At 50.6% G+C, this 230,686-nt stretch carries 199 protein-coding genes and 2 pseudogenes (2 of these 201 only partly in view); 121 read left to right on the top strand and 80 right to left on the bottom strand.

The annotated features are described in order from the left end of the window. The 3 genes in view from EC843_RS00505 to pcaC are tightly spaced (at most 4 nt apart) and all read left to right on the top strand, a layout consistent with a single transcriptional unit that may run on beyond the window. A protein-coding gene (locus tag EC843_RS00505) for a 3-carboxy-cis,cis-muconate cycloisomerase (RefSeq protein ID WP_133521363.1) crosses the window boundary here: on the top strand, positions 1–192 show its 3' portion. Its footprint begins 1,164 nt before the window's first position; the window shows 192 of its 1,356 coding nt (coding positions 1,165–1,356); its start codon lies beyond the left edge, outside the window; it ends in the stop codon at positions 190–192. After that, positions 189–947 carry a 3-oxoadipate enol-lactonase gene (gene pcaD, locus EC843_RS00510; protein WP_133521364.1) on the top strand — a complete coding sequence of 253 codons (759 nt, stop codon included), beginning with the start codon at positions 189–191 and terminating at the stop codon, positions 945–947. Before EC843_RS00505 ends, pcaD begins: the two co-directional genes overlap by 4 nt. A gap of 4 nt (positions 948–951) precedes the next feature. Next, positions 952–1,338 carry a 4-carboxymuconolactone decarboxylase gene (gene pcaC, locus EC843_RS00515; protein ID WP_133521365.1) on the top strand — a complete coding sequence of 129 codons (387 nt, stop codon included), beginning with the start codon at positions 952–954 and terminating at the stop codon, positions 1,336–1,338. Between the two features lie 85 nt (positions 1,339–1,423). Here the strand turns inward: pcaC and pcaQ are convergent, their stop codons facing one another. From pcaQ to pcaH, 3 genes are all read right to left on the bottom strand, one after another. Continuing rightward, entirely contained in the window at positions 1,424–2,347 is a 924-nt protein-coding gene (pcaQ, locus tag EC843_RS00520; RefSeq protein WP_133521366.1) for a pca operon transcription factor PcaQ, read from the bottom strand. A 169-nt stretch (positions 2,348–2,516) separates the two neighbouring features. Next, positions 2,517–3,137, bottom strand: coding sequence for a protocatechuate 3,4-dioxygenase subunit alpha (pcaG, locus tag EC843_RS00525; protein WP_064547147.1), 621 nt, complete (start codon positions 3,135–3,137; stop codon positions 2,517–2,519). After that, positions 3,137–3,859: a protocatechuate 3,4-dioxygenase subunit beta gene (pcaH, locus tag EC843_RS00530; RefSeq protein WP_133521367.1), complete on the bottom strand. Its 723-nt coding sequence runs from the start codon at positions 3,857–3,859 to the stop codon at positions 3,137–3,139. The genes pcaG and pcaH overlap by 1 nt, the downstream gene beginning before the upstream one ends. A gap of 244 nt (positions 3,860–4,103) precedes the next feature. Between pcaH and EC843_RS00535 the strand changes: the two genes are divergently transcribed. Next, positions 4,104–5,447 carry a VOC family protein gene (locus EC843_RS00535; protein WP_133521368.1) on the top strand — a complete coding sequence of 448 codons (1,344 nt, stop codon included), beginning with the start codon at positions 4,104–4,106 and terminating at the stop codon, positions 5,445–5,447. Between the two features lie 89 nt (positions 5,448–5,536). Here the strand turns inward: EC843_RS00535 and EC843_RS24990 are convergent, their stop codons facing one another. Further along, the gene (locus tag EC843_RS24990; protein WP_347813632.1) at positions 5,537–6,175 is read right to left on the bottom strand and encodes a LuxR C-terminal-related transcriptional regulator; all 639 of its coding nucleotides are present in this window, start codon (positions 6,173–6,175) and stop codon (positions 5,537–5,539) included. Positions 6,176–6,511: 336 nt separating this feature from the next. On the opposite strand from EC843_RS24990, the gene EC843_RS00545 reads away from it, so the two are divergent. The 5 genes from EC843_RS00545 to EC843_RS00565 are packed head-to-tail and all read left to right on the top strand — an operon-like array spanning position 6,512 to position 11,605. Then, positions 6,512–7,078: a fimbrial protein gene (locus EC843_RS00545; RefSeq protein WP_064547141.1), complete on the top strand. Its 567-nt coding sequence runs from the start codon at positions 6,512–6,514 to the stop codon at positions 7,076–7,078. A 54-nt stretch (positions 7,079–7,132) separates the two neighbouring features. Beyond that, positions 7,133–7,840, top strand: coding sequence for a molecular chaperone (locus EC843_RS00550; protein WP_064547139.1), 708 nt, complete (start codon positions 7,133–7,135; stop codon positions 7,838–7,840). A 38-nt stretch (positions 7,841–7,878) separates the two neighbouring features. Further along, positions 7,879–10,323 (top strand): fimbria/pilus outer membrane usher protein, encoded by a 2,445-nt coding sequence (locus EC843_RS00555; RefSeq protein ID WP_243739104.1) that lies wholly within the window; start codon positions 7,879–7,881, stop codon positions 10,321–10,323. Further along, complete coding sequence (locus tag EC843_RS00560; protein ID WP_064547135.1) at positions 10,314–11,261, top strand: fimbrial protein; 948 nt, start codon at positions 10,314–10,316, stop codon at positions 11,259–11,261. The genes EC843_RS00555 and EC843_RS00560 overlap by 10 nt, the downstream gene beginning before the upstream one ends. Positions 11,262–11,278: 17 nt before the next feature. Next, the gene (locus tag EC843_RS00565) at positions 11,279–11,605 is read left to right on the top strand and encodes a hypothetical protein (protein ID WP_064547133.1); all 327 of its coding nucleotides are present in this window, start codon (positions 11,279–11,281) and stop codon (positions 11,603–11,605) included. A gap of 33 nt (positions 11,606–11,638) precedes the next feature. Here EC843_RS00565 and EC843_RS00570 read toward each other — a convergent pair whose 3' ends face one another. The 8 genes from EC843_RS00570 to EC843_RS00605 form a co-directional block, all read right to left on the bottom strand. Then, complete coding sequence (locus tag EC843_RS00570; protein ID WP_064547127.1) at positions 11,639–12,511, bottom strand: helix-turn-helix domain-containing protein; 873 nt, start codon at positions 12,509–12,511, stop codon at positions 11,639–11,641. Between the two features lie 322 nt (positions 12,512–12,833). After that, complete coding sequence (gene fbpC, locus EC843_RS00575) at positions 12,834–13,883, bottom strand: ferric ABC transporter ATP-binding protein (RefSeq protein WP_064547125.1); 1,050 nt, start codon at positions 13,881–13,883, stop codon at positions 12,834–12,836. A gap of 14 nt (positions 13,884–13,897) precedes the next feature. Then, positions 13,898–15,976, bottom strand: coding sequence for an iron ABC transporter permease (locus EC843_RS00580; protein ID WP_064547123.1), 2,079 nt, complete (start codon positions 15,974–15,976; stop codon positions 13,898–13,900). 65 nt (positions 15,977–16,041) lie between these two features. Continuing rightward, complete coding sequence (locus EC843_RS00585) at positions 16,042–17,073, bottom strand: ABC transporter substrate-binding protein (protein ID WP_064547117.1); 1,032 nt, start codon at positions 17,071–17,073, stop codon at positions 16,042–16,044. Between the two features lie 9 nt (positions 17,074–17,082). Next, complete coding sequence (gene uhpC, locus EC843_RS00590; protein WP_064547115.1) at positions 17,083–18,411, bottom strand: MFS transporter family glucose-6-phosphate receptor UhpC; 1,329 nt, start codon at positions 18,409–18,411, stop codon at positions 17,083–17,085. A gap of 87 nt (positions 18,412–18,498) precedes the next feature. Beyond that, positions 18,499–20,040 carry an MASE1 domain-containing protein gene (locus EC843_RS00595; RefSeq protein WP_133521371.1) on the bottom strand — a complete coding sequence of 514 codons (1,542 nt, stop codon included), beginning with the start codon at positions 20,038–20,040 and terminating at the stop codon, positions 18,499–18,501. Next, positions 20,041–20,670, bottom strand: a complete 630-nt coding sequence (locus tag EC843_RS00600; RefSeq protein WP_133521372.1) for a response regulator transcription factor — start codon at positions 20,668–20,670, stop codon at positions 20,041–20,043. A gap of 204 nt (positions 20,671–20,874) precedes the next feature. Then, positions 20,875–21,735: a LysR substrate-binding domain-containing protein gene (locus EC843_RS00605; RefSeq protein WP_121813360.1), complete on the bottom strand. Its 861-nt coding sequence runs from the start codon at positions 21,733–21,735 to the stop codon at positions 20,875–20,877. Between the two features lie 122 nt (positions 21,736–21,857). On the opposite strand from EC843_RS00605, the gene EC843_RS00610 reads away from it, so the two are divergent. The 3 genes from EC843_RS00610 (at position 21,858) to EC843_RS00620 (ending at position 25,688) form a co-directional block, all read left to right on the top strand. Beyond that, complete coding sequence (locus tag EC843_RS00610; RefSeq protein WP_064547106.1) at positions 21,858–23,027, top strand: pyridoxal phosphate-dependent aminotransferase; 1,170 nt, start codon at positions 21,858–21,860, stop codon at positions 23,025–23,027. Between the two features lie 12 nt (positions 23,028–23,039). Beyond that, entirely contained in the window at positions 23,040–23,816 is a 777-nt protein-coding gene (locus EC843_RS00615; RefSeq protein WP_121813361.1) for an ABC transporter substrate-binding protein, read from the top strand. A 216-nt stretch (positions 23,817–24,032) separates the two neighbouring features. Next, positions 24,033–25,688, top strand: coding sequence for a glucan biosynthesis protein (locus tag EC843_RS00620; protein ID WP_133521373.1), 1,656 nt, complete (start codon positions 24,033–24,035; stop codon positions 25,686–25,688). Between the two features lie 208 nt (positions 25,689–25,896). On the opposite strand, the gene hpxO is transcribed toward EC843_RS00620, so the two are convergent. Then, the gene (gene hpxO, locus EC843_RS00625) at positions 25,897–27,054 is read right to left on the bottom strand and encodes an FAD-dependent urate hydroxylase HpxO (protein ID WP_133521374.1); all 1,158 of its coding nucleotides are present in this window, start codon (positions 27,052–27,054) and stop codon (positions 25,897–25,899) included. 181 nt (positions 27,055–27,235) lie between these two features. On the opposite strand from hpxO, the gene rimL reads away from it, so the two are divergent. Further along, the gene (gene rimL, locus EC843_RS00630; RefSeq protein ID WP_133521375.1) at positions 27,236–27,817 is read left to right on the top strand and encodes a 50S ribosomal protein L7/L12-serine acetyltransferase; all 582 of its coding nucleotides are present in this window, start codon (positions 27,236–27,238) and stop codon (positions 27,815–27,817) included. On the opposite strand, the gene ydcK is transcribed toward rimL, so the two are convergent. Continuing rightward, entirely contained in the window at positions 27,802–28,731 is a 930-nt protein-coding gene (gene ydcK, locus EC843_RS00635) for a YdcK family protein (RefSeq protein ID WP_133521376.1), read from the bottom strand. The two genes, rimL and ydcK, sit on opposite strands and share 16 nt — an antisense overlap. 121 nt (positions 28,732–28,852) lie before the next feature. Between ydcK and tehA the strand changes: the two genes are divergently transcribed. Further along, positions 28,853–29,842 (top strand): dicarboxylate transporter/tellurite-resistance protein TehA, encoded by a 990-nt coding sequence (gene tehA, locus EC843_RS00640; RefSeq protein WP_133521377.1) that lies wholly within the window; start codon positions 28,853–28,855, stop codon positions 29,840–29,842. Continuing rightward, complete coding sequence (tehB, locus tag EC843_RS00645; RefSeq protein WP_133522042.1) at positions 29,838–30,431, top strand: tellurite resistance methyltransferase TehB; 594 nt, start codon at positions 29,838–29,840, stop codon at positions 30,429–30,431. The genes tehA and tehB overlap by 5 nt, the downstream gene beginning before the upstream one ends. Here tehB and EC843_RS00650 read toward each other — a convergent pair. Continuing rightward, the gene (locus tag EC843_RS00650; protein WP_133521378.1) at positions 30,428–30,820 is read right to left on the bottom strand and encodes a VOC family protein; all 393 of its coding nucleotides are present in this window, start codon (positions 30,818–30,820) and stop codon (positions 30,428–30,430) included. The two genes, tehB and EC843_RS00650, sit on opposite strands and share 4 nt — an antisense overlap. 195 nt (positions 30,821–31,015) lie before the next feature. Between EC843_RS00650 and EC843_RS00655 the strand changes: the two genes are divergently transcribed. Continuing rightward, positions 31,016–31,687, top strand: a complete 672-nt coding sequence (locus EC843_RS00655) for a DUF3313 domain-containing protein (RefSeq protein ID WP_121813368.1) — start codon at positions 31,016–31,018, stop codon at positions 31,685–31,687. 34 nt (positions 31,688–31,721) lie between these two features. On the opposite strand, the gene EC843_RS00660 is transcribed toward EC843_RS00655, so the two are convergent. Next, a complete protein-coding gene (locus EC843_RS00660) occupies positions 31,722–32,627 on the bottom strand; it encodes a DMT family transporter (protein WP_064547086.1) in 906 nt (301 codons plus the stop codon). Positions 32,628–32,805: 178 nt separating this feature from the next. Between EC843_RS00660 and EC843_RS00665 the strand changes: the two genes are divergently transcribed. Then, positions 32,806–33,678 (top strand): helix-turn-helix domain-containing protein, encoded by an 873-nt coding sequence (locus EC843_RS00665; RefSeq protein WP_133521379.1) that lies wholly within the window; start codon positions 32,806–32,808, stop codon positions 33,676–33,678. Here the strand turns inward: EC843_RS00665 and EC843_RS00670 are convergent. Both EC843_RS00670 and EC843_RS00675 read right to left on the bottom strand, forming a co-directional pair. Continuing rightward, positions 33,658–34,824, bottom strand: coding sequence for a benzoate/H(+) symporter BenE family transporter (locus EC843_RS00670; protein WP_064547082.1), 1,167 nt, complete (start codon positions 34,822–34,824; stop codon positions 33,658–33,660). The genes EC843_RS00665 and EC843_RS00670 overlap by 21 nt on opposite strands. A 106-nt stretch (positions 34,825–34,930) precedes the next feature. Next, on the bottom strand, positions 34,931–36,865 hold the full coding sequence (locus tag EC843_RS00675; RefSeq protein ID WP_121813369.1) for a GGDEF domain-containing phosphodiesterase: 1,935 nt from the start codon (positions 36,863–36,865) through the stop codon (positions 34,931–34,933). Positions 36,866–37,150: 285 nt separating this feature from the next. Between EC843_RS00675 and EC843_RS00680 the strand changes: the two genes are divergently transcribed. Then, positions 37,151–39,112, top strand: a complete 1,962-nt coding sequence (locus EC843_RS00680) for a U32 family peptidase (protein ID WP_133521380.1) — start codon at positions 37,151–37,153, stop codon at positions 39,110–39,112. 98 nt (positions 39,113–39,210) lie between these two features. Here EC843_RS00680 and EC843_RS00685 read toward each other — a convergent pair whose 3' ends face one another. After that, a complete protein-coding gene (locus EC843_RS00685; RefSeq protein ID WP_133521381.1) occupies positions 39,211–40,074 on the bottom strand; it encodes a LysR family transcriptional regulator in 864 nt (287 codons plus the stop codon). 102 nt (positions 40,075–40,176) lie between these two features. Here EC843_RS00685 and EC843_RS00690 point away from each other — a divergent pair, with 102 nt between their 5' ends. Further along, complete coding sequence (locus EC843_RS00690; RefSeq protein ID WP_133521382.1) at positions 40,177–40,617, top strand: multidrug/biocide efflux PACE transporter; 441 nt, start codon at positions 40,177–40,179, stop codon at positions 40,615–40,617. Positions 40,618–40,691: 74 nt separating this feature from the next. On the opposite strand, the gene tam is transcribed toward EC843_RS00690, so the two are convergent. Continuing rightward, entirely contained in the window at positions 40,692–41,465 is a 774-nt protein-coding gene (gene tam, locus EC843_RS00695; RefSeq protein ID WP_133521383.1) for a trans-aconitate 2-methyltransferase, read from the bottom strand. A 104-nt stretch (positions 41,466–41,569) separates the two neighbouring features. On the opposite strand from tam, the gene EC843_RS00700 reads away from it, so the two are divergent. Continuing rightward, positions 41,570–42,601 carry a DUF2157 domain-containing protein gene (locus EC843_RS00700; protein ID WP_133521384.1) on the top strand — a complete coding sequence of 344 codons (1,032 nt, stop codon included), beginning with the start codon at positions 41,570–41,572 and terminating at the stop codon, positions 42,599–42,601. Positions 42,602–42,670: 69 nt separating this feature from the next. Continuing rightward, the gene (locus tag EC843_RS00705; RefSeq protein WP_064547068.1) at positions 42,671–42,964 is read left to right on the top strand and encodes a hypothetical protein; all 294 of its coding nucleotides are present in this window, start codon (positions 42,671–42,673) and stop codon (positions 42,962–42,964) included. A gap of 132 nt (positions 42,965–43,096) precedes the next feature. On the opposite strand, the gene EC843_RS00710 is transcribed toward EC843_RS00705, so the two are convergent. Both EC843_RS00710 and ftrA read right to left on the bottom strand, forming a co-directional pair. Beyond that, the gene (locus EC843_RS00710; protein ID WP_064547066.1) at positions 43,097–43,471 is read right to left on the bottom strand and encodes an RcnB family protein; all 375 of its coding nucleotides are present in this window, start codon (positions 43,469–43,471) and stop codon (positions 43,097–43,099) included. 70 nt (positions 43,472–43,541) lie between these two features. After that, positions 43,542–44,540, bottom strand: coding sequence for a transcriptional regulator FtrA (ftrA, locus tag EC843_RS00715; RefSeq protein ID WP_243739105.1), 999 nt, complete (start codon positions 44,538–44,540; stop codon positions 43,542–43,544). Between the two features lie 86 nt (positions 44,541–44,626). Between ftrA and EC843_RS00720 the strand changes: the two genes are divergently transcribed. Beyond that, the gene (locus EC843_RS00720; RefSeq protein ID WP_133521385.1) at positions 44,627–45,016 is read left to right on the top strand and encodes a rhodanese-like domain-containing protein; all 390 of its coding nucleotides are present in this window, start codon (positions 44,627–44,629) and stop codon (positions 45,014–45,016) included. 77 nt (positions 45,017–45,093) lie between these two features. Then, positions 45,094–45,594 (top strand): DUF1993 domain-containing protein, encoded by a 501-nt coding sequence (locus tag EC843_RS00725; protein WP_064547062.1) that lies wholly within the window; start codon positions 45,094–45,096, stop codon positions 45,592–45,594. A gap of 134 nt (positions 45,595–45,728) precedes the next feature. Here EC843_RS00725 and EC843_RS00730 read toward each other — a convergent pair whose 3' ends face one another. Then, the gene (locus EC843_RS00730; protein ID WP_121813376.1) at positions 45,729–46,646 is read right to left on the bottom strand and encodes a bestrophin family ion channel; all 918 of its coding nucleotides are present in this window, start codon (positions 46,644–46,646) and stop codon (positions 45,729–45,731) included. Between the two features lie 241 nt (positions 46,647–46,887). On the opposite strand from EC843_RS00730, the gene EC843_RS00735 reads away from it, so the two are divergent. After that, on the top strand, positions 46,888–48,000 hold the full coding sequence (locus EC843_RS00735) for a cobalamin-independent methionine synthase II family protein (protein ID WP_133521386.1): 1,113 nt from the start codon (positions 46,888–46,890) through the stop codon (positions 47,998–48,000). Positions 48,001–48,069: 69 nt separating this feature from the next. On the opposite strand, the gene EC843_RS00740 is transcribed toward EC843_RS00735, so the two are convergent. Further along, positions 48,070–49,608 (bottom strand): methyl-accepting chemotaxis protein, encoded by a 1,539-nt coding sequence (locus EC843_RS00740; RefSeq protein ID WP_121813378.1) that lies wholly within the window; start codon positions 49,606–49,608, stop codon positions 48,070–48,072. Between the two features lie 187 nt (positions 49,609–49,795). Here EC843_RS00740 and EC843_RS00745 point away from each other — a divergent pair, with 187 nt between their 5' ends. From EC843_RS00745 to EC843_RS00800, 12 genes are all read left to right on the top strand, one after another. Beyond that, a complete protein-coding gene (locus EC843_RS00745) occupies positions 49,796–51,082 on the top strand; it encodes an esterase-like activity of phytase family protein (protein ID WP_133521387.1) in 1,287 nt (428 codons plus the stop codon). Positions 51,083–51,703: 621 nt separating this feature from the next. Continuing rightward, positions 51,704–52,705 carry a 3-dehydro-L-gulonate 2-dehydrogenase gene (gene yiaK / locus EC843_RS00750; RefSeq protein ID WP_064547051.1) on the top strand — a complete coding sequence of 334 codons (1,002 nt, stop codon included), beginning with the start codon at positions 51,704–51,706 and terminating at the stop codon, positions 52,703–52,705. Positions 52,706–52,729: 24 nt separating this feature from the next. Then, positions 52,730–53,221 carry a TRAP transporter small permease gene (locus EC843_RS00755; RefSeq protein ID WP_064547049.1) on the top strand — a complete coding sequence of 164 codons (492 nt, stop codon included), beginning with the start codon at positions 52,730–52,732 and terminating at the stop codon, positions 53,219–53,221. Continuing rightward, the gene (locus EC843_RS00760; RefSeq protein ID WP_064547047.1) at positions 53,218–54,498 is read left to right on the top strand and encodes a TRAP transporter large permease subunit; all 1,281 of its coding nucleotides are present in this window, start codon (positions 53,218–53,220) and stop codon (positions 54,496–54,498) included. Before EC843_RS00755 ends, EC843_RS00760 begins: the two co-directional genes overlap by 4 nt. A gap of 18 nt (positions 54,499–54,516) precedes the next feature. Continuing rightward, positions 54,517–55,491 carry a DctP family TRAP transporter solute-binding subunit gene (locus EC843_RS00765; protein WP_064547045.1) on the top strand — a complete coding sequence of 325 codons (975 nt, stop codon included), beginning with the start codon at positions 54,517–54,519 and terminating at the stop codon, positions 55,489–55,491. Between the two features lie 88 nt (positions 55,492–55,579). Next, positions 55,580–56,272 carry an L-ribulose-5-phosphate 4-epimerase gene (locus EC843_RS00770; RefSeq protein ID WP_133521388.1) on the top strand — a complete coding sequence of 231 codons (693 nt, stop codon included), beginning with the start codon at positions 55,580–55,582 and terminating at the stop codon, positions 56,270–56,272. Positions 56,273–56,479: 207 nt separating this feature from the next. Further along, positions 56,480–56,971, top strand: a complete 492-nt coding sequence (locus EC843_RS00775) for a YhcH/YjgK/YiaL family protein (protein ID WP_064547041.1) — start codon at positions 56,480–56,482, stop codon at positions 56,969–56,971. Further along, positions 56,968–58,452, top strand: a complete 1,485-nt coding sequence (locus EC843_RS00780; protein WP_064547039.1) for an FGGY-family carbohydrate kinase — start codon at positions 56,968–56,970, stop codon at positions 58,450–58,452. Before EC843_RS00775 ends, EC843_RS00780 begins: the two co-directional genes overlap by 4 nt. 2 nt (positions 58,453–58,454) lie before the next feature. Then, positions 58,455–59,099, top strand: a complete 645-nt coding sequence (locus tag EC843_RS00785) for a 3-keto-L-gulonate-6-phosphate decarboxylase UlaD (protein ID WP_064547037.1) — start codon at positions 58,455–58,457, stop codon at positions 59,097–59,099. 6 nt (positions 59,100–59,105) lie between these two features. Continuing rightward, positions 59,106–59,882 carry an IclR family transcriptional regulator gene (locus EC843_RS00790; RefSeq protein ID WP_064547035.1) on the top strand — a complete coding sequence of 259 codons (777 nt, stop codon included), beginning with the start codon at positions 59,106–59,108 and terminating at the stop codon, positions 59,880–59,882. Beyond that, positions 59,875–60,744, top strand: a complete 870-nt coding sequence (locus EC843_RS00795) for an L-ribulose-5-phosphate 3-epimerase (protein WP_208111301.1) — start codon at positions 59,875–59,877, stop codon at positions 60,742–60,744. The genes EC843_RS00790 and EC843_RS00795 overlap by 8 nt, the downstream gene beginning before the upstream one ends. 66 nt (positions 60,745–60,810) lie before the next feature. Beyond that, positions 60,811–61,134: a hypothetical protein gene (locus tag EC843_RS00800; protein WP_133521389.1), complete on the top strand. Its 324-nt coding sequence runs from the start codon at positions 60,811–60,813 to the stop codon at positions 61,132–61,134. Positions 61,135–61,332: 198 nt separating this feature from the next. On the opposite strand, the gene EC843_RS00805 is transcribed toward EC843_RS00800, so the two are convergent. The 3 genes from EC843_RS00805 to EC843_RS00815 all read right to left on the bottom strand — a co-directional run bounded on the left by EC843_RS00805 (position 61,333) and on the right by EC843_RS00815 (position 64,157). After that, positions 61,333–62,286 carry a hypothetical protein gene (locus tag EC843_RS00805; protein WP_121813380.1) on the bottom strand — a complete coding sequence of 318 codons (954 nt, stop codon included), beginning with the start codon at positions 62,284–62,286 and terminating at the stop codon, positions 61,333–61,335. A gap of 336 nt (positions 62,287–62,622) precedes the next feature. After that, positions 62,623–62,958 carry a hypothetical protein gene (locus tag EC843_RS00810; protein ID WP_133521390.1) on the bottom strand — a complete coding sequence of 112 codons (336 nt, stop codon included), beginning with the start codon at positions 62,956–62,958 and terminating at the stop codon, positions 62,623–62,625. A gap of 227 nt (positions 62,959–63,185) precedes the next feature. Continuing rightward, the gene (locus tag EC843_RS00815) at positions 63,186–64,157 is read right to left on the bottom strand and encodes a LacI family DNA-binding transcriptional regulator (protein ID WP_133521391.1); all 972 of its coding nucleotides are present in this window, start codon (positions 64,155–64,157) and stop codon (positions 63,186–63,188) included. Positions 64,158–64,342: 185 nt separating this feature from the next. Here EC843_RS00815 and EC843_RS00820 point away from each other — a divergent pair, with 185 nt between their 5' ends. The 11 genes from EC843_RS00820 to EC843_RS00870 all read left to right on the top strand — a co-directional run bounded on the left by EC843_RS00820 (position 64,343) and on the right by EC843_RS00870 (position 77,496). After that, positions 64,343–65,590: an MFS transporter gene (locus tag EC843_RS00820; protein WP_064547020.1), complete on the top strand. Its 1,248-nt coding sequence runs from the start codon at positions 64,343–64,345 to the stop codon at positions 65,588–65,590. Beyond that, a complete protein-coding gene (locus tag EC843_RS00825; RefSeq protein WP_133521392.1) occupies positions 65,580–66,668 on the top strand; it encodes a Gfo/Idh/MocA family oxidoreductase in 1,089 nt (362 codons plus the stop codon). The genes EC843_RS00820 and EC843_RS00825 overlap by 11 nt, the downstream gene beginning before the upstream one ends. Continuing rightward, positions 66,668–67,726 (top strand): sugar phosphate isomerase/epimerase, encoded by a 1,059-nt coding sequence (locus EC843_RS00830; RefSeq protein ID WP_133521393.1) that lies wholly within the window; start codon positions 66,668–66,670, stop codon positions 67,724–67,726. Before EC843_RS00825 ends, EC843_RS00830 begins: the two co-directional genes overlap by 1 nt. Before the next feature lie 2 nt (positions 67,727–67,728). Beyond that, positions 67,729–68,844, top strand: coding sequence for a Gfo/Idh/MocA family oxidoreductase (locus EC843_RS00835; RefSeq protein ID WP_064547014.1), 1,116 nt, complete (start codon positions 67,729–67,731; stop codon positions 68,842–68,844). Positions 68,845–69,022: 178 nt separating this feature from the next. Continuing rightward, the gene (locus EC843_RS00840; RefSeq protein ID WP_121813385.1) at positions 69,023–70,288 is read left to right on the top strand and encodes an ABC transporter substrate-binding protein; all 1,266 of its coding nucleotides are present in this window, start codon (positions 69,023–69,025) and stop codon (positions 70,286–70,288) included. Further along, positions 70,289–71,203: a sugar ABC transporter permease gene (locus EC843_RS00845; protein WP_232885942.1), complete on the top strand. Its 915-nt coding sequence runs from the start codon at positions 70,289–70,291 to the stop codon at positions 71,201–71,203. It abuts the gene before it with no gap. Further along, positions 71,203–72,048: a carbohydrate ABC transporter permease gene (locus tag EC843_RS00850; RefSeq protein WP_133521394.1), complete on the top strand. Its 846-nt coding sequence runs from the start codon at positions 71,203–71,205 to the stop codon at positions 72,046–72,048. Before EC843_RS00845 ends, EC843_RS00850 begins: the two co-directional genes overlap by 1 nt. 2 nt (positions 72,049–72,050) lie before the next feature. Further along, positions 72,051–73,145 (top strand): sn-glycerol-3-phosphate ABC transporter ATP-binding protein UgpC, encoded by a 1,095-nt coding sequence (ugpC, locus tag EC843_RS00855; RefSeq protein ID WP_133521395.1) that lies wholly within the window; start codon positions 72,051–72,053, stop codon positions 73,143–73,145. A gap of 19 nt (positions 73,146–73,164) precedes the next feature. Further along, positions 73,165–74,862 carry an alpha-glucosidase gene (locus EC843_RS00860; protein ID WP_133521396.1) on the top strand — a complete coding sequence of 566 codons (1,698 nt, stop codon included), beginning with the start codon at positions 73,165–73,167 and terminating at the stop codon, positions 74,860–74,862. Between the two features lie 3 nt (positions 74,863–74,865). Next, positions 74,866–76,515, top strand: a complete 1,650-nt coding sequence (locus EC843_RS00865) for an alpha-glucosidase (RefSeq protein ID WP_133521397.1) — start codon at positions 74,866–74,868, stop codon at positions 76,513–76,515. Between the two features lie 174 nt (positions 76,516–76,689). Beyond that, positions 76,690–77,496 (top strand): YdcF family protein, encoded by an 807-nt coding sequence (locus EC843_RS00870; RefSeq protein WP_133521398.1) that lies wholly within the window; start codon positions 76,690–76,692, stop codon positions 77,494–77,496. Positions 77,497–77,605: 109 nt separating this feature from the next. Here EC843_RS00870 and EC843_RS00875 read toward each other — a convergent pair whose 3' ends face one another. From EC843_RS00875 to EC843_RS00910, 8 genes are all read right to left on the bottom strand, one after another. After that, positions 77,606–79,024 carry an L-fucose/L-arabinose isomerase family protein gene (locus EC843_RS00875; protein WP_133521399.1) on the bottom strand — a complete coding sequence of 473 codons (1,419 nt, stop codon included), beginning with the start codon at positions 79,022–79,024 and terminating at the stop codon, positions 77,606–77,608. Between the two features lie 19 nt (positions 79,025–79,043). Further along, positions 79,044–80,534 carry an FGGY-family carbohydrate kinase gene (locus tag EC843_RS00880; protein ID WP_133521400.1) on the bottom strand — a complete coding sequence of 497 codons (1,491 nt, stop codon included), beginning with the start codon at positions 80,532–80,534 and terminating at the stop codon, positions 79,044–79,046. A 2-nt stretch (positions 80,535–80,536) separates the two neighbouring features. Beyond that, complete coding sequence (locus EC843_RS00885) at positions 80,537–81,481, bottom strand: transketolase C-terminal domain-containing protein (protein WP_133521401.1); 945 nt, start codon at positions 81,479–81,481, stop codon at positions 80,537–80,539. Then, positions 81,474–82,304 (bottom strand): transketolase, encoded by an 831-nt coding sequence (locus tag EC843_RS00890; RefSeq protein WP_133521402.1) that lies wholly within the window; start codon positions 82,302–82,304, stop codon positions 81,474–81,476. The genes EC843_RS00885 and EC843_RS00890 overlap by 8 nt, the downstream gene beginning before the upstream one ends. Before the next feature lie 86 nt (positions 82,305–82,390). After that, positions 82,391–83,491 (bottom strand): ABC transporter permease, encoded by a 1,101-nt coding sequence (locus EC843_RS00895; protein WP_064518738.1) that lies wholly within the window; start codon positions 83,489–83,491, stop codon positions 82,391–82,393. Position 83,492: 1 nt separating this feature from the next. Further along, positions 83,493–85,010: a sugar ABC transporter ATP-binding protein gene (locus EC843_RS00900; protein ID WP_133521403.1), complete on the bottom strand. Its 1,518-nt coding sequence runs from the start codon at positions 85,008–85,010 to the stop codon at positions 83,493–83,495. Then, positions 85,010–85,612: a DUF2291 family protein gene (locus EC843_RS00905; protein ID WP_064546989.1), complete on the bottom strand. Its 603-nt coding sequence runs from the start codon at positions 85,610–85,612 to the stop codon at positions 85,010–85,012. Before EC843_RS00905 ends, EC843_RS00900 begins: the two co-directional genes overlap by 1 nt. Positions 85,613–85,625: 13 nt before the next feature. Continuing rightward, on the bottom strand, positions 85,626–86,567 hold the full coding sequence (locus EC843_RS00910; protein WP_133521404.1) for a D-ribose ABC transporter substrate-binding protein: 942 nt from the start codon (positions 86,565–86,567) through the stop codon (positions 85,626–85,628). Positions 86,568–86,778: 211 nt separating this feature from the next. Between EC843_RS00910 and EC843_RS00915 the strand changes: the two genes are divergently transcribed. The 11 genes and pseudogenes from EC843_RS00915 (at position 86,779) to EC843_RS00965 (ending at position 101,605) form a co-directional block, all read left to right on the top strand. Continuing rightward, a complete protein-coding gene (locus EC843_RS00915; protein ID WP_133521405.1) occupies positions 86,779–87,723 on the top strand; it encodes a sugar-binding transcriptional regulator in 945 nt (314 codons plus the stop codon). A 214-nt stretch (positions 87,724–87,937) separates the two neighbouring features. Next, positions 87,938–89,377: an aldehyde dehydrogenase gene (gene aldA / locus EC843_RS00920; protein ID WP_121813396.1), complete on the top strand. Its 1,440-nt coding sequence runs from the start codon at positions 87,938–87,940 to the stop codon at positions 89,375–89,377. A 292-nt stretch (positions 89,378–89,669) separates the two neighbouring features. Beyond that, positions 89,670–91,778 (top strand): type VI secretion system tip protein TssI/VgrG, encoded by a 2,109-nt coding sequence (gene tssI, locus EC843_RS00925; RefSeq protein WP_133521406.1) that lies wholly within the window; start codon positions 89,670–89,672, stop codon positions 91,776–91,778. 56 nt (positions 91,779–91,834) lie between these two features. After that, positions 91,835–95,989: an RHS element core protein gene (locus tag EC843_RS00930; RefSeq protein ID WP_243739106.1), complete on the top strand. Its 4,155-nt coding sequence runs from the start codon at positions 91,835–91,837 to the stop codon at positions 95,987–95,989. A 393-nt stretch (positions 95,990–96,382) separates the two neighbouring features. Beyond that, complete coding sequence (locus EC843_RS00935) at positions 96,383–96,952, top strand: hypothetical protein (protein ID WP_133521407.1); 570 nt, start codon at positions 96,383–96,385, stop codon at positions 96,950–96,952. 79 nt (positions 96,953–97,031) lie between these two features. Then, positions 97,032–97,226, top strand: coding sequence for a hypothetical protein (locus EC843_RS00940; RefSeq protein WP_133521408.1), 195 nt, complete (start codon positions 97,032–97,034; stop codon positions 97,224–97,226). Between the two features lie 437 nt (positions 97,227–97,663). Beyond that, positions 97,664–98,077 (top strand): annotated as a pseudogene (locus EC843_RS24690) (RHS repeat-associated core domain-containing protein); the annotation flags it as partial. Between the two features lie 836 nt (positions 98,078–98,913). Next, positions 98,914–99,252 carry a hypothetical protein gene (locus EC843_RS00950; protein ID WP_133521410.1) on the top strand — a complete coding sequence of 113 codons (339 nt, stop codon included), beginning with the start codon at positions 98,914–98,916 and terminating at the stop codon, positions 99,250–99,252. Between the two features lie 26 nt (positions 99,253–99,278). Beyond that, positions 99,279–99,650 (top strand): RHS repeat-associated core domain-containing protein, encoded by a 372-nt coding sequence (locus EC843_RS24695; RefSeq protein ID WP_243739133.1) that lies wholly within the window; start codon positions 99,279–99,281, stop codon positions 99,648–99,650. A 4-nt stretch (positions 99,651–99,654) separates the two neighbouring features. Beyond that, a complete protein-coding gene (locus EC843_RS00960) occupies positions 99,655–99,927 on the top strand; it encodes a hypothetical protein (protein WP_133521411.1) in 273 nt (90 codons plus the stop codon). 616 nt (positions 99,928–100,543) lie between these two features. Further along, entirely contained in the window at positions 100,544–101,605 is a 1,062-nt protein-coding gene (locus EC843_RS00965) for a YncE family protein (RefSeq protein ID WP_133521412.1), read from the top strand. 100 nt (positions 101,606–101,705) lie between these two features. Here the strand turns inward: EC843_RS00965 and nifJ are convergent, their stop codons facing one another. After that, entirely contained in the window at positions 101,706–105,236 is a 3,531-nt protein-coding gene (gene nifJ, locus EC843_RS00970; RefSeq protein WP_064546959.1) for a pyruvate:ferredoxin (flavodoxin) oxidoreductase, read from the bottom strand. 287 nt (positions 105,237–105,523) lie between these two features. Between nifJ and EC843_RS00975 the strand changes: the two genes are divergently transcribed. Continuing rightward, positions 105,524–105,805: a DUF333 domain-containing protein gene (locus EC843_RS00975; protein WP_133521413.1), complete on the top strand. Its 282-nt coding sequence runs from the start codon at positions 105,524–105,526 to the stop codon at positions 105,803–105,805. A gap of 5 nt (positions 105,806–105,810) precedes the next feature. Here EC843_RS00975 and hslJ read toward each other — a convergent pair whose 3' ends face one another. Together hslJ and EC843_RS00985 are read right to left on the bottom strand one after the other, a co-directional pair. After that, positions 105,811–106,236 carry a heat shock protein HslJ gene (hslJ, locus tag EC843_RS00980; RefSeq protein ID WP_133521414.1) on the bottom strand — a complete coding sequence of 142 codons (426 nt, stop codon included), beginning with the start codon at positions 106,234–106,236 and terminating at the stop codon, positions 105,811–105,813. Positions 106,237–106,563: 327 nt separating this feature from the next. Continuing rightward, the gene (locus EC843_RS00985) at positions 106,564–107,553 is read right to left on the bottom strand and encodes a 2-hydroxyacid dehydrogenase (protein WP_064546926.1); all 990 of its coding nucleotides are present in this window, start codon (positions 107,551–107,553) and stop codon (positions 106,564–106,566) included. Between the two features lie 222 nt (positions 107,554–107,775). Between EC843_RS00985 and EC843_RS00990 the strand changes: the two genes are divergently transcribed. From EC843_RS00990 to EC843_RS01015, 6 genes are all read left to right on the top strand, one after another. Continuing rightward, a complete protein-coding gene (locus EC843_RS00990) occupies positions 107,776–110,418 on the top strand; it encodes a YdbH family protein (RefSeq protein WP_133521415.1) in 2,643 nt (880 codons plus the stop codon). After that, positions 110,415–110,615 (top strand): YnbE family lipoprotein, encoded by a 201-nt coding sequence (locus EC843_RS00995; protein WP_064546921.1) that lies wholly within the window; start codon positions 110,415–110,417, stop codon positions 110,613–110,615. The genes EC843_RS00990 and EC843_RS00995 overlap by 4 nt, the downstream gene beginning before the upstream one ends. Before the next feature lie 5 nt (positions 110,616–110,620). Continuing rightward, complete coding sequence (locus EC843_RS01000; protein ID WP_064546919.1) at positions 110,621–110,944, top strand: YdbL family protein; 324 nt, start codon at positions 110,621–110,623, stop codon at positions 110,942–110,944. Positions 110,945–111,050: 106 nt separating this feature from the next. Next, positions 111,051–111,356 carry a hypothetical protein gene (locus EC843_RS01005; protein WP_133521416.1) on the top strand — a complete coding sequence of 102 codons (306 nt, stop codon included), beginning with the start codon at positions 111,051–111,053 and terminating at the stop codon, positions 111,354–111,356. A 530-nt stretch (positions 111,357–111,886) separates the two neighbouring features. Continuing rightward, positions 111,887–113,272, top strand: a complete 1,386-nt coding sequence (locus tag EC843_RS01010; RefSeq protein WP_133521417.1) for a diaminobutyrate--2-oxoglutarate transaminase — start codon at positions 111,887–111,889, stop codon at positions 113,270–113,272. 18 nt (positions 113,273–113,290) lie between these two features. Beyond that, a complete protein-coding gene (locus EC843_RS01015) occupies positions 113,291–114,763 on the top strand; it encodes an aspartate aminotransferase family protein (protein ID WP_064546954.1) in 1,473 nt (490 codons plus the stop codon). A 487-nt stretch (positions 114,764–115,250) separates the two neighbouring features. Here the strand turns inward: EC843_RS01015 and EC843_RS01020 are convergent, their stop codons facing one another. Then, a complete protein-coding gene (locus EC843_RS01020) occupies positions 115,251–116,585 on the bottom strand; it encodes a PLP-dependent aminotransferase family protein (protein ID WP_133521418.1) in 1,335 nt (444 codons plus the stop codon). A gap of 114 nt (positions 116,586–116,699) precedes the next feature. On the opposite strand from EC843_RS01020, the gene EC843_RS01025 reads away from it, so the two are divergent. After that, on the top strand, positions 116,700–117,590 hold the full coding sequence (locus EC843_RS01025) for a DMT family transporter (RefSeq protein ID WP_243739107.1): 891 nt from the start codon (positions 116,700–116,702) through the stop codon (positions 117,588–117,590). A gap of 28 nt (positions 117,591–117,618) precedes the next feature. Further along, positions 117,619–118,509, top strand: a complete 891-nt coding sequence (locus tag EC843_RS01030) for a dihydrodipicolinate synthase family protein (RefSeq protein ID WP_133521419.1) — start codon at positions 117,619–117,621, stop codon at positions 118,507–118,509. Positions 118,510–118,589: 80 nt separating this feature from the next. On the opposite strand, the gene azoR is transcribed toward EC843_RS01030, so the two are convergent. Further along, the gene (gene azoR, locus EC843_RS01035; RefSeq protein WP_064546909.1) at positions 118,590–119,195 is read right to left on the bottom strand and encodes an FMN-dependent NADH-azoreductase; all 606 of its coding nucleotides are present in this window, start codon (positions 119,193–119,195) and stop codon (positions 118,590–118,592) included. Positions 119,196–119,401: 206 nt separating this feature from the next. On the opposite strand from azoR, the gene hrpA reads away from it, so the two are divergent. The 15 genes from hrpA to EC843_RS01110 all read left to right on the top strand — a co-directional run bounded on the left by hrpA (position 119,402) and on the right by EC843_RS01110 (position 136,956). Then, positions 119,402–123,301 carry an ATP-dependent RNA helicase HrpA gene (hrpA, locus tag EC843_RS01040; RefSeq protein ID WP_133521420.1) on the top strand — a complete coding sequence of 1,300 codons (3,900 nt, stop codon included), beginning with the start codon at positions 119,402–119,404 and terminating at the stop codon, positions 123,299–123,301. 342 nt (positions 123,302–123,643) lie between these two features. Then, positions 123,644–124,408 carry an SDR family oxidoreductase gene (locus EC843_RS01045; protein WP_133521421.1) on the top strand — a complete coding sequence of 255 codons (765 nt, stop codon included), beginning with the start codon at positions 123,644–123,646 and terminating at the stop codon, positions 124,406–124,408. A 181-nt stretch (positions 124,409–124,589) separates the two neighbouring features. Next, on the top strand, positions 124,590–125,714 hold the full coding sequence (locus EC843_RS01050; protein ID WP_133521422.1) for a 1-propanol dehydrogenase PduQ: 1,125 nt from the start codon (positions 124,590–124,592) through the stop codon (positions 125,712–125,714). A 2-nt stretch (positions 125,715–125,716) separates the two neighbouring features. Further along, entirely contained in the window at positions 125,717–126,373 is a 657-nt protein-coding gene (locus tag EC843_RS01055) for a phosphate propanoyltransferase (protein ID WP_133521423.1), read from the top strand. Continuing rightward, positions 126,318–127,091 (top strand): hypothetical protein, encoded by a 774-nt coding sequence (locus EC843_RS01060; RefSeq protein ID WP_243739108.1) that lies wholly within the window; start codon positions 126,318–126,320, stop codon positions 127,089–127,091. The genes EC843_RS01055 and EC843_RS01060 overlap by 56 nt, the downstream gene beginning before the upstream one ends. Positions 127,092–127,099: 8 nt before the next feature. Then, positions 127,100–127,369: a EutN/CcmL family microcompartment protein gene (locus EC843_RS01065; protein WP_133521424.1), complete on the top strand. Its 270-nt coding sequence runs from the start codon at positions 127,100–127,102 to the stop codon at positions 127,367–127,369. Positions 127,370–127,381: 12 nt separating this feature from the next. Beyond that, complete coding sequence (locus EC843_RS01070; protein ID WP_133521425.1) at positions 127,382–127,891, top strand: heme-binding protein; 510 nt, start codon at positions 127,382–127,384, stop codon at positions 127,889–127,891. A 90-nt stretch (positions 127,892–127,981) separates the two neighbouring features. Next, a complete protein-coding gene (gene tdcD, locus EC843_RS01075) occupies positions 127,982–129,178 on the top strand; it encodes a propionate kinase (protein WP_133522046.1) in 1,197 nt (398 codons plus the stop codon). A gap of 184 nt (positions 129,179–129,362) precedes the next feature. After that, entirely contained in the window at positions 129,363–129,644 is a 282-nt protein-coding gene (gene grpH / locus EC843_RS01080) for a propanediol utilization system shell hexameric protein GrpH (RefSeq protein WP_064546893.1), read from the top strand. A gap of 21 nt (positions 129,645–129,665) precedes the next feature. Beyond that, positions 129,666–130,451, top strand: a complete 786-nt coding sequence (pduB, locus tag EC843_RS01085) for a propanediol utilization microcompartment protein PduB (protein WP_121813420.1) — start codon at positions 129,666–129,668, stop codon at positions 130,449–130,451. A 52-nt stretch (positions 130,452–130,503) separates the two neighbouring features. Next, positions 130,504–132,015: an aldehyde dehydrogenase family protein gene (locus EC843_RS01090; RefSeq protein WP_133521426.1), complete on the top strand. Its 1,512-nt coding sequence runs from the start codon at positions 130,504–130,506 to the stop codon at positions 132,013–132,015. A gap of 11 nt (positions 132,016–132,026) precedes the next feature. Continuing rightward, complete coding sequence (locus EC843_RS01095) at positions 132,027–132,326, top strand: BMC domain-containing protein (protein ID WP_121813422.1); 300 nt, start codon at positions 132,027–132,029, stop codon at positions 132,324–132,326. Between the two features lie 59 nt (positions 132,327–132,385). Next, positions 132,386–134,923 (top strand): glycyl radical diol dehydratase GrpM, encoded by a 2,538-nt coding sequence (grpM, locus tag EC843_RS01100; RefSeq protein ID WP_133521427.1) that lies wholly within the window; start codon positions 132,386–132,388, stop codon positions 134,921–134,923. Positions 134,924–135,185: 262 nt separating this feature from the next. After that, positions 135,186–136,109, top strand: coding sequence for a glycyl-radical enzyme activating protein (locus EC843_RS01105; RefSeq protein WP_133521428.1), 924 nt, complete (start codon positions 135,186–135,188; stop codon positions 136,107–136,109). Positions 136,110–136,146: 37 nt separating this feature from the next. Next, entirely contained in the window at positions 136,147–136,956 is an 810-nt protein-coding gene (locus EC843_RS01110; RefSeq protein WP_133521429.1) for an MIP/aquaporin family protein, read from the top strand. Between the two features lie 122 nt (positions 136,957–137,078). Here EC843_RS01110 and EC843_RS24935 read toward each other — a convergent pair whose 3' ends face one another. The 5 genes from EC843_RS24935 to pepT form a co-directional block, all read right to left on the bottom strand. Further along, positions 137,079–137,483: a BMC domain-containing protein gene (locus EC843_RS24935; RefSeq protein WP_133521430.1), complete on the bottom strand. Its 405-nt coding sequence runs from the start codon at positions 137,481–137,483 to the stop codon at positions 137,079–137,081. A gap of 27 nt (positions 137,484–137,510) precedes the next feature. Beyond that, entirely contained in the window at positions 137,511–138,659 is a 1,149-nt protein-coding gene (gene metK, locus EC843_RS01120; RefSeq protein ID WP_133521431.1) for a methionine adenosyltransferase, read from the bottom strand. Positions 138,660–138,802: 143 nt separating this feature from the next. Further along, positions 138,803–139,855 carry a response regulator gene (locus tag EC843_RS01125; protein WP_133521432.1) on the bottom strand — a complete coding sequence of 351 codons (1,053 nt, stop codon included), beginning with the start codon at positions 139,853–139,855 and terminating at the stop codon, positions 138,803–138,805. Between the two features lie 18 nt (positions 139,856–139,873). After that, a complete protein-coding gene (locus EC843_RS01130; protein ID WP_133521433.1) occupies positions 139,874–141,103 on the bottom strand; it encodes a PocR ligand-binding domain-containing protein in 1,230 nt (409 codons plus the stop codon). Between the two features lie 136 nt (positions 141,104–141,239). After that, positions 141,240–142,469 carry a peptidase T gene (pepT, locus tag EC843_RS01135; protein WP_133521434.1) on the bottom strand — a complete coding sequence of 410 codons (1,230 nt, stop codon included), beginning with the start codon at positions 142,467–142,469 and terminating at the stop codon, positions 141,240–141,242. Positions 142,470–142,603: 134 nt separating this feature from the next. On the opposite strand from pepT, the gene EC843_RS01140 reads away from it, so the two are divergent. Next, positions 142,604–144,217 (top strand): ABC transporter substrate-binding protein, encoded by a 1,614-nt coding sequence (locus EC843_RS01140; RefSeq protein ID WP_133521435.1) that lies wholly within the window; start codon positions 142,604–142,606, stop codon positions 144,215–144,217. A 152-nt stretch (positions 144,218–144,369) separates the two neighbouring features. On the opposite strand, the gene EC843_RS01145 is transcribed toward EC843_RS01140, so the two are convergent. After that, positions 144,370–146,760: a glucose/quinate/shikimate family membrane-bound PQQ-dependent dehydrogenase gene (locus EC843_RS01145; protein WP_133521436.1), complete on the bottom strand. Its 2,391-nt coding sequence runs from the start codon at positions 146,758–146,760 to the stop codon at positions 144,370–144,372. Between the two features lie 214 nt (positions 146,761–146,974). Beyond that, a complete protein-coding gene (locus EC843_RS01150; RefSeq protein ID WP_133521437.1) occupies positions 146,975–149,272 on the bottom strand; it encodes an FdhF/YdeP family oxidoreductase in 2,298 nt (765 codons plus the stop codon). Between the two features lie 246 nt (positions 149,273–149,518). On the opposite strand from EC843_RS01150, the gene EC843_RS01155 reads away from it, so the two are divergent. After that, positions 149,519–151,213, top strand: coding sequence for a methyl-accepting chemotaxis protein (locus tag EC843_RS01155; RefSeq protein ID WP_133521438.1), 1,695 nt, complete (start codon positions 149,519–149,521; stop codon positions 151,211–151,213). Between the two features lie 72 nt (positions 151,214–151,285). On the opposite strand, the gene EC843_RS01160 is transcribed toward EC843_RS01155, so the two are convergent. The 3 genes from EC843_RS01160 to EC843_RS01170 form a co-directional block, all read right to left on the bottom strand. Beyond that, positions 151,286–153,010, bottom strand: coding sequence for an ABC-F family ATP-binding cassette domain-containing protein (locus tag EC843_RS01160; protein WP_121813435.1), 1,725 nt, complete (start codon positions 153,008–153,010; stop codon positions 151,286–151,288). Positions 153,011–153,299: 289 nt separating this feature from the next. Continuing rightward, positions 153,300–154,766 carry an aldehyde dehydrogenase gene (locus tag EC843_RS01165; RefSeq protein WP_133521439.1) on the bottom strand — a complete coding sequence of 489 codons (1,467 nt, stop codon included), beginning with the start codon at positions 154,764–154,766 and terminating at the stop codon, positions 153,300–153,302. A gap of 83 nt (positions 154,767–154,849) precedes the next feature. Then, the gene (locus EC843_RS01170) at positions 154,850–155,752 is read right to left on the bottom strand and encodes a LysR family transcriptional regulator (protein WP_133521440.1); all 903 of its coding nucleotides are present in this window, start codon (positions 155,750–155,752) and stop codon (positions 154,850–154,852) included. Positions 155,753–155,849: 97 nt separating this feature from the next. Here EC843_RS01170 and EC843_RS01175 point away from each other — a divergent pair, with 97 nt between their 5' ends. Then, complete coding sequence (locus tag EC843_RS01175) at positions 155,850–156,815, top strand: NmrA/HSCARG family protein (RefSeq protein ID WP_133521441.1); 966 nt, start codon at positions 155,850–155,852, stop codon at positions 156,813–156,815. A 76-nt stretch (positions 156,816–156,891) separates the two neighbouring features. Continuing rightward, a complete protein-coding gene (locus EC843_RS01180) occupies positions 156,892–157,689 on the top strand; it encodes an MBL fold metallo-hydrolase (protein WP_133521442.1) in 798 nt (265 codons plus the stop codon). A 56-nt stretch (positions 157,690–157,745) separates the two neighbouring features. Here EC843_RS01180 and EC843_RS01185 read toward each other — a convergent pair whose 3' ends face one another. Genes EC843_RS01185 through EC843_RS01195 form a run of 3 tightly spaced genes read right to left on the bottom strand, consistent with a single transcriptional unit; the run spans position 157,746 to position 164,167 of the window. Beyond that, positions 157,746–159,878, bottom strand: coding sequence for a virulence factor SrfC family protein (locus EC843_RS01185; RefSeq protein ID WP_133521443.1), 2,133 nt, complete (start codon positions 159,876–159,878; stop codon positions 157,746–157,748). Continuing rightward, positions 159,875–162,847: a virulence factor SrfB gene (locus EC843_RS01190; protein WP_133521444.1), complete on the bottom strand. Its 2,973-nt coding sequence runs from the start codon at positions 162,845–162,847 to the stop codon at positions 159,875–159,877. The genes EC843_RS01185 and EC843_RS01190 overlap by 4 nt, the downstream gene beginning before the upstream one ends. A 3-nt stretch (positions 162,848–162,850) precedes the next feature. Continuing rightward, entirely contained in the window at positions 162,851–164,167 is a 1,317-nt protein-coding gene (locus EC843_RS01195) for an SrfA family protein (protein ID WP_133521445.1), read from the bottom strand. Positions 164,168–164,363: 196 nt separating this feature from the next. On the opposite strand from EC843_RS01195, the gene EC843_RS01200 reads away from it, so the two are divergent. The 4 genes from EC843_RS01200 (at position 164,364) to EC843_RS01215 (ending at position 168,056) form a co-directional block, all read left to right on the top strand. After that, positions 164,364–165,077 (top strand): glutamine amidotransferase, encoded by a 714-nt coding sequence (locus EC843_RS01200; protein ID WP_133521446.1) that lies wholly within the window; start codon positions 164,364–164,366, stop codon positions 165,075–165,077. Positions 165,078–165,251: 174 nt separating this feature from the next. After that, positions 165,252–166,850 carry an ABC transporter substrate-binding protein gene (locus EC843_RS01205; protein ID WP_133521447.1) on the top strand — a complete coding sequence of 533 codons (1,599 nt, stop codon included), beginning with the start codon at positions 165,252–165,254 and terminating at the stop codon, positions 166,848–166,850. A 152-nt stretch (positions 166,851–167,002) separates the two neighbouring features. Continuing rightward, positions 167,003–167,758 carry an alpha/beta hydrolase gene (locus tag EC843_RS01210; RefSeq protein ID WP_133521448.1) on the top strand — a complete coding sequence of 252 codons (756 nt, stop codon included), beginning with the start codon at positions 167,003–167,005 and terminating at the stop codon, positions 167,756–167,758. 64 nt (positions 167,759–167,822) lie between these two features. Next, positions 167,823–168,056 (top strand): DUF2526 family protein, encoded by a 234-nt coding sequence (locus EC843_RS01215; RefSeq protein ID WP_064518779.1) that lies wholly within the window; start codon positions 167,823–167,825, stop codon positions 168,054–168,056. 68 nt (positions 168,057–168,124) lie between these two features. On the opposite strand, the gene dtpB is transcribed toward EC843_RS01215, so the two are convergent. Next, positions 168,125–169,603: a dipeptide/tripeptide permease DtpB gene (gene dtpB / locus EC843_RS01220; protein ID WP_064546835.1), complete on the bottom strand. Its 1,479-nt coding sequence runs from the start codon at positions 169,601–169,603 to the stop codon at positions 168,125–168,127. 460 nt (positions 169,604–170,063) lie between these two features. Here dtpB and atzF point away from each other — a divergent pair, with 460 nt between their 5' ends. The 10 genes and pseudogenes from atzF (at position 170,064) to EC843_RS24940 (ending at position 183,093) form a co-directional block, all read left to right on the top strand. Further along, the gene (atzF, locus tag EC843_RS01225; protein ID WP_133521449.1) at positions 170,064–171,860 is read left to right on the top strand and encodes an allophanate hydrolase; all 1,797 of its coding nucleotides are present in this window, start codon (positions 170,064–170,066) and stop codon (positions 171,858–171,860) included. An 11-nt stretch (positions 171,861–171,871) separates the two neighbouring features. Then, positions 171,872–175,492, top strand: a complete 3,621-nt coding sequence (gene uca / locus EC843_RS01230) for an urea carboxylase (protein WP_133521450.1) — start codon at positions 171,872–171,874, stop codon at positions 175,490–175,492. A gap of 97 nt (positions 175,493–175,589) precedes the next feature. After that, entirely contained in the window at positions 175,590–176,267 is a 678-nt protein-coding gene (locus EC843_RS01235) for a GntR family transcriptional regulator (protein WP_064546829.1), read from the top strand. Between the two features lie 25 nt (positions 176,268–176,292). Then, entirely contained in the window at positions 176,293–177,564 is a 1,272-nt protein-coding gene (gene urtA, locus EC843_RS01240) for an urea ABC transporter substrate-binding protein (protein ID WP_133521451.1), read from the top strand. Between the two features lie 59 nt (positions 177,565–177,623). After that, a complete protein-coding gene (gene urtB, locus EC843_RS01245) occupies positions 177,624–179,114 on the top strand; it encodes an urea ABC transporter permease subunit UrtB (RefSeq protein WP_133521452.1) in 1,491 nt (496 codons plus the stop codon). Beyond that, positions 179,114–180,187 (top strand): urea ABC transporter permease subunit UrtC, encoded by a 1,074-nt coding sequence (gene urtC / locus EC843_RS01250; protein ID WP_121813452.1) that lies wholly within the window; start codon positions 179,114–179,116, stop codon positions 180,185–180,187. The genes urtB and urtC overlap by 1 nt, the downstream gene beginning before the upstream one ends. After that, the gene (gene urtD, locus EC843_RS01255; protein WP_064546823.1) at positions 180,187–180,984 is read left to right on the top strand and encodes an urea ABC transporter ATP-binding protein UrtD; all 798 of its coding nucleotides are present in this window, start codon (positions 180,187–180,189) and stop codon (positions 180,982–180,984) included. Before urtC ends, urtD begins: the two co-directional genes overlap by 1 nt. Before the next feature lie 131 nt (positions 180,985–181,115). Beyond that, the gene (gene urtE, locus EC843_RS01260) at positions 181,116–181,814 is read left to right on the top strand and encodes an urea ABC transporter ATP-binding subunit UrtE (RefSeq protein ID WP_133521453.1); all 699 of its coding nucleotides are present in this window, start codon (positions 181,116–181,118) and stop codon (positions 181,812–181,814) included. Positions 181,815–181,917: 103 nt separating this feature from the next. Continuing rightward, positions 181,918–182,565 (top strand): annotated as a pseudogene (locus tag EC843_RS24705) (GNAT family protein); the annotation flags it as partial. Beyond that, a complete protein-coding gene (locus EC843_RS24940; protein ID WP_279535810.1) occupies positions 182,566–183,093 on the top strand; it encodes a GNAT family N-acetyltransferase in 528 nt (175 codons plus the stop codon). A 60-nt stretch (positions 183,094–183,153) separates the two neighbouring features. On the opposite strand, the gene ydeE is transcribed toward EC843_RS24940, so the two are convergent. After that, positions 183,154–184,356 carry an efflux MFS transporter YdeE gene (gene ydeE, locus EC843_RS01270; protein ID WP_121813455.1) on the bottom strand — a complete coding sequence of 401 codons (1,203 nt, stop codon included), beginning with the start codon at positions 184,354–184,356 and terminating at the stop codon, positions 183,154–183,156. A gap of 190 nt (positions 184,357–184,546) precedes the next feature. Between ydeE and eamA the strand changes: the two genes are divergently transcribed. Beyond that, positions 184,547–185,440 carry an O-acetylserine/cysteine exporter gene (eamA, locus tag EC843_RS01275; protein WP_133521455.1) on the top strand — a complete coding sequence of 298 codons (894 nt, stop codon included), beginning with the start codon at positions 184,547–184,549 and terminating at the stop codon, positions 185,438–185,440. 42 nt (positions 185,441–185,482) lie between these two features. Here eamA and marB read toward each other — a convergent pair whose 3' ends face one another. Genes marB through marR form a run of 3 tightly spaced genes read right to left on the bottom strand, consistent with a single transcriptional unit; the run spans position 185,483 to position 186,574 of the window. After that, complete coding sequence (gene marB, locus EC843_RS01280; RefSeq protein WP_064546814.1) at positions 185,483–185,692, bottom strand: multiple antibiotic resistance regulatory protein MarB; 210 nt, start codon at positions 185,690–185,692, stop codon at positions 185,483–185,485. 52 nt (positions 185,693–185,744) lie between these two features. Then, positions 185,745–186,119: an MDR efflux pump AcrAB transcriptional activator MarA gene (gene marA / locus EC843_RS01285; RefSeq protein ID WP_064546812.1), complete on the bottom strand. Its 375-nt coding sequence runs from the start codon at positions 186,117–186,119 to the stop codon at positions 185,745–185,747. A gap of 20 nt (positions 186,120–186,139) precedes the next feature. Then, complete coding sequence (gene marR, locus EC843_RS01290; RefSeq protein ID WP_064546810.1) at positions 186,140–186,574, bottom strand: multiple antibiotic resistance transcriptional regulator MarR; 435 nt, start codon at positions 186,572–186,574, stop codon at positions 186,140–186,142. A gap of 199 nt (positions 186,575–186,773) precedes the next feature. Between marR and EC843_RS01295 the strand changes: the two genes are divergently transcribed. Further along, complete coding sequence (locus EC843_RS01295) at positions 186,774–187,445, top strand: MarC family NAAT transporter (protein WP_064546808.1); 672 nt, start codon at positions 186,774–186,776, stop codon at positions 187,443–187,445. Between the two features lie 49 nt (positions 187,446–187,494). Here the strand turns inward: EC843_RS01295 and EC843_RS01300 are convergent, their stop codons facing one another. Next, positions 187,495–188,691: a sugar transporter gene (locus EC843_RS01300; protein ID WP_064546806.1), complete on the bottom strand. Its 1,197-nt coding sequence runs from the start codon at positions 188,689–188,691 to the stop codon at positions 187,495–187,497. 166 nt (positions 188,692–188,857) lie between these two features. Here EC843_RS01300 and EC843_RS01305 point away from each other — a divergent pair, with 166 nt between their 5' ends. Next, positions 188,858–189,655, top strand: a complete 798-nt coding sequence (locus EC843_RS01305) for a PhzF family phenazine biosynthesis protein (RefSeq protein ID WP_064546804.1) — start codon at positions 188,858–188,860, stop codon at positions 189,653–189,655. Here the strand turns inward: EC843_RS01305 and EC843_RS01310 are convergent. Further along, positions 189,652–190,512 (bottom strand): LysR family transcriptional regulator, encoded by an 861-nt coding sequence (locus EC843_RS01310; protein WP_133521456.1) that lies wholly within the window; start codon positions 190,510–190,512, stop codon positions 189,652–189,654. The genes EC843_RS01305 and EC843_RS01310 overlap by 4 nt on opposite strands. A 101-nt stretch (positions 190,513–190,613) precedes the next feature. Here EC843_RS01310 and sad point away from each other — a divergent pair, with 101 nt between their 5' ends. The 4 genes from sad (at position 190,614) to EC843_RS01330 (ending at position 196,126) form a co-directional block, all read left to right on the top strand. Further along, positions 190,614–191,990 (top strand): succinate-semialdehyde dehydrogenase, encoded by a 1,377-nt coding sequence (sad, locus tag EC843_RS01315; RefSeq protein WP_133521457.1) that lies wholly within the window; start codon positions 190,614–190,616, stop codon positions 191,988–191,990. An 80-nt stretch (positions 191,991–192,070) separates the two neighbouring features. Beyond that, positions 192,071–192,997 carry a glutaminase B gene (gene glsB, locus EC843_RS01320; RefSeq protein ID WP_064546799.1) on the top strand — a complete coding sequence of 309 codons (927 nt, stop codon included), beginning with the start codon at positions 192,071–192,073 and terminating at the stop codon, positions 192,995–192,997. Positions 192,998–193,065: 68 nt separating this feature from the next. Next, complete coding sequence (locus EC843_RS01325) at positions 193,066–194,520, top strand: GGDEF domain-containing protein (protein WP_133521458.1); 1,455 nt, start codon at positions 193,066–193,068, stop codon at positions 194,518–194,520. Between the two features lie 154 nt (positions 194,521–194,674). Next, positions 194,675–196,126 carry a tagaturonate reductase gene (locus tag EC843_RS01330; RefSeq protein WP_133521459.1) on the top strand — a complete coding sequence of 484 codons (1,452 nt, stop codon included), beginning with the start codon at positions 194,675–194,677 and terminating at the stop codon, positions 196,124–196,126. 218 nt (positions 196,127–196,344) lie between these two features. Here the strand turns inward: EC843_RS01330 and dsbG are convergent, their stop codons facing one another. Continuing rightward, complete coding sequence (gene dsbG / locus EC843_RS01335) at positions 196,345–197,109, bottom strand: thiol:disulfide interchange protein DsbG (protein WP_133521460.1); 765 nt, start codon at positions 197,107–197,109, stop codon at positions 196,345–196,347. 145 nt (positions 197,110–197,254) lie between these two features. On the opposite strand from dsbG, the gene EC843_RS01340 reads away from it, so the two are divergent. Continuing rightward, positions 197,255–197,545 carry a VF530 family protein gene (locus tag EC843_RS01340; RefSeq protein ID WP_064546791.1) on the top strand — a complete coding sequence of 97 codons (291 nt, stop codon included), beginning with the start codon at positions 197,255–197,257 and terminating at the stop codon, positions 197,543–197,545. Positions 197,546–197,584: 39 nt separating this feature from the next. Here the strand turns inward: EC843_RS01340 and EC843_RS01345 are convergent, their stop codons facing one another. From EC843_RS01345 to EC843_RS01360, 4 genes are all read right to left on the bottom strand, one after another. Further along, on the bottom strand, positions 197,585–198,589 hold the full coding sequence (locus EC843_RS01345; protein ID WP_133521461.1) for an iron ABC transporter permease: 1,005 nt from the start codon (positions 198,587–198,589) through the stop codon (positions 197,585–197,587). Next, positions 198,589–199,545 carry an ABC transporter substrate-binding protein gene (locus EC843_RS01350; protein ID WP_133521462.1) on the bottom strand — a complete coding sequence of 319 codons (957 nt, stop codon included), beginning with the start codon at positions 199,543–199,545 and terminating at the stop codon, positions 198,589–198,591. The genes EC843_RS01345 and EC843_RS01350 overlap by 1 nt, the downstream gene beginning before the upstream one ends. 77 nt (positions 199,546–199,622) lie before the next feature. Next, a complete protein-coding gene (locus tag EC843_RS01355; RefSeq protein WP_243739109.1) occupies positions 199,623–200,423 on the bottom strand; it encodes an ABC transporter ATP-binding protein in 801 nt (266 codons plus the stop codon). An 83-nt stretch (positions 200,424–200,506) separates the two neighbouring features. After that, positions 200,507–201,694: a TCR/Tet family MFS transporter gene (locus tag EC843_RS01360; protein WP_133521464.1), complete on the bottom strand. Its 1,188-nt coding sequence runs from the start codon at positions 201,692–201,694 to the stop codon at positions 200,507–200,509. 367 nt (positions 201,695–202,061) lie between these two features. Here EC843_RS01360 and EC843_RS01365 point away from each other — a divergent pair, with 367 nt between their 5' ends. The 4 genes from EC843_RS01365 (at position 202,062) to EC843_RS01380 (ending at position 204,784) form a co-directional block, all read left to right on the top strand. Beyond that, positions 202,062–202,328, top strand: coding sequence for a hypothetical protein (locus EC843_RS01365; protein WP_064546780.1), 267 nt, complete (start codon positions 202,062–202,064; stop codon positions 202,326–202,328). Positions 202,329–202,525: 197 nt separating this feature from the next. Further along, positions 202,526–203,116, top strand: a complete 591-nt coding sequence (locus tag EC843_RS01370) for a YSC84-related protein (RefSeq protein WP_064546778.1) — start codon at positions 202,526–202,528, stop codon at positions 203,114–203,116. A 202-nt stretch (positions 203,117–203,318) separates the two neighbouring features. Continuing rightward, positions 203,319–204,485, top strand: coding sequence for a methyl-accepting chemotaxis protein (locus tag EC843_RS01375; protein ID WP_133521465.1), 1,167 nt, complete (start codon positions 203,319–203,321; stop codon positions 204,483–204,485). Positions 204,486–204,619: 134 nt separating this feature from the next. After that, positions 204,620–204,784 (top strand): YnfU family zinc-binding protein, encoded by a 165-nt coding sequence (locus EC843_RS01380; RefSeq protein WP_074388569.1) that lies wholly within the window; start codon positions 204,620–204,622, stop codon positions 204,782–204,784. Positions 204,785–204,809: 25 nt separating this feature from the next. On the opposite strand, the gene EC843_RS01385 is transcribed toward EC843_RS01380, so the two are convergent. Continuing rightward, on the bottom strand, positions 204,810–206,432 hold the full coding sequence (locus EC843_RS01385) for an ABC-F family ATP-binding cassette domain-containing protein (RefSeq protein WP_133521466.1): 1,623 nt from the start codon (positions 206,430–206,432) through the stop codon (positions 204,810–204,812). A gap of 228 nt (positions 206,433–206,660) precedes the next feature. After that, positions 206,661–206,873, bottom strand: a complete 213-nt coding sequence (locus tag EC843_RS01390) for a hypothetical protein (protein WP_133521467.1) — start codon at positions 206,871–206,873, stop codon at positions 206,661–206,663. Positions 206,874–206,983: 110 nt separating this feature from the next. Between EC843_RS01390 and EC843_RS01395 the strand changes: the two genes are divergently transcribed. Beyond that, positions 206,984–207,346 carry a hypothetical protein gene (locus EC843_RS01395; RefSeq protein ID WP_133521468.1) on the top strand — a complete coding sequence of 121 codons (363 nt, stop codon included), beginning with the start codon at positions 206,984–206,986 and terminating at the stop codon, positions 207,344–207,346. Positions 207,347–207,399: 53 nt separating this feature from the next. Here EC843_RS01395 and EC843_RS01400 read toward each other — a convergent pair whose 3' ends face one another. Further along, a complete protein-coding gene (locus tag EC843_RS01400; protein WP_064546771.1) occupies positions 207,400–207,708 on the bottom strand; it encodes a metalloregulator ArsR/SmtB family transcription factor in 309 nt (102 codons plus the stop codon). Positions 207,709–207,821: 113 nt separating this feature from the next. On the opposite strand from EC843_RS01400, the gene EC843_RS01405 reads away from it, so the two are divergent. Next, the gene (locus EC843_RS01405; protein ID WP_064546769.1) at positions 207,822–208,847 is read left to right on the top strand and encodes a permease; all 1,026 of its coding nucleotides are present in this window, start codon (positions 207,822–207,824) and stop codon (positions 208,845–208,847) included. A 41-nt stretch (positions 208,848–208,888) separates the two neighbouring features. Here the strand turns inward: EC843_RS01405 and arsC are convergent, their stop codons facing one another. The 3 genes from arsC to EC843_RS01420 are packed head-to-tail and all read right to left on the bottom strand — an operon-like array spanning position 208,889 to position 211,002. Next, on the bottom strand, positions 208,889–209,317 hold the full coding sequence (gene arsC, locus EC843_RS01410) for a glutaredoxin-dependent arsenate reductase (protein WP_133521469.1): 429 nt from the start codon (positions 209,315–209,317) through the stop codon (positions 208,889–208,891). 28 nt (positions 209,318–209,345) lie between these two features. Then, on the bottom strand, positions 209,346–210,635 hold the full coding sequence (locus tag EC843_RS01415; RefSeq protein WP_133521470.1) for an arsenic transporter: 1,290 nt from the start codon (positions 210,633–210,635) through the stop codon (positions 209,346–209,348). Positions 210,636–210,681: 46 nt separating this feature from the next. Beyond that, positions 210,682–211,002, bottom strand: coding sequence for a metalloregulator ArsR/SmtB family transcription factor (locus tag EC843_RS01420; protein WP_064546763.1), 321 nt, complete (start codon positions 211,000–211,002; stop codon positions 210,682–210,684). An 87-nt stretch (positions 211,003–211,089) separates the two neighbouring features. On the opposite strand from EC843_RS01420, the gene arsH reads away from it, so the two are divergent. Further along, complete coding sequence (gene arsH, locus EC843_RS01425; protein WP_064546761.1) at positions 211,090–211,794, top strand: arsenical resistance protein ArsH; 705 nt, start codon at positions 211,090–211,092, stop codon at positions 211,792–211,794. Between the two features lie 133 nt (positions 211,795–211,927). Here the strand turns inward: arsH and EC843_RS01430 are convergent, their stop codons facing one another. Together EC843_RS01430 and EC843_RS01435 are read right to left on the bottom strand one after the other, a co-directional pair. Continuing rightward, the gene (locus EC843_RS01430; RefSeq protein ID WP_064546759.1) at positions 211,928–213,232 is read right to left on the bottom strand and encodes a glycosyl hydrolase family 28 protein; all 1,305 of its coding nucleotides are present in this window, start codon (positions 213,230–213,232) and stop codon (positions 211,928–211,930) included. A 28-nt stretch (positions 213,233–213,260) separates the two neighbouring features. Further along, complete coding sequence (locus tag EC843_RS01435) at positions 213,261–214,679, bottom strand: MFS transporter (RefSeq protein ID WP_133521471.1); 1,419 nt, start codon at positions 214,677–214,679, stop codon at positions 213,261–213,263. A gap of 619 nt (positions 214,680–215,298) precedes the next feature. Between EC843_RS01435 and EC843_RS01440 the strand changes: the two genes are divergently transcribed. After that, positions 215,299–215,583, top strand: a complete 285-nt coding sequence (locus EC843_RS01440; RefSeq protein WP_064546755.1) for a SemiSWEET transporter — start codon at positions 215,299–215,301, stop codon at positions 215,581–215,583. 85 nt (positions 215,584–215,668) lie between these two features. Here the strand turns inward: EC843_RS01440 and EC843_RS01445 are convergent, their stop codons facing one another. From EC843_RS01445 to EC843_RS01460, 4 genes are read right to left on the bottom strand one after another with little or no spacing between them, the layout of a single operon-like run. Beyond that, positions 215,669–216,316, bottom strand: a complete 648-nt coding sequence (locus EC843_RS01445) for a hypothetical protein (RefSeq protein ID WP_133521472.1) — start codon at positions 216,314–216,316, stop codon at positions 215,669–215,671. Positions 216,317–216,324: 8 nt separating this feature from the next. Further along, complete coding sequence (locus EC843_RS01450) at positions 216,325–218,475, bottom strand: hydantoinase/oxoprolinase family protein (RefSeq protein WP_064546751.1); 2,151 nt, start codon at positions 218,473–218,475, stop codon at positions 216,325–216,327. Between the two features lie 43 nt (positions 218,476–218,518). Beyond that, entirely contained in the window at positions 218,519–219,814 is a 1,296-nt protein-coding gene (locus EC843_RS01455) for a Na+/H+ antiporter NhaC family protein (RefSeq protein WP_133521473.1), read from the bottom strand. Positions 219,815–219,823: 9 nt separating this feature from the next. Further along, positions 219,824–221,170, bottom strand: a complete 1,347-nt coding sequence (locus EC843_RS01460; protein WP_064546748.1) for an FAD-dependent oxidoreductase — start codon at positions 221,168–221,170, stop codon at positions 219,824–219,826. A 276-nt stretch (positions 221,171–221,446) separates the two neighbouring features. Here EC843_RS01460 and EC843_RS01465 point away from each other — a divergent pair, with 276 nt between their 5' ends. From EC843_RS01465 to EC843_RS01475, 3 genes are all read left to right on the top strand, one after another. Then, on the top strand, positions 221,447–222,367 hold the full coding sequence (locus EC843_RS01465; RefSeq protein ID WP_133521474.1) for an ROK family protein: 921 nt from the start codon (positions 221,447–221,449) through the stop codon (positions 222,365–222,367). A 24-nt stretch (positions 222,368–222,391) separates the two neighbouring features. Then, positions 222,392–223,372, top strand: coding sequence for a LacI family DNA-binding transcriptional regulator (locus tag EC843_RS01470; RefSeq protein ID WP_064546939.1), 981 nt, complete (start codon positions 222,392–222,394; stop codon positions 223,370–223,372). Positions 223,373–223,494: 122 nt separating this feature from the next. Then, complete coding sequence (locus EC843_RS01475; protein WP_279535808.1) at positions 223,495–225,069, top strand: helix-turn-helix domain-containing protein; 1,575 nt, start codon at positions 223,495–223,497, stop codon at positions 225,067–225,069. A gap of 6 nt (positions 225,070–225,075) precedes the next feature. Here the strand turns inward: EC843_RS01475 and nagA are convergent, their stop codons facing one another. Genes nagA through EC843_RS01490 form a run of 3 tightly spaced genes read right to left on the bottom strand, consistent with a single transcriptional unit; the run spans position 225,076 to position 229,205 of the window. Then, positions 225,076–226,287, bottom strand: coding sequence for an N-acetylglucosamine-6-phosphate deacetylase (gene nagA / locus EC843_RS01480; protein WP_064546743.1), 1,212 nt, complete (start codon positions 226,285–226,287; stop codon positions 225,076–225,078). 3 nt (positions 226,288–226,290) lie between these two features. Next, positions 226,291–227,640, bottom strand: a complete 1,350-nt coding sequence (locus tag EC843_RS01485; protein ID WP_121813482.1) for an adenylosuccinate lyase family protein — start codon at positions 227,638–227,640, stop codon at positions 226,291–226,293. A 2-nt stretch (positions 227,641–227,642) separates the two neighbouring features. Further along, entirely contained in the window at positions 227,643–229,205 is a 1,563-nt protein-coding gene (locus EC843_RS01490) for a PTS transporter subunit EIIC (protein WP_064546739.1), read from the bottom strand. Between the two features lie 287 nt (positions 229,206–229,492). On the opposite strand from EC843_RS01490, the gene EC843_RS01495 reads away from it, so the two are divergent. After that, a complete protein-coding gene (locus EC843_RS01495) occupies positions 229,493–230,098 on the top strand; it encodes a CDP-alcohol phosphatidyltransferase family protein (protein WP_133521476.1) in 606 nt (201 codons plus the stop codon). Continuing rightward, on the top strand, positions 230,095–230,686 hold the 5' portion of the coding sequence (locus EC843_RS01500; RefSeq protein ID WP_064546734.1) for a phosphatidate cytidylyltransferase. Its footprint extends 326 nt past the window's final position; 592 of the gene's 918 nt are visible here — the first part of the coding sequence; the start codon lies at positions 230,095–230,097; its stop codon lies beyond the right edge, outside the window. Before EC843_RS01495 ends, EC843_RS01500 begins: the two co-directional genes overlap by 4 nt.

The raw sequence follows: 230,686 nt of genomic DNA on the forward strand, positions 1-230,686 counted from the left end.
CTTTGCCATCGCGCACTGGATGAAAACCAGCCGCTTGCGGCTTTGCTCGCACAACACCCACAAGTCGCGTCATATCTATCTTTGACACAAATCGAACATCTGCTCGACCCGCAACAAGCCCTTGGTAGCAACAACACGTTTATCAACCAGGTTTTGGCGCGGGCGGCACAACAAAACAGGGAGCTAGTATGAGCCATTATTATCAACTCGAAGGGCCGAGCAGCGCGCCGGTGGTGGTGTTATCAAACTCACTGGGCACCACATTTGAGATGTGGCAACCACAAATGGCGGCGCTGCTGGAAAACTTCCGAGTGCTGCGTTATGACACGCACGGCCATGGGCGCACACGCAAAAACGAGAAAACCACGCTGCCACAGTTAGCGGAAGACGTGCTGAGTGTGATGGATGATGCCGGAGTCCAGCAGGCGCATTTTTGTGGGATTTCAATGGGCGGATTAACGGGGTTGTGGCTGGCACGTTTTGCCCCCGAGCGTTTTCTTTCGGTGACGGTAGCCAATAGCGCGGCAAAAATCGGCGAACAAAACGGCTGGCTGGAACGAGCGCGTACTGTGCGCCACGAAGGGATGTCGGCGATTGCCAAAAGTGCACCATCGCGCTGGTTTACTGACGATTTTGTCAAACACCACCCTGCGCAAGTTGATGCGCTGTGCGCAACACTTGGGCAAATCAACCCTGAAGGTTATGCCTCCTGTTGCGAAGCGTTAGCCGCAGCCGATCTACGTGGTGAAATTGACGCTATTACAGTGCCGATGCAGTTTATTGCGGGTGCCAACGACCCCGTTTGCAGCGTGGCAGACAGCGAATTTATGCACCAGCAGGTTCACGGTTCTCATCTTGTGACGCTTAAAGCATCGCACCTTTCCAGCATTGAAGACGCCCACGGCTTTAACGTCGCACTACTCAACTTTATTCAACAGGACGACTGACATCATGAAGGATGAAGATCATTACCAACAAGGAATGAAAGTGCGCCGCGAAGTGCTGGGTGATAAGCACGTCGACCGTACATTGACGCAGCTCACGCCGCTTAATGAAGAGTTCCAGAACTTTATTACCCGTTATGCCTGGGGGGATATCTGGACACGTCCAGGGCTTGAGCGCCATACCCGCAGTATGATAACCATCGCGATGTTGATTGCGTTAAACCGTGAAGCTGAGCTGAAAATGCACCTGCGCGCGGCGTTTAACAATGGTGTGACGCGTGATGAACTCAAAGAGTTGATTATGCATTCGGCGCTGTACTGCGGATTGCCCGCCGCCAACGCCACCATGCATCTGGCTCAGCAGGTGTTTGATGAGCTGGACACCGCCGGTTAATTCATGTCGGATGACGCTAACGCTTATCCGACCTACGAAAACAGTGTTGTAGGGTGGATAAGCCATAGGCGTCATCCACCATTTTTCACCCCGGAATCGATTTGCGAATCGACGCCAACAAAATTTGCGCACCCGGCGACAACGGCGTATCGACACGCGTCAAAATACCAATCGGTTCGCCCGCACCCTGAGTGGTGACCGGCAACGACGTCAGAGTTCCCTGGCGTAAATCCTCTTTCACCGCGCACGACGGCACAAACCACACGTAGTTGTAATCCACCGTCAACTGGCGAGAAAGCGAAGCGGAAAGCGTTTCTACACAACTCGTAGACATCTTACAGCCCTGGCTGGCAAGCAAGGCTTCGGCATTTTGTCGCGGAATAGTGCCTTTCGGGGAAACCACCACCGGCCACTCCATCACTTTACTCAGCGTGATGTTCTCTTGCAGCAGCGGGTGACCCGGCCGCACCACCAGTTTTAATGACTCGAGGAACAACAGCTCATAATTCAGCCCGGTCATCAATTCCGGGTCGGACATTCTGCCGATACCTAAATCCAGCTCACCCGATTTCAGCCCCGATAACAGCATGGTGTTATTCATGGTCGCCACTTGCAGCGTGACATCACTTTGTTGCTTATGAAACTGGCCGATAACTTTTGGCAAAATCCCCAGCGCCGCCGTGGGCAGCGCACCCACGCGGATAACAGACGTGCTTTTGCCATCTTTCTGAGTGAGTGATTGCCCTGCGTGATTCAACGCATCCAGCACCTTAACGGCATGTGTCAGGAACTGTTCGCCCATCAGCGTCATTTGCGCGCCCAGACGTCCGCGATCAAACAAACGCGTGCCGGTTAGCTGCTCAAGTTCATTAAGCGTCTTTGATAAAGCAGGCTGGCTTAGATTAAGAGTCTCAGCTGCGCGCCCCAGCGTTCCCTGTTGAGCGACAGCTACGAAAGTATGAAGATGGCGCAAGCGAATGCGCTGACTGAACAAACCGTTTTTTTCCATAACCTGATGTTAAAAACAGACCCGACGCGCTGACAAGATAAGTTGTTTAATTTTGATAACTTGCTAGCAAAAATTCATTAACAATTGATTTGTTTTGATAACAAAGGGTGAGGGTAATAAGGGTTAGGGTGGATAAGCGCTCGCATCATCCACCCGTTTTAATCTGAACTTACAAGTCAAAAAACACCGTCTCCCGCTCCCCCTGTAAATACACATCAAACGTATACACCACCTCGTCGCCACGCTGCTCGCGCTTGCCAATCAACGTCTTACGGCGCACTTCCCACTCAATCAAATTCAGCACTGGATCGGTCTCATTCGCCGCTTGCTCGTCGGAAAAATACATCCGCGTATTCAGGCCGATATTTATCCCGCGCGCCACAATCCACAGATTCAGATGGGGAGCCATCATACGCCCATCACGGCCAGTCACTGCACCGGGTTTGATGGTGTCAAAACGCCACACGCCGCTGTCGAAATCTGAACACGTGCGGCCCCAGCCACGAAAATCGTCATCCAGTTTTTTATCCGTTTGCTGGTCGGCGGGGTGGTTGTAACGCCCGGCAGCATTGGCTTGCCACACTTCCAGCAACACATCGCGCACCGGCGTGCCGGAACCATCAAACACCCGGCCTTCAACGATAATCCGCTCGCCCTGGGTATGCGAGTTCGTCAGCACATGGCTAAAATTTTTCTCAAAAATGTTAAATCCCGCTGCTTGCGGAGCCAGGCCGATATGGACATATGGGCCCGCGGTTTGCGAGGCGGTTTCCGCTAAATAATCTTTCATCACACGGCTCCTTGGGTGCGGTTTTCAAACAACGTAGCGCGGTGGCCGCGTAACACTAAATCAAAACGATAGGCCAGGCTGTCGAGCGGGACGGCCGCATGGGTATCCAGCTCGGCAATCAAGGTGCGGATAGCATCATCGTTATTAATCGTTTTCACAATCGGGCACTGTTTGATCAGCGGATCACCTTCAAAATACATCTGGGTAATCAGACGTTGGGCAAAGGATTCGCCGGAGAGCGAAAAGTGGATATGTGAAGGACGCCAGTCGCTGGCCTGGTTACGCCATGGATACGGGCCGGGCTTGATGGTGCGGAAAAAGTAATAGCCATTTTCATCAGTCAAAACGCGCCCACAGCCGCCAAAATTAGGGTCGATTGGCGCAAGATACTTGTCTTTTTTATGGCGATAACGGCCGCCAGCATTGGCTTGCCACACTTCCACCAGCGTGTTTTTCATCGGGCGGCCAAAACCATCACGCACATAACCGTGCACGATAATACGTTCACCAATTGGCAAACCGTCTTTGGCGTAATTCATGATCAAATCGTTATCCAGCGGGTCGAGATCTTTCACGCCAAATATCGGGCCAGTGATTTCAGATAGCGAGTTTTGCAGTGAAATCAACGCATTTCGCGGCGAGCGCAGCACGCTGGTTTTATACCCCGGCGCGAAAGCCGGAGGATGGGAATCGTAATTGCGATGGACAAGTTCTTTCGACATTGGGAACTCCAGGCAGAGGGTGATGTTTTATTTATTAAGTACCGTCCCATGCAGTCTCGGTTAATGGCTTGTTAAATTAAAGTGAATTTAAGTGCCGCCAATCATAACCTTTAGCTATGAAAGTCGTTGTTAGCATTACTTCTGATATTGGCCTGTAGAGTCGATCACAAAACGAAAATTCTTCGCCCAAAACCGCTGCGCAACATTCTACGCTTTCAGCAATATTCACTGGAGATACGACATCATGGCGAACAACATCACGGCTGATGATATTCGGGAAAAATTTTCGCACGCTATGTCGGCGATGTACCAGCAAGAGGTGCCGCAGTACGGAACCTTGTTAGAGTTAGTCGCCGACGTGAATCTGGCGGTGCTGGAAAATAATCCGGATCTGCAACAACAGCTTGAAAATGCCGACGAACTGGCACGCCTGAATGTTGAGCGCCACGGCGCGATTCGGGTGGGAAAAGCAGAGGAACTGGCAACCTTACGCCGCGTGTTCGCGGTGATGGGCATGTATCCGGTCGGCTATTACGATCTCTCTCAGGCGGGCGTTCCGGTGCATTCCACGGCATTTCGTCCGGTTGACGATGCGGCGCTGGCGCGTAATCCGTTCCGCATTTTCACCTCGTTATTGCGTCTTGAATTAATCGAAGACCCAGAACTGCGAAAGACCGCTGCGGCGATCCTCGCAGAACGCGATATTTTCACGCCGCGTTGCCGGGCATTGCTCGACATTTTCGATGAACAGGGCGGATTTAACGAAGCGCAAGCCGACGAGTTTGTCACGCAGGCGCTGGAAACCTTCCGCTGGCACAGCCACGCCACAGTCGATGCGCAGACTTATCAGGCTTTCCACCAGCAGCATCGCCTGATTGCCGATGTGGTCTGTTTCCGGGGTTGCCACATTAACCACCTGACGCCGCGCACGTTGGATATCGACCGCGTGCAGGCGTTGATGCCGGAATATGGCATTGCGCCGAAAGCGATTATTGAAGGGCCACCGCGCCGCATGTTCCCAATATTGTTGCGCCAGACCAGTTTTAAAGCGCTTGAAGAACCGATTATTTTTGCTGGCGTCCATCATGGGACGCATACCGCGCGCTTTGGGGAAATTGAGCAGCGAGGTGTTGCGTTAACCCCGAAAGGGCGCGCGTTGTATGACGAGCTACTTAATGAAGCGGGCAACGGGCAGGATAACTTTAGCCACCAGCAACATTTGCAGGAAATTTTCACCCGACTGCCAGACAGCGAGACGCTGATGCGCTGCCAGGATTTGGCTTATTTCCGCTATCGTTTAACGCCAGTAGGGGAAACGCACCGCCAGTCGATTAAACCCGGTGATGATCCGCAGCCATTAATTGAACGTGGCTGGCTGGTGGCACAACCGATTATTTATGAAGATTTTCTGCCGGTCAGTGCGGCTGGGATTTTCCAGTCGAATTTGGGTAGTGAAGGCGGCCAACGCAGCCACGGCCATTCCAGCCGTGTCGCGTTTGAAGAAGCGCTGGGCGCGCCGGTTGCCGACGAATTTGAACTGTATCAGCAGGCAACTGACCGCAGTAAAAAGCGTTGCGGATTAATGTAATCCGCGGAGTTACGCGCAGAACGGGCAGGGGTGTAAACGTATTCTTCACCTCAGCCCGCAGCGTTTTCAATTCAATACCCTCACCTAAATCATTCGCTTAGGCATTTAGTAAACTGGTGGTTAGCCCAATTTGCTGCCTGTGTGCGGTTGGTGACTGATATTTTCTTAAAGATATTATAAATATGTGTTCTGACAGTGTGTTCGCTAATAAAAAAGTTGTTAGCGATTTGCAAGTTTGATCCCCCCTTACAGAGTTCACTTAGTATTTCATATTCCCTTTCAGTGAGATCTTTAATACGTGGGGAGCCTGTGGGTATATTTTGTGATTTTTTCGATAAGTATCTTTTATTCATTCCTGGCAATGATTTTTCTGCCTTACTAATCAAATTGAGTAGCGATTCAGTGGGGCAATCGCGGGATATCATCGACTCAAAGAAAGGCCAGGAAATCTTTTCATACACTGAAAGGGATGTTGGGCAATTAATCAGATAACCACGAAAATGGCCTTCGCTACGATTAAATAATCCAGACCACCGTTTGCTGGCGCGTCGACTGGATGCCTGAACATCATACAGAACAATCGATTGCGTAATGGCGTCGGGTGTAAATGATTGGTTTATATCAAGAAAAATAACGGAGGCATCACTTTCTTGTGTCAAAAAATTCAGTAACAGTTGGCTTTGTAACGATCGATTGGTTATCAGATAGACTTTTTTTCCATGTCGCACACAGGCAGGCTCCTTTTAAATGGGTCATAACCGAACTTGGGCGGGAATATATTGACATCGCGAGGGGAGTGTTTGGCTTTTTGTGCAGAGTGATAGGTCGATTATTTCGAGTAAACCAACAGGGTTTAGTGATGACTTTCATCTTTCATCTTCCATCCTCATTGCCTTGTCATTAGGTTCATGTTTAAAGAAATACGTTTAATATATTATATACATGGCATATTAAATTTTCATAATAACCAGTAGGCGCAAGCCTGGTGTGAAACTCGAAATATTGAGCGCCACATCAATGTTACTATTCTCAGAGATATTGAATCTCTAAATGAGGAAGGTATTATGAATAAAATTACACTTATTTCTTTAATTGCATGTGCATTGGCAGCACCATCTGTGATGGCAGAACCATCTGGGCCTGTTGGGGGGGTAATAAAATTCGACGGGCTCGTTGTTGCAAACTCATGCATCATAGACAATGGTGATGAAGATAAAACAATTAAATTGGCACATGTAATAAATACAGAAATCAATTCAGATGATGCTGTAAAAGTAAAAGATTTTTCCATCAAGGTTAAAAATTGTTACGTTGCTAATAATGCAGCACCTGAGCTTTATTGGAGCTACGCAGGAAGGGTGGATTCTAAGGGGTACATGTTACACCGGGATGAAAACTCAGGGAGTAATGCCGCTCTGGTATTAATGAATAGTTCAGGTGGAAAAATCGATATGCGTAAATCAGGGGAAGGATTTACTCCAGGTGAAATTAATCGTGGTAATTATTCGCATGGAGAGAAATTAACCTATAACTTTAAGGTGGGTTATATTAAATCTTCTGACTTGAGCAACGACCTTGTCACGCCAGGTCCTATTTTGACACAGGCAAACTATACCGTTCAGTATAAATAATTACAAAATGCCATAGTGCTTGTTGCTATGGCATTAACTCTAACAGAGGTTTAAATGAAGGTTTTAACTTCATTATTAGCACTACTATGTGCATTTAATGCCTGTGCCAATAACATTATCGTTAATGGTACGCGTTTTATCTATCCCGAGAATACCAGTGAAATTACGGTACAAATGACCAATACAGGAAGAACGCCTTCATTAGCGCAGATCTGGCTGGATGAAGGTGATGCGGAAGTCGTACCTGAAGCGATTACCACCCCCTTTATTATTTCACCACCGATTGTGCGCGTCGATGGCGGGAACGGCCAGTCAGTAAGAATTAAGAAAATTGCCGACCACGTTATTACCGTTACCGATAGAGAGTCACTGTGGTGGCTGAATATACTGGACATCCCTTCGGTTGATAAAACTAAAATAGTTGATAATGCAGGAATGTTAAATCTTGTTATTCGTTCGCGATTTAAATTTTTCTGGCGCCCAGTCGGGTTAGGGGAAAGAAGTGGGGCGGAGAACAAGTTAACACTACAGGTCAAACACAATGGCCTTACGTTAATTAACCCGACTCCATTTTTCCTGACGGTTTCAGATATTCGCACGCTGTCAGATAAGGGAATACTGGAAGATAGCGTGATGATCGATCCTAAAAGCAGTAAAGATGTATTAATAAAGCAGAAAGTCAAAGAGGGAGAGCCTCTGTTACTTAAGGCCGTAAATGATTATGGCGGTGAGGTGGAAATCAAAGTTGTGGCGAAAAAATAAAAAAAGGAACCAGTATGCTTTGGTGTAAACGGAATTTCTTGCAAAGAAAATTAACAATAACCTCGCTATTATTTTTACCGGGATCATTTGTCTCTTTTGAACTGCATGCCGAAAATAATACGCGCTACGAATTTAATAACGCCATATTAATGGGGAATGCTAAAAATAATGACCTCAGTTCGTTCAATATCGCAGGGTTAGCCCCTGGAAGTTACCTTGTTGATATCTATGTAAATGACAGCTGGCGTGGCTACCAGGAACTGGTCTTTACAAAAAATGCGCAGGGTGAATTGGTCAGTTGCTATTCCGCGCAACTTTTAAATAATCTCGGCATTAATCCACAGAAGATGAACAAACTGCTGGCGGAACAAGCCGGTTTTTGTGGCAGTATCGCTCAATGGGACACCACGGGTAACGCCAGTGAAAGGCTTAATAGTGGCCAACTCGATTTACGCCTGAACATCCCGCAGGCTTATCTTGAGCAGAGCGACAGCAATTATATTCAACCTGAATTATGGCAAGCCGGCATCCCGGCAATCAGTGTGGGTTACAACGCTGACTATTACAGCGCACAACAGCGGGGTGACGACAGAGGTAGTACCGATAGCGCTTGGCTGGGGATGGATGTTCGCGGTAGTGCCGGTGGCTGGCTGATGGAACATTTGGGCAGCCTCGACTGGGACAGTCGCTCAGGCAAGCACTATTCCAGTAACCGCACAACGCTAAAACGCCCCATCGTCGGCTGGAAATCGATGCTCAGTGCCGGGCAATTCTATACCGATAGCCAGATGTTCGATGGGATTAGCCTGCTCGGGCTTTCCCTGGAATCTGAAGACCAGATGCACCCGGATAACACCTTAAACTGGGCACCGGTTATCCGCGGTGTGGCGGAAACCAATGCCCGCATCACCGTGACTCAGGATGGGCGAACCCTGCACCAGGCGTCGGTTCCGGCGGGGCCATTTGCAATAGATTCTATCCTGCCTGCGAACACTGGTGGTGAACTGCTGGTGACGGTGCAAGAGTCTGATGGCCGTATCCGCCGTTTTTCCGTTCCTTTTTCCACGGTGCCACAACTACTCAAACCCGGTGTTGCACGCTACAGCCTTTCTGCAGGGGCGGTGGATGAAAGTGGTAATGACCAGGATCCGCTTGCCGCGCAGGTCTCCTGGCAATATGGCGTGAATAACTATTTGACGTTTTACAGCGGAGCGTCTGGGTTTGAAGATTACCAATCCGCACTGCTTGGCAGTGGTTTTAATACTCCGCGGGGGGTCATTGCCGTGGATATTACCCAGTCACGGTTTAACTTTGACGAACGGTTTTATCAGGGACAGCAATACCGGGTTACCTATAATCGAACGCTTCCCATGTTGCAGACCACGTTATGGTTTGAGACGAAATTTAATTCGCAGCACTATTATGGGCAACGGGATGCTCTTGATGAATGGGATGCAAATAGTGACTACCGGGTATTACGCGAAAAAAATTCTTATAGCCTCAGCATGAATCAACCTCTGACTGAGCAACGGGGATCGTTTTATTTATCTGGATCTATCAAGACCTATTGGCAACAGCAGAATAACTATCGCCAATATGCGGTTGGTTATACTAACAACTGGCGCAATCTGACATGGAGCATTTCAGCGCAACGCTTCTGGAATGAAGATGAATTTGGCACAGCTACCAAAGACGATCAGATAGCGCTGATGTTTAGCTATTATTTGCCGCGCTCTAATTCAGGCTATACGCAAATTTCTTCTGAGACTTACAGCAATAATGGCAAAGCGCACAACAGCCGTTTAGGGTTTACCACCTCAGCAGACAATGAGAATAATCTCATCTGGGGAGCCAATACCAGTTATGCTCGTGGTGGCGATATGGACTGGGGGGTCAACGGCAATTATCGCTCCCCACTGACCACGATGAACGCAACATGGAGCCAGGGGAGTTCGTGGCATCAAGCCAGTGCCGGGCTGAGCGGCTTACTGGTGGCTCACGCAGGCGGCGTGACTTTATCGCCCGAACGTTCGGACACCGTCGCGCTGGTCTATGCACCAAATGCCGAAGGGGCTCATATTGATGGTGTGCCGGGTACCCGCTTTGACAGCAATGGTTATGCCATCATGCCGTGGTTACGGCCCTGGCGCGTTAATGACATCATCATTGACCCTAAAGGTGCTGATGACGGGATCACTTTCGCGAAAACGCAAAGTAAGGTCGCCCCATATCAGGGGAATGTGGTCTCTGTTGTTTTCGAAACAAAACTGAATCGCCAACAAATTATTCGTCCACAACTGCAAGGCAAACAAACGCTACCGTTTGGCGCAACGATTCGTGATAACGCCAATAACCATGTCGGTTATGTCGGACAGGGTGGATTGCTCTATATCGACGAAACCACTTCACCAGAAGTATTTATTCCCCTGGAAAAGGGAAAGTGCACCGTTGTGCTTAAAACGCAGGAGGCAACATGTCGGTAATACGTTCGGCTTTACTTTTAGTGGGATTGCTTCCTGTGGGTTTTAATGTCAGTGCCAACTGTAATATGAGTAGCCAAAAAATCATTGCCGCACCGGAAACGATAGTCATGAAGCGAGCGGTTCAGTCAGGTGCAGTGTTACACTCACGAACCTATAGAGTACAGAATATACCCTCGCCGAACTGCTCAGGGAGTGTTGCTTTTAGCGCACAAATTGTCGGTGATAAATCGGCATTAATATTACCTGGTGTATTACGCAGCAACGTAAAAGGAGTTGGGGTTAAAGTTTCGCTGGAATTGTCAAGCGGGCGTATTATCCTGTGGCCTTCTGAATTCAGTGCCGCGTTAGATGAATTAAAGGGCAGTAAAATCACCATTGAACTGATCAAAACTGATGACAATATCAATGTGGGTGCCTTGCCTGGTAATATCAATTTGCAAATCAAAAGTGAACATCAGTCATTACCAGTTATTGATATCAATTTACCTGCCACGTATATCAATTTACTGAATCATTCTTGTTGGGTGAATAACAAACGCGCTAACAAAGTCAATTTATCTGATGCCGCATTGAAAAATTTCACACAACCGGGAAGTGTAGCAGGGATAAAGCCTTTTGATGTTAAATTTATATGTGATGGTGGGGGAGGGGCAGTCAGGAATGTGGATATTAACTGGTGGGGGATTCAGACAGCCGAAAATAGATCTTACGGTGTTTTACGCAATCAGGACGAATCAGGGGCTCAAGGCATTGGAATTCAGATGTTAGATGAAAATAAAAAACCAGTGAATTTTGATTCGCGCAAAGAGTTTGCCCTGAAGAATCTTGGGGAGGGACACTACGCCATTCCTTTATTTGCGCGGTACTATCAGTATGGACAAAAAGTGACCCCGGGAAAAATAAGCACCTTCATTTATTTTAATATCATTTACCAATAATATTAATAAGGTTTATTATGCGCCCGATTCACTTTAGTGCTAAAAACAAAATATGGGTCTCTCATTACAAAGAGTATCAGCATCATCACGCCACGGTTTTTGCAGTGTTTGAAAATGACTTCTCAGGCCTGATGACGGTGGAATTATTGAGTAAAACGAATAATGGAATCTACAGAACTCGCCATAAAACACCCGTGGATTATCAAGGAGGTTCGCAACATTCACTGACGCAGTTATTATTCAATTTAGCGCCAGGTGAATGTGCACAACTGCATATCTCTGTGGAAGACAACGTTGGCAGGCTGTTTGAGCATCACTGGTCACCAGGCCTGCAAACAGTCTGATTGCTTATCAATGATGCCGCATTTAGTGCGGCATCATAATGTGTGTGGCAAAACCTCTTCATCCAATGGTGGTTCAATGGGGATGAAATAAGTGCAATTGATGGTGTCTGAAAGCTCACTATGTGACGGGTAATGAAAGATCTCAATATCGTAACCTGGTCGTCGAGTTAATTTATACTTGGGCAATAATACCAGGTAGATATATTTAGAGTAGGAAGGGTAATCATGCAGTGTAAACTGGAATGAAAAACAGGCGAAAGTCCCGCTAGGGTAGCGGCATTGGTTATAACTTGAGCCCATAGTCTCATTTTTAGTACCAATAATAGTATTGAGTTTAAGACAGTTTGTATAATTCTCATGTGGCATGAAATCGTTTAACACGATAATGTCTTTCTTTTCTTTGTCTAGTTTTTCGAAAATAATATTCAAACGATTTACATGAGAGGTGGGAGTCGGCGGGATGGGGATGATATGGTTATAATGAGAGCCTGAAACTATTCCTTCTGGTAAGTTACAGAATTGCAGCGAATTGATAGTGACTCCTTGTACATGTGAATGGCTATATAAAGATGACAGATCCCATGAATCTTTTCTTCGGTATTGCCCTGGAGTATACCCCGTCGCTTTCTTGAACTCCCGGCAAAAAGACTGCTGAGAGTCAAACCCCAGTTTGAGTGAGATATCAATAACATTGATATTCGTTAATCTGAGTAAATAAGATGCCTGAATGATACGGCGTTTCCTGATATATAAGCCAATAGGCATGCCGATATACTGTTTTAACAATGCCTGAATATGCCTGCGGCTATAGCCAGAAAATTGAGCGATGTCGTTGATGTCAATACCGGTTGCAAAATTATCTTCAATGTAATTCAGTACATCACGAACGGTCATTGCCTTAACCATCTGTCCTACCTTCCTGGTATGCATTCATTTATCTTATTATACATTTTTGCTTAATTAATAAGTCAACGAGCTTTACCATAATATACGTATTGTAACAGTGCAGAAATGGATTCAACGGAGGGGGAAGGGTTTTAGGGTGAAATTGCACAATTAGATAATTATTTACAATCGATATATTTTATAATTCCTGATAGTTCAATAAATAATAACGTGGGATATTGTCAATGGTTAAATATTAACTCATGTGATTATTTAATGAAGCGGGTAAAGAGCGAGTTACCCGCTGGTGTGAAAATAAACTGCAGTAAAAAAAACAATTTTGCTACGCAGCATCCGCCAAAATAAACATACCGTACGGATGGATCTCGAGATAGTAATTATCCCCCACATCAGGCTGTAGGCGCGTGGCATTCACCTGCAACAACAGCGCCTGACCATGCCATTCCACCGTCACTTCATATTGCGGCCCCATATACGCCACATGGCGCACCACGCAGCGTTGGCTTTCTTCGCCATGTTCGCTCAGCGTGATGGCTTCCGGGCGCACGCCAACCGTGCCTTCCGCTTGCGTAATAGTGAGCTGAGGCGGGCGCGGTAAACGGTAGCCGTGGATCTCGACAAAATCGCTGCCAAAGCGTGCCGGGAAGATGTTGGCATCGCCCATAAAACTTGCCATAAAGCGCGATGCTGGCTGGCGATACAGAGTTTGCGGGCTGCCAATCTGCATGATTTCGCCTTTGTTCATCACCAGTACCGTGTCCGATACCGCAAAGGCTTCGCTCTGGTCGTGGGTGACGTACAGCGAGGTGATGTTGAACTGTTTTTGCAGCTCGCGGATTTTGTCGCGCATGCTGCGGCGCAGGTTGGCATCCAGGTTACTCAGTGGTTCATCAAACAGCAGCACTTTGGGTTTGAGGATCAGCGCACGCGCCAGTGCCACACGTTGTTGCTGGCCACCGGAAATCTGGTCAACAAAGCGGTCTTCGAAACCGTCTAAATCGACCATTGCCAGCGCTTCTTTTACGCGCATTTTGATTTCTGCGCGTGGCGTGCCGAGCATTTTCAGCCCGTAACCGACGTTATCGCCCAGCGACATATGCGGGAACAGGGCATAGGACTGGAACACCATGCAAATGTCACGTTGCTGAATAGAGCGGTGCGTGACGTCTTCGCCATCAATAAAAATCTGTCCTTCGGTGGGTTTCTCAAGCCCGGCGACCAGGCGCAAAACTGTAGTTTTCCCGCAGCCGGATGGCCCGAGCAGCGTCACCATTTCCCCTTTAGGAATGGCCAGATTAATGCCCGCAATGACGGTGTTATTACCAAACCGTTTCGTGACATTGCGCAGTTCTACAAAATGAGGTTGTGTCATGTTTTACTCCGTAATCACGCGTTGGTTTTGGCTTTTGAACGCGAGATCCGCGCTTCACCAATCAACCAGTCAAAGATGAAAATAATCGTCAGCATCACGACAATAAGGATTGAGCCGTAGGCAATCGCCACGCCATATTCGCCATCTTCCACGCGGTTCAGAATGTAGGCGGTGGCGACACGGGTATCCGGTGTGACGAGGAACACAATGGCGCTGACGGTCGTAATGGCGCGCACAAAGCTGTAAATCAGCGCCGACAGAATCGCCGGGCGCAGCAGCGGCAGCAGAATGTTGATAATGGTGCGCATCGACCCGGCTCGCAGGCTCAAAGAAGCTTCGTCGAGTGACTTGTCGATTTGCCCCAGCCCGGCAATGCCCGCACGGATACCTACCGGAACGTTACGCATCACCATCGACATAATCACAATCGCCGCAGTTCCCGTCAGGTAAACTGGCGCGCTGTTAAACGCCAGAATGTAGGACACGCCTGCCACGGTGCCTGGTACCGCAAAGCACAGCATGGTGGTGAACTCGATAGTCTTTTTGCCACGGAACTGCTGGCGCACCACAATCCAGGCAATCAACAAGCCGAAGAAAGCGGTGATGGGCGCGGCAATTCCGGCGTACAGCAGGGTGTCGAGCAGTGAAGGCCATGCGCCATCGCTCATTCCCTGGCCGAACAGTTTGATGAAGTTATCGAAGGTCAGCGTGTAATCCACACCCCAGTTGACGGTGAAACTGCCGTAGAAAATGCTGCCATAGAGCAGGGCGTTAAAGGCAATCCACACCGCTAATAACGCCACCACCGCCCATACCAGAGTGACCGGCAACGGTTGTACATCACCACGGTTGGATTTACCGGAAACCGTGACGTAGGAGCGTTTGCCAATCCACATGTACTGAATGCAGAACACCAGCAGCGAGAACAGCAACAGGAACGCGCCGAGGGTACTGGCGGCCTGGTAATCCAGCTGTGAACCGGTGATGTAGAAGTAGATTTGCGTGGCGAGCACGTCAAAGTTGCCGCCTAACACCAGCGGGTTACTGAAGTCCGCCAGCGATTGCACAATCACAATCAAAAATGCGTTTGCCAGCGCCGGTTTCAGCAGCGGTAAAAACACCCCTTTGAAGGTCTTCCAGCGTGTAGCCCGCAGGGTATAAGAGGCTTCTTCCAGCGACGGGTGAATGGTTTTAATCGCGCCATCGAGGATCATAAATGCCATTGGTGTGAAGGCCAGAACTTGCGCCAGCCAGATGCCGGTAAAACCGTACAGCCAGTTGGTGTTCGTCAACCCGAACCAGTCAACCATCAATTCGGTGATATAACCTGAACGCCCCATCATCAGCGTGACGCCAAGGCCAACCACAAACGGCGGGGTGACAATCGGCAGAATCGAGAAGATACGGCCAATAATGGCGCTACGTTTGGCGATGCGTGTGGTGTAAATCGCCAGCACCAGGCCGAAGAAGGTGCAGCCAATGCCCACCGCAATCGACAGCGCGATGGAGTTGATAATCACCTGAATAATATGCGCCTGGCTGAGCACCGCCATAAACGCCAGTGGGGCAAACTCGCCGCTGTCGGTGGTAAACATCGGAATGAAAATCGCGATGCTTGGCCAGACAATAAACACGCCAATTAGCGCCACAATCGCCACCAGCGAGCCAATGACAAAACTGTCGCCGCCCAGCCATTCGAGGCGCGTCAGAGCAAGGGTGATAACCATGCCGAGCGCGATAAACAGCACCAGTGTGGCATAGCCTAGCCCGCGTTCCGTCACGGTGGCGCTGACCACCACAAAGGCCATGCACAGCAACGCCCAGCCTGCATCGAAATAGTGGCGCTGGCGCTTTTCCGGCCCTGAGGCATGGAACGGGCGCAGCAGTAATAGCGACGGTAAAACGTACCACAGCAAACTGATGTTAATTCCCGACCAGCTATAAGCCGCGAGCAGTTCGTCACCGGTTGATTCAAACAGGCCGTAATCCAGGCTCCAGCTTGGCAGCAGGGCAAAAGCCAGCCAGCACAACGCCACCCACCAGAGAATAGCGTCCCGCTTCTGCGCAGGACGCAAAAGTAAAGTTTCAGACATAAGTGCCTCATCGGCCAAAAGAAAAGGAGTGGGCAGGTGACGTGACGCCGTCACCTGCTAATGGGTTAGTTACCCATTTTCACTTCGCTAACCCACTTATTGATCAGCGCTTTGCGCATCTCGGTCGCGCCGTATTTGTCCATGTCATAGTTGATGAGTTTCAGGTCATCGAGCTTGAGCGACAGCGGGGAGCTTTCAGCGGTGGTGTTGGTCAGAATTTGGTAGGACTTGCCTTTTTTCCACGACAATTCCTGCGCTTCTTTCGACAGCACCCAGTCAACGAACAATTTGGCGTTGTCCATGTTGCGCGCGCCTTTCAGGATGCTGACGCCGCCAATTTCATAGCCGGTGCCTTCGCAGGGGGAAATCAGCTCCAGCGGTGCGCCGTTCTCTTTTTCCAGCGAGTAATCATGCAGGAAGCCAATGCCGATAGCGGTTTCACCACGGGCGGCGTTACGTGCCGGAGCAATGCCGGATTTGGTGTACTGGGAAATATTGCCGTTGAGTTTTTTCAGGTAATCAAACGCCTGATCTTCGCCCCAAAGCTGCGCGAAGGTTGCCAGTGCGGTGTACGCCGTGCCTGAGCTTTGCGGGTCAGCAACCTGGATTTCGCCTTTATAAATTGGGTTGGTGAGATCTTTCCAGCACTTTGGCACCGGCAGGTTTTTCTCTTTCAGGCGCTGAGTGTTGACGCCAAAACCGAGAATGCCGATATACACCGCAGAGGAGTAGTTGCCTTTGCGTTTTGCCGGGTCCTGGAACTTCGGCATGATTTGCGCGAGGTTGGCGGATTTATACGGCTCCAGCAGGTCCATTTCACCCGCCTGAGACTGCGGATCCAGCGTGCCGCCGTACCACACATCGGCCTGTGGGTTTTTCTTCTCGGCATCCACCTTCGCCAGTGTGCTGCCGGAACCGTTACGGATAAACGAGGTTTTCACATCGTATTTTTCGCCAAACGCTTTGGTTTCAGTTTCACACATTTCATTGGTGGCGCTGCAATACACCACCAGACGGCCTTTGGCCTGCGCGGCACCGGACAGGGTAGCCAACGCAACACCCGCAGCAACCAGAGAAGAGAGCACGGTCAGTTTCATATTATTATCCTAAGTGTCCTGAGGTAAGGTGATTGCCGGGTCCATGGCACCAACACTCCTGTCTTGCGCGCTGATGCCCGCCATTAACAGGGGCATCAGCAAAAATCCAATCAGTGCGGCAGCCACGGTTAACAGCGCGAACATCCCGGACCAGCCATAACGCTCAATCACTTGCGACAGTGGCCATCCCGCCAGTGCCGCGCCTAAATAGGCAAACAAACCTAAGAATCCTGTGACGCTACCCGCAGCCTGCTTATGGCTGCATTCCACGGCGGCGAGGCCAATCAGCATCTGCGGGCCAAAGACAAAAAAGCCGATGGAGAAAAAGCACACTGCCAGTAGTGCGTAATGGTGTACGGGCGATAACCACAGGGCGGCGACGGAAACAAACAGCCCTAACGCAAACAGTAAAATCATCGGCCCGCGCTGGCCGCGAAACAGCAAATCTGAACCCCATCCGGCAAATAACGCCCCCAGCAAGCCGCCCATTTCGAACAACATCACCGTGGCGTTGGCGCTGAGTAAATTCACGCCGTGGCTTTCGGAAAGCCAGATATTGCCCCAGTCGTTAAGCGCGATACGAATCAGGTACACCAGCACGTAACTGACGCCGAGCAGCCAGACCATTGGGTTTTGCAACACGGTGCTGCGAAACATTTGCCACTGTGGCAGCGGCGGGCTGAGTTGCTGCTGGCGCATTTCTAGCGGGTCATGTCGCCAGACACCGACCGGTGGTAATCCCATTTCTTGTGGCGTGCCGGTTAAGCTACGGCATAGCCAAATCCCGGTGATGATGCCGATACCACCCGAGACAAAAAGCGACGCCTGCCAGCCGAACCACAGCGCCATCAGCGCGGAAATCAGCGGAACGGCGGCACCGCCGAGGTTGATGGAAGTATTCCAGCAGCCCCACCAAAAACCGCGTTCGTTGCGCGAATACCAGTGCGTTAGCAATCTGGCGCAGGGCGGCCATCCCCAACCCTGGAAGAAGCCGTTCAGCGTCCAGATAACCAGCAACATCGGTAAGTTGCTGCCGAAGGCAAAAAGAATGTTCAGTATTCCGGTTGCCAGCAGGCCCGCGCCCATAAACCAGCGTGCGCCCCGACGGTCGTGCCACAATCCGGCGGCAAATTTCGACAGGCCGTAGGAGAGATAAAACAGCGTACCCAGCAGGCCGATATCGCTTTTGCTTAACGCTAGGTCGACCTGCATCGCCGGGAGCACAAAGCTGACGCTCTTGCGTGTCAGGTAAAATGCGCCATAGCCCACGACCATCGACAGCAGCAAACGTGGACGCCAGTAACGATAATCACGACCGATAGTTTGCTCGGAAATCATCTGATTCCTCCGGATTGGAATGACTATAGAAAACGCAGATACAAAGGGGATGAGACAAGGTTTTAGCCAACCAGGAATTTTTCCTGGTTATCCCTGATTTTGTTGAAAAAGTGTGGGCAAGTTAACAATTACGCGTGTGCCGGACTGGCTTTCAATCTGCAAATCCCCACCTAACGCGCGAATGCGTTCCGCGATCCCTTGTAATCCCTGGCCGTTATGGGTGTTACCGCTAAAGCCGATGCCATCGTCTTTGACTTCCAGGCGTACGCCTGCGGGTTGTTGGGTTAAAGAGATCTCAATCAGGCTGGCGTCGGCGTGTTTACAGATATTGTTGAGTAGTTCCTGCACCAGGCGATAGAGGGTAAAAATCACCGGATCGCTGACGGGCTGGCCGGGTAAATCGTAATGGAAGCGGCAGGTGATACCGCGTTCGGCAAAGGCGAACTCCTGAATCAAATGATGCAGCGCTTTATCGAGCGAGATTTCGTCCAGCACCGGCGGGCGAAGCTGGCGCAACAGATGGCGAGTCGAGTGGTGAATGCGTTGGGCAAGCTGGTTGATTTGCTCGGCGGCGAGCACCGTGGCATCGCCGCTGGCGGTGCGTTTTACCAGCATCGACTGGATTTGAATCGCGGTAATATTCTGGCCAATTTCGTCGTGCAGCTCACGCGCCAGATCTTTGCGCGTGTCTTCTTCGGTATGCACCAGTTGTTCCATTAGCTCGCGCCTGGCCTGTAATTCCACTTCCAGCCGTTGGCGATAGCGGTGCAGATTATTGGCAAGATGCTGCTGACGGCTTATCGCAATCCCCAGCCCAATGCCCAGCAACGCCTGAGTGGAAAGAAACAGCTCCATTTCCATCAGCCCGTTAAAGCCGCTGCCTATCTGGCGGGCGATGGTAATCATCATGCTGCCCAACAGTGCGGCAAGTACGCCGCCTTGCCAGCCAAATTTGTAGGCCATCACTACGTTTGGCAAAAACACCACAATCAACAACAAGCGTTCGATTTCAGGCGACACCACCATTTGCGCACCCACGCCAATGATGAAAAACAGGCTGCACCAGATTAGCAACGAGGTGCGCAGCGGAGGATTGGGCGTTTCTTGCGCCAAAAGGCTTTCGAGGTGTTGCTGGCGCAGGTATTCATAAATCAGGTAGACAAACGGCGTGAGCACTACGCCGCCGGTAAATGCGGCCAGCAAGGTTTGCGAAGCGCTGCTGGAGAGAAAAGGGGTTAGCACCAGCGTGTGTAACAACGCATCGCTGGTGATCGCCGCCATCAACAGTGACAAGCGTTGCCAGTAAAGGGTGAAACGGTGCCAGTAATGCTGGACAAACAGCGCGGGGATCGCACTTAGCAACGGGGAAAGTAGCATCACCGGTTCGGTCATCAACTGCTGTTGCCAAAGCCCGCCAAGCAGGCCGAACACCGGGAGAAACAACGCAGGCCAGTAGCGGCGATGCAGCAAAATCAGTAACGCCAGATGCACGCCTTGCGGTAACAGTAGCGTGGCTTGCTGGCCGTTATTGGTGAGGTAGAAACTTATCGTCCAGAGGGCAAGCCAGGTCAGCCCCCAGGCGAAAACAATAAACAGCGATAACAACAGATGACGCCACGAACGAGACATTTAGTGCCCGGTTAACAGTTGGTGGTCGAGGGCAAAGTGCACCAGTTCGATGGTGCTTTCGCATTGCAGTTTGCCGAGGATATTGGCGCGATGCACATGCACGGTTTTGTGGCTGAGATTCAGTTGCTCGGCAATATGCTTGACGCTTTCGCCTTTAATCAGCAAATCGAAAACTTCGTGCTCTCGTGGCGTGAGAACCTCCAGAACTTTGGCCGGTTGCCCCGCGTGGCGTAACGCGCGTAGCGCATCGGCACATAAATAATGGCCGCCCATACCGACGGTACGCACCGCCTGCACCAGTTCTTCAGGGCCGCAGCGTTTGGTGAGATAACCGCTTGCTCCGGCATCCAGCGCGCTTTGCACAAACGCAGTGGTGTCGTAAATGCTCAGAATGATGGCGCGAAACCCAGGGTGATGCTGGCGCAGGCGTTTAAGCAAACTCAAACCATTTTCATCGGGCATGGCGATGTCGAGTACGGCGACATCGGGCTGGCGTTTTATCAGCGCGGGCCAGGCTTCGGCGGCAGAACTGTACTGCCCGACAATTTCAATATCGCTCTCAAGGCTCAGCAACTGCGCAAAACCGGAGCGCACTACAACGTGGTCATCAACTAAAGCAACGGCAATCATGGTTATGCTCTTCAGGAAGGATCTGGCGCCATCATGCGGACGAATCTATTCAGCGCAACGGCTGTGTTGGGAATATGTTACAGCGGTAGCAAAAAAGAGTCCTGCAAATAAACAGGGGTCATTTCAATTGACGTGGGTGATATCGATTATGTCGGATGACGCTCACGCTTATCCGACCTACGCGCTTTGGTGCGTCATCCACCATTATTCACTTAGCGTCAGTAAACTGTGTTTGAAGGCTTCAAGGTCGGCGCTGTTTTCATTTGCATGGCGTAGCACCAGTCGATAACACGCCCCCGTTTTCACCTGGCTGGCAAACGGCTGCACCAACCGGCCACGCCGCAAATCTTCGGCCACTAGTGTTGCATCGGCAATCGCGATACCAAATCCTTGAATCGCGGCGCTGATCGCTAAATCCATGGTGTCGAAGTGTTGATTTTTATTCATAACAGGAGCGATGTCGGTATTTTGCGCCAGCCACAGTGACCAGTCGGTACGATCGCGTGTGGGATGCAGGAAGGTGTAGCGGCTCAGTATCTCAGCGGTGAGCGGCTCTTCCGGGAGCAACTGTTGGCTGACTACCGGCGTGAGGCACTCCTCAAACAGCAACGTGCCGTGGTTATCTGTATGCCCGAAAATAATCGCGGCATCATATGACTCGTTTTTGAAATTCACGCCATGTTCGACGGTGGTGGTGAGCGCCACCTGGATTTCAGGTGCGGTGCTCTCCAGTTGCACAAGCTTTGGCACCAGCCAGCGCATGGCGCAGGTTGGGGCTTTCAGGCGGATGACACTGGATTTATGGCAGGCGTTGTTCGCCACACTCAACAAATGCTCAAAGGCGTGCTGCATTTCTGGCAGCAGGGTGTTGCCTTGCGGGGTTAAATGCAGCCCACGGGCATGGCGGTCAAACAGCGCATAGCCGAGCCATTCTTCGAGTGTGGAGATTTTACGGCTCACAGCGCCCTGCGTCAGACAAAGCTCTTTTGCGGCGCGAGTCAGATTCAAATGTTTGGCCGTCACCAGAAAAGCATCAACCGTATTCAGAGGGAAATTGCGCCGCATATGTGATGACTCTCCGTTGAGCTATGAATTTTTTGCATGGCTATTATGACAACAATTCGGTTGTGGTAGCAACCCGTTACAGTTTGAATAGTTATGCAAATCGCGCATATACAGGAGCGGCCATGACCATGCAAACCCCGGTGCAACTTCGTTCAAAATTACCGGATGTTGGAACCACTATTTTTACCGTTATCGGCCAACTGTCGGCGCAACATAACGCCATCAACCTTTCGCAAGGCGCACCTAATTTTTCACCTGACCCGAAGTTGGTTGCGGGTGTCAGCAAAGCGATGCAGGAAAATCATAACCAGTACGCATCGATGACCGGTTTCAGGCCGCTAAAAACGCTGATCGCTGAAAAAGTGGCGGCGCTTTATGGCTCACATTATGACGTTGACGATGAAATTTTAGTCACCGCCAGCGCCAGCGAAGGGCTTTATTCCGCCATCAGCGGGTTAGTGCATCCGGGTGACGAAGTGATTTACTTTGAACCCTCTTTTGATAGCTACGCGCCGATTGTCCGTTTGCAGGGGGCGACACCGGTCGCGCTAAAACTGGCGCTGCCGGATTTCACCGTTGACTGGGATGAAGTCCGCGCGGCAATCACGCCACGCACGCGTATGATCATTATCAACACGCCGCATAACCCGAGCGGGCAGGTGTTCAACGCCCATGATTTGGAAATGCTGGCGGCGCTGACGCGTAACACCGACATCATCATTCTGTCCGATGAAGTCTACGAACACATCGTATTTGATGGTGAACGCCATCACGGCATGGCAACGCACCCGGCACTGGCCGAACGCAGCGTTATCGTGTCGTCATTTGGTAAAACCTTCCATGTGACCGGCTGGCGCGTGGGGTATTGCCTGGCTCCAGCGGAACTGATGGCAGAAATCTGCAAAGTGCACCAGTTCCTGATGTTTTCCGCCGACACGCCGATGCAGCATGCGTTTGCTGAATATATGAAAAACCCGGACACTTATTTATCGCTGGCGGCGTTTTATCAACGTAAGCGCGATTTAATGCAGTCATTATTGGCGGAGTCGCCATTTAAGCTGCTGCCAAGTGCAGGTTCGTTCTTCCTGCTGGCGAAGTTCGATCATTTCAGCGATGAATCTGACAGTGAAATGGTGAAGCGCCTGATTACTCAATATGGCGTGGCGACGATACCGCTCTCTGCGTTTTATACCGATGGGACAGACAACAAGTTGATTCGTTTGTCATTTGCGAAAGATGAAGCTACGTTACGTGCGGGTGCTCAGGCACTTTGCCAGGTTAAGCCACGCTGATACGAGGTCATAATGAAAAAAGTTTATGCATTAAGTTTATTGGTTGGGATGTGCGCTTCATTCTCTGCTTTTGCAGCAAGCGAAATGCGTTACGGCGTGGAAGCCGAGTATCCACCGTTTGAAAGCCGTAACACGGCGGGCGAGCTGGAAGGGTTTGATATCGATTTGGGTAACGCGATTTGTCAAGCGGCAAGCCTGAAATGTTCATGGGTGGAAACCTCATTTGACGCCTTGATTCCGGGGCTGATGGCGAAGAAATTCGATGCGATTAACTCGGCGATGAACATCACCGAACAGCGCCGTAAAAGTATCGATTTTACCCAGCCAATCTACCGTATTCCGTCACAACTGGTGGGCAAAGCCGATAGCGGTATGGAAGCCACGCCAGAAGGGCTGAAGGGTAAAACTATCGGTGTTCTGCAAGGTTCCATTCAGGAAACTTATGCCAAAGAACACTGGGAAAAACACGGTGTCACGGTTGTGTCCTATAAAGATCAAAATATGGCGTGGGGTGATTTGCTCAATGGCCGTATTGATGCGTCGCTGGTGATGTCAGCCGCAGGGCAGGCCGGTTTTCTGAGTAAACCGCAGGGCAAAGGTTTTGGCTTTATCGGCAAGCCGGTGAGCGACGATACCATTTTGGGCAGCGGTATCGGCTACGGTTTGCGTAAAGGCGACGAAGCAACCAAGAAGCAGCTTGATGCGGCAATCGACAAAGTGCGTGCTGATGGCACCATCACTACGCTTGCGAAGAAGTATTTCCCGGGTATTGATGTCAGTGTGAAGTAAGTTTTTCTTTGTAGGGTGGGTAAGCGAAAGCGTCATCCACCGTTTACGCTTATCCACCCTACAAATCACGAAATAATTAGTGATTCGTTGCGTAAAGGTCTGTGTCTCTGATTGGTTTTTCAGTGATTTTTGTCTAGAGTGTGCGGTCTAGATTTTGCCGCTGTTCTGCCCCTGGTGGGACCAAACACATCGACAATGAAGGACTATTTTTCAGGCATGAACCGTAGACGTTTTATCAAAGCCTCAATGGCTCTCGCCGCAGTCAGCGGCACAACTTCACTTGCCACGCTCTTCTCACGCGCCGCTTACGCGTCAGAGTCTGAAATTGCCGATGGTCGCACCACCGAGTTCGATTTCTCTGTGCTCCAGTCAATGGCTCACGACCTGTCGAAGAAACCGTGGGTTGGCAAACCGCGCCCGTTGCCGGACACCCTGGCAAACTTAACGCCTCAGGCTTACAACGCCATTCAGTATGATGCCGACCATTCATTATGGAATAACGTTGAAAACCGCCAGCTTGATGTGCAGTTTTTCCACGTGGGGATGGGCTTCCGCCGCCGGGTACGCATGTTCTCTGTTGACGCCACATCTCATCAGGCGCGTGAAATTCACTTCCGCCCTGAGCTGTTCAAATACAACGATGCAGGCGTAGATACTAAACAGCTTGAAGGCCAGATTGATCTTGGCTTTGCCGGGTTTAAAGCCTTTAAATCGCCAGAACTGGCGCGTCGTGACGTGGTTTCCTTCCTTGGCGCGAGCTACTTCCGTGCGGTAGATAAAACTTACCAGTACGGCTTGTCTGCACGTGGGCTGGCGGTCAACACCTATACCGACCAACTGGAAGAGTTCCCGGACTTTACCGCGTTCTGGTTTGAAACCGCGAAAGCAGGTGACAGCAAATTTGTGGTCTACGCTCTGTTGGATAGCGCAAGCGTCACCGGAGCCTACAAATTTAATATTAGCTGCGAATCCGAACGTGTGGTGATGGATGTCGAAAACCATCTGTATGCGCGTGAAGATATTAAGCAACTGGGTATCGCGCCGATGACCAGTATGTTCGCATGTGGCACTAACGAACGCCGGATGTGCGACACCATCCACCCGCAAATTCACGACTCTGACCGCCTGGCGATGTGGCGTGGAAATGGCGAGTGGGTGACGCGTCCATTGAATAACCCGCAGAAATTGCAGTTCAATGCTTACACCGACAACAACCCGAAAGGGTTTGGTTTGCTGCAACTAGACCATGAGTTTGCCAACTACCAGGACATTATGGGCTGGTATAACAAACGCCCAAGTCTGTGGGTTGAACCGCTGAACAAGTGGGGCAAAGGCACCATCGGCCTGATGGAAATCCCAACTACCGGTGAAACGCTGGATAATATCGTTTGCTTCTGGCAGCCGGAAAAACCGGTGAAAGCGGGTGATGAACTGTCGTTCAAATATCGCTTGTACTGGAGTGGTTTGCCGCCAATCCAGTCGCCGCTGGCGCGCGTTTACGCAACACGCACCGGAATGGGGAGTTTCCCGGAAGGTTGGGCACCAGGCGAGCATTTCCCGGATAAATGGTCACGCCGTTTCGCGATTGATTTTATCGGTGGTGATTTGAAAAACGCAGCACCGAAAGGGATCGAGCCGGTTATCACGCTGTCTAACGGTGAAGCCAGGCAGATTGAGATTTTGTACGTCGAGCCGTTCAACGGTTACCGCATTCTGTTTGACTGGTACCCAACCGACGACTCAACCGATCCGGTTGATATGCGCATGTTCCTGCGTTGCCAGGGCGATGCCATCAGTGAAACCTGGTTGTATCACTACTTCCCGCCAGCACCGGATAAACGTAAATACGTTGATGACCGCATCATGAAGTAAAAAATGGTGGATGACGTTTGCACTTACCCCCTACAGGGCACGGTTTTCGTAGGTTGGATAAGCGCAGCGTCATCCGGCAAACGAGTGTAAAACCATCGCATTTGTAGGTTGGATAAGCGCAACGTCATCCGACAAACGAGTGTAAAACCATAGCATTTGTAGGTCGGATAAGCGCAGCGTCATCCGACAAAAGGGTGCCACTCACTCTCTACTCCAGCGGCCCGCCAAGAATAGTTTCACGCATCCCAGAAAGTACCCGTTCACCGGTTTCGCTTTTCAGTTCCTCATACCAGTTGTGGGTGATGTTCATATCCTTTCCGTGGGTCACATCGCAGCGTTTACGCGCTTTGAGTACCAGATCTTTGACGCGCCAGGCACGTTTTTGCTGGTAGCGTTGCAGGGCATCTTCCACGCCTAATGAGTTGGTTTGCAGCGCCATAGCCAGTACCACCGCGTCTTCCATGGCAGCACAACCACCCTGGCCAATATCCGGCGTGGTGCTGTGGCCGGAGTCGCCGAGTAGCGCCACGCGCCCACGCACTAGTTGCATAAATGGCTCGATATCATGAATTTCTATGCGGTTGGTGGTGTCGGGTTTAATCGCGGAAATCAATTTTTGTACCGGTTCAGCCCAACCGGCAAAGTAGCGCGTTAAATCAGCTTTAACGGTGGTGCGGTCTTCTGGTAACCCTTTCTCAAGGGGAACATCAAAGAAGAAGTAAAAACGATTACCGGCAACTGGCATTAAAGAAACCCGTTTTCCTTCGCCAACAAATGTTGTCCATTGATTGGCCGGGGCAATAGATTCGTCAATTTCCACCAGACCGTTCCAGTTAACGTAACCGGCGTAGCGGCGTTCTGTCTGGTGACCAAGAACATACGGGCGGATCACGGAGTGGGTGCCATCAGCGGCAATTAATACATCGCCCACCGCGATATGCCCATCTTCAAAATACGCCCGCACGCCTCCATCAAATTCTTCAACTTTAGCCACGCGTTTGCCAAACTGAATATCTGTGCGGCCATAGGTATCGATCAGCATGTCTTGCAGTTCCGCCCGCGCCACAGGATAGGGGCGTTCGCCGACGCTTTTGATTAAAGGATCGAGACTAAACCGCGTCAGGGTTTGGCCGTGGACAAACTCTTTGTAGGCCATAAATTCCATCGGCCCACCGAGTTGCTGAAGCTGCTCTTTCATGCCGAGCCAGTTCAGGCATTTTACGCCATTGGGCCAAATTGAAATCGCCGCACCGACGGGTTTGATCTTTTTCACCGCTTCATAGACTTCCGTTGCAATGCCACATCTTTTCAGGGCAATTGCCGCTGAAAGTCCACCAATGCCGCCGCCAATTATGATCGCTTTCATCCGAGTCTCCTTTGGGTTACAAAGATGTTAAGCAATATCTATACCAGCGTGGTAAACCGTTCAGTTCAGCGGTGGCAGGCGGTGCGCGGCAAATCTATTGTGCAAAAGTGGGGAAACCTGGTGGTGCAAAGATTTATTCTGCACCATTATTTCCCACAGAAACCAAAGAAGGAGAGGTAGCGTGCGGGATTCCGATAACTGGCAAGACGACCTCGACAGCATTACGTTGCACTCTATCCACGAACGTTACGTGGATGAAATCTTTGCGCTGGTGCAGAAGAATAAAGCCTGGCTGCGAATGGCGATGGATTGGCCGCAATATGTTTTGTCGGTTGAGGATTCGCGCAAAATGGCGCAGGGCAACTACCTGTTGCATCATCGCGGTTACGCGAAAATGTTCCTGATATTTCAGCAGCAGAAAATGGTTGGGGTCATTTCGTTTAACCAGATTGAACCCACTAATAAAGTGGCTTACATCGGTTATTGGCTGGATAAAGACGCTCAGGGGCAAGGGATTATTTCCCGCGCACTACAGGCCGTGGTTGAGAAATATTCCCGCGAAGGAATGGTGCGCCGTTTTGTTATTAAGTGCATCGTCAGTAATACCGCCAGCAACCAGGTGGCGTTGCGCAATGGCTTCACGCTTGAAGGCTGTCTGAAGCAGGCCGAGTTTTTAAACGGCGTATTTTATGACCAGAATATTTACGGACGAATCGTGGAACAGGGCGATAGCCTTTCCCGCTCGGCTCAATACACGCCATAAAATGGCGATCGCGTGACACGTTGTTCGCCGTTAATATCCTTAATCCCACGAATATGAATCAGTTCGCCTCCCAAACCATCGACCGCCGCCTTATCGTAAATGTTCACGCTATTCTCGATTAACACATTACCGGTAATGCGCGCCTGGCCGTAGATTTGCACCTTGTTGTCGAGCTGAATCGGCCCGCCGATAAGCGTGGCATCATCGAAAATATGCACCTGATGTTTTAATACACAATCGCCTTTAATCAGCGCGTTACCATAAACTTGCGAGGAGTAACGAATAGTTGGGATTTGGTCATCGCCGCGCCCGGCAATAATCCGCGCATTGTCAAACACGCGCGCACAGTCGCAAACCCAAATATTGTTCTCGTCGTTGCCTTCAAGAATGGCGTGGCCGAAGACTTCGGCGCGGTGTTCAATAAAAGCATTGTTGACCAGGGCATTGCCAAAAACTTGCGCCTGATGTACCACGCGGGATGCGTTTATGGTGGCGTTGCCGTAAATTTGCAGCAACTTATTGTCGTCGGCAGTCAACCCACGAACGGCAATCACCTGGCTGCCGTTCAGGATGCGAGCTGCATCGAAAATCCGGCATTCACCGCTGATCAGTGATTGTTCAACGAAGCTTTTACCGCTGACATGGGCCTGGTGGCAAAGGGTAGAGCTGCCATGAATTTGCGCATCCTCAGTCACGCATGAGCCACCGTAAACCACGCTTTCGTGGCCATAAATCCAGCAGTGGCCTTGCTGGCTGAGATTGTCTTCGTTTTCAATCCAGCCCCCAAGTTGCCCGGCTTTAACATCGCTGAAATCGCAAAGTGCGACCACCTGCCAAAGTTTCACCTGTTGTTTTGTGCCATCAACCAGATAATCATGCAGACGTGCGTCACCCATTAGCTGATACTTGTTCATCCGATGTGCCTCAGTATTTGTTTCAATCGCTGTTTAAAACGTAGCAGGTAAATCCCCTGGTGGTGTTCTGCTGCGCCATCGCATAAAATGCACCCAAACTAAATTTTAAGATTTAAAATAAATGGATAAATCAGTAACCCGTCCCATGCTCAACCTCCCGGCTGGGTATTTTGGCATCGTGCTTGGTGTCATCGGCATGGGCTTTGCGTGGCGTTATGCCGCCAAAATTTGGTCAGTTTCACCTGCCATTGGTGATGCACTGGAAAGCCTGGCGATGGCTATCTGGCTGGCGTTAGCCGTGGCTTTTATCGTGCGTCTGGTTAAATATCCGCACAGCGTGGTAGAAGAAATCAATCACCCGCTAAAGGGGAGCTTTGTCAGCTTATTCCCCGCAACCACGATGCTGGTTTCTATCGCGCTGGAACCTTACTTTCGCTTTTGGGCTGCTGGGCTGTTTGCCTTCGGCGCGCTGGTGCAACTGGCTTACGCGGCATGGCAAAGTGCGGGGATGTGGCGGGGCAAGCTTCCGGCGGCTGACACCACTCCAGGGCTTTATTTGCCGACGGTGGCGAATAATTTTATCAGCGCCATGGCTTGCGGAGCGCTGGGATATCACGATCTGGGGATTTTATTCTTCGGGGCGGGGGTATTTTCCTGGTTAAGTCTTGAGCCTGCTATTTTGCAACGTTTGCGTAGCGGCGGTGAGTTACCAACCCCTGTGCGTACCTCGCTTGGTATCCAGCTTGCTCCGGCGTTGGTGGCGTGCAATGCGTACCTGAGTGTCAACGGTGGGCAAGCGGATTTCTTCGCCAAAATGCTGTTTGGTTACGGGCTGCTGCAATTGCTGTTCATGTTGCGCCTGATGCCCTGGTATCTGAAGCAACCCTTTAACGCGTCGTTTTGGAGCTTCTCGTTCGGTCTTTCTGCCCTGGCGACGACGGCGCTGCATTTAAGCCACAGCAGTAATGACGGGCTTTTTAGCGCCATCGCACTGCCGCTGTTTATTTTCACTAATGTTATTATCGGTCTGTTACTGGTGCGCACGGTTGCCTTGCTTTACCAGGGTAAATTACTGTTACGTAGCGAACGGCCTACGAAAAGGACAAATTAAGATGGCTTCTGAAAACTATTACACCGAGAAATATGGTTTAACCCGCACTCACTCTGAAGTGCTGAATGCGGTCACCATCGTCCCACCGGGTAAAACGCTGGATCTCGGTTGTGGCAGCGGGCGCAACAGTTTGTATCTGAATCAAAAAGGGTTTGATGTGACCGCCTGGGACAAAAACCAGATAAGTATCAGCAACCTGAATAAAATTATTGCAGCAGAAGGGCTGAAAAACATCATCACCGATGTGGTCGATTTGAACACATTGGCGTTCGACGGTGAGTACGACTTTATCCTGTCGACTGTAGTGATGATGTTTTTAGAACGCGATACCATTCCTCGATTAATTGCGAATATGCAGCGTTGCACCAAACCCGGGGGCTATAACTTAATCGTTGCCGCCATGGACACCGAAGATTTCCCTTGTACTGTCGGTTTTCCATTTGCTTTTGCTGAAGGTGAATTACGCAATTATTACGCGGACTGGGAATTACTTAAATATAACGAAGATGTCGGTGAATTACATAAGACCGACGAGCAAGGTAATCGTATTAAATTACGTTTCGCCACTATGTTGGCACGCAAAAATTAACCTATTGGCCACGCGCGGTTTTGTAACACAGTGCGATAGCCATCGTTATCAATAAAGGTACGACCGGCGACATCCCAATAAGGATTAAAACTATTAATGGTTAAAAAACCTGCATTCAGCATTTGCTGGCAGGTTTTTTGCCATAGGATGTTATCTGGATAATAAAGTACCAACAGGTCGTCCACGGTAGCCGCAGGTTCTACCGGGTGGCGGTGGCATACAGTAAACTCAAGGTGCCAGTTTAAATCGCTGCGCCCAAGCATGATGCCGCTAAAACCATCATGTTCATCAAAATTCCCCAGTTCTTGCAAACCTAAGCCGAGGCAATACAACTTTTTACTTTCTGCAAGATCGGTAACTGGTCGGGCAATGCGCAGATGAGGGATCATGTTTATTCCTTATTATTTGTCGTAATTATGTATTTTAGATTATACATACAAAAATAATTATTATTTATCTGTGAGTAGCAATAAAATTCACTCTGAAAAGTTTGGTTTTAAACTCATTAGCATTTTTCACCGCTTATTATTCTCCTTTTTATTGCTATAACGCGCTCGCTTACATGCAATCTAAACGGAGGGTTAATGAAAACTTCAATGTTTTTAAAAGTAGTCTGTCTTACAGGAATATTAGCGTTAGCGGGTTGTGCTTCTTCTACACCGGAACCTGAAAAATATTCAGGATTCTTAAAAGACTATTCTGGACTGGAAAAAACTGAAACGACCACGGGCAGAACTATCGTGCGTTGGGTTGACCCTGACTATAAAGGGAGCAATTACGACAGCCTGGTGTATAACCCGATCACCTATTACCCGGAGCCACAACCGAACACACAAATTGGCAGGAAAGTGTTGGACGGTTTGTTGAACTACACCAATACCAAACTTAAGAGTGCTGCCCAAGCGCGCATCCCACTGGTGGCGACATCAGGCCCTCGCAGCCTGATCTTCCGTGGTGCCATCACCGCAGTAGACAGTTCTAAAGAAGGTCTGCAATTCTACGAAGTGGTGCCTATTGCGCTGGTTGTCGCAGGTACGCAAGCGGCGACGGGCCACCGTACTATGAACACCAACCTCTATTTCGAGGCGGAACTCATTGATGCGGCAACGCAGAAAACGGTGATGCGTGTGGTGCGTAAAGGCGAAGGCGAAGATTTAAGCAATGAAAATACGGAGATGACGCTGGATACGCTTAAACAGGTTATTGATGATCTGGCGACAGATGCCTCAACATTTGATACTCAACAGAAATCGTGAATCTAAAGGGAGCCAGGCTCCCTTTTTAATCGCTTTACACCGTGCGTTTGCGCCACGTCAGCAAGTTAAACATCCCCGGTTTCGAGAACATCACCAGATTCCCCAGCAGGATCATCACCAGCCCGATAATCGCATTGCTGTGCCAGATGTAACCTTCATAGAGCGTTGACAGACTTAGCGCGACTAACGGGAACAGCAGCGTGCTGTAAGCCGCCTGGCTGGCACCAATGCGCCCGACCAGCGTGAAATAGGCACCAAAGGCAATCACCGAACCGAAAATCGCCAGATAGAACAGCGAACCCAGATAGCGTAGCGTGAACTCCGGCATAAACGAATCCCCACGCAATAGAGCCAGCACACCCATGATCACGGTGCCATAAAACATCGCGTAGGTATTGGTGGACAGAGTCTCCAGCCCGCGGCGCTGATGGCGCGTACTGATCATATTGCCCAGCGAGAAACCAAAAGTACCGAGCGCGCTTAAGCCGATCCCCAGCAGCAACGACGGTGCCAGTTGCGTGGCGACCAGGTCATGCCAGAATAGGGCGACCACCCCAGAAATGCCGAGCACCGCCGCTGGCAGCAAGTTTTTGTGCGGGCGCTGGCGGAAGAAAATCATGCTATTCACGGCGTTAAACAGTACCGCCATGGAGAAAATTACCGATTCCAGGCCGGAGCTGATATACGCGGCGGCATGATAAAAGCAGACGAAGTTAAAGCCGAAAACGCAGCCGCCTTGCAGCATACAGAACAGATGGTCGCGCAGACTGATACGACGCAAGCGCCCCAATGCCTTCAGCACCACCAGCATCACTATCGCCGCCACGGCAAAACGCCAGAAAATAGAAACGGGTACGGATACCACGCCTTGCTGCATATAAATGGCTAGCCACGTTGTACCCCAAATCACTACCACCAAAATATATAGTAACGCATTCATGTTGTTATCTCCCGAAACGGATGGCAGGAGTATCGGTGAAAGCGCGGGCAGATGCTTTCATGTAGTTGCGGCGCTTGCATATTCTTGCGGTTTTATTTACCGGAGGGATTGTTAATGGCTGGTAACAGGCTCGCGCACTACTTAAACTGTGACTCCTGAACTTTGATGGCCGCCCGTTATGACCCAGCCGTATCACGCATTTGAAAATCTTCGCCAGCACAACGCGGTGCTGGAAGATAACGTGCAGCTAGGCTCCGGGATTCAACTCTCGGCGTGGTCAAACAGCCTCGATCGCGTGACGCAATGCAGCGATCACCATACCTTGAGCATGTATGTGAATGAGGGCTACGAAACCTATCAGAAAACCTCGGCTGGCTGGAAGAATGGCGGCGGGCCGGACCGTTTTTGCCTGATGCCAAAAGAGAGCGAAACGACCTGGGATATCCGCAATCACTTTTCGTTTGTGCATCTGTATTGTACTGATGAGCATCTGCGCAATATTGCCGAGCAAATCTGGGATCGCAGCCCGGCGGCTATCCAGCTCGATGAGAAAATCTTCAGTGATGACCCGCGCATTACGCAGTTATATCGCCACTTTTTATTGAGCAGCGACTGGCAACAACAGGCAAATCATTTGATGTTAAGCACCGCATCGACATTGTTGCTCACCCACCTGGTGCAGACTTACAGCAATGTGCAGTGGCGCTTGCCGAATGTGCGTGGCGGGCTGGCTCCCGTGGTGTTACGCAATATCCAGGCGTACATTGAACAACATCTTAGTGAACCTTTAACCCTGACTGAACTGGCTGTAGAAGCGGGTTTGAGCGAGTTTCATTTTGCGCGCATGTTCAAGCAGTCGACACACCTTGCCCCGCATCAGTATGTGATGCAGCGGCGCATGTTACGCGCCGAAGCGCTGGTGAAAAATAGCCCGTTAACGTTGACCGATATTGCGATGGCTTGCGGATTTAGCTCGGCAAGCCATTTCAGCAATCGCTTTAAAGCCACAATCGGTGTGACACCTTCGCAACTACGCGCGGCGGGAAAGTGAGAACAGCGCGTAACAGATTCCACCCGCTACCAGTCCCCAAAAAGCAGAACCCACGCCCAACAAACTGACGCCTGACGCGGTGACCAAAAATGTCACTATCGCGGCATCGCGCTCCCGTTCGTGGTTTAACGCCTGAAACAAGCTTCCGGCGATGGTGCTCAGCAATGCCAAACCTGCCAGGGTATGAATATAAGCCACCGGGAGTGCGGTGAGTAATGTGGTTATCGAGCCGCCAAAAATACCGGCCAGTAAATAAAATACCCCAGCGGCTGCGGCGGCAAGCCAGCGTTTTGCCGGATCAGGATGAGCTTCGGAACCCTGGCAAATTGCGGCAGTGATTGCAGCAATACAGATTGAAAACACACCGAACGGTGCCAGCAGCAGAGCAATAGCGGCAGTCACGACAATCAGCGGTGAGACGGGAACGTCATAACCCGAAGCTTTTAGCGTAGCGACACCGGGTGCATTTTGTGACGCCATCGTGACGAGGAAGAACGGAATACCGATACCCAGCAAGCTGCTGAGTGAAAAATGCGGAGCCGTAAACTCAGGCATCACCATCGCCACAGGCACGCTGCCGCTTTGCAGATTTCCACTCATCACACAGACCAACAGACCAATAACCATGGCGACCACGACGGCATAACGCGGTGCCCAGGCTTTTGCCAACAACCAGCCAAGCAACATGCTCGCGCAAAGCAAAAAATTGCCCTGCAATGAAGTAAAGGCATCGAGGCCAAAGCGCAGCAAAATTCCCGCCAGCATGGCGGCGGAGAGTGTTGAAGGGATGAGGCGCATTAAGCGGGCGAACAGGCCGGTCGCACCACACAGCAGAATCAACAACGAGGAGAAAAGAAAGACGCCAACGGCTTCGTTTAGCGAATGCCCAGGCAGGCTGGTGGCGAGCAGCGCAGCACCTGGCGTTGACCAGGCGGTGAGAATCGGCGTGCGGTACCAAATTGTCAGTACCAGGGTGCTGATACCCATGCCAATCCCCAGCATCGTCAGCCAACCGGCAATCTGCATGGTGTTAGCACCTGCGGCCTCAGCGGCCTGCCAGATGATCGCTGCGGAACTTGCGTAGCCGACTAATACGGCAACAAAACCGGTCAGCACCGTCGGTAACGGAATCGAAATCGAGCGCATCATATCTTCCTTATTGTTGACGGCAAACTATAGCATTACAAACCGTTAACAACAGACCGGATGATATTGAAAAATCTGCAAGATCGTATTCTCGAATGTTGCTGCGTTATTCCGACTTATGCGAAGCATCTCCGAGATAAGCCAGCGCATCCTGGCGTTCCATTGGGCGCGAGAAGAAGTAACCCTGCATATATGGGATGCCACACTGTTCCAGCATATGGCGCTGTGTCTCGGTTTCGACACCTTCAGCAATCACCCGGAAGTTGAGGGTTTTAGACATATCCATCACCGCCTGCACAATAGACAAGCCTTTGTTTTCGATGTGTTGAATAAATGAACGGTCGATTTTAATGTAATCGATATTCATATTCTGGATAACAGAAAGGCTTGAATAACCGGTCCCGAAATCATCGACGGAAAATTTCACACCACACTTCTGCAACTGACTCACTTTATGGTTAACCTGCATTTGTTCAGACTGGAAGATCGATTCCGTCACTTCCAGGTGCAGCAAATGCCCGGGAATAGCCTGCTGTTCGATAACCTGCTTAACGTTATTCACAAAATCTTTATCGTAAAACTGAATCAGAGAAATATTCACGCACATGCAGATTTCGGCGTGGCCCTGGCGCAGCGTCACCAACATTTTGCAGGCTTCTTCCAGAACCCAACTGCCGATTTCGACAATGCGACCGCTTTGTTCCAGCAAGGGAATGAATTCAACAGGCGAGATTTCCTGGTCTTGATAATGCCAGCGTAGTAAGGCTTCAAAGCTGACAATCTGGCCAGCGGAATCAACAATGGGTTGATACACCAGACGCAGTTCCTGGCGCTCAAGTGCGCATTTTAACGCCTCGTTGAGCATGATTTTACGATGCAGATTGTGTTCCAGATTGAGATTATAAAAAGCCATGCGCTCCGGATATTTGCCCTTTTGCGAATACATGGCGATATCAGCCAGTTGGATAAGGCGCGTGACTGAGGTGTCATGTTCCGGGCACACTGAAATCCCAATGGTGGCGTTGAGGGTGATGGTTTGGTCGCCTAAATCTATGGGCTGAGAAAGGGTGGCGGTAATTTTTTGCGCCAGCGCGCGGATCGTCTGATGTCGGTTTTCTTTTACCAGCAAGATAAACTCATCTCCGCCCCAGCGGCACATTAGCGTGTCAGCGGCATTACAGCTTTTTAGCCGCTCACTGATATTCACTAATACGTTGTCGCCAGCATTATGACCGAGCGTGTCATTAATATTTTTAAAACCATCCAGATCGATAAAAAAGATGGCAAAGCCTGTTATATGGTGTTGGTTGAAATCTTGCTCTACACGTTCGACGGCAGATAAAAACGCTGTGCGATTGTATAAACGGGTTAACGAATCTTTATTCGAGATCTCATAAACTTCCTGAGTCCTGATGCGGATAGTTTCTTCCATGCGTGAGACCAGTTTTTTGTTTCTGTAACGTAACAAAATGGCTTCTTTAATATAATTTGCGGAACGAGCTGACGAGATGATCATTATTATCGTGAAGCAAATCCCCAGACCGCCAAGATTAATTTTATATTGTTCGGGCTGCATCATGAGCAAAACTGACATTGGTATCAGGATGATAATGTTGTATATCGAAGCAAGCATGAAATTAGCGGAAAGAATGCTGGTTGCGCCTCCGGCCATGGCGGCCAGAATCACATTGGTAGAGCTGAGTTCTTCGATAGAAAATTGTTGGTAGAAAATGACCGCATACAAGCTCCACATCAACGCGGTGAGCAAACATCCGCAAGAAAACCGCATGGTCCAACTCTTTCTGCTTTTGCCTTCTGGAGTGCTTTTTAACCACATGCGTGTATCAACAACTCGAACGGCGAGAATAGCTGTCATCACCAGCCACCAGATGACTTTTGCATGCAGATTATTATTGGTGAAAGTGAAGGCAAGGGTAGTGGCCGCAATAAAGGTAATCAGAATGCCGGGTAATGAGTTGCTGTAGAGCAACCGGACACCTTCTGATTGATAGAGCTTTGAGTGTTCGAGGTTTTTTGTCATTTTCAATTATCTTAACTCTGTCATTCATTTAGCTCCCACATAAACAGACCTAATATGATAACTCATGGTAATTATTTCCATTGTGAGTATAAATTATATCAATATCTAGTACAGCATCTTTAGCTAATTCAGTGTTATTACTGCGTGTGTTAAGCCCAGGAGGAAAAAAATCGCAGCGGAGGAGGCGGATGCACCATTTTCTATGGGTTGCGCAGCTCTTTGCATACGTGCCCAATCTGACTACAATGGCCGCCTTTCGCCCATAACACAGAAAACAAATTCACTATGCGCCTGCACGCCAATCATCTCGAATTACTCAGTCCTGCCCGTGATACCGCCATTGCCCGTGAAGCCATTTTGCATGGTGCGGATGCGGTTTACATCGGTGGGCCTGGCTTTGGCGCTCGCCATAATGCCGGTAACAGCCTGCAAGACCTTGCAGAACTGGTGCCGTTTGCCCATCGTTATGGGGCGAAAATTTTCGTTACGCTCAACACCATTCTGCATGACAACGAACTCGAACCCGCTCGTCATATGATCCACGACCTGTATCAGGCCGGTGTCGATGCGCTGATTGTGCAGGACATGGGCGTGATGGAAATGGATCTGCCGCCGATTGAAATTCATGCCAGCACCCAGTGCGACATTCGTAGTGTAGAAAAAGCGAAGTTCCTTTCTGATGTGGGTTTCTCGCAAATCGTGCTGGCGCGTGAATTGAACCTCAAACAAATTCGCGCTATCCACGAAAACGTTGATGCCACCATTGAATTCTTTATTCATGGTGCGTTGTGTGTGGCGTATTCCGGGCAGTGTAATATCTCCCACGCCCAGACAGGGCGCAGTGCAAACCGTGGTGATTGCTCCCAGGCTTGCCGTTTGCCGTACACACTTAAAGACGATCAGGGCCGCGTGGTGGCCTATGAAAAACATCTGCTGTCGATGAAAGACAATGACCAGAGTGCCAACCTGGCGGCGTTGGTCGATGCTGGTGTGCGTTCCTTCAAGATAGAAGGGCGCTACAAAGATATGAGCTATGTGAAAAACATCACCTCGTATTACCGTCAGTTGCTGGATGAATTAATGGAGCAGCGCACCGATCTGGTTCGTGCTTCTTCGGGCGTGACCTCGCATTTCTTTATTCCTTCGCCGGACAAAACTTTCCACCGTGGCAGCACCGACTATTTCGTTAACGAGCGCAAAATCGATATCGGCGCGTTTGATTCACCGAAATACATCGGCCTGCCAGTGGGCGAAGTGCTGAAAGTCGGCAAAGATTTCCTTGATGTGAATGTCAGCGATTCATTGACCAACGGCGATGGCCTGAACGTGCTGATTAAACGTGAAATCGTTGGTTTCCGTGCTAATACCGTAGAGAAAACCGGTAAAAATCAGTACCGCGTCTGGCCAAACGAAATGCCGGAAACCCTGAAAAACGTGCGTCCGAACCATCCTCTGAACCGTAACCTTGACCATAACTGGCAGCAGGCGTTGACGAAAACGTCCAGCGAACGCCGGATTGCGGTAGATATGGAGTTAAGCGGTTGGCAGGAACAATTGGTTCTGACGATTACCAGTGAAGAAGGTGTGAGCGTCAGTAAAACGCTGGAAGGGCAGTTCGAAGTGGCGAACAACCCAGAAAAGGCTTACGGCAGCCTGCGTGACAGCCTGGCGAAACTGGGGCAAACCATGTACCAGGCACGCAAAGTCGACCTGAATTTGCCTGCCGCGTTGTTTATTCCCAATAGCCAGCTTAACCAGTTGCGCCGTGAAGCTATTGACGAACTGAGCGAAGCGCGTTTGCAGCAGTACCAACGCGGCAGCCGTAAAGCGGTGAGTGAGCCTGCGCCAGTTTACCCTGATGAACACCTCACTTTCCTGGCTAACGTCTACAACCACAAGGCGCGTGAATTTTATCAGCGTTACGGCGTGAAACTGATTGATGCCGCTTATGAAGCGCACGAAGAGAAGGGCGAAGTGCCGGTGATGATCACCAAGCATTGCCTGCGTTTCGCCTTTAACTTGTGTCCTAAGCAGGCGAAGGGTTCGGTGAAAAGCTGGAAGGCGACGCCGATGCAACTGGTGCATCAGGATGAAGTGCTAACGCTGAAATTTGACTGCAAGCCGTGCGAAATGCACGTGATTGGCAAAATGAAGAATCACATTCTCAAAATGCCTTTGCCGGGCAGCGATATTGTGGCGTCCATTAGCCCAGACGACTTATTGAAGACGATGCCGAAACGCAAATAAACATTGTTGGATGACGCTGCGTTTATCCGACCTGGGTGACTGATTCTACAATGGTTTTGTAGGTCGGATAAGCCTAAGCGTCATCCGACATTGGCTGCTTAACTCTGCGCCCGCAACTGGTCAATCATCCAGCGCCCTGCGGGCCCAGGTGGCGTTTTGTTCGACCACAACACATCCACGTCAATACGCTGCGGCCAGCCTGCAACCGGCAACTCTTGCAAAACATCGTGACCAAACTGCTCGACCAGCCAGCGCGGCAAAATCCCCCAACCAAACCCTTGCTCCGCCATCTCCAGCAGCATCAGTAATGACGGTGACGACCACGTCGGGCCGCCGCTTTTGTTGCGCGTCGGGTCGGTAAAAGTACTCAAACTGAGCTGACGCACGGTTTGCAGGGTGTCCATCTCGACGGCAGGCAAGCGGGCTAACTCATGCTGGCGGTGAATAAAAATCGCCATCTCAGCACCGACCTGCAAACGAGCCACCGTGACATCCACCGGATAACGTGGCTGCACACGCAATACGCCAACGTGGGCGCGGCCAATCTGAATCAGGTCGATAACGTCTTCATCCTCGGCAATCAAACATTCAAACTCGATATCCGGAAAGCGTTGCGAAAAACGTTGCAGGATTGACTCGTGGTGTGCGGTTTGCCAGACATCAGACAGCACGAAACTCAGACGCGGTTCGACATCGCCCGCCAGGCGTACCGAGACTTCATTCAGCCGCTCGCTGGCCGCCATAATTGACTGGATGTACGGCAAAATATGCTTCCCCTGGTCAGTCAAAACCGGCTGGCGACTCTGGCGATCAAACAGCGTCACCCCTAAATCTGCTTCCAGATTGGCAATCGCAGCACTCACCGTCGACTGGCTTTTCTTGAGCTTACGTGCCGCTGCAGAAAACGATCCGGTTTCGACTGCCTGCAAAAAGGCTTCCAGGGATTCGGGAGAATATTTCATTATCTATCGCTTTTATCGATGGTTACTAACTTCAGTCTACCAGTAATAGCGATGATAATACGCCGCATAGCCATATTGCTTGATTTATCTGGAGTGAGTTTTATGCAGTCTCAAAAAAGAACATTTGCCGAGCGCGTCGTGCATGCGGTGGGTTTTGAAGTTATCGCCATTGCGATTTGTGCGCCGCTGGCGGCGTGGATTTTTAACAAGCCGATTTCCCAGATGGGCGCGCTGTCGATAATGCTCTCCACCGTGGCGATGGTGTGGAACATGATTTATAACGCAGGGTTCGATAAGTTTTTCCCGGTGGGACAAGAACGCCGTTTGCCGCTGCGTATTGCTCACTCGCTGGGATTTGAAGGCGGTTTTATTCTGATTGGTTTGCCGTTGGCTGCCTGGATGCTCGATATTTCACTGCTTCAGGCGTTTATGGTCGAAATTGGTTTCTTCCTGTTCTTCTTGCCGTATAGCGTAATTTATAACTGGGGCTATGACACATTGCGTGGCCGCTGGTTTCAGCCGCAGGCGGCTTCCACAAAATAGTGCAAATGGCGGGAGGCGCTAACGTCATCCACCATTCACGCCAGTTTTGTCGGAAGACGCTGCGCTTTTCCGACCTACGAAAGCGCGATACCGCCTGTTTTGCGCGCCACAATAAACAGCCGTGGGAACAACATCAGCACATTGCCATCGTGTTGTGGCGGATAGGCTTGCTGTAAAAGCGCGTGGTAACGCTCGAGAAATACCTGCTGCTGAATGTTATCGAGTTTGGCGAGGTATGGACGCAAACCGGTCGAACTGAGCCAGGCAATAATTGCTTGCGCAGACGGCATGACGTGGAAATAGGTGGTGCGCCAGATATCCACGCTGCAACCTGATTGCGCCAGCAAATCGTAATATTGTTGGGCGGATAACAACGCCTCACGTCCGGAATCTCCGTACCCTAGTTCAGCCGCCACCTGGCGCATCAAGGTGTGTGTCGGCTCTTGCCAGTTATCCGGCATCTGTACCGCTAAAACCCCGTTATCCGCCAGTTGTGCCGCCAGGTGCGGGAACAACTGAGCATGGTCACTTAACCACTGCAAAGACGCATTCGCATAAATCACATCTTGTTTTATTGTGGGCCGCCAGTGCGCCACATCAGCATTTTCAAACTGGCAATCAGGCAGTGCGGTTCGTGCCTTTTCAAGCATCGCCGGAGAATTATCAATGCCCGTTACCGTCGCCTGTGGGAAGGCTTTACGCAACAATGCAGTGCTGTTACCGGGGCCGCAGCCCAAATCAGAAACGTGTTGCGCCTCAGGCTGCTGAATACGCGCGGCTAATTCCGCGGCTGGGCGGGTACGTTCGGCTGCAAACTGCAAATAAAGAGCGGGGTTCCAGTCCTGCATCGGTTGATCCTCAGACTAAAATGAATGAATCGGAAATTGTGCATCTCATAGATTACGACAAAATGCGTTAACGTGATGTCAATAATCTGGCAAGGAAAACCAATATGAAAGTGACACGCAAACAGCAAAAAATCGTCCTGCGTACCCTGGACGGCTGGCGTCAGGAGGGGGTTATTGACGAGGCAGAGCAGCAGCGGCTGCAACAACATCTCTCGCCGCAACTTTTTGACTGGCAACGGTTAAGCCGTTACGCCTTCTGGATTGCATTGGCTTGCGCGATTATCGCCATTGGAAGCCTGGTCGCCGATGAGTATTTAGTGGCGCTACTGTTTGATTTTGGCTATGCCACCCGTGCCATTATTCTGGCGCTAATTGCCACGGCTTGTTACTTCTGGGGCTTTCGTCGCCAGAAACACACGCCAGAAAAGCGCTACAGCAACGAAGCGATCATGTTCCTCGGCGTTTTATTCACTGCACTCACGTTGTCACAAGTGGGTATGGCGCTGGATAACGGTAGCGGGAACGTTGCGCCGCTATTTTTACTGGGCTGTGCGATTTACGCCGCGATTGGCTACCTGAGCCGTTCGGGGTTGATCTGGCTGTTCTTCCTGTTGTCGTTGGGTAGCTATTTTGGGACATCTACAGGTTACGCGTCAGGATGGGGCGCTTACTGGCTGGGTATGAATTACCCGATTCGTTTTGTGTTGTTTGGTGGCGTATTACTTGCCGCCTGCTATCTGCTGCAAAAGCCCTTACAGCAGCGTAATTTATTGAACACCAGCAAAGCGATGGGCTTGTTGTATCTGTTTATCGCGTTATGGATTTTGTCGATCTTTGGCAATTACGACTTCGATATCTGGCAGAGCGTGCGCCAAATTGAACTGCTGCACTGGTCGCTGCTGTTTGCGCTCGCGGCACTGGCGTGTATCTGGATTAGCCTGAAAACCGACGACGGCATGCTGCGAGGTTTTGGGTTAACCTTCCTCGGGATTAATCTTTACACGCGCTATTTCGAACTGTTCTGGGACGGCACCAATAAGGTGATTTTCTTTCTGTTACTGGCCATCTCACTGGCGCTTGTCGGGCGCTATGCCGAGAGAATTTGGCGAGTGGGGGAAGCGGGAAAGTCACACTGAGACTGTCTTTTCTCCTCATCTTTTGCGAGGATAGCGCCAAATTTCGGCTATTAGCAAAAGGGTAACAAAATGGCTAAGCATCCTACGGGCAAGCATCTGCGTGCGCCAATCGTGTTCAACGACAAAAACGTGTTGGTTTATGTGGTGCGCGGTTCAAAAATTGAAGATATGCCAGCAGACGAAGATGAGGACTATCCAGGCGATATGCAGATGCTGATGCCGCAGTTGTCAAAAGAGTTTGATACGGAGTTAAACGAAACTCTGGAAGAGTGCGGGTCGGGCGATGTGATTGTCTTTATGTGTACCACTGACATGATTTTTGAGTACGGTTACTCGAAGATTAAAACCATGCGCAGTGCTTAAACTATTGCCTGCCTGATAAAAGAAAACCCCGGTGGATTACCGGGGTCACTAGACAGGTGTTGTCGGATGGCGCTAGCGCTTATCCGACCTACGAAAAGGTTTAGCATCAGTCTCGGTTTGTTCTGCGGTTACTTAGTGCTGATAAAAAATCTCACCTTTCATAGCGCGTAAAATTTTCCCTTCCGCGTCGCTAATCAACACGTAGTTGCCGCCCATGTACGTCCAGTGGCTACCCGCTTCCGGGGCTGGCAGGTTTCTGATTTTCCAGGCATCAATCTGATAGGGTTTAGTACGGTACAGATCCGGTACGATGTCGCCAATTTTGAATGGCTTATAATCGGCATGGAACTCGGTGATTTCATAAGAGTTTTGTGGTGCAGGGGCCGCAACCGGAGCCTCTGCAGCAGGAGTTGCAACCGGAGCATCTGCTGCCTGAGCGGTCAACGCCATAGGTAAAGAACCGGCCATCAGGGCCGCAGAAAAAAACCACACATTCAATTTACGCATATCTACTCCAGATAAATTCATCTGCTGAACTAATAAAATAATGCCGTTATCTCTATCACGTTGTTTAGCGTCAAGTAATCATTTTTTCGTTACCTGAAGTAAATGCTTTGCGGTATGCCGCGGGAGTGGTCGACAGCTTAGCGCGGAAATGATGGCGCAATGTGGCGGCACTGCCAAAGCCGACACGCTCAGCAATGTCGTCGATGGACAACGTGCTGCTTTCCAGTAAATCACGGCAGCGTGTCAGGCGCATGTTCAGCAACCAGCGTGAGGGTGTGGTGCCGGTAGTCGCGGCAAAACGGCGCAAAAAAGTTCTCGGGCTCATGCCGATAAACGCCGCCAGTGACTCAACGGTATGCTCATCGGCAAGATGACTTTGCAAAAAATCAAATAGCGGGCTGAGGCGCTGGCTTTCATAAGCCGCAGGTATCGGTTGTTCGATAAACTGCGCCTGGCCGCCGACGCGATGTGGCGGCACGACAAGCCTGCGTGCCACGCTGTTGGCGGCAAACTGGCCGTAATCACGCCGCACCAGATGCAAACTCAAATCAATGCCTGCGGCACTGCCAGCGGATGTCAGCACCGAGCCATTATCGATATACAACACATCCGGCATCACCTGAATATCAGGATAACGTTGTTGCAGCTTTTCGGTATAACGCCAGTGCGTTGAGGCCTGTAATCCATTGAGCAAACCGCTGGCTGCCAGCACAAACACACCGGAACAAATCGACATAATCCGTGCGCCACGCGAATGTGCCGCACGTAATGCTGTGCAGAGTTCTTCGGGAACCGGTGCGTCGGCACCGCGCCAGCCAGGTACAATAATGGTTCCGGCTTGCTCCAGCAGAGAAAGCCCACCATCCACCGCCAGGCGAATGCCACCGGTCGCTCTGAGTTCACCAGGTTCAATACCCGCCACCGCAAATCGATACCAGTTATCGCCCATTTCCGGACGCGGCAGGCCAAACACTTCCACTGCCACACCAAATTCAAAGGTGCACAGGCCGTCATACGCTAGTGCAACAACAAGAGGGTTTTGCAACGGTGTATCCCGAACGATTGTCATGATCTTCACGTTATCTGTCATTTCTGCCATACGTCAAGCTACACGCTGCGCTCTATAGTGAGATCTCACCACTACGAGGAGGTTTTATGAGTCACGTTACTGATTTTCCCGCTGCCGCCCCAGAAATTGCCGCCGCTCATTTTCTTCAGCGCCTGAACCTTGAAACTGATTGCGATGATGTACACAGCGCGATGAAAGAAGGGGATATGGATTTTGTGCTGCTGCATGTTGTCGGCAGCCCTGAAGCTTATGCCCGTCGCCACATTGCTGGAGCGCTACATTTGCCGCATCGTGAAATATCAGCTGAGCGCATGGCGCAGTGGCCGGCAGATACCTTGTTTGTGGTTTATTGCGCCGGGCCGCATTGCAACGGAGCAGACCGCGCGGCGCTAAAATTAGCGCGCCTGGGGCGTCCGGTGAAAATAATGATTGGTGGGATTACCGGTTGGGCAGATGAAGGATTTAGCTTCGCCTGAGCGCGGAATTCGCTATCCGTGAGGCGAGAAGTGAGTGTAATCTTGCCATCACTTTGTCATGTCTAAAGGAAGTTACAATGTCGATTTACAGTGAAACTAATGCGCAGTTCATTCTTGGTTTAACCAATTTGTCTGCCATCCTTGAGAAGGCCGCCCAGTGGGCGAAAGAGAACGGCAAATCGGAAGAGAGCCTGCTTACGGCGGCACTTGCAGAAGACATGTATCCGCTGGTGCGCCAGGTGCAAATCACCACCGATATGGCAAAACGTGCCGTTGCACGCCTCGGCCGCGTTGAAGCGCCAGTTATGGAAGATAACGAAACCACGATTGCGCAGCTTCAGGCGCGTATCGAAGCCACCATCGCGTTCATGAAAGGGATTAGCGATGCGCAACTCGATGGTGATGACGAGCGCCAAATTGTGGTGATGGCACGCGAGCACGAACTGCGTTTCACCGCGCGCAACTACGTGTATAAATTTGCCACACCAAACTTCTATTTCCACTTCACCACTGCCTACGACATCCTGCGCCAGGCGGGCGTGCCGTTAGGCAAACGTGATTTTGTGGGCCAAATCTAATCTACCTATACCCTAAATAATTCGAGTTGAGGAAAGGCGGCAAGAGAGCGAATCCCGATGAGCTTAGTCAACTAAGTGAATTGGGTGAGCGAACATAGCCAATGCATCATCAACTCGAAGTATGACGGGTATTGTTAGCTCAGCCGATAATGGCGATTTGGGCGCAACTTCTCGGGCAGATGCTCATTCTCATCCATATCGTGTAAATCCCGCTCAATGGTGTTGCAGATGGCATCCAGCGGCAGGTCATTGTCTTCGGTGCCAAACGGCTCCTCCAGTTCTTCTGCCAGCGTGTCGAGCGAAATAAAGGTGTAGGAAATAAACACCGACAAAAATGGTGTCATGTAGTGCAGGTCGGTGACCAGTGCAAACGGCAGCATGATACAAAACAGATACACAGTGCGATGCAGAATCAGCGTGTAGGCGAACGGGATTGGCGTACCGGCGATGCGCTCACAACCTCCGGCTACCGCCGAAAGATCGTTAAGATGATGATTCAAAGCGCTCCACACCACGTCGGAAATTAAGCCTTGTTTGCGCTTATCGGCTAACCAGTCTCCCATCAACAGCAATACGCGATTACAAGGTGCGTGGCTTTGTATCACCCATTGTAAGTCATCATTGGTGAGGAATTTTTTCAGTGTTTCTTCAGGCGGGCGTTTACGCAATGTCAGCCGCAGAGCATGGCTAAACGCAATCTGCAAATTCACAAACTCCGTGACCTGGTTTTCATGGTTGCCCAGCAGGCTTTTGATCTCGCGTAATAATGAGCGCTGAGTAATCGCCAGTTGCCCCCACAGCGTACGGGCTTCGTTAAAGCGGGCGTAACAGACGCTATTTCTGAAACCCAAAAATATCGCTATCGCCACGCCGAGAATACTGAAGGGTGCGATGGTGAGTTTTATGCCGAGCGTTTCATACCACGGTAGAAAGAAAATCACGCTGATCGACAACGCGACATTCAGCAGCAGGCGCGAATAGATTTTTTGTAGAACCGAACCATGCCAGACAAATAAGCGGAATAACCAGTGTTGCTGCGGACGAACAATCATAATCAGGAGGCTCAAAAACAGGACATCATATTTAACGGCAAACTGTGACGCAGATCAACTTACACTTCACACTGGGTTAACAACATGAATTATTTTCAATAACCATGAAAGATCTTCGTTTGTCCTCAAGTCGCGCATCTGCCATTCTCCGTTACATAATATGGCCGTCCAGATGGCTAAATATTCAAACCATGAATTATCACCTCGCTAAATTAGTTAGCCAGGTCAGCGGAGAAATCACATGCCACACTCTTTGCCACATCGCGCGCCATTCCGTGCCGACATTGTCGGTAGCTTCTTACGCCCAGCCACCATCAAAAACGCCCGTCAGGCATTTGCTGCCGGTGAGATTGACGCCACTCAGTTGCGTAAAGTGGAAGATGACGCCATCCGCGCATCAGTTGAGCAGCAATGCGCTTGTGGCCTGCATGTGGTGACGGATGGCGAGTTCCGCCGCGCCTGGTGGCATTTTGACTTTTTCGACGGTCTGCAAGGTGTGGAGCGTTATGAATCTGAGCAGGGCATTCAGTTCAACGGCGTGCAAACCAAAGCGCACAGCGTGCGCGTCATCGGTAAACTGGGGTTTGGTTCGCATCCGATGCTGGAAGATTTCCGCTATCTGAAAAGCATCAGCGGTAGCGCAGTGCCGAAAATGACCATTCCAAGCCCGAGTGTGCTGCACTTCCGTGGTGGCCGCAATGCCATCGACAGTACGGTATATCCTGATTTAAAAGAGTATTTTGACGATCTCGCCACCACATGGCGTGATGCAATTCAGGCGTTTTACGTCGCAGGCTGCCGCTATCTGCAACTTGATGACACCGTGTGGGCCTATTTATGTTCCGACGCCCAGCGTGCAGAAATCCGCGCTCGCGGTGATGATCCAGACCAACTCGCACAGATTTATGCGCAAGTGCTGAATAAAGCGCTGGAAGGCAAACCGGACGATTTGACCATCGGCCTGCACGTTTGTCGCGGTAATTTCCGTTCAACGTGGATTTCAGAAGGGGGTTACGAACCAGTTGCGCAAGTGCTGTTTGGCAGCGTGAACGTCGATGCGTTCTTCCTTGAATACGACAATGATCGTTCGGGCGACTTTGCACCGCTGCGCTTTGTGCGTCCGGGTCATCAGCAGGTGGTTTTAGGTTTGATCACCACCAAGAATGGTGAGCTGGAAAACCCACAATTGATTGAAGACAGAATCAAAGAAGCGGCGAAATATGTCGATATCAACCAAATTTGCCTGAGTCCCCAGTGTGGATTTGCCTCCACCGAAGAGGGCAATAGCCTGACGCCTGAGCAGCAGTGGAATAAAGTTCGTCTGGTGACGGAGCTTGCCCAAAAGGTGTGGTAAACGGTTTTGTCGGATTCGGTGTTGTAGGGTGGATACGCGCTTGCGCGTCATCCACCACTTTCACAATACTTACGCCAGCTTAAATACCGCTACTGTTTCATTTAGCGCCTGTGACTGCTCTTTTAGTGACATCGCCGCAGCGGAAGCTTGTTCCACCAACGCGGCGTTCTGCTGTGTTACCACATCCATTTGAACCACGGCCTGGTTGATTTGCTCAATGCCACGGCTCTGTTCTCCGGTAGACACCGCAATCTCTTCCATCAAACTGGTCACTTGCTTAATTGCGTTAGAAATACGCTGCATGCTTTCGCCTGCACGGTTCACCAGGTTGCTGCCAATGTTCACCTGCTCACCAGACAACTCAATTAACTCTTTGATCTCTTTGGCGGCCACGGACGAACGCTGCGCCAGGTTGCGTACTTCAGATGCGACCACGGCAAATCCACGCCCTTGTTCGCCAGCCCGCGCGGCTTCTACCGCTGCATTCAGCGCCAGGATATTGGTCTGGAAAGCGATGTCTTCAATGATGCTAATGATATTATCGATTTTGCTGGAGCTGGACTCAATATTACGCATTGAATCAATCACATCACTGACGATTTCGTTGCCGTCATTAGCCGCAACCAACATGCCGCTTGCCAGTTTATTGGCCTGATGTGAATGGTCAGAGGTCAGTTTCACCGTAACGGTAAGCTGCTCCATACTGGCCGCCGTTTCACCCAGTGATGCCGCCTGTTCTTCGGTTCTGGCAGACAAGTCGGTATTGCCTGCGGCTATCTCTTCAGAGGCGTAAGCCACGGTCTGGCTCGACTCACGTACCTGGCCGATAATACTCGCCAGCGAAACACGCATTTGCTCCAGTTCGCGCATCATCGCGCCAATTTCATCTTTGGCGGTGGCGACAATCGGCGTATGCAGCATGCCGTTAGCAATTTCCGTACAGTGTGATTTCGCCTTATCCAGCTCGTTCAATACCCGTTTTTTCAACAGCCAGAATACTGCGCCAAGAATTACGGCGAACAGCAGGGCAAAAACAGCGATGCTCATCAGGCTCTGATTGAAACTGGCCTGCGCATCCTGGTTCAATTGCTGGGCGTGCTGTTGACGAAATGCCAGCAGTTTATCCAGCGTCACCTCAAATTGCCTGTCGAGTTGTGGCAGTGTAGACGTCACCAGAGCGCGAGCTCGCGCGGCATCGTTGGCTTTCACGGCATCAAGCAACGGTTGCAAACCTTGCTCGCGATAGTTAACAAATGCACTCTGATAAGCATCGCTCAGCACTTGTTCACCTGGTTGTTTCGGTGCATCAAGATATGCCTGAAACGCAGAGTTGGCCTTCACCAACACCCCCTGCGCCCCGGTGAGTGCGGTATTCCCTTGCTCACTCAACCCTTGCTCATGTTCTTCTAACGCTTCCATAGCGCGAACACGCATCGTGCGGCTGTGGTTAATAGGGTCAATGACCGATAACACCACGCGGATCTCGCGGTTGACGTTATCCAGAGATTGATTGCTACGAGTTAATGACCAGATGTTGGATGCAGTGCTAACCAGAAAAATAATCAGTAATGTACTGAAAACTAAAATCGAAAAACGCCTGACGGACATGCGATACCCTTATGTTGAAAAAATAATCTGACTCGTTTCAGCCAGTACAACAAGGTTATCGGCAAGAAGGGCGGGATATTTAGCCACGGAAATAATCACGCCAGAGAATAGTCATACTTGTGTCATGTGGCTGCTTTATATCTTGTAAAACCAAAATGGGTGACCAAAAACAAGAGAAGCGAACAGCATGAAATTAAAACCTTTTGCGTTATTACTGACCTCTTTATTCCCTCTGGCAAGTCAGGCGGCAGATCCGCAAGTTGAACGTTACATTGTCACATTTCCGCAAGGTGACCATGTTGAATATCAGGGCGCCTATGCTGCTAATTTCCCTGATGGATTGCCGGTTGGGGTGGGATCGGGTTTGCAGTTTATGGGTAAAGAGGGTGACAAGTTGTTTTTTGCCACCGTTACCGATCGCGGCCCCAATGCTGATTCACCAAAAGTCGGCGACAAAGAATCAAAGATTTTTGCCAATCCTAAATACACTCCGCTGCTGATGACCATCCGCGTGGCTGATGGCAAAGCGCTGGCGACTGATGCCCATGCATTGCACGACGAAAACGGCCCAATCAGCGGTTTGCCACTGCCGGAAGGGTTGATTGGTGCGACCAATGAAATCGCGCTCAGCGATACTTTACAGCCATTGTCGAGCGACAAACGCGGGCTGGATACCGAAGGCATTACGCCAGATGGCAAAGGCGGTTACTGGCTGTGCGATGAATACGGCCCGTTCATTATCAACATCGACGGCAAAGGAAAAATCCTCAAAAAATACGGCCCGCAGGCAGAACAAGGCGAGCAGGGTGTTGCGGGTGGATTACCGAATATCCTGAAATGGCGCCAGGCTAACCGTGGTTTTGAAGGTATTACGCGGATGCCTGATGGGCGGATTATTGCGGCGGTGCAAAGCACGCTGGATATCGACGGTAAAAGTAAAAACAGTGCGCAGTTTACTCGACTGGTGAGCTTCAACCCGGAAACGGGGCAAACCGTGATGTATGGCTACCCAATTGATGTCGATGTTTATAAGAAAGCCAAAGACGCCAAAATTGGCGACATTGTGGCGCTGGACGATAACCGCCTGCTGGTAATCGAACAGGGAGGTGATAAAAACAAAGTAATGCGCAATCTGGTTTATGTCGTCGATCTCAGCCAGGCTAGCGACTTGAGCACATTCGATAAAGAAAAAGCGCCTGAATTTGATGATGCGGCACAACTGACAGCGCGTGGCATCAAACTGGCAGAGAAAAAGCAGGTGGTCGATTTGCGTAAACTCGGCTGGCAGCAAGAGAAAGCTGAAGGTATGACGCTGATCGATAACCAAACCATCGCGGTGATTAATGACAACGATTTCGGTCTGCAATCGGTCGTGGACAAGTCCGATGCCACAAAAGTCTCCATAAAACCGCTGGAGAAACCCGAATCGCAAAACGAGCTGTGGGTGATTAAGTTGCCGGAAGCCTTGAAGTAATTATTCGAAATGTGTCGGGTGACGCTAACGCTAACCCGACCTACAAAAACCTCTGTTGCTGTGGATTTGTAGGGGAGATTAGTGCACGTGACATCCACCAATTTTGCAGTAAACCCAGAAAGTTGGACACACTAATAAGCAAAGTGTCCCTTTTGCTAGCACACCTCAAAAATACTTTTCTTGCGTTCATCCTCAATATGTCTGAGCCGAGCATCATGGCAGAGTAAGTCAAATGCCTGATACAGGTGTACCCGGCTGCCATCTTTTTCTTTACGGGTTTGGCGAATGACTTGTTGTGCAGTACTTCAGGCACAGTCCGAACTGATAAATCCAGTGTAGTGCAATGCAAAATCCCGCGATGAAATTCCATTTGTTACTAACTTGTTTCTTCATTTTCATTGTCACGTTTCTGTTTTGTGATTTTCTTGTAATCGATATGTGTTTTTAGTGAGCTTATTACAAGCAAAATTTCAACACTTCTTTAACAAGTTACTGGTGATACTCATCACAAAAGATGTTTTTTTGTGCATGTTGTCATGAAACCCAAATGGAAATAATGACAAAGAAAACGGAATTATAGATAGTCCTGATTCCGCATTATGGAATTTACAGGATAATAAAATGGCATTAGTGACAACTAAGAAACTGCAGGAAGAATATGAGCGCGTTTTGCTGGCCAGGGATATGAAGCCTGAAATGGCGACAAAACTTGCTGCTGGTTTTGTCGAAATGGCAAATGAAGGGACTTATTCACACGGTATAAATCGCTTCCCTGTGTTTATTGATCAAGTAGATAAGGGACAAATACAGTTAAACAACACCCCTGAATGTGTAAACAGCATGGGCGCACTTGAGCAATGGGATTGTAAATTTGGTCCTGGTGTATTGAATGGTTTGATTTGTTCCGAGCGTGCAATGGAACTGGCTCGCGAGTTTGGTATTGGCATGGTCGGAATGCGCAACTCTAATCATTGGATGCGCGGTGGAACGTATGTTTTAAAAATGGCCCGTGAGGGTTTTGCTGGTATTGCCTCAACAAACTCTATTGCAGTGATGCCTGCATGGGGCGGAAAAGACCACCGAGTAGGATCAAACCCTCTAATTATGGCAATTGCTGGTGATCCACCAGTTTTAGTTGACTGCTCAATGAGTCAGTATTCCTACGGGCAACTTCAAAATTATGTCCTTGAAGATAAAAAGTTACCTGTTGTTGGTGGTTTTGATGATAACGGCGAACTGACTTCAGACCCTCATGTTTTATGGAAGAATAAGCGATTACTGCCAATGGGATTCTGGAAAGGATCTTCTATGGCAATAGTGCTGGATATGATGCTGACAGCCATTTCTGGCGGTAATTCTGTGCCTGCATTGACCGAGGATATGGGCGGGGAATTTGGTGTATCTCAATTTTTAATTGCAATTGACCTCTCCAGAACTATTGAAAAAGACCAATTTACAAATGAAATGAAGCGCATTCGTGATTATGTATTAGCTTCTGAACCAGCGGAAACCGGGTCAGTTATGATTGCTGGTTCGGAAATTGAAAAATTTATTGATAAACACGAAAAAGCCGGTGGGATCGAAATTCATGATGAAATTTGGGAACAAATTAAATCATTGTAAAAATATCGAAACCAGGAGGGCGCTATGCGAAAAGTATTTAAGTGGGTCTGGGACTGCATCGATATATTTATGGCTGCCATTTTAGCTTGCATGATCGTACTTGTTTTTACCAATGTAGCTTTGCGTTATGGATTTTCTTCAGGTTTACGTCCATCAGTAGAATTATCTCGCTTAGGTCTTGTATGGGTTGTAATGCTCGGTGCTGCCGTTGTATTACGTCGAGGCGAGCATCTTGCTGTTGCTGAATTTACAGAAAAATTAATGCCTAAATGCGTACCAATATTAAGACGCATTTGTTCAGTGGTGATTTTAGTATCAGTGGGAATGTTATTAATCGGTTCACATCAACAGATGATGTCAACCTGGCAAGATGTATCACAACTGACTGGATTACCAACGGCACTATTCGCATTAGCAGGTGTAGTATCCGGCGCATTAATGACAATCATTGCACTTGTCCGAATTATTAGCCCTGATTGGTTATTGGATTTAGATGAGATGGAGAGTAAACAATGACTTTGGCGATATTTTTATCAGTACTAATTATATCAATACTGCTCGGTTTGCCAGTTGCATTTGCACTGTTATTATCATCCATCGCATTGATGTTCCATATGGATATGTTTAGTGCAGATATTCTAGCTCAAGGATTGCTGAATGGGGTCGATAGTTTCACTTTACTAGCTATTCCATTTTTCTTAGTGGCAGGGGAGGTCATGTCAACGGGTGGTTTGTCTACACGAATAGTTCGTTTGGCAACTACGTATGTTGGGCATAGAAAAGGTGGTCTTGGTTATGTCGCAATATTGACCTCTGTGTTACTGGCTGGCTTATCTGGGTCCGCGGTGGCGGATGCCGCAGCATTGGTAAGTATCCTTTACCCAATGATGAAGGCTGGAAAATATCCTGAAGGCTCGTCAATGGGATTGCTGGCATCTGGCGGTATTATCGCCCCAGTTATTCCACCATCGATACCATTAATCCTCGTTGGTGTTGCCGGTGGCATCTCTATTAAAAACTTATTCTTGGGCGGTATTATTCCTGGTTTGCTAATGGGGTTAACCCTGATGCTTGTTTGGGGACACATAGCAAAAAAAGAAAAATTAGATGTTGTAGAACGCGCAAGTAAAGAAGAAAAAAGAGCAGCATTGAAGGATGGTATTTGGGCATTATTCCTACCAATCATTATTATTGTTGGTATTCGCTTTGGTATCTTTACACCAACCGAGGCCGCTGTTGTTGCAGCTGCATATGCAGTATTCGTATCGACAGTTATTTATCGCGAATTGACATTTAAAAAATTCTTCCACATTTTATTGGCGGCTGGCAGGTCTACAGCTATGGTGATGTTCCTGGTCGGCTGTGCGATGGTTGCGGCATGGTTGATAACAGTTGCTCAGTTGCCACAACAATTAGCCGAAATGTTAGGACCGTTGGTGGATAGTCCAAGATTATTAATGGCCGTCATTATGTTGCTAGTACTTTGTGTCGGCATGGTAATGGATCTAAGTCCAACAATTTTGATACTGGTCCCATTATTAATGCCAATCGTAAAATTGGCTGGAATTGACCCAACTTACTTTGGTTTAATGTTTGTTATTAATTGTTCGATAGGCCTACTTACACCACCAGTTGGCACGGTATTAAATGTAGTATGTGGTGTTGCTAAAGTTCAAATGTCTACAGCGGTTAAAGGGGTTATACCATTTATTGCTGCATACTTGATGCTTTTAACGATGTTCGTTCTGTTTCCGGAAATCATTACAGTACCAATGCAACTTGTAATTGGTTAATTACACTAAGGAGAGAGTATGAAAAATTTATATAAAATAGTTGGAATCGTATCAACTCTGGCATTTTGTTCATCAGCCATTGCCCAAACCACATTAAAATTAGCTCATGCAGCGCCTGAATCAGACCTTCAGCAAAATATGTCATTATTCTTTAAAAAAGAAGTAGAATTACGGACTAATGGGGAGATTAAAGTCAATGTCTTCCCTCAAGGCCAGTTAGGTAATGATAAGCAAATGATTGATGGAACACGTTCTGGCATTGTAGATATTTCCATGGTTGGGCTGAATAACTACTCAGGCATAATTCCAGAAGCGGCTGCCTTCGAATTACCATTTATCTTCCCAACCCGAGTGGAAGCATATAAAGCACTTGATGGAAAACCAGGGAGTGAAATATTTTCAAAAATGGAAGCACTGAACCTGAAAGGGTTGGGGTATCCAGAAAATGGTTATCGTAATATAACTAACAATCGTGGACCAATTAAAGAGCCAACAGATCTCTCTGGTTTGCGGATGCGTGTGAATGATTCTAAAGCACTTAATGATATGTTTAACGAGCTTAAAGCCAATCCACAGCAACTTCCTGTAGCTGAATTGTATAGCGCGTTGGAAACCGGTGTTGTAGATGCGCAAGATCATCCTCTAGGTGTGACCCTTTCATTTAAATTTTATGAGGTTCAAAAATACCTAAGCCTGACACAGCATGCATATTCACCTTTAGTTGTAACAATGAACTATAAAAAATTTAATACGCTGAGTCCAAAAGATCAAAAAATCATTACTGATGTTGCTAAAGAGGCCGTAGATTTGCAGCGTAAGTTGAGTATTGAAAAAGAAAATACAATGATCAGCGAGCTTGAATCAAACGGAATGAAAGTGAATAGAGACGTTGATGGTGCTGCATTCCAGGTCGCCGCAAAACCAGCATGGAACTCTTACATCAAAACAAATGGTGATGCCATGATTAAGGAAATTCAAGCCGCAGTTCAATAATCTGCAACGGTATTAAATAAATAGTCTTCCTGTTGGTGCATAGTTAGACTATTTATTTTCTTTAATTTAACTAAACGGATGGTGTTAAATGTTTAATGATCTAAAAGAACGTGTGTTAAGAGCCAATCTCCAGTTGCCGAAATATGGACTGGTAACTTTCACGTGGGGAAATGTTTCTGAAATTGATAGAGATAGAGGTGTTATTGCTATAAAACCATCTGGTGTTGAATATGATGTTATGAATGTCAATGACATTGTTATTGTTGATTTAGATGGCAATCGTATTGAAGGGGATCTAAATCCCTCAAGTGATACGGCTACACATCTGGAGTTATATAAAGCATTCAAGGGTATTGGTGGTATTGTTCATACTCACTCACGTAATGCAACTGTGTGGGCACAAGCGGGATTAGATATCCCTGCGTTAGGAACTACACATGCAGATTATTTTTATGGTGATGTACCCTGCACCAGACAGTTGTCGAATGATGAAATCAATATTGAGTATGAAAAAAATACAGGGTTAGTCATTGTTGAAACATTTAGCAAAAATAATTTAGATCCTCATGCTATGCCTGGTGTCATTATCGCTGGCCATGCTCCATTTTCTTGGGGGAAAGATGCCTTTGATGCTGTGCATAATGCAGTTGTTTTGGAGGAAGTCGCGGCAATGGCCATTTCTACCAGGGTGATTAATGAAAGCATAATGATCAATCCTGCTTTATTAGATAAGCATTACAATCGTAAGCATGGTAAAAACTCATATTATGGTCAAAAATAGTCATCAGTTAGGATGTTAATTTGTTGATATTTAATCTCTATGGAGCAGTGCTAAATGCTGAGCATGACATTAAATGATTTTGGGTTTGTTATACGAACTAATCATGCTGAACAAGTAAGGTTCTTGATTGCGTAGTAGGTTTTTTATCAAAATAATGTTCAAATTTTGTCATTAATTCTTCATCTTATTTGTAAAAGGGATAATTATATGTTGGTTGGAAATGTTAAAAAAAATTCAATATCGGAAAGTTATCCTTTTGTGGTGAACGATGTATTGTCAAAATTAAATGAAATTGATTTAAGTTCGTTGCCTCTTGGTAGGCATGAACTTGATGGATATGACTCAAAGAAACTCTGGTTTGTGATTTTGGAGTACCATACGAGTCCACTTTCTGATTTTCACCCGGAAGTTCATAAGTATCACTCAGACTTACAAATTTTGTTGTCAGGCACCGAGTTAATGGCTTGGTCAATAGACACAGGAAATCATCCACACTTCGGTGATTATAATGATACAAGAGATATTTTATTCTATGAGTCTGATTGTGTTAATTTAAACATTATGAATGCAATGCCTGGTGATTTTTATTTATTTACACCAAATGTAGTTCATATAACAAATGTAATAAATAAAGAACCTGAATTTGTTAGAAAGTTAGTGGTGAAGATACATAATGATTTATTAGCGGGGGTGCTATGAATTATTACATTGGCTTGGACTCCGGTGGGACTTTTATGAAAGCGGCCCTGTTTGATGCGCATGGCAATCAGCATGGGTTAGTAAGAAAATCAGCGAGTGTTATTAATGAAAAGCAAGGGTGGGTCGAACGTGATCTGAATGCATTATGGAATGATGCAGTCATTGCAATTAAAGAATTATTAAGCGTAACGGCAATAGACCCAAAAAAAATTAAAGGATTGGGCATTTCGGCACAAGGTAAAGGTGTTTACTTACTTGATAAAAGAGGGCATGCTTTAGAACGAGGAATTATGTCTTCAGACTCACGCTCATTACCAATAGTGAAAAAGTGGATGAGTGAAGGGTTGCCAAATATTGTTTATCAAAAAACATTACAGACATTATGGACTGGACATCCTGTATCGATTGTTCGCTGGCTTAAAGATAATCAGCCCGATACTTACTGCAATATTGGTTCAATCTTGATGGCTCATGACTATCTTCGTTATCGTTTTACAGATGTCATTGCCGCTGAAATTACTAATATGTCTGAAAGTAATTTTTTTAATGCCCATACAGGAAAGTATGATTTAGATTTATTACATTTATTTGGCATTGAAGAAGTATGGAGTGCATTACCACCAATAATTAATTCTAATGATATCGGTGGTTATATTACTGAAGAGGTTGCAAAAGAAACAGGGTTGTCTGCTGGAACGCCTGTTTTCGGTGGCCTATTTGATGTAGTCTCAACGGCATTATGCTCAGGTATTAACTCTGGTGAAAATTCACTTAATTATGTAATGGGGACATGGGCAGTAACCTCCGGGATTACAAAATCAATTACTCAAGAAAAATATAATTTCGTTTATGGTCGTCATGCAATCACTGATGAATATGTTATACATGAAGCGAGCCCTACCTCGGCAGGGAATTATGAGTGGTTTTCAAACTATCTTGGGGAAAATGGTAGCTTTAATCATAAAGATAATGAGGCCTTGGTTTCAGATCTAGAGGTTGCATCTAGCAGTGTGTTTTTTGTTCCATTTTTGTATGGTTCTAATCAGGGACTAGGTCTCAAATCTGGTTTCTATGGTTTACAAGCGCACCACACCAAAGGACATATAATCCAGGCAATATGGGAAGGTATTTTATTTTGTCATAATGTTCATTTAGAACGAATGCGTATTAGATTTCCAGAGGCTAAAGTTCTGAAAGTAACAGGGGGCCCTGTTTCTTGTAGAACATGGATGCAAATGCTAGCAGATTTGAGCGGTATGACGGTTGAAGTCTTAAATATAGATGAAACCGGTGCGTTAGGTGCGGCTATTGTTGCTATGGTTGGCGCCGATGAATATCCAACTGTCAGTGATTGCGTTAAAAATATTCAAACACAAACAGTGCAATTTAAGCCAGATTCTGATAATTTTATCAAATTCCAGAATAAATATAATAAATATCAGAAGCTTGTACAACTTTTCAAAGAATTCGAGGAATCATGAAGATGACCAGGCCCTTACTGCAAATGGCTCTTGATGCCACAACGATTGAATCTGCATTAAAATCTGTTGAATTGGTATCAAGAGATTTAGATGTTATTGAAGTTGGTACCATTTTAGCCTTTTCGTATGGTATTGATTGCGTCGCTATTTTGCGTGAAAAGTATCCAAACCATATCATTGTTTGTGATATGAAAATTACTGATGCCAGCGCCATTTTAACGCGTTTAGCCATGCAGGCAGGGGCAAACTGGGTTACTGTCAGTGCTGCTGCACATATAGAAACTATTCGCGCAGCTAAAAAGATAACTGATGAGTTTAAAGGCGAAGTTCAAATAGAGCTTTATGGTAACTGGACCTATGATAATGCAAGAGATTGGGTAGCAATGGGAGTAAGACAAGCTATTTACCATAGATCTCGTGATGCTGAATTAGCTGGAGTAAACTGGACAGAAGATGATCTGGTAAAACTTAAAAAACTATCTGAATTAGGATTAGAGCTTTCCGTCACGGGTGGCATTGTTCCGGAAGATATTCATTTATTCAAGGGCATCAATGTTAAAGCATTTATTGCCGGTAGAGCTTTAGCTGATTCAGATGGTCCAGATATCGCTCAACATTTTCATAGTGAAATTAAAAAACATTGGTAGACATTTATGAGTGAGCAAATTAAATCACTATCTAAAGCCTTAACTATCCTTGAGTATTTGGGGCAGTATCCTAACGGTGTTTCTTTACAAGATATATCTGAGGGGACGGGCTTTAATAAGTCATCTATTCATAGAGTTCTTTCTACCTTTGAGTCATCTGGCTATGTTGCCCAGATGTTTTCAGGAAAAGAATATCGTTTGACGATGAAGTTGATGCAATTAGGCCATGCAGCATTGAATTCAGACGTTACTGGGGTTGTTAAACCCTACCTATCCGAATTACTTTCTGAATTAAATGAAACCGTTAATTTTTTATCCTTTGATGCAGATAATATAATTTTCCAGGATAAACTTGAACCTCGAGATGCTTCATTCAGAACCCGTACTTATGTTGGATTGCATTCACCTATGTATTGTTCTGCAGCAGGTAAGTGCTATTTAGCATTTAGTACTGATGCGGTGAAAGAGTCATATTGGCAACGAAACTCCAGTGTCATGCAGAAATTAACAGAAAACACTATTTTAGACAAAGAACCTTTTTTTGATACTCTTGGGCAGATTAAAGTCCGAGGTTATGCAATTGATGATGAAGAAAATGAGGCTGGAATATCCTGTATAGCCGTTCCCATCCTTGACAAAAATGGCACACCTGTTTATGCGGTGAGCGTGTCTACATTGACACCTAAAATGCGGCAAATTGGTTATTCGGTGATCGCTGATAAAGTAAAAGTATTTACTGATAGAATTCAACAGCACTTAAATTATGGAGGATCAAGTGATTAACTTTACTGAAAAATACAGGCTAGGGATTTATGAGAAAGCAATGCCAGCAACATTAAGTTGGGAAGATAGATTACTCTACTCCAAAGATGCTGGCTTTGATTTCGTTGAAATTTCAGTTGATGAGACAGATGAGCGAAGAGCCCGACTGGACTGGTCTGATGAAGAGATATATGAGTTACGTAATTTATGCATAAAGCATGGCATGCCATTGCAGTCCATGTGTTTAAGCGCGCATAGAAAGTTTCCCTTTGGCTCTATGGACGAAACTATTCGCCTGGAAGCGCTTTCTATTATGGAAAAGGCGATCACATTAGCCTATAAACTTGGTATTCGTTGCATTCAGATGGCAGGTTACGATGTTTATTATGAACCTCAATCTGAGAGTACACACCTGCGCTTTATTGATGGTATGAAACAAGCTGCGAAAATGGCAGAAAAAGCGGGTGTAATGCTTGGCGTGGAAATTATGGATACGCCATATTTAAACTCGTTAAGTAAATTTGAAGTTCTGAAACGTGAAATCCCATCCCCTTACTTCATGGCCTATCCTGATGTGGGGAATATAACTGGCTGGAATTATGATGTGTGTACTGAGTTAATGTTGTCAAAAGACCATATTATTCAAGTCCACTTAAAAGATACTCGTCGTGTTTCTAGTACGTCTAAAGGCCAGTTCCGCGACTTAGTGATTGGTGAAGGTGAGGTTGATTTTTTCTCAATTTTTAAAACTCTAGCCGCTATGGATTATTGCTCACCTTTTGTTATTGAAATGTGGGCTCAAGATGACAAATGGTTTGAAAACATTAAAGAAGCCAAGAAGACATTGCAAGAAACAGCCAATAAAGCAGGCTTTTATCTTTAATTTATTCAAACAATAAACCATTCGGATTTTTTCTCTGATAAATTATTAACTCAGTAGGATAAACATATGACTATTATAAGAACTGCTTTTTTTGAAGCTGATTTAAACAATGAAGAAAAAATAGACTTTTACAATTATATGGAAAAAGAAATTGCACCTATTATCCGTGCTTTCCCTGGTAATAAAGGTGTTGTATTGAGTAAGCCAGAATTTATAGAGTCTGAGTGTCATCAGAGTGTTATTTTGATGATGCAGCACAGTTATGAAGATAAAAATGCGATGGAACAAGCGTTAAACTCACAGCAACGCATCGCGAGTATGAATGCAACTAAGATTATTGTTGAAAAATATAACCTGCGTGTGCATCACATGAACTTTATGGTTGAGTAATTCCGGCTTGTATACAAATGTCGTGTACTGGTATGTATAAGATAAGCTGCAACCGTTGATGTATCCCAGTTTGCTTCGATGACATCTGAGATATATCAACGTTTTTTAAATAGTAGTTGAGCTAACCGTTATTTCTGCAATCTGATGTTGTGCACATGATTGGGTGGCAACTCCCAGGCTTTGCAAAATCAACTCGCCTTAAAAACTCATCGCCAATCCTAAACCGTAACCATTGGTGTTATTACCAAACATATAACGCGCCACCAGTCTTGTGCGGGTGATGAAAACATCATAATCACTGCTATCTAGCTCGAACCCTAACCCCATCGATGTCAGACTATTAAAACCGAGTTGCCCACGTTGCTCCCCCAAATACTCGGTATGTGCCCCTTCCAGAACATAACGTAGCGGCTTATTGAGCAACGTCCAGTCCGAGACAGGAGCACGACGACGCAGATAAACGCCCAGATTTTGCGTGTTGGCCTCGCCTCTGACGGCTTCGGATGTGCTGCCAAAACTGCGCAGAGTCATGTCGGAATAACGCAACTCGATATCGATATCCTGAGGTTTTGAGAACAATTCATAATCGAGCATCAGCGAACCGCCCAAACCATAGGCATTGAGCCGCCCACCATTCAGAAAATCAAAATCTTTATTAGTACGTCGTTTGAAAACATAAGTGCCAATGCGTAGGTCACTGGCCATGGTGCCGAGCATGAAATTGAAGATTGGGCGCAGTACCAGGTTACCACCCCATCTATCGGTATAGACGTGAAAATCCCAGCCAACGCCACCCGTGGCGGTTAGACTGTTCCATTTGGTCGGGATTTTGCGGCTTTGGGTCCCGTCGGAAAGTACAAATTGCGGGTCATAACGGCTGTAACCCATCGTCCCTTCAAGATAGAGAGGGACTTCCTTGCTGATGGTTGCGCCACCGCCGAACTGGGTAATGGATAGCTCTTGCGTCCCGCTGGTACCGTTATCGATATTCAGATCGCTGGCGGTGATATCCGGCCAGACGGTGTAACTCATTAGCGCGAGTACCGCATCAGCATGCTTTTTAGGGCGGCTCGCATCAACGGCATAACTCACCGGGCTGGCTAACGACAGCGCAGCAATAATGGGCAAAGCATAAGAGTACGGCACCGTCATGTTGCTCCCAGTCTCCCCATTGAACGAACATGAGTTCTATGAATGTATTTGCAAGAATACCTTTGTTTTCAGTATAGAAGCGATTACATTTTTTCACGGAGAGAAAATAATTCCAGGTTCCATAATCGGACATTTCACTCTCTCAAAATACAATTCGCTGAATGATCAATGACACCTCCTGTATCATTACTTTTCTTATGGTTAATTGTGTTGGGCTTTATAGTGAGGTTTAAAGATACGGATATTCAGAAAAATACAGCAGTAGAATTACTTTTTATTTCATACAAGATTTCTGCCCGCGCCAGAGTGATAAAGTGGAACAGAACTTATCTGTAGTTATCCCCGACAGGTAACAATGTTGCCGATTAATTCATCAAATACACTTGGGCTGAACATCGGGATAACTACGCCGTACGCATACAATACAATGACCAATAAATTGAGTCCCATGATCACGAAGTACAATATTTTCTCTTGTTTCCGCCCCCCAGTGATTTTAATTTGGCGGTGGCCAAGCCAGGCGCTTTGGCCTTGCCGGATAAAGAATGCAAAACTGGCTCGTCCTGAAAAGCAGCTTGAAATGAAGTCCCAGACGCATATCACCCAGATCAATAAAAGCAGTAACAGACCAAATAAATCCTTAAAATTTATTACGCAGTGGTTAATATCCATATTCTCTACCCAAATTCCTGCTGATCTGTAGTGAGACAGACCGCTTATCTGTTCGCAGCACTGTAGCTCTGAAGTATTGGAGTCATCTGTTGCGTTGTGAGCCGCAATAATCGGAATCCAGATATATACTCCCTTAAGAACCTTGCGTGTATCGGATCCAGTAACGCATCTAATCGTGTTTAAAACATAATAGCTTGCGACTCATACGTCATATCCACCCATCCTCGTCACACCGACCCACGCACCACCAGTTTCCAGTCCAGAATCTCATTCACGGTTTCGACTTCCGGGTTATCAATACGCTCGAGCAATAATTGCACGCTGCGTACGCCGAGCTGGTGCATCGGTTGTTCGATGGTGGTGAGAGGAGGGAAGGTCACTGCGCCAAACGGTACGCCATCAAAGCCCATAATCGCCACATCTTCAGGTACACGCAGGCCTTGCTCATGGGCGTAATGCAGCGCACCACCGGCCAGTGCATCGGATATCGCGAATACCGCATCCGGCGGTTCTGGCAGGGTGAACAGTTCGGCCATTGCCTGCACGCCTGCCTGATATTCAAGGCCATCGGCATACACCACCGCTTGCCAGTTTTTACCACAGGATGCGCGATAACCCGCTTCACGTTGTTGGGAGTAGAGATAACGCAAATCGCCGTTAATCAAAGCGATGCGTTGGTAACCTGCGCTGTTCAGGTGGTCGACGGCGGCGGCAGCCGCTTTAAAGTTATCAATAGTCACCGACGAGGCACAATAACCGGGGTCGCCTTCACCACATTGTACCCACGGCGAGTCACCAATTAGCGTCGTTAATCCAGGCAAACAACTGACGGCATCCATAGTGATCACACCATCGACCACTTTGCCGCTCAACAGGCGCAAATAGGCCGATTCGCGGGTTAGACGCGATTCAGAATTACACAGCAGAATGTGGTAACCGTGTTTTTCCGCTTCTTCTTCGATACCGCGCACCACGCGGGCGCAGAAGGGGTTGGTGATGTTGGACACCAGCACCAGCAACATGCGGCTGCGTGAAGTGCGCAACTGGCGCGCCAGCAGGTTAGGTTGGTATTCACAGGCCTCAATTGCCGCCAGCACTTTGTCGCGCGTATCGGGTTTCACCGCAGGGTTGCCATTCAGCACCCGGGAAACGGTGGCGGTAGAAACTCCAGCCATTCGCGCCACTTTATCTATCGACATGTTGATCCTTTACCCGATCGGTTGAATTGTGAACCGCATTCCAGATTTGAATTGATACTACCAAATAATTCACCAGCATGATGGCAAGTTAAATGAAATCGATTACATTTTTATTGAAGTGCGAATGTAATCGATTACAAAAATAACCTCTTACCCTTAAATCAATACTCTGTACCGGAGGATTTATGTCTTCTCAGTCGGCCGTTGGGGCACAAGTGGTCACTCATAAATGGGTGATTCCACGCCTGTCGTTAATGATGTTTCTCGAGTTTTTCGTCTGGGGTGCCTGGTATGTGACCCTCGGCGTGGTGATGGGCAAATACGGCCTGAGCGCATTAATTGGTGATGCGTATTCCACTGGGCCAATCGCCTCGATCTTGTCGCCGTTTGTGCTCGGCATGTTGGTCGACCGTTTCTTTGCCTCGCAAAAAGTCCTCGGCGTTTTGCACCTGGTCGGCGCGGCGTTGTTGTGGTGGCTGCCAGGGATGTTTGAAAGCGGGCAGAGTGGCCTGTTGTGGGTTGTCTTCGCCTACATGCTTTGCTACATGCCGACTATCGCCCTGAGCAATAACGTGGCGTTCCACAGCCTGGCAAACAGCGAAAAAGGGTTCCCGATTGTGCGTGCGTTCGGCACCATCGGCTGGATTGTCGCAGGGCTGATTGTTGGCACCAGCGGTCTTTCAGATAGCACCGGCATCTTCACGCTGGCAGCCATCGCTTCGGTGGTGTTGGGGATCTACAGCTTTACGCTGCCAAATACGCCCGCGCCGGATCGCGGCAAACCGCTTTCAATGCGTGACCTGGTGTGTGCCGACGCTTTTGCGTTGCTCAAACAGCGCCACTTCATGGTGTTTATCATCTGCGCCACGTTGATCTCGATTCCTCTGGCGGCTTATTACGCCTACGCCGCACCGTTTATTTCAGCGGTTGGTTTTGAAAACGTGAGTGGGGTGATGGCGTTTGGTCAGATGTCTGAGCTGCTATTTATGCTGCTGATTCCGTTCTTCTTCCGTCGTCTGGGCATCAAAATGATGCTGCTGATCGGCATGTTATCGTGGTTCCTGCGCTACGCGATGTTCGCTCTCGGAATTACCGAAGAAACGCGCTGGATGATCTACATCGGCATCATCCTGCACGGGGTCTGTTACGACTTCTTCTTTGTGATTGGCTTTATCTACACCGACAAAGTGGCGGGCAACAAAGTGAAAGGGCAAGCGCAAAGCCTGCTGGTGCTGTTCACCTACGGTCTTGGCATGTTGATTGGTTCGCAAATCAGCGGCGCGGTATTTAACCGCTCAGTGACTGCGAAAGGTGCGGAGGGCTTATTGCAATGGCAACAATTCTGGTGGATGCCAGCGATTGCAGCGGTGGTGATCGCCGCCATCTTCTTCTTCAGCTTCAATTACAAAGAGGGTGAGCAGCATGGCAAATAAGCCGCTGCGCGTGTTGGTTGTGGGCTGCGGGAATATGGGAGCCGCCCACAGCCTCGCGTATCAGCAAGTTGATGAGTTTACGCTCTGCGGGCTGGTGGCTCGCGGAGCGTCAAAAGTTCGCCTCAAAGCACAACTGGCGGCCGACATTCCTCTGTTCGATGATTTGCCGCAGGCAATCAAAGAAACCCAGGCTGATGCGGTGTGCATCGCTACCTGGCCGGATAGCCATGAAGCGCTGGCGCTGACGGCACTGGCGGCAGGTTGCCATGTGTTTCTGGAAAAACCGCTCGCCACCACGGTGAGCGGGGCGAAACGTGTTGTTGCTACCGCGAAACTTGCGGGCAAGAAACTGGTTGTCGGGTACATTCTGCGCCATCACCCTGTCTGGCAGCGGTTTATTCAGCTATCGCACGGGCTGGGCAAACCGCTGGCGATGCGCATGAACCTCAATCAGCAAAGTAGCGGCAGTGCCTGGCACACCCACAAAATGCTGATGCAGTCGCTTTCGCCTATCGTCGATTGCGGTGTGCATTACCTTGACGTGATGTGCCAGATGGCGCAATCCAGTCCGCTGTCGGTGAGTGCGATTGGCGTGCGTTTAAGCGACGATATCGCACCAGAACAGTTCAACTACGGCCAGCTTCAGGTGCGTTTTGAAGACGGTTCAGCTGGCTGGTACGAAGCGGGTTGGGGGCCGATGATGAGCCAAACGGCCTTCTTTATTAAAGATGTAATTGGCCCGCAAGGTTCGGTGTCGATCGTGGCGCGCGAAGCAGGGGGCGAAGGGCAATCGGCAAATGTTGAGGCGCACACACGTACCGAATCGTTACGCATTCATCACGCCGAATTAAACGCGCAGGGCGAGTTTGCTCACCAGGATGAATGGGTGACAGCAAGCGATGAACCGGACCATTTTGCCTTGTGCCAACGGGAACAACAGTTTTTTGCCCGTGCCATTTTTGATGATAGCGATTTGTCACTGCATCAGCAGCAGGCGATTGAAAGCCTCGCTGTGGTGCTGGCGGCGGATCTTGCGGTTCGTGAACAACGCACGGTGTTAATTAAGGAGATGTTGTAATGAAAACCCTGAAAGGGCCGTCCATTTTTCTCTCGCAGTTTATTTCGGATAAGCCACCATTTAATTCACTGGAATCCCTTGCCGAGTGGGCGGCGGGGTTAGGTTACAAAGCGCTACAAATCCCAACACACTTACCGCATATTTTTGATCTCGCCAAAGCGGCGAAAAGCCCGGAATACTGTGCAGAAATTCGCGCAATGCTGGCAAATGTTGGGCTGGAAATCAGCGAGTTATCGACCCATTTGCAAGGGCAATTGGTGGCCGTGCATCCGGCGTACGATGCGGCATTTGCAGGCTTCGCGCCGCCTGAACTGGCGCACGATGCTAGTGCCCGTCAACAATGGGCAGTCAACAGCCTGAAACAAGCGGCTCGCGCTTCACAAAATTTAGGGCTAAATGCCCACGCGACTTTTTCTGGCGCGCTGGCGTGGCCCTATTTTTACCCGTGGCCGCCGCGCAACGAACAACTGCTTGATGAAGCGTTTCGTGAACTGGCTTTCCGCTGGAAACCGATACTGGACAGTTTTGACGAGGCGGGCGTTGATGTCTGTTTTGAGCTGCATCCCGGCGAAGATTTGCATGATGGCGTCACGTTCGAGCGTTTTCTGGCGCTGGTCGATAACCATCCGCGCTGCAATATTCTCTACGATCCAAGCCATATGCTGCTGCAACACCTCGATTACCTCGGTTTTATCGACCATTACCATGCGCGAATCAAAGCCTTTCACGTTAAAGATGCCGAGTTTCAGACGTCGGCAAAAAGCGGCGTTTATGCGGGTTATCAGCCGTGGATTGAGCGCCCAGGTCGCTTTCGTTCGCTGGGGGACGGGCAGGTTAATTTCAAGGCAATTTTCAGCAAACTTGCGCAATACGACTATGACGGATGGGCTACGCTTGAATGGGAGTGTTGCCTGAAATCAGGCGATGCGGGGGCGCGCGAAGGGGCAAAATTTATCGCCGATCATATTATTCCGGTTGCCGATTATGCCTTTGACGACTTTGCGCATCACAAAAGCGATGTGTCTGCGGTGCGTCGTATGCTCGGGCTGGAGGGTTAACCATGAAACGGCTACGTTTAGGGATGGTCGGTGGCGGTGAAGGCTCATTTATTGGTGGCGTGCATCGTATTGCGGCAAGGCTTGATGACCAGTTTGAATTAGTCGCCGGTGCATTTTCATCCTCGCCAGAAGTGGCAAAACGCAGCGGTGAAGCGCTGTATGTTGATGCCGGGCGGTGCTACGCCAACTGGCAGGAGATGGCGCAACAAGAAGCCGCTCGTGCCGACGGTATCGAAGTGGTGGCGATTGTCACCCCTAATCATCTGCATGTTCCGGTGGCAAAAGTCTTTTTAGAGCACGGTATTCACGTGATTTGCGATAAACCGCTTGGTGTGACGCTGGCGGAAGCGCAGGCGTTGGCGCAGGTTATCGAAACCAGCGGGTGCCATTTTATTCTCACCCATAACTACAGCGCGTTGCCGATGGTCCGGGAAGCGCGCGCTCGTATTGCCAATAGCGAAATTGGCGATATTCGCGCCATTGAAGTTGAGTATTTGCAGGACTGGCTGAACGACCGGTTAGAACTGACCGATAACAAGCAGGCGAGCTGGCGCGGTAATCCTGCAATGGCTGGCGCTGGGGCGATTGGCGATATTGGTACCCACGCATGGCAACTGGCGGCGTTCGTCTGCGGCATGGAGCCAGAATTAGTGCGTGGCGAACTGCTAACGCGCATTGAAGGGCGGGTGCTGGACGATGAAGTGTACGCCGAAATGCGTTATGCCAATGGTGCAAGAGGGCGTTTGTGGGCAAGCCAGGTGGCACCCGGTTTTGAAAACGACCTGCGTCTGCGCATCGTTGGCAGCAGGGCGACCATCAGCTTCCGTCAGCAACAACCTGAAATCCTTGAAATACATCCGCATCATGGCAATAGTTACGTTGTCACGCGCAATGGTGTCAACAACCACGATTCTGTGCGCCACCAGTGCCGCACACCCGCAGGCCATCCCGAAGGTTATCTGGAAGGATTCGCGCAAATCTACCGTGAAGCCGCGATTAAAATTCGTGGTGGCAAAGCGCCGTTGCTTCCTGGCATCGCCGAAGGACTGGCTGGCATGAAGTTTATCGAAACAGTACGGGAAAGCAGCCATCGCGGTGGCGAATGGCTGGAATGGTGACCAACATCGCGTAGCGTGTCGCGCGCAAAAGTGAAATAAAAAATAGCGATACGTGCACCAGGTCGAGGTTTCGTACAAAGATTAGCCTGCTAAGTTGCTGATGTAGGCGGTTGTTAACTAGCTTTTTTAATGGTGTAGCTGTTTTCCCTCCAGTTTGGTCAAAACAAATGAGGAAGCCATGAAAAAGCTGACGTTAAGTCTGATTACCTTAGCGCTTGCGGGCGTTTCTAACGCTGCGTTTGCTGATACCCTGCGCATGGAATGCCCGATCTCGCCTGGCGGTAAGGAATACTGCAACTACGTCAAAGACCGATTCGAGCAGCAGACCAGCAACAAGCTGGAATTTATCGAGTTCCCTGCGGCGTCTGACGAAAAGCTGGCTTTGTTGCAACAGTTGTTCGCCGCTAAAGATGAGAAAGCGGTCGATTTATTCCAGTCAGATACCATCTGGGTGGGTCTGCTCGATAAGCAAACGCTCGATTTAACCGATGCGGTTGGCGACATGAAAGGGGATTTCTTCCCCGGCCCCTGGGCGAACGATACGGTAAACGGCAAGGTGAAAGCGGTTCCGGCGTATCTCGACACTGGCGTGCTCTATTACCGCAAAGATCTGCTGGAAAAATACAACGAGCAGCCGCCGAAAACCTGGGAAGACCTGACGCGTATCGCCACCAAAATTCAGGAAGAAGAGCGCAAAGCAGGGCACAAAAATTTCTGGGGGATGATCTTCCAGGGCAAGTCGTATGAAGGGCTGACCTGTAACGCGCTGGAGTGGATTGATTCTTACGGCGGCGGCACGTTTATCGACGAAAAAGGGAACGTGACCATTAACAATCCTAAAGCGGCAGCGGCGCTGGATATGGTCGCGGGCTGGATGGGTAAAATCACGCCGAAAGGGGCGTTGGGTTACAAAGAAGAAGAGTCTCGAGCGGTATTCCAGAATGGTGACGCGTTGTTTATGCGCAACTGGCCTTACGCCTATTTGCTCTCGCAAGGGGCGGATAGCCCGCTGAAAGGCAAAGTTGGCGTGGCACCTCTGCCTGCGGGGCCTGAGGGCAAATCAGCTAATGCGCTGGGTGGCTGGCAGTGGTCTATCAATGCGAATACCAAAAACAAAGATGCGGCGATTGCGCTGCTGAAAATCCTCACCGATGCTGATTCGCAGAAAATGCAGTTGAAGTATCTCGGTTTTGCACCGACGCGTTCGGCCCTGTATGAAGACAAAGCAGTGCTGGAAGCCGCACCCCATCTGACGTTGTTTAAAGAAATCTTCGCCAACGCGGTACCGCGTCCCGCAACCGCCACCAAAAGCCAGTATCCGCGAGTCTCTAACGCAATCTTCAACGTCACCTTCAAAGTGCTCAATGGCAGTAGCGACGGCAAAACGGCCGTGGCGGATCTGCAAAAACGCCTTGAACGCGTGAAAGGTAAGGACTGGCACTAATTGGCCCGTTCATACCAACAGCGGCGTCGCCGTATCGCGTGGATACTGGTGGCGCCCGCACTCTTGTTACTTGCACTGGCGGCCGGATGGCCACTGGTGCGCACCTTCTTTTTCAGCTTCACCAACGCGATGCTCGATAACCCTTCCGAGTACCAGATGGTGGGGCTGGCGAACTATTACGCCACCCATGACGGCGACAGCAGCGGGGTGCTGGTTGACCCGCTGTGGTGGCAAGCCGTTGGCAATACCTTGTGGTTTACCGTGGTGTCGGTCGGCATCGAGCTGTTTCTTGGCATGTTGCTGGCGCTGTTAATGAACCAGAACTTTCGTGGCCAGGGCTTAGTCCGCACCGCGATTCTGGTGCCATGGGCGATTCCGACTATCGTCAGTGCCAAAATGTGGGGCTGGATGTTCCACGACCAGTACGGCGTGGTGAACGATTTGCTGGAAAAAATATTTGGTTATCAGGCACATCTGGCATGGATTGCCGAACCGTCGCTGTCGATGTGGGCGGTGGTGATTGCCGATGTCTGGAAAACCACACCATTTATGGCCCTGATGCTGCTGGCGGCACTGCAACTGATCCCTAACGATCTTTACGAGGCTGCGCGCGTTGATGGTGCCAGCGCGTGGCAGCGTTTCAAGCGCATTACCTTGCCGCTGATTATGCCCGCGATGATTGTGGCGCTGATTTTCCGCGTCATGGACGCGATGCGGATTTTCGACCTGATCTTCGTGCTCACCTCCAATAGTGAAGCCACGATGTCGATTTCCGGTTATGCCCGCGAGCAAATTATCTCTTATCAGGATATGGGGATGGGGTCGGCCGCCTCTGTGCTGGTGTTTATGATGGTAGCGGGCATTGCTGCCTGTTTTATCCGCGTCTCACGCTTAAACGAGAAGGAGAAGCGGTGATGAAAACCACGCGTCGGCAGCGCAAATTTGCGCACAATCTGGTGATTTATGGGGGGGCGACCTGCGCGGTGTTGTTCTGTATTTTTCCGTTTTATTACGCGATTCTGACCTCGCTGCGCACTGGGCAGGAGCTGTTTTTACCGGCCTATTTCCCGAGTGGTTATCACTGGAGCAACTACGTCACCGCGCTGGTAGCGAACGGCATTGCGCGTAGCTTACTGAACTCGGTACTGGTGGCGACGATAACCGTGGGGATTTGCTTGCTGGTGTCTATTACGGCTTCATTCGCACTGGCGCGGGTGCAGTTTCGCGGGCGTAAATTCCTGTTGTTCACCATTCTGTGTGTCTCAATGTTCCCGCAGGTGGCGGTGCTAACCGGCATGTTCGAGCTGGTGCGTTTTCTTGGGTTATATGATTCGCTTGGCGCACTGGTGTTGTCGTACACCACTTTTTCGCTGCCGTTCACCGTTTGGGTGCTTACCACCTTTATGAAATCGATTCCGGTGGAGCTGGAGGAGGCGGCGATTGTCGATGGGGCGAAAACCTGGACCATTATCCGCCGCGTGTTTGCACCGATTCTGGCTCCAGCACTGGTCACCACCGGCTTGCTGGCGTTTATCGGCGCGTGGAATGAATTTATGTTCGCGCTGACGTTTATTATTTCCAGCGATAAACGCACGGTGCCGGTGGCGATCAGTATGTTCAGCGGCGCGTCGACCTTTGAGTTGCCGTGGGGCAGCATTATGGCAGCCTCAGTCATGGTGACGCTGCCGATTATCGTGTTGGTGCTTATCTTCCAGAAACGCATTGTCAGCGGGCTAACCAGTGGGGCGATTAAGGGATAACCATGGCGCAACTTGTGCTCGATAAAATTCAAAAACGCTATAACAGCACTTCGGAAGTGATTAAACCGCTCGATCTGGAAGTGAATAGCGGCGAGTTTGTGGTGGTGGTGGGGCCTTCCGGCTGCGGGAAGTCGACATTACTGCGCATGGTCGCAGGGCTTGAGGAAATCAGCGGCGGCGAGATGCGTATTGACGGCATTTGCGTTAACGATGATTCGCCGTCGGAACGCGGCATTGGCATGGTGTTCCAGTCTTACGCGCTGTATCCGCACATGACGGTGTATCAGAACATGGCGTTTGCGCTGGAGATGGCGAAACTGCCGGTCAAAATCATCGATGAAAAAGTGCGAGAAAGTGCGCGCATTTTACAGCTTGAGCATTTGCTCGATCGGCGCCCTAAAGATCTCTCCGGCGGCCAGCGCCAGCGTGTGGCTATCGGGCGAGCCATTGTGCGTGAGCCGAGTCTGTTTCTTTTCGATGAGCCGCTCTCAAACCTCGACGCTTCACTGCGCGTGCAAATGCGCATGGAAATCGCCGCCCTGCATAAACGTATCAACGCCACGATATTGTACGTCACTCACGACCAGGTCGAAGCGATGACGCTTGCCGATCGTATAGTGGTGCTTAATCAGGGGCAAATCGAACAAGTGGGTACGCCGCTTGAGCTCTACGACCGCCCGGCGAACGTGTTTGTCGCGCAGTTTATTGGCTCGCCAAAAATGAATTTGATCCACGGTGTGTTAACGCACGGCAGCGCACTGCGTACCGATGTTATGTTGGAGAATCGCCAGGAAATTACGCTGCCGATAAACAGTGCAGGCGTGCCAGAAGGGCAAGCGGTGCAACTGGGTATTCGCCCGGAACACGTCCAGATAACCGAGCTGGTGCAGGCGGATATCGAAGGCGAAGTGTTGTTTGTCGAACAGATGGGCAACGAGACTTTACTGTACGTGAACAGCGGTTACGGTAGCGAACCGTTAGTTATGCGCCATACTTTCAGGCTTGAGATTAAGGCTGACAGACGTATCGGCCTGCGGCTACCGCCGGAAAATTGCTATTTGTTTAATAATGACGGGCGGGCATTTGTGCGAATTTAGCTGATGATTATTGGGGTGGATGACGCGGTTCGTAGGTCGGATAAGCGCAGCGTCATCCGACAAAAAAGGAGAAAAAAGTGGAAAAAAATGGTGGCACAACGCGGTGGTGTACCAAATCTATCCGCGTAGTTTTATGGACAGCAACGGCGATGGTATCGGCGACATTAACGGTATCATCAGCAAACTCGACTACCTGCAACAGCTCGGCATCAACCTGATTTGGCTCTCGCCGGTTTACCGCTCGCCGATGGACGACAACGGCTACGACATCTCTGATTACGAAGACATTGCCGCCGAATTTGGCAGCATGGCACAAATGGAATCCCTGATAGCGCAGGCGAAACAGCGCGACATCCATATCCTGATGGATTTAGTCGTCAACCACACATCCGATGAACATCCGTGGTTTATCGAAGCGTTGAAATCTAAAGACAACCCTTATCGTGACTATTATATCTGGCGCAAACCTGCGGCAGATGGCGGCCAGCCGAACGATTTCCACTCATATTTTGGCGGCAGTGGCTGGGCATTTGATGAAGCCAGCGGCGAATATTATCTGCACCAGTTTTCCGTGCGCCAGCCGGATCTGAACTGGGAAAACCCACGCGTACACGGAGAAGTCCATGCCATGATGAACCGCTGGCTGGCGAAAGGTATCGGCGGTTTTCGCATGGACGTGATTGACCTCATCGGTAAAGAAGTTGACGCGCAGATTATGGCGAACGGTAAAAATCTGCATGCGTTAATTCGCCAGATGAATCGCGCCACGTTTGGCAAAGGTGACGCCGTCACGGTGGGTGAAGCCTGGAGCGCCACGCCCGCTGACGCACTGCTTTACAGCGGTGTCGAGCGCGAAGAACTCTCTATGGTTTTCCAGTTCGACCACATCAAACAGTTTTGGGATGAGCACGCCGGGAAATGGCGCAGCAAGCCATTTGAACTGGCGAGTTTCAAAGCGGTCATTGAGAAGTGGCAAACCGCACTGGCGCACCAGGGCTGGAATTCGCTGTTCTGGAGCAACCACGATTTACCGCGTGCGGTGTCAAAATTTGGTGACGAAGGCGAGTTCCGTGTGGCTTCGGCCAAAATGCTTGCCACCGCGCTGCATTGCCTGAAAGGTACGCCGTATATTTATCAGGGTGAAGAGATTGGCATGACCAACGTGCGCTACGAAACCATTGATGAATATCGCGATATCGAAAGCCTGAATCTTTATCAAGAGCGGCTGGCGGAAGGTGTCAGCCATGAGGAGATGATGCAGGGGATTCATGCTAACGGGCGTGATAACGCGCGCACGCCGATGCAGTGGGACGATAGCCCGAATGCAGGTTTCACCACCGGAACACCCTGGATTACCGTGAACCCGAATTACCGCGAGATCAATGTCGCGGCGGCCCTCGCCGAACCGGATTCAATTTTGTGGCATTACCAGAAACTGGTGGCGTTGCGTAAACAGTACCCGGTTTTGGTGTACGGCGATTTCCAGCCTGTACTGCGCGAGCATCCGCAGGTTTTTGCCTGGCTAAGAGCACTTGATAGCGAGCGGTTATTGGTCATCAATAATTTCACCGCTGAGCACCTGACGCTCGATATCCCGCATCAGATGCAGAACTGGCACGGCGAATGTTTGATTAGCAACTACGCGCCACGCGATCGGCTTGCTGTCAGTATTGAACTCCAACCTTATGAATCTTTTGCTTTATTAATCGGGAGGTAAACGATGGCGAGCTGGTGGAAAGAGGCGGTGGCCTACCAGATTTATCCGCGCAGTTTTAAGGACAGCAACGGTGATGGCATTGGTGACCTTAACGGCATCACCGAAAAACTCGACTACCTCAAAGATCTCGGCATCGATCTCATTTGGATCTGCCCGATGTACAAATCGCCTAACGATGATAACGGTTACGACATCAGCGATTATCAGCAAATCATGGCGGAATTTGGCACCATGGCGGATTTCGACCGCCTGCTGGAACAAGCCCACGCGCGTGAGATGCGGTTGATTATCGACCTGGTGGTTAACCACACCTCCGATGAACATCCGTGGTTTCTTGAATCGCGTTCCTCACGTGATAACCCGAAACGTGACTGGTACACCTGGCGCGATGGTAAAAATGGGGCGGAACCCAATAACTGGGAAGGGATTTTTAAAGGTTCAGCCTGGGAATTTGACCCGCACACCGAACAGTATTACCTGCATCTGTTTACCCGTCGCCAGCCGGATCTGAACTGGGAAAACCACGATGTACGCCGCGCGGTGTACGACATGATGCGTTGGTGGCTGGATAAAGGCATCGACGGTTTCCGCATTGACGCCATCGCGCACCTGAAAAAAGAGCCGCTGCTGACGGACGTGCCGAACCCGGACAAATTGCGTTACGCGCCATCAATGAAAAGCCATCTTAACTACGACGGGCTGCTGGATTATGTCGATGACATGAGCCGCAATGTGCTCCAGCACTACGATATTGTCACCGTTGGTGAGATGAACGGCCTGAATTCCGAACATGCTGAAGAGTGGGTGGGCGAACATCGTGGGCGGCTCAATATGGTGTTCCAGTTTGAACACGTGCGTTTATGGGAGCCAGAGGCCGGTTTGCGCCCGGAACCGGCGGTCCTGAAAAAGATCTTCACCGCCTGGCAGCAAGCCCTGGAAGGCAGAGGCTGGAATGCGTTGTATGTGGAAAACCACGACCTGACGCGCATTACTTCGCGCTGGGGTGACACCGAGCACCACTGGCGGGAAAGTGCGACCTGCATTGCAGCACTCTATTTCTTAATGCAAGGGACGCCGTTTATCTATCAGGGCCAGGAAATTGGCATGACCAATACCCGCTTCGAGGGGCTGGACGATTTTGATGATGTCTCTGCGAAAAACATGTGGCGCGAGCTGGAAGCTCAGGGCAAAAGTGAAGCTGAAATCATCGCGTTCCTCACCAATACCGGGCGTGATAATTCGCGCACGCCGATGCAGTGGAATGGCTGGCCAAACGCCGGTTTTAGCGATGCTGCACCGTGGTTTAAGGTGAATGCCAACCATGAAATGATTAACATCGCCAGCCAGCAGCAAGACCCGGATTCGGTACTGAGTTTTTATCGCGCGTTGATTCAACTGCGTAAACAAGAGCACACGTTAATTTATGGGCGCTACGAGCTGGAGCTGGAAGACCACGAACAAATTTATGCTTATAGACGTGTGCTCGAAGAGTCGGAATTCGTGGTGCTGTGCAATATGTCGGGGAAATCGGCGCGCTGGACGGGGGAGGAATTAGCGCTCGAATGGGCCGAATGTGTGCTGGGGAATTACCCGCAGGTGGATGAACTGTATCGGCTGCATCCGTGGGAGGCGCGGGTTTATAAGCTCACCTAAACAAGTTTGTCGGATGACGCTGCTGTATGACCTATGAAAAACGGTTTTGTAGGGTGGATAAGCGCCAGCGTCATCCACCGTTTTCGCCACGCTTATTGAAGTCTCAGAGCAACCCTATACAGTAACGGCGCGGCCTGCGGTATGATGTGCGCTGGTTTTTAACAAGGAGGGGTTATGTTGTCGACAACATTTCCAGCTTTGCAGGCCACGACCATTGGTTCCATTAATACATTGGGCGAGTGGCTTTCTCACAATGAGTTTGATGCACTGCCCGCGGTGACTGATGGCGAACTGATTATTCTCGCAGGCAATGCCGTCATTCCCACCATTGATGCGGCCTGCGAGCTTGCAGCTAACAGCGAACTACGGCTGCTCATTACCGGTGGTATTGGGCATTCCACAACCTTTTTATACGCAGCCATCGCTAAACATCCGCGCTATAACACTATCCCAACCACCGGGCGCGCTGAAGCTGCAATCATCAAAGATATTGCTACCCAGTTCTGGAAGATCCCCGCTGAAAAAGTGCTGACGGAAGAGAAGTCCACCAACTGCGGCGAGAACGCACGCTTCACTTATGACTTGATGCAAACGCTGAAAATAACACCTGCGAGCGCGATCGTTATTCAAGATCCCACCATGCAGCGCCGTACCGTCGCGACATTTGAACGTGCCTGGCAGAATGATGCACATCAACCACAGTGGCGCAGCTGGCCGGGGTTTGTGCCGTTGCTGGTCAGTGACGAAACCCAGACTGTATTTCGTCCGCATCAAAAAGGATTATGGCCGGTTGAGCGTTACATTTCGCTGGCGCTGGGGGAAATCCCGCGAATCAGAGATGATGCGCAGGGCTACGGGCCAAACGGACGTGACTTTATTACCCACGTAGATATTCCGCTGGCCGTGATTAATGCCTGGGAAGTTCTCGCCAGTGATGCCGCGCTGGCACAGTGGATGCACGAGCGTGGTTTATCAATATGAGTGATTTCGGCGGATGACGCTGCGCTTATCCGCCCTACAAAATCAACACAAGAAGCGCATTTGTTGTTTGTAGGGTGGATAAGCGAATGCGCCATCCACCGTTTTCACCTTAACGATGCTGGTAACAGTTCACACCCAAATACTTGCTGAACGCTTCCTGTAATACCGCGCCCGTTGCGGAATGGTTCATGGCGACGTGGTGCTCAAAACCGTTGTTACAAATCCACGACAGTAAATTCTCCAGATGTGGCACTTCAATCACCGCACGGCAGCCGACGGTATCTAACGGATCGTCAACCGATTGCCCTTCGCCAACATAGGCTTTCACTTCGCCAGTAAAATCATCCGATGACAGACGGAAGTAGGTCAGCGGCCCGCTTTTCAGGCGGCCATGCACCGCGCCACAGGTGTTTTCTTTGCCGACGGTGGTGCCAATGATATCGGCGGTACCCATCGACGGAGATTCCAGGCTGCTGCTGGCAAAGTTCCCGCAGTGGAACAGCACGCATTTGTTGCGATCGTCGCCGAAGTTGTTATTCCAGTCGGCAATCGAGGCCGGATTAAGCGAGCAACTGGCGAGGGCATACATCGACAGTGCACCCATCACATCCACTTCGCAGGCGCTTGGCATTAACTGCCCTGACATCACGCTCATAATCGAGCAAACGTTAATGCCGAGGTTTTCCTGAAGCGACGTCCAGCACTGAATCGCCGTGGTGTCGATGTCGTTTGCGACTACCCATTCGCTGATCACCACGAACAGTTTTGCCATCTGGGTTAACTTGTCGGCTGGGATCCCGCTGGCGTCAGCGTTTTCAATTAAGATGCCACGCTTCTCGTGCACCCGCAGATCGTCATCGCTGATGTGTTTGATGCGGGTGAAAATTTCCGACAGGTCGAGGGTTTCAACCGCCACGCCCATTTTTTCGAGCAGTTTTTCGCTGTAGCGCACGGTGTTAAAACTGGCCGGACGCGCACCAATCGCCCCGATGCGCACGCCCTGCATCGATTTCACCACCCGGCAAATTTGCGCAAAACGCTGTAAATCTTGTTCGAACACTTCACCGCTTAGCGCACAAACATGCTGCGTGGTGAGCGTGAAGGGGATGTTGTACTGGCGCAGGTTGTTACACAGGGAGATTTTCCCGCAGAAGCTATCGCGGCGAGTCGCCAGGCCCATTTTATCAAGATTGTCTTCTTCAGCCTGGATTAACACCGGGACTTTCAAACCGGAAAGGCGAATCGCTTCTGCCACCGCTTTTTCATCACCAAAGTTTGGCAATAACACCACTACACCATGAATGTCGTCACGATGCTGGCGGAACAGTTCGGCACAAACTTTGGCATCCTGACGGGTTTCCACGCCACCGAGATGCGTTTCTCCGTCTTTTAGCATTATCGTTTTGATCCCCAGTTTGCCAAACAGCGCTTCGGCCTGTTCATGCGCCTGTGCCACTAAATAGCTTGGGAAGAACCCGCGGTTTCCGATGATAACGCCGAAAGTTAATTCTTTTGGGATACGAGACATGGCTTCACTCCAGTAAAAGTTAATTCGGCACAAAGCGGCAGCGGGCCACGGCTTCAAGCCACTGTTTATAGTTTTGTTGCATTGCTTTTTGTTGTTCTGCCTGTGGCTGCAAACGCTCGCCACAGTGGGCCAGTGCGGCAAGCGGTGTACCGTCTTGCCACCAACCAAGGGTTTTTCCGGCTAACAGCGTTGCGCCGAGTGCGGATATTTCAGCTGCGGGTTGAATGATTAACGGGCGTTGCAGCACATCAGCCTGCAACTGCATCAACCAGCGATTTTGGGTGGCGGTGCCATCAACGCACAGCGATTCGAGGCGCTCGCCGGTTGCCTGTTCCATGGCGAAAAAGACATCGGCAATTTGATAGACCAGCGACTCCAGTGCGGCTCGCGCCAGCACCGCAGGGGTAGCGGCGTCCGTCAGGCCACAAATCATGCCGCGTGCGTGGAGATCCCACCACGGCGCACCCAGCCCGGAAAGCGCAGGCACGTAATAGACGCCCTGGTTACTTTCTGCGGATTGCGCAAGCCGGGTCAGTTCTGCCGGGTCGTTGATACCCAACATGTTCCCCAGCCATGCGGCACCCGAGCCGGTATGGGTGATGTTGCCTTCCAGCGCGTAATTCAGCTCGCCGTCGTGCCAGGCAAGCGTGGTGCTCAGGCGATTGCTGCGGTTTGCCGGTTCGGGAAGCGAAAGCATCAATGACGAGCCGGTACCATAAGTGGCTTTCACCACCTGCCCGCAAACGCTGCGTTGGGCGTAGAGTGCCGCATGTGAATCACCGATCAGTGCCAGCACCGGCGTACCGATCGGCAAGCCTGGAATGGTGTTGATTTGCACTTCACCGTGGTGCCCGGCAGAAGGGCGCACTTCAGCCAGCGCGGCACGCGGAATGCCGAATAATTGCAGCAGTTCGTCGTCCCATTCGCCCCGGTAAATATTAAACAGCTGCGTGCGGGCCGCATTCGAGTAGTCGGTGGTAAACGAGTGTCCGGCAGTCAGTTGCCAGTTCAACCAGGAATCGATGGTTCCGATACACAGCTCACCCGCTGCGGCACGTTTCATGCCGTCGGGAATGGCATCGAGCAGGGTGCGGATTTTCGCCGCCGGGAATAACGGGTCGACGGGCAGGCCAGTAAGACGGGTGATAAGCTCGCCATGACCCTGCGCTAAAAGTTGCTCACACGTTTGTTCTGAACGGCGATCCTGCCAGCTGACGACCGGCGTTAACGGTTGGCCGTTATGGCGCTGCCACACCAACACCGACTCACGCTGGTTGCTTATCGCAATCCCGGCAATGGTGACGGAACCGAGTTGTTGCAGGCAGCCGCTCAGCGCTTCGCAAACGGCGCGCCACAGCGCAACGGGATCTTGCTCTGCAAGCCCTGGTGCCGGGTGCGTCATTGCCACGCCGACACTGCAACGGGCACAGATTTCCCCGTTGCTATTCACCGCCACCACTTTGGCGTTGGTGGTGCCCTCATCAATAGCCAGAATTACCGGGCTGGACATGGCTATGCTCCTTTGCAAAGCGCTGTGGCGGAACGTGTGACCCCTGCGGCATCAATTCCATGATGAGCACGCATCTCCTTGCGATCCGCCGCAATAGCATAGCTACCGTCTGCAATCCCGAGCCGCAACAAAGGGATGCCACACCCGGCTTCCGCTAACACTTCCGCGACCAGGCTGCCGACACCGCCATTGACGTTGTGCTCTTCAACGGTTATCACATGGCGTGAATTTTTAAGCATGGTAAGAAGTTGCGCGGTATCGCAAGGGCGAATAGATGGAACGTTGATCACCGCCGCATTAATACCTAAATCGGCGAGTTGTGCCGCAGCCGTAACGATTTCATGCACCGTTGAACCCATCGCCACTAACGCCACATCGTCGCCTTCGCGCAGTTGCTCAACTGCTCCTGGTTTGAACTGGTAATCCGCATCGTGCAGTTCCGGCAGGGCTTTCCCATCGAGGCGAATATAAACCGGGCCGACATGCTCAAGCGCGTAGTCAATAATCTGGCGGCATTCAATCGGGCAGGACGGTGCATAGATTTCGATGTTGCCAAAACCGCGCAGCACGGCGATGTCGTCAATGCTGTGGTGAGTGCTGGCAAGCGGGCCGTAGCTGGCTCCGGCATTGAGGCCAAACAGTTTGACGTTGCTGTTGTTGTAGCAAACGTCGACTTTGATCTGCTCATTAGCGCGTGAGATTAAAAACGGAGCCGCGTTGCAGGTGACGGCAATTTTCCCGCCCATCGACAGGCCAACCGCCGTTCCCACCAGCGTCTGTTCTGCAATCCCGACGTTTACCAGTCGGTCCGGAAACTGTTTCATAAACGGTGAGATTTTTGCCGTAGAGGTTGAGTCGGCAACGACCGGCACCAGGTCTACGCCGCGTTCGACGGCGTCAATAAAGGCATTCACCATTACGGTTGCCAGGTGTTCGCTATTACTCATCTTTCAGTTCCTCCAGCGCCAGTACGATTTCGTCACCTTTCGGTATCCGGTGGTGCCATTCTGCGCGCCCCTGAATAAAGGAGATGCCCGCGCCTTTGGTGGTGTTGGCAATCACGACGTGCGGTTTGCCGTGCGGCTGTAACCCTTCAAGGGTGGCGACCACATCAGCCATGTCATTGCCACGGCACTCGGTCACTTCCATGCCGAACGCGCGCCATTTTTCATCCAGCGGGTCAGTGTTGAGGATGTCTTTGGTCGAACCCGCGAGTTGCAGATTGTTTTTGTCGTTAATAATGATCAGGTTATCGAGCTGGTAATGCGCCGCGACCAGTGCGGCTTCCCAGTTGCTGCCCTCGGCCAGTTCACCATCGCCAGTCACCACAAAAACGCGGCGCTTGCTGTTGTTGCGTTTAGCCGCCAGCGCGATGCCAACGGCGACCGGCAGGCCGTGGCCCAGAGCGCCGGTGTTAAGCTCCACACCCGGCGTTTTGTGTTTCACCGGGTGGCCGGGCAGGTGAGAGTCGGCATGCTGATAAGTCGGCAGCCACTCCACGGGAATAAACCCGGCTTCAGCCAGCACACAGTAATAACCGCCAACCGCATGGCCTTTGGACTGAATGTAGATGTCACGTTCGTCGCTGTTAATCAGTTGCGGCGAACAATTCAGTATCCGGAAGTACAGGGCGGTTAAGATCTCCACCTGTGATAAATCGGCCCCGGTATGGCCGCCAGCCGGGCTGTTGGCATTGAGCAGGACGATACGGCGACGGACGGCGCGTGCTCTTTTCTCCAGATCCGTAACTGACAGTGCGAACGGATTCATAGTGTTACCTCTTGCATTAAAAATCATAGATGAATAATTATTCCGTACGGGTAAAAAAATACCCGCCGTTGAGGATTTGTGATGCGCTACACTTTCCCGCTACTTTCCATGATGGCTTTCTGGGCCACGACCGCGGCTTTTTGCTGCATGCGGTTTTGCATCTGGTCGATGATGACCGCCACAATAATCACGATGCCTTTGATGACCATTTGCCAAAATTCACTGACCCCCATCATCACCAGGCCGTCAGCCAGAAAACCAATCACGAATGCACCGACCAGCGTGCCAAGAATGGTGCCGCGCCCGCCAGCCAGCGACGTTCCGCCGAGCACCACAGCGGCGATGGCGTTCATTTCAAAGGCCGTGCCGTTTGCCGGGTGGCTGGCAACCAGCTGCGCGGAAACCACGATCCCGGCAATGGCGGCGCAAAAACCGGACAGCGTGTAGACCCAAATTTTCACCTGGCGGACTTTGACGCCGGACAGTTCAGCGGCGCGTTCGTTATCACCAATGGCGTAAACATGGCGGCCAAAGGGCAGGCGGCGGGCGACATAGGCAATGGCGACGGCCAGCACAATCATCATCCAGATAGCCCACGGAATACCGAACAGCGTGCCGGAGCCAATCAGGTCAAAACCGGTATTGCCGAGTTGTGGGTTACCGGAAAGTCCGGGGAAGGTTTCACCGCCCGAGGTCAACATGGCGGCCCCGCGCAAGATGTACATGGTGCCGAGGGTGCAGATAAACGGCGCGACGTTGTAGCGGGTGATAATCCAGCCATTACCCGCGCCAATCAGCCCGCCAACCAGCAGCACCAGCGGCACAATCACCCACACACTTGGGAAGATAGCGATGCCGAACATCGGCAGCACAATGCCTTTGGTAATCAGCCAACCGGCAATCATGCCGCACAGCCCAAGCGTTGCGCCAATCGACAAATCAATGCCCGCAGTAATGATGACAAAGGTGATGCCGAGCGCCAGGAAAGCGTTGATAGCAATGTGTTTAATCATGATCACCAGGCTGCCCATGGCGAGGAAATCTGGCACCATGATGGCGAAGAAGCCGACAATCAAAAACAACGCAATAAAGGTGCGCAGTTTGAGCAGTAACAGCAGCAGATTTTCCCGCGAGCTAAACGGCGAGCCTGGTCTGGCGTTGAGCGCGACAGTATCATTCGTTTTCATATCAGAACCCTTGTGCACTAGCGGAAACCAATGCCGATTCTTCGGCGTGTTCGCGGGGAATATCAGCGGTAATTTTCCCGCCTGACATCACCAGAATGCGGTCGGAAACCGCCATGATCTCTTTGAGATCGGAGGTGGAAAACACCACCGCAATCCCTTGCTCCGAGAGCTGAACCATCATGCGGAACACGTCGGCTTTCGCGCCAACGTCGATTCCACGCGTCGGTTCATCGAGCAGTAGCAGTTTCGGGTTGGTCAACAGCGAGCGGCCAATCACCACTTTTTGCTGGTTCCCACCGCTCAACGCCTGAATTTCTACATCAGGTGAGGAGACTTTTATCGATAAGTTGCCGATGGTGCTGGCGACCACCGCCGTTTCATCAAGCTGCGAAATCGCAAAACCTCGCTGTAAACGCCGCCATAAACTGGCAATCGTCAGGTTGCTGGCGACTGACGATATCGGGAAAATTCCGGTACGTTTACGATCTTCAGGCACCAGACTCATTCCCATACGGATGCGTTCGGCGGTGGCAAGGCGCGGCGGCACCGGTTTGCTGTCGAGCCATGATTTGCCGAGGTAATTGCGTTGTGTACCCAACAGGCATTCGAACAATTCCGTGCGCCCGGCGCCCATCAGCCCATAAATGCCGACGATTTCACCTGCGCGTACCTGAAAACTGACGTCGTTCACCACAGTGTTTCCCGCAGAATTGACGCAGGTGATGTGTTCGGCCTCAAGTATTGCTGCTCCAAAATTGCGACCGGGTTTCAGGAAACTGGATACTGGTTCGCTGCCGAGCATTTCGCGCACAATCCATGGCACGTCGATATCACACACCTGCGCTTCGGTCTGGAATTTGCCATCGCGTAAAATGGTTATCACGTCGCCAATCGCCATTAACTCTTCCAGACGATGCGAGATATAAATAATGGTGACGCCCTGGCGGGTGAGTTCGCGAATCACCCGGAACAGAATTTCCACTTCGGTTTTACTTAACGCTGAAGTCGGTTCATCAAGAATTAAGATGTCGGCGTCTTCGGCCAGTGCTTTGGCGATTTCAACCAGTTGCTGTTGGCCGACTTTCAGGTTTGCCACAATCTCTTTCGGCGAAATCGGCTGGTCCAGACGCTTGAGCAATTCCGCGCTGCGTGCCTGCTGCGTGGCTTCATCAATCGGCGACAAACCGTGTTGCAGTTCGCGCCCGAGGAAAATGTTTTCGGCAACGGTCAGGTTTTCGAACAGGTTCAGCTCCTGGTGAACCATGCCGATGCCATGTGCGGCGGCCTGGCGCGTGCTGTTAAACTGCACCACTTCACCATTCAGACGGATTTCACCCACACTTGGTTGCTGAACGCCCGCCAGAATCTTCATTAGCGTCGATTTGCCCGCCCCGTTTTCACCGATGATGACGTTCACTTTGCCGCGCCAGACGTTGTAATCAATGTTGTCCAGCGCCACGGTGCCGGGGAACAGCATCGAAATACCACGGGTGTGCAGAATGATCGGATCTTGCGACATTATGGTTGCCCCCGTTCCAGTGAAACTGCTGCGGCATCGCTCAAGGTACCGTTGCGCAGGGTGACGGCCATCACCACCGTGATGGGTTGTTGTTGCCAGCTTTCATCTACTGTCGGCAAGTGTTTTGCCGCTTCGCGGTTGTAGGCTTTTGAGAGCTGCGCAAACTGCACCTGGTTGGTGAAATCTTCGAACTTGTAGCCGGTGGCGTCGCGAATGGCGTTACCGCGAATCATCGGCCCGACCTGCACTTGCAGTGGCTGATCATTAACAGTGACGGTCAATGTGCGTTCACGTTCGTTATCCAGAGACACGCTGTCGACTTTGCCCTGAACCTTCACGAATACGCTTTCGTTATTGGCGCTGGCGGCACGGGTTTTCAGCGCGCTGCTGTCCAGCGCTTGTGTCTGCGCAGGCGTCATCACTTTGTTGTTCCAGGTTTGTTGCGCTATCTGCGCGGGTGTCTGGTTGGCGAAACTCGCTTTCGCATTCGGATCTGCAGGAATAATCGGTTGCCCGTTTTCATCCAGATCCACCACCCGGCAGGCAGTGAGCAACAGGGCACTGCAACATAACAGGCCAATACCCCATTGTTTGAGCGACATACAGCCTCCCGGATTACTTAGCCAGCTTGAAGGTTTTCAGCATCGATGCATTGCTGTCGTCAATTAACACGCAGTCCATCAGCTGTTTTTCCTGCAATTGCGGTTTGCCGTTTTTCAGGTAGAAATCGGCTTGCACCACGGCCATTTGTGCTTGTTCCCAACCGGGTTGCAGCACGGTGGCTTTGATATTGCTCTTCGCGATAATCGAATCGCGCACGTAGTCGCTACCGTCAAAACCCACCACGATGACATTGGTTTTCCCGGCGGCTTTTAAGGCGGCTTCTGCGCCAAGCGCCATGGTGTCGTTACCGGAGATCACGCCAACGATGTCGGGCTGAGTCTGCAAAATGGACTCCATGCGGGTGAAGGCTTCGGTCTGACTCCAGTTAGCGGTTTGCTGCGCCACCATTTTCATATCCGGGTAGTCGTCGAGAATGTCGTGGTAGCCCTGTGAACGCACATGGGCGTTGGTATCTGACTGGCGGCCCAGCAGTTCAACATATTTGCCTTTGCCGTTAAGCAATTTGGCAAATTTATCAGCACCCAACTGCGCACCTTGATAGTTATTGGAAACAATCTGCGCCACGGCCACGCCGGTTTTGTTGATTTCACGGTCGATAAGGAACGTCGGTACTCCGGCGGCTTTCGCTTTTTCCAGCGGGCCGACGGTGGCATCTGCACCGGCGTTATCGAGAATGATGGCTTTCGCTTTACGGGCGATGGCGGTTTCAATCAGTTGGTTTTGTTTGTTCACGTCATCATCATGCGAGGCGACCAGCGTGGTGTAGCCCAACTCTTTTGCCTTCGCCATCGCGCCGTCGGCTTCAGCTTTAAAGAATGGGTTGTCATGCGATGGGGTAATAATGGCAATCAGGCCATTATCAGCGGCATAGAGACTGGCAGATGAAGCAAGTAGGGTGGCAACGAGTGAGGTCTTGACCAGGGTAAATTTCATTTTTATCTCCACATTGAATATATATTCAAACATGATTTATTATTCAATATAACGATATGCCCGACTCATGGTTCTGTCCATGTGGAATTGAGCAAAATGATAAAAAGGCGAATGTGATCACAAATCGTACGAATTAACGGCAAAAGGAATGCTGTCTTGTTATTTATGCAGGATTGAATAAAAATATCAGGTAGAGAAACAGGAGGCGCTCATGTCAAAGCAGGACGAACAACGTTTGTTGGTCAAGATCGCGACGCTCTACTTTGTAGAAGGGATGAAGCAGTCGGAGATTGCCGGGCTATTGCACCTGTCGCAGTCATTTGTCTCACGCGCTATCACACGCTGCCAAAAAGAGGGCGTGGTAAAAATCAGTGTTATCCAGCCCGCCAATATTTTTCTCTCGCTCGAACAGGCGCTGGAGAAAAAATACGGTATTCGCCAGGCGATTGTGGTGGATGTCGATGAGTCAGCACCCGCCTCGCAAATCAAGCATGCGATTGGCAGCGCGGCGGCGCATTATGTGGAAACACGTTTACGGCCAAACGATCTCGTGGGGATTTCCTCCTGGAGTTCCACCATTCGTGCGATGGTCGATGAGCTGCACCCGCAGAGCATTAAAGCGCGCGGCGTGATTCAACTGCTCGGCGGCGTGGGGCCGAACGGTAACGTGCAAGCAACCATTCTGACGCAAAACCTGGCGGCACAACTCGATTGCCCGGCCTGGCTGCTGCCATCGCAAAGTATTGAGCATTCCGTTGAAGAGCGAGCAAAACTGGTCGCCAGCGATGATGTCGCCGAAGTGGTGAATAAATTCGCCGAAGTGGACGTGGCTATTCTCGGTATCGGTGAGCTTGAGCCGTCCCAGCTGCTGAAAAATTCGGGCAACTATTATGGCGAAGCGATGCTGAAAACCCTGGCCGAGCGCGGTGCAGTCGGGGATATCTGCCTGCATTATTTCAATGCGCAGGGCGAGCCGGTTTTGAGCAAAGAAGAAGACCCGGTTATCGGCATGGAGCTCAGCCAGGTCCGCGACTGCCCGCATGTAGTGGCGCTTGCAGGCGGAAATGACAAGGCTAATGCCATTCGTGGTGCACTACACGGCGGCTATATCGACGTGCTGATCACCGACTACCCGACCGCCAGCCAACTGCTGTAATTCCCCTTTGATGACCGTTTTCAGGTGAGCACGCTGAAAACGGTCATTTTCAACTTTCTGAGTTGCCGCGAAATCGTTTTATTTCCGGCGTTTTTATTGAGAACCATCACAGAACATGACCATTTTGCCCGAATGACTATTTTTGCTACCTAAAGTATTCACATGCTATTTACATCTATGAAACATAACAGCAGTGAACGCGAAGGAGCCAGTCATGACAGCACCTGTACAACACCCAATGTATATTGATGGTCAATTTGTTCAATGGCAGGGCGATAAGTGGATTGATGTGATCAATCCTGCTACTGAAGCACTGATTTCACGTATTCCTGATGGGGGAGCCCAGCAAGCTCGCGATGCCATTGACGCGGCAGCAAAAGCGCAAGCGGGTTGGGAAGCATTGCCCGCCATTGAACGTGCCGGATGGCTGCGTAAAATTTCTGCCGGTATTCGCGAACGAGCGAAATCAATCAGCGCGCTGATTGTGGCGGAAGGTGGCAAAACCCAACAACTGGCGGAAGTGGAAGTGGCCTTCACCGCGGATTATATCGACTACATGTCCGAGTGGGCGCGCCGTTACGAAGGCGAAATTCTGCAAAGTGACCGCCCGGGTGAAAATATTCTGGTGTTTAAACGAGCGTTAGGCGTCACCACCGGTATTTTGCCGTGGAACTTCCCGTTCTTCCTGATTGCCCGCAAACTTGCCCCCGCGCTGATTACTGGCAACACCATCGTTATCAAACCGAGCGAATTCACGCCAAACAACGCTATCGCTTTTGCGGAAATTGTCCACGATATCGGGCTGCCAAAAGGGGTGTTTAACCTGGTTCTGGGGCGCGGTGAAACGGTAGGGCAAGAATTAGCGGGCAACCCGAAAGTGGCGATGGTCAGCATGACGGGCAGCGTTGGCGCGGGTGAGAAAATCATGGCGGCAGCGGCCAAAAACATCACCAAGGTGTGCCTGGAATTAGGCGGCAAAGCACCTGCTATTGTGATGGACGATGCCGATCTTGATATCGCGGTGAAAGCGATTGTTGATTCACGGATGATCAACACCGGGCAGGTATGCAACTGTGTGGAGCGTGTGTATGTGCAAAAGGGTATTTACGACGAATTTATTACTCGCCTGAGCGAGGCCTTTAAACAGGTGAGTTTTGGTGACACTGGCGAGCGTAACGATGTTTCGATGGGGCCATTGATTAACGCCGCAGCACTTGAACGTGTCGAGCAGAAAGTGGCGCGTGCGGTCAGCGAAGGCGCGCGTGTGGTGCTGGGCGGTAAAGCACCAGAAGGGAAAGGGTATTTCTACCCGCCAACACTACTGGTGGATGTGCGCCAGGAAATGGCAATTATGCACGATGAAACCTTCGGCCCGGTGCTGCCAGTGACCACATTTGAAACGCTGGAACAAGCACTTGAGATGGCTAATGACAGCGATTACGGACTGACATCCTCGGTGTATACGCGTGATTTAAATGTCGCGATGAAAGCGATTAAAGGGCTGAAATTCGGCGAAACCTACGTCAACCGTGAAAACTTTGAAGCAATGCAAGGCTTCCATGCGGGCTGGCGTAAATCGGGTATTGGTGGTGCCGATGGCCGCCACGGACTGAATGAGTATCTGCAAACGCAAATGGTCTATTTGCAGGTGTAATGATTTGTTATACAGGGAAGCTACGGCTTCCCTGTACTCCTCGCACCTGACTCCTTGTCCGCCGTTTGGATTTAAGTCAAAACGATTAATTCACAGCCCGAATTCATTTGTTGGATTCATATCTATAACTAATTAAACTATTGATATATAAGTTATATGTTTGTCTATTTTTTGATTTTCAACCTGAAAAACTGACCGCGGTCACACTATAAAAAACCAGACTGCTTATTCTTCTTCACCTGTTAACCATGTTTATCATTTGTCCGGCAGCGCGTCGGCACAGGGAAGAATTATGTCAGTAAAAGGACTGCGTTTTACGCTACAGGTGGCGGGGCTTGAGCCGGACACCTTTGCGGTGGTGAGTTTCTTCCTCCGCCAGCATTATTCCTCCTCCTTTATCCTCGACGTCGATGTTGTCAGCGACTCCTTCCGCCAGACTGCCGAACAGTTACTCGAGCAGAATGCCACGCTGACGGTCTGGCAGGGTGCCACCGCCGTGCGCCATGTCAGCGGCATTATTGCCACCTTCGGCATGAGCGAGAACAACGGCTGGCAGATGCGCTACCGTTTCCGCATTCATCCTCCCCTGTGGCGCTGTGGCCTGCGCCAGAACTTCCGTATTTTTCAGCAGCAGGATATCCGAACCATCACCGCCACGTTGCTGGCGGAAAACGGCGTCACGGACTGGACCTCCTCCTTTTATGAGAGCCATCCGGCACGGGAATTCTGCGTTCAGTACGGGGAAACTGACCTGGATTTTCTGGCAAGACTGTGGGCCGAGGAAGGCATCAGCTTCTTCGATGACGCCTCAGCGCAGGTGCAGAAACTGACGCTGTGTGATGACGCAGCTGGCCTGGTCCGCGCAGAAAATACCTTTCCCTTTAACCCGAATACCCCGGACGTGACCAGGGAGTGCATCAGCGTGTTTCGTTACGAAGCGAACGTGCTGCCGTCTTCGGTCATGAGCCAGGATTACACCTTTAAGGTACCGGACTGGCCGGGGAGGTATAACCACAAGGCCGACAGCCTGAACGGCCAGCGCGCACAGTATGAAATTTATGATTATCCGGGGCGTTTCAAGGATGAGCAGCACGGCCGGGATTTTACCCGTTACAAAACCGAGGGCTGCCGCAATCAGGCGGAAACCGCCACGGGGACCAGCACGTCAGCGACGTTATGGCCGGGGGTGTGTTTCACCCTTTCCGGTCACCCGATAAAGGCCCAGAACCGGGAATGGCAGGTGGTGAACAGTATCCTGACCGGTGACCAGCCGCAGGCGCTGCATGGCAGTCGCGGTGAGGGCACCACCCTCATCAACCAGTTCAGTGTGATGCCCGCTACACGCACCTGGCGTCCGGCCCCGCGCTTCAAACCGAAAGTCGATGGCCCGCAGAGTGCGGTGGTGACCGGCCCGCCGGGGGAGGAGATTTTCTGTGACGAACACGGGCGGGTGCGGGTGAAATTCCGCTGGGACCGTTATCACGGCGGCACGGAAGACAGCTCTTGCTGGATACGGGTGTCACAGGGGTGGGCCGGTGCCGGGTTTGGTCACCTGGCGATACCGCGTGTCGGCCAGGAAGTGATAGTCGATTTCCTCAACGGTGACCCGGACCAGCCGATAGTGATGGGGCGGACTTATCATGAATTTAACGCTTCACCGGGAGACCTGCCGGGAACGAAAACGCAGATGACTCTCCGCTCAAAAACCTACAAGGGCAGCGGGTTTAACGAACTGCGCTTTGATGACGCGACCTCAGCGGAGCAGCTGTACCTCCATGCGCAGAAGAACATGGACACTGAAGTGCTCAATAACCGCACCACCGATGTGAAAGTCAACCATAGCGAAACCATCGGTGGCAACCAGGTCATCACCGTGAAGCAAAACCAGCTGCAGACGGTGGTGCAGAACCAGAAAGAAATCGTGGGGCAAAACCAGAGTATCACCGTCGGCCAGAACCAGTCGGAGACGGTGGGTATTGTCCGCGCGCTGACCGTGGGGCTGGCTTACCAGACCACCGTCGGGGGCGTGATGAACACCTCGGTGGCGCTGACGCAGTCCTCACAGGTGGGGATACAGAAATCGCTGGTGGTCGGTAAGGGGTATCACGTCAGCGTCGGGGAGAATGTCACCTTCACGGTGGGTAAAAACCGCACCGAGAGCACCGGCAAGGTGGCGGTGTATTCCGCAGGTGAGCATCTGGAACTGCGCTGCGGGATGGCGAGGCTGGTGCTGACGAAGGACGGGAAAATCTTCCTCAACGGCACCGCCATTAATCTGCAGGGTGTGCAGAGCGTCAGCGGCGATGCCCTGATGATTAACTGGAACTGCGGTCTGACGGACAATCCGCCGGAAGCACCGGAGGCGGACAGCAGCCAGCCGCCGGACATGCGGCAGTTCTGAACGGCAGCCCCGCGTAACCATCAATTTTCAGTTCATGTAAACAGAAGGATTTGTGTATGACCGGTAAACCCGCGGCACGGATGGGTGACATGACGGCAATGGGCGGCCCGATAGTTCAGGGCTCCCCAGGGGTGATGATTGGCGCGCCAACCGGGGTGGCCTGCTCGGTGTGCCCGGGCGGCAGAACCTCCGGCCACCCGGTGAACCCGCTGCTGGGGGCCAAGGTGCTGCCCGGCGAAACCGACCTTGCCCTGCCGGGGCCGCTGCCGCTGGTGCTTTCCCGTACCTACAGCAGTTATCAGACCCGGACGCCGGCGCCGGTGGGCGTGTTTGGCCCCGGCTGGAAAGCGCCTTTTGATGTGCATCTGCAGATACGCGATAACGCCCTGATACTCAATGACAACGGCGGCAGAAGCCTGCACTTTACTCCGTTGTTTCCGGGGGAGGTGGCGCTCAGCCGCAGTGAATCCCTCTGGCTGGCGCGGGGGGGCGTGGCCGCCCTGCAGGATAACCACCCGCTGTATGCCCTCTGGCGGGCACTCCCGGAAGACCTTCGCCTGAGCCCCCATCGCTACCTCGCCACCAGCAGCCCGCAGGGGCCGTGGTGGGTGCTCGGCGGGTGTGAGCGCATCCCCGCCGTGGATGAGGTGCTGCCCGCGCCGCTGCCGCCGTACCTGATACTGACCGGACTGGTGGATAATGTCGGGCACAGGATGACCTTTCACCGTGAGGTTGCCGGTGAATTCAGCGGTGACATCACCGGTGTCACCGATGGCGCAGGCCGCCGCTTCCGGCTGGTGCTGACCACACAGGCACAGCGCGCAGAACAGGCCCGGAAACAAAAACAGTCACCTTTCCCGGAGGCGTTGCCCGCCACCGGTTACGGTACCGACACCGGCGTGCGCCTGGCGGAAGTGTGGCTCACCCGTGACCCGCTTTACCCGGATAACCTGCCGGCTGAGCCGCTGGTGCGCTATCACTATTCCCCGCGGGGCGAGCTGGCCGGGGTGGACGACCGCAGCGGCACCGCCGTGCGCGGCTTCACGTATGATGCACTGCATTCCGGAAGGATGGTGGCGCACCGTTACGCCGGTCGCCCGGAGATGCGTTATGTCTATGACGCTGACGGGCGGGTGACGGAGCAGCGCAACCCCGCTGGCTTAAGCTACACCTACCGCTATGAGCAGAATCGCGTCACCACCACCGACAGCCTGAACCGCCGCGAGGTGCTGCACACCGACGGTGAAGGCGGCATGAGACGGGTGGTCAAACAGGAATTTGCCGACGGCAGCCTCACCCGCAGCGAGTTCGATCCGGCCGGCAGACTGGTGGCGCAGACGGATGCGGCGGGACGCACAACGCAGTACCGGCTGAGCCCCGGCAGCGGCCAGCTGACGGAGACCGTCGCCCCGGATGGCCGCCGCAAGGCGTTTTACTACAACCGCCAGCAGCAACTGACCAGCACGGTTCACCCGGACGGACTGAAAAGCCGGCGTGACTATGATGAGCACGGCAGGCTGACCGGCGAAGTGCAGCGGGACGGCAGTGTGACGCGTTATGGTTATGATGATCCGCACAGCGAATATCCGACCACCCGCGACGATGCCACCGGCAGCCGCCAGATGAGCTGGAGCCGCTACGGCCAGCTTCTGACGTACACCGACTGCTCGGGCTATGAAACCCGCTATGAATATGACCGGTTCGGGCAACTGAGTGCCGTGCATCAGGAAGAAGGCCTCAGCCGCTACCGGGCTTACGATGCGCGCGGTCGGCTGGTCAGTCAGCAGGACGCGCAGGGCAGGCAGACGCGTTATGAATACAACACCGCCGGTGACCTCACCGCCGTGATGTCCCCGGACGGCCGCCGCACCACCACGGCGTATGATGCGTGGGGTAACGTGGTCAGCACCACCCAGGGCGGGCTGACACGCCGGATGGAGCACGACCCGGCCGGGCGTGTCACGGCACTGATGAACGAGAACGGTGCCACCACCACCTTTGGGTACGATGTGCGGGACCGGCTGACGCAGGAAACGGGCTTTGACGGCAGAACGCAGCGTTACCACTACGGCCCCACCGGGCAGCTCATCCGCAGCGAAGATGAACAGCTCATCACGCACTGGCATTACGATGAGGCAGACCGCCTGACACACCGCACGGTGAATGACGAACCGGCAGAACAGTGGGGCTACAACGAACGGGGCTGGCTGGCGGACATCAGCCATCTCAGCGCCGGACAGCAGGTGGCGGTTCACTACGGTTACGACAGCCGGGGGCGGCTTATCAGTGAGCGCCAGACGGTGCATGATCCGGCAACGCAGGCGCTGCTCTGGCAGCACGAGACAAAACAGGCCTACAGTGAGCAGGGGCTGATGAACCGGTTTAAGCCGGATAACCTGCCGCCGGTGGCGTGGCTGACCTATGGCAGCGGGTATCTGGCGGGCATGAAGTTCGGTGACACACCGCTGATGGACTTCACCCGTGACCGCCTGCACCGCGAGACACAGCGCACCTTCGGGGATTATGAACTGACAACGGCCTGGACGCCCGCCGGGCAGTTACAGCACCATCACCTGAGCCTCCCTCAGCTTAACCGCGATTACGGCTGGAATGCAGACGGGCAGCTGACCGGTATCCGCGGGCCGCATGAGCAGCGCGATTACCGGTATGACGGGGCCGGACGGTTACTCAGCACCCAGATAACCTCCGCGCAGCATACGCTGTCGCAACTGAGCCTGAGCGACCCGGCGGGCAACCGGGTGGCGGACAGGAAGACCTTCCCGGCACTGCCGCAGAGCTGGCCGGCTAACCGCATCAGCGAAGATGCGCACTGTTTTTACCATTACGACGGGCATGGCAGGCTGACGGAAAAGGACGAACGGCGCATCCACCCGCGCGGCAGCATCACGCACCACTACGGCTATGACCACCAGCACCGGCTGACGCATTACCGGCGGATGCAGAGCGGCAACATGCTGACGGAGAGCCGTTATGCTTATGATCCGCTGGGCCGCCGCATTCGCAAACAGGTGTGGCAGGGTGAGGCATATGATGGCGGCTGGTACGTCCCGACAGAGCCGGCGGAAAGCGTGTGGTACGGCCAGGAGGGCGACCGCCTGACCACCACGCAGACGGATAAATCGCGTATCCAGACGGTGTACCTGCCGGGGAGTTTTACGCCCCTGCTGCGGGTGGAGACGGTAACAGCTGCGCTGGAAAAAACCGTACGCCGCACGCTGGCGGAGAAACTGCAGCAGGACGCGGGACTGGTGCTGATGCCGGAACTGGTGACGCTGCTGGATAACCTGGAGCGGGAGCTGCGCAGCGGCCAGCTCAGTGACCAGAGCCGCCAGTGGCTGACGCAGTGCGGGCTGAGCGTGGAGCAGATGGAAAAGCATCTGGAGCCGGAACACACGCCGGAGAGAAAAATCCATCTTTACCACTGTGACCACCGGGGACTGCCGCAGGCGCTGATTGATGAAGCAGGAGCGATAGCCTGGCAGGCCGAATATGATGAATGGGGCAACCAGCTGGCAGAGGAGAACCCGCATCATCTGCAACAACTCATTCGTCTGCCGGGCCAGCAGGCTGATGAAGAGACGGGATTGTATTACAACCGCCACCGTTATTATGACCCGCAACAGGGGCGGTATATTACCCAGGATCCTATTGGGTTGGCGGGTGGGATGAATTTGTATGTTTATCCACTGAATCCAAACAAGAATATTGATCCTTTAGGATTAGAACCATTTACTGGTATTGATATGGGGGCAGGGATCAATGAACGAGCTTCTCTGGGTGAATGGATGACTGGGCATGGGGATTCTCCGGAGGAAATAAGTAAAGCTATGGCGCCATTTTTACCACCAAATCCTATGTCAAGAGAGTGTCGGGCATCTGGAACAGCTGCGTTAGGTACTGGTGTATCAGGATCTGTTTCAGCTAATGAAAATACAGGTGTTAGTGGGCTTGGCAGCATTCCAGTTGCTGCTGTTGGCGCACGCGCAAGTGCGACATGTGGGCTGAAATTTAGAGACCCTAAAGCTAAGGATTTAAAAGCAGCTGCTGGCTTTTCTATTGGATTCGGAATTGCAAGTATTGAGATAATGCAGACATCAACATGGCCAGAAGTATACATTGGTGCTGGGCCTGGGGCTGGCCCAGAACTTAAAATCCCATACAATCCTAATGTATCTGTACCATTTTTCTAGGTAGGGTAAATATGTGTGAAGAAATTAGAATTGCCAGAATTATTGTGTTCTTTATTATATTTTCATTGGCTTTAATTGCCGTCTTTTCAGGAATGAATTTTTGCAAGAGGAAAAACATAGATTTTAATACAATCACTGGTATGTTTGAAATGTATGCTCGGGTATTTAAATTTGAAGATAAGATGTTTTCTTTCTTGATGCTAATTTGCATGTACGGAGGTGCTTTGCTCGGGATAATTATGATCGGTATCAGTTTTTGGGCCGAAGGGAAAGGATGTGTGTTCCCAACGCAACATAATAAATAACCATCAATGCAGAGGTGTTAGTGTAACTTAAAAGGTCTGGAGAGTATTTTGTACGGAAGGATATGTTGGGTTGAGGGGTGGGTGGAATTTGTATGCATATCCGCTGGATCCAGTTAAGGGAGTAGATCCATTAGGGCTGATTACATTTAGTGGTGCATTTGGTAAGGAGGCTGGTTCAGCAGTGAATGCTGCTTCCGAAGGCTATATGTCATACGAAGAAGCATCGGCAACAATAGATGCGGCAAATGGACCAACATATTCACCATTACTATTTTCAGTTAGTGCTGATGCCGGCGTATCTGGTTATGGAGTATTTGGTGGAAGTTTTTCTGGTGGAGTTCTTACCGGAAATGGCGATAAAGGATTGGATTTATGTGCGTATCTTATGGCATGTCAGGGAGTTGGGGGCGGTGCTGCGGGTGCTATTTCTCTATCAGGTACTATCAGTAATGCACCTCCCAGCAGTGGCATGACTATTCTTTCCGGGGCAACGACCGATGTTGGCTTTATTATTAATGGTTCTGCGACTGGCTTGGTTGAAATAAATGGCAGTAATGGTCCTATAAATCTTTCTGCTACCCTTGCTGCTGGGGTGGGAGGGGGAACATTCTCAGGTGGTATAACTTGCCAACAATATACTCGCTGTATAGTTAATTGAGATAAATATTATGATTAATAGAAAAATATTGTATTGCTTTGTTTTTTTTCTGCCTTTAGTAGGGTGTAATGATACTAATGTGAATATTGCTAAAGAGAAATTGCAAGAATTTCATGTTAAATATAATGAAAAAGAATTTGATGTTATTTATGATACAATTTTGTCTAAAGAGTTTAAAGAATCTATGAATAGGGATAATGGTATTCCATTTATGAGCAATGTGTATGATATATTTGGGGGTTATCAGAATAGTGAATTAAAAAAACTAACGTAATCACAGGGTTTATTGGTGGTGAAAAAATAGAATTATTTTATTATTCTAACTATAAAAAATATACCGTAAATGAATTATTTGTTCTGAAAAAAGAAAATGATAGTTATAAAATAATTAAAGTATAATATTCTAATACTCAAGTGAGGAGTGGTAAATAGATTTCATAGCATTGATAACATATGTGAATTTACCATGTTCTAATGAAAATACATGATCAATTGACAATGTTTAACTGATGACAAATAGAGATAAGCTGAATCAGAAAATACGGCCCGCTGCAGAGAGTATTTTTCAGTTCATGTAAACAAAAGGATTTATGTATGACCGGTAAACCCGCGGCACGGTGGGCGACATGACGGCAACAGCCGCGCTGGAAAAAGCCGTACGCTGGCGGAGAAACTGCAGCAGGACGCGGGGCTGGGTGCTGATGCAGTGGCCAGCTCAGTGACCAGAGCCACCAGTGGCTGACGCAGTGCGGGCTGAGCGTGGAGCAGATGGAAAAGCAGCTGGAGCCGGAACACACGCCGGAGAGAAAAATCCATCTTTACCACTGTGACCACCGGGGACTGCCGCTGGCGCTGATTGATGAAGCAGGAGCGATAGCCTGGCAGGCCGAATATGATGAATGGGGCAACCAGCTGGCGGAGGAGAATCCGCATCATCTGCAACAGCTCATTCGTCTGCCGGGTCAGCAGGCTGATGAAGAGACGGGATTGTATTACAACCGCCACCGTTATTATGACCCGCAACAGGGGCGGTATATTACCCAGGATCCTATTGGGTTGAATGGTGGGTGGAATTTATATTGCTATACATCGAATCCAGTACAGCAAAGTGACCCATTAGGTCTTAGTGATAATTGGGGAACCTTTTTTTCATTGGGAACTGTAGGTGGAGTTGACTATGGCGAAGCCGCGGAGTCTGCAGGACCCCGTTTATCATCTGATGAATCGGTTAGAGCATTAAGCAATATGGCATCCACTGAAGGAGCGTGGACTCCAGGTTCTGAATATGCAAAAGCATGGGCAATTAATACGCCAATTACTGGGTTGACAGCTATATATGGGCCAGCGGCATCTTTAGTGAATATTTTAAAGAGTAGCACCATTTTTTGTTCTGCAAATGTAACATATCAATTGGTTGAATATGGAGAGGTAAATCCTTCTGATGCTTTCGCCGCTGCATTGACCGGCGTTTTCTATTCTGGACGTTCACTTGGTGCCAATACATTGATCGCCTCAGGGATTGCTTATTTGAATACTGGGAGTAACGGTGGCGCTGTCGGTGCAGGGACTGGATCATTCGTAAGTGGTCTTCTGGGGAAAATACCTTTGTTGTCAAATGTTATTGGTGATTATGCGACAGGATTAATTTCCGAAGGCACCAGTGATAATGTGGGGAGTTCAATGAAAAAGGATAATGATAATGATTAAAATGTATTTTTTTAAACGCTGTAATAATTTCAATGAAAATATTTCCATGGCCTCATACATATTGATATCTGCTTTGTCAGCTTTCCTTGCTATTATTGTGGTAATTGGCGCAATCTATTACTTTAATGGGGCGCGGGGGCATTATGATGGCGGGTATACACTAAAGGTTTTAAAATTAATTTTCATAAGCGGTTTTTTTTGCAATTCTTTATAGTTCTGTGACATTTTATTTTGATAAGAGAAAGGTTAAGGGGGTGATTAATGAATTTAAACATGAATACAATAATATGGATTGTGATAAAGGAATGTGTGTTACAAGGAGTATGGATGAAAAATCTATTCCTGACACCTTGAAAGAAATTAAAAAAAGACAAGTTCATGATAGAGAGTTGAGAGAATTAAACATTCAGTCTATAAGTGTTACAGTGACAGGGATAAATATGAGGAGAATGGAATACAGGGTTTTTTGTATTTCCATGTACTCTTCAGAGCGAAGTGAGAATATTTACTTTAATTTTTATACAATAAATAGCGGAGATCTAATGTTGAGGAATATAGAATTCTCAGTTGATATTGTACAGGTTGAAGTGTGAGATTAAGCGGGAGAATGACTGGCGTAATGGGGCAACCAGCTGGCGGAGGAGAACCCGAGTTGATCCGTCTGCCGGACCAACAGGCTGATGAGGAGACGGGGTTATATTACAACCGCCATCGTTATTATGACCCGCAACAGGGGCGATATATTACCCAGGATCCGATTGGGCTGGCGGGTGGGTGGAATGGGTATACAGATCCACTGAATCCTACTAAGTATATAGATCCATTGGGATTAACTAAAACCGCTCAGTCGTATATCGTTAGTAGAGATCTAGCAGCTCTTGGTGATGAGGCTAGATCTCGTTGGAATCCACTTACACATACGTTTACAGTAACGACAGATGGTCAGGGAATATATTGCATACGTATAGTTGGGGGAATGATGAAAATTTAAAAGGGTGGAATTTAGATCAACCATCGATATAAAAACAGCCAGAGAAGCATTGGATAATGATTTGTCCAAGCCAACACTGGCCGAAAATTATTGTGTGGAACAGGCATATAATGAATTAAATAAGAAAGGAAATGAACATATAAATTTATTCATTGCAAGGAATTGTAAGCAAGAAACAAATAAATTATTATTGGAAGCAATGTCTATTTTTACTAATGGCCGTTGGGGAGCGTCACCGTTTCCACCGAAACCAGGTATATATGGGTATTCATATTGATTATGAAAAATATATTTTTGAGTTTGTTAATCGCCGCTGGTGTTAGCATGGTTTCTGTTATTATCTATACGGAATTCATTAGCTTATATGGTAAGGGGTGTTATTTTTTCTATGTTAAATTATTTTTTGCATTGAGTATTATTGGTGGTGGAGGGGGGGTCTATTGCATTTTATACACAATAAAAAAGGAAGGTTTTATTTGTAGTGTTGCTTACGGAGTCCTCACCTCGTTTATGATATTTTTTTTGATCGGGTTTATTATTGTAAATACTTATGGATCATAGCTTTCAATAATTAAAAGAAATGGATCGAAATATGGTCATGATCGCAGGTAAGTCGTACTGATAAATGCTTAGGACGGCACTGACTGGCGGGCAGAACTGAACCCGTGGGGCAGCAGTATTTAATGATTTTGCCGATTCTTTGGTTTGTCGTTCCTGGCAAAGGTTGCCTTGTGATGGTGGTTAATTAAGTTGATTAACCCTTGTGTTATGCCATTTAAATTAGAATCATTTGCTTTTGTTGGCGGAAATGATAATAATTATCAACAGCGCTTTGAGCTATAGCTAATATCCTGTTAGTTATAGCTTTTTACTTACTATTGATAAGGACATTTATGCCCGCTTTACCACAAGCCCGTCTACGCGTATTGCCTGCGCTCATGCTTTCCAGCCTGCTGTTTTCCACTTCATTATTTGCTGACACCTCATTCACGGTAGAAAGAAAACCGGTTGGCAAAGGCGCGTATGAAATGGCCTATAGCGCGGATCAATCGGCCTTGTACGTCGCCACTTCGCAAAGCCGCAAACTGGATAAAGGCGGGGTGGTTTATCGTCTTGACCCGGCAACCCTCGAAGTGACGCAGGCGATTCATAACAACCTGAAGCCGTTCGGCGTGGCGTTGAACAAAACCACCGGCACCTTGTTCCTGGGTAACACCACCAGCAGCGCGGTGACCGCCATCAACAGCAAAACAGGGGATGTGATTAAGTCATTGGTGGTTGATGAAACCAAACGTAGCGAAACGGTGCGCCCTCTGGCTCCACGCCAGTTAGTAGTCAACGAGTCTACCAACACGCTGTATATGGGCGGGTTGGGGGAGTCCAGCGTGTTGTGGGTGATTGATGGGGCGACGCTTGAGTTGCGCGATACGATTAAAGATCTCGGCAAAATGGCGACGGGGCTGGCGATTGATGCGAAAGCATCGCGCATTTACATGACCAACGCCGACAACGAATTTATCGTTATCGACAGCAAAACGGACAAAGTGGTCTCGCGGACTAAGCTGGAAACCGAAGGCGAGCATTTTTATCTGAATATTGCGCTCGATACCGCAAACAACCGTGCGTTTGTCAGCGATTCCAAGACACCGCAGCTACTGGTTGTGGATACCAAAACCAGCAAAGTGCTGAACAAAGTTGATGTGCCGCTGGGTCTGGATGTGTTGTTCAACCCGACGCGCAACGAAGTCTACGTGACGCATCGCAAAGCCGGTAAAGTCAGCGTGATTGATGCGAAAAGCTACAAAGTGCTGGAGACTATCGACACGCCAGCCCTGCCAAACAGCCTTGCACTTTCGCCGGATGGGCAACAGTTGTTTGTTAGCGTGAAGCAGCCGGGCAGCCGTGAAAAAGAGCCGACCAGCCCGGATGATATTTTACGTATAAGTTTTAACTAAGTTGTGATGAAAATGGTGGATGACGCTAATCGCTTATCCACCCTACAAAGCCAAAATCGTAGGTCGGATTAGCGCAGCGACATCCGACATTTTCACGGACTCACTCGCTGTCCGCTTTCTCCGCTTTGCCTGCCATTTGCGCCAGGAAATCGTAGCGTTTTTGCAAATCTGCAGCGGCATCTTTCCAAAGCTGTTCGGCAACTTCTGGCTGCTGCGCGTTCAGGCGGCGGAAGCGCTGTTCTTTCATTAGCGTATCGGCCAGCGCATCAGATGGCGGACGCGAATCCAGCGCCAGCGGCAATTTACCTTCGTCGGCACGACGCGGATCATAGCGATAAAGTGGCCAGAAACCCGTTGCGGTGAGCTGGCGCATTTGATCATGGCTGAGTGCCAAATCGTAGCCGTGTTCTTCGCAAGGGCTGTAGGCGATTATCAGCGACGGGCCGGGATAAGATTCGGCTTCCTGAATCGCTTTCACGGTTTGGTTAAGTTGTGCGCCGAGTGAAATCTGCGCCACATAAACATGCCCGTACATCATCATGCTAACGCCGAGATCTTTACGCGCTTTACGCTTGCCGTGTTCGCCAAACTTAGTGACTGCACCCAGCGGTGTCGCTTTCGATGCCTGCCCGCCAGTGTTGGAGTAGCACTGGGTATCCAGCACCAGAATATTGACGTTTTCGGTCAGGCTTAACACATGATCCAGGCCGCCAAAACCGATGTCATACGCCCAGCCGTCACCACCAATCAGCCAGATAGATTTTTCAACCATGGCGTCAGCGTCGGTGATTAACTGGCGCGCGTCCGGGTCGTCGATATTCGCCAGATGTTTGCGCAGTTCAATAACCTGCTCGCGGCGCACTTCTGGCGTGGCTTGAGCATGCAGTTGTTCGTTGAGTTCGGCGGGCAGTTGGTCAGCGAACTTACCAACCAGACGCATCACGCGGGCGCGATGTTGATCGACTGTCAGGCGGAAACCGAGCCCAAATTCGGCGTTATCTTCAAACAGCGAGTTCGCCCAGGCCGGGCCGCGCCCATTGGCATCGGTGGTGTACGGTGTTGACGGCAAGTTACCGCCATAAATCGATGAACAACCGGTGGCGTTGGCAATCAACATGCGGTCGCCATACAGTTGGGTGAGCAGTTTGATATACGGCGTTTCACCGCAGCCGGAACACGCGCCGGAGTATTCAAACAGCGGTTGAAGCAGCTGCGAAGTACGGATATCGATGCGCTCGAGGCTGGTGCGATCCATTTCCGGCAGACTGAGGAAGAAGTCGTAATTCTCTTTTTCTTCTTCAACATGTTCAAGGCGCGACATCATATTGATGGCCTTGATTTCCGGGTTCTGGCGGTCTTTCGCCGGACAAACTTCGACGCACAAGTTACAGCCGGTGCAATCTTCAGGTGCTACCTGCAATACGTATTTCTGCCCACGCATATCGCGGGATTTCACATCCAGCGATTGCAATCCGGCAGGGGCGTTTTCCATCGCTTCAGGTTGCACCACTTTGGCACGAATGGCTGAATGCGGGCAGGCGGCAACGCAGTGGTTACACTGGGTACAAATATCTGGCTTCCAGATGGGGATTTCTTCGGCGATGTTGCGTTTTTCCCACTGCGTGGTGCCCATCGGCCAGGTGCCGTCTGGCGGCAGCGCGGAAACAGGTAGCGCGTCGCCGAGTCCTGCAAGCATCGCGGCGGTGACGGTTTTGACGAAATCAGGTGCCGCATCGGAAACCACTGGTGGGCGCATTGGGCTGCTTTCGTTCACTTCCTGCAATGTTACTTCAGCCAGCGATTCACGCGCCAGGGCTAATGCCTGCCAGTTACGTTCCACCAGTTCCTGGCCTTTGCTGCTGTAGCTTTTGGCAATGGCACCTTGCAGTTCTGCCAGTGCGCTGTCGCCAGGCAGGATATTGGTCAGATGGAAGAATGCCATCTGCATGACGGTGTTGATACGCGCGCCAAGCTGGCATTCACGGGCGATTTTTGCCGCATTAACCACAAAGAAGCGCGCTTTTTTCTGGTTCAGGACAGCCTGCACTTCTTGCGGCAGGCGATGCCACACTTCGTCCGCGCCATACGGCGTGTTGAGCAGGAAAATACCACCCGGTTTCAGGCGCTCGGTCATCTGATATTTGTCGATAAACTGTAACTGGTGGCAGCCAACAAAATCTGCTTTATCAATCAGGTAGGTTGAGTTAATCGGCTGCTCGCTGACGCGCAGGTGAGAAACGGTCAGGCCGCCTGCTTTTTTCGAGTCATAGACGAAATAACCCTGGGTGAAGAACGGCGTCGAGTTACCGATGATTTTGATATTGTTTTTGGTCGCTGACACGCTGCCGTCGCTGCCCAGCCCGTAAAACAGCGCTTCAAGTTTGGCACGGTTCGGCAGGGTGTTTTCCGGCAACGGTAACGACAAATTGGTGACATCGTCGTAAATACCGACCGTAAAGCGTGGGCGCGGTTTGGCTTGGGTCAGTTCGTTAAATACCGCTAGCACGCAATCCGGGCCAAACTCTTTGGACGAAAGGCCGTAACGCCCGCCAATCACGCGAGGCAGCGTTTCACGCTCGCCACGGTTAAAGGCTTCGGCAAGGGAAGTCATCACGTCGAGATACAGTGGCTCTGCCAGTGCGCCGGGTTCTTTGGTGCGGTCGAGCACTGCAATCTGGCGTGCGCTTTCTGGCAATACTTCCAGCAAATGGTCGGCGGAGAAAGGGCGGAACAGGCGAACTTTCAGCACACCCACTTTTTCACCGCGCGTCAGCAGTTCATCAACCACTTCCTCGCAGGTGCCAATAGCTGAACCCATCAGGATAATGACGCGTTCGGCTTGCGGGTGGCCGTAATATTCAAACGGGCGATACTGGCGACCCGTGGCGGCGGCAAAGCTGTCCATCGCTTGTTCGACGTGTTGGTAAACCGCGTCGTACCACAAATTACTGGCTTCGCGGGACTGGAAATAAGTGTCCGGGTTGGCGGAGGTCCCACGGATAACCGGATGTTCAGGATTGAGCGCGCGGGCGCGGTGTTCATCAATCTCTTTTTGCGGCAGCAGTTCCAGGATGGTGCTGTCAGCCAGCGGGACGATTTTGTTGATTTCATGCGAGGTGCGGAAACCATCGAAGAAATGAATAAAAGGCACCCGGCTTTTCAGTGTGGCGATATGCGAAATCAATGCGAAGTCTTGCGCTTCTTGCACGCTGCTGGCACATAACATCGCGCAACCGGTCTGGCGAATCGCCATCACATCCGAGTGATCGCCAAAGATAGACAGCGCATGGGTCGCAATGGTGCGGGCCGCCACATGCAGTACAAACGGCGTTAATTGTCCGGCCAGTTTGTAGAGTGTCGGGATCATCAGCAGTAAACCCTGCGATGAAGTAAATGAGGTGGAAAGGGCACCTGTTTGCAGCGCGCCGTGAACCGCGGCAATCGCTCCCGCTTCGGACTGCATTTCTACCACGCGAGGGATATCTCCCCAGATGTTTTTCCTGCCATCTCCAGACCAGGCATCAGCAAGTTCCGCCATAGTTGAGCTGGGAGTTATCGGGTAGATGGCAATTACTTCACTGGCGCGAAACGCCACAGAAGCGACTGCACCATTGCCGTCAATTGTGATCATGGGACACCCTTACATTGCGCAACAAAATAAACATGAATAGACCCGCATGCCTGCGCGAGTCGAAGAATAATCATTTAATTCTAGCAAACCCCACAGAAGGTGATTTTCGCTTTTGTGTCCTGTGTTGAGCTTTGATTGAGGTCGTGAAAAGGAAAGATGCCGATGTTTTGCGCAATTAAGTGATCCACTTTGCAAAATCACACACTTTTTATGGCTTTGTGGCCTCGACGGAACACAGCGGCAGCCTTATGCTTCTTAGGTTTTGCAACATTCAGGAGAGAAGAGTCATGCGAGCTGCGTTTTTAGTCGGTTGTGCCGCGCTGTTATTATCAACCTCATTGTTGTCGGCATGCAGTAGTGAACCACCTCAACAAGCCACCGCGGCTCACGTACCGCCGGGTATGCGCGCAGCGATGTCCAGCCAGGGGCAAGCAAGTTGTGCAATGATTGGTGGTTCGCTGAGCGTTGCTCGTCAGCTAGATGGAACGGCAATCGGGATGTGCGCAATGCCGAACGGCAAACGCTGTAGTGAAAACGCGCTTGCCGCCGGAACGTGTGGGGCTTATTAGTCGAATCAGTTGACCAGATCGGCCAGTTTATAAACTAAAGTATGCTGGCTGGTTTTGAGCGTGAGCTGTTGTGGCGCTAAAGCGACTTTTGCGCCGCTGGTCAGCATGTCGTTAATCATGTGATCAAGCTCGTTTAGCTGTGGCTCAGCACACATCATCATGGTCATTCCCAGACCTTTCGCTTTCAGCGTATTGTCTTCAAGTGTGGCCTGGCCCATAAAGCGGTTACACATCGCACCCGAGATATGCATCTTTTCACCGAAACTCAGTTCTGGCATGCGTTGCACGCCGGTCAGCGGTTTGCCGTCTACGGTTTGCAGCACATAACGGTGATGTTGCAGGTCTTGCGCGGTGACAGAGGATTTGTCGTTCGATTGGGCGCAACCGGCCAGTACCATTGCAGCCAGAGCAATTGAAGCTAATTTTTTCATTTCTTGTCCTTAAGTTATTCTGTTCATCAATGAGTTGGATGCGACTATATCAAAATCACATCTTATTTTTATAAGGATATTCTTAAAGCCACCCTCATTCCGGCCTCCTTCCTGAGGGAGAAGGGGTAAACGGTTTTATTCCCTCTCCTGAGGGAGCTGTCTCTTATACACATCTTTGAGAGACGGTTCCTGCCGATTCGGAGACGGTTCCGTTCACCAGGCGAAAGTGTATTGATGTCGCCACGGAAACCGGTGAACGGAAAACCTGCGAGGCTAACAGATCTTACCCTGACAAAATTGCCAGGGTGAGGGCATTAATACTAAAATTTAGTTCACCTGATTAACACAAGGCTCGCCGTTTTCTAACTGACGCAGGTTTTCCAGCGTTGTTTCGGAAATACTGGTTAATGCTTCTGCCGTCAGGAATGCCTGGTGGCCGGTAAACAGCACGTTATGGCAGGCTGACAGGCGACGGAACAAATCGTCCTGAATCACATCGTTAGATTTGTCTTCAAAGAACAAATCGCGCTCGTTCTCATACACATCCATCCCTAACGCACCAATTTTCTGATTTTTAAGGGCATCGATAGCCGCCTGCGAATCAATCAAACCACCACGACTGGTGTTGATCACCATTACGCCGTTTTTCATCTGTTCAAACGATGAACGGTTTAGTAAATGGTAGTTTTCTGGTGTCATTGGGCAGTGCAGAGAGATAACGTCAGACTGCGCAAACAGGGTTGGCAAATCGACATATTCCACGCCCAACTCAAGAGCTGCCGCACTTGGATACGGATCAAACGCCAGCAGGCGCATACCAAAGCCTTTCAATATTTTCAGCGCGGCAAGGCCAATCTTACCGGTACCAATCACACCCGCCGTTTTGCCGAACATAGTGAAGCCGGTCAGTCCTTCGAGAGAAAAGTTCGCATCACGGGTACGTTGATAAGCGCGGTGGATACGGCGGTTCAGGCACATCATCATACCGACCGCATGTTCAGCGACCGCTTCTGGAGAGTAGGCTGGCACGCGTACCACAGGCAAACCGAGTTCTTTAGCCGCGTCGAGATCGACGTTGTTAAAACCGGCACAACGCAGCGCGATAAATTTCACACCCTGCTTTTTGAGCTCTTCCAGCACCGGGCGGCTGGCATCGTCGTTCACGAAGATACAGACACCGTCACAACCAAGAGCAGTTTTGGCTGTCTTTTCGGTTAGTAAGAAGTCATAAAATTCAAGTTCAAAGCCATATTCAGTGTTAACCTGCTCCAGATACTTTTTATCGTACTGTTTTGTGCTATAAACTGCCAGTTTCATGAGACTTATCTCCAGAATGATATTGCTGTAAAATTACCATGCTTAAAATAATCATACAAATTTTAAACTATATTTTTAGGCACGAAATTCTGCTGCTAACTCAAGGTTAGCTACGCTTAAACCAGGCTTGACCTTCACGCCCGGGCTGAATCATGTAAGAATCATCGTATTTACCGAATCGCCGGGTACAAAATTGTCGCTTAATCAGGATCTTAATCGCCCATGAAGGGTAAATATAAAGCCATTATTGCGTTGCTGCTGGTTATCATCTTACTGTTGCTAACGCTCACGATGACTATCGCTAATTGGCTGCCCACGCTTGCCGGAATCTGGCTGCCGCAAGGGACTCGCATCGCCCTGGAGGCCAGCCCAAAATTTAAACGTGGCGCAATTATTGTTCCTGATTTGCGTTACCTTGCCGGGGACTGCGTACTGGCGACAATTAAAGACGCCTCCTTGAGCTATCCGCAGCGCTGGCGCATCCACCTTGATACGCTCAATCTTAATGTCGATTGCCTGAGTAAAATACCACTCGACCAGTCGGGACCGGCAGCACCGCGTTCGCTTGCCGAATGGCAATCATTGCTTCCCGAAAGCCTTATCACTATAGATAAGGTCAACATTACCCCGTTTCAACAGTTCTCTGGCGCCTTACGCCTGACTCTCTCACCGCAGCAGCAATCTATTCATTATGCTGGCGCTTCCTTAAGTGTAGATGCGCAACTGAACGGCCCGCTATTAGAGTTACAAAAGTTAAAGGTTCAGGCGATAGCGGGGATGGAGCCGCTTGAATTGGCTGGCCAAATAACGTTACCACCGCTTACCGACAGCTTGCCGGAAGAAGGTCATCTCGAGACAAAACTGCGTATTCCACAAGAACCTGAGCTGGTTGATGTCGCGCTGGGCTGGAAGGCCGAAGAAGGGGCTTTAACCGTGACAAAACCAGGTGCGACTGAACCTTTGGTTACACTGCCCTGGACTGTCAGCGATAAAATTTTTGAAGTAAACGGCGGACAGTGGTTCTGGCCATATACCGGTGTTCCATTGCGCGGAGGCATTGCGCTACGGGTGGATAACTGGAAACAAGGGTTCGAAAACGCTGTCGTCAGTGGCCGGATGAATGTCGTTACCCAGGGGCTGGCGGGTAAAGCCAACGCGGTGCTCAATATTGGCCCAGGCAAACTCAGTCTGGAAGACAGTGCATTGCCGGTGCAGTTAACCGGTGAAGCCAAACAGAATGGAATGGTGTTTTATGCGGTGTTGCCGGGGGAAATTAGCGGGGCGATTGCTGACCCTAAACTCCTGTTCCGGCCTGGCGCGCTGTTGCGTTCACGCGGGCGAGTTATCGACTCTATTGATGTCGATGAAATTCGCTGGCCTTTGGCGGGCGTTAGCGTCTCGCAACAAGGTGTTGACGGGCGTTTGCAGGCGATCGTACGTGCGCATGAGAATGAGACGGGTAACTTCGTGCTACATCTTGATGGCAAAGCCGACAACTTTTTACCGGATGCAGGTTTGTGGCGCTGGAAATATTGGGGTAATGGCGAATTCACACCGATGCAGGCGCGCTGGGATGTGCGTGGCTATGGGGAATGGCGCGATAGTGTGATTGAGTTAACGTCGCTATCGACCGGTTTTGACAAACTTGAGTATGGCTCAATGCTTGTTAGCGAGCCGCGCCTGAAACTCGACAAACCGTTGCACTGGCAACGAGATGAAACCACACCCTCATTTGATGGTTCGTTCACGTTAAATGCCGGGAAAACTACCTTCAGCGGTGGAAGCACGTTGCCTCCGTCGGCATTAACCTTCAGCGTCAACGGCGTTGACCCATCATCGTTCCAATATAAAGGAGACCTGCATGCCGGAGATATAGGTCCGGTACGGGTCAATGGTCGTTGGGATGGGGAACGCCTGCGCGGAAATGCCTGGTGGCCGCAACAAGTCCTGACCGTATTCCAGCCGCTGATCCCAGATGACTGGAAAATGGTCTTAAAGGACGGCACGTTGTATTCACAGATCGCTTTTTCCGCGGCACCGGGTCAGGGATTTGAAGCAGGTGGGCATGGCGTAGTTAAAAATGGCAGCGTCTGGATGCCGGATAACCAGATTAATGGCGTTGATTTTGTGCTGCCATTCCGTTTTGGTGACAGTACCTGGCAGTTGGGAACGGACGGGCCGGTCACTCTGCGCATTGCCGAAATCAAAAACCAGTTCACTACCACCAACATTACTGCGGATCTTGAAGGCTGGTATCCGTGGAGTGACGCACAACCGCTGATACTCAGTAACGTAAATGTTGATATTTTGGGTGGAAAAATGCGTGTGCAGCAGTTGCGTTTACCACAACGGGACGCCGCCTTGCTACGCTTAGAAAATATCTCTTCAAGTGAATTGATTACTGCGGTCAATCCCAAACAATTCACCATGTCTGGCCGGGTAAACGGCGCTCTGCCGCTGTGGCTTAATCATCCGCAATGGATAATTAAAGATGGCTGGCTGATGAACCCAGGGCCGCTGACATTACGACTGGATAAAGACATGGCGGATGCCATTGTTGAGAATAATATTGCCGCAGGTGTTGCTGTTAACTGGTTGCGATATATGGAAATTTCTCATTCCTGGACCCATATTAATTTAGATAACCTTGGGGTATTAACTTTGCAGGCGAATGTGCAAGGCATTAGCCAGGTTGAAGGGAAAAGGAACGCAGTACGGCTGAATTACAGCCATCAGGAAAACCTCTTTACGCTTTGGCGCAGCCTGCGTTTTGGGGATAATTTGCAAACCTGGCTTGAGCAACATACCGCGCTACCGGATGTGCGTTGTCAGACACGCGATAAAGCTTGTGAGGAAACACAATGAAAATCGTCATCGCTTCACTCCTGGCGACAGGGATTGCCACATTAACGGGTTGCACTCCGCGCATAGAAGTGGCGGCGCCCAAAGAACCTATCACCATTAATATGAACGTTAAAATTGAGCATGAAATTCATATTAAAGTGGATAAAGACGTGGAAACGTTGCTTAAAAACCGCAGCGATTTGTTCGGCACGGAGTGAGCGTCATGAAAAATATCGTTAAAGGCGTTTTGTTGGCGAGCATGATGTTTAGCAGCCAGGTGTTGGCGTTAACCTTGTCCGAAGCTCGCCAGCAAGGGCGTGTAGGGGAGACACTCAGCGGCTTTATTGCACCAATCAAACAGGACAAAGAGACGCTGGAGTTAGTGAAAACCATTAACGAAGCGCGTTCAGAAAATTATCAGAAACTGGCGGATAGCAATAATATTTCGGCCAATCAGGTTGCGGAACTGGCCGGGCAAAAGCTGGTGGCGCGGGCGCAGCCGGGTGAGTATGTGCGCGGTATTAACGGGCAGTGGATGAAAAAGTAGCGCTCCACTACACTCAATTGGCAGCAATTCTGTATGCGTGAAATAGCCAGGGACGATTCATCCACTCAACTATTCCATACTGCCGGTATCGAATGGGGAACAATTGATGAAAAAGATTATTTTGGCAGTCGCGTTGTCTCTGGTTAGCACGGCGGTGTTTGCTCAATTAACGTCAACCTCTGGCATCAATGCTAGTTCAGGTAGTTCATCCAACACATCCAGCCAGCAAACGTCGACAGTTCAGGGCACCATCGATTTACTGGGGAGTGATACCGTCGCCGGTATTGGCACCAGCGATACGGTTGCAGGGCCAGGTAGCAGTGACTCGCAGACTTCCAATCCGGTATCTTCGCCAATGCCCGCCTTTGGGCATACGGGCAATCTCAGACAACCGGGTTCCATCCGTCACTAATACCCTTCAAACTTTAAGCTACATGTGCATTAGCAATACCCGGCGGAGCCTCGCTCCGTTGGGGTGAGGTAGAAGCGCTTAAATATAAATGCGTTAACAACCGATTAAACTCATTGATGTACTTTCTTTTTATTCTGTTTACTCCTTTCTCTAATCTTCTTTTAAAGCTGATATCACGTCAGAACAAACTTAGACCATGAAAAGTGTAACTTTGCCTGTCAAACCTCCTGAAAAATCCCATTAATACCCGTCAAAATTTGTGTACAAAGTGATATAAACTGCTGAAAATCTATTTTTAATCCAATTTAACACCTGAATATTGTTTTTTTTCAGCATGAGAATCCGGTCGACGTTCGTTGCATCGTTTTTCATCACAATGACAAACCAGAAACATTCGGAAATTGGAAAAATAAATTATTGAGCACAGAGCAAAAAGAACCTATATTGGCCGCGATTTTTATAGGGTCCTTAGTTTTTCTAATTCATTTAATCAGCTGCGAAATTAATGATTTAGCAGTTGTAGGAGAGATATGATGACGGATAAAGTCCGTATTGACAGTTTAGGTACGAATTCATTAAACGGAAACAATGAAACCTATTTAGCCAGACAGGCTGAATTTGAATCGAATGTTAGGAGTTATCCACGTAAATTGCCTTTTGCAATTGCGAAGGCCAACGGTGTTTGGATCACTGATGTTGAGAATAATCAATATCTTGATTGCCTTGCAGGGGCAGGTACGCTTGCTCTTGGACATAACCACCCTGACGTGCTGCAAAGCATCCAAAATGTCATTACTAGCGGCTTGCCGTTACATACACTGGATCTGACAACGCCGTTGAAAGACCAGTTCTCTGAATATCTTCTCTCTTTATTGCCTGGACAGGGTAAAGAGTATTGCCTGCAATTCACCGGCCCATCCGGTGCGGACGCGGTTGAAGCAGCGCTGAAACTGGCTAAGAAAGTGACCGGTCGTGCAGGCATCATCAGCTTCTCCGGCGGCTATCACGGCATGACCCACGGCGCACTTTCCGTAACAGGTAACCTGTCTCCGAAAGAAGCCGTCGACGGCATGATGCCTGAAGTTCAGTTTATGCCTTATCCGCATCAGTACCGCTGCCCATTGGGTATTGGCGGTGAAGCTGGCGTTAAAGCATTAACCTATTACTTCGAAAACCTGATCAACGACGTTGAGAGTGGCGTGCGCAAACCTGCGGCAGTCATTCTGGAAGCGGTTCAGGGGGAAGGCGGCGTGAACCCGGCTCCTGCTGAGTGGTTGCAGCGCATTCGCAAAGTCACCAAAGAACACGGCATTCTGCTGATCATCGATGAAGTGCAGGCTGGTTTCTGCCGTACCGGCAAACTGTTTGCCTACGAACATGCTGGCATTGAGCCAGACATCATCGTGATGTCTAAAGCAGTCGGTGGTGGTTTGCCATTGGCAGTGCTGGGCATTAAGAAAGAGTTTGACGCATGGTCACCTGGCCACCACACCGGTACTTTCCGTGGTAACCAACTGGCGATGGCTACCGGCCTGACAACGCTTAAGCATCTGACTGAAAACAAGATTGCTGACAAAGTGGCCGAACAGGGCGAGTGGCTGAAAGGCCATCTGGCAAGCATGCAAAAACGTTACCCGGTCATTGGCCAGGTTCGTGGTCTGGGTCTGATGATCGGTATTGAGATCGTTAAACCAAACGAAGCTAAAGACCATATGGGTTGCTACCCGTCTGACCCAGAATTGTCCGCATTGCTGCAGAAAAACTGCTTCAAAGCTGGGTTGATTCTGGAGCGCGGTGGCCGTAACGGTTGCGTGCTGCGTCTGCTGCCATCCCTGCTTATTACTAACGATGAGCTGGCTATTTTCCTCGATAAGTTTGAGCAGGCGCTGTTAGCGTCCGGCATCAAACCTGTCTGAGTGGAGCGAATGACCACGATGTCTGATTTAAACCCGATTCTGGCAGGCTCAGCGCAAAGCACTGAAGCCTACCAGCAGGCGATTGCACAGAGCAGCGCGGCTGTTGTGCAGTGGCTGCAGCAACCTGAGATGTATCAGGGCAAAAGCGTTACTGAATTGCGTGAGCGCATTCAGCTGGATTTCAATCCTCAGGGCCTGGGCAACCAGGCAGCTATTGAACGTGCGATTGAGTTTTTCTTAAAAGACAGTCTGTCAGTGCATCACCCACAGTGTGTTGCGCACTTGCATTGCCCAAGTCTGGTTATCAGCCAGGCGGCAGAAGTGTTGATCAACGCCACTAACCAGAGCATGGACTCCTGGGACCAAAGCCCGTCAGCCACCATCATTGAGATGAAGCTGATTGAATGGCTGCGTGCTCAAGTCGGTTATCAGGCAGGCGACGCGGGTGTGTTCACCAGCGGCGGCACCCAAAGTAACCTGATGGGCCTGATGCTGGCGCGTGATGCGTTCTTTGCTCGCCAGGGTCACTCTATTCAGCAGGATGGCCTGGTCGGTGATCTGAGAAAGATTAAAGTCATGTGTTCTGAAAATGCCCATTTCTCAGTGCAAAAGAACATGGCTTTGATGGGCCTCGGTTACCAGTCGGTGACGCTGGTTAAAACTGACGAATTCGCGCGTATGGATCTCAACGATCTGCGTGAAAAAGTGGCGCAAGCTCAGGCTAACGGTGAGCAGATTCTGGCGATTGTTGCTACTGCAGGCACCACCGATGCAGGCGCAATCGACCCGCTACGTGAGATTGCCGCACTGGCTGCACAGCACCAGATTTGGGTGCACGTTGATGCAGCGTGGGGCGGGGCATTGCTGATGTCCGAGCAGTATCGTGACTATCTGGACGGTATTGAATTAGTGGACTCCATTACCCTGGACTTCCATAAACAATTCTTCCAGACCATCAGTTGCGGTGCGTTCTTGCTCAAAGAAGCCCGTCACTATGAACTGATGCGCTACCAGGCGGCTTATTTGAACTCTGAGTTTGATGAAGCGGCTGGCGTACCAAATCTGGTGTCTAAATCTTTGCAGACCACACGTCGTTTCGATGCACTGAAACTTTGGATGGGCCTGGAAGCGTTGGGTCAGAAGCAATATGCTGCGATCATTGATCATGGCGTTACGCTTGCTCAGCAAGTTGCGCAGTACGTGACTGAACAACCTTCGCTGGAGTTGGTGATGAAACCACAACTGGCGAGCGTCTTGTTCCGTTTCCGTCCTGAACAACTGGCCAACAGCAGCGATGCAGCTATCGCGCTGCTGAACCAGCAGATTGGTGATGCGTTGTTAGAATCTGGTCGCGCCAACGTGGGTGTGACTGAGCATAACGGTGTTACCTGTCTGAAAATGACGTTGCTGAACCCAACTGTTACGCTGGAGGATATTAAACTCCTGCTGGCGTTAGTCGAAAAGACAGCACATCCGTTGCTGGAAAAATAAGTCATTTTGAATGGGCGGCTTAATACCGCCCATTTAATATTTACCCCACCTAATACCAACCTTTCTGTATATATAACTCTTTTTATATTCATTTAAATTATCATTTCTTTTTTCATTAATACTAACATCTTGATTAAATTCAATTATTTTATTAAATAACACTAATTGCAAAAGAAAATCCAGGCAGTTAGTATTACTTAAAATTAATTGAAGGCATGTTAAGCATTGCTCCACTCTTTGAGCCTACGCTTGTCTACGTTTCATGGATGAAAACGTTATGATTATTCTGACGACAATTACGATATATATTTTACGCTTATGCTATCCACAATATGACTGGAATGGTCTGCGAAGCCGTATTTTCTTTTGGTGGATAATGAACTGTCTTTTCGCATTTGCGTTTCTTTATACGCAATGGTTTGGATTAACATTTCTCATCTCCTCTTTCTTATTAATATTTATGTTCTTGTAAGTTTCGTCATATCGTTCAGCGATATTGCTCATATTCAATTGTTTCACGCACCGTAATGAGTGCCTGACGAAGATTAACTTCGCTGACTGAACCCAATGCTAACCGAATGGCATGGGGGACGTTTTGTGAAGTGCTAAAAGGTTCTGCAGTGGAAATTGAAATATTTTTGTCCATCAACCTGCGTACCACGCTTTCTGCGCGTACTTCTTCTGGCAGCGGGAGCCAAATAAAGTAAGATACCGGATGGCTGATATACGGGAGTGGGGCAAGCAATTCACGAGCCAGGCTCTGGCGCTTTTGGGCATCCGCTCGCTTCAGCGATTCCAGCCTGCTGACCGTTCCTTCCTTAATCCAGCCGCAAACAATACTTGTCATCAGCGATGGCGTGTTCCAGGTGGTTGCACGTATTGCGCGCTCCAGGCTGGCACGATAGCGGGAAGGGCAAACAACAACTCCTACACGCAGACCCGTTGCCACATTTTTGGAAAAACCGGTGATATAAATTGTCCGCTCTGGCGCGAAACAGGCCAATGGTCGCGGTGGATGGCTGACCAGATATGCGTAGGCGGCATCTTCTAGCATCAGAAGATCATACTCTCTGGCAATGGTTGCTAACTGCTGGCGCTGAACATCATTGAGAACCCACCCCAACGGATTATGCAGCGTGGGCATGGTATAAATCGCGCGCACACGTCTGCGTTGACACAATTTCTTTAGCACATTCAGGTCAGGCCCATTTGCAGATACGGGAATCGCTTCCAGCTCAAGGTGAAAGGTTGCCGCCAGTGTTTTAAAGCCTGGATATGTCAGCGCATCGACAGCAACAACATCTCCGGGTTTGAAACACCCCATGACGCTGACCGCCAGGCCATGCTGGGCCCCATTAACAATCAGAACATCAGCGGCGTCAGGAGTTATTCCACTCTCTGCAAGATGTGTTGCTATTGCTTCGCGATCGCTGAGTCGGCCCGCATGTGGCTGGTAACGTAGCAGAGCTTCGAGATCACCAGAACTCGTGAGCTTGCGCAGCGCATCGCGCAGCAGTTCAGTCTGTTCGGGCAGAGCGGGATAGTTAAAATTGAGATCAAGCATATCCGTGGCGATGGCTTGCTGATCAATGCCATGTCCCGTTGGCAGAGAGATCTCCCTGACAAAAGTCCCACGCCCTGTCTCGCCGCTCACCAGCCCGATGGATTCCAGTTCTGCATAAACCCGTGTCGCCGTAGCGAGTGATATGTGCTTTTCAGCTGATAACGCCCGATGTGTAGGCAGCCGCGTTCCTGCCGGTAATGTGCCGGAACGAATCGCGGCTGCGTATTCATCAACCAATGTTTTATACCGAGCTTTCATTGAATGTATTCATGACAATATTTTGATTGTCATGGATTGTGGCGATTATCATTCACTCTGTCTATGAAACAAGAAGCATTGTTTCTCTATTTTTCTGACAAAATGAGGATAATCGTGGGTCATTCAGCAGCAAGTAAAGCGGGGTCAGAATCATTTTCAGGGTGGCTACACGGCCTGATTGGCGTGATTATTTTTAGCGGTTCTCTCCCGGCCACGCGCCTGGCCGTGATGGATATCAATCCTTTTTTCCTGACCTTTCTCAGAGCTTCTATCGCTGGCATGCTGGCGCTAATCTTGATTTTGATCTGCCGGGAAAAGCGTCCTCATTCATCGCAGATTTTCTCGTTAATGGTTGTCGCATTTGGCGTGGTTATCGGCTTTCCACTGCTGACAGCCATGGCGCTTCAGTATGTGACATCCGCTCACTCCATCGTATTTCTCGGGCTTTTGCCGCTGTCTACGGCCATCTTTGGGGTTATTCGTGGTCATGAACGGCCATCACTGGCATTTTGGGTGTTTTCCATATTGGGAAGCCTGATGGTGGTAGGCTTTGCCCTTTATCAGAATTTGTCCGTGTCGATAGCGGGTAATTTATTAATGCTGGCGTCAGTGCTGGTCTGCGGTCTGGGTTATGCAGAAGGGGCGACGCTTTCAAGGTCGCTAGGCGGTTGGCAAGTGATTAGCTGGGCCTTAGTTATCTCGCTTCCCTTCATGTTAGTAGCTTCGTTCATGACGATGCCAGACACGTTCAGCGATATTGGTGTTCAGGCCTGGATGGGGCTCGGTTACGTGTCACTTTTTAGCATGTTGATTGGTTTTATCTTTTGGTACAAAGGACTCGCCATCGGCGGTATTGCGGCAGTCGGACAGCTACAATTGCTACAACCCTTCTTTGACCTGGCGCTTTCGGCGACACTGCTCCATGAAACAGTGAGTTTGCAAATGGTGGCGGTGACTTTCGGAGTAATTTGTTGCGTCATCGGCTCGCGTAAGTTCGCACGATAATCGGCGCAACTGTGTAAAAGGAATAAAGATGTTTAAGGGGCTTTGTGCTTTCCCGCTTACGCCGCTGATAGCTGGCGAAATAGACGAAAGAACTTTCGTTTCATTGATATCGAACCTGGCTGAAGCCAGGGTGGATTCGATTGGCGCACTGGGTTCTACCGGAAGTTATGCCTATTTGACTCGCGCGCAGCGTTTACGGGGCACGCAACTTGCCGTTACTGCGGCAAATGGTATTCCGGTAATGACCAGTATTGGTGCTGTACGTGTAGAAGAAGTACTGAATCTTGCCGTTGACGCACAACAAGCGGGCGTGAGTGGTGTTCTTCTGGCTCCGTTATCTTATCAGCCACTTGGTGGCGATGAAGTTTACGAACTGTATAGCCGCGTAGTCCGCGAATTGTCGGTTCCACTGTGTGTGTATGACAATCCGGCGACGACCGGTTTTTCGTTTAGTGATGAACTACTTTCAGCTATTGCGATCCTGCCAGGGGTAAACTCGGTGAAACTCGGCAGTTTGCCGGCTGAACGTGAAGAAGCCCGCGTGCGAATCGCGGCACTGCGCCGCAAAATTCCTGCCCATGTGACGATTGGGATTAGCGGTGATGCTCAGTCTGCTCGTGGTTTGCTTGCGGGATGTGACGTCTGGTATTCCGTTCTGGCGGGTTTATTTCCACAGTATTCGCGCATACTTACCCGAGCCGCTCAAGCCGGGGATGAGGAAAAAGTGAATCAGCTTGATGGTGCACTTGAAGCGTTATGGGTATTTTATCGACGTTATGGAAGCCTGCGGGTTATTGCTACGGTTGCCGAACTACTGGGCAGAGTTCAAACGCCATGTCTACCTTTCCCGTTACGAACAATACAGGGTGGAGAACGGGAACTGTTGCAGCAGAAATTGAATCTGTTGAATTTGTATTAATAAAAACGGCAAACATTATGTTTGCCGTTTTTTACGTAGGGTGGGTAAGCGTTAGCGCCACCCACCATTTGCATCAAAAACTATGCAGTTACGATGCTATCAATTGCCGCTTTTGCGTCAGATTGCGCTTTGCTCGCCACTTCCGGACCGTAAGCAATCCCTTCAGCGAACACATAGTTCACATCGGTAATCCCGATGAAGCCGAGGAAGATGTTCAGATACGGTACCAGCAGATCGGTTGGGGTATCTTTATGAATACCGCCACGGCTGGTCAGGATCACAGCACGCTTACCGGTAACCAAGCCTTCTGGGCCTTTTTCGGTGTAACGGAAAGTCACGCCAGCACGCGCCACCAGGTCGAAATAGTTCTTCAACTGTGTTGGAATGTTGAAGTTGTACATTGGCGCGTTGATAACAATCACATCGTGAGCTTTCAGCTCAGCAATCAGTTCGTCAGACAGCGCCAGCGCTTCTTGCTGACGTGGAGACAGTGGGGCGTCGCTTGGACGCAGTGCGCCAACCAGCTCGCCATCCAGTACAGGGATTGGGTTTGCAGCCAAATCACGCACGGTGATCTCATCTGCGCTATGCTCTTCACGCCATTGTTCAACAAAATAGTCGGACAGTTGATTTGACTGAGAGTAACCTGCCAGGATACTGGACTTCAGGACTAATACTTTGCTCATGGGTGATTCCTTTATTGTGTTCATTCGGACAGATTGCCCGTTCGCTGAGGGTTACTTTATTCACAATCCGATTGCAGTGATAGCGCAATATATCGAACTCTATGTTCGATTTTATTGAACAAGGCGTCAAAAGGCGTGATGTGCTAATCTAGCGCCAATTAACGATAAAGACTTACCAGGCAGTGCGCTGCCCAGATGACTACGCAATGGAAAACATAAAACCCTCACTGTCCTCATTATTCTCTCGCCTCGACGGCTTAATGCTACGCGACAGACAACGCTTCTCCCGCCGTATACATGGCGCGAAGAAGGTGAAAAATCCTGAATCGCAGCAGGCGGTGTTAGAGGCTCTGGCCCAGGAAATCGAAGCGGCAGCCGGTAAGGTTCTGCTGCGCGCAGCCTCGCGACCGAAAATCACCTACCCAGAAAACCTGCCTGTCAGCCAAAAGAAACAGGACATTTACGATGCCATTCGTGACCATCAGGTGGTTATCGTGGCGGGTGAAACTGGCTCAGGTAAAACCACGCAGTTGCCAAAAATCTGCATGGAACTGGGGCGCGGGTTAACAGGGCTGATTGGTCACACGCAGCCGCGCCGTCTGGCGGCACGAACCGTTGCCAACCGTATTGCCGAAGAGCTGCAAACCGAGCCCGGTGGTTGTGTAGGCTATAAGGTGCGTTTCACCGATCACGTCAGTGAAAACACCATGGTCAAACTGATGACCGACGGCATCTTGCTGGCGGAAATTCAGCAAGACCGACTGCTGATGCAGTACGACACCATCATCATTGATGAAGCGCACGAACGCAGTCTGAACATTGATTTCCTGTTGGGTTATTTGCGTGAACTACTGCCGCGTCGCCCCGATCTGAAAATCATTATTACCTCGGCGACCATCGATCCTGAACGCTTCTCGCGCCATTTCAATAATGCGCCAATCATCGAAGTGTCTGGCCGCACCTATCCGGTTGAAGTGCGCTATCGCCCGATTGTTGAAGAAGCTGACGATACCGATCGCGACCAGCTACAAGCCATTTTTGACGCGGTGGACGAACTCGGTCATGAAAGTGCCGGCGATATACTGATCTTCATGAGTGGTGAGCGCGAAATTCGTGACACCGCTGATGCATTAAACAAGCTGAACTTACCGCATACCGAAGTGCTGCCGCTGTATGCACGCCTGTCGAACAGCGAACAAAACCGTGTGTTCCAGTCGCATGTCGGGCGGCGCATTGTGCTGGCGACCAACGTCGCTGAAACCTCGCTGACCGTGCCGGGAATCAAATACGTTATCGACCCCGGTACCGCGCGAACCAGCCGCTACAGCTACCGCACCAAAGTGCAGCGTTTGCCTATAGAGCCCGTTTCGCAGGCGTCAGCCAACCAGCGTAAAGGGCGTTGCGGGCGTGTATCCGATGGGATTTGTATTCGCCTCTATTCTGAGGATGACTTCCTGTCACGCCCGGAATTTACCGACCCGGAAATTCTGCGTACCAACCTGGCGTCCGTCATCTTGCAGATGACGGCACTCGGGCTGGGCGATATTGCCGCATTCCCGTTCGTTGAAGCACCGGACAAACGCAATATTCAGGATGGCGTGCGCCTGCTTGAAGAGCTGGGCGCGATTACCAGCGACGAAGAACATAGCGTCTATAAATTAACGCCTTCGGGCCGCCAGCTTGCTCAGCTCCCTGTTGACCCACGCCTGGCGCGTATGGTGCTTGAAGCGCAGAAATTTGGTTGCGTGCGTGAAGTGATGATCATAACCGCTGGTTTGTCGATTCAGGATCCGCGCGAGCGCCCGATGGACAAACAGCAGGCGTCCGATGAAAAACATCGTCGCTTCCATGACAAAGAGTCTGACTTCCTCGCGTATGTCAATTTGTGGAACTACCTTGGCGAGCAGCAAAAAGAGCTATCGTCGAACCAGTTCCGCCGCCAGTGCAAACTTGACTACCTCAACTATTTGCGTGTGCGTGAATGGCAAGACATCTACACCCAATTACGTCAGGTTGTGAAAGAACTCGGTTTGCCGATTAACAGCGAACCGGCTGATTTCCGTTCGGTTCACTGCGCCTTACTGACCGGCTTGCTTTCCCATATCGGCCAGAAAGATGCTGATAAACAGGAATACACCGGCGCGCGCAACGCCCGTTTCTCTATCTTCCCAGGCTCCGGTTTATTTAAGAAACCACCAAAATGGACGATGGTCGCCGAACTGGTGGAAACCAGCCGCCTGTGGGGGCGCATTGCCGCCCGTATCGACCCGGAATGGGTGGAGCCGCTGGCGCAGCATCTGCTCAAACGCTCTTACAGCGAACCACACTGGGAGAAATCCCAGGGCGCGGTAATGGCGACAGAAAAAGTCACGCTGTACGGCTTGCCGATTGTTGCTGCGCGCGGCGTCAATTACAGCCAGATTGACCCAGCGTTATGCCGCGAGTTGTTTATTCGCCATGCGCTGGTGGAGGGCGACTGGCAAACTCGCCATGCCTTCTTCCGCGACAACCTCAAATTGCGCAATGAAATTGAAGAGCTGGAACATAAATCCCGCCGCCGCGACATTCTGGTAGACGACGACACACTGTTCGAGTTTTACGACCAACGGATTGCCCATGATGTGATCTCTGCGCGTCACTTTGATAACTGGTGGAAACAGGTCAGCAAAGAGACGCCGGATTTGCTCAATTTCGAAAAGAGCATGTTGATCAAAGAGGGCGCGGAACAAGTCAGCAAGCTCGACTATCCGAACTTCTGGCATCAGGGCAATCTCAAGCTACGCCTGACTTACCAGTTTGAACCAGGTGCTGACGCCGATGGCGTGACGGTGCATATCCCGCTGCCGTTGTTAAACCAGGTGGAAGAGGCCGGGTTTGAATGGCAAATTCCTGGTGTGCGCCGTGAACTGGTGATTGCGCTGATAAAGTCACTGCCAAAACCGGTGCGTCGCAACTTTGTGCCTGCGCCTAACTATGCCGAAGCATTTTTAGGCCGTGCCACGCCGCTGGAATTACCGCTGCTGGAAAGTTTAGAGCGCGAATTCCGCCGCATGTCGGGCATCACCATCGACCGCGAAGACTGGCATTGGGATCAGGTGCCCGATCACCTGAAGATGACTTTCCGTATCGTCGATGAAAACAACAAGAAACTCAAAGAGGGTAAAGACCTCACCGAGTTGAAGGGCGGGTTGAAGGATAAAGTCCAGCAAACGCTCTCTGCGGTTGCCGATGACGGCATCGAGCAGAGCGGGTTGCATATCTGGAGCTTCGGTTCATTGCCGGAAAGCTACGAGCAAAAACGCGGTAACTACCGCATGAAGGCGTTCCCGGCGCTGGTGGATGAAAAAGACAGTGTGGCGATCAAACTGTTTGATAACCCGCTCGAACAGCAGCAGGCGATGTGGCGGGGCTTGCGCCGTTTGCTGCTGCTGAACATTCCATCGCCGATTAAATACCTGCATGAAAAATTGCCGAACAAAGCCAAGCTCGGGCTGTACTTTAACCCGTACGGCAAAGTGATGGATTTGATTGACGACTGCATCTCTTGTGGCGTGGATAAGTTGATTGCGCAGGCTGGCGGGCCAGTGTGGAGCGAAGAGGGTTTTGCCACGCTGCATGAGAAAGTGCGTGCAGAACTCAACGAAACCGTGGTGGAAATTGCCAAACAGGTCGAACAAATTCTCACGGCTGTTTTCAACATCAACAAACGCCTGAAAGGGCGCGTGGACATGACCATGGCGCTCGGTTTGTCAGATGTGAAAGCGCAAATGAACGGCCTGGTGTATCGCGGTTTTGTCACCGGAAATGGTTACATGCGCCTTGGCGACACGCTGCGTTATCTGAATGCCATCGAGAAACGCCTCGAGAAAATGGCGGTTGACCCACATCGCGACCGGGTGCAAATGCTGAAAGTTGAGCATGTGCAGCAAACCTGGCAGCAGTGGCTAAACAAACTGCCACCGGCTCGTCGGGTTGACGATGACGTGCTGGAAATCCGCTGGATGATTGAAGAGCTGCGCGTCAGCTTCTTTGCGCAGCAATTAGGTACGCCATATCCGATTTCCGATAAGCGTATTTTGCAGGCGATGGAAGCGATTACTGTTTAAAACAACCCTCATCCTAACCTTCTCCCTGAGGGAGAAGGGACAGTCTGATGTTCTCGCTGTTCTGAGGGCTGTCTCTTAGTCACATCTGCGTGAGTCGGGAGACAGTTCCGTTCACCGTTTGCGGGGATTAAAGAGATAACTGAACGCACGGGTGAACGGAAAATAAGCGAGGCTTACAGATCTCACCCTGACAAAATTGCCAGAGTGAGTTGTGTATAAGAGACAGCTCCTGGGGGAGAGGGCCGGGGTGAGGGCATCCCTATAGCCAATAATGCAATAATCCCCTTCCGGAACCATACTCCATGGGCGGTCAAATTCTGACCGCTCCACTGGGGTACTTTCATGAAACGATTAGCCGATAAAGTTGCCATTGTTACCGGAGCCAGTTCTGGCATCGGATATGTCACCGCCAAACTGTTCGCCGCTGAAGGCGCAAAAGTGGTCGTCGGTGCCAGGCGTGAAGCCGAACTTGCTCAACTGGTTGATGAGATTAAAGCTGCTGGGGGCGAGGCTGTCGCGGTATCGGGTGATGTACGTGAAGAAGCTTACGCCAAAGCGTTGGTAGCGAAAGCGGTGGAAACATGGGGGCGGCTTGATATCGCCTTCAACAATGCGGGGACGTTAGGTGAAAATGGCCCGAGTACTGAAGTCTCAGCGGAAGGGTTTGCCAATGCGGTTGCCATCAATCTGACCGGATCTTTCCTCGGAGCTAAACATCAAATTGCCGAAATGCTTAAACACGGCGGTGGCTCGGTGATCTTTACGTCTACGTTCGTCGGCTATTCCTTCGCATTCCCACAAGTCGCCTCGTACGCCGCCAGCAAAGCCGGGTTAATTGGTTTGACTCAGGCATTAGCCTCAGAATTTGGCCCGCAGAATATTCGCGTCAATTCTGTTTTACCGGGCGCGGTGGACACCGATATGTATCGCGATATGAATGATACGGCGGAATCGCAGGCATTTATTACCGGGTTACATGCACTCAAACGGGTAGGGAAACCTGAAGAAATAGCGCGAGCGGTATTATGGCTGGCGTCTGATGAATCGTCGTTTGTCACGGGCACCGCGTCTTTAGTAGACGGAGGGGCATCAATTAACGGCGTTTAAGTTTAGTGATACCCCCGAACCACAACATTGTGTCTGTCGTTCGGGGGTATTTTTTTGCTGCCTATAAAAACAACCGGGCAAAATAATCCTTATCCTGCACAAGCATTGGTAGCCTGTTTTAAATTCCCTCATGCTAGCTTAAAACCCTCTTTTTCGGTTGGTGTTTATAGGTATTTAAGCGATGGCGAATTATTTTTTCTCCTGCCCAAAAATTTATTTTGGTGAAGAGGCGATAAGCTCATTAAGTGCGTTAAATAATAAACGCGTCGCCATCGTTACCGATGAGTTTATGGTGTCATCCGGTAAGACTCGTTATCTGATTGATGTGATGCCACATGCGGCAATATCCATATTCAGTGAAGTAAAACCTGATCCTAATATCGACATTTTAAAAGCAGGTGCGGAAAAATTTAAAGCATTCAAACCGGATGCCATTATTGCATTGGGCGGCGGTTCGGCACTGGATGCGGCGAAAGGCATTAAAGTCACACTTGAAGAACACTATCGCTCACAGGCAATCGAGCTGATTGCGATTCCCACCACCAGTGGTTCGGGTTCTGAAGTCACCTCTTACGCGATTATTTCTGACCCGAAAAATGGCCGTAAATATCCCTTAGTGGCGCAAGAATTGGTTCCCGACATGGCCATTCTTGACCCTAATCTGGTGCTAAGCGTACCGCGACATATTACCGTTGACACAGGAATGGATGTGCTGACGCATGCGATTGAAGCACTCGTCTCAACGGGTACTAACGATTTCAGTGACGCACTGGCGGAAAAGGCGATTGCGCTGGTCTGGCAATATTTACCGCAAGTTTGTAACGATGAGAGCAACCTACAGTTCCGATCGCATATCCATAACGCTTCTTGCATGGCTGGCATGGCATTTAATTCTTCCGGTCTGGGCCTGGTTCACGGTATGGCGCACGCCATTGGCGGCATGCTGCATATTCCCCACGGCAAAATTAACGCCATGTTGTTACCCCTGATTATTGAATTTAATGCCGCTGCTGCGGCACCGCTTACGCTCGAACGCTATATCAAATGTGCTCGAATTATGGGCGTCGAGCATGAAAACTCACAGATTGCTATTTCCCATCTGGTCAAAAAAATCCGCCTTATTAATCGCCAGTTCGGTATTCCGGCCACATTAAAAGAATTGGGGACCGATAAGCCGTTATTTGAATCGTTACGCCAGCCATTAATTGCTGCGGCACTGGCCGATGGTTGCACCATAACCAATCCACGCCAGCCCAATGTTCAGGATATTGACCGCTTACTTTCACTTATTTATCAGGCCGCTTAGCTATGAATGATATCCAGCAACAAGCCGAATGGATTACCCGGCAAATTATGCAGGAATTAGCTGCCGGTAAAAATCATGCGCCGTTGATGATTCCGGTCGGGGTTTCTAACCGCCATATTCACCTGTGCCGCGAAGATATGGACGTGCTTTTCGGTTACGGTTCCACCTTGACGCGCATGAAAGCGGTTAAGCAACCGGGGCAATTTGCCGCTGAAGAGACAGTGACATTGCGCACTCTAAAAGGCGATATCCCGAACGTCAGAGTTTTGGGGCCGTTACGCAACTCAACGCAAATAGAGATCTCGGTAGCAGACAGTTTCGTGCTGGGCGTGAAAGCGCCGGTGCGAATGTCCGGCGATCTCCATGATTCGCCAGGCATCGAAATCATCGGCCCGAAAGGGCACGTCGCGAAACCGCACGGCACGATTGTCGCCTGGCGTCATATTCATATTTCCCCGCAGGAAGCGCAACGGCATGGCCTGCGCGATGGCATGGAAATCGATATTCAGGCCGACGGTTTGCGAGCCGGTGTTTTGGGGCATGTGGTAGTGCGCGTCAGTGCTGATGCGGTGTTGGAACTGCATATCGATGTGGAAGAAGCCAATGGTTTTGGGCTACGCAACGGTGACCTGGTTTATCGAATCAACCCAACCGTTTGATGTGAGGGGCGCTATGGAACACCTGGCTTTATCCCAACGGTTGGACACTCTGATTGCTGCGTTGCTGGAACAAAAACGCCGCGAGTTAAACGCCGGACGCAAAAAAGTTCGCGTGGTGGTAACGGGCGACAATTTCAGTAGCTTGCCTGCGGCATTGCTCAGCCTTGCGGCGCTGGATCGCGCGGGATATCAATTACTGGTGACGTTCTCTCATAGCGCTAGCGTGTCCGGGCTGAAAACCGCTTTCATCAACGAGGTCGACTCGACTTGTGTTGGGGCATTGTATGGCGAACAAGAACCCGCCGCTGGTGACGATGATTACAGCAGCCTGTTTTTACCGGCACTTTCTACCAATAGCCTGAGCAAAATTGCGCTGGGAATCAGAGACAACATCGCCAGTTCATGGGTGTTTCATGCACTCAATCGGCGCATAAAAGTGATCGCCACCTTAAATCAGGAATGCCTGAATCACGAGGCCACGGGGCTTCCGCTTTCGCTGCTTTCACGCCTGGCAGAGTACGTCACCACGCTTGAGCAATATGGCATTGTCATTGCGGGCAAAAAAATACCGACGGCAGGCCAAACGCTACTCACGTTGAGCGACATCCGCACATTTTCAGGGGATGCAGGTTTGCGTGTTGCACGCCACACCCTGATTACACCTGCCGCGCGGGATGAAATTCGCCGTCAGAACATCACGATTATTCAGGAGCCATAGGAGGAAATATGTACCTGGCAAAAGTCACGCGTGCGTTGGTTTCTACCACCAAACATGCCTCATTAAACGGCTGCAAATTGTTGGTCGTTGCACGGCTCGATGAACACTACCAACCGACCGGCAGCGCCCAGGTAGCGGTGGATTGCGTGGGGGCGGGGAACGGTGAAATCGTCATTATTACTACCGGCAGCTCAGCGCGTATGAGCAACAGCAAAGAACATTCGGTGATTGATGCGGCGGTGGTTGGCATCGTCGATGCGCTGGAATCTAACGTTTAACGAGGGGCGGATATGTCACAGCCATCAGCCATAGCGTCATCAACCATGGATGGTTGGATAGCCTCAGCGATTACGCGCCAGTTACCTGAACGGCGGCTTTCGCTAAGTCTGGAAGATGCCGCAGCACTTGGGCGTTATGCCTGTCTTGAAGCGCAAGTTTTCGACCTGCCAATCGTCTTCAGCCTGGTAGATGTCAGCGGTCAGCAACGCTACTTTTTCAGCCAGGATAACGCGCTGTTGGTAAGCCAGCGCCTCGCTTTCCAGAAAGCCTGGACGGCCATCGCACTCAAAATGGCGACTCACGAATTAGCGCCTCTGGTGCAGCCCGGCGCCAGCCTGTATGGCCTCCAGCACGAAAAAGACATCTGCTGTTTTGGTGGCGGTGTGCCGTGCTGGGCAAATGGCGCGTTAGTGGGTGCTATCGGCATTAGCGGCGGCAGTGTTGAACAAGATATGGCTATTGCCAGCAACACGTTGCGCCGTTTTAGCCGCGAACATTTCGTATTAACGAGCAGCAAATAAAACATGTTATCGGATGACGCTTCGCTTATCCGACCTACGGTAGGGGGGATAAGCGAAGCGTCATCCACCATTTTCTTTGGGATTACCACTATGTCCAACGCTTCACTGGTTTTAGTTATTAATTGCGGGTCGTCCTCGCTGAAATTTTCGCTGATCCCTTTTAACGATGGTGCTCCCGTGCTTTCCGGGCTTGCTGAAAAGCTCGGGCTTGAAGAAGCCTGCATCACGTTTAAAGACCAGAAGGGCAATAAATCAAGCCACGCACTGCCGGAGGCCAGCCATCCCGGTGCGTTGCAAGCCTTGTTTGCTGAACTGAATCAGCGCCAATTGCTGCCTGCGGTGAAGGCGATAGGGCATCGGGTCGCCCACGGCGGCAACGAATTTAAGCAGTCCGTCGCGATCAATAGCGAAGTCATTGAAAAGATCCGCACACTATCCGCGTTAGCGCCGTTACATAATCCGGCCAATCTGATTGGCATTGAAGCGACGATGGCCTTGCTGCCAGCGGTGACACAAGTTGCAGTATTCGATACCGCTTTTCACCAGACGTTAGCGCCGGAAGCCTACACCTACGCCATTCCGCTGGAATATCAGGAGCGTTATCAAGTGCGGCGCTACGGTTTCCATGGCACATCACATCGTTACATTGCCGCCGAAGCTATCAATGCATTTGGTCTTGATCCTGCCAATCACGGCATTCTGATTGCTCATTTGGGTAACGGTTCGTCAGTTTGCGCAGTGAAAAATGGCAAAAGCGTGGACACCTCAATGGGGATGACGCCGCTGGAAGGGTTGGTGATGGGCACGCGTTGTGGCGATCTGGATTTTGGCGCCGCGGTGTATATCGCCTCCTGTACCGGGCAATCCATTGAATCGCTATACAAAATGGTGAATAACGAGTCCGGGCTGTATGGGGTGTCCGGGCTTTCCAGTGACTGCCGTACTTTGCAGGAGGCACGCCGCCAGGGCAATAAGCGTGCGGCATTAGCGATTGATGTGATGGTGCACCGCCTGGCTCGTCATTTAGGCGCGCATCTCACTTCGCTTCACCGTTTTGATGCATTAATTTTCACTGGTGGCATTGGGGAAAACTCGGCGTTAGTCAGGGAATTGACGGTTAAACGACTCGGCGTGCTCGGTTTACAGCTCGATGAAAAGAAAAACCAACAAATGTGTGGTGGCTTGAGTGGGGTTATTTCAACAGCCAATAGCGCGTGGGTGGCGGTATTACCCACGAATGAAGAAAAAATGATCGCGATGGATGCAGTCGCTATTTCTTCATTGTGATAACAAAACAGGATTTTATTGTCTGGAAGCGTTCCTGAAAACAAAATAATCAAGCTAACGGGCAAAACATTTTGTCCTGACATCTCTAGTATCGTAATACGAAAATATATTACGCGTAGAAGAAAAACCTTATTGGTTATTCCTCTGCGTATATTCAATTACCAATGAAATACATGAGGTCATTATGCAACAAGAAGCGCTGGGTATGGTTGAAACAAAAGGTTTGGTTTCTGCAATTGAAGCGGCAGACACCATGGTTAAATCGGCGAACGTCACTTTAGTCGGTTACGAAAAAATTGGTTCTGGCTTGGTGACCGTGATTGTGCGTGGTGACGTGGGTGCAGTGAAAGCCGCGACTGACGCGGGTTCTGCTGCAGCCATTAAAGTGGGTGAGCTGGTTTCTGTCCACGTTATTCCTCGTCCCCATATGGAAGTAGAAAAAATTCTGCCTAAAGCCGTCGGTTAATAACGCCAGAGGATACTGACCATGAGAGATAATCTTGTTGAGCAGATTATATCTGAAGTAATGAATAAACAGACTGATGTCAGTGCAACGGGTAAAAATACCGCCAGTATTGCCGCATGTGGTTTAACAGAATTTGTTGGCACTGCAATGGGGCACACAATTGGTTTGGTGATTGCCAATGTCGATAATCAATTACATGAAGTGATGAAAATCGACAAGAAATATCGCTCCATCGGTATTCTTGGCGCGCGTACTGGGGCAGGGCCACATATATTTGCGGCTGATGAAGCCATTAAAGCGACCAACAGCGAAATATTATCCATTGAGCTGGCTCGCGATACAGAAGGCGGTGGTGGACACGGTTGCCTGATTATTTTCGGTGCAACCGATGTTTCTGACGTGCGCCGTGCCATTGAAGTGGCGCTGGCAGAAATCGACCGCACCATGGGCGATGTTTACGGTTCTCCCGCAGGCCATCTGGAATTTCAATACACCGCACGCGCCAGCCACGCGTTGAACAAAGCATTTGGTGCACCGGTGGGCAAATCCTTCGGCATGACCTGTGCTTGCCCGGCGGCAATCGGCGTATTGATAGCTGACGCCGCAGCAAAATCAGCCATTATCGAGCCGATTGGTTACGCCAGCCCGGCAAACGGCACCAGCTTTAGCAACGAAGTGATCTTCACCTTTGCCGGTGATTCCGGAGCGGTTCGTCAGGCAGTGATTGCGGCACGAGAAGTCGGGTTGCAACTGCTCGCCACCCTGGACCCCGCACCGATTCAGTCTGCTACCAAACCTTATATCTAGGCCGCGGGCGCAAAATGCTTGTGAAGCGATGTGCAGCAAGGAAATTAACAGCATGAATGATAATGACATTGCTCAGGCGGTTTCGAACGTGCTGAGTAAGTACACCAAAACCACGCCGGATGTCGCTCCACAGGCCAAACCTACTGCTACGACCGGGCAGGAAAGCGACCCACTGGATGCGATTATCGCTAAAGCGTTGGCACAGCAACCTGCAATTTCTGTGGTTCGCGAGCCAATGACCGCGGGCAGCGGCACTTTCGCCACAATGGATGAAGCCATTGCGGCGGCAGTGGTTGCCCAGGTTCAGTATCGCCACTGCTCGATGCACGACCGCGCCAACTTTATTCAGGGTATCCGCGAGGTTTTCCTGCAAGATGATATCTTGCGTGCCATCTCGCGTATGGCGGTGGAAGAGACGGGGATGGGGAACATAGAAGATAAGTTCACCAAAAACCGCCTTGCGGCGCTGAAAACGCCAGGGCTGGAAGACCTCACCACGGGGGCGTTAAGCGGTGATAACGGCCTGACTCTGACCGAATACTCAGCGTATGGCGTGATTGGTTCGATTACGCCCACCACCAACCCAACCGAAACCATCATCAATAACAGCATCGGCATGCTGGCCGCAGGGAATACCGTGGTATTCAGTCCACATCCGCGTTCACGCAACGTTTCATTGTATGTGGTTGAATTAATTAACCACAAGCTGGCAGACCTGGGCGCACCCGCCAATATGGTCGTCACCGTAACGCAACCTTCTATTGATAACACCAACGCGTTAATCAACGACTCGCGTATCAATATGCTGGTGGCGACAGGCGGCCCGGCGATTGTGGAAACCGTGATGTCATCGGGGAAAAAAGCCATCGGTGCTGGCGCAGGTAACCCGCCCGTGGTGGTAGATGAAACGGCAGATCTTGAAAAAGCGGCCCGTGACATCGTTAAAGGTTGCAGTTTCGATAACAACTTGCCGTGCATTGCGGAAAAAGAAGTGATTGTGGTGAACCAGGTGGCGGATTACTTGATTCATTGCATGAAAAAAAGCGGAGCGTATTTGCTGTGTGACCCGAAACTGATTCAGCAACTGCAAACCCTGGTGTTAAACGAAAAAGGTACGGGCCCGAATACTGCTTTTGTCGGCAAAGATGCACGCTACATTCTGCAACAACTGGGTGTGAATGCGCCGAGTGACACAAAAGTTATCTTAATTGAAACTGAGAAACATCATCCATTTGTGGTGCATGAACTGATGATGCCGGTGCTGCCGGTGGTGCGGGTCGACAACGTCGATGAAGCGATTGAATTAGCAGTAGAAGTCGAACATGGCAACCGCCACACCGCCATCATGCACTCTACCAATGTCGACAAACTCACCAAAATGGCACGTCAGATCCAAACCACTATTTTTGTCAAAAATGGGCCGTCATATGCGGGCCTGGGCGTCGGTGGAGAAGGGTACACCACCTTTACCATTGCCGGGCCGACCGGTGAAGGTTTGACGTCGGCGCGGGCTTTCGCCAGAAATCGCCGTTGTGTGATGGTTGAAGCGCTGAACGTGCGCTGAGGTGCCAGAAGATGAAAAAACGCATCATTAATGCACCCACACCTGAAACCCTGGCGATGCTGAAACGGCGGATGCCCAGTGAGTTCCGCTCACGTCTGGACTCGATTCGCATTGATGCGATTGGCCTGGCGATGTTGCCAATACCCGATCTCTATTTCTTTGCCGATGTCGCCAGTAAAAGTGCGCATGTTGTGGTTTCGGAAATTCATGGCAGTTGCCCACAACACGTTACCACCCTTGCCATATTTGGCGAAGTGTCAGCAGTCAATGAAGCCATGCGATTAATCGCAGACGACGTTAATAACTTTTAATCCTATAAAGCGTACCCTGCGCTGCCGCAAGGTCACATAATTAATTTCGGGAGTAATTTATGTTAGAGAAAGGCTTTTCTAATCCAACTGACCGCGTTGTCAGACTCAAAAATATGATCCTACAGGCTAAGCCTTATGTGGAATCTGAGCGTGCAGTGCTGGCAACCGAAGCTTATAAAGAAAGTGAGCAACTGCCTGCTATTATGCGTCGGGCAAAAGTGGTTGAGAAAATATTTAATGAATTACCGGTAACGATACGTCCGGACGAATTAATTGTTGGCGCAGTGACTATTAACCCGCGCTCTACAGAGATCTGCCCGGAATTTTCTTACGACTGGGTAGAAAAAGAATTCGACACCATGGAACATCGTGTTGCCGATCCTTTCATTATTCCGAAAAAAACCGCCCAAGACCTGCATGAAGCTTTTAAATATTGGCCGGGTAAAACCACCAGCTCGCTGGCGGCATCGTATATGTCAGAAAGTACCAAAGAAAGTATGGCGGGCGGCGTGTTCACCGTAGGGAACTACTTCTACGGCGGCGTAGGTCACGTCAGCGTCGATTACGGCAAAGTGCTGAAAATCGGTTTTCGTGGCATCATCAATGAAGTGACGCGTGCGCTGGAAGCGCTCGACCGCAGCGAACCGTGGTACATCAAGAAAGAACAGTTCTATCGCGCGGTAATCATCAGCTATAACGCCGCGATTAACTTTGCTCATCGTTATGCGCAAGAAGCGACTCACCTTGCTCAACAGGAAAGCAACCCGACACGTAAACACGAACTTGAGCAAATTGCCCAGAACTGTACGCGGGTACCTGAATTCGGCGCGACCACCTTCTGGGAAGCGTGCCAGACTTTCTGGTTCATCCAGAGCATGTTGCAGATTGAATCCAGCGGCCACTCTATTTCCCCAGGGCGTTTCGACCAGTACATGTACCCGTATCTGGTGGCAGACCAAGCTATCTCCAAAGAGTTTGCTCAGGAACTGGTGGACTGCTGCTGGATCAAACTTAACGACATCAACAAAACGCGTGATGAAGTCTCCGCGCAGGCCTTTGCCGGTTATGCGGTGTTCCAGAATTTATGCGTCGGCGGCCAGACCGAAGAAGGGCTGGATGCCACCAACGACCTGAGCTACATGTGTATGGAAGCGACTGCCCACGTTCGCTTGCCGCAACCGTCGTTCTCGATTCGCGTCTGGCAAGGTTCGCCTGATACCTTCCTGTATCGTGCTTGTGAACTGGTGCGTTTGGGGCTGGGTGTACCAGCAATGTACAACGATGAAGTGATCATTCCGGCGCTACAAAACCGTGGCGTATCGCTACGTGATGCGCGTGATTACTGCATTATCGGCTGCGTGGAACCACAAGCGCCACATCGCACAGAAGGCTGGCACGATGCGGCGTTCTTTAACGTGGCAAAAGTGCTGGAAATCACCCTTAACAACGGGCGTGCCGGTAGCAAACAACTCGGCCCTGTGACCGGGGAAATGACCCAGTACACTAACATTGACGATTTCTATACCGCGTTCAGCAAACAGATGGCGCACTTTGTTCATCAACTGGTTGAAGCGTGTAACAGCGTCGATATTGCGCATGGCGAACGTTGCCCGTTGCCGTTCTTGTCGGCATTGGTGGATGACTGTATCGGGCGCGGTAAATCTTTGCAGGAAGGTGGGGCAATCTATAACTTCACCGGCCCGCAGGCATTTGGTATCGCTGATACCGGCGACTCGGTTTATGCCATCCAGAAGCAGGTATTTGAAGATCGCAAACTGACGCTCAGTGAACTGAAAGGGGCGCTGGACGCCAACTTTGGCCATCAGGTGGGAAGCGTGGCGGCGAAATCCACTTTGGGTGAGCAAGACGTCTACGAAGTGGTAAAACGCATTATTGATAGCCACGGCTCGCTTGATGCGGCGGCGATTAAAAATGAAGTTTACCGCCAGCTTGCCAGCGTATCTGCGGCTCCAGCAGCCAGCGGCAACAACTCTCGTTTTGAAGAAATTCGCCATATTCTGGAAAACACACCGTGCTTTGGTAACGACATTGACGATGTTGATTTCGTGGCGCGTCGCTGTGCGCTGATTTACTGCCAGGAAGTGGAGAAATACACCAATCCGCGCGGCGGCCAGTTCCAGGCAGGCATCTATCCGGTTTCGGCTAACGTGCTGTTTGGTAAGGATGTGAGTGCGCTGCCGGATGGCCGCCTGGCGAAAGAACCGTTGGCCGATGGCGTTTCTCCGCGCCAGGGTAAAGATACCTTTGGCCCGACAGCAGCGGCAAATTCGGTGGCAAAACTCGACCACTTTATTGCTTCTAACGGAACGCTCTACAACCAGAAATTCCTGCCATCCTCACTGGCGGGGGAAAACGGTTTGCGCCACTTTAGTGGCCTGGTGAGAAACTACTTCGACAAAAAAGGGATGCACGTTCAATTTAACGTTATTGACCGTAACACCCTGGTGGAAGCGCAAAAAAATCCTCAGCAGCATCAGGATTTGGTGGTGCGCGTCGCCGGATACAGTGCGCAGTTTGTGGTGCTGGCGAAGGAAGTTCAGGACGATATTATAAGCCGTACCGAGCAACAGCTTTAATTAATATTTATACCCGTCATCCTTCAAGCTGCAGGGGTGTTGGCTGCACTCACTAACCCCAGTCACTTACTCAAGTAAGCTCCTGGGGATTATGAGCCTAGTCCATGAGGCTCACCCTTCGGGCCAGCGCAAGCGCTGTTCAAATCTGTTCCAGACAGATTTGTAGCTCCCTTGCCGCCTACCTGCAACTCGATTGCTAACGGGTATCGAACCTGTGGGTCACATGACCCTTTTATTAATTGCTGCTTAGGGTGTGAGCAATATGCTAAATAATAAAGTCGATGACCAAATGGAAGGCGTGTTATTTAATATTCAGCGCTATTCTTTGCATGATGGCCCCGGCATTCGCACCATTCCTTTTTTAAAAGGATGCCCATTATCATGTAAATGGTGTAGTAATCCAGAATCACAACGGCCACAACCGGAATTAATCTTTAAAAAGAATGACTGTATTCGTTGTGGCAAATGTGTGGATATTTGCCCGCAGCGAGCGTTATCAGTCACCAATCCTTATTTCATTGACCGTTCAGCTTGTATTCAGTGCGGGAAATGCTGCGAAGTTTGCCCAACTCAGGCTCTGGAAATGAAAGGTAAACGCATGACGGTGGCTGACGTAATGCGTGAATTACAAAAAGAGGAAAATCTCTACCGGCGTTCAGGTGGCGGTATTACGCTATCTGGCGGCGAACCGCTGGCACAACCGGAGTTCGCTCGTGAATTACTGAAAGCGTGCAAGGCAAAGGGTTGGCACACCGCCATTGAAACAACTGGTTTTACTCAACCTGAAGTGATTGATGAAGTATTCCCGTATGTTGACCTCGCACTGGCTGATATCAAGGCGATTAATCCCACAGTGCATCTCAGTAACACCGGTGTGGATAACCGCCGCATTCTTGAAAACCTGATCAGAATGTCGTTTATCACTAAGGTCATTGTGCGTATTCCGGTAATTCAGGGTGTTAACGACAATGTTGAAGAAATCCGCAGTATCGGTGAGTTCGCCCGCTTAATGTCGAATGTCGACACCATTCATTTATTGCCTTATCACTCTTACGGCGAAAATAAATATCAGCTTTTAGGCCGTATTTATCCGCTGGGTGATGTTCAAAAAATAAGTGAAGAAAAAATGACGCTATTAAAGAATGAAATAGAGTCATTAGGGTTTCAATGTCATATCGGCGGTTAGTCGATATATGAATAATCAATCACAAACAGGGTAACCTATGAACGATTCACTCAGAGCCCAATGCACCGCGGAATTTCTCGGCACCGGATTGTTTATGTTTTTTGGTATCAGTTGCCTGGCGGCAGTAAAAGTCGCTGGCGCGAGTTTTGGTTTGTGGGAAATATGTATTGTCTGGGGGTTGGCCATCTCGCTGGCGGTCTATTTAACTGCTGGGATCTCCGGTGCGCATCTTAACCCGGCGATTACCATTGCATTATGGTTATTCGCCTGCTTCCCGGCGCGCAAAGTACTCCCATACAGCATTGCCCAAATTGCCGGTGCTTTTGGCGGTGCAATGCTGGCTTATCTGATGTATCACAACCTTTTCACGGACTATGAGACCGCGCACAACATGGTTCGGGGTAGCGTAGATAGCCTGCAATTAGCCAGTATTTTCAGTACCTTCCCGTCGCCAGCTATTAGCGTCTGGCAAGCTGCGTTTGTAGAAATCGTCATCACTTCTATGCTGATGGGTTTGATTATGGCGCTGACTGATGATGGTAACGGTGTGCCTCGCGGCCCATTAGGCCCATTGTTAATTGGTATTCTGGTGGCGGTTATCGGGGCGGCGACCGCACCATTGACCGGGTTTGCGATGAACCCTGCTCGTGATTTTGGTCCTAAATTATTTACGTTCTTCGCCGGTTGGGGAGAGGTATCAATGACCGGTGGCCGTGATATTCCTTATTTCATTGTGCCGATAGTCGCGCCCATTATTGGAGCCTGTCTTGGGGCGGCAATCTATCGCTTCGGTATCGCGAGGAATTTGCCGTGTAATACGTGCAAGGTGGAGGATAGCCAATTGTAGTTTACGAGATGCAGCGTCGGATGGCGCTGCGCTTATCCGACCTACGCGGTTTCATAAGTCTTTGTTTTCATAGGGTGGATAAGCGCGAGCGCGCCATCCACCATTACCAGGCGACTCACGGCTTAGCGCTTTTTATGTTTCCCTGAACCCGGCTTTTTCTTGCTTTCGTCTTCTAACATCACTATCGGTATTTCAAGACTGACCACCGGCGGTGCTTGTTGCGTTTTTACCGGCGCAAACCCCACGGTATCGGCGGAGTGAATAAAGTTATCAATACCCTCGGCGGTGCGCGCGATAACCCGATGAGCGTAAACCGTGCTCACTTTGTTCGCCGCCGCTACACCTGCGGCAACCGCCGCATTAATCGAGCCTACATCGCCTTCAAATTTGACGGTGACCATGCCGCCACCTTTAGTCAGTTCATAACCTACCAACTGGACATTGGCGGATTTCATCGCGGCATCAGCGGCTTCGATTGCCGCCGCCAGCCCAATGGTTTCAATCAAACCTAAACTTTGTCCGGACATAACTTTCTCCTGTGAAAAACTTTGGGGTTAGCGCGCATCAGCGCGCAGAGCCGCTGCTTTATCCGTTTTTTCCCATGGGAAAATATCCCGACCAAAATGGCCGTAGCAGGCGGTTTGACGATAACGTGGCACCAGCAAATCCAGCGATTTTATGATGCCGTAAACGCTGAGATCAAAATGACGAGCGACCCGCTCCTGAAGGGTACTGGCGGCAAGTTTCCCGCTGCCAAAGGTATTGATACGAATCGACACGGGGCGAGGCAGACCGATAGCCCACGCCAGCTGGACTTCACAACGTGCCGCAAGACCTGCCGCGACAATATTCTTCGCCACATAACGCGCCGCATAGGCAGCTGAACGGTCAACTTTTGAGGGATCTTTTCCTGAAAAAGCGCCACCGCCGTGGCAAGCGGCTCCGCCGTAGGTATCGACAATAATTTTTCTCCCCGTCAGGCCGCAATCACCCACCGGGCCACCAATCACAAAGCGCCCGGCGGGGTTAATCAGAAAACGGGTTTGCGGGGTAAGCCACTGAGCAGGAATCACCGGTTTTACAATCTCTTCAATAACCGCTTCGCGCAGTTGCTCCAGTGAAATATCCGGGTGGTGCTGCGTGGAAACCACAATTGTATCCGCAGCCTGGATCTGGCCGTTGTGATAACGCAGCGTTACCTGGCTTTTAGCGTCCGGTAGCAGGAAGGGCAGTCGTCTGGACTTGCGCAACATCGCTTGTCGCGCCATTAAACGATGAGCGTAAACCAGCGTTGCGGGCATCGCTTCGGGGGTTTCGTTACAGGCAAAACCAAAGGTGATCCCTTGATCGCCTGCGCCGAGTAATTCGCGAGTGGAGCCCGCAATACCGCTGGCAATATCAGAAGATTGTTTACCGAGAATATTCAGCACGCCGCAGGTATTACCGTCAAAACCGAGATCGGAATGGTCATAACCAATGGCTTTAATCGTGTTGCGCACGATGGTTTCAACATCCACCACCGCAGAGGATGCGATTTCCCCGGCCAAGATGGCGATACCGGTTTTCACCATGCACTCGCAGGCGACTTTTGACCACGGATCCTGGAGCAGATACGCGTCCAGAATGGCATCGGCAATCTGGTCGGCCATTTTGTCCGGGTGCCCTTCGGCCACGGATTCGGAGGTAAATAGATAATCGTCCAAAGGGGATCCACTCTGAAAAACAGGATTTCTCCATCTTAGAGGGCAAGGCTGGCTACAGAGGTAAACTATCTTGTTGGCATGGTGGACTTTTTTGCTTTACCCACAACGCCTTGCGCAATATTGCCAAGGCGAGTGGGGGGCGATTAATGCAGTTCGGGAGAGACAATTTTGCGGTAGTCAGATGGAGCCATACTGGTCTCTTTTTTAAAGATGCGGCAGAAATAATTCGCATCCTGGTAAGATAATTCAAGGGCAATGGTATTGACCTTAAGGTTACTGAATTGCAACAGAGATTTCGCAATGCTTATTTTTCGGCTGGCAATATAATTTGAAAAACCGGTGCCAATATTTTTCTTAAATGCACGGCTTAAATAGCAGGTGCTCACGAAAGACTTCGCGGCGATATCGTCAAGCGTGAGATTGTTTAACACATTCTTTTCGATGTGGAATTTTGCCCGCTCGATGAAGTCCATATTGCCGTTGAAATGCTTCAGAGCATGGTCAAACACTTCTTCACTGATGGTCAGTAGGCCGATCATTATCCGGTAATAGGCCGTGCTGGTTAAACCGTGCTGGGTTATATCCTGAATGAGTGCGGCGATTTTTTTCCCGGTAGGCACCATTTTGTCGCCCTGCGTCGTAATATATTGATGCAGTATTTCCAGCACATCCGTCACGGTTTTACGTTGATCGGCCGTCAGCGATTTGCGGGTGCAGGCATCATCGAGTTTTTTAAAGATAAAACTGTGCCATTGGGCGTAATCGCAACTTTCGATCAGGCAAATAATGGTCTGTTTTAGCTCTTTGAGCGCGGCAATATCGGCTTCATTAACATCCAGCGTCTTTTTAATGGTTTCGGTCAGAATGCTTTGTTTCACCGGTTTAAGCAGGTAGTCGTCAACTTTCAGGTTCAACATGCTGCGGACCAGATCAAAATCGTCATTGGCTGTCGTGACGATCACTTTGGTGTCATTGTTTTTGCTTTTTAAATACTCAATAACCTGATTGCCGTTAGGCAACGGGATATTAATATCGACAAACATCATATCGATCTGTTCCAGCGTATCAATGAGATGAATGGCTCTTTTCCCAGTGGCGGCTTCATGGATCACCGCATTATCCACGCAACGTGAAATAATGCGCCGTAATGACTCAGTTTCAATCGGCTCATCTTCCACAATAACAATGTTGTACATGTTAACTCTCCGTCGTTATCAGGCTTGCAGCATAGGGAAACGCAGTTTGATAGTGGTGCCCATTGCGGGTTGATGAGCACTGATAATTTCCAGCCCATAACTTTCACCAAATAACAAGCGCAGGCGGTCTTGAATGTTATTAATACCGATACTGCCTTTCAGGCGATTTTGATCGCCTGATAAAATATTGGCAATGTTCTCTTGTGAAATGCCATCGCCATTATCGGTGACTTCAAGAATAACATCACGTCCATCGTCGACTGCACGTATCAGGAGGAAACTGCTGGTATCCCGTGGCTCTACTACATAATTGAAAAAGTTTTCAACCAGCGGTTGTAGTATTAAGAACGGGCAGACAATATCAAGATATTTATCGGGGACGTCACACTGGTAATCAAAACGGTCGCTCATTCTGACTTTTTGGATCGACATATAACTCTTAACATAGTTTATTTCATGATTCATGGTAATTAACCCATGGTTACTTTTGCGTAATAAATAACGCATCATGTCAGAGAAGTCATGAACCATTGTTTCGGTACGCGTGGCATCTTCCAGGTAAGCCAGTCGTCCGATAGTATTTAAAACATTAAACAAAAAATGGGGGTTAATTTGATAAGACAAGGCTTTAAATTCAGCCTCATGTAATGAACGTTCAATCTCAACACGTTTTCTGAGTTCATCAGTAAGTTCCAGATCTTTTTTATGCAACTCACGTTGAATATTATTAGCATGCGCTTGTTCGACTAAATAAGAAGAAACATGCAGCAGTGTGGAGGCGGTGGACTCAAAACGTTCATAAGGCATTCTTTGGGTGTTGTCATGTAAATTAATTAACCACGGGTTTTTCTGCCAGACCTCATTATTATCCAGAATATATGGAATGGTTTGCTCCATTTCCTCTTCAACTTTTACCTGGCCAGAAATAAAGGCCCCCAGATAATGGTCATTAATCATGATTGGCACGGCAAACTCGACAAACCCGCAGTAACAGCGATACACCACAGGTTTAAGGGTTTCCATTGCTGCCCGGCCACCGGCGTTGTCGCTTTCATGGCAATGTTGGGCAAGTGCTGAGTTAAGGCGGGAACGCGCACAAAAATTGGAAAACCCACTCGGAGTCGTCACCGGAATGCCATCGTTATCAACCACCACGAGGGCAATCATCATCGACTTGCTAAAATTATCCTGTAACGTCTGAAGCCGTTTGACATCAAGAAATTCGTGTAATTTATATTTATTATTCATTCCAATTTCCGACCAATTTAATTATTGACAGACATTGAAAATATATCCTAAAGGCTCCAGTAAAAAATTGAATCGGGTCACATGCAGCGTCAGAAGGGAAGACGGGTTCACGCTAACACCAGAACCCGGAATAGATCTATTCTGCGGCCAGCAGGCAAAGTTTTAATGCCACGTTATACGAAGCTTCAAATGCCCGTAGTGGTAAAAACTCAAATTTAGAGTGGAAGTTATGTGCACCAGTAAAGAAATTAGGTGTTAATAACCCTTTGGCGGAAAGTGCCGCGCCGTCAGTGCCGCCGCGCATCGGAATAACTTTCGGCTCGATATTCAACTCTTTCATAGCATCAAAAATAAGATCAATGGCCCGGCGATCTTCTTTAATCGCGTTGCTGATATTACTGTAAGTATCACTAATGGAAACGTCGACTTTAGCTGTTGGGTGCTGTGCAGCAATTATCGCGGCGACATCACGAATCTGTTGTTTACGTGCTTCAAACGATTGGCCATCAAAATCACGAATATTCGCCTTCAATATCGCGTCATTTTGGGTGGTGTTCAAGCCGTTAAACCAGATATAACCTTCGCGTCCTTCGGTATTCTCCGGTGTTTGATTACGGTCGAAATGGCTAATAAAATCGTGCGCCATTAATAATGGGTTCACTAATACGCCTTTGGCTGACATCGGGTGGGCGGTTACGCCAGTAAAACGAATCTCAGCATGGGCGGCGTTAAAGTTTTCATACACCACTTCGCCTAATTCACAGCAGTCGATAGTCCAGGCAAAATCGACATCAAAGCGCGCAAGATCCAGCGCTTTTGCGCCGCATAAACCAATTTCTTCATCGGGTACAAAGGCGACAACAATATCGCCATGCGACATGTCAGGTGTCAGGTTTTCCAGCAGCGTCATCACCACCGTAACGGCAGCTTTATTGTCGGCGCCCAGCACGCTGGTGCCATCGCTAAAAATAATTTCTTCACCTGGATAGGCGAGGATTTCCGGGTGTTCAGATGTGCGCAGCCAGACATCTTGTTGTGGGTTAAGGCACAGATCTTCACCGTTAAAACGCAACACCTGCGGGTGAATATCCGGTGACAGACCGACATCGACGGTATCAATGTGGGTGATAAACCCCACGCGTGGCGCTCCTTCAACGTTGCCTTTTTTGACTGCCGTGACGGTGGCATGTTCGTCAATCACTACATCATCAAGACCGAACTCACGCAGTTCGCGGGCGAGTAACTGCGCCATTTCATGCTGGCCGGGTGTGCTTGGCAAAGTGGTTGCACCGGCCTGGCTTTGGCTGGTGATCGCGAGGTAGCGGAAGAAGCGTTGCGTTAATTGGTTTGCGAGCGGCGATGACATTGTTAATCCTTCTTTTGGAATCTGCTGGATATATTCAATTGTTTGCAATCTACTTTTAATGTTATTTATTAAGCTGCTTTGCACAAGCGTTAATTCTTTCTGGGTCAGGAAAATATAAAATTATAAGGGCAGGCATGAAAACTTCCATCACAACACTCTCAACAACAACCACAAAACTTGCATTGATAATAGCCGCGTTGACAGTCAGTTCCACTGTTTCGGCAAAAACATTAGTGTATTGTTCCGAAGGCTCACCGGAAAACTTTAACCCGCAGTTATATACTTCCGGGACCAGCGTTGATGCCAGCGCGGTACCGGTTTATAACCGTCTGGTGGATTTTAAAGTAGGTACCACTGAATTGCAGCCAAGCCTGGCTGAAAGCTGGGATGTCAGCGAAGACGGCAGGGTCTATACCTTCCATTTGCGCAAAGGGGTGAAATTCCAGAGCAACAAATACTTTAAACCAAGCCGTGATTTTAACGCTGACGATGTCATTTTTTCGTTTATGCGTCAGAAGGACCCAAAACATCCTTACCATAATGTTTCCAATGGAAACTATTCTAATTTCGAAAGTTTAGAATTCGGAAAATTAATCACCGCTATTGATAAAGTCGATGATAATACCGTGCGCTTTACCCTGACTCATCCTGAAGCGCCATTTATTGCCGATCTCGGCTGGTATTTTGCCTCTATTCTTTCCGCTGAATACGCCGACAACATGTTAAAATCGGGCACGCCAGAACGCGTGGATATGGACCCAATCGGCACAGGACCATTCCGTCTTGCACAATATCAAAAGGATTCGCGCATTCTGTTTACCGCATTTCCTGAATACTGGCAGGGCAAAGCCAATATCGACAAACTGGTGTTCTCGATAACTCCGGATGCCTCGGTGCGTGTGGCAAAACTTGAGAAGAACGAATGCCAGGTGATGCCATTCCCTAATCCGGCAGATCTCCCGCGCCTGAAAGAAAACGCCGATATTAACCTGATGCAAAAAGCGGGGCTGAATACCGGTTTCCTGTCCTTTAACACTCAAAAAGCGCCAACGGATAATGTGAAAGTTCGCCAGGCGTTAGCCATGGCCATCAATAAACCGGCGATTATTGACGCGGTATTCCGTGGCACCGGAACGGCGGCTAAAAATCTGTTACCGCCGGGTATCTGGAGCGCTGATGATACGCTCAAAGATTACGAGTATGACCCGGAAAAAGCCAAAGCTTTACTGAAAGAAGCAGGTTTCACCAACGGTATGACCATCGATCTGTGGGCGATGCCGGTGCAGCGGCCGTACAACCCAAATGCCAAACGTATGGCCGAAATGATTCAGGCCGACTGGGCGAAAATTGGCGTGACGGCGAAAGTGGTGACTTACGAGTGGGGCGAGTATTTAAAACGCGTGAAAGACGGTGAGCATCAGGCGGCGCTGATGGGCTGGACCACGGCAACCGGCGACCCGGATAACTTCTTCGGCCCGTTGTTTACCTGCCGTTCGGCAGATGGCGGTTCTAACTCGGCGAAATGGTGTTATCAGCCGTTTGATAAGCTGATTCTTGAAGCTCGGGCTTCAGGCGACCACGAAAAACGCGTCGAGTTGTATAAAGAAGCGCAGCAGATGATGCATGACCAAATGCCTGCGGTGATGATTGCGCACTCGACGATTTTCGAGCCGGTTCGCAAAGAAGTGACGGGCTATGAAGTTGATCCGTTTGGTAAACACATTTTCTACCAGGTGGATGTGAAGTAATTGGTTGTCGGATGACGCAAGCTTATCCGACCTGCGAAAAGCGAACAGTTGTTGTAGGGGGGATAAGCGTTAGCGTCATCCACCATTTACGTCAATGCAGGCAACAAATGATGAAAAGCAAAACGGGTGCCAAATGCACCCGTTTTTTTGGCTTATTTCGCGTCTGGCAACGCGTAAGCAATAATGTAATCACCACGGTCTGGAGACTGACGTGCTCCGCCTGCGTTAATCACAATATATTGCTTGCCGGTCTTCGGTGACACATAGGTCATCGGGCCAGACTGGCTGCCCACTGGCAGACGTGATTTCCAGATTTCCTTGCCGTTTGCGGTATCAAAGGCGCGCAGATAGAAATCTTGCGTCCCCGCGAAGAACAGCAGGCCAGACTGAGTTGAAAGCGATGCGCCCAGCGTTGGCATGCCGATGGGGATCGGCAGGTGCATACGAATGCCCAGCGGGCCGGTGTCCTGCACGGTACCCACCGGAACCTGCCAGACCACTTTCCCGGATTTCAGATCGATGGCTGACATCGTCCCAAATGGCGGTTTCTGGCATGGAATACCCAGCGGCGAGAGGAAACGCTCGCGCATTGCGCCGAACGGCGTGCCGTCCATTGGTACAATACCCATCTCGATACCGCTGGCGTTTTTCGCCACATTGGCACGCGGCACCATATAGTTTGCCAGTCCCAGACGCATATCGTTGACGAACATCAGGCTGTTGTTCGGGTCAACAGAAACGCTTCCCCAGTTCATGCCACCCAGTGAACCTGGGAATTGCAGCGAACGATCCAGACCCGGCGGGGTGTAAACACCTTCGTGGCGCATCTCTTTAAATTCGATACGGCAAATCAACAGGTCGATTGGCGTAGCGCCCCACATGTCCGACTCGTTCAGGGTTTGGTTGCCAATCATTGGCATCCCGACAGAGTACGGCTGGGTTTTTGAGTAGCGTTCACCTTCAACATTACCTTGTGGAACGGGACGTTCTTCCACTTTCGCCACCGGTTCACCTGTGGCGCGGTTAAGCATGAAAATCATGCCCTGTTTGGAGGTCTGCACAATCACCGGCGTGGTACTACCTTTGCCGTCTGGCAAGTCATACAGCAGCGGTTGCGATGGCAGGTCGAAATCCCACAGGTCGTGGTGAGTGGTCTGATAATGCCAGCGCACCTGGCCCGTTGCGACGTCGACCGCCACAATAGAGGAGCTGTATTTGTCGTCTTGCGCAGTACGTGTGCCGCCGAAGAAATCCGGTGTTGCGTTACCGGTTGGCAGGTAAACCAGGCCGAGTTTTTCATCAAAAGACATGGCAGACCAGACGTTTGGCGTACCGCGTGTATAGGTCTGGCCTTCAGGCGGGACACCGGTAATCGCCGGATTCCCCGGGTCCCATGCCCATGCCAGTTTACCGCTGTGCACGTCATAAGCGCGCACCACACCAGGAGGTTCGCCAGTGGAGAAGTTATCTGCCACTCGGCCACCGACGATCACCACATTCCCTGCTACCAACGGTGTAGAGGTTTGCTGGTAATAGCCCGCTTTGACTTCACCCATGCCGGTTTTCAGGTCAACGGTGCCGTGGTCACCAAAGTCTTCGCACAGTTTGCCGTTGTCGGCATTAATCGCAATCAGGCGTGCATCGGTGGTTGGCAAGAACAGGCGACGAGGGCAGGCCGCAGGTTGCGCAGGTTCTGCAACAGGGGTTGAGGCTTGTTGAGTGGTTTCCTCGAAATAGCCTAATCCACGGCAGCGTTGCCAGTTTGGCGCGGTTGCTTTGCTATCAAAGCGCCATTTTTCTTTACCGGAATCGACATCCAGCGCCAGCACTTTGCTGTACGGGGTGCAGACAAACAGCGTGTCGCCAACCTGCAATGGCGTGTTCTGATCTTCCGCGCCGGAACCGTTACTTTGTGGGATGTCGCCAGTGTGGGCAATCCACGCCACTTTCAGGTCGTTGACGTTGCCTTTGTTAATTTGATCAAGGGCAGCAAAACGGTCGCCGTGAGTGGTATTACCCCAATGCTTCCAGTCTTTTTGCGCATCCGCCGCAGTAACCGGTTTGACCGGCACGTCTTCATTGGCGGCAACTTGTACCTGTGGCACAAACATCCAGCCAGCACTCACCAGCATACACACGGCTAGTAGGGCGGCGATGCCATAAGCAGGTGCTTTTTTTACCGGAGCACGACTGTGTGCAGCACGTAAAATCGGCCACGCGATGGCGGCGAGGAATGCCAGCACCGCGAAGGTAAACAGGCGCGAGAATAACGGCCAAAAATCCATTCCCGCATCGCTAATTGCCCAAAAGATAGAGCAGATGAATGCCAGACCATAAAGCAGCAGACCAGCAGTTTTCTTTTTCAAAATCAAAACAGCGGAGATAAGCATCACGATGCCCATCAGCAGGAAATAAAAAGTCCCGCCGAGTGCGACGAGATAAGCACCGCCGATACCAATAGCGAGGCCAATCAAAGCCATCAGCCCGCCGAGAACCCACAGCAGCCCTAATGCCAGGCCGCGCGGGGGAGTGTAACTTGCCATAACGTTCTCCTGTCGAAGTGTGTTCCATTCACTTCTTTATGATAAAAACCACATAACGAACCAAATGGTTAATTGTGCGGATATCATAATCTCACGTTATGATATTGCAAAGTTGTTAATGAGAAATCGCGCATTTATTGCGAATAGGTAATGAAGTGCGTTGAGGTGTCGGGTAACAGGGTGCTACCCGACAAGTGCTTACAGGAAGGGAGACTTAGGCGATACGCTGGCTTTCAACGGAAACGGTACGGCTGATTTTTACCGGTACAGATTTTGAAGTTGGCGTCCCAGTGCCGTCACCGACGCTGGTCAGTGGAACCAATGGGTTCGTTTCCGGGTAATAAGCCGCCAGATTGCCACGCGGAATATTGTACGGCACGATTTTGAAGCCGCTGACTTTGCGCGTAATTCCATCGTTCCAGATAGTCTCAATATCCACTAAATCGCCGTCATGCAATTCCAGTTCGGCAAGATCTTCAGGATTAATAAATAAAACTTCGCGTTGGCCGTAAACGCCACGGTAGCGGTCGTCCAGCCCATAAATGGTGGTGTTGTACTGGTCATGCGAGCGCAAAGTCTGTAGCACAAACGGTGCGGTTAATTCGCCGAACAGGGACTCCGGCAGCGCGGCAGCACTAAATTCCGCTTTGCGCGATGGCGTATTGAAACGCAACTGTGCCGCCGCATTGCCAAGATAGAAACCACCAGGGTTTTCGCACTGTTGGTTGAAGTCTTTAAAACCGGGAAGGGTGGCGGCGATGTGGTCGCGAATCAGATTGTAATCGTCTGACATGGCCAGCCAGTCCAGTTTTTCACATCCCAGCACGGCTGCGGCAATTCCGGCGACAATCGCCGTTTCTGAACGCTGAGTGTTGGCAATCGGTTTACCGATCCCTTCGGAGGCATGCACCATGCTGAACGAGTCTTCGACGGTGATAAACTGCCGTCCGCTGGCCTGCATATCCTCTTCGGTGCGCCCAAGCGTTGGCAGGATTAATGCCGCTTTACCTGGCACCAAATGGCTACGGTTGAGTTTGGTACTGATATGCACCGTCAGGCCGCAGCGCTGTAACGCTTCTTCAGTGCGCGGGCTGTCTGGTGCCGCAGCCGCGAGATTCCCGCCCAGCGCAATCAGCACTTTAACTTCATCGCGCAGCATAGCGGCAAGCGCTTCTACGGTATTGTGGCCGCGAACGCGTGGCGGTTCAAAATCAAAATGCGCCGCCAGGCTGTCGAGTAACGCCGCCGAGGGTTTTTCATCGATGCCCATCGTGCGGTTACCTTGCACATTACTGTGGCCGCGCACCGGGCAAAGTCCGGCACCAGGTTTACCTAAGTGACCACCCAACAATTGCAGGTTAACGATTTCACGAACGGTATTCAGTGAATGTTTGTGCTGCGTAATCCCCATCGCCCAGGTGCAAATCACACGCTCAGCCTGCTGCCAGACGGCGGCGGCATCGCGAATTTGTTGTTCGCTCAAACCGGACTGCTGGGTAATGTGCGCCCAACTGGTGTTGTCGATTTCGGCAAAACAGCCATCCACACCGTGAGTGTGTTCAGCAATAAATTCCTGATCAAAAATTCCCGCTTCGCCTTGTGCCAGTTGCCCACGATGCACTTCCAGCAACGCTTTCGCCATACCGCGAATCGCCGCCATATCACCGCCCAAATTTGGCTGGTAATAATACGTGCTGATATTACCTGCCAGCGGCGTTACCACTTCTAACGGTTTTTGCGGATCGGCAAAACGCTCAAGTCCGCGTTCGCGCAGGGTATTAAAGGTGACGATTTGCGCGCCGTTCTCTGCAGCGTGGCGCAAACTGTGCAGCATGCGTGGGTGGTTGGTGCCAGGGTTTTGGCCAAACACGAAAATCGCATTGGCTTTATCAAAATCATTAAGATGAATGGTGCCTTTGCCGACGCCGATACTGCGCTTCAGGCCGCTGCCGCTGGCCTCGTGGCACATATTGGAGCAATCCGGGAAATTGTTGGTTCCGACCATGCGGCCAAAAAGTTGATACAGATAAGAGGCTTCATTGCTGGCGCGCCCCGAGGTATACAGCTCCATCTGGTCAGGATTATCCAGCGCTTTGATATGCTGAGCGATCATCGCCAGCGCGTCGTCCCAACTGATGGCTTCGTAATGGTCGGTCTGCGGGTTGTAGCGTAGCGGTTCAGTTAGTCTGCCTTGATATTCAAGGAAATAATCGCTTTGTTGATACAGTTTGCTGACGCTATGTTGGGCGAAAAACTCATGGTCGATAAAACGACGAGTCGCTTCCCATGTCACGGCTTTTGCGCCGTTTTCGCAGAAGCTAAAGGTACTTTTATTGTCATCACCCCATGCGCATCCCGGGCAATCAAAGCCTTTGGCTTTGTTCATGCGCATTAAATTACGCAAATTTTTTAAGGCATGTTTGCTGTCGATAACAAAGCGAGTGGTGGCTTCAAGCGAGCCCCAACCACCGGCTGCCGCATGATAGGGTTTTATTGCAGATTTAAATTTCATAATGCTTATTCGTGTCCTGAGGGCGACCGCACGCGGTGACGCCATTTACTGTTACATTGAGTTTACTCCTGTTTAACTTCTATGTAAGGCACACTTATTGCTGAAAAATACTGTGATCTGGTTAGCTTTTCGTCATTAAAGTGTTAACCACAGCACAAAACAACAACGCGATATTCAACCTTTTGTCTCTGCTGGCCGATGAACTTCCTGGAACAACAACCATTAACCAGAAGAGACACCCAGGACATGGCAAAAACAAAAATCTCCCCGCAAGGGGCCGTTCGTTTCTGGCATCACATTCGTCTGGTGCCGTTATTTACTTCCATATTGGTTGGCATCTTAGTTCTGTTCGCGTTGTGCGTTGGGCTGGCGAGTTACTTTTTAGTGCAGAGTGACAAAGCACTGCAAGACGTGACTAACGAAATTCAGGTGCGCATCGGTCTGTCTGATAGCTCCACTGATTTACGCAGTGCACGTTTAAATTTCATTCACGCGGGAGCGGCAGGGCGCGTGGCTGACATGGACGATATGAAGTCTAATATTGCTGAGGCCGACAGGTTGATTAAACAGGCGCAGGCGAGTTTTGATATTTATATGGCGCGTGCTGACAAAGTTGAGGAAGGTGCTGCGCTGGATAGCCAACTGCGCGACCGCTTCAACGAGTACCTGAGCAAAGGCATGGCACCGATGATGAAATACGCCAAAAACGGCATGTTTGAAGCCATTATCAACCATGAAAATGACCAAGCCCGTCAGCTTGATGCCGACTACAACAAGGTCCTGATGCAAGCGGCGAAAATCCGTACCGAACGCGCGATGGCGCTTAAAGAACAAGCTCAGGCCCGTTCTCATTTTAGTGTGATGCTGATGGCAGGAGCATTTGCGCTGGCTATCTTCATGACCGTTTTCACTTTCGTGGTGCTGCGTCGTGTGGTTGTCCAACCGCTGCAACAGGCGGCAACGCGCATCGAACATATCTCTCAGGGGGATTTAACCCTGGCGTCGGCCGCCTATGGTCGCAGTGAAATCGGCAAGCTCAATCAGAACCTACAGGAAATGCAGGCCTCACTGGTGAAAACTGTCGGTGAGGTGCGTTCTGGAGCGGAGGCGATTTATCAAGGTACCAGTGAGATTTCTGCCGGAAACACTGATTTATCGGCCCGTACTGAACAGCAAGTGGCGGCTCTGGAAGAGACTGCGGCTAGCATGGAGCAGTTAACGGCGACCGTGAAACAGAACGCGGATAACGCCCATCACGCCACCAAACTGGCTGAAGAAGCGTCGCACAAAGCCAGCGATGGCGGGCGCATTGTCTCGGGTGTGGTCAGCACCATGAACAACATCTCTACCAGTTCGAAGAAAATTTCCGAGATAACGGCGGTGATCAACAGCATTGCATTCCAGACCAATATTTTGGCGCTCAATGCGGCGGTAGAGGCGGCGCGTGCCGGTGAACAAGGGCGCGGTTTTGCGGTGGTCGCAACCGAAGTACGCACGCTGGCCCAACGCAGTGCACAAGCAGCCAAAGAAATTGAAGGGTTGATCAGTGAATCAGTGTCGTTGATTGATAGCGGTTCAAATCAGGTCGCACATGCCGGAGAAACCATGACCGGAATTGTCAGCGCAGTGCGTCGTGTCACCGATATCATGCAGGAGATCGCCGCGGCGTCTGACGAACAAAGCCGTGGCATCCAGCAAGTGGGTCTGGCGATCAACGAAATGGATAACGTCACGCAACAAAATGCTTCGTTGGTTGAAGAAGCATCGGCAGCGGCGGTGTCGCTGGAAGAACAAGCGGCGCGGTTAACCGCGGCGGTGGGGATTTTCCGTTTAAGCCATCAGCCAAATGGGGTGACAGCGAAGGCAGAAAAACCAAAAAAAGCCGCGCCAATATCGCGCACCAGCGTGGTGACTGATGACGATAATTGGGCGACCTTTTAGTTTGTGAACCCGTGGATGACGCTAACTACCCATGCCGCTTGTAGGTCGGATAAGCTTCGCGTCATCCTGCACTTACTCCATATCCAGCCGCACGCTAAGTGCGGCTATCTCGTGGCGCCATTGCTGTTGCAACGCGGGTTTCTGGTGGCCGGGCTTGCGCGCTAAATCCTGTGCAAGCTTCTCCTCCAGTTCCACTAAACGCTCCAGCCAGCCGTCGGCCTCTGTATGGCTAATCACTGGCTGAACAGATTTGGATGGTGACAACGTCACGTCAAGGCTTTCACTGGTCAGTTGCGCATACAACCCCTCCAAAGAGTGCCACTCGCTCAGCTCGCCATTATCAATCAGCCAGAAGCGGTTACAGCTCTTAGCGATTAACGTGCGGTCATGCGTCACCAGTAACACGCCGCCTTCGTAACTTTGCAGTGTTTCTGCCAGCGCCTCTTTGCCTTCCATATCCAGGTGGTTGGTCGGTTCATCAAGCAACAGCAGCGAATAACGTGCCAGAGTCAGCCCGACAAATAACAGCCTGGAACGCTCGCCACCGCTTAACGTGCTGACCGTTTGCCCGTGGCGCAACCACGCAAAACCGGCACTGATCAACGCCATTTTGCGATCGCGCTCGGTTAACGGCGCAAACGGTTCGAGTGCTTCAAGCAACGTGTCGTCATCACGCAACTGGTGCAGCGTTTGGTCGTAATAGCCCATTTCAACGCGCGGGTGCAGACGAATCGCCTCGTCATTCAGCGGTTGCTGATATTGCTGCCACAGCAGGCGCAATAGCGACGATTTGCCACAACCATTACGGCCAATTATTGCCACCCGATCACCACTTTTCAGGCGCTGCATTTGCAGGGTGAACAGTGGCGGGCAATCGGCTGCCGGGCTGACGGACAGGTTTTCCATCTCCAGCAAACGGTCAGCGGGTAACGCTTCACCTTTGAGTATCAGTTGCCACAAATTCGCGGCACTCAGTTCGGTCTGGCTGTCTTTTAACTTGTCGACGCGCTTTTCCATTTGCTTTGCTTTGCGGGCGAGGTCTTCGTTATCGTAAACCTTTCCCCAAATAGCGAGGCGTTTGGCACTGGCGGCAATGCGGTCGATCTCCTTTTGCTCAGCCTGGTGACGGTGGGCATCGGTTTTATCGCGCTCATCCAGCGCCTGGCGCGCCGCCGAACAGGGCAACTGGAAGAAACTGAGCGTGTGGTCACGCAAGATCCACGTGCCGTTGGTGACGCTATCCAACAGATGTTGATCGTGGGAAACCAGCACAAAGCTGCCGTTCCAGCTGCGCAAGAACTGCTCCAGCCACAGCAAGGTCGGCAAATCAAGGTGGTTACTCGGTTCATCGAGCAGCAGCAGGTCGGGTTCGGTGATCAACGCCCGCGCCAGCAATAAACGCGTATGTTGCCCACCACTCAGTGTTCCGGCGGTGAGTTGCCACGCCGTTTCATCAAAGCCCATGCTGGCGAGAAGCGCTTGTACCCGCCAGCCATCGGTATGGCGTTGTGCATTACTTAAACGCGCCATTACTGCATCAAGCAACGTAAGAGGGTGCAATTCCGCCGGTAAATGTTGTTCGACTCGCGCCAGCAGGCAGTGATGCGCACGCGTCACGCAGCCAGAATTGGGCAAAATCGTGCCATCGAGTAATTTCAGAAGGGTACTTTTACCGCAGCCGTTATGGCCGATTAAGCCCAGGCGGTCGCCTTTTTTCAGCGTAAAAGTGATGTCAGCCAGCAGCGGGCCGAAAGCGGTATCAAGGCTAAGAGATTGTGCGGTTAATAATGTGCTCATTGTTGCTTACTCAAGAGTCAGGCGATAAAACGCCTCGTCAGAATGACGATAACCCGGTAAGCCCGAGGGAAGATTTAGTGTTGGGTTGCTTCGCTCAAGCCGGATTATCGCAGTGCGATATCGATAACGCTTGAGCTATGACGATCGCCAAAAGTCTGCGAAATAAACAACATTTCACAAAACAGCATGGGATCCTCCTTATATTCAGTTAGTTGATGAGTGGTGAAATCCTGGCAGAAATAATCAATAAATGCCAGCGGGCCAGGCGCTGGCATACACTATTTGTGACTCAAAACGGTAGTGAGCGTGGCTGCATTTGCATCGTTATCCAGCGTAACTCAGTAAACTCTCTGACGCCCGCAAGCCCACCAAAGCGCCCGTAGCCTGAATCTTTGACGCCACCAAAGGGCATCTGCGCTTCATCGTGTACCGTTGGGCTATTAATATGGCAAATGCCACTCTGAACGCGGCAGGCAATATTCCATGCCCGCGCGGTATCACGGCTGAACACGGCGGCTGAAAGCCCAAGCTCATTATCATTGGCGATAGCCACCGCTTCCTCTTCGCTTTCAGCGCGGATCACCCCTTTAACTGGCCCGAAGGATTCTTCGTGGTAAATACGCATCTCCGGGGTGACAAAATCCAGCACTGTGGCGGGCATCAATGTTGAGCTGGCTTTCCCGCCGACCACAATTTTGGCCCCTTTAGCCAGCGCGTCATCAATTAAATCATTGCAGCGCGAAACGGTCTGCACATCAACAACTGAACCCAAAACCGTCGGGCCAAGGCGAGGGTCGCTACACGGTAAACTGGCGGCTTTGGCCGCAAATTTCGCGACAAATTCATCGGCAACGCGCTCATCGACAATGATCCGCTCGGTCGACATACAAATTTGCCCGGAGTTGGCAAACGCGCCGAAAGCTGCACAGTTCACCGCAAGCTCGATATCGGCGTCGTGTAACACCAGTAACGGTGCTTTGCCGCCCAGTTCTAACACCACCGGTTTGAGATAGCGCGCGCAGGTTTGTGCAATGATCCGCCCGACATGCGTCGAACCGGTGAAATTCACTCTGCGCACCGCCGGATGGGCAATCATTGCCTCGACAATGCTGGCGGCATCCTGCGGCGCGTTAGTCACAAAGTTAACCACACCGGCAGGGAAACCCGCTTCACTGAGCGCTTCGATGATTAAACCGTGGGTAGCCGGGGAAATTTCAGAGCCTTTTAGCACCACGCAGTTGCCACATGCCAGCGGAGTCGCAATCGCACGGACACCAAGGATGACAGGCGCATTCCACGGCGCGATCCCCAGCACGACGCCTGCGGGTTGGCGGATGGCCATAGCTAAATTGCCTGGCACATCAGAGGGGATGACTTCGCCGTTAATTTGTGACGTGAGGGCGGCGGCTTCACGCAAAATCCCGGCACCTAAATGCACGTTAAATTCTGCCCATTGCGCTGTGGCACCGGTTTCTGCCGCCATGGCGGCGACAAACGCGGCTTGCTTTGCTTCCAGCGCATCAGCGGCTTTCAGAAGCAAAGCGCGGCGCTGATTCGGGCCAGTTTGTGACCAACTGACAAACGCCAGGCTTGCGGCTTCGACGGCGGCACGTGCATCGTGGGTTGTGGCGGCGGGTGCGATAGTGGCGACGTGTTCATCAAGCGGGTTACGGCGTTCAAACGTGGCCTGGTTTTGTGCTTCAACCGCTAATCCATTGATGAACATAGAAATAGACACAGGGGATGTTGGTTGCATAGGACACCTCTTTTGTTATTGAAATGTTAAGGTGTCATCGAGTGTAGACAGGTTCAGGCTGTTTTCCCAGTGGTTTACCCGGCTTATGAGTGGGAGATCAATTCAGCAATTAACTCACGAACCCAGCGATGCCCGGCATGCCCGTGGCTGCGTTCGTGCCACACCAAATTGACATCAAATTGTTCCGCAAGCCACGGAAGTTCAATCACTGAGAGTAGTTCTGATTTCACCTGCAATAAGCGTCGCGGAACCAGCGCGACAAGGTCGCTGACGGAAACAATCTGAGGCACGAACAAAAATGTGGCCGCCGACATCACGACATTACGTTTGTGGCCGAATGTCGCCAGTGCGTCATCGATGGGCGTGGTAAAGCTGCCACCGCTGGGCGAAACAATCACATGCTCCAGTTGCACAAACTCTTCGATAGAGAGATTTTCTTGAAGAGCAGGGTGATCGCGTCGGCCAATTAGCACATACGTTTCGTCAAACAAATGGCAGCTTCTTAAATGCGATTTCGCTGCATCATGCGAGGCAATAGCGATATCAAGTTCACCGCTCGCCAGCTGTTGTTCAAACTGGGCAGGATTGTAGTGACAGGCCGCGATGCGCACGCCAGGGGCTTGTTGCCGCAAAGCCAGCACCAGCGGCATCACAATCGCCGCCTGCGTGTAGTCGGTGCAGGCGATATTAACGGTCAGTTCTGCTCGTTGCGGGTAAAAATCTTTGTGGGATTGCAGCGTTTGCCGCAATTTTTCAAGAGACTCGCGTACCGGAATAATTAATTCCAGCGCTTTGGCTGTTGGCGTCATTCCGCGTCTTGCTGGGATCAGTAGTGGATCATCAAACATATCCCGCAGGCGGTTGAGTTGGGCGCTCACGGCGGGCTGGCTGAGATGAAGCCTTGCTGCTGCTTTCGTTACATTCTGTTCCGCAAGCAAGGCTTCGAGCGTCAGCAGCAGGTTTAAATCAAGACGTGTGGTATCCATTGGGTGGATTCCTTAATAAAAAACAATCGATTTCTTTTATCCCTGAAATCTCCTGATAATTCAAGCCACACACATATGAATCATCAGGAGAAAGACCATGTCATCGAATCAAAAACCCGTTATCACTGTAGTTGGCGCACTGAGCAAACAAGGGCGCAGCGTAGTACGCACACTACTGGAAAGTCAGCGTTACCAGGTGCGAGCATTAACCCGCCGCATGGATTCCCCGCAAGCACAGGAGTTGGCAAAACTCGGTGTGGAGTTTATCAATGTGCCGCTGGAACCAGGTCATAAACAGGATTTTATTCAGGCTTTTAAGGGCGCACACGGCGTATTTATGATGACACCGGGTATTACACCAGAAGCGGTTAACGCATCGACACATGAAACGGAATTAGGTAAAGAAATTGCCGATGCTGCCGTGGAAGCGGGCGTACAGCATCTTGTCTTCACCAGCCTGGAAAATGTCGACCGTATTACCGACGGGGCGAAATGGGTGCCACACTTTACCGACAAGGGGCGCATTGAGGACTATATCCGCACGCTGCCCATTTCCAGCTCTTTTATTATGATGGCGTTTTTCTATACCAATTTGCTTGAGTATTACCAGCCGCGCTTTGAGGGCGATACTTTAGTTTTCCCCATCTATTTACCCGAAGATTTTCACGCCCCGTTTGTGGACCCTTTAACTGCAACTGGCCCAGCGGTGCTGGAGATTTTTGATAATCAGAATAAATACACAGGCTGCGCTTTACCGGTTGTTGGCGAATTTCTTTCACCAACAGAGATTGTTGAAACCTTTAGCCGTGTGACCGGGATAAAAGTCGCTTATCGCCCGGCGATGACGCGTGACGAAATGCTGCAATATTTCCCATCATTTGCTGATATGGGCGGGTTAGTTGCTGAGCTGGTCGGGATGTCTGACTACGCCGTTGAATATGGTTACTACAGTAAAGAGCGTGATGTGCAATGGAGTCGCCAGGTTAATCCAAACGCATTAACCTGGGAGCAATTTTTGCAAACCACGGGTTGGCAGGGGCAAGGGCATTCTTTCGGGCTTTGAGTCGCCTGTCACTGCGCCATTCAGAATAATCCCGCAAACTAAGAGGAAATGGATTTCCTCTCAGGCAAGAGCAAACATGGCATTAACGATCAGGGTATTACTGGAAAACCGGCGTGCTGACGGCGCAGATGAATTGTTGCGGGCTAAGGCAGGATTGAGTTTGTTGGTGGCGGATGAAACCATCAGCGTTTTATTCGATATCGGCCCTGATAGTAGCTTCGTGCATAACGCAGAAATGTTGGGTGTCGATCTGACAAGCTTAACCGCGACGGTACTTTCCCATGGTCATTATGATCATTGTGGCGGTGTGCCCTGGCTACCCGATAACAGCCGCATAATTTGCCATCCACAGATAGTCAATGAGCGCTACGCGGTAGTGAAACTGGCGGGTGTTAGCCGAAAAATTAAGAAATTATCGCTGGATATTGATTACTCCCGCCACCGCATGGAGTACAGCCGCACGCCTGTACAGATTAGCGATCGTTTCTTATGGTCGGGAGAGATCCCTGTTGATGAACCCCGAGCATACGGGATGATTAGTGGTAACCCTGCGGCTGCGGATTACGTTATTGACGAGGGCGTTCTGATATATAAATCCGAGCATGGATTGGTGATTATCACCGGTTGCGGGCACCGGGGGATTATCAATATCGTGCGCCATTGCCAGCATATTACGGGCATCAGGAAGGTCTATGCGCTGATTGGCGGGTTCCATTTGCGCAGTGCACCACCGTGGGAATTGTTGCGGGTCAGACGTTTTCTCCATCAACAACAAATAAACAAAGTCCTGGGGTGCCATTGTACCGGTGCATGGGGGCGATGGTGGTTGCCGGAGGTTATTGCTCCGGCGACGGGAGATATTTTTACTTTGTAATTTCCGGGGGATTGTCGGATGTCGCTAACGCTAATCCGACCTGGGGTTTTGACTCACTAAATCAATAACTCCCGCAATTGCTGTCGTTGTTGCTCGCTCACATCCAGCGGATGGCGATAACCGATGTTTTCCAGCGCGCGGGTGTACAGCGCCACCAGCCAGTCGTAAACATACAGCGTATTGCCGCGAGCAGGTTGGTCGCCCAAACGCACCAGGCGGGTGCTGGCGGTTGCCTGGGCTTGCGGGGTAAACACGGGTGAACCTTTGTTGACGCGGCTTGCCGGGCGTAATACCGGTTCAATCTGCGCGTAGCCTAACCAACTGACAAAATCGCCCAACACCGCGCTTACACAGGTGATTTCCTGCGCCATGCTGCCATCGCCATGGCGCAACGCCGTGTCGAGTTGTTCCGATAGTTTCAGGCGATAACTGGCGATGATCAGCAACTGGCACAAGGCCTGAAGCTGCGTGTTGTCCAGCCCGCAAAGCTCGGCAATTTCCCGGCGCGCCGCCAACTGGCGCAGATGGTTAATCCACAACAGATGCACCACGCTTGCGAAGCTGTCGATGCCCGCTGTTTGTGGGCTATGGCTCTCTTCGTCGGCGAACAGGTCGATATCCAGGCTAAAACCAGCGGGTTGTTGTTTGCGCAATTGCTGATGACTCAACCAGCTTTGTTGCAGCACATGGCGTTCTGGCAGCAGGCTGGCGAGCAGTTCACCATGGCTGGCAGCGCGAGTCTGTAGTGTCCGCACCAGATCTTCTGCCTGCGAACGTGCGCGCTCCGGCGTGAGGTTTTCGCCGTCGAGAAGATGAGCGAACAGGGCGCTGATTTCTGTGTTCAGCGCGGCCTGTAACATTTCAATGCGCAGCGTTCGTTGCGCGGGAACCAGTGCGTCCGTCAACCATCCCAGCAAACGGTGCATATTCCGGCTGTCCAGCGCTTGCAGCGTACCCCAGCGTTTGCCCGGCAGGCCGATAATACGCTGCACACCTTCATCCAGATTTGCGCCGCTAAAACGGGCATCTCGCGGGGTAATCGCCCAAATTAAACCTGGCGTGGTGGCGTTGCTGGCCTGGGTTTTATCTTCCCAACGAGCCAGCATTTTACCTGCGGCGTTCACTTCGCTGCGCTCTGATGCCGCATTGCACACCACTAATTTATCGGGTTGCAGATATTGTGCGTAATCGTCGAGTTGCAGCAGGGGAATATCCACCACATCGACGTGTGGCAACTGGGGTAAATGGTTAAGCGTCAGCGTGATTTCGGCGCACAGTTGCTGCAAATCAAGCAGTGAAAGACTCACTTGCGTAGCGATTTCCTGATTGAACAGCGGGCAGACCAGCACGTCGGCATTGATTTCCACCACGTCTGGTGTGGTCGGGAACAGAAAACCTTCCACGGGAAGTAAAAAGGTATCCACCAGCAAATTGGCAGGCGCCAGCACCTGGCGGGCATAACCCAAATGATTCAGCATCTCGGCAAGATGTTGCCACTGCGCGGTGCTGGTGGCGTTGTCGCCCCATAGCGGAGCCAGCAGCGCGGCCTGATCGGCACTGCTCAGCCACGGCATCAGCTCAGCCATTTGCTGCCACAGCGCGCTGCCCAGATGATACTGGCGACGCACCACTTGATGATAAGCCTGCGCAATATCAGACAGTTGCAACTGGGTTATCGCTGGGTTAGGTTGCGCCAGGCGCTTAGTCTGCAATTCCCGAAGTCTTGCGGCGATCGCCTCAGGTTGCGCAAAACGGGCAGCTGACGTGGCGTGATACTGGCGAATCAGGCGTTGAGCCAGTTCGCTTGCATTACACAGCGTCAGCAGCAGCGGGTAATGTTCCGCAACCGGTAATTCGCGGCGGGTAAAGCGCACCGCCACACTCGCGGCATGACCAGGGTTAATGTGCGTCAGGTAATCCAGCACTTTGCCGCCAAGCAAAATCTCAATGCGCTGGAAGTTATCGCCCAATAACGTGGTCAGCAGATGGTGTTTGCCGTCTACCGAGTGGCCATATAAACCCAAAGTTAGTGGCTGCTCCGCCTGCAAGTCAATCTGAATCTGGCGTTGCTGAAGGGCGGCTATGTTATGCAGCAGCCCATCGGCTTCGTTGTCAATGAACGGAACCGACAGACGAGCCTGCTGTAGCCAATCCACTAATTGTTGCAGCGTTGAGGTTTTTGAAGTCATTTTTGGTACACGCTCCCGCTGTCAATCCAGTAATGGCTGGCACCGCTGTAGCTTCCTGCCAGAGTATTCAATTTAAAACTTAATTGGTTGAGCGGCACTTTGCTGCCGTCCTGCAACCAGGCTTCCGCCAGCACAAAAGCGTCGGCTTCGCGCGTTTGTTGCAAGCGCACGTTTAATACGCCTTCTCCGGCAATGGCTTTGGCTAGTTGCGGCGAGTTGATTGCCAAAGTGTAGAGCGGCGTGGCAGGCCAGCGCGCATCGTCAAGCTGGCGGAACCCCAGGCAGGCGTTATCGCGCAATGGGAAATGCAGGCGGGTATCCAGTGTGGATTTGGGATCGTCGAGATCGATATCGCGATACCAGACATTTTTCTCGACCAGTGTGTTGTTGCCATCCAGCATCCCCAGGTAACGCACTGTGGAATAAGCCTGAATGTCGGACGCTTTAAAGTTAAAGCCAGGCAAACGTAAATCCATCGCCAGGCTGCACAACATGGCCCCTACGGCCGCGGTGGATTTCGGGTTGCCGATGCGGCCTTGCTGGCTAAACGGATACCATTCATGAGTCTGATAGTTATCCAGCCAGACGATACGGTTGACCGGCACCGGCTGCTGGTAGCGTAACAGCGCCTGCACGCCCGGCAAGCAGCCTGGTCGGCCAGTGACCAACAACACATCGCAACAGTAATGGCTGATGACTTCACACAACGCTTGCAGCGGGGTGGTCAGCGTAAACTGGCCTGCCAGCATCGCTTCTTGTAACTGGGCCAACTCAACATGTAGCGGTACGCTAAACAAATCAAATGCCGGGGCATCGGCAGGCAGGGCGTGTTGGACCGCCTGTTGAACAGAGTTGATCACGTTATCGGTTGGGCGCTGGGTTAGCAGTTCGCCAAACGTCGCTTCCAGCATGGCGTGGCTGTCATCCGGGTCGCTATTTTCCCAGCACGACAACACGGCATGGCCAAGCGGGATAAACAGTTGCAGCGCCGTTTGTTGGCGCAGCGTGCCACGCGTATCCATCCGTCCGGATTCGCCAAACAGCGTAGTCATTAATCCTGCGGTATCTGCCACACCCGCCTGATGAATTTGTGTCTGAAGTGCGGGCAATACGCAACGCTGGATAACATCCAGCAGAATGTCGTCTCCCGCCACTTTGAACCCTTCACGGAACAGTAAGCGTGGCGTGATTTTGACGTTGCTGCCGACTCCTTCATCCAGATGATATTGGGTGATCGCCATGTCCGTGGTGCCGCCACCAATATCAATTGAGGCGACACGCAGCGTTTTACCCGGTAGCTCATCGGCGGCTAATTTGCGGTCTGGGCGCGCCAGGCTTTGGAAGAAGTTCCCGCTTTGCCCCGCATAGTTGACCAGCGCTTCGTTATACAACCACACCAGTTGCCCGCAGGTGGCTTCGTCCCATTCCATCTGCACATCAGGAACCGGAACCACGCTTTTCTGGAAATCACGATCGTTGCTGAAACCGTCATCGGTCGGGTGCCATTCCATTGCTTTCCACACCAGCCCAACCGCTTCCTGCATCCGCTGGCGGAAGATTTCACGCTCTTGTTTCGGCATCGCCGACGGCAGAGTGAGGATCAGATGGCGCAACTGCCGTGGCGCATTCAGGTGGCCCATGCTTTGGCGCGAGCCGACGCTGTTGATTTGCATCAGCGCCTGCGCCAGTAATTCACACAGCATTAAGGTCATCAACGAACTGCGGCTGTATTGCGGCGAGAACACTGGCAGGCGATCTTCTAACGGTAATGAATAGAGCGGTTGCCCGTCGTCGTTCATCAGGTTCATTAACGGGAAAGCGGTGGCCAGCGGTTCGCGCTGCGTTTTCACGCCCATCTGGCTAAAGCGCCAGTCCTGGTTGGCCGGTGTTTCATCCCACAAATAGCGGCGTGGGCTGGAAATACCACTGGCACCTTCGGTTCCTAAACGGGCAGATGCCATGCTGCGTGCTTCATCACCGACGCGGGCAATCGATGGCCAGACAAATGCGTCATCGCGGCCACTTTCTACCGAGCAATGTTGTTTGCCGAATTTGGCTTCTGAGAACTCGAGGCGGCTGGTGAACATCGCTTCATTGATGGTTTGCGGTTCGCTGAGTGAGCGAATTTGCAGCTCGGCGGTCTGGCGCAGGCCATCGTTCGCTTCGCCGTGGTCTTCAATCAACACGCCGCAAGTGTGAGTGTTACCAACGTCCAGCACCAGATCGACCGGAATGGCAGGCGCTTGCAGCGTGGCGGTGACAATTTTCACTTCCGGCACCGCCAGTTGTGCGCCAAGCATCTCAATAATATTGAGGTAGTGCGCCTGGTACTCGAAGGTTTTCAGCGCATGGCTGAGTTCACGATCGCTACGTGATTCGTGGCGCGTAACAAATTGCGTGAACACTTCGCGTAACCAGCCATCAACCCAGGTCTGGTCAATAAAATCGTTAATTTCTTCGTTTTGCCAGGCCAGCGCAAAGCGTGCGCCGTTACGCACATCATTTTGCGTGGGAGCCAGATGCGCGGCTGGGTTGTCGTCAGCCAGAATTTTGGTGTCCAGCGCGAGGGTAATACGCACGGTGTTGCCTGCTGAGTCCGGTGTTTCAAGGCTGCGAATTTGTACCCGCGCCCAGTTATCCGGGCCACCCACAAAGGTGCGCGGCGGGTTAAAACGCAGGAACGGCAGCGGCAGCCAGGTTTTATCCAGCAGTTTTAGCGAGTGACCCAGCGTGATGATGCTTTCAGGTTTGACGACTTCGGGAGCGGCTCCCTGAGTGCCGGGCAGGGTGAACTTGCCAGGCACGACATCGTAATCAAGGCGCAGCAGTGGGCCATTTGCCGTTTTACGCACAAAGCGCCCGGTGTGCGGGGCGTTTGGCTGCGGCGCCAGGCCGAAATCCAGAAACTGAATGCCGCTGTCTTTAATGAGCGTCACGCTCGGTTTGTAGGGATACAGGGTGGCAAGCATGGCTTAATCACTCACTTTTTTAAACGTCACAGGCACCACGGTGTCACCTTGATAGCGCCCGGAGCACTCCGCGACATCATTCGCGCCAGCATTACAGGCAATTTCCGGCAGCGGGTAGCGCGAACCATCGCTACAACGTGCATTGCCACGGGTTTTAATCATCAATGTTCCGGATTGCATCAACCCTGAAAAGACTTCCGCTTTACAGACAATGTTGTCGCCATGAACCAGGCGCACAGTGCCTTTGTTTTTGGCGATTTGATAACGCAGCGTCGGCGGTTTGCCGGTAATCGAATCTTTCACATTGATGGCGACGCGCCAGCTGCCGTTAAGGAATTTGGTGGAACCGGCTTTTAATGCGTCGGCGGGTAAAATCAGCGTGCCTTTAGGGATGTCAGCAGGCGCAATCACCGGCTCTGGCTCAGGCGCGGGCGGTTCGATAACGGCGGCCTGGGCAACAGGCAATGTGGAAACGTGGGCAACGGGTTGCGCCTGAATCACCGCCGGAGCGATAACCTTTGGTTTAACTTCTGGGGCAATTTGCGCTAAAGGTTCTGCGTGCGGGGTCGATATCAGAAACCAGGCGAGCGGGGCAGCGATGCTGGCAATAATCGCTGCCGCAACGGGCAGCAACCAGCGCCGTGTTTTTTTAACCGGTGAAACATCAGGCACAGTTTGGGCAACAGGCTGTTGCACTGGCGACGTTTCGATGACGGGTTCGGCATTAATAATAGAAGGCGCAATAGAATAGAGCGGCTCATCCGGCTCGCTAAGCACCACTACAGGCGGAGCGGCAGGCGGCGGTTCGGGAAGAAACTCGATAACCGGTTCATGTTCTTCAACGATGCGTAAACAGTCCATGGCATCGGTACGGGCGTCAGTATTGAGACTGACAAAGCCCCAAAACGTGAGGACCGGTTTGCCGTCAACCAGATAGACATGCTGGCTACCTGGAAACTGTAACGCATTCGCCAGCAACGAACCAAACAGCTGGATAGCCGTTTTTTCCGCCTGCTGGCAGCGCTGAATTAACGAGGCGACATTGGCCTGGCAGTTATCGAGGTAACGCAGGGCTATTTTGCGTTGTTCATCACTCGCTGCCGCCCAACTGACGACTGTGCCTTCAAATGGCGCGTACCAGTCAACCCGGTCACCTTCATCGTTTGGCTGCGGGATTGCCAGACTATCGACCACTGCCTGCTGTTTGCGTAAGCGCAATGTTTCGCGAATTTGTAGCGCTGAGTCGAACACTGACTGTCCGTTTTCGCCTAGCGAAAGGAAGTCATCTAAGCATCCGCTGCGCAATAATGTTTTTGCCACGTCATCAATCCTGCTGTTTTCAGCTCAGTTTGAGCCATCTTCACGCTTGCCACTTTACTGAAAGCTTGCGCAAGTGAACGGTGGAAGAGACGGGTTTTTTCTCTAATTATCGGGCGATTGCACTTAAGTCATTGGGACGTTCCCTGGTTTTGTGCTACTCATTATTCTTCGCAACTCGTTCGGGAGCGCGCCATAAATGCCGCAAACATTGCCGTTATTACTGGTTCAAATGGGTCATCCGCCGTTAGATATTCGCAAAGCTGTAGGTGAACAGCCGAAGTGGTTTAACGCGGCATTGGGGGATGTTGGCCCGATTAGCGTGGTGTGCCCGTTTGAAGGGGAAGCACTTCCCGCTGTCGGCACGTTTAGCGGCGCGGTGATTACCGGTTCATGGGCAATGGTGACGGACCATGAAGAGTGGAGTGAGCGCACCGCCGAGTGGCTGCGGGAAATTATTCAGGCCGGGGTGCCTGTACTGGGCGTATGTTACGGGCACCAGTTGATGGCTTACGCGCTGGGTGGTGTAGTGGATTACCATCCAAAAGGCAGCGAAGTGGGGCAAATAGCCGTCACGTTGAATGACGCCGCCCAGCACGACCCGCTTCTTAGCGGCCTGCCAAATTCGTTCGATACCTTTTTAAGCCACGAGCAAAGCGTGCTCGCGCTGCCTAAAGGTGCAGTGGTGTTGGGCGCATCCAGCCACGACCCGCATCAGATAGTTCGTTACTCGCCAACCGCATTCTCAGTGCAATTCCACCCGGAATTTAGTGCGCCAGTGATGAATAAAATCATTACCAGCCGCAGTGAAAGGGTGGCGATGAAAGGCAAAGATCGCGATGCTTTACTGGCGGCTGTCAGTGACACGCCAGTTTCACGTTCGATCCTTCAGCGATTCGTTGCATTGTTGTAAAAATGACTGGCGGGAGATCGTGCTGTATTTGACGGAAAACTGCACAAATATCCCTGTTTCTGAATAACGTGAGAGCCTTTTGTTATTTGTCAGTGGCCCTGGGTTATGGTGTGATTCATCCTTAAAAATAATAAGTTCACTCATCATTTTGGCAAGCAAACAAAAGGTAAAATCATGTCGACAGGGAAAACCTTCCTCGCGCTGCTGTTAACCAGCTTATTACCCGCCAGCTCCGCATTCGCTGCCGCGAATAACACCCTGGTTTACTGCTCAGAAGCCTCTCCAGAATCCTTCAACCCACAAATCGCCAGTTCCGGGCCAACGTTTGTTGCCAGCTCGCAAACGTTATACAACCGGCTGGTTGAATTCCGCCCGAGCGATAACCTGCCGGTGCCATCTTTGGCGACCGAGTGGAAAATCAGCCCGGACGGTAAAACCTACACATTCACGCTGCGCAAAGGCGTGAAGTTCAATAGCAATAAAGAGTTTAAACCGACGCGCGATTTCAACGCCGACGACGTGGTGTTCTCGGTGATGCGACAAAAAGACCCGAAACACCCGTACCACAATGTCTCGCAGGCAAGTTACGAATATTTCAACGATGTTGGCCTCGATAAGCTCATCACTGAAGTGAAGAAGATCGATGACAATCACGTTCAGTTCACTTTGAGTGAGCCAAATGCGGCCTTCCTCGCAGACTGGGGAATGGACTTTGCGTCGATTCTTTCGGCTGAATACGCCGATGCGATGCTAAAAGCGGGCACGCCAGAAAAGGTCGATACCGCACCCATCGGCACCGGCCCGTTTGCGTTGCAGGAATACAAAGTGGATTCGTTGATTCGCTACGTGGCAAACCCGAATTACTGGAATGGCGAAGTGCCAACTAAACACCTGATCTTCTCGATTACGCCAAACGTGCAAACGCGCATGGCGAAATTGCAGAAGAACGAATGCCAGATTATCCCCGCACCGGCACCGGTACAGTTCGAAGCCATTAAAGCCGATAAAAACCTCGAGCTGCATACCGTCGATGGTTTGAATGTCGGTTATCTGGCGTTTAATACCACCAAAAAACCGTTCGACAACGTGCTGGTTCGCCAGGCGCTGAATTACGCCGTCGATAAACAAGCCATTATTAATGCCGTGTTTATGGGCTCGGGCACCATTGCAAAATCACCGATTCCACCAGCCATGTTAGGTTTTGATAAAGATCTGAAAGATCGCAGCTACAACCCAGCCAAAGCCAAAGAGTTGCTCAAGCAAGCGGGCCTGGAGAAGGGCTTCGATACCGATTTATGGTCGATGCCAGTGCAACGCCCATACAACCCGAATTCACGTCGCATCGCCGAGATGATTCAGCATGACTGGGCGAAAGTGGGCGTGAACGCGAAAATCGTCACCTTTGAGTGGGGCGAATATCTTTCAGGTATGCGTAAAGGCGAACATTCTTCCGCATTATTTGGCTGGATGAGCGACAACGGTGACCCGGACAACTTCGCCGATACCTTGCTCGGTTGTGGCAGCATCCAAAGTGGCTCCAACGCCGCGCGCTGGTGCGACAAGCAGTACGATGCGCTGACACAGAAAGCAAAACTGACCAGCGACCCGGCCGCACGCGCCAAACTTTACGAGCAGGCACAAGAAGTGTTCTACCAGCAAGCACCGTGGATCCCACTCGCTAACGGCAAAACCTTCTACGCCACGCGCAGTAATGTGACGGGTTACAGTGTGAGCCTGAACGGTAGCGACTTCTCGAAAGCAAAATTGAACTGATAAGCTTTTTTGTAGGTCGGATTAGCATTAGCGACCTCCGACATTATTGGCATTAATGGTGGATGACGCCTTCGGCTTATCCCCCCTACAAGACAGCAGTTGTAGGGATGAATGTTAGCGACATCCACCGTTAAAAAGACAGGAATAACGACATGGAGTCATTTTTTTCAACCACTGCAAACTGCCGCGTCCGCTGGCTGGACTTGCCCGGCAGCGGCACACCGCTTGTATTTGTTCATGGCCTTGGTTGCGCCTCATCTTATGAATATCCCCGCGTCGTTGCTGATAAAAATTTTGCTGGACGAAGGGCGATTCTTATCGACCTCCCCGGTTACGGATATAGCGAAAAACCCCGCGATTTCAGTTATTCAATTAAAGAACAGGCGCAAGTGGTGGCTGAACTTATTGGTCATCTGAAACTGGAGAAGTATTTTCTCTATGGTCATAGCATGGGCGGCAGTATCTGTATTGAAGCAGCAGAATTATTGACGGCAAATTTATCCGGGCTGATCGTTTCAGAGCCTAATTTCCATGCGGGCGGCGGCTTTTTTAGCCAACAAATTTGTAGCGTAACTGAAGCGAATTATGTCGCAGATCGGCATAATGCAATGGTTAACAATGAAAATGGCCCATGGTCAGGAAGTTTAGCGGCAGCGGCACCCTGGGCTGTATGGCGTGGAGCGGAAAGTCTGATCAAGGGTAATCATTGGTTAACGATTTTCGCGCACCTGGAGAAACCGCGTTCGTTGATCTTTGGTGAACAATCGCTCCCCGACGGTGATTTCACCCAAGTTCAAAACGGGGGCATTAGCACATCGGTATTAACCGAATGCGGGCATTCCATGTCATGGGAGAATCCAGCGGCATTGGCCGGAGCTTTAGATTCATTCTGTAAACAGCACGAATGATTAATGATCTTGAGAAAATCACCGCGGAGTCATAAGGTATACCTCTAAAATTAAGGAGATAGTTATGGCGCACCTGGAAGATGTTATTGCCCGCGTAGACGCAGCGGTAACTGAAAATGTGATTGAGCATATGAATGAGTTGCTGATTGAACTGAGCGACGATGCTGAGTTAACCCGCGAAGACCGTTACGCACAGCAGCAGCGTTTACGTAACGCCATTGCGCAGAAGGGCCATCATCACAAAGCGGAAGTGGAACAGCGCCGTGATGATTTAACCAAAGGCGGCACCATTATTTAAGTTTCAGAAAGTGTTATCACAAACCGCCTTCGTTGAAGGCGGCGTGATAAGAAACAAAGACGAAGAAGTTAAGCGGTTTTCACTTCCGGTTGCATATTCATCATACGGTTTAGCCACGGCACCATTGCGGCCATAATCAGCGCGATAACAAAGGTCGTGATGCCAATTTTGCTGAACACACCAGTATAAATCGGCAGCGTTTGCAGCGGATCGTTAAGGGATTCTGGCACTGCCGTGAAGGTGGCAACGTAGCCGCCGAGCAGGAAGGCCGCGGCCTGGGTCAGGAACCACATCCCGAGAATAAAGCCCATCATAGTTTGCGGCACCAGCGCTGCGACCATTGCTAAACCTAACGCGCTTATCATCAGTTCACCCAAACTCTGGAACAAATACACTAGCACAATAAACCAGGGTGAGGTCAGCCCTTGCGCGTCAGCAAACCACATACCAGCGGCGGCGGCAGTTAAAAAGCCTAACGAACACAGGAACATGCCGAGAGTGAATTTGGCAGGCATCGTCAGATCTTTGCCTTTGGCACCAAAACGGGTATACAGCGAAGCCAGAATAGGGCTGGCGACCACCACCCAGAATGGGTTCAGAGCCTGAAAACTGACGGGGTTGATAGTAAAACCGAGAATTTCATGGCGCACGTTATTGATAGCAAAGAAGTTCAGCGACGTCGGCATCTGGGCATACAGAATGTAAAACAGTACCGCTTCAATCATCAGCACAAAGGCGACGTACATGCGGTTGCGATCGCTTTTGTTTTGCTTCGCGGCCTCACGGAAGAAGAGGAAAATCACGATGATGGACAGCACAATTAACACAATATTGGCCACTTTTACGTTATGCATCAGCCATGCACAAACGTAAATCATCAGCACAGTTCCCGCTAAAACCAGCAGTAAGTTTTTGTAGCTCATCGGCTTGCTATCGGGTTCCGAGCCGATGTCGCGCACCATGCCACGGCAGCAGAAATAAACCAGCAATGCGAAGACTAAGCCAATGCCGCACAGGTTGTAGGTAACGGCGTAGCCATATTTGTTGGCAATGACGGGAGCAAGAGACAAAGACAACAAAGAACCAATGTTGATAGACATGTAAAAGAGGGTGAATGCGCCGTCCAGACGGGGATCTTTTGGCGGATAACATTTCGAAAGCAGACTGGCTGGGTTGGCTTTAAATAGCCCGTTGCCCACCGCAATGGTGCCCAGGGCAATAAAGATCATATCAGGATTATGCAGCGACAAACCGGTCATAAAGTAGCCCAGCGCCAGTACCACGGCACCAAGAACCATCGTGCGTTTTGTTCCTAATAAATGATCGCCAACATAACCACCGATTGAGATCAGCCCGTAAACCAGTGCGGCAAAGGCACCAAAGGTAACAAAGGCCTGTTCCTGTGAAAAACCGAGCTCTTTAACGAAGAAAACGGCCAGAATACCTTGCACGCCGTAGTATCCAAAACGCTCCCATAACTCAACAAAAAAAATCATAAAAAACGGTTTAGGTTGCTGCAATAAACCGGTAGGGGCGGGCTTATTCATGTTCGTTTGCCTTTAGACATTTTAAGGAAGTATAAGCAGCTATTGGCGCTATACCTAAGTTCGATCTGTGATGGAATCGTATTCTATTTTGCGCATCCGCATGCGGTGTTAATGCCGCATTTAAGACAATACTTAGGGTATTGTATGGTTAATCTGCTTTCCTGGTGGTTGATCACACTATCAAATCATGAGCATGACATTTTTATGTTTGCCCGGGGGTTTTCGTAGGTCGGATAAGCTTAAGCGTCATCCGACAAATCTAAAATATAAGAAAATAATATGAAGTTATCTATTTGCACCTTTCTGGATAATTAACTTAATCCTTCGCTCTATAAGGGTGCGGAAAATGAATGCTGCGTGCTTAATAATATTTAAACCTGTTGATTTTCAGCGCTGTAAATACCTGGCACGGTAAATGCTTTATTCATTCCATCTTGTATACCAGATGGGATTCCAGTTTATGTCAGTAGCAACCTTGCCTGAATGGGTCGCGAGTTACCGCCAGCACCCGCAACAGCTAGTGGCGGCATATCAGCAATTAAATGCAAATTTATCCCGTGATGATAATGCGTGGATATATATCGCCACGCAGGATGAAATTTATGCGCAATTAACCACAATTTTTCAGGCAATTAATTCTGGTGAAAAGCAAGTAGCAGATTTTCCATTATTAGGCGTTCCTTTTGCGGCGAAAGATAATATTAATGTTGCCGGAATGCCCACCAGCGCGGCGTGCCCGGCATTTACTTACACCCCTGAAAAAGATGCGACGGTGATAGCCCGCCTGAAAGCGGCCGGGGCGATTGTGGTCGGTAAAACCAACCTCGACCAGTTTGCCACCGGATTAGTCGGCACTCGCTCTCCGTTTGGTGCAGTAAAAAATACCTTCAACCCTGAATATGTCAGCGGGGGTTCCAGTTCGGGCTCCGCATCGGTGGTGGCTCGCGGGCTGGTGTGCTTTTCATTGGGCACCGACACTGCCGGTTCAGGCCGCGTGCCAGCAGGTTTTAACAATATTGTTGGTCTGAAACCGACCAAAGGTTGGGTTTCTACTGCCGGTGTGGTTCCTGCGTGTCGATTGAACGACTGTGTTTCAGTGTTCGCATTAACCGTTGAAGATGCTGAAACCGTTGCAGCGATTGCTGGCGGTTACGAGCGGCAAGATCCTTACTCCCGCGCCAACCCGCAGACCGCTCCGGCACGTTTTAGTGAAAAACTCCGTTTTGCCATTCCCGATCGGCTTGAATTCTTTGGGGACCGTTTAAGTGAAGTGGCTTTCGCCAAAACCCTGGCGCGTTTGCAGCAGCAGGGCGCGGAACTGGTACCGATTGATTTCACGGTGTTTAACGAGTTAGCCGCTCAACTGTATAACGGCGCGTGGGTGGCGGAGCGCACCGTGGCGGTGGGCGAAATTTTCAAAAATCAGCCTGAAGCGATGGATCCTACCGTGCGCGGTATTGTGGCGAACGGCCTGAACTACACGGCCTGCGATGCCTGGCAGGCGGAATATACCCGTGCGGAACTGGCGCAAAAAATCAACGCGCAACTGAGCGAGTTTGATGCGCTGGTGGTGCCCACGTCACCGACCATTCATACCCTCGCTGAAATGGCGCAGGAACCAGTGCGCTACAACTCGCAATTTGGCACCTACACCAACTTTACCAACCTGGCTGACCTCTGCGCGCTGGCGCTGCCGGGGGATTTCCGCGCAGACGGAATTCCTGCCGGAATCACGCTTATCGCGCCCGCATGGCATGACCAGGCGCTGAGTCACTTCGGCAAAAGCTGGCAGCAGGCGTTGAACCAGCCGCTGGGTGCGACTGAAAAAGCACTTCCTGCGACCATTACCGCAAAAATCTCGGCAAACCACGTTCGCGTTGCCGTGGTGGGTGCACATCTGCGTGGAATGCCGCTCAACCACCAGCTCACCACGCGCAATGCGGTGTTTATCGAAGAATCGCGCACCGCTGCCAATTATCGCCTTTATGCGCTGGCCAATACTCAGCCGCCAAAACCGGGCCTTGCCCGCAGTCTGGAAGGGCAGCCGATTGCCGTAGAACTATGGGATATCCCGCTGGCTAGATTCGGTGAATTTGTGGCGGAGATCCCCGCGCCGCTTGGGATCGGTACTTTGACTCTGGAAGACGGCAGAAGCGTGAAAGGGTTTATTTGCGAACCCGCAGCACTAAGCGATGCCACGGATATTACCGCGTGGGGCGGCTGGAAAGCCTGGCTTGCCCGTCACCACAGCGCCTGAGGAGATGAAAAATGTTTAGCTCAGTATTGATAGCCAACCGCGGTGAAATTGCTGTTCGCGCCATTAAAACATTGAAAAAAATGGGGATCGCCAGCGTGGCGGTGTATTCCGAACCCGATGCCAATGCACAGCATGTGATGGATGCCGACGTCGCCATCGCGTTGGGCGGTGAGAAAGCGGCTGAAAGCTATCTTGATATCGAGAAAATCATCGCAGCAACCAAACAAAGCGGCGCGCAGGCGATTTTCCCAGGCTACGGTTTTTTGTCCGAACGCGCGGAATTTGCCCAGGCGTGCGCTGAAAACGGCCTCGTTTTTATCGGCCCCACCGCTGAACAAATCCGTGACTTTGGGCTGAAGCATTGCGCTCGCGACCTGGCGTTTAAAGCTGATGTACCAATGACGCCGGGAACCGGTTTGCTGTTAACGCTGAAAGAAGCGCAACTGGCGGCAGCTGAAATTGGTTACCCGGTAATGCTGAAAACTACCGCTGGTGGTGGTGGCATTGGCCTGACACGTTGTGAAGATGAAGCGAGCCTGGTTGACGCCTGGTCGAGCGTGAAACGCATGGGCCAGCAGTTTTTCAGCGACGATGGCGTGTTTATCGAGCGTTTTGTCGACCGCGCCCGCCATCTTGAAGTACAAATTTTTGGCGACGGCAAAGGCAAAGTGGTGGCGCTGGGCGAGCGTGATTGTTCATTGCAACGCCGTAATCAGAAAGTGGTGGAAGAAACCCCTGCGCCAAATTTACCGCAGGCCACACGTGAAGCGATTCACGCCGCCGCCGTGGCACTCGGCGAATCGGTGAATTACCGCAGCGCTGGCACCGTGGAGTTTATCTACGATGCTGCCCGCGATGCGTTTTACTTCCTCGAAGTGAATACCCGTTTGCAGGTAGAGCACCCGGTTACCGAAATGGTCACCGGTCTGGATCTTATCGAATGCATGATTAACGTCGCCGCAGGCATCACTCTTGACTGGCAGCGTTTAGCGCAACCGCCGAAAGGGGCATCCATCGAGGTGCGCATTTACGCCGAAGATGCGTTGAAAAACTTCCAGCCAAGCCCTGGCGTGCTGACCGACGTTTTCTTCCCCGAAAATGTGCGCGTCGATGGTTGGGTGAGTACGGGCAGCGAAGTGAGCGCGTTTTACGATCCGATGATCGCCAAAGTGATCGTCTACGGTGACGATCGTCAGCAGGCGTTAAGTAAACTGAACACCGTACTTGCCGCCACGCGTTTACACGGTATCGCCACCAACCTCGATTACCTGCGCCAAATAGTGCAACTGGCTGAATTTAAAGCCGGAATGATGTGGACGCGTTTGCTTGATGGTGTGGAATACCAGGCGCATGCGATTGAAGTGCTGGAGCCGGGCACCTGGAGCAGCGTGCAGGACAGCCCTGGCCGACTGGGTTACTGGGACATTGGCGTGCCGCCATCGGGGCCAATGGACGATTTTGCGTTCCGCCTCGCAAACCGCATTGTCGGCAACCATCCGTCAGCCGCCGGGCTGGAATTTACCCTGCAAGGGCCAACGCTGCGTTTCCACAGTGCGGCGACCATTGCCTTAACGGGCGCGGATTGCCCGGCAACGCTCGACGATGAAGCGGTTCCTTACTGGCAGCCAGTGATTGTGAAAGCAGGGCAAACGTTAAAGCTGGGGCGTGCGACTTCGGGTTGTCGCACCTATCTGGCGGTGCGTAACGGAATTGATGTGCCGGTGTATCTCGGTAGCCGCTCAACGTTTGCCCTTGGGCAGTTCGGCGGCCACGCCGGGCGCACCTTGCGAGTGGCGGATGTGCTGGCGATTTCCCAGCCTTGCTTGCCAGCCTGCACCACGCCTGCGCCGATTTCACTGCCGCAAACGCCGGAACCGGCGGTGATTCCGCAGTACAGCGATGTGTGGGAAATCGGTGTGTTGTACGGGCCACACGGTGCACCTGATTTCTTCACGCCGGAGTCGATGCAAACGTTCTTTGAGTCCGAATGGCAGGTTCACTACAACTCCAACCGCCTTGGCGTGCGATTAGTTGGCCCGAAACCGCAGTGGACGCGAGCTGACGGTGGCGAAGCGGGGCTGCATCCTTCCAACGTTCACGACTGTGAATACGCGATTGGCGCGGTGAATTTTACCGGAGACTTCCCGGTGATTTTGACGCGCGACGGCCCAAGCCTTGGTGGGTTTGTTTGCCCGGTGACCATTGCCAAAGCGGAACTGTGGAAAGTTGGGCAGGTGAAGCCTGGCGACCGTATTCGCTTCCACGCCATTACTTTTGAACATGCTCAGTCGCTTGAAATCGCCCAGGACGTGGCGGTCACTAATTTGCTGCACGTGTTGAACCTGCCGGATTTGCACCCGTCGATCACCCCAACTACCACTTCAAGTGCGGCAATTCTCGCAGAACTGGCGGCGCAGGGTGATTTACCGGCGGTGGTTTACCGCCAGGCAGGTGACAACTATGTGCTGATCGAATATGGCGACAACGTGCTGGATTTGGCGCTGCGCCTGCGTATTTATCTGCTGATGAAAGCCATCAATCAGGTCGGGGTTTCAGGCATTGAAGAGCTTTCGCCGGGCGTGCGTTCGCTGCAAGTGCGTTACGACAGCCAGCATATTTCCCAGTCGCAATTACTCACTTTGCTGCTTGGCCTGGAAAAACAGCTCGGCGATGTCACGAAACTTAAAATCCCGTCGCGCATTGTGCATTTGCCGATGGCCTTTGAAGACAGCGCAACCCTTGCCGCCGTTGAGCGTTACAAAGAAACCGTGCGCGCCGATGCGCCATGGCTACCCAATAACGTTGATTTTATTCAACGCACCAATGGGCTGGCGCACCGTGACGAGGTTCGGGAGATCATCTTTAACGCCAGTTATTTGATTCTGGGTTTGGGAGATGTGTATCTCGGCGCACCGTGCGCAGTGCCGCTCGACCCGCGCCACCGCTTACTCAGTTCGAAATATAACCCAGCGCGCACCTGGACTGCCGAAGGCACCGTCGGGATTGGCGGCATGTATATGTGCATCTACGGCATGGATTCACCCGGTGGATACCAACTGGTGGGGCGCACGCTGCCTATCTGGAATAAATTCCTTAAAAACGAACAGTTTGGCGACGAACCATGGCTGCTGAAATTCTTCGACCAGGTGCGTTTTTATCCGGTAACGGAAGATGAGTTGACCGAGTTCCGCAGCGCTTTCCGTGAAGGACGCGCGCAGGTGCGTGTTGAAGAAGTCGAGTTTGATTTTGCCGCTTACACCACGTTCCTTGCCGACAACGCCGATGACATTGCTGATTTCCGCCAGCACCAACAACTGGCATTTAACCGCGAAGTGGTGAACTGGAAAGAGCAAGAAAGTGCTGCCATTGAGATCGCGATGCAGGCGGAGCCGCTGGATATTGAAGACCAGGAGGGCCATCTGGTGAGTGCCGATTTGAACGGCAATATCTGGAAAATCCTCGTGGAACCTGGGCAAACGGTGAAGCAGGGTGAGCCGTTGATTGTGGTGGAAGCCATGAAGATGGAACTGATGGTGGCCGCACCATGTGATGGCACGGTCTTGCGAATCAGTTGCCAGCAAGGGCATCCGGTTGGGCCGGGTGATGCGTTGTTGTGGCTGGATGCGGTGTGATGTTTGGTAACGGACGCCCTCATCCCGACCTTCTCCCCCAGGAGAAGGAGAAAACCGGACAATTCCCTCTCCCGTGGGAGAGGGTTAGGGTGAGGGCATGAAAAAACCAGAAGGCATTGCCGAGCGCATCTACCGCTTACTGAAACAGGAAATTTTTGATTTCCAGTTACTGCCTGGCGACCGATTCAGCGAAAACGACATCGCAGTGCGCATGGCGGCGAGCCGCACACCGGTGCGCCAGGCGCTGTATGCGCTGGAACAAGAAGGCTATGTCGAAGTGCAGCCGCGTAGCGGTTGGCAGATCAAAGCGGTGGATTTCGATCATCTGGAATCACTCTACGATCTGCGCATTGTGCTGGAACTGGAAGCCGTAAAACGGCTATGTGCGCTGCCTGCAGAAGTACGCTCGCGGCCGTTACAGGCGCTAAAGCAGTTCTGGATTGATGCACCGCAATTGCCAGACGGCGCGGAAGTCGCCAGCCACGATGAAGTTTTCCATATGACGCTGGTGGAAGCCGCAGGTAACCCGGAAATGGCGCGGGTACACCGCGAAATCACCGAAAAAATTCGTATTGTGCGGCGGCTGGATTTCACCAAACGCCCCCGCGTCAGTGCCACGTATCTCGAGCATGGGCAGATTTTGCTCGCCATTTTGAACCGTCAACTTCAGGAGGCGCAGACCCGCTTACACGACCATATAGCCGCAAGTCAGAAAGAGGTCCGTCAAATTACTCTCCATATGCTTCATCAGGCGAAGCATGGGGTTATTTCTTAATAATACGTTTGGGAGTACACACACTATGCAACGTCGCACCTTCATTAAAGCTTTCGCGCTCTCCGCGTCTGTTGTCAGCATGGGGCTGGCCTTCAGCGCACAAGCTGCTGACACCATCAAAGTGGGCATCATGCACTCGCTGTCCGGCACTATGGCGATTTCTGAAACGCCGCTCAAAGATGTGGCGCTGATGACCATCGCCGACATTAACGCCAAAGGCGGCGTGCTGGGCAAACAGCTCGAACCGGTGGTGGTTGACCCGGCGTCAAACTGGCCGCTGTTCGCTGAAAAAGCACGCCAGTTATTAAGTCAGGATAAAGCGGCGGTGGTGTTTGGCTGCTGGACGTCGGTATCACGCAAATCAGTATTGCCGGTGTTTGAGGAGCTGAACGGGCTGCTGTTCTACCCGGTGCAGTACGAAGGTGAAGAGATGTCGCCAAACGTGTTTTATACCGGGGCGGCACCAAACCAGCAGGCGATCCCGGCGGTGGAATACCTGATGAGTGAAGACGGTGGGGCGGCGAAACGCTACTTCCTGCTGGGTACGGATTACGTTTACCCGCGCACCACCAACAAGATTCTGCGCGCGTTCCTGCATTCCAAAGGCGTGCAGGATAAAGACATTGAAGAGGTGTATACGCCGTTTGGTTACAGCGATTACCAGACCATTGTTGCCAATATCAAGAAATTCTCGGCGGGCGGCAAAACCGCGGTTATCTCCACCATTAACGGCGACTCCAACGTGCCGTTCTACAAAGAACTCGCCAATCAGGGCCTGAAAGCGACCGATGTTCCGGTGGTGGCGTTCTCGGTCGGCGAAGAAGAGCTGCGCGGTATCGACACCAAACCGTTGGTCGGCAACCTGGCGGCATGGAACTACTTCGAATCGGTCGATAACCCAACCAACAAAGCGTTTGTCGCCGAATGGAAAGCCTACGCCAAAGCCCACAAGCTGCCGAATGCCGACACGGTCGTGACCAACGACCCGATGGAAGCGACCTACGTCGGCATCCATATGTGGGCGCAGGCGGTGGAGAAAGCCGGCACCACGGATGTGGACAAAGTTCGTGAGGCGATGGCAGGGCAAACATACAAAGCGCCGTCTGGCTTTACGCTCACCATGGACGCCACCAACCACCATCTGCATAAGCCAGTGATGATTGGTGAAATCGAAGGCAACGGCCAGTTCAACGTGGTGTGGCAGACCGATGCACCGGTACGCGCCCAGCCGTGGAGCCCGTTCATTGCCGGTAACGACAAGAAGTCTGACGAGCCTGTGAAAATGGCGAGCAACTAAAGCAAAACCAGTGTCGGGTAAGCGCAGCGTCATCCACCATAAACTCCAGGAGACGCCCAATGAAACTTGTACGCTGCCTGTTATTCGTAGCCTGGCTGCTGCCGTGTTTCGCTCATGCCGGAGACGCTGAGGATTTTGCCGCAGCAAACCGCACGCAACAGGCAAAACTGCTGCAAACATGGGCGGCGGCACCGGATGCAAAGCGGTTACCGTTACTCAACGCTCTGGCGCAAGAAAATCTGGTCATTAACGATAAAAAAGTCCGACTGACTAACCGATTACGCGTTCTTGCAGGCAGCGCACTCGCCAGTCATCGCCTGATAAGTGACAACGTCACTGAGCGTTTGCAAGCGGCAAAGGCGCTGCAACGCGATGTCCAGCCTGATTTGCTGCCGTTGCTGCAACAAAGGCTGAAAGCTGAACCGGATGAAAATGTCCGCCACGCGCTGGAAGGCGTGCTGGCACAATTACAACTCGCCAGCACTGACGCAAAAGTGCGTTTAAATGCAGTCGACCTGCTGAGTCACTCGGCTGACCCCGACACCCAGGCACTACTCAAACCGCTGACGGACGCGCAGACCGAACCCGACGCGCAGGTGCGCAAAGCGGCGAGCGAAGGGCTGAAAAAAATTCAACACCGTTTAATGCTGGGCGAGATTCTCGGTCAGGCATTTATGGGGCTGTCGCTGGGTTCTATTTTGCTGCTGGCAGCGCTGGGGCTGGCGATTACCTACGGTTTGCTGGGCGTGATTAATATGGCGCATGGCGAAATGCTGATGTTGGGTGCGTATTCCGCATGGCTGGTGCAAAGCGCTTTTCAGCAATATGCACCGGCCTGGCTGACGTTTTACCCGATTGTCGCTTTGCCGGTGGCATTTGCCATCACCGCCGGAATCGGCATGGCGCTTGAGCGCACCGTGATTCGCCATCTTTATGGCCGCCCGCTGGAAACCTTGCTGGCGACGTGGGGCATCAGCCTGATGCTGATTCAAATTGTGCGTATGGTGTTCGGCGCGCAAAACATGGAAGTCGCCAACCCGGCGTGGCTGTCCGGTGGCGTGCAGGTGTTGCCGAACCTGATTCTGCCGTGGAACCGCCTGGTGGTGATTGGTTTCGTGATGCTGGTGTTGCTCTTCACCTGGTTGCTGCTCAATAAAACGCGTCTTGGCATGAATGTGCGAGCCGTGACGCAAAACCGCGCCATGGCCGCCTGCTGCGGCGTGCCAACCGGGCGCGTGGATATGCTGGCGTTTGGCCTCGGTTCCGGCATTGCAGGTCTTGGCGGGGTGGCGCTTTCTCAGCTTGGTAACGTCGGCCCGGAGCTGGGGCAAGGCTACATCATCGATTCATTCCTGGTGGTGGTGCTCGGCGGTGTCGGGCAACTGGCGGGAACCGTGGCCGCAGCTTTCGGGCTTGGGATCTTTAACAAAATTCTGGAACCGCAAATTGGCGCGGTGCTGGGCAAAATCCTCATCCTTGTGCTGATTATTCTGTTTATCCAGAAACGACCGCAAGGCCTGTTCGCCCTGAAAGGGAGGGTTATCGACTGATGAGCCAGCCGCTAACGTTAACACTGACCCGCAAAGCACCGCGCATCTCGATGGCGCTGGGTTCGCTGATGGTGGTGCTGATGCTGACATTGCCGTTTCTGACGCTGTTGCCAGCCAGTCATCCACTGAGTCTTTCGACTTACACGCTGACGCTGGTCGGTAAAATCCTCTGTTATGCAACTGTCGCGGTTGCGCTGGATTTGGTGTGGGGATACGCCGGGTTATTGTCACTTGGGCATGGCATTTTCTTTGCACTCGGCGGCTACGCGATGGGCATGTACCTGATGCGTCAGGCCGCAGGCGACGGGCTACCGGCGTTTATGTCGTTCCTTTCCTGGGATCAATTGCCGTGGTTCTGGTGGGGTACGCAGCATTTTGCCTGGGCGTTGGCGCTGATTGTACTGGTGCCGGGGCTGCTCGCGCTGGTGTTTGGCTTCTTTGCCTTCCGCTCAAAAATCAAAGGCGTCTATTTCTCGATTATGACCCAGGCGCTGACCTACGCCGGAATGCTGCTGTTCTTTCGCAATGAAACTGGCTTTGGTGGCAACAACGGTTTCACTGGCTTTACCACTATCTTAGGTATGCCGATTACCGCAACGGGTACGCGCATCGGGCTGTTTATCGCCACGGTTTTGTTGCTGATGGCAAGCCTCGGAATAGGTTTCACATTGGCTCGCAGCAAGTTTGGCCGGGTACTAACCGCGGTGCGCGATGCGGAAAACCGCCTGGTGTTCTGCGGTTATGACCCAAAAGGTTTCAAGCTGCTGGTGTGGACGCTATCTGCGGTACTTTGCGGGCTGGCGGGGGCGTTGTATGTGCCACAAGTTGGGATTATCAACCCTGGTGAAATGTCGCCAACCAACTCTATCGAAGCCGCTATTTGGGTGGCACTCGGCGGGCGCGGCACGCTGATAGGCCCGATCCTTGGCGCAGGTCTGGTGAACGGTGCGAAAAGCTACTTCACCATGGCAGTGCCGGAATACTGGCAGCTGTTTCTTGGCCTGATTTTTATCGTCGTCACGCTGTTTTTACCGCGCGGCGTGATTGGCCTGCTGCGTAAAGGAGAGAAATAATGCAACCCGGCGAACCACTTTTTACCCGCCAGCATGAGGCTGACCGCTTCCGCGACCAGACCGACCCGGTACTGATGCTGGAAAACATCAATGTCAGTTTTGACGGTTTCCAGGCTCTGACGAATTTGTCGCTCAATATTGGCGTTGGCGAATTGCGCTGTGTAATTGGCCCGAACGGTGCCGGAAAAACCACGCTGATGGATGTGATTACCGGCAAAACCAAACCGCAAAGCGGCAGGGCATTTTACGATCAATCCACCGATTTAATGTGCCTCGAACCGGCAGATATCGCCAAACGCGGCATTGGCCGCAAATTCCAGAAGCCGACGGTGTTTGAAGCGCTGACGGTGTTTGAAAATCTCGAAATTGCCCAGAAAACCGATAAATCGGTGTGGGCGAGTTTGCGGGCGAAACTGAATTCTGAGCAGCGCGACCGCATCGACGAAATGCTGACAACGCTGCGACTCGCTGCCGAACGCCATCGCAAAGCGGGCCTGCTTTCCCATGGGCAAAAGCAATTTCTCGAAATCGGCATGTTGCTGGTGCAGGAGCCACATTTGCTGTTGCTCGATGAACCCGCCGCAGGCATGACCGATGCGGAAACCGAATATACCGCCGAACTGTTTCGCGGGCTGGCGGGCAAGCATTCGCTGATGGTGGTGGAGCACGATATGGGCTTTGTGGAAACCATTGCTGACCATGTGACGGTGTTGCATCAAGGGCAGGTGCTGGCGGAAGGTTCACTGCGTGAAGTGCAGGCCAACGAGCAGGTGATTGAAGTGTATCTGGGGCGCTAAATTCATGGTGGAGGACGCTGCGCTTTTCCACCCTACAACTTCATGGTGCATGACGCTTCGTGTTTCCACCCTAAAACTGTCCATGTAGGTCGGATAAGCGAAGCGTCATCCGACACAAACGCGGGGTAACTATGCTCATAGTCAACGATCTAAACCAATACTACGGCGGCAGCCATATTCTGCGCGGCGTCTCGTTTGAAGCAAAGATTGGTGAAGTCACCTGCCTGCTGGGGCGCAATGGCGTGGGCAAAAGCACATTGCTGAAATGCCTGATGGGGTTGATCCCGGCAAAATCCGGTAGCGTGAACTGGCAGCAAAATAATATCACCAGCCGCAAACCACACCAGCGTGTACAGGCAGGAATTGCCTATGTGCCGCAGGGCCGCGAGATTTTCCCGCGCTTAACGGTCGAAGAAAATCTGCTGATGGGGCTTTCACGTTTTACCGGGCGTGAAGCTAAACAAGTGCCGGAAGAGATTTATCACTTGTTTCCGGTACTCAAAGAGATGAAGCAGCGGCGCGGCGGCGACCTTTCCGGTGGGCAACAGCAGCAACTGGCCATTGGCCGTGCGCTGGCCTGTAAACCGCAGTTGCTGATTCTGGACGAGCCGACCGAAGGGATACAGCCTTCGGTGATTAAGGAGATCGGTCAGGTTATTAGTAGTCTTGCCGCAAAAGGCGATATGGCTATTTTGCTGGTCGAACAATTTTATGACTTCGCCGCCGACCTTGCCGACAGCTATTTAGTCATGTCGCGCGGTTCAATCATTCAACGCGGCGCGGGAGCGAATATGGAAACCGATGGGGTAAGAGGGCTTGTTGCCATTTAAACCACGGTATGGTCTACAAAAACGGCCACATTTTGGTTCTTTGTGTTGTGCCTTTAGTTGTTTATATTCAGGAGACTAATGTCAAAACCTGGTGAGGCGTCGCTTGAGTGGATTAAACGAATATCAACAACCAGTAGGCCATGCTCTGCCAGCCTGGCAGCCGTGCCCGCGCCCGCAACGTAGGGTGCTGGAAGGGCGCTTTTGCCGCCTCGAACCGCTATCTGACGCACATAGTGCAGATTTGTGGGCCGCATGGAATACGGCGCAAGATAGCCGCGGCTGGACGTATCTGAGCATCGGGCCGTTTGCTGAGCAACAGCAATTTGCCGACTTTATTGCCAGTGCCGCGCAGAGCAACGACCCGCTGCACTTTGCGGTTGTCGATTGCCAGAGCGGCAAGGCCTGGGGAACGCTGTCACTAATGCGTATCGACCCGGCGAACGGGGTAGTTGAAGTCGGTTTTGTGATGTATTCGCCGTTGCTGCAACGCACTGTTCAGGCTACCGAAGCCCATTATCTGCTGATGAAATATGCCTTTGACCTGGGCTATCGTCGCTATGAATGGAAATGTGACAGTCTGAATGGCCCATCGCGCCATGCGGCGATCCGCCTTGGCTTCCGTTATGAAGGGTTATTCCGCCAGGCCGTGGTGTACAAGCAGCGCACTCGCGATACCGCGTGGTTTTCGATTCTCGATAGCGAATGGCCGCTGATTCAGCAGGCATTTGAAAGCTGGCTTTGCGTTGAGAATATGCCGGATGGCGTGCAGAAACAGGGGTTGGCGCAGATTCGTGAAAGCCTGAGCCACCATCGGCCAGCCGACAGCAGAAACACGCTGCAAGTCAGAGCACTGGAAGAGGGCGATCACGCGGCGTGGGCTGTTTTATGGCAGGGTTATTTGACGTTTTACAACAGCCAGCTCAGTGATGAAATTAGCCAACTGACGTGGCGCAGAATGCTTGACCCTAACGAACCGATGTTTGCGCTGGGGGCGTTTGACGGGCAGGGGAAAATGGTCGGTTTTACCCATATGGTTTACCACCGAGGCACCTGGTCGGCAGAAGATCATTGTTATCTTGAGGATCTGTTTACCGCGCCTGAATCACGCGGCAAAGGCATCGGGCGGGCATTAATCGAAGGGGTTTATCAGCATGCTCAGGCGAAAAGTTGCCAGCGAGTGTACTGGCATACCCATGAAACCAATGCCGCAGGCCAGGCGTTATATGACAAGTTAGCGGATAAGCCGGGCTTTATTCAGTATCGAAAAGATTTGGTTTAGCGTAACCCGTTATACGGTTTCGGTTTTGTAGGGTGGATAAGCGCAAGCGTCATCCACCATTTAATTGAGCACCAACATCGGCTTGGCCGCCATCCCTTTCACAACCATCAAATAAGCCAGCGCGATGGCGGCCATCAATACCACAAACAGCATATACGGCGGCAACCAGGTCAGCATTAATCCGGTGAATAGTGGATTACATGCGCCGCCTAACCATCCCAATTGTTGGGCTGAGAAATAGCTGGCTTTCAGTCCCGCTGGGGCAATGTTATCCACCAGCATATATTCACCAGGGGCGAAGATAAGCTCGCCGAGAGTAAACACCGCCGCCGATAAGCCCCACAGCAGTAAGTTGTCGCCGGAAATCATAAAGCCTGCCAGCCCGGCGATGAAAAATAGCGTGCCGTATGCCATCAGCTTTTTAATGTTATCCGGGCGAATGCGTTTACCAACCATGTATTGAAAAACCACCACCACAAACGCATTCACTGGCAGAACCACACCCACCACTTTTTGTGCCAGATCCGAATCAGAGATGGCAATTGCATACTGCGATAAACATGCGGCGAACGAGCCGAAGACCAGCGAGCCGAGGAACGCCGACAAAGTGAAATACATCAGCGCCTTATCTTTGAGCATTTGCAACGGCGAAAGCCTGACGTTGCTGTCTTGCTGGAGTTCACTCACCGGCACGCTATGCACATAACGGCTAATCACGATAAACGGAATGATCGCCGTCAGGCCGGATAACCAGAATGGCAGGTTAGTGCTGTAGAGCACCGCCAGCGTGCCAATCGGCGGGCCAACCGTCCAACCGATATTGGCGAAGGTGTAATTGAGCGAGAAAATTTTCGGTTTCTGGTGAATTTCCAGCGTGTCAGAAAAATAGCCTTTTAGCACCGTCGCAAACACCGAATAAGCGCAGTTAATCAGCGAGTAAAATACCACCACCAGAACGGCGTTATTCACCAGCGGGATCGCGACAAATCCGCCGAGAAAAATCACAATCGCCAGCAGCATGTATTTTTTCTTGTCAAATTTATCTGCCAGGATGCCAAACCACAGGCTGAAAACCACCCCAGCGGTGAGAGCCATCGTCAGCGCCATGCCAATTTCGTTTAACGGCATGTTGTATTGCCGGGAAAGGTAAATGGTCATGAAGGGGAGCGTTAGCCCACGTCCTACGGTCAGTAACAGTGAGGAGAGCAGTAAAACGCTGATGGAGAGTTGCTTGCCAGAGAAACGCGTTGCTAAAGAAACCATTTTATCGTTTGTTTTTATTAATGATTAATTGGGGGGTATCAGATTTAGCATGAAGATTTGGCAAAGTATAGATGCCGTTTATCAGGGAATGCTTTCTGTATCTAAGCTTTAAAGTGCCAACTGTATCTATTCAAACTGTTAGTTTAGCCGTAATTTTTAACAAATTTGTAATATCAACAGAGGTCGAAGTATGACGCGCAAAGATGGACTGCTGGCGATGCTGGTCGTAGTGGTGTGGGGGCTGAATTTCGTAGTGATCAAAATGGGGCTGCATAATATGCCGCCGCTGTTATTGGCTGGTCTGCGTTTCTTGCTGGTTGCTTTCCCTGCGTTACTGTTTGTCGCGCGTCCGAAAATTCCTTTTCGCTTGCTGGCCGCTTACGGGCTGACGATCAGTTTTGGGCAGTTTGCATTTTTGTTCAGCGCCATTAAATTTGGCATGCCTGCGGGGCTGGCTTCACTGGTGCTTCAGGCGCAGGCGTTCTTCACTATTATCCTCGGCGCGTGTGTCTTCAAAGAACGTCTGCAAGGCAAGCAACTGGCGGGGATTTCCCTTGCTGTTATCGGTGTGCTGGTGCTGATTGAAGGCAGTCTTGGTGGGCAACATGTGGCTTTGCTCGGTTTTATGCTGACGTTGGCCGCGGCGTTTAGCTGGGCATGCGGCAATATCTTCAATAAGAAAATTATGCAACTGGAGGCGCGTCCGCCAATTATGTCTTTGGTGGTGTGGAGTGCATTAATTCCGGTACTGCCATTCTTTGCCGCCAGTTTCCTGTTCGATGGGGCAGCCGTGATGTGGCAAAGCCTGATAGCCATTGATATGACGACGATTTTGTCGCTGGTTTATCTCGCATTTGTAGCAACAATTGTTGGTTACGGGATTTGGGGAAGTTTGCTGGGGCGCTACGAAACCTGGCGTGTTGCACCGTTATCGTTACTGGTGCCGGTTGTCGGGATGGCGAGTGCCGCATGGCTGCTGGGGGAAACCTTGTCGATGACACAGTTAGCGGGGGCGCTGCTGATTATGGGCGGATTGTATATTAATGTCTTCGGCTTGCGGGTGCGCAGAACGGTGACGAATTAGTGTGCCGGGCGGGTCAGCATTCCAGACCCGCCATGGTAGAGATTAGTGGCTGTTGTCGCGGTAATACGGCGTACCCAGCAACTCAGACTTGTCACCCATCATGTGGCTATCGTCAGCACAGTTTTCAGACGCGGGGATAATCATGTTGCCATGATTGGCTTGCGTGGCACTGAATTGGGTTGATTGCTCCGCCAGAGCGTTGGTGGAAGCCAGAATCAAAAGCAGGCTTGCCGCGGAGATGTAACGTTTCATAAATCCTCGGTGTCTGAATCAACAGACGGTTGCATAGCGTTTGTTAACAATATTAATGATTTAGCGGATGAATATACTTTCCTTCACCACCTGAACACGCAACGCGGAACCGATGAGGAGGTACAGAAAAGTAATTCTTGAAGGTCCGAGTGAGCGTCTGTTGCGACTCAAACCCATACTGCTCTGCCAAATAGAGAATCGGCTCGTTGCTTTGTTTCAGCTTGAGGGCGATCTCAGTCAATTTGCGATTGCGGATGTATTGGCCTAATGAATGGCCGGTCTCTTTTTTAAACATCCGTTGCAGGTGCCACTTCGAGTAGCCCGAACGCTGCGAAACCTTCTCTAGCGACAGAGGGGTTTCCAGGTTTTCTTCAATCCAGTCCAAAATGCTTTGAATGGTGATTGAATCATTGTTTCGTCTGGACATCGTTCACCTCTTTTCAGGTTTTACGGCAATACCTTTGTCAGCAGTTGATAAAGTGTGGTCACTTCATCTGCTGTCAGGTTTTTAGTCAGTTCTTGATGCAGGTTTTTTCCGACAAGTTGGTGACATTTTTCGCACAATGTTTTCCCTTCCGGAGTCAATCGTACCAGTACACCGCGTTTGTCGTTGGGATTAGGCAACCGTTCAATCCACCCCTTGCTCAGCAGGCGGTCCAACATGCGAGTTAACGCACCCAGGTCTACTGATAAGGCTTTTTTCAACTCGACAGGCTGTACGCACTCTTCGCAATAAATGCTGCAAAGCACCTTAAATTGCGTAGCGGTGATATCGAGTGGGGAAAGATGATCGTTTAGCAGGCGATCCTTATGTTGGTTAACCATATGAATCAGTCTTCCAAGCGGAATCACCTCGTTAAACAGATCGTTAGTGTTTTTCACTATTATTGCCCAGGCAAGTATATTTAATCACGGCAGATATTATTGCTCAGGCAAGCATATGTCAACGTTATGAATATGTGATGACACAAATAGCTAAAACGGTTCAACTGTTAACATACATACAGTTCTGTAACGAATGCGTGAAGGGTGACTGCTATACTCTGAATCGCGAAAAGTCACTGCAATTAAGGGTTAGAAGATGATGGATTTGGTAAAGGCCATAGGGTTTGGGCTGGTGGTGTTATTGCCGCTGGCTAACCCGTTAACAACGGTAGCATTGTTCCTCGGCCTTGCTGGCGATATGAATAAAAAGGCGCGTGATAGAACTGCGCTGATGGCGTCAGTGAATGTATTCATCATCATGATGGTGGCTTACTACGCTGGGCAAGTTGTGATGAACACCTTTGGTATTTCGATACCGGGCTTGCGTATTGCGGGTGGCTTAATTGTGGCCTTTATTGGTTTCCGCATGCTGTTCCCGCAGCAGAAGGCGCATGAATCACCGGAAGCACATACAAAAGCCGAGGAGCTTGAGCAGGAGCCTGATACCAATATCGCGTTTGTCCCATTGGCGATGCCAAGTACGGCGGGGCCGGGGACCATTGCGATGATCATCAGTTCATCGTCAACGGTTGAGCATGGTGTCAATTTCCCCGCCTGGGTTGTGCTGGTGGCTCCACCGCTGATTTTTGCGCTGGTAGGGCTGATTTTGTGGGGGAGTTTACGCAGTTCTGGTGCGATTATGCGCCTGGTCGGCAAGAGCGGTATTGAAGCGATTTCGCGCCTGATGGGCTTCTTGTTGGTGTGTATGGGGGTTCAGTTCATTATTAACGGGGTACTAGAGATTATTACCAAGTTTCCAGCCCAATAAACGCGAATGTCGGGTAAGCGCAACGCTACCCGACATCCTTTTATCCTGGCTAACCGTGGCTGTGCTGTTCTTCTAAGGAAACCGGCCAACGACGGAAAATTAATACTGAAACGATAAGCGCCACCAGTGCCGGAACAGCCCCCACCAGCCCAATACTCGACATATCAAAATGCAGGCTAACCTGGTTACCTACCAACGCGCCCGCGCCAATCCCGAGATTAAAAATCCCTGAGAATAACGCCATAGAAACATCGGTTGCATCGGGGGCCAGTGCCAAAACTTTCACCTGCATGCCGAGGGTGATAACCATAATGGCGATTCCCCAGAACAGGCATAACAGAGTGAGCTGAGTGCTGCTTTGCGCGGCAGGCAGTAACAACGCGAGGCACAACACCAGTAAACCGATCGAACCGCTGACCAGCGTTGATGAATGGCGATTGCCCAGTTTACCAAACAGCACGCTGCCAATAATCCCTGCGGCACCCAGCACCAACAGTAGCAGAGTCGCCACATTCGCACTCAATCCGGCTACGGTTTGTACGAACGGTTCGATGTAGCTGTAGGCGGTGTAATGCGCGGTCACCACCACCGCGACCAATACATACAAGCTCACCAGGGCTGGGCGTTTAAACAGCAACGGCAAACTTTTCAGCGAACCTGAGTGTTCGCTTGGCAATTTAGGCAGCAGTTTCATCACACAGAACAGCGTGAGTGCGGCGACGACACCAATAGCGAAGAAAGTGGTACGCCAGCCGAAATATTGCCCAACGATACGTCCAAGCGGCAAACCTAAAACCATCGCCAGCGCGGTACCAGTGGCTATCAAACTGAGTGCTTGAGCCTTTTTCCCGGCCGGTGCCATACGAATCGCCAGCGACGCGGTAATTGACCAGAATATAGCGTGGGCAAAGGCAATCCCAATGCGGCTAATCACCAACACCGGGAAGCTCCAGGCGACGAATGAGAGCACGTGACTTACGATAAATAAGACGAAAATACTGACCAATAAGCGCTTTCGTTCGACCTGACTGGTTAACAGCATAAAGGGAAGGGACATTAGCGCCACCACCCATGCGTAGATAGTTAGCATGATCCCAACTTGCGCAGTCTGCATACCAAAACTATCGGCAATGTCAGACAGTAAACCAACCGGGACAAATTCCGTGGTGTTAAAAATAAAGGCCGCGACAGCGAGCGTAACGACGCGTAGCCACGCCGTTTTGCGTGAGACTTTGCTTATAGTCATAGATGGTATTCGCGCAGGTTTTAGAAAGAGTGGTGAGCAGGCGATCATAAAACCATCAAACCAGCTGTACAACCAATTTTGTGATTTAAGTCTCATTTTATTGTGGTGATTTTCATGGAAGTTATGACATGGTAGAAGTCATAGGCTTACCGAGGGAGAAAATGCCATGCAGCAAATTGATTTTTATATGGTCGATGCGTTTACGGACACCACTTTTGGTGGCAATGCTGCTGCGGTTTGCCCGCTGACGGAATGGCTGCCAGATGCAACCTTACTGGCAATGGCACGACAGCATAATCAATCGGAAACAGCTTTTTTTGTCACCACCGATGAGGGTTTTGAGTTGCGTTGGTTTACCACGCAAGGCGAGGTTAACCTTTGTGGCCATGCAACGCTGGCAAGCGCGCATGTGATTTTTGAATATCTGAATTACCCGGAAACTGCAATTCAGTTTTCAACGCGATTTGTGGGCCCGTTGACCGTCACGCGAAATGGCGATTGGTTAACTCTGGATTTCCCGGCCACCAGCAGCGAGCCGGTCACACCGCCGCAGTTGTTGCTGGACTCATTGGGGATCAGTGAATATCAGGAAGTCCGCCTGGGGCGTACTTACACCGTAGTGCTCAGTACGCAACAGCAGGTTGAAGCAATAAAACCTGACTTCCAGCTGATGCTGGGGCTGAATCAAAAGGTTTGTATCACCGCACCGGCCAATGACGAAGGCTATGATTTTGTCAGCCGTTTCTTCTCGCCCGCGTCGTCAATTACCGAAGATCCCGTCACCGGATCGACGCATACCATGCTGATCCCTTATTGGGCTCAAAAGCTTGGTAAAACCCAGATGTTGGCTCGCCAGGTTTCCCAACGCGGTGGTGATTTACGCTGCCAGTTAGTCGGTGACAGGGTGCATATCGCCGGGCAAGCCGCCACCTATCTAGTTGGAAAAGTGCTGTTGCGCGGCTAAGGTGTTTGTTCCAGTAACCCGATAAACGCGTCGAGTTGTCGGGTTTTCGCACCCCGTCGCCAGATTAGCCAGGTATTCAGGAACCGCCACTCTTCCGGCAATGCCGATATTGAGACCTGATGGCTGCCGGGCATGCTTTCCAGCATGCTGCGTGGCATCAATGCAATGCCTGCCCCCGCTATGACACACGCCAGCATGCCGTGGTACGACTCCATTTCGTGAATTTTACCGGGTGCTGATTGCTGGCTGTGAAACCAGCTTTCGAAATGTCGTCGATACGAGCAGTTGGCGCGAAACGCATAAATACTGGCTTCGCTGACTTGCCGGGCATTGGTAATCATTACGTGGCCCGCAGGGGCGACAATCACCATTTCTTCTTCATAGACCGAAATTCCTTCAAGCGACGGATGCATGACCGGGCCATCGACAAAGGCCGCCGACAAGCGCCCGTCCAGCACACCATCAATTTGATCACCTGACGGGCCTGTGGCGAGCGAAAGCTGAATTTTGGGGAAGCGTTGGTTAAACAACGCTAAAATACCGGGAATGCGCACCGCCGCCGTACTTTCCAGCGAACCGAGCATCAAAAAACCGTGTGGTTCATCGCCTGAAACCGCCATCCGTGCTTCATCAACCAACGCCAGAATGCGTTTGCTGTAGCTGAGAAAACTGTGTCCGGCGGGCGCAAGGCGCAAGCGTTGGTTTTCGCGGATAAACAAATCCACACCGAGATCGGCTTCAAGTTGTTTAATACGCGTAGTGAGATTAGACGGTACGCGATGTACCTTCGCCGCCGCGGCGCTGATACTGCCGGTTTCTGCTACCGCATTAAACATTTCAAGTTGCGTAAGATCCATAAAGCTTTCTCGATTCGTGAATGACTCACTCATTATTATTCATTTTTCATGATTGTCACGGGCGATTAAGGTGAGGGCATCAACTGAACTCTGGGGGCATTATGAACACACACGCTATTTCCATTAATCCGGCTAACGGTGAGCAACTGTCAGCCACACCTTTTGAGTCGGCTCAACAGTTAGATAACGCGCTGGCGGGGAATCATGCGGCGTTTAACCTCTGGCGGCAGGTGTCGCTGGCGGGTCGTGCAGAGAAATTACAGGCTCTTGGTACGGCACTTCGCAACAATGCGGAAGCTTTAGCGCAAATGATCACCGCTGAAATGGGCAAGCCCATTGTTCAGGCGCGTGGCGAAGTGGCTAAATCGGCAAATTTATGTGACTGGTATGCCGAACACGGCCCGGCGATGCTGGCGACCGAAAGTACACCAGTGGAAAACCAACAGGCGGTGATTGAATACCGTCCTCTGGGTGCGATTTTGGCTGTGATGCCGTGGAACTTCCCATTCTGGCAAGTGTTGCGCGGTGCGGTGCCGATTCTTTTGGCAGGGAACAGTTATGTACTGAAACATGCACCAAATGTGATGGGAAGTGCGCGACTGATCAAACAGTTGTTCAGCGAAGCGGGCTTCCCTGAAGGGGTGTTTGAAGTGATCAATGTGACACCTGAAGGTGTGAGCCGGGCGATTAACGACGCGCGGATTGCAGCGGTTACCGTCACTGGTAGTGGGCGAGCGGGGGCTGCGATTGGCGCGCAAGCCGGTGCTGCGTTGAAAAAATGTGTACTGGAGTTAGGAGGTTCCGATCCCTTTATCGTGCTGAATGACGCAGATCTTAATGAAGCCGTTAAAGCGGCTGTCGCCGGGCGTTATCAGAATACTGGACAAGTTTGTGCAGCGGCCAAACGCTTCATTATTGAGGCAGGAATTGTTGACGTATTCACGAAGCAGTTCGTTGCGGCAGTACAAGCTTTAAAAATGGGCGATCCCACTGACGAAACCACCTACATTGGGCCGATGGCGCGTTATGATTTGCGTGATGAGCTGTATCACCAGGTTACAGTGTCACTTAAACAGGGGGCGAACTTACTACTTGGCGGTGAGAAAGTGGCGGGTAAGGGCAATTTCTATGCGCCAACCGTTCTGGGGAATGTCACGCCAGAGATGGTGGCATTTCGTGAAGAATTGTTTGGCCCAGTCGCCACGATTACCGTCGCCCGTGATGCCGAACATGCGCTGGAACTGGCTAATGACAGTGACTTTGGGCTTTCAGCCACCGTATTTACCACCAATAGCCAACTCGCAGAAGAATTTGCCGCACGCCTTGAATGTGGCGGTGTGTTTATTAATGGCTACAGCGCCAGCGACCCACGCGTGGCATTTGGCGGCGTGAAGAAAAGTGGTTTTGGCCGCGAGCTTTCCCATTTTGGTCTGCATGAGTTTTGTAATGTGCAAACTGTATGGAAAGACCGGCGTTAGTTTCGGGTTTTCACCTGCCTGCAACGAACGCAGTCTGATATACTGGCGGGCGTAAAATACCCGCCATTCAGGAGTTTGCAGTGCCAGGTTTGTTAGATAATCAATTACTCGAAGATATTCTGGCGCAGGTTCGGCCACTCATTGGTCAGGGTAAAGTCGCTGATTATATTCCCGCACTGGCTGAAGTTCCGGGCAATAAACTGGGGATTTCCGTTTGTACCGTCGACGGTGAAGTCTTCAGCGCCGGAGATGCCGCAGAACGCTTCTCGATTCAATCTATTTCAAAAGTGCTCAGCCTGGCGCTGGCGATGGCGCGTTATGATGAGCACGAAATCTGGCAGCGCGTGGGTAAAGAGCCTTCGGGGCAGCCTTTCAATTCATTACTCCAGTTAGAACTTGAACAGGGAAAACCCCGTAACCCGTTTATTAATGCCGGGGCATTGGTAGTGTGCGACATGCTGCAAACACGCCTGAGTGCGCCGAAACAGCGCATGCTGGAAGTGGTGCGCGCAATAGCCCAACAACCCGATCTGGCCTATGACAGCCGCGTTGCGAAATCTGAATTCGAGCATTCGGCGCGTAATGCTGCCATCGCCTGGCTGATGAAATCATTTGGTAATTTCGATAACGATGTGATTACCGTCCTGCAGAATTATTTCCACTATTGCGCACTAAAAATGAGCTGCAATGAACTGGCGAAAACTTTCTTATTTCTGGCAAATCAAGGGTGTGCATTACACCTTGATGAGCCAATTATTAGTGCACAACAAGCCCGACAAATAAATGCGTTAATGGTGACCAGTGGAATGTACGATGGTGCGGGTGAGTTTGCCTATCGAGTGGGTATGCCTGGTAAATCCGGTGTTGGCGGCGGCATTATTGCCATCGTTCCGCATGAGATGTCTATTGCGGTCTGGTGCCCGGAACTGGATACCTCGGGTAACTCGTTAGCCGGAACGGCCGCGCTGGAAATCCTCGCACAGCGGATTGGCCGATCAATCTTTTAAACTTAAGCTAAAATTTATTTTTGCACTCATTCAGGTGTATTAACTCTCTAAGCAGTGCATACATAAATATGAATCAAAAAAGCATATCTATTCAAAAGCAGATGACGTTATTTTCACCTAAAAAACGCCTGGCGAATGCCGTTAATATATTTGTCATTACCACGCTGTTCTATTTTTTCGGCGCGTCACTTCGCCTGATTGATGAACTGTCGCTGTTCTGGCCGCTCAACGCGGTGCTGGCGGCGGTGTTTGTCCGCCACCCGTTCCTGAACCGGCCTGTTTATTATGTTGTCAGCTATAGTGCGATGGTGGTTTACGACGTCGTCACCACCCACTGGGGATGGCAATCGGCGATAATAAACCTCTCTAACATGGTATTTATTATTATCGTCGCCCGCTTATTACTGCGATATTCCAGAACCCAGGATGAAAACAATTGGGCGCTTAATGCGTTTAATCTTTTTTATACCTGTTTGATTGGTGCCGTTCTCAGCTCTTTATTAGGCTCCATTGGCTCAACTGGCCCATCATCTGATTATCGTCACTTTATTTCGCTGTTCGCTGACTGGTTTAGCGAACAGTTTTCGACGGGTGTGTTAATGATGCCGTTTTTGCTAATGACCAAATGGCCGCAGTGGAAGGCGTTGCCCGCTTTGCAGTTGTCGAAACTCTACCCATTGCTTGGCGTTGTCATTTCAATTCTTGCTTCGGTGGTGATTGGCGGTGCCGGTAGCCTGGCGTTCCCGTTACCCGCGCTTATCTGGTGTGCCATTCGTTATCCATTGCCGGTGACGGCGTTGCTGACGCTATTAACCGGTGGGGCAGAGATTATTCTGCTGGCAAATTCGATTGTTGCGCTTTCCCCCGATACCCCGTTGGTAGTGAGTGAGATGTTCTCTGCCCGTCTGGGAATCGCCACGATGGCGATTTGCCCGCTAATTGTTTCCGTCAGTGTAGATGCAATCAATCGGCTGATTAAGCAAACCTCGCTGCGTGCGGATTATGACTACCTTACTGGCGTTTATTCCCGTTCAGGTCTGTATGAAGCGTTGAAAAACACCGTACCACTGAACCATCAACCTGAGCAAAAACTCTGCGTGATGTTGCTGGATATCGACTATTTCAAACGTATTAATGATAACCACGGCCATGAATGTGGCGATGTGGTGTTGGCTGCTTTCGCCCGGCGTTTATCCGAAATCGTCGGTGAAACAGGGCTGGTCGCGCGTCTTGGCGGTGAGGAGTTTGTGGTGGCCTGTAGCACGGATACCGAACAAAAAGGGTATGCCATCGCGGAGCAAATCCGTAAGGATATTGAACGCACCGCGTTTCGTTACCAGCAACAAACGCTGTTTATCACCGTCAGTATTGGCCTTGCAACAACGACTCCAGGACAACAAACGCTTCTCGATGCGTTTAACTCGCAGCTCGCGCAAGCGGATAAGTACCTGTATTTGTCCAAGCGCAACGGGCGCAACCAGACCAGCAGAGCGTCGTTGAGCGAGTTCGTTATTAATAGTTAGTGTGATGAGGCCGACATTTTATTAGTTGTCGTACCAAAAATAATTGGTATAACAACTCTTGTTTGATCAAAACGGGGTTTCACTTTGTTGGGTTCTGATAATTTGTTTGGGATATTTCTAGTCGTTCATCCTGTACACACCAAGGAACAACATAGTGAAAACTCTAAATCGTCATGATTTCCCTGGCGCTCAATATCCTGAACGTATTATCCAGTTTGGTGAGGGCAACTTCCTGCGCGCTTTCATTGACTGGCAAGTCGATTTACTCAATGAACATACGGACTTAAATGCGGGCGTGGTGATTGTACGTCCGATCGACAGTGCATTCCCACCGTCGTTATCAACCCAGGATGGGCTTTACACCACGGTTATCCGTGGCCTGAACGAGCAGGGCGAAGCGGTAAGTGACGCACGTCTGATTCGCTCAGTAAACAGAGAAATCAACGTCTATCAAGAGTACGACGCGTTCCTTAAGCTGGCACATAACCCAGAGATGCGTTTTGTGTTCTCCAACACCACCGAAGCGGGTATCAGCTACCACGCGGGCGATAAATTTGCAGATGCGCCAGCGGTAAGCTATCCGGCTAAACTGACCCGTTTGCTGTTTGAACGTTTCAGCCATTTCAACGGTGCGGTCGATAAAGGCTGGGTGATCATTCCTTGCGAACTGATCGACTATAACGGCGATGCACTGCAAGAGTTGGTGCTGCGTTACGCGCAAGAATGGGCACTGCCAGCAGCATTCATTCAATGGCTGAATGACGCCAACACCTTCTGTTCAACACTGGTTGACCGTATCGTGACCGGTTACCCGCGCGACGAAGCTGCCGAGATTGAAAATTCACTCGGTTATAAAGATAGTTTCCTCGCGGCGGCAGAACACTTCTACCTGTTCGTGATTCAGGGGCCGGCATCTTTGGCTCAGGAACTGCGCTTGGATAAATTCCCGCTGAACGTGCTGATTGTTGATGACATTAAGCCTTATAAAGAACGCAAGGTAGCGATCCTCAACGGTGCTCACACCGCACTGGTTCCGGTTGCGTATCTGGCAGGCTTGAATACCGTTGGCGAAGCCATGAACGATGCCGAAGTGTGTGGTTTTGTGGAAAAAACCATTGCGGAAGAGATTATTCCTGTCCTGGATTTGCCGCGCGACGAATTACAGTCATTCGCCCAGGCGGTCACCAGCCGTTTCCAGAACCCGTATATTCAGCACCAGTTGTTATCCATCGCGCTGAATGGCATGACTAAATTCCGCACCCGTATTCTGCCGCAATTGCTGGCGGGCCAGCAGGCGAGCGGGACATTGCCTCCGCGTCTGACTTTCGCACTGGCGGCACTGATTGCCTTCTATAAGGGCGAACGCAACAACGAAAGCTATCCATTGCAGGATGACGAGCATTGGTTGGTTCGTTATCAACAGCTTTGGACATCACTGGGCGACAAGCAAATCACCGTGCAGCAACTGGTTGAGGCCGTGTTAAGCGACAGCGATCATTGGGGCCAGGATTTGACTCAAGCCGCGGGTCTGGTGGCTAAAGTTAGCGAAGATTTGCAGGTTATTCTGAGCCAGGGCATGCGTGCTGCGGTTGCTCGTTACTGCTAAGCATCAAAAAATGTGGTGGATGGCGCTGCGCTTATCCACCCTACGAAACCGGTTAACGTGTGGCTTGATTGGTGGATGGCGCTTGCGCTTATCCACCCTACAAAACCGGTTAACTTGTGGCTTGATTGGTGGATGACGCTGCGCTTATCCACCCTACAAAACCAGTAATCATGCGGTTTGTAGGTCTGATAAGTGCAGCGCCATCCAACAAAATCCCTTTATTTATCGTCGCCCATAATGGTTTTCATGGTGGCTTCGTCAGGCAGACCCTGATGTTGTTGCAGGCGCCCGTCTTTGTTCAGGTAGTAAATGGACGGTGTGGCGCTGCCGCCCAGTTCGTCCATTAATGCCAGGTTGTTTTCAAGAGCTTTGGTGATTTCTGGTTTGATGGTCGCAGGGACGTTTAACGTCATTTTGCCCTTGCTGTTTTCATATTCCGCCAGCGTTTTTGCCGGGTCGTCAGACATCATAATGGCTGCGGCTTTTTGACCGCTATCCGGGCGCAACATCCCAACCATTAAGACACGCAGTTGTACTTTGCCGGAACTCAACCACGGTTGTGCGTTGAGCCAAAACTGGGTGCAATACGGGCAGTAAGGATCGGCAAAGGCGTAAACAATCTGCGGGGCGTCAGCTTTACCTGCTGCGATCCAGTGATTTTTCTCGAGTTTTTGCCACATCTCTTTAGCCATCGGCGCATAAACCCATTTCTCTACCTGAGCATCGCTGAGGTTTTTACCGCTGGCATCGACCAGATTTCCCATAATCGCATGCTGTTTATCCGGGGTCAGGAACACGGTAGTGCCTTGTCCCTGAAACTGCATCACATAGCCTGGTAAGTCACCTGGACCTTTAAATTCACCTTTCAGTTCAAATCCTTGCTGCTGTAAGGCGCTAATCGGGGCAGGGAGTTTAGCATCCGTAGCCAGTGCAGAAGTGCTGGTGAGGAGTGCAAGCGACAGGGTCCATACTGCATGTTTCATTATCTAATCCTTTTCATTCTTTTGATGAATGTACGCCTCGCCAGGATACCTGCCGTCGGCCAGGAAGGAAAGTTATCGATTAGAAAGATGAACGGGCGTTAATTTGCTATCGTATGCGCCATTATTCAGATTCATTGGACGCATTATGACCCACTCATCGAAAGACCCTCTGCACGGCATGACACTTGAAGCCATTGTGAATGCTTTAGTTGCACGTTTTGGATGGGAAGAACTGGCAAAACGCATCAACATCAATTGTTTTAAAAGTGACCCAAGCGTGAAATCCAGCCTTAAGTTTCTACGCCGTACCCCATGGGCGCGTAAAGAAGTCGAAGATTTGTATCTTGATTCTTTAGAAGACGAAAAAGTTGCTCAAAAAGAACCCCCTGCTGATAGCCCGTGGGCAAATTGGCAGAGTAAAAAAGGGCAGGAATAACGATTCACAGCGGGGACTGCAATTTGTGGTTCCTGATCCTTAGCTCCCTCTACGCAATATGATAACCAACACAAACATTCCGCCAACACCTGCGGTGATAATCCCGATTGGCAGTTCCTGTGGGGCAATGAGTGTTCGGCTCAACAAATCTCCGGCAGACAGCAGGATTGCGCCCAGGATGCCAACCAGCGGCAATAATCTGCGATGCCGCACGCCAGCAAATGGTCGTGCCAAATGAGGTACCATCAACCCCACAAAACCAATGACACCGGTGAGTGAAACGAAGATTGCTGTCGCCATTGAGCAACAAAGAAAGACTTCACTACGCAGGCGTGTCACGTTAATGCCTAACGAACAGGCAGTCTGTTCACCCGCCAGCAAGCCATCCAGTGAACGCCAGCGTAGTGAAATGAATGCGATAAGCAGAAGCAGGGCGATGGCGGCAAAGCCAAGGTTATCCCAGCGCGCCAAACCCAGCCCCCCTAACGCCCAAAACAGGGCATGACTGGCAGTGCGTTGGTCGCCGGAAAAAATCAGATAATTAGTGAGCGCACCAAACAAAAATGACACTGCCAGCCCGCAAATAATCAACTTCTCTGTCCCTTTATGCGACTGAGACATAAAGATAATCATCACCGCTGCCGCAGAAAGCATCCCGCCAGCAAACGCGGCGATGGGCAAAGTCCACATGCCAAGAGTGCTGCCAAGACGGGTAGTCACCAGTACAACACCCGCAGAAGCGCCAGAAGATAAGCCAAAGAGAAAAGGGTCAGCCAGGTCGTTACGCGTGGTGGTTTGTAGCAGCGAACCGACCAGCGCCAGGCCTGCTCCAGCCATCATTCCCAGTAACGTGCGCGGCACACGCAACTCCAGCACGATGCTTTTTATCATCGGCGAGACTTCACCTGGCATTAAATCCAGCGCGGTCAACACGTCGGAAAAAGAGAGCGGCACGCTGCCTTTCGCCACGTTTGCCAGTGTTAAACCCGCCAACAGAAACGGCGCAATAATCCACACCACTAAAAATCGTTTATCGGCGTACATCAGTTGAATGCGCCAGGGTAAAGCGCATGGGCGACTTTGCCGATCGCGGTGATATTGGCAGGGCCGGGCGTCAGCTCCTGGTATTTAAGTTTCAGGTAGCGGTGATGAATAACGGCTGGCGTGTTTTTCATTAACGGATGCTGTTCGAGGAACTGCTGTAACTTGTCAGCTCCACCATTAAAATCTGACTGATAGTCCACCAAAATAATGAACTCAGGCTCGGTCGCGGCGACACTTTCCCAGTTGCTGAATGCCCAACTTTTGTTCAGCGTATCCATGACATTTTTACCGCCAGCAGCTTCGATAATCGCCGTTGGCATGGCGTAAGCCCCGCTGGTATAGGGTTTATCTTCACCGGAGTCGTAAAGAAACACGCGCAGCGGTTTGCGTCCGGCAGTTTTGTTATTTAAATCGGCAACCTGCTTTTTCCAGCGACTCACCAGTTTTGCTGCATCTTCTGCTTTGCCAAACACTTTACCCAGTCGTTCCATATCGCCGTAAAGCAAATCCATACTGGCGCGTGGGCGGTGGCTATCAACGTGAATACAGCTTTCGCTCAGGATAAGCGTTTTGATATTGAATTTTGCCAGCGCTTGCGGAGTGACATCACCGCGCAGACCGTAGTTCCAGCCAGCATAAAAGAGGTCAGGCTGGGCAGCCAGCAGGGTTTCCATTGACGGATATTTGGCGGCAAGCTCAGGAATATCTCCCTGTAATCGCCTAAACGCCGGGATGTTTTTGTACCAGCCAGAAACACCGGTAATGCCAACCATTTTGGGTTGCAGGTGCAGGTCAAACGCCATTTCGGACAGGTTAATGTCATGAACGACCATGCGTTTAGGGGCTTTGGTAAAGGTCAGCGGTTTTCCGCAGTTATCGACAGTTACCGGAAAACCAGAGGCACCGGCAGTACCGGTAAGTGCGGCTAACAGTGCCGCAAGCATTAAATTTTTCACACAAACTCCTGATTCATCAGGCGTTGCACCTTACAGGAATTAATAGTGTGAATGGATTCGATTAGATCAATTAATGATTAGTTATTTGTATAACCATTAACTTCTGAGGCCAGGGCTTCAAAAATACGCACCGTTTTGCCATTTTTGGGATGGGTAACGTGCAGGCTCTGCATGCCGAAAACCTGCGCAAGCCAGGGTGAATCCAACACTTCGGCGGGCGTACCACGGCAAACCAGGCGCCCGGCATTCATCATAAGCACCTGGTCTGAGAACGGTTGAATCAATTCAAGATCGTGAAGTACTGCAAGCGTAGTGATGTTTTTGTGCTTAACCAGGTTCAGTAACTGGTGGCGAGCGAGTGGATCGAGATGATTTGTCGGTTCATCAAGTAACAGTAATGCCGGTTTTTGCGCCAGTACACGGGCAAAGCCAGCGCGTTGTCGTTCTCCACCGGATAATTTCCCCAGCGCCACCTGCCGCAAGTGGTTGATGCCGACATCATTGATCGCACCAGCAATCGCTTCGTTATGTTCAGTTTGCGTGTGTTCGGCTTGCCAGGGTATGCGACCCAACGCCACATACTCATTGACTGTCAGCCGTGAGTCCGCATTGTCATGCTGGGTGAGCAGCGCCACACGGCGCGCCCGTTCAAGCGGCTTCATCGTCCGTAACGTTCTACCCTGAATCACTATCTCGCCACGGGCGGCCTGGAGTTCGCTGATGATAAGGCGCAGCAATGTTGATTTCCCACTGCCATTCGGCCCAATAATCGCGACAAACTCCCCGGCGTTAACATCAAAAGAGACCGCATTAACTTGCGGCGAGTGACCGGAAAAACACAGGGTGAGGTCGCGGACACAGAGCAGACTTCCAGACATTGAAGAATTCATTAGGTAAATCATTTACAGAAACAATGGCGCACAGGATAGCAGCCTTTGCTGCTAGTCCGTAAACATCCCTGTCAGGCTGTTGCCGTTGCGGGTTTGCGTGTACCTAACATCACCAAAGGAATAGCGAGCAAATAAACGGCCACCACCGAAAGCCAGATAGCGCCAGGCCACTGTTTCTGTACAACGAAATAAAAAGCGGAAAAGAACAGCGGGGCAATGATCGAGGCAAGACTCACGGCGGAAGCCAGTACCCCCTGGAATTGCCCCTGACTATCGGCATCCACCTGGCGAGTTGCCAGCGCCTGAAGCGCTGGTGTGCCGATACCGCCTAACGCAAACAGCGGCATAATCGCAAACACCATCCAGCTTTCATGCGCAAAGGCGATGGTCATCAGGGCAATACAGGCGCAGCTGATTCCGACGAACACCGCACCGCGTTCTCCAAATAGCCTTGCCGCTGGTGCTGGCAGAAATACCTGTACCAGCGCCTGACACAAGCCAAATGCTCCCAGCGATAAACCTATCCAGAAACCATTCCAGCCAAAGGCGTCAAACCCCCACAGTGCCCAGCAAATCCCGTAAGCTTCGCCGGTGGCACTAAGAATGAAGAAGGTGAGTACTACTGGCATTAGCCCTTTCATGGAACAGATCCAACGAAATGGCCTCAGTGGATTAAGTGCCGTGAGGTCGAGTTTCTTGCGTTCAGGTTGATGAGACTCAGGCAACACAAATAGCGCGAGCAGAAAATTGCAGCCATTGAGTACCGCCGCCGCGATAAATGGCAGGCGCACCCAATAGTCTCCCAGAATTCCACCCAGTAACGGGCCGACAATAAAGCCGAGTCCAAACATCGCATTGAGTAGACCAAAATGCCGCGCACGTTGGTCAGGTGCGGAGACATCTGTCAGATAAGCGGTGGCGACGGAGATATTGGCGCTCGTCATACCAGCAATGGCGCGGCCAACAAACAGTAATGCCAGATTCGGTGAAAAGGCGAGAAACAGGTAATTTACCGCCGCGCCACCGAGAGATAACAACATCACAGGCCGGTGGCCAATACGGTCGCTGAGCGTGCCAAGAACGGGTGCGAGCACGAACTGCATCGCAGCATACAACGCGGTCAATGTACCGATATAAATGGCGACATTGCCACTGTGGGTAATGTCTTTTAATAGCGAGGGGAGGATCGGAAAGATAAGACCAATACCCACGGCATCAAGAGCAATAGTGGTGAAAATTACCATAAGGGGTTTATTCATAAAGCGTTCCTGTCGGTATTCAGGTTGCGCACTGAGTGGAGCAAAACCTGTAACGAGCCTAAAACCATTCAGGCATTTAAGGACGCTGGTCGAGAATTGCGCGGAGCGCATCTTAGACTTGTGTGGCGACCACGGTGAGTTTAGTCAAACTGTGGTCACTTTTTCGCGAGGTCTGTCTTTATATCACACACTTCGACAAATTAAAGACCTTCGCTGACAATGATTTTTTGCGCATTTTTTTTCCAGGAAACCGCGCAACTTTTTAACCAGGTTAAACTTTTATGAGCGGTGACTGGTTTATGATGGTCTTCGACTTGAAGATATCCAGGCTATCTATAGTGGGTGCGAGCACAGAGGAGAATGGTGTATGGAAAAGTATGTGTTTTACGTCAAAGACGAAGCCACGAAAATTTTTGCCCGTAGCGCACTGTCGAAAGACGATATCAAAAAGCTAAAACAAGACGGCTTTAAAAAATATCCGCTGGAGTTTGAGGCGGAAAGTAAGCAGGAAGCCATTGACAAGTTAAATGAAAACACCCGTGACAATATGGACTCTTTAGGTGGTTTTTCTGCCACTATCGCTTTTATAGCGTTGACCGTTGTGATCATGGCAGTGCTGGTTTATCTATTCTAATCTACGCCCCAAACCATTACCAAAATTAATGGTAATTAGGCAATATCTTGTTTGTTTAAAATTAAACAAAAAAATCAGGCTTAGCACAAAAGAATTAACCACAACATCGACTGTGTCATAAAATTCGCGTCCTTATTTTCGGTATTTATACAACTCTGGTTGTTTAATGACCGTTCTTTAAAATGGATTGGGATCACATGCGGTTTAAAAAAATACTTCTTATTGCAGTTTTGGCTATTGCCGGTTGTAGCGCTAAAGGCGATACCGCTAGCCAGCAACGTAACACTATCCAACAAATGCGAATTGATACGTTAACTAAATTGTATAAGATTCATCCTGAGGCTCGTAAACAGATTCTGAAGTCTAAAGGGTACGCCGTATTCTCAAATAATAGCAGCAAAATCCTGGTGTTAGGGTTCGGCAGTGGTTATGGCGTGGTGAAAGATCTTAGAAGCGGCAAAGACACCTATATGAAAATGGCTCAGGCTGGAGCCGGTGTCGGGATGGGCGTTAAGCAATTACGCACCGTTTTGGTCTTTAATGACAGCAAAGCGCTGAGCGACTTTATTAAAAATGGTTATATTGTTGGCGCTGATGCAAATGCTGCGGCAAAATATGACGATAAAGGTTTGCCTGCAGTCAATGCTTCGGCAAGTGCTGTCGCACCAAGTTCAGTCGAGTTACCTAAACAGCTTTACGTCTATGAAATGACAGAAAAAGGCCTTGCTGCACAGGCCATGGTTAACGGCTATAAATACTGGCCAGATGACGCTCTGAACGGTAAGTAATACAGAATAAAACGGTGCCTGGCGCACCGTTTTTTTATGTTTTTGTTCCACCTCTGCTTTCCATCCTCTCTTGTAAGGAAGTGTAAAAAACTTCGCCATTTGCTTATGTCAGTATTTAGCTTTGATTTTAACTGCGCACTGGATCTTTCATAAATAACGCCGATATATATAAGTACCCGCGAAATATGTAATAGGTCTGAACATGTTTAAAGATTACAGCGTAAGAACCGTAATTATTGTTTTTACAGCAATTGCAATTACTGCCATGGATTTAATAGCCTTCCTGTTACTAGCAAATGTTAATATTTTACTTATGCTAACTGTGATCGGTGTCGTTTTAGTGCTCATCTTATGGGCTTACATGACTAAATATCTTGTCAGGCCGATTAATGAAGTTAAAAGAAATATTGATGAAATCAATACAGGTAATTTGTCCATATCTATACGTGAGTTTGGTAATAACTGTGCAGGGAAATTAATTCCCGGAATAAACAGCCTGGCAAAAGAAATCTCCAATTTGGTTATGGATATCAGGAGGTCTTCAAATTCAGCCAGTGAGTTATCGAGCACTCTTGCCAACCAAAGTGCGGATTTATCGGTAAAAACCGAACAACAATCGGCGATGTTGATGCAAACCGCCGCCAGCATGGAAGAGATTTCCGCAGGGACCCGGAGTAATGCAGAAAACACCCGCCAGCTAAACATCATCACCAGCGAAGCACATAAATCTGCCGGGCATGGCAGTGATTTGATGCATAAGCTGACCGAAAATATGGTGTCGATTACCGATTGCTCAAAGAAAATGACTGAAATTATTAGCATAATTGATGGTATTGCATTCCAGACCAATATCCTGGCATTAAATGCCGCAGTGGAAGCCGCCAGAGCGGGTGAGCACGGTAAGGGTTTTGCTGTCGTCGCCGGTGAAGTCAGAGTATTAGCGAAAAAAAGTTCAGAATCTGCCAAAAATATTAAGTCGTTAATTGAGCAAACGAATATTAATGTGATGCAGGGCGCGAAACTGGTTTCTGAAGCAGAAAAAAATATGCACGATATTGTTTCGGGATCCGACGATCTTAATTTGCTGATGGAGCACATCTTTATCTCGACTAATGAACAGGAAAAAGGGATCCAGCAAATTACTGTCGCGTTATCAGAGTTGGAAAAAGTTACACACAGCAATGCGGCAGTGGTGGTAGAACTGGCTCACTCTTCGGATGTGTTAAAAGACCAGGTTGTGGAATTGCAAACCAGAACTAATAATTTGCGTCTTGGCGACGAAGAAAGGGTGCTCGTAACTGGCACACCCAGGAAAGTTCCTGCTAATCCACTGAAACAGGCTGAAGAAGGGTTGTGGCAAACATTTTAATTTAGCGTTATTAAATGCCCGTTTGCCTTTGCCGTAGCCATACACGCCCGAAGAGATCGGCCACAGGATAACTTGTGCGCTATTTGTTCAGGGCGTGATACGATGAACTTCATTCATTGAAATGGCTAATCATCATGTCCCTCTTAGATTACGCAATGAAGCGCTTCGGTAATGCGGCAAATAGCTCGGTGACATGTCCTATTTGTGGAAGCAAATCTTCACATCCAGCAAATAAAATCCGTCAGGGGCAAACATTGCTCTGTCCAAAATGTAAATCACTGTTCGTGATACCGCGATAACGCGCTGTTATGCGATAAATCCCGGTCATGAAATACTCCAGACCTGAAGTTGCCAACCATGTTTAGTTATTGATAACCGGTCGGATAAATTCAGATTCTGCAAAAAGACCTCATCATGTGAAACAACGACCAATGCCCCCTGGTAACTGCAGAGCATAATTTCCAGAGCCTGTATGGAAATTAAATCCAGATGGTTACTGGGTTCATCAAGCAGCAAGAGTTGTGGGATTGGGTCGGCGTACAGCACACAAGCCAAAGCCGCTTTCAGGCGTTCACCACCACTCAGCAGGCCGCTGGGGATCTGGATTTTGTCAGCATCAAGGCCGAGCTGCGCCAGCCGCATGCGTAAATCCGCTTCACCAGCAGTGCGGTTGGCGAGCTGGATCTGTTCCAGAACAGTGCATTGTGGGTCAAGGCTCGTGAGGTGCTGATCGAGCCACGCGGAACTGCGTGAGACACAAGACTCCCCGGACAATGGCTGAAGCAGGCCCGCCAGCACTTTTACTAATGTCGATTTCCCACATCCGTTATCCCCAACGACGCCGATGCGCTGCTGGGCGGTTATCGTCAGATTCAGAGGAGCAGGGAAGTTAGCCACATAGGGAAGTTGCACATCTTTGAGTTCAGCAACCATGCGTCTGCCAGGTGAATTCACTGCCAGGGAATGCACCACAATCGCCGAGTTTTCCTCTACCTGAGTTGCCGCTTCATGTACCCGTTTATCGAGTAGCACCTGGGTGGCGAGATGTTGCTGGTTTAATTTCCCAGCTGATGCTTCACTGCGTTGTTTTTGCCCGCCCAGTAAAATTTTGGCCTGGTTGGCTTCGCGTCCTTGTCGGTTTCCCCTGGATTGCCGCTTCTCAAGCCGTTGCTTCTGCTCACGAAGCGCTTTTTGTTCGCGCTGGCGCTCACGTTTGCGTTGTTCAAGTAGTTGCAGAGCATTTTGCGTTTCTAGCGCCTTAAGCTGCGCGTAAAAAGAGTAGTTTCCGCCGTAGTTACTCAAACCCAGTGATGACAATTCCACAATTCGCTGCATTGACTCCAGCAGTTGCCGATCGTGGCTTACGACCAACAGCCCACCCTGCCAGCGTTGTAACTGGTTAATCAGCGCCCGCCGCCAGGTGCTGTCGATATGGTTGCTTGGCTCATCAAGGATTAAAAAATCAGCCTCCGACAGCCAGGCACCAGCCAGCGAAACGCGCATCGCTTCACCACCACTTAACAGGCTGACAGGCGTGGAGGCGTCAAGATGCCCGAGCCCACATCTTTCAAGTTCAAACTGTAATTGCTGACGGATATCCCAGCGCTGGCCAACAAGATCAAAATCGGACGTAGACACGCTGCCTATTTCGATGCGTTCCAGTGCGTCAATCGTTGCCTGCACACCGGCAAGATCCGCAACGGTAGACTCCGGCGGATAGACAATCTGCTGTGCCAGATACCAGGCGGTACCGGAACGTGTGCAGCGCCCGGATGACGGTGGAATTTGCCCTGCTAAAATCTGCGAGAGCACACTTTTACCCACGCCATTTCGCCCAACAAGGCCGGTATGACGGGTGTCAAAAGTTTCAGTGAGTTGCGTGAACAGCGGGGTGCCGTCAGGTAAGGTGAATTCGACGCTTTCCAGCGCGATATAAGTATTCGTCATGGTGTACTCCATAGATGCCAGAAACTGACCCGAACAGGCGGGGCAACTCAATTGGCCGTCAGACAGACGGCAGCATCAATGGCGCATTGGCGTAATACCTATAGAGAAGAAATGAAGTGAATTATTTTAGGTACGATGTATTGAAAGTAAAGGGCAGTATGAATTTTGCGCACAAATAGTTTACCGGAAAGGTGACTAACAACCGGTCGTCATGACGACAGGGAAACACTATTTTTTCATGCTCTCGTTCATAATGGCGGTCACTTGCTTGAGCGTCTGCGCCGCATCTTTAACACCTTTTGCTTCCTGTGCTTTCACCCAGTTTTCTTGTACCTGTTGATACTGCGTGATCACTTTCCAGCTTGCCACTTCCTGCGGCGTCAGCGTACGGATAGTCACGCCATCGTTTGGTGCTGAAAAATGCCACTGGGTAACATTCAATATTATTGATTCCCTTTGTAAAACGAGGAAATCATATTCAGCAAGTTGATAGATCCGAGGTTTGTACCAGGCTTAGCTGATTCACACCGATTCTGAATTAGGTCATGCTTATGAACGCAGAAATTAAGGGGGGGATTGATATTGCCATCAAAGTCCCCTCACATCAGTATCAACAGACGCTTGATTTTTATCGTCATACTCTTGGACTCCCTGAAATCACAGACAAATTACCGGCCACCGGCTTCGTACTTGGCCCAAATCGATTGTGGATCGATGAAGCGCCAGGTTTGAGCCAGGCCGAAGTGTGGCTCGAACTGTTTACTCCTGATTTCAACCTGGCGCAGCAGCATATACAAGAACATGGGGTAGTTCGTTGTGACAGTGTCGAACTCTTACCCGAGGGTTTTAAAGGGGGGTGGATAATGAATCCATGCAATATTGTGCATATGTTAAGGGAGCCAGAAGCCTGGTAAAATATGTGTATCCGGAGCAAAATTCGGCTGCCCTGGATTCTGCCGCTACAGCGTTATTTTTCCGGAATAGTTTCTGACCCATTGATGCAGCACTCATCTTGTAAGTACTCAATAATGCTTGCAAGAACATCGTACTGTGCGACACACATCAGTGTCCGACTTTCCCGATTTTGTTGCAGCAGACCCACAGATACCAGCGCTGAAATATGATGGCTAAGCGTCGACCCCGGTATCTCTAACTGTTTCTGTAGTTCACCTACGGGTAATCCCTGACTGCCAGCTTTGACCAGATGTTTGAAAATAAACAGACGTGTAGGGTGCCCCAACTCTTTCAATGCTTTAGCGACCATTTCCAGTTGCATAATCTCACCTCCCGATAACTGATATTTCGATAATACCAGAAATATCTTTTGCCCCACAAATCACTTCGAATATACTAGAAATATAGTTTTTTTTAATTTGTGAGGAGATGAAGATGAGTAATGGATTAACAATGCTGTCCGATGCGTCAAAGATGTTCCTTTTTTTGGCCGCCGAGTTGTCGCTGTTGTTTCTGGTGATTAGCCTGGGCGTCAATTTACTACGGCAGAAGATTCCAGATAGCAAAATTCAGGCAATGCTGGGGGCACGCAAGGGCAGAGGCTATGTCATTGCGGCTTTGCTCGGGGCGATCACCCCATTTTGTAGCTGTTCGACGATTCCCATGTTACGTGGGTTGCTGTCAGCCAGAGCTGGCTTTGGTCCGACGCTGACCTTCCTGTTTGTCTCGCCGCTGCTCAACCCGATTATTGTTGGCTTGATGTGGGCGACTTTCGGGCTGAAAATCACTCTGCTCTATATTGTTATCGCCACTGTCGTATCAGTGCTGTCCAGTCTCATTCTGAGTCAGTTCGGTTTTGAACGGTATGTCATTAACGAGAAGCGCAAAGGAATATCTTCTCCCGTAGGCTGCTCTGCACCCATTACAAAACTTCAGGTAGCCTCATGTTGTAACAGCAACACGACACCGGTTCGGATAAACATTCAATCTATTAAAACGGGTAGTTCATGCTGTGTCAGCACGCGTAGTGAGGTATCAACAGCATCAACACCAGGAGCGATGAAGCAGGCATGGCAGGAGGCGTGGAAACAGTTTAAGGAAGTCTTTCCGTATCTGCTGGCAGGGGTGCTGATTGGCGCTTTTATTTATGGTTTTGTTCCCACCGAGTGGATTGCCAGCCATGCCGGGAGCAATAACGCTTTTGCCGTCCCATTGAGTGCGATTATCGGTATTCCACTTTATATCAGAGCGGAAGCCGTGATCCCGCTGGCGTCTGTTTTAATGACTAAAGGGATGGGAACTGGCGCAGTCATGGCGCTAATTATCGGCAGTGCGGGAGCCAGCTTAACAGAGGTGATTCTGCTTAAATCTATGTTCAGAATGCCGATGATTATTGCCTTCCTGACGGTGATTTTAGGCATGGCCGTGATGATGGGGTATCTGACGCAGTTACTCTTCTAGCGGGAAAACCAAGGGAGCAGCCTGTGCTCCCTTGATCGTATTTAGTTCTTGAACTGTTTACCTTGTGCATCAATAACTTGTTCACCATCTTCCTTAGTGAACGCGCCGCGTTGCGCATCAGGCAAAATATCTAATACCACTTCGGAAGGTCTGCATAACCGTGTGCCCAGAGGGGTAACCACAATCGGTCGGTTAATCAAAATAGGGTGCTGCAACATAGAATCAATTAACTGCTCGTCACTGAAGGAATCTTCCGCCAGCCCTAATTGCTCATACGGTTCGACATTCTTACGCAACAACGCCCGCGCCGAAATCCCCATATCGGCGATCATTTTTACCAATTCCGCACGAGTGGGAGGCGTTTCCAGATACAAAATAACCGTCGGTTCAGTGCCGCTGTTACGAATTAACTCCAGCGTGTTACGGGACGTTCCACAACCGGGATTATGATAAATAGTCACATTGCTCATGGTGATGATCTCTTGTTAAAACAAAAAATTACAGTGCTACTGACAACCGCAGGGCTAATGCCGCCAGCGTGACGAATAACACAGGGATAGTCATGACAATGCCCACCCGGAAGTAATATCCCCAGGTAATCGTCATATTTTTCTGTGCCAATACATGCAGCCACAGCAACGTTGCCAGACTGCCGATTGGGGTAATTTTAGGGCCAAGATCGCTGCCTATTACGTTGGCATAAATCATCGCTTCTTTGATGACACCGGTGGCAGTGCTGCCATCTATCGACAGCGCGCCGATCAGAACAGTCGGCATATTGTTCATCACCGACGACAGGAATGCCGTCAGGAACCCAGTGCCCAATGTCGCCGCCCACAAGCCATGTTCTGCCAGTTGGTTGAGCAGGGAAGAAAGGTAGTGGGTCAGACCCGCATTGCGCAGACCATAAACCACCAGATACATCCCCAGCGAGAAGACAACAATTTGCCACGGTGCGCCACGTAGTACCTTGCCGGTATTAATGGCATGGCCTTTTTTCGCCACCATAAACAAAATTAGCGCGCCAACGGCAGCGACCAGGCTGACCGGTACCCCGAGTGGCTCCAGAGCAAAGAACCCCACCAACAGCAGCACCAGAACCAGCCAGCCGGTTTTAAAGGTGTTGATATCGCGGATTGCCGCTTTCGGCTCTTTTAACAGTGAAATGTCGTATACGGCGGGGATATCTTTGCGGAAAAACAAGTGCAGCATCACCAGCGTGGTTGCAATGGCCGCCAGGTTAACCGGCACCATCACCGCGGCATATTCTGCGAATCCGAGGTTAAAGAAATCAGCCGAGACAATATTTACCAGATTCGAAACAATAAGAGGCAGGCTGGCCGTATCGGCGATAAATCCTGCGGCCATCACAAAAGCTAGCGTTGCCCCTGGGCTGAAACCCAGCGCCAGAAGCATCGCAATCACGATAGGCGTCAGGATCAGTGCAGCACCGTCATTCGCAAACAGTGCTGCCACCATTGCGCCTAACAGGACAATCCAGGTAAACAGCAACCGACCACGGCCATTGCCCCAACGAGCCACATGCAGAGCAGCCCATTCAAAGAAACCTGACTCATCTAGCAGAAGGCTGATAATGATAACCGCGATAAAGGTAGCGGTCGCATTCCAGACAATCTGCCAGACCACCGGAATATCACTCAGTTGAACAACACCTGTCAGAAGCGCAAGGACTGCGCCAAGCGAGGCACTCCAGCCAATACCCAACCCACGAGGTTGCCAGATAACCAAAACGAGAGTGAGTAAAAAAATTGCACCGGCCAATAACATTATGAACTCCATTCATATTTGATTAGGCGTATGTATCCTCTGTTCCTCAACATGAGGCAGTCAAAGTATTCTTGAGTTTATTGCGTATGTTCTCGCGTTCGCAGTTCCAGGCGGAGTCAATAATCGCGGCAGCCCAGGCAGGTATATGTGGCGACAAACGATAGTGAACCCATTTTCCTTCACGGCGGTCGGTTACCAGTTCCGCCTCACGTAACAAAGCCATATGACGGGATATTTTGGGTTGGGATTCAGCCGTGGCGGCACAAATATCGCAGACACATAACTCGCCATACTCCCTTAGCAGCATCACGATAGTTGAACGAGTTTCATCGGCAAGCAGTTTAAAAAGCTGAACAGGCTGTAGCATTTTTAACCTCAATATGAATTGACAATACATATGTTAATTCATATATGATTGGTTTTAAAGTACAGCTTTAAAAACGGAGAATTTTTCATGACTCACTTACCCGCAATTGACCGAGGCTCTTTTGATGAAGCAATTGCCAGCAAACTTCAGAGCGATAACCAGGAAGCTCCACGCATTTTGATTCTTTATGGTTCTGTGCGGGCGCGTTCTTACAGCCGCTTTGCCGCCGAAGAGGCAGGGCGCTTGCTGAGTGAAATGGGGGCTGAAGTAAAAATTTTTAACCCTTCAGGATTACCATTGCCTGATGACGCACCGGATACTCATCCTAAAGTGCTGGAATTACGAGAACTGGTCAGGTGGTGTGATGGCATGGTCTGGAGTTCCCCGGAAAGACACGGCGCCATGAGTTCTGTTATGAAGGCGCAGATAGACTGGATACCGTTGAGTGAAGGAGCAGTGCGACCATCTCAGGGTAAAACATTGGCCGTGATGCAGGTTTGCGGTGGGTCGCAATCATTTAATACTGTAAACCAGATGCGCGTGCTTGGTCGCTGGATGCGGATGTTCACTATTCCAAATCAGTCATCAGTACCGAAGGCATGGCAAGAATTTGATGATGAAGGGCGAATGAAACCGTCTGCCTGGTATGACCGGATTGTAGATGTCACTGAAGAGCTGTTCAAAATCACTCTCATCCTAAAAGGGCACACCGGATATCTTTCTGACCGTTACAGCGAAAGAAAAGAGAGCCATCAGGAACTGTCGAAGAGGGTTAACCAGACGAAAATCTGACAGGCCAAACTTCCTACGTTAAAGCAGTTGTCACCCTCCTGGAAAAAATACCAAAAGGGTGACAGTACTGAAATTCAAAATTAAACCGTAGTATTAGTAACCACTTTTTAATCTATGTTGAATATAAGTACGATTAGCGATTATCAAATGTATCATTTGAATAATCGTTTTCACCGGCGATCGAGACAGTGACATCATTAAATTGCAGGCCATTCACGGCAACGATGCGGCCGAATTCTTTTGCTTCGATGCTGCACTGACTGAAGCGAATATTCTCCATCGGTTTTTCCGGGAACGCGACGAGATCAAATGCCCTTGCAGGTAATTTGTAATCTGGATCTAATGTGGCTTTAACATTAGAGATGCTGATATTTCTCACCTTGGTCATTTGCATGTTTTCAGGGATTTGCAACGCCACTGCCTGCCACATTTCAGGTAACTGGTCGATATTTTCAAACAGTTTTCTGTTATATGAGTTATGCCAGTCCATTATCCATGAGAATGGGAACTGAACGTTCTTCATATGTAGATTTTCCACCACCACATCTTCAATGAAACCACCGCGTTCTTTGGATGATTTCATTCGGAATCCGCAATCAGAGTCTTCAAATTCGATGTCATGAATATGAATGCCGCGAAGACCGCCACTGACTTCACTACCCAGCGTGATACCGTAGCCTGACTTAATCTTACAATTATCGATTTCAATGTTTTCAGAAATTTTACCGACACGGTAACCATCACCATCGCGTCCGGATTTAATCACGATGCAATCATCACCACACGAGGCTACGCACTCTGTGACACGAACATTTGTCGATGAATCAATGTCAATTCCGTCAGTGCTTGGCCCATGGTTATCACCAATTTTTACATTACGAACCAATACGTTATTCGCATAGGTGATTTGCAAGTTCCAAAAACCAGCTCTCTCAAATGTGATATCAGAAATCTTGATGTTTTCAGCCTCGTAAATCAGGCAGGAGCGAGGGCGCTTCACCAGATAATCGGCAATCCAACGCAGACCTTTCTTGTCATAGTCGACGCGTAAACCGCTGTTTTTATCAGCACCACAATAAATATCCCACCAGTGTTGGCCTTGCCCATCAATTAAACCATTGCCTGAAATTTCAACATTATTGGCTGAGATTGCATTTAAAATTGCTGCTGGCCACGGCATTTCAACACCGGCCACTCGGGTTTCGATTTCTGGATAATCTGCCAGATCTTTAGAGCCCAGCAGAGTGGCACCATCCTCAAATTTTAATTTGCTGCCTTCTTTTAAAAAGAGTGCACCAACCAGATAAACCCCTTTTGAAATAAATACTGCTTTGCCTTGTGCTGCACCCAGGTCGATTGCTTGTTGAATAGCATGGGTATCTTTTTCAACCCCGTTACCCGTTGCACCAAAGTCTTTAATATCAAGTTGTGTTGTCATGCTAAAAATCTCTTTATGGTTTTTACGATTAAATGCCGTTGATCTTGTTCAAAGTTTTTTCCATATCCAGTGTTGTTTTCTTATTCAATGGATAGAAATAAATCAATATGACAGCTGAGGCAAATAAGCAGAATGCAGGCAGAAGGTTAGCCATGGTATAAATGCTTTCTTGTACTTCGAGGCTTTGTACTGTTCCACCGGTCGAAGAAGACTGGTAGTTAATTAATGCCAACATGAAGCCGGCAATCCCACCCGCACAAGCTTGTCCGATCTTTCTGGCGAAGAAGTTCACTCCGTAAACGGTACCGTCTTCACGCGTTCCAGTCACATACTGATGATAGTCACAGACATCAGTCATAAATGCCCAGATCATCAAGTTGAACAGGCCAGCGCCCAGGGTTGCCAGGAACAGGAAGACCAAATAGATCTTAGGATCTGTTATGTGGCAAAAATACATAATCAAATACATGGCAACGGAGAACATCAGTGCACAAACGCTGGCTTCTTTCTTGCCAAAACGGCGGGTCAAGAATGATGCAGAAGGTGCCAGTAAAACCAGAGAACCAAAGGTGAACAAGAGGGCGATGGACATGGCCTGTTTATCATGGAAGTAATCGTTAAACAGATAAGTCATGTTGGTTCCGGATAACCCCTGGTTGATCACAATAAGCAGGTCAACCACCACCAGAACGATCAGCGCTTTATTTTTCAGCAGACCTTTCAGCAACTGTGAAAGGGCCATACTCTCTTTCGCTTCTACACGCACACGCTCTGTGGTTAATTTGCATGTCAGTGTCAGGAAGATGAATGCCAGGCATGCACAGCCAATGGCGATCCAGAAGAAATGCTGTCCAGAAATCACCTGGCTGCCGTCAACCATCGTTTTGTACATCAGGATTGGGATAAAGAACCCTGTTGCGCCGCCACCGATTGCCGAACCCACGCTTCTGTAGGTAGAAAGGGACACGCGATCATCCGGGCTGGAGCTGATAGCCGCAGACATTGCGCCATAAGGAATGTTGATGGTCGATAACAGGGCGCCGTATAAAAAATACGAAACGCAGATATAAATGATTTTACCTGTATAGGATAACTCTTGCGCAAACGGCAGGAATAATACGATTGCAATGGCACAGAATGGATACTTCATTCTGCGAATCCAGGGGTTAAAACGACCTGTTGCTGTCAATTTTGACGTGTCACACATGCGACCGACCGTCACGTCAACAAAAGCGTCAAAAAGTTTTGTGCCAAAATATAATGAACCAACGATGATCCCTGAAACACCAAGGACGTTTGTGTAATAAATCATTAAGAAGCTATTAACTAGCCCTAAAATAAAGCAGGTGCCTAAGTCACCACACATGTAACCAATTTTATCCCTCATACCAAAGGGCTTCATTGCAGCTATTCTTATTTTTTCATCATTTAAAACTTTGGTACTCATAGAGCTAACCCTCTTAATTCTCATGTAATAAAAATATTAAGAATCTATTGCGATTTTGTATACCACTTCCTATTTGTGTCATACAGGTAAGTGGTACTGAGAATAATTGGTATGACATGATTGTTTGTTGTTGGCGGTCACATAAATAAAAAACCCAAGATAATTACTCTGATAATTGTGATTTTATTCACATTGTTATTGTTTGTTTTTTAAAAGTTTATTTTTAAACTTTTTAGGAGCGTGAAAGTGGTTTACCAAATAATTTATTTTTAAATGAATTGTTTATTGTTTTTTAACAGTGGGTTATTTATTATTTTTGGATAATGGCAATTTTTTAATTCGCGAGAATTAGTAATTATTAAGCTGAATTGTCATTGTTAATAATGGAAATGAATTGATTAATCAGTATGTTATGACTTACCATGAACTCGAAATAATCACGGAATGGTAAGAGTTTTGTGAGAGAGCGGGTATTTTAAAAGATGGTGTCTGGAGAGATGTTTACCAGGTAAAATAATTGGTCCAATAACTGTGTTAAGACTCAATGCTATCTTTCAAGGAGCATGCCGAATCAACACTTTGATTGGCGTTAAGCTCTAGTTTTACGAGAATTTACTACATGAATACGATTGATATGGTGGGGTTTATCGGTGGTGCATGTACCACTGTTTCATTTATCCCTCAGGTAGTTTTGGTTCTGAAAAGTAAGTCGACAAAAGATATATCTTTAACAATGTACTCTATTTTTGTGTTTGGTATTTCTCTATGGCTAATGTACGGCATTATGTCTAATGCATTGCCAGTCATCATTCCAAACTTCATTACTTTTATCCTTGCGGGTTCAATTCTTGTCATGAAAATCAGAAATGATATTGTTACAGGAAAGAAGGCATTAAATAGTTAACCCCTGCATTCCGCAATAAAGGGCAGGGAGAACGGTTCTCCCTGCGCTCTAATCTCCCCTAATATTCCCCCACTTAGCATGTTTTTCACATCTGGCTTAGTTCCTGCCACGAATGGGCAAACAGTTCGTCTTTCTCCCGCTCAGTTTGTTTTCCGCTGTGCACCAGCCAAAGAAAATCGTAGTAGGTTGGGTAATGTTCAAGGCCGTTTAGCACCTGGCAGAAGCGATGCGCAGCAATTTCTGAAGTGGCGCACACCGTCGAATAACTGCGGAACGGACCGAGGGAGACATGACAGACTTTCTCAAGCATTGCCCCAACAGGTTGATGCCGGTGGTGTTCCAGAAAATGGAAAAACTCGTGCGCCAGATGGATATCGATGATTTTACTGAGTGGTAGTTGCAACCCAGATTGTTCGCAGCTGCGTTGTAAACTTTCCAGCGAGGGTTGATACAACGTTACCCGCCGAATGGACTTCACTTCACTGTATTCAAACTGGGCACGGAACTGGACGGTGAAAAACAGGCCATCCCCCTGTTTAAGCTGAATGTCGATGCCATTTTCTGCATACAGATCACGGATGTTTTTTCCGTGAAACTCGCTGGCCGCTTGTTCCCCGGCAGCCAGCGCGTTGTCCAGATAATAGCGGTATTTCGCGGGCGGTATTTTGTTAAATACCGCATCATTACGAAGGTCCAGCCATGCAAGCACTCGATTGAGTTCAACAGGGGTCATGATTGCTCCTATTGCCAGGCCACGGCGATAACTGGCTGCTCTTGTTCCAGCACATCCAACTCCATCTCGATAATCGACAGCATCTGTTCTTTCGTTTGCATGCCAGTGAGATCAAGCATTTTCTCCTTCCAGAACAGGAAGGTTTTGGGGATGGTGGCATTTGCTTCGGAGTAGCGGGTATTATCATCAAGGAATTCTGCAAAGCTTGATGTCACTTCCTGGCGCGTGCACAGTAACCAGTTCGCATTCTCTTTTTTCAGCCGGACGACGCCTTCACGGTCAATCATACTCAGGCAGATTTTTTTCTTTTTCATCAGGCCAAAGAAACGCTTATGTTCACTGATGTTTTCAAAAAGATGCCAGCGCCCTGTCTGACAGGCCGGTTTGGTGGTTTCGACAGGCAGATTGATCGACTCAGCTGCAATTTGTTGCAACTGCTCAAGGGGTAGCGTTTCGTTGAGGCTCTCTTTCTGACGCAGTTCGGTCGCCCCAGTGGCAATCGCTCGCAGCACGTTTTTTTGTTTGTCTATCTCGATGTTGATATCAACAGTGGCTTCATTGGCTCCGGATTTAACAATGCGCTCCATTATTTCGGCGCGAATCTGTTTTATCTCGGCTTCTCCGGGGTTCACGACGCTTTTTTCGATCATTTCCCGCACCATCGCCATGCCCACACCAATGGTAGAAATGTAAGGCGCGTTGTTGGCATTTTTATGCTTCATGGCTGCTTTTTCAGCCATGGCTGGCACCAGCACACAACCGCTGCCACCGCCGCCCACCAGCGTAATGAAGTGCCGCTCCAGCTTGTATTCGTTGATCATTTCGTTGACCACCACCATCACTTTATCGATGGCGATATCCAGTGCCTGACGCGCAGCGTCTTCTGCCGAAACACCGAGATGGTCACCCAGCAACTGCCAGGCGATACGGGCGCTATTAATATTCCCCGCTGCGTAGTCATCTGCCGGAACATAGCCGAGCAAGTTTGCTGCACCAGCCACTGTCAATGCGTAACGTTTGCCTTCGGCACCGTTCACTACGGCATAAGTTTGCGGGTCGCCTGGGCGCGGGCTAATAAAGGTGAGCTGCGGATTTTCACCAAATGCGGATTCAGCAATAAAGCATTCATATTCACAGCCGGCGATGTGTGCGCTGCGTGGGCCAGTCATGGTGATTTTGCCGTTTTCGACCATCATCATACTGCCGCCCGCAACCGCCAGAGTACGCACATCGAGTGAACGCAAGTAGGTGCGATGACCGCCGACCTGGGCATTTTGGATCATCACTTTGCCGTTTTTAATAACCGAGATATCGACGCTGGTTCCACCGACTTCAAAGAATATGCCGTCAGAGACTTTTTCGTACATCAGCGCTCCGGCAACCCCGGCAGCCAGGCCAGACAACATGGTGAGGATGGGGCGTTTTCGCACTTCGTCAATACTCATCACACCACCGTCACAGCGCATGATCATCAGCTGCGAGGTAATGCCAGCCTCGATAATTGCCTGTTCGGTCATGTTGGCGGTTTCCAGCATCCGTGGGATCAGGCTGGCATTGACGACGGCAGTGCGGGTACGGGTTTTCAGACCGTACAGCTGGGTAATTTCGTGGCCACCCGTGGCACAAAGACCCATTTCCGCCGCCACGGCCATCACCCGTAATTCGTTGGTCGGGTCATCAACACTGTAGGCTTCTGAGGCAACAATAACTTCCGCGCCTTGCTCACGCAGCGTTTCAATCGCTGCACGGATGTTGTCATCGCTGAGCTGACGGGTGTCGATATAGGTATTAAAAGTGTGCAGAAACTTACCGTCGGCCAGTGGGATATCGAGGATGTTGGCTTCTTTTTTGGCACTTTTTCCTTCAAGCCCGCTCCCCATGGCGACAATGCCCACTTTCGCGACGTCGCCTTCCAACAGGGCGTTGGTAGCCTGAGTGGTACCGTGGGCGATAAAACTGACTTCCTGTGGCGAAATCCCGTTCTCTGCCAGCACCTCATGAATAATAGTAATAATGCCGTGCGCGACCCCATTAGGATGGTGGTGTGTCGTGGGGATTTTCTTTTTCGCGATCAAGGTAAAGTTGTCGTTATCGATAACTGCAGCGTCGGTAAACGTGCCACCCACATCAATACCAATGCGATATTTTTTGTCCGTCATAACCATTCCTTAAAATCACTCCGGCCAGGACCGGAGCAGGGTATTAAAAGGCGATATAACCCGCCATCAACATGGAGACCAGCACGGCAGCCATGGCCCACGGCAAGGTCTTACGCATTATTTCGTTTACGTCGACCTTCGCGAAATCAGATGACCAGACGTTATGGGTGTTTGTCGGATCGGAAAGCCCTTGCAGTAGGGTCGCCGAGCGTAACGCCAGCATGGTTGCCAGAGGTGAAAGGCCACCGCCAAGCATCAACACGCCTAAACCGCTGCCCAGACCGTAGCTATTGAGTGGGCCTCGGTACAACGCCAGCGGGCTGAGGATCGAGAAGAACAGAATGTAAGTCAGTGGTGAGGTTGGAATAATCGTTTCAATCAATGGTTTTAAGACCATGCTGACCTGAGGCGCGGTGACCGCGTTCAGTAGAATACCGATGCCAACCATCAGACCAATGGCACCCGCCACGTTCTGAATACCTTCGACCAGGCTGCTGACAAGCACATGCGTCGGGCGTTTTGGCATGGCAAGCAGCAGACATATCACCAGGCTCAGAACGATGGCCGGGACCACTTCAATTTTGAATGCAAAGATAATCACCACCGGCACCAGCGGGGAGAGCAACGCCATGGCATTCACTTGTTTGCGCTTACTGAGTTTTTCGGCAACTGGCATGGACCACGCTTTGCGGACGATCACATCGCGTTTCACCATCCATACCACCATCGCGATATAGATAATGGCTGCTGGAATGGCAAACATAGTTGCGTAGCGGGCCATATCGGCAATCGAAATGCCATACAGATCGTGCATCAGGGCCCAACCACTGACAGAGAACAGGCTACCTAAAGCATGGCAGGCTAACAGGACAATACAGCTGGTGAGCGGTGAAAGCCCGGCGGTGAGCAGAATCGGGATCACAATACTGCCGACCAGGATAACCATTCCTAATCCATCGCTGGAAGAGAAAATCACCGTGCCAATAATGAAAAAGACAATGGCCATCGTCAGTGGTTTATCACCGGAAAGTTCTGCGGCTTTGCGAACTAATGCCTCAGTCACGCCGACTTTTTTCAGGACTTCGCCAAACCATGCGCCAAATATCAAAGCGATAATGGTCGCGCCCAGACGCAAAGAACCCTGGGTCAGCACGTTATTCGCGATGCTAAACGTGGTTTTATCTTCACTAAACAACGGGACGCCTGCAACCAGCGGCATCAGGATCCCCATCAGCGGTAATGCCAAAATCGCCGGCATTTTGCGGGTCATCATCAACCCGGAGAAAACCACAAAAATGGCAAGGATCGCGCCGATCCTTAAAATGTGTAACATGTCCATGTGTTGTCCTCAGAAGTCGAGATAACCCTGTTGCTGACGAATGGCATCCTGTAACTGTTTTGCAGATACCTGATGTACGCTTAACCCTTGTTGTGCTGCCAGTGCTGCTGCAATTCCCCCTGCCTGGCCAATTGCGCCTACGGTTGGAGTGGTGCGGATTGCGGCCTGCGCTTCAAAGGTGGCAGAGATACAGCGCCCGACGACAATGAGGTTGTCGGCTTCCTGGGCTATCAAGCTGCGCCATGGAATGCCGTACATACCGCCGTGGCGTAACTTGCCATGTTCGGTTCCTTCACCATCAGGGCTATGAATATCAATCGGATAGCCAGAGATGGCGATGGTGTCTTCGAATTGTGTTTCGTCGAGCAGATCCTGGGCGGTGAGGTGATAGCAGCCTTTGATTTGGCAGGAACTGCGCACGCCAACGGACGGGCCGGTTTGCACAACAATAGCCTGTTCGAATCCTGGAACGACGCGTTTCATGAATTTTTCCAGCTCCCGACATTGCTGGCGGCCAACCACTTCAGCCTGACTCAGACTCCACGGGTCGGTGGCGTCATGGCCGAGAATACGGCTGGTGTTGAAGACAAATTCACCGGGATTGTTGGTTTCAAAAATCAGTACATCTTCACGCGGAATGGTGATTTCACCGGCAGCTTTCGCCGCTGCAAACTCTTTCACAAAACCATGGCAGGCAAGGTGAGTGGCGGTGCGTATATCTTCGGCTTGATAGTCATTGTTGAGAGAAGATATGTTCTCCAGCATATAGGTGCGCAGCTTTTCGCGATCGACGTTGATCATCTTCATGGTCATGGTCATCGGCTGTGATTTGCCGTCAGACTCGCGGCCTTTCACCACCGGCACACCGGTTTTTACCGCCAGCATGGCATCGCCGCTGGCATCAATGAAGATAGCGGCAGCAATTTTCATCAAGCCGGATTTAGTACATACGGTGATGCTATCGAGATGATTTCCCTCGCGTGTGACATCGGCAAGCAAGGCGTGATAAAGCACGGTACCACCAGCCTCCAGCAACATGAGTTCCAGTTCATGTTTCATCGCTTCAGCATCGAACGGGGTATAAGTGGTGGTGAAATGCCCGGGGTCACGGACATGACCGGGGGATTTGTCCTGAGCTTTTAAACGCTCTATCAGTTCATCGGTAATACCGCGAATAACCTGTTTCTCACCTGCGTGAAAAGTCATCATCGGATTAACACCGTTGGTGGTCAGAGAACCACCAAGACAAGCCGTCGCCTCAACGATGAGTGTTTTTGCCCCGGCTCTGGCGGCGGCAATCGCCGCAATGCTTCCTGAGAAGCCACCGCCTACGATGACGACATCAAAATGTTCCATTCTTTATCCTTTTAGTAAACAAGATGTACTGACGGCAATCCTGGTCCTTTACGCGCAACTTGTATACTCTCGCATCGACCTATTGTGAAGGGTGTCGATATTTTTAATAAACATGCAATGGATTTTGTGATCGCGAAATCATTATTCTTTTAAATGCTGTTACCAGCCCATTTTTAACGGGCTTCTGTCTGATTTGTGAGATGTGACATTGTGTATAGTAAACAAATTAAGTAGGCTGCATTCAGGATAACCAGAGTGGAAATGAGGTTAAGAACGATGAGGCTGGGACTGGATATTGGTGGGACGAAAATTGAAGCCGTGGTATTGAACACGCAGGGTGAGGTGATGTATCGCGAACGCTGCGCCACCGCAAAAGAGAGTTATCAGGACTTTTTCTTAAACGTCGTTAAGGTGATTGAAACGGCCAGTGCCGCAGTTCAAAGCCCTTTGTCGATTGGTCTTGGTATTCCGGGCGCCGTAGACGGCGAGGGTTTGATCAAAAACTCTAATATTCTGGTGCTGAACCAGCAACCTTTTGCACGGGATCTCGAGCAGCATCTGGCGATGCCGGTGGCAGTCACTAATGATGCCAACTGTTTTACGCTTTCCGAGGCGATGGACGGCAGTGGAAAAGGTTATCGCGTGGTGTTCGGCGTAATACTCGGCACCGGTTGCGGTGGCGGGTTGTGTATTGATAACCATCTTATTTCTGGGCCAAATGCCTGCGCCGGTGAATGGGGCCATAACGCTTTGCCTCGCTACGATCCCCGACAGGATGGCGAAGCGATAAAATGTTATTGTGGCCAACTGAACTGCATTGAGAGTTTTATTTCCGGTAGTGGTCTGGAAAGACAGTACACCCAACGATTCACTCATCATGAGAGTGTTCCGGCTATCGTTAAACGATTAGAATCTGCGGACGCTGGTGTGCGGGCGCTATGGGATCAGTATTGTAATCAACTGGCGCGCTCTCTGGCGGGAGTGGTGAATACGCTTGATCCGGATGTCATTGTTTTAGGTGGTGGGGTTTCAAATATCGAGTATTTGTATCCCGACCTTCAACAGCGAGTGGCAGAGTATGTGTTCGGTAAACAGTGCAATACCCCAATAGTGCGGGCTCAACACGGCGACAGCAGTGGTGTTCGAGGTGCGGCATGGTTGGGTGCGCAAATCTCAGTGCCAAAAGTCATGGCATAGCGAAGATCAATGAAAGAGAGCGAAATGACAAAACCTGTAAGGATACGCGACATTGCCCAGGCCTGCGGCGTGTCTCTCGGGGCCGTATCCCGCGCCTTGAAAGGGCAGCCGGGGCTACGTGAGGAAACACGGTTGCGCATTATTTCTGCTGCCCAGCAGCAGGGATATGATTTTTCCCGTTTGCGCAGCGACAAAATCAAGCGTGTTCTTTTCTTGTTGCACCGACAACACAACATCAGCCGCGCATTGCCATTTTATTCGCAGCTGCTGTTGGGAATTGAAGATCTGTGCCGCGATCAGGGTATTGCATTGAGTTTTCTCTCCATCGGACCTGGTGATGCAGTGAGTGAACAGGCGATGCTGCATCAGCCAGATGCTCTAATCTGTGCGGGTTTTTTCGAACCTGAATTGCTGGGGCTACTCCAGCAAATGAAACTACCGATGGTGCTGGTTGATTTATGGGCGCCAGGTTTACCCTGTGTTAACCCGGATAACACACAGGGCGGATATCTGGCGACCCGTCATTTGATTGAACAGGGGCGTAAAGGCATCGCTTTTCTCGCCAGTACACTGTCGCATTACAGTATTCGCCAGCGTGAAAAAGGCTACCGACAGGCATTGTATGAAGCGCGTTTACTGATGCCGCCAGAATACGAAGCGATCGCTTCACCTTCTCTGGATACCGAACAAGCGCTGGTGGATGCCGTAAACGATTTGCTCGATTTACCCGAACCTCCCGATGCCATTTTTGCTTATAACGATGCGGCAGCACTTGTGGTGCTACAGGTTTGCGCGCAACGAGGCTTGCGGGTCCCGCAGGATGTCGCACTGGTAGGCTTTGATGATATCGATTCTGCGGCCTGGTCGAACCCACCTTTGACGACTATCGCAGTAGACAAACAACAACTAGGGCGCGAGGCGCTGGCGCTGTTGTTAGAAGACACTCAGGAAGAAAATAAGCTATTGCCGGTGAGTTTAATTAAACGTAGTAGTTCCGGGGGGTAAAACCGCCTCTGGCAGTAGCGAAACCAGGACCAGACGCTGTGGAAACCGTGACATAACGGCGTTGGTCACGGTTTTGATTTCGTGGCTAATGTACGATGGCAAGATGATGAAAACATAGCGTCGTGCGGCGTTGCCTGTCAGAGTTTTTAATGAACAGTTTTGATTTGTCCTTTCTGAAATTCCTTCAGGAACACAGCCCGGTTTATGTAGAGGATGCCGTCCAGCATTTTGGTAAAACGCTCTCTACACTGAAACGCACGATGAAAGAAATCAACGATCAGCTTGATCCCGCTTTTCATCTGCATATTGAAAATCAATCGATTTTCACCGCGATGGGCTATCGTGAGTACGTGTCATTTCTCGAAAATATTCACTTCAACCGATATCTCACCAGCCCGGAAGAGCGGGTGCGTGATTTAACCGTGGCACTGTGTTTGCAGAACATCGTCAATAAAAGTGATTACTACCAGAAATTCCACGTAAGCCCAGGCACCCTGAAAAATGATAATCAGGCGCTGGCGATGTTTCTCCAGGCTAATAAACTTGCAGTACAAAGTGTTCACCGGCAAGGTTCCCGGCTGCAAGGGGATGAGATCTCACTGCGTATCGCCATTTGTCTCACCATTCTTAAAACCATTGAGATTGGTGAAGATAACCACCTGGTTCAACATTCCGCCAACGAACCCATTAACCGCTCAATCGCCTGTCAGTTTTTGCAGCATTGCGAGAAGGAAATCCGTGAAGCTGCGGACATTTACCGTCAACGAATCGCGCCACGCCTGACCTTGGGCTATAACGGCAAAAAATACTTTCTGGTGTATATGAGCATTGCCTTACAGCGCACCGGCCGTGGCCATGTGATTACCGACACCCATGCACTGGATTTTGTCACGGCGATGGATTTCGGCCTGCTGGTACCGCCTGCTGAAAACCGTTTTCTCAATTTGTTGCTCTCTTCGTTGTCGTTCACCTGGCGGCCATTCACCCTCTATGATGTACCGCTTATCGACAAGGTACGGCGCTTTAGCCTGGCGATTGCACCTTTTCTTCAGGCGACGGTTAATAACCAGCAAGCCTGGTTCGGTGAGGTCTATCAGTTTATTTATACCGCCATCGTGCAGAATAAATTCAATCTGTGGTTTGACGATAAGAAACTGCACCATGTTCGCGATCGCTATCCGGCGCTGTATCAGGGTGTCTGTGTGGAAGTTCGGGAAATTGAGCAAGAGTGGGCGGTGAATTTTTCACCGGTGCATATTGCGACGCTGGTGCTGATCCTCAAAAAGTACGAGTTGCAGAATCGCCTGCATGATGAGGCGAAAAAGAGGGTGGTGATCGTCACCAACTCATCAGAAAGTAAAGTCGGCTATTTTAAAGAAGTGCTGAAGTCATGGTTTCATATCGACATTGTTGCAAGCGTGAACATTAACGAAATACATCAGTTGCAGGCTATCCCTTTCGATTTGCTGTTAACCTTCACCAATAAGATCTCCAGTTATCTGCGTTATTATCAGTTCGATTACGTCAAAGTGAGTTTCCATCTGACACAAGAAGATATCTCCACGTTGCGTCAGATGGGGCTTTCACGGGCGAAGAAAAAAATCGCCATTGAGACTTTTATTGAAGAGAGCAGGAACCTGGCGGATAGCGAGCTACGGCAGTATCTTGAAACTCGCTATCCTGAAATTTTTATCTGACCTTTATCAGCGAACGGGTAACGGTTGACGGACTCCGCGACACCATACATCAGTCAGATTTAATTCATGGTCAAGGCAGAGAATATCTGCGTCTTTCCCCACCGCCAGGCTGCCTTTCCTCGATGCCACGCCAGCCAATACAGCGGGGTTGTGACAGGCAATTTGCGCCACAGATTCCAGGCCTTTTTCCAGTCGTCCGACAATATTCTTCACCGAATCGAGGAAATTCATTTCCAGCCCGGACACCACTGGCCAGTCATCCGGTGAGACACGTTGGCACTCGCCATTCTGCGCGGTGATTTCCAGTTGCCCCTGGCGAATGCGAAACGTTTGCTGGCGCAGGTAGTGATGAAATTCATAACCTTCCGGAAAATCGGCATAGCCCATGCAATCACTCATTAATACCAGCCGTCGATCCCCTTTCAGGCGATAGAGAATGTCAAAAGCCTGGGGTTTAATGGTGATGCCACTTTGTTTCGCCACTTCTGCATACACATCCGGGTAATACATCAGCGCACCCACGACGCCCAATTCGCGGTGATGAAAACCACGCATCGCGCTGAATGCATGGGTAAAGTGCATCAGACCGGCGTCGATGGCCTCGGTTATCTGGTCAAACGTGGCATCGGTATGTCCGGCAGAAACCGTAATCCCTTTACTGTGTAAATGACGGATAAAGGGCAGGGAGCCTTCCAGTTCCGGTGCCAGCGTCACCAGCCGGATGTGTCCTTTTGCCAGCGCATTAAATTGCTCGAAACCTTCAATAGACGGGGACTGCAGGCAATCAGCCCGCTGCATCCCCAGATGTTTCGGGCTAATCCATGGCCCTTCCATATGTACACCGAGGACTTCCGCCCCGTCCGCTGGCGTTGCTGCTTCCAGATAATTTGCAGCGGCGGCGACGGATGATTTCAGAAAGTCGTCCGGCATGGTGCCGGATGTCGCCAGATAAGCAGTGACACCGCTACTGACTAAATCACGGCTCATGTTGACCAACGAAGCATGGTCGCCTTTATAAGCGAAAGACCCGCGCCCCCAGCCATGCACATGGATATCGACAAATCCGGGCATCAGGTAACGGCTACCATAATCAGTGGCCGCGCCGGACCAGCACTCCTCAATGCCAATGATCGTGCCGTTTTCAATCAGCAAGTATCCAGCACGAATGCCGTCTGCTGTCACAATATTCGCTGATTTCAGAGCCGTGACGTCACGCATGGTTCACTCCTTTCTGGCAAAAACGGTGTTAGCCAGTTCTTCTGCCAACACGGCGCAAAGCCCGGTATAGGCGGCCGGATCAAGTAAATCGCGGATTTCATCATCACTGAAGTTGTCGCGGATCTCCGGCTCGTTACGCAGCACACTGGCGTAATCCAGCCCTTCATGGGTGCTGCGCATCGCCATTGAGTACACCAGTTCATGCGCCGGATCTTTCCCTAACCGTTCGACCAGACTCATCATGATTTTTTCACTGTTGATAAGACCGTGCGTCAGCATCACGTTTTGCTGCATACGGGATTTATCGATGATCAGTGTGCGGGTCAGCTCTTCAGCGCGCAGCACGATTTCAGCCATCAATTCCATGCTTTCTTGCAGGTTGGCATCAAAGATGAAATAGGCAGAACTGTCGGCCTCAAACGGGCGCGGGCAGACGTACAACGACGATGTCATCACCGCGTACAATCGCTGGGCATTGGCTATGATTCCCTTCGCCAGTTTCGGGTTCACTTTTTGCGGCATGGTGCTGCTACCGACCGTGCCTTTGGCAAACGCCTCAGATACTTCACCAAATTCCTCGCTGGAGGTCTGATAAACCTCCTCGGCAATTTTGTGGAAGGTGGTCGCCAGCAGGCATAAATTGCTGATGTACTCGGCACGATAAACCCGTGCATTACGGGATGGCACGCGCATTGGGTACATATTCAATGCTTGTGCGACCAGATCCTGTACCTGCCGCCCAGGTTCTCCGGTGGCGTGGAACGCGCCTACTGCGCCGCCCATCATCACGGTAAAGACTCGTTTTTCCGCTTCCTGCATCCGTTCAACGGCACCCAGAAGCTCGTAAATCCACACCGACACTTTATAACCGTAGGTAATGGGCAGGGCATGTTTACCGTGGGTACGGCCCGCCATCAGGGTGTCTTTATGTTGCAGGGCCAGTCTCGCCAGGTTCTCAAGCGTGGCATCGACAAAGCTCATTAGTTGCTGGTGGAATTGCTTCACCAGATAGAGATGCGCGGTTTGCTGGATGTTTTGTGTTGTCACCCCGTAATGCACATATTTGCCGCTTTCTTCGTCGCAGGCTTTAACCAACACTTTAATCACTGGCACAAACCCGTGGCCTATCTCCCGCAACAGGCGTTCAACTTCTGCCAGATCGATACGGTCAAGCTGGCAGTTTTCGGCGATATTTTTTGCCGCAGCAGCAGGAATAATGCCGACTTTAGCCTGTGCCGTCGCCAGCGCTGCTTCCACATCAAGCCAGGACTGAACCCGCGCTTCGTGGGTGAACAAGGCTTTCATTCCTTTGTCATCAATGGTTTTACTTTTTGAATCATAAAGTGCGCGCATGGTTATCTCTCCTGTTTGGCCATGGCATCGTCCACCGCGTTGCGAACGAACTCAACGTGGGGGCCAAATACAACATGAATATGGTTACTGGACGGAATAAAGGTTCCCAACGAGCCTGCTTCTTTCAGAATCGCCATATCCAGTTTCTTTTGATCGGCAAGGTCGATACGCAAGCGTGAAACACAGTTCTCAACGCGTTTAATATTACTTTTGCCGCCGAGGCCTTCCACTACCAGCGCCGCGACTTTGTCATACTCTTTATTGTTCAAGAGGGTACTGTCGCCCATGTCACTTTCGCGACCCGGCGTTTTAATGTCGAACTTGCGGATGGCGAAACGGAAGACAAAGTAGAACACCACAAAGTTCACGATGCCGAGGATAACGAGATTGAGCCACTGAGTGTGTTCATACATCAGCCCAAAGATGCCAAAGTCAAAAATAGTGCCACGAATATAGCCGACGGAAACATCCAGTATCTGTAGTGGGATTGTCAGCAGGCCACACAAGATGGCGTAAACAATAAACAGCTTAGGCGCAATAAACAGGAACGAGAATTCCAGTGGTTCGGTGACATTGCCAAGTACAGCGGTTAATACCACAGTCAGGATCATACCTTTGGCGAACTTTCTGTTTTTCACGTAGGCCATGTGGTACATCGCCAGACCAATAGCCGGAACACGGAATAACGTGGTCAGCATTTGTGACGACGCCAGATAGCTGGTCAGGGTTGGCATATATTCTTTCCATGCCGGATGATTCGGGCCTAACTCAAAAAGAATTTTGTTCATTGCCGGTAAAATACCGACATAAGTTTGCCCATCAATTAAGTAAGTGCCACCCGCCGCAGTAAAACGAACCGTAGAACTTAAAACATGGTGTAAGCCGAAGGGGATTAATAGACGGTTGAGTGTCATATAGATCCCGGCACCAATATTTGGCGCCATCAGAACAGTCGAAAGGCTGTTCATTCCGGCGGTAAACAGATCCCAGATAAAGGGAATAAGCAGGCCGACGGGAATAGTAAAAGCAATAGATAAAATGGCGACGGATTTTTTACCGCTGAAAAAGGCAAAAGCCAGCGGTAACTGCAAACGGTAATATTTGTCGGTCACTTTTGCTGCCAGTAAGCCAGCGATGATGCCGCCCAGCGCCTCAATCTTCAGCGTCTGGATCCCCAACACCATGCCTTGCCCAACCAGCGATAAATCTCCTTTCGCCAGTTGTCCGGCCAGTTTTAAGTGCACGTGCATCGAAATTAACAGTGTTAGGTAGGCCACCACGGAGGCAAATACGGCGATGCCTTTTTCTTTTTTCGACATTCCATAAGCGACCCCCATCGCAAAGAGTAAGGGGATATTCTGGAATACCACACTGCTGATTAAACCCAGCGATGAGAGCAGATCTTTAAAAATGGCGTTACCTAAAAAAGGTAACTTTTCAATCATATAATTCTGGCCCAGCGCGCTACAAATGCCCATAACCATGCCGACAGGTGCCAGCACAGCAATAGGTAATAGCAACGACCGTCCGAACGTTTGTATTTCATTCTTAAAATTGGCGTTCATAGACCCGTCCTGAAGTGTTGTCTCCGGGATATAAGACACGCTATCGGCATGAGTGAGCAAGGCCAAAAACTGGGCTGCCTCAGGCGCAGGATTTGCCCCTAAAATAGGTGGGTAGAAACCCACTTAAAGTTAGATGTGCTAGTCTGTATCCGCCGGTGGGAAACCGGTAACAATTATCCCTTTCGCAATCGAAATTCTGATTATTGTTTCGGTCGCTGAAAAATATCACTCCTGGTGCGGTTAATTAATGCACTATAAAGGAAATCGACAAACTATCAGGGAATATGATGACGCTTTATCAGATAAAGCCTGCCTTCCAGGCACTGTTACGCCCGCTGATGTTCTGGCTGCATAAACACCACGTTACGGCCAACCACGTGACTCTCGCTGCCATGGCACTCTCCTTTATTACCGGCGCGGTACTGATTATTTTCCCTGATCCCCGCTTGTTCGTTCTCCTGCCCATCGTCTTGTTTATCCGGATGGCACTCAATGCCCTGGACGGCATGCTGGCACACGAATGCCATCAACAATCCCGGCTCGGAGCTATCCTCAATGAGACGGGAGATGTGCTCTCCGACATTGCGCTTTATCTGCCTTTTATGCTGCTACCCGAAAGCAATATGTTGCTGGTGCTGGTGATGTTGTTCTGTGCGCTAATGACCGAATTTTGTGGTGTTCTGGCACAAACGATTAACGACTTGCGCAGTTATGCCGGGCCACTGGGGAAAAGCGACAGGGCATTGCTGTTTGGTGCGTGGGGGCTGGCGCTGGCAATCTGGCCGCAGTGGGTGCAATGGAATAACGTCGTGTGGGGGCTGGCAACCGTATTGCTGTTGTGGACGGTCGTTAACCGTTGTCGGAGTGCATTGCGTGATAAGGCGGCGAAATGATGTTGCTGGAAAAATCCCTCGCGGTAATTTTTGCACTTCTGCTGGTCGCATCGGTAGTGAATGGCCTGCTGGTGTGGCTACGTCCCGCTAAAGACTGGCGGGAACTGACGCTACGGATCCGCACATGGTGGGTGATCATCGTGCTGTTTTCGCTGGCGATGTTAAGCCCGAACTGGCTGGCGCTGACTTTCTTCGCGCTGGTCAGCTTTATGGCGCTAAAAGAGTTTCTGACGCTGGTGCCTTCGCGCCATTCCGACCGAATGCCTTTGCTGTGGTTGTTTATTGCTATTCCTCTTAACTACTGGCTGATTGGCATCGGTTGGTACGGCATGTTTGTGGTGTTTATACCGGTGTATGTGTTTTTATTTTTACCGGCGCGGATGGTGATTGCGGGCGACACTCAGGGGTTCTTGCGTACCGCATCCCAGCTCCACTGGAGCCTGATGACCACCGTGTTTGCCTTCAGCCATGTCGCCTTTTTACTGGTGCTGCCCGCCGATGGCCAACAGACTGGCGCTCTGCTGGTGCTGTTCCTGGTCGGCCTGACGGAGTTCAACGATATCGCGCAATACTTGTGGGGCAAATCGC

It is taken from the genome of Buttiauxella sp. JUb87, assembly GCF_004361975.1.
Lineage (GTDB): Bacteria > Pseudomonadota > Gammaproteobacteria > Enterobacterales > Enterobacteriaceae > Buttiauxella > Buttiauxella ferragutiae.

Coding starts and splice junctions, on each gene's coding strand:
- pcaD (WP_133521364.1), top strand. CDS start 189: ATGAGCCATTATTATCAACTCGAAGGGCCGAGCAGCGCGCCGGTGGTG.
- pcaC (WP_133521365.1), top strand. CDS start 952: ATGAAGGATGAAGATCATTACCAACAAGGAATGAAAGTGCGCCGCGAA.
- pcaQ (WP_133521366.1), bottom strand. CDS start 2,347: ATGGAAAAAAACGGTTTGTTCAGTCAGCGCATTCGCTTGCGCCATCTT.
- pcaG (WP_064547147.1), bottom strand. CDS start 3,137: ATGAAAGATTATTTAGCGGAAACCGCCTCGCAAACCGCGGGCCCATAT.
- pcaH (WP_133521367.1), bottom strand. CDS start 3,859: ATGTCGAAAGAACTTGTCCATCGCAATTACGATTCCCATCCTCCGGCT.
- EC843_RS00535 (WP_133521368.1), top strand. CDS start 4,104: ATGGCGAACAACATCACGGCTGATGATATTCGGGAAAAATTTTCGCAC.
- EC843_RS00545 (WP_064547141.1), top strand. CDS start 6,512: ATGAATAAAATTACACTTATTTCTTTAATTGCATGTGCATTGGCAGCA.
- EC843_RS00550 (WP_064547139.1), top strand. CDS start 7,133: ATGAAGGTTTTAACTTCATTATTAGCACTACTATGTGCATTTAATGCC.
- EC843_RS00560 (WP_064547135.1), top strand. CDS start 10,314: ATGTCGGTAATACGTTCGGCTTTACTTTTAGTGGGATTGCTTCCTGTG.
- EC843_RS00565 (WP_064547133.1), top strand. CDS start 11,279: ATGCGCCCGATTCACTTTAGTGCTAAAAACAAAATATGGGTCTCTCAT.
- EC843_RS00570 (WP_064547127.1), bottom strand. CDS start 12,511: ATGGTTAAGGCAATGACCGTTCGTGATGTACTGAATTACATTGAAGAT.
- fbpC (WP_064547125.1), bottom strand. CDS start 13,883: ATGACACAACCTCATTTTGTAGAACTGCGCAATGTCACGAAACGGTTT.
- EC843_RS00580 (WP_064547123.1), bottom strand. CDS start 15,976: ATGTCTGAAACTTTACTTTTGCGTCCTGCGCAGAAGCGGGACGCTATT.
- EC843_RS00585 (WP_064547117.1), bottom strand. CDS start 17,073: ATGAAACTGACCGTGCTCTCTTCTCTGGTTGCTGCGGGTGTTGCGTTG.
- uhpC (WP_064547115.1), bottom strand. CDS start 18,411: ATGATTTCCGAGCAAACTATCGGTCGTGATTATCGTTACTGGCGTCCA.
- EC843_RS00595 (WP_133521371.1), bottom strand. CDS start 20,040: ATGTCTCGTTCGTGGCGTCATCTGTTGTTATCGCTGTTTATTGTTTTC.
- EC843_RS00600 (WP_133521372.1), bottom strand. CDS start 20,670: ATGATTGCCGTTGCTTTAGTTGATGACCACGTTGTAGTGCGCTCCGGT.
- EC843_RS00605 (WP_121813360.1), bottom strand. CDS start 21,735: ATGCGGCGCAATTTCCCTCTGAATACGGTTGATGCTTTTCTGGTGACG.
- EC843_RS00610 (WP_064547106.1), top strand. CDS start 21,858: ATGACCATGCAAACCCCGGTGCAACTTCGTTCAAAATTACCGGATGTT.
- EC843_RS00615 (WP_121813361.1), top strand. CDS start 23,040: ATGAAAAAAGTTTATGCATTAAGTTTATTGGTTGGGATGTGCGCTTCA.
- EC843_RS00620 (WP_133521373.1), top strand. CDS start 24,033: ATGAACCGTAGACGTTTTATCAAAGCCTCAATGGCTCTCGCCGCAGTC.
- hpxO (WP_133521374.1), bottom strand. CDS start 27,054: ATGAAAGCGATCATAATTGGCGGCGGCATTGGTGGACTTTCAGCGGCA.
- ydcK (WP_133521376.1), bottom strand. CDS start 28,731: ATGAACAAGTATCAGCTAATGGGTGACGCACGTCTGCATGATTATCTG.
- tehA (WP_133521377.1), top strand. CDS start 28,853: ATGGATAAATCAGTAACCCGTCCCATGCTCAACCTCCCGGCTGGGTAT.
- EC843_RS00650 (WP_133521378.1), bottom strand. CDS start 30,820: ATGATCCCTCATCTGCGCATTGCCCGACCAGTTACCGATCTTGCAGAA.
- EC843_RS00655 (WP_121813368.1), top strand. CDS start 31,016: ATGAAAACTTCAATGTTTTTAAAAGTAGTCTGTCTTACAGGAATATTA.
- EC843_RS00660 (WP_064547086.1), bottom strand. CDS start 32,627: ATGAATGCGTTACTATATATTTTGGTGGTAGTGATTTGGGGTACAACG.
- EC843_RS00665 (WP_133521379.1), top strand. CDS start 32,806: ATGACCCAGCCGTATCACGCATTTGAAAATCTTCGCCAGCACAACGCG.
- EC843_RS00670 (WP_064547082.1), bottom strand. CDS start 34,824: ATGCGCTCGATTTCGATTCCGTTACCGACGGTGCTGACCGGTTTTGTT.
- EC843_RS00675 (WP_121813369.1), bottom strand. CDS start 36,865: ATGACAAAAAACCTCGAACACTCAAAGCTCTATCAATCAGAAGGTGTC.
- EC843_RS00680 (WP_133521380.1), top strand. CDS start 37,151: ATGCGCCTGCACGCCAATCATCTCGAATTACTCAGTCCTGCCCGTGAT.
- EC843_RS00685 (WP_133521381.1), bottom strand. CDS start 40,074: ATGAAATATTCTCCCGAATCCCTGGAAGCCTTTTTGCAGGCAGTCGAA.
- EC843_RS00690 (WP_133521382.1), top strand. CDS start 40,177: ATGCAGTCTCAAAAAAGAACATTTGCCGAGCGCGTCGTGCATGCGGTG.
- tam (WP_133521383.1), bottom strand. CDS start 41,465: ATGCAGGACTGGAACCCCGCTCTTTATTTGCAGTTTGCAGCCGAACGT.
- EC843_RS00700 (WP_133521384.1), top strand. CDS start 41,570: ATGAAAGTGACACGCAAACAGCAAAAAATCGTCCTGCGTACCCTGGAC.
- EC843_RS00705 (WP_064547068.1), top strand. CDS start 42,671: ATGGCTAAGCATCCTACGGGCAAGCATCTGCGTGCGCCAATCGTGTTC.
- EC843_RS00710 (WP_064547066.1), bottom strand. CDS start 43,471: ATGCGTAAATTGAATGTGTGGTTTTTTTCTGCGGCCCTGATGGCCGGT.
- ftrA (WP_243739105.1), bottom strand. CDS start 44,540: ATGACAATCGTTCGGGATACACCGTTGCAAAACCCTCTTGTTGTTGCA.
- EC843_RS00720 (WP_133521385.1), top strand. CDS start 44,627: ATGAGTCACGTTACTGATTTTCCCGCTGCCGCCCCAGAAATTGCCGCC.
- EC843_RS00725 (WP_064547062.1), top strand. CDS start 45,094: ATGTCGATTTACAGTGAAACTAATGCGCAGTTCATTCTTGGTTTAACC.
- EC843_RS00730 (WP_121813376.1), bottom strand. CDS start 46,646: ATGATTGTTCGTCCGCAGCAACACTGGTTATTCCGCTTATTTGTCTGG.
- EC843_RS00735 (WP_133521386.1), top strand. CDS start 46,888: ATGCCACACTCTTTGCCACATCGCGCGCCATTCCGTGCCGACATTGTC.
- EC843_RS00740 (WP_121813378.1), bottom strand. CDS start 49,608: ATGTCCGTCAGGCGTTTTTCGATTTTAGTTTTCAGTACATTACTGATT.
- EC843_RS00745 (WP_133521387.1), top strand. CDS start 49,796: ATGAAATTAAAACCTTTTGCGTTATTACTGACCTCTTTATTCCCTCTG.
- yiaK (WP_064547051.1), top strand. CDS start 51,704: ATGGCATTAGTGACAACTAAGAAACTGCAGGAAGAATATGAGCGCGTT.
- EC843_RS00755 (WP_064547049.1), top strand. CDS start 52,730: ATGCGAAAAGTATTTAAGTGGGTCTGGGACTGCATCGATATATTTATG.
- EC843_RS00760 (WP_064547047.1), top strand. CDS start 53,218: ATGACTTTGGCGATATTTTTATCAGTACTAATTATATCAATACTGCTC.
- EC843_RS00765 (WP_064547045.1), top strand. CDS start 54,517: ATGAAAAATTTATATAAAATAGTTGGAATCGTATCAACTCTGGCATTT.
- EC843_RS00770 (WP_133521388.1), top strand. CDS start 55,580: ATGTTTAATGATCTAAAAGAACGTGTGTTAAGAGCCAATCTCCAGTTG.
- EC843_RS00775 (WP_064547041.1), top strand. CDS start 56,480: ATGTTGGTTGGAAATGTTAAAAAAAATTCAATATCGGAAAGTTATCCT.
- EC843_RS00780 (WP_064547039.1), top strand. CDS start 56,968: ATGAATTATTACATTGGCTTGGACTCCGGTGGGACTTTTATGAAAGCG.
- EC843_RS00785 (WP_064547037.1), top strand. CDS start 58,455: ATGACCAGGCCCTTACTGCAAATGGCTCTTGATGCCACAACGATTGAA.
- EC843_RS00790 (WP_064547035.1), top strand. CDS start 59,106: ATGAGTGAGCAAATTAAATCACTATCTAAAGCCTTAACTATCCTTGAG.
- EC843_RS00800 (WP_133521389.1), top strand. CDS start 60,811: ATGACTATTATAAGAACTGCTTTTTTTGAAGCTGATTTAAACAATGAA.
- EC843_RS00805 (WP_121813380.1), bottom strand. CDS start 62,286: ATGACGGTGCCGTACTCTTATGCTTTGCCCATTATTGCTGCGCTGTCG.
- EC843_RS00810 (WP_133521390.1), bottom strand. CDS start 62,958: ATGGATATTAACCACTGCGTAATAAATTTTAAGGATTTATTTGGTCTG.
- EC843_RS00815 (WP_133521391.1), bottom strand. CDS start 64,157: ATGTCGATAGATAAAGTGGCGCGAATGGCTGGAGTTTCTACCGCCACC.
- EC843_RS00820 (WP_064547020.1), top strand. CDS start 64,343: ATGTCTTCTCAGTCGGCCGTTGGGGCACAAGTGGTCACTCATAAATGG.
- EC843_RS00825 (WP_133521392.1), top strand. CDS start 65,580: ATGGCAAATAAGCCGCTGCGCGTGTTGGTTGTGGGCTGCGGGAATATG.
- EC843_RS00830 (WP_133521393.1), top strand. CDS start 66,668: ATGAAAACCCTGAAAGGGCCGTCCATTTTTCTCTCGCAGTTTATTTCG.
- EC843_RS00835 (WP_064547014.1), top strand. CDS start 67,729: ATGAAACGGCTACGTTTAGGGATGGTCGGTGGCGGTGAAGGCTCATTT.
- EC843_RS00840 (WP_121813385.1), top strand. CDS start 69,023: ATGAAAAAGCTGACGTTAAGTCTGATTACCTTAGCGCTTGCGGGCGTT.
- EC843_RS00850 (WP_133521394.1), top strand. CDS start 71,203: ATGAAAACCACGCGTCGGCAGCGCAAATTTGCGCACAATCTGGTGATT.
- ugpC (WP_133521395.1), top strand. CDS start 72,051: ATGGCGCAACTTGTGCTCGATAAAATTCAAAAACGCTATAACAGCACT.
- EC843_RS00860 (WP_133521396.1), top strand. CDS start 73,165: ATGACGCGGTTCGTAGGTCGGATAAGCGCAGCGTCATCCGACAAAAAA.
- EC843_RS00865 (WP_133521397.1), top strand. CDS start 74,866: ATGGCGAGCTGGTGGAAAGAGGCGGTGGCCTACCAGATTTATCCGCGC.
- EC843_RS00870 (WP_133521398.1), top strand. CDS start 76,690: ATGTTGTCGACAACATTTCCAGCTTTGCAGGCCACGACCATTGGTTCC.
- EC843_RS00875 (WP_133521399.1), bottom strand. CDS start 79,024: ATGTCTCGTATCCCAAAAGAATTAACTTTCGGCGTTATCATCGGAAAC.
- EC843_RS00880 (WP_133521400.1), bottom strand. CDS start 80,534: ATGTCCAGCCCGGTAATTCTGGCTATTGATGAGGGCACCACCAACGCC.
- EC843_RS00885 (WP_133521401.1), bottom strand. CDS start 81,481: ATGAGTAATAGCGAACACCTGGCAACCGTAATGGTGAATGCCTTTATT.
- EC843_RS00890 (WP_133521402.1), bottom strand. CDS start 82,304: ATGAATCCGTTCGCACTGTCAGTTACGGATCTGGAGAAAAGAGCACGC.
- EC843_RS00895 (WP_064518738.1), bottom strand. CDS start 83,491: ATGAAAACGAATGATACTGTCGCGCTCAACGCCAGACCAGGCTCGCCG.
- EC843_RS00900 (WP_133521403.1), bottom strand. CDS start 85,010: ATGTCGCAAGATCCGATCATTCTGCACACCCGTGGTATTTCGATGCTG.
- EC843_RS00905 (WP_064546989.1), bottom strand. CDS start 85,612: ATGTCGCTCAAACAATGGGGTATTGGCCTGTTATGTTGCAGTGCCCTG.
- EC843_RS00910 (WP_133521404.1), bottom strand. CDS start 86,567: ATGAAATTTACCCTGGTCAAGACCTCACTCGTTGCCACCCTACTTGCT.
- EC843_RS00915 (WP_133521405.1), top strand. CDS start 86,779: ATGTCAAAGCAGGACGAACAACGTTTGTTGGTCAAGATCGCGACGCTC.
- aldA (WP_121813396.1), top strand. CDS start 87,938: ATGACAGCACCTGTACAACACCCAATGTATATTGATGGTCAATTTGTT.
- tssI (WP_133521406.1), top strand. CDS start 89,670: ATGTCAGTAAAAGGACTGCGTTTTACGCTACAGGTGGCGGGGCTTGAG.
- EC843_RS00930 (WP_243739106.1), top strand. CDS start 91,835: ATGACCGGTAAACCCGCGGCACGGATGGGTGACATGACGGCAATGGGC.
- EC843_RS24695 (WP_243739133.1), top strand. CDS start 99,279: ATGGGGCAACCAGCTGGCGGAGGAGAACCCGAGTTGATCCGTCTGCCG.
- EC843_RS00965 (WP_133521412.1), top strand. CDS start 100,544: ATGCCCGCTTTACCACAAGCCCGTCTACGCGTATTGCCTGCGCTCATG.
- nifJ (WP_064546959.1), bottom strand. CDS start 105,236: ATGATCACAATTGACGGCAATGGTGCAGTCGCTTCTGTGGCGTTTCGC.
- EC843_RS00975 (WP_133521413.1), top strand. CDS start 105,524: ATGCGAGCTGCGTTTTTAGTCGGTTGTGCCGCGCTGTTATTATCAACC.
- hslJ (WP_133521414.1), bottom strand. CDS start 106,236: ATGAAAAAATTAGCTTCAATTGCTCTGGCTGCAATGGTACTGGCCGGT.
- EC843_RS00985 (WP_064546926.1), bottom strand. CDS start 107,553: ATGAAACTGGCAGTTTATAGCACAAAACAGTACGATAAAAAGTATCTG.
- EC843_RS00990 (WP_133521415.1), top strand. CDS start 107,776: ATGAAGGGTAAATATAAAGCCATTATTGCGTTGCTGCTGGTTATCATC.
- EC843_RS00995 (WP_064546921.1), top strand. CDS start 110,415: ATGAAAATCGTCATCGCTTCACTCCTGGCGACAGGGATTGCCACATTA.
- EC843_RS01000 (WP_064546919.1), top strand. CDS start 110,621: ATGAAAAATATCGTTAAAGGCGTTTTGTTGGCGAGCATGATGTTTAGC.
- EC843_RS01005 (WP_133521416.1), top strand. CDS start 111,051: ATGAAAAAGATTATTTTGGCAGTCGCGTTGTCTCTGGTTAGCACGGCG.
- EC843_RS01010 (WP_133521417.1), top strand. CDS start 111,887: ATGATGACGGATAAAGTCCGTATTGACAGTTTAGGTACGAATTCATTA.
- EC843_RS01015 (WP_064546954.1), top strand. CDS start 113,291: ATGTCTGATTTAAACCCGATTCTGGCAGGCTCAGCGCAAAGCACTGAA.
- EC843_RS01020 (WP_133521418.1), bottom strand. CDS start 116,585: ATGAAAGCTCGGTATAAAACATTGGTTGATGAATACGCAGCCGCGATT.
- EC843_RS01030 (WP_133521419.1), top strand. CDS start 117,619: ATGTTTAAGGGGCTTTGTGCTTTCCCGCTTACGCCGCTGATAGCTGGC.
- azoR (WP_064546909.1), bottom strand. CDS start 119,195: ATGAGCAAAGTATTAGTCCTGAAGTCCAGTATCCTGGCAGGTTACTCT.
- hrpA (WP_133521420.1), top strand. CDS start 119,402: ATGGAAAACATAAAACCCTCACTGTCCTCATTATTCTCTCGCCTCGAC.
- EC843_RS01045 (WP_133521421.1), top strand. CDS start 123,644: ATGAAACGATTAGCCGATAAAGTTGCCATTGTTACCGGAGCCAGTTCT.
- EC843_RS01050 (WP_133521422.1), top strand. CDS start 124,590: ATGGCGAATTATTTTTTCTCCTGCCCAAAAATTTATTTTGGTGAAGAG.
- EC843_RS01055 (WP_133521423.1), top strand. CDS start 125,717: ATGAATGATATCCAGCAACAAGCCGAATGGATTACCCGGCAAATTATG.
- EC843_RS01060 (WP_243739108.1), top strand. CDS start 126,318: ATGGTTTTGGGCTACGCAACGGTGACCTGGTTTATCGAATCAACCCAA.
- EC843_RS01065 (WP_133521424.1), top strand. CDS start 127,100: ATGTACCTGGCAAAAGTCACGCGTGCGTTGGTTTCTACCACCAAACAT.
- EC843_RS01070 (WP_133521425.1), top strand. CDS start 127,382: ATGTCACAGCCATCAGCCATAGCGTCATCAACCATGGATGGTTGGATA.
- tdcD (WP_133522046.1), top strand. CDS start 127,982: ATGTCCAACGCTTCACTGGTTTTAGTTATTAATTGCGGGTCGTCCTCG.
- grpH (WP_064546893.1), top strand. CDS start 129,363: ATGCAACAAGAAGCGCTGGGTATGGTTGAAACAAAAGGTTTGGTTTCT.
- pduB (WP_121813420.1), top strand. CDS start 129,666: ATGAGAGATAATCTTGTTGAGCAGATTATATCTGAAGTAATGAATAAA.
- EC843_RS01090 (WP_133521426.1), top strand. CDS start 130,504: ATGAATGATAATGACATTGCTCAGGCGGTTTCGAACGTGCTGAGTAAG.
- EC843_RS01095 (WP_121813422.1), top strand. CDS start 132,027: ATGAAAAAACGCATCATTAATGCACCCACACCTGAAACCCTGGCGATG.
- grpM (WP_133521427.1), top strand. CDS start 132,386: ATGTTAGAGAAAGGCTTTTCTAATCCAACTGACCGCGTTGTCAGACTC.
- EC843_RS01105 (WP_133521428.1), top strand. CDS start 135,186: ATGCTAAATAATAAAGTCGATGACCAAATGGAAGGCGTGTTATTTAAT.
- EC843_RS01110 (WP_133521429.1), top strand. CDS start 136,147: ATGAACGATTCACTCAGAGCCCAATGCACCGCGGAATTTCTCGGCACC.
- EC843_RS24935 (WP_133521430.1), bottom strand. CDS start 137,483: ATGTCCGGACAAAGTTTAGGTTTGATTGAAACCATTGGGCTGGCGGCG.
- EC843_RS01125 (WP_133521432.1), bottom strand. CDS start 139,855: ATGTACAACATTGTTATTGTGGAAGATGAGCCGATTGAAACTGAGTCA.
- EC843_RS01130 (WP_133521433.1), bottom strand. CDS start 141,103: ATGAATAATAAATATAAATTACACGAATTTCTTGATGTCAAACGGCTT.
- pepT (WP_133521434.1), bottom strand. CDS start 142,469: ATGTCATCGCCGCTCGCAAACCAATTAACGCAACGCTTCTTCCGCTAC.
- EC843_RS01140 (WP_133521435.1), top strand. CDS start 142,604: ATGAAAACTTCCATCACAACACTCTCAACAACAACCACAAAACTTGCA.
- EC843_RS01145 (WP_133521436.1), bottom strand. CDS start 146,760: ATGGCAAGTTACACTCCCCCGCGCGGCCTGGCATTAGGGCTGCTGTGG.
- EC843_RS01150 (WP_133521437.1), bottom strand. CDS start 149,272: ATGAAATTTAAATCTGCAATAAAACCCTATCATGCGGCAGCCGGTGGT.
- EC843_RS01155 (WP_133521438.1), top strand. CDS start 149,519: ATGGCAAAAACAAAAATCTCCCCGCAAGGGGCCGTTCGTTTCTGGCAT.
- EC843_RS01160 (WP_121813435.1), bottom strand. CDS start 153,010: ATGAGCACATTATTAACCGCACAATCTCTTAGCCTTGATACCGCTTTC.
- EC843_RS01165 (WP_133521439.1), bottom strand. CDS start 154,766: ATGCAACCAACATCCCCTGTGTCTATTTCTATGTTCATCAATGGATTA.
- EC843_RS01170 (WP_133521440.1), bottom strand. CDS start 155,752: ATGGATACCACACGTCTTGATTTAAACCTGCTGCTGACGCTCGAAGCC.
- EC843_RS01175 (WP_133521441.1), top strand. CDS start 155,850: ATGTCATCGAATCAAAAACCCGTTATCACTGTAGTTGGCGCACTGAGC.
- EC843_RS01180 (WP_133521442.1), top strand. CDS start 156,892: ATGGCATTAACGATCAGGGTATTACTGGAAAACCGGCGTGCTGACGGC.
- EC843_RS01185 (WP_133521443.1), bottom strand. CDS start 159,878: ATGACTTCAAAAACCTCAACGCTGCAACAATTAGTGGATTGGCTACAG.
- EC843_RS01190 (WP_133521444.1), bottom strand. CDS start 162,847: ATGCTTGCCACCCTGTATCCCTACAAACCGAGCGTGACGCTCATTAAA.
- EC843_RS01200 (WP_133521446.1), top strand. CDS start 164,364: ATGCCGCAAACATTGCCGTTATTACTGGTTCAAATGGGTCATCCGCCG.
- EC843_RS01205 (WP_133521447.1), top strand. CDS start 165,252: ATGTCGACAGGGAAAACCTTCCTCGCGCTGCTGTTAACCAGCTTATTA.
- EC843_RS01210 (WP_133521448.1), top strand. CDS start 167,003: ATGGAGTCATTTTTTTCAACCACTGCAAACTGCCGCGTCCGCTGGCTG.
- EC843_RS01215 (WP_064518779.1), top strand. CDS start 167,823: ATGGCGCACCTGGAAGATGTTATTGCCCGCGTAGACGCAGCGGTAACT.
- dtpB (WP_064546835.1), bottom strand. CDS start 169,603: ATGAATAAGCCCGCCCCTACCGGTTTATTGCAGCAACCTAAACCGTTT.
- atzF (WP_133521449.1), top strand. CDS start 170,064: ATGTCAGTAGCAACCTTGCCTGAATGGGTCGCGAGTTACCGCCAGCAC.
- uca (WP_133521450.1), top strand. CDS start 171,872: ATGTTTAGCTCAGTATTGATAGCCAACCGCGGTGAAATTGCTGTTCGC.
- EC843_RS01235 (WP_064546829.1), top strand. CDS start 175,590: ATGAAAAAACCAGAAGGCATTGCCGAGCGCATCTACCGCTTACTGAAA.
- urtA (WP_133521451.1), top strand. CDS start 176,293: ATGCAACGTCGCACCTTCATTAAAGCTTTCGCGCTCTCCGCGTCTGTT.
- urtB (WP_133521452.1), top strand. CDS start 177,624: ATGAAACTTGTACGCTGCCTGTTATTCGTAGCCTGGCTGCTGCCGTGT.
- urtC (WP_121813452.1), top strand. CDS start 179,114: ATGAGCCAGCCGCTAACGTTAACACTGACCCGCAAAGCACCGCGCATC.
- urtD (WP_064546823.1), top strand. CDS start 180,187: ATGCAACCCGGCGAACCACTTTTTACCCGCCAGCATGAGGCTGACCGC.
- urtE (WP_133521453.1), top strand. CDS start 181,116: ATGCTCATAGTCAACGATCTAAACCAATACTACGGCGGCAGCCATATT.
- EC843_RS24940 (WP_279535810.1), top strand. CDS start 182,566: ATGCCGGATGGCGTGCAGAAACAGGGGTTGGCGCAGATTCGTGAAAGC.
- ydeE (WP_121813455.1), bottom strand. CDS start 184,356: ATGGTTTCTTTAGCAACGCGTTTCTCTGGCAAGCAACTCTCCATCAGC.
- eamA (WP_133521455.1), top strand. CDS start 184,547: ATGACGCGCAAAGATGGACTGCTGGCGATGCTGGTCGTAGTGGTGTGG.
- marB (WP_064546814.1), bottom strand. CDS start 185,692: ATGAAACGTTACATCTCCGCGGCAAGCCTGCTTTTGATTCTGGCTTCC.
- marA (WP_064546812.1), bottom strand. CDS start 186,119: ATGTCCAGACGAAACAATGATTCAATCACCATTCAAAGCATTTTGGAC.
- EC843_RS01295 (WP_064546808.1), top strand. CDS start 186,774: ATGATGGATTTGGTAAAGGCCATAGGGTTTGGGCTGGTGGTGTTATTG.
- EC843_RS01300 (WP_064546806.1), bottom strand. CDS start 188,691: ATGACTATAAGCAAAGTCTCACGCAAAACGGCGTGGCTACGCGTCGTT.
- EC843_RS01305 (WP_064546804.1), top strand. CDS start 188,858: ATGCAGCAAATTGATTTTTATATGGTCGATGCGTTTACGGACACCACT.
- EC843_RS01310 (WP_133521456.1), bottom strand. CDS start 190,512: ATGGATCTTACGCAACTTGAAATGTTTAATGCGGTAGCAGAAACCGGC.
- sad (WP_133521457.1), top strand. CDS start 190,614: ATGAACACACACGCTATTTCCATTAATCCGGCTAACGGTGAGCAACTG.
- EC843_RS01325 (WP_133521458.1), top strand. CDS start 193,066: ATGAATCAAAAAAGCATATCTATTCAAAAGCAGATGACGTTATTTTCA.
- dsbG (WP_133521460.1), bottom strand. CDS start 197,109: ATGAAACATGCAGTATGGACCCTGTCGCTTGCACTCCTCACCAGCACT.
- EC843_RS01340 (WP_064546791.1), top strand. CDS start 197,255: ATGACCCACTCATCGAAAGACCCTCTGCACGGCATGACACTTGAAGCC.
- EC843_RS01345 (WP_133521461.1), bottom strand. CDS start 198,589: ATGTACGCCGATAAACGATTTTTAGTGGTGTGGATTATTGCGCCGTTT.
- EC843_RS01355 (WP_243739109.1), bottom strand. CDS start 200,423: ATGTCTGGAAGTCTGCTCTGTGTCCGCGACCTCACCCTGTGTTTTTCC.
- EC843_RS01360 (WP_133521464.1), bottom strand. CDS start 201,694: ATGAATAAACCCCTTATGGTAATTTTCACCACTATTGCTCTTGATGCC.
- EC843_RS01365 (WP_064546780.1), top strand. CDS start 202,062: ATGGAAAAGTATGTGTTTTACGTCAAAGACGAAGCCACGAAAATTTTT.
- EC843_RS01370 (WP_064546778.1), top strand. CDS start 202,526: ATGCGGTTTAAAAAAATACTTCTTATTGCAGTTTTGGCTATTGCCGGT.
- EC843_RS01375 (WP_133521465.1), top strand. CDS start 203,319: ATGTTTAAAGATTACAGCGTAAGAACCGTAATTATTGTTTTTACAGCA.
- EC843_RS01380 (WP_074388569.1), top strand. CDS start 204,620: ATGTCCCTCTTAGATTACGCAATGAAGCGCTTCGGTAATGCGGCAAAT.
- EC843_RS01385 (WP_133521466.1), bottom strand. CDS start 206,432: ATGACGAATACTTATATCGCGCTGGAAAGCGTCGAATTCACCTTACCT.
- EC843_RS01395 (WP_133521468.1), top strand. CDS start 206,984: ATGAACGCAGAAATTAAGGGGGGGATTGATATTGCCATCAAAGTCCCC.
- EC843_RS01400 (WP_064546771.1), bottom strand. CDS start 207,708: ATGCAACTGGAAATGGTCGCTAAAGCATTGAAAGAGTTGGGGCACCCT.
- EC843_RS01405 (WP_064546769.1), top strand. CDS start 207,822: ATGAGTAATGGATTAACAATGCTGTCCGATGCGTCAAAGATGTTCCTT.
- arsC (WP_133521469.1), bottom strand. CDS start 209,317: ATGAGCAATGTGACTATTTATCATAATCCCGGTTGTGGAACGTCCCGT.
- EC843_RS01415 (WP_133521470.1), bottom strand. CDS start 210,635: ATGTTATTGGCCGGTGCAATTTTTTTACTCACTCTCGTTTTGGTTATC.
- EC843_RS01420 (WP_064546763.1), bottom strand. CDS start 211,002: ATGCTACAGCCTGTTCAGCTTTTTAAACTGCTTGCCGATGAAACTCGT.
- arsH (WP_064546761.1), top strand. CDS start 211,090: ATGACTCACTTACCCGCAATTGACCGAGGCTCTTTTGATGAAGCAATT.
- EC843_RS01430 (WP_064546759.1), bottom strand. CDS start 213,232: ATGACAACACAACTTGATATTAAAGACTTTGGTGCAACGGGTAACGGG.
- EC843_RS01435 (WP_133521471.1), bottom strand. CDS start 214,679: ATGAGTACCAAAGTTTTAAATGATGAAAAAATAAGAATAGCTGCAATG.
- EC843_RS01440 (WP_064546755.1), top strand. CDS start 215,299: ATGAATACGATTGATATGGTGGGGTTTATCGGTGGTGCATGTACCACT.
- EC843_RS01445 (WP_133521472.1), bottom strand. CDS start 216,316: ATGACCCCTGTTGAACTCAATCGAGTGCTTGCATGGCTGGACCTTCGT.
- EC843_RS01450 (WP_064546751.1), bottom strand. CDS start 218,475: ATGACGGACAAAAAATATCGCATTGGTATTGATGTGGGTGGCACGTTT.
- EC843_RS01455 (WP_133521473.1), bottom strand. CDS start 219,814: ATGGACATGTTACACATTTTAAGGATCGGCGCGATCCTTGCCATTTTT.
- EC843_RS01460 (WP_064546748.1), bottom strand. CDS start 221,170: ATGGAACATTTTGATGTCGTCATCGTAGGCGGTGGCTTCTCAGGAAGC.
- EC843_RS01465 (WP_133521474.1), top strand. CDS start 221,447: ATGAGGCTGGGACTGGATATTGGTGGGACGAAAATTGAAGCCGTGGTA.
- EC843_RS01470 (WP_064546939.1), top strand. CDS start 222,392: ATGACAAAACCTGTAAGGATACGCGACATTGCCCAGGCCTGCGGCGTG.
- nagA (WP_064546743.1), bottom strand. CDS start 226,287: ATGCGTGACGTCACGGCTCTGAAATCAGCGAATATTGTGACAGCAGAC.
- EC843_RS01485 (WP_121813482.1), bottom strand. CDS start 227,640: ATGCGCGCACTTTATGATTCAAAAAGTAAAACCATTGATGACAAAGGA.
- EC843_RS01490 (WP_064546739.1), bottom strand. CDS start 229,205: ATGAACGCCAATTTTAAGAATGAAATACAAACGTTCGGACGGTCGTTG.
- EC843_RS01495 (WP_133521476.1), top strand. CDS start 229,493: ATGACGCTTTATCAGATAAAGCCTGCCTTCCAGGCACTGTTACGCCCG.